This is a genomic window from Kineococcus mangrovi, assembly GCF_041320705.1.
Lineage (GTDB): Bacteria > Actinomycetota > Actinomycetes > Actinomycetales > Kineococcaceae > Kineococcus > Kineococcus mangrovi.
Window position 1 is genome coordinate 171,391 of record NZ_JBGGTQ010000006.1, and the last position, 164,112, is coordinate 335,502.

The following is a 164,112-nucleotide window of genomic DNA, read 5'->3' on the forward strand; positions in this document are numbered from 1 at the left end:
GCTGACGGCGTTCGCCGACTCCGTGGCCGCCGCCCGGTACTGGCAGGACCCCGACCCGGAGGACCGGGCGCTCGCGGACCCGGAGCTCGTGGAGGTGCTGCGACCGGTGGCGCGCGCCGTGGCGGCCGGTCCCGCCGCGAGGTGGTGGTCGGACCCGGTGGACGTGACGGCGCAGCAGCACCTCTGGTGGCGGTTCGAGGGCCGGGACGGGTACCGGCCGATCGTCACCGGTTCCCCGGGCGCGGCTGCGGCGGCGTGGCGGGGCTGGCGCACCGCGGTGGACGCCGAGGAGGAGCGGTGGCGGACCGAGTTCCCCCGGCACACCCTCGGGCGGTGCAGCGGCACCTGGTGGTCGACTCCTCCGGACCGCCCGGAGCTGCCGTCGAGCACCCCCGTGCTGCCGGGGGGACTCGGGGTGGGGATGACGCTGATCGAGGACGAGATGGGCATCGAGGAGGTCGACGCCCGCGCGTTGCGGCTGCGGGACGGACTGCGCGTGCACGAGGTCCACGACGCCGCGGACTGGTGCGCCCTCGTCGCGGCGCACCCGCGGTCGGTGACGTTCACCCGGCGGCACGACTGGTGGCTCGCGACCGGGTGGGACGGCGCGTGGGCCCTGCCCGACTGGGCGTCCGTGGCCCGGGAGTGGGACGGGGTGCACCTGTCCGCCCGCGGCTACCTCGCCGTGTCGGGGCGCGTCCTCGAGACGGCGGTGCCCGGGAACGTGGTGGGTGCCGACACCGACGGGGTCCGCCCCGGCCCGGCGCGGACCCTGCTCGCCGGGTGGAACCCGGGCGTGACGCACTGGCTCACCGACGCCGTCACCGAGGTGGAGCCGCCGGTGCGGTGGCGCAGCCTCGAGGACCGGTACCCGCTGGAGTGGGCCCCCTCCCGTGCCTGACGTCACCGTCACCCCCGCCGACCCGACGTCGGCCCCGGCCCGCACCGCGCTGCGCGCCTACTACGACGACATCGTCACCCGCTGGCACGCCCGCCCGGCGACGGCGGCCGAGGTCGACGACCTCGTCGCCGGGGCCGGGGACGACCGGCTCACCCCGCCGCACGGCCTGCTCCTGCTCGCCCGCCGCGGCGAGGAGGTGCTGGGCTGCGCGGGGTTGCGCGTCCTGGGTGACGTCGGGGAGGTCACGCGCCTGCACGTCACCGCCGCCGCCCGCGGCCGCGGTGTGGGCACCGGGCTCCTGACGGCGGTGGAGGCCGAGGCCCGCGGGCGGGGTCTCGCGGTCCTGCGGCTGGAGACCCGGCGCGACCTCGTCGAAGCGCTCCGCCTCTACGCCCGGCACGGGTTCACCGCGACCGGGCGGTTCACCGACGACCCGTACGCCCACCACTGCCTGGCCAAGCGCCTGGCCCCCGCCGACCCGGACCGCGGTGGGCCTCAGACCCGCCGCAGTTCCCACAACCCGTAGTGCACGACGTACCCGTACTCCTCGTGCCGCCAGGCCGGCACGTACCGGTACTCGTACGGCGCGAGACCGGCCGCGGTGACGGCGGCGAGCTGCGCCGTCGCGTCGTAGGTGTGCATCGCCACCCCCGGCAACCCCTCGGCGGAGAACTCCCGCTGCCGCGCGCCCGGTCCCAGCACCCGGTCCTCCACCGCCCCCACCAGGACGCGCGCCCCCGGGGCGCACGCCGCGGCGAGGTGGGCGAGCGTGGCGCTCAGGTCCCGGCAGAACTCCAGGCACCCCACGGCCAGGACGACGTCGAACCGCCCCCACGCCGCGGGCACCGGGTCGTTCAGGTCGTGCAGCTCGTAGCGTCCCCGCGGCCGGGCCCGTCGGGCGCTCGCCAGCATCCGCGGCGACACGTCGCAGCCGAGCACCTCGACGTCGGCCGGGAGTTCGCTCGTCAACTGCCCCGGGCCGCAGCCCACGTCGAGCACCCGGCACTCCGGGGTGAGGGCGCGCAGCAGGAAGTCGGCGACGAGCGGGCCGTAGTACTGCACCGAGCGCCAGCCCGGGACGTAGTGCGGCGCGAACTCGTCGTAGTACGTCGCGATGTCCTCCACGGAGGAGTCGTTCATCCCCACCCCAGCGCTCGCAGTCCGGCCGCCGTGCCCGCGGCGAGCACGACGACCACGATGAACGGCGCCCGGCAGGCGAGCGCCACGACGGCCACGACGAGTCCCGCGGCCCGGGCGTCGAGGACGAGGTCACGGCCGGTGGAGAACGTCTGCAGCACCACGAGGGAGGCCAGCAGCGCCACCGGCAGCATCCCCGTCAGCCGCTTCACGCGCGGCGCCTCCAGCGCGGCGGGCGGCACGACGTACCCGGCGAACTTCGTCGCGAACGCGACGGCCGAGGCCGCGAGGACGGCGATCCAGAACGTCACGCCGCCTCCCCCGCCCGGCGCTGCGGCCGGCACCACGCCACCAGCGACCCGACCGCCGCGGCCGCGACGACGGGCAGCCCCTGCGGGATGACCGGTACGAGCGCGGTCGTGACGAGCGCGCCGACGGCGGCGATCGCGACGGGTTCGCGGCCCGCCAACCGCGGCCACAGCAGACCGACGAACGCCGCCGCGGCGGCGGCGTCGAGACCGAACCGCTGCGGGTCGCCGAGGGAGTTCCCGGCGAGCGCACCCGCGAGCGTCGTGAGGTTCCAGCCGGCGTAGACGCCGATCCCGGTGACCCAGAACCCCAGGCGCCGCGACGGGGGGTCGGGCTGGGCGACGGCGACGGCCGTGGACTCGTCGATGGTCAGGTGCGCGACGGGCAGACGCCGCCAGCCGCGCGGGCGCAGCACCGTCGTCAGCTGCAGGCCGTAGAGCGCGTTGCGCACCCCCAGCAGCGAGGACGCCGCGACGGCGGCCCCGGCCGTCCCACCCCCGCCGAGCACCCCGACGAGGGCGAACTGCGACCCACCGCTGAACAGCAGGAGGGAGAGCGCGCACGTCTGCCAGACCGACAGGCCGCTGGTGACGCTGAGGGCGCCGAAGCTGATGCCGTACAGACCGGTGGCGATGGAGACCGACAGGCTCTGCCGGACGACGGGGGACCGGGCGTCCGCACCGGGGGTCGTCACGAGCACAGCATGTCAGCCGCGCGCGGCGAACCCGGCGGCCACGTCGGCCCCGGCGCGCAGCAGCGCGGCCAGCAGCACCCGCGCCTGTCCCGCCTTCAGCCGCCCCGCAGGGACCACCCCGGCGGCCGCCAGGTCCGCGCCGCCACCACCGTCCCCGTACGTCGTGGTCACGGGCCCGGCGGGGACCCGCGTCGTCAGCACGACGGCGACCCCCGCGGCCCGCGCCCGCGCGACCGCGTCGACGACGGCCGGGGTCGCGTTGCCCGACCCCAGCGCCTGCAGCACGATCCCCCGCGCGCCCGCGGTGACGCAGGCGTCCAGGAGCACCCCGTCCATCCCGGGGTGCCCGGCGACGACGTCCACCCGCGGCCAGGGGGCGTCCACCGGGGCGAGGGGGACGTGGGGGAGGGGGCCGTCAGGGGCGGCGAAGGCGTCGAGGTCGGTGGTGTGCCGTTTCGCGGCCCCCGCTGCCAGGACCAGTCCCCCTCGGAACGCCACGGCGACGCCCGAGGTCGACGTCGCCGCCCACAGCGCGTACCGGACGTTCTCGGCGGCGTCGGGTTCGGGGTGGTCCGCCGTCCGCTGCGACCCGGTCAGCACCACCGGCCGCGCGTCGTCGTGGTGCAGGTCGAGCAGGTAGGCGGTCTCCTCCAGGGAGTCCGTCCCGTGCAGCACGACCACCCCGGCGACCTCGGGATCGGCCAGCGCGTCGCGGACGGCGGACACGACCGTCCAGGCGTCGGCGAGCGTGAGGGTCGAGGAGTCGACCCGCAGCGCCTCGACGACCCGCACCCGCACCCCGACCGCTTCGGCGGCGTCCCCCACGAGGGCCCCGCCGTCGAGGCTCGGACGACTGACCCCGTCGGTGTCCACGGTGCTGGCGATCGTGCCGCCGGTGGTCACCACCACGATCAGCGGGGTCGTCAGCGGGGTCGTCACGGTCCTCCTCGGTCCTGCGCGGTTCCTGACGGCCAACGCTTCCACACGCGGCTCCACCGCGCGCCACCCGAGGGCCGGCACGGGGACGACGCTCCCGTCCCCGCCGGGGCACCCGCGGTCCCGCTCGGGTGCGGCGACGGCGTCGGACGCGTCAGCGCAGCCGCTGGCGGGTACCGGCGTGGAGGCCGGGTTCCATCGATGCGCCCCGCCTGCAGCTCGTCGTGCAGGGCGTCACGACCGTCGTCGCCTTCGCCGTCGGAGTTACCGATCACGGGGTCCCTGGTTCATCGGGACTCCTTCACGGTGGGGGTGTCCTGGTCCAGGAGGCGACGCAGGGTGCGCAGGACGAGGGGCCTGTCGGGCGTCGGGCAGACGGCGCAGCAGGGCGAGGCAGTGCTCCCGGTCACCGTGACCGGCGTCGTCGTGGGCGGGGTGTCGGAGCTCGGCGGGGTCGCTGACCCGCTCACGGCACCAGGGTCGCCGGTGGTGGGGGGCGACGGCGTCGACGACCACGCGGTTCGGGGAGGCCGAGGGGTTCTCGACCGCCTGGAGGGTGACCACTTCAGAGCGCAGCGGGCCAGGACGTCCTGCACCAGGTCCTCGGCCTGGTGGGGGTCCCGGAGCAGGCCACGGGCCAGGCGGACCGGTTCCGGACCCTTCCAGGAGACCAGGGACTCCAGGTCCCACACCACGGCCCGGGCGGGGTGCCGTCGCGAGGGGTGTCGGGGCCGGGGGTGTCGTGCGCGTGGTGGGTGGCTCCGCCGCGACCGGCGACGATCGAGGTGACGGGGCGTCCACCCTCCCACCGGTCCGACCCGCGGGGGAGTCGACGTCCCTGGCACGGCCTGCGTGGGGCGAGCATCCTGGCGGGGTGCCCGAGTCCTCCGGTCAGCCCTATCGCGACTACCTGCGCCCACCGGGGAGTCGCCGGGACGAGGGCCCCGGTTGGTTCGGTCGTCCACCCGAAGACGTCGTGGAGGAACTGCCGGTCGAGCACACCGACGTCCTCGTCGTGGGTGCCGGACCGACCGGTCTCCTGGCCGCCCTCGTCCTGGCCCGCCGCGGCGTCCGGGCCGTCGTCGTCGACCAGAAGGCGGGCCCGACGACGGAGTCGCGCGCCCTGGCGGTCCAGGCGAGAACGGTGGAGGTCTACGACCAGCTCGGTCTCGCCGAGGAGTTCCTCGCCCACGCGCACCGTGCCGCCCGGGTGCAGATCGGCCCTCCCGGACGTCTCGTCGTGATCGACCTCGCCGCCGCCCAGCAGGGCCAGACCCCGTTCCCGGGGCTGCACGTCCTGGAGCAGAGCCGCACGGAGGAACTCCTCGTCGGCGCGCTCACCGCGACCGGCGGCGACGTCCGCTGGAACCGCACCCTCGTCGACCTCGACGACCGGACGGCCGAGCCCGGCGGTCGTGTCCGCGCGCTCCTCGACGGTCCGGGCGGGATGACCCGCGTCCACGCCTGCTGGTGCATCGGTGCCGACGGTGCGGGGTCCTCCGTCCGTCGCTCGCTGGGCCTGGCGTTCGAGGGCGTCACCGACGACGCCGTGTTCTGGGTCGCCGACCTGCGCGGTGCGACCGGCCTGCCGGACGACTGCCTCGCGATGCGGGCGGGACGCCGGGGTTTCGGGGTGTTCTACCCCCTCGGTCCGGACGGTCACGCCCGGGCCATCTCGATCGCCGCCGGTCCCGACGTCGGGCCGGAGGAGGCCCTCGCCACCGCCCGCGAGGACCTCGGCGTCGGCCACGAGTCCGTCGACTGGTTCTCCACCTACCGCGTCCACCACCGTGTCGCCGAACGGTTCCGCCGCGGCGCGGTGTTCCTCGCCGGTGACGCGGCCCACGTGCACTCCCCGGTCGGCGGCCAGGGCATGAACACCGGACTGCAGGACGCCCAGGACCTCGCTCACCTCCTCGCCGACGTCGTCCACGGTCACGTCGGCCCCGCCGCCCTCGACCGCTACGGACGGGAACGCCGACGGGTCGCCCTGCGCCTGGTCCGCGTCACCGACCGCGCGTTCGGCCTCGTCGCCCGGAGAAACCACGGAACCGCCCTCCTGCGGCGGGCGTTCGTCATCGTCGCCGCCCCCCTGGCCGCCCGGGGCGTGCGGACCCGCCTCGGCCGGAGCGTCGCCGGGTACGTCGGGCAGTACCGGATCCACCACCACGTCGCCTCGGCGCCGCTGCTGGTCTGGGCCGACGACCGCGCCGTCGGGCGTCGGTCGTTCCCCACCGAGGAGAACCGCCCGGCCCTGCGGTCCCTCACCTGGCAACTGCACTCCTACGGCTCACGTCCCGTACGCCCGGTGGACCTGCCGGACTGGATCGACGGGCCGCACACGTTCCCCGCCGACCCCACCGGCCGGTGGCGCAGCGACCGCACCTACCTCGTCCGCCCCGACGGTTTCGTCGCCGCCGCGGTCCCCACCTCCGGGGGCGTCCTCGACGGAGCGGTTCTGCGCACCGCCTTCCGCGCCCACCACCTGCGCGCCTGATCCCGGGGCGACCCGCGGCGGTACCGTCCGAGCATGACCCTCGACCGGCAACCGGTGCTCACGAGCGACCTCGTCCGGCTGCGGCCGCTGCGCGCGGAGGACGCGGAACCCCTGCGCCGCATCGCCGCCGACCCGCTGATGTGGGAGCAGCACCCCGCCGAGGACCGGACGGCCGAACCCGTGTTCCGCGCCTGGTTCGAGGACGCCCTCGCCTCCGGCGGGGCGCTCGTCGCGGAGGACCGGGCGGACGGTGAGGTGTTCGGCGTCTCCCGGTACGTCCTGCGGGGGACGGACGCGGTCGAGATCGGGTGGACGTTCCTGGCGCGGTCCCGGTGGGGTGGCCGGTGGAACGGGGAGGTCAAGCGGTTGATGCTGGACCACGCGTTCGCGTCCCTGCCGACCGTGGTGTTCACGGTCCACGCCGACAACCTCCGGTCCCAGCGGGCCGTGGAACGTCTCGGCGCGCACCGCACGGGGACCCACGTCGACGCGGCGGGGCTGCACCAGGTGACGTACCGGCTGGACCGCTGCGACGCCGGTGAGGTGACCCGGTGATCGGCGCTCTCACCCTCCCCGCGACCCTGCGGGCCCGGGATCAGGACGTCGTACTGCGCCGTGCGGTCGAGGACGACCTGACCGCGGTCGTGGGGTTGCTCGCGGACGACCCCGTGAGCACCGCCCGCGGCGACCGCGCCTCGGCGGCGGACGAACCCCTCTACCGCTCGGCGATGCTCGAGATCCTGGCCGACCCCGCCAACGACCTCCTCGTGGCCGTGGACGCCGCGGGGGAGGTCGTGGGGACCCTGCAGCTCACCCGGATCCCCGGGATGGCGCGGCGCGGTTCGGCGCGGTTGCTCGTCGAGGCCGTCCGGGTGCGCAGCACCCTGCGGTCGGGAGGGATCGGGACGGCGCTCATGCGCTGGGTGACCGACGTCGCCGCCCCGGCGACGGGTTCCGCCCTGGTCCAGCTGACGTCGGACAACTCCCGCACGGACGCGCACCGGTTCTACGAGCGGCTGGGTTTCGCGGGGTCCCACCGGGGTTTCAAGTACGCCGTGCCGCCTCGTCCGGCACCGGGCGGCTGACCGCCAGCGACCCGAGCAGCGCGAGCGCCTGCGCCGAGTCCGAACCCCGTTCGGCGTGGTAGACCACCAGGAGCTGGCCGTCTGTCCCGCCGACGGGCAGCTTCTCGCGGCGCAGTTCCAGCAGACCGACCTCGGGGTGCTGCAACCGGGCGAGGCCGCCGGCCAGGTCGTGGACGTCGTGCCGCGCCCACAGGCGCGCGAACTCCGGGCTGGCCAGCGACAGCTCGCCGACGAGCCGGGCCACCCGCGGGTCGTCGGCCCCCGCGCCGACGGAGGACCGGAAGGCGGCGACCATCCCGCCCGGGCCTGCGCCGGATCCAGCACGATCGCGCTCTCGGCCTCGTCGAGGAACACCGCCCGCAGCCGGTTCTGCCCGACGCGCAGCGAGGGCCACAACGCCGTCGCGAGCGGGTTGGCGGCGAGGACCTCGAACGTGCGGTCCTCCACGAACGCGGGGAGGTCCAGCGCGTCCAGGAGCTGCCGGATCCCCGTCGGGACGACGTCGCGGGTCCGGCGCCGCGGTGCCGGCCGGTCCGAGACCAGCCCCAGGAGGTGGTCGGTGCCCGCGGCGTCGAGCCGCAGGACCTGCGCGACCGCCTCCAGGACCTGCCGCGAGGGGTTCCGGTCCCGGCCCTGCTCGAGCCGCAGGTAGTAGTCGGCGCTGATCCCCGCGAGCGTGGCGACCTCCTCGCGCCGCAGGCCGGGGGTCCGGCGCACCCCGGTGACCCGCACGCCGACGTCGGCCGGGTCCACCAGCTCGCGGCGGGCGCGGAGGAACTCGCCCAGGGGGTTCTGCGGCACCAGACCAGCGTAGGCGCGCGACCCCGGGACCAGCCTGGTCCTGGCGGTCCCAGGAACGAGCCGGTGCTGCCTGCGGGCCGGGGCCGCCGCGCACGCTGACGGCGTGACCACCGCACCCCACACCTCCGCCCACACCTTCGCCGTGGCCGACCTGGACCTCACCCGGACCGGGTTCGGCGCCATGCAGCTCGCCGGGCCGGGCGTCTTCGGCCCACCGGCCGACCGGGACGAGGCCCTGGCCCTGCTCCGCGCCCTGCCGGAGCTCGGCGTGAACCACGTCGACACCGCCGACTCCTACGGCCCCCACGTCGTCAACGAACTCATCCGCGAGGCGTTCACCCCGGCCGACGGCGTGCACGTCGTGACGAAGGTCGGCGCCGTCCGCGACGACGCCGGGGCGTGGGTCCCGGCCACCCGACCGGACCAGCTCGTCGCCCAGGTGCACGACAACCTGCGCACCCTCGGCGTCGAGGCCCTGGAGGTGGTGAACCTGCGCGCGGGGGGCGGGGCCGACGGCCACTCCGCCGTCCCGGGGTCGATCGCGGAGCAGTTCGGGGCCCTCGCCGAGCTGCGCGAGCAGGGGCTCGTCCGACACCTCGGCCTCAGCACCGTCGACCTCGCCCAGCTCGACGAGGCGCAGGCCATCGCGCCCGTCGTCTGCGTCCAGAACCTCTACAACCTCGCCCACCGCGAGGACGAGGGGGTCCTGCGGGCCACGCACGAGCGGGGTATCGCCTACGTCCCGTACTTCCCCCTCGGCGGGTTCTCGCCGTTGCAGTCCCGCACGCTCGCGGGAGTCGCCGCCGAGCTGGGGCGCTCCCCGCTGTCGGTGGCCCTCGCGTGGCTGCTCCAGCGGTCCCCGAACGTCCTGCTCATCCCCGGGACCTCCTCCCTGGCGCACCTGCGCGAGAACGTGGCCGGCGCCGCCGAACCCCTCGCGCCGGCGGCGGTCGCGACGCTCGACGCGCTGGGCGCGGACCCCGAGGACGACTGACCCGGCCCGCGCGGGGGGAACCACCACCACCGGACGTGCGTCCCACGGGGATGCTGCGCCGTCGCGACGTCCTCGCCCTCGGTGCCGTCGGCGCGCTCGCCGCCTGCGGCGAGCAGCCCGGGGGAGCACCGACGTCACCCAGCGCCTGGCCGGGTGACCTGCCCACCGCGACCGGGACCTGGCAGGAGATCCCGGACGCGCCGATGAGCGCGCGCCGGACGCCGACGCTGACCTGGACGGGCACGGAGTTGCTGGTGACGGGCGGGGTGGGCCGGGTCGTGGGACCCACCGTCACCTGCCCGCCGAACGCGCTGTGCGAGGCCCCGCCGACCGAACCGCTGGAGGGCAGCGGCGCCTTCGACCCCGCGACGGGCACCTGGCGCGCCCTGACCGGCGGGAACTGGTTCCACCACGGCCCGACCTGGACCGGCAGGCTCCTGACGGACGGGTGGAGCTGGTTCGACCCCGCCACCGACGCCACGGGCCGGGCCCCGGAGAGCGACCTGCTCGTCTACGCCCCCGCGGCCTGGTCCGGTGCCGAGGTGCTGTGCGTCGGCACGGACGGCAGCGGCCAGCCGGTCCCGCACACGCTGTGGGCGTGGGACCCCGCGACGGGCGCGACGAGGACGGGGCGGGTCCCCGGGCCGGACTCCGGCGAGACGTGCCACACGCTGTGGGCCGGCGACGAACTGCTCGTGGGCCTGACGATGCTGCCGCCGGAGGCGCCGACCGTCCAGGCCTACGACCCGGTGGCGGACGCGTGGCGGGCCGTGTCGATGGGCCCGGCGGTGCAGCTCCTGCCCCCGGGAGGGTGGGACGGCGAGCGCGTCGTCGGCCTCGGCTGGGCCGAGGCGGAGCTCGCCCAGCTCGACCGCACCGACCCGACCGACGGTACGTCGTCCCCGGTGCCGCTGCCGGCCGCGCTGGACGGCCGGCAGACGGTGCCGGACCTGGCGGTCGCACCCGACCGCGTCGCGGTCGGGGTGGGCCCCCGCTACGCCGTCCTGGACGGCGACACGTGGACGGCCCTGCCCGCGCTGCCGGGCGTCGGGGACGACGAGCGGGTCACGACGGCCTGGGCGGGGGACCGGCTCGTCGCCTGGGACGACACGCTGCGCCGGACCGGGTGGTGGATCGACCTGGGGTGAGGCGTCGGCGCAGAGGTGGGCAGCGTCCCGGTGCGGTCTTGCCCCGACCTCACCCCGCGCGCCGCACCCAGACCGTCGTCTCGCCCGGCAGCTCGGTGAGCCCGCCACCCGCGGGGTCGCCGGAACTACTCAGCAGCACCTCCCCCTCCGGCAGCGGCACCGCGGACGTCGTGAAGTTCGTCGTGCACACCCAGCCACCGGGACGGGCGAACGCCACGACGCCGTCGGGGGAGTCGAGGAACTCCAGCTCCTCCCCGGTCACCAGCTCCCGCCGCCGCGCGATCGCGGCCCGGTAGAACGCGAGCGTCGATGCCGCGTCCGCGGCCTGCGCCTCGACGGCGAACCGCCCGGACCACGGCGGTTGCGGCAGGTGCGCGGGACGGCCGCCGTCGGGGCCGAACCCGAACGAGGAACCGGACGAGCTCCACGGCAGCGGCACCCGGCACCCGTCGCGTCCCTTGGCGGTCCCGAGGGACCGGGTCCACGTCGGGTCCTGCAGGACGACCCCGGGCAGGTCGGCGACCTCGGGCAACCCCAGTTCCTCGCCCTGGTACAGGTAGGCGCACCCCGGCAGCGCGAGCAGGAACGCGGTGGCCGCGCGGGCCCGTCGCAGACCGCGTTCCTCGTCGGCCGCGGGGTCGGTGCCGTCCGACATCAGCCACGCCGGCAGGGACGTGCCGGTCGGCAGGCCGTACCGCGAGGGGTGCCGGACGACGTCGTGGTTGGACAGCACCCAGGTCGACGTGGAACCGGCCGCGCGGGCCAGGTCGAGGTTCTGCTCGACGACGGTGCGGAACCGCCCGGCGTCGAAGTCGGCTTCGAGGAGGTCGAAGTTGAACGCCTGGCCCAGCCCGTCCGCCGAGGCGTAGCGCGGGCGGCGGTGGGTGGGGACGACGGCTTCGGCGACGGCCATCCTCGGCGGGTCGTACTCGTCGAAGAGCTTGCGCCAGCTCCGGTAGACCTCGTGCACGTCGTCGCGGTCGTCGAAGGGGTGCGTCCCCTCCGGCACCGTGCGCGCCTCGATCTCCGCCTGGGTCGGCAGGGGGCCGGTGAGGTCCTTCGTGAGGTAGTGCGCGACGTCGATGCGGAACCCGTCGACGCCGCGGTCGGCCCAGAACCGCAGCGTGCGTTCGTGGTCCTCGCGCACGTCGGGGTGGTCCCAGTTCCAGTCCGGCTGCTCGGGGGCGAACATGTGCAGGTACCACCAGTCGTCGCCCACCGGCTCCCAGGTGGGGCCCCCGAAGCTGGCCCTCCAGTCCGTGGGCGGGCCGTCGGCGCCGTGGCGGAACACGTAGCGCTCGCGCTCGGGGGACCCCGGTCCGGCGGCGAGAGCGGCCTGGAACCACGGGTGCCGGTTCGAGGAGTGGTTGGGGACGATGTCGACGATGAGCTTCAGGCCCGCGGCGTGCAGGGCCGTGACCATGGCGTCGAAGTCCGCGAGGGTCCCGATCGTCGGGTCGACGTCGCGGTGGTCGTCGACGTCGTAGCCGCCGTCGGCCAGGGCCGAGGGGTAGAAGGGGCTGAGCCAGACGGCGTCGACACCGAGGTCGACGAGGTGGGGGATGCGCCGGGTGATCCCGGCGAGGTCGCCGGTGCCGTCGCCGTTCGCGTCGGCGAAGGAGCGCGGGTAGACCTGGTAGACGACGGCCTGGCGCCACCAGTCAGCGCCCGGACCGGTCGTCCCCGTCACCGCTGCTCCGCCCGGTCCCGCTGCGAGCGGGCGGCCTTGACGACGACGGCGTCCGCGACGAGCAGCAGGACGAGGACCCCGACGAGCTTCAGGGCCGGGGCCCCGGTGACCTCGGCGTAGACCGTGAACCCGAGGACGAGGACCGTCATCGCGATGAGGAGACCGCCGAACGTCTCCAGGTGCTGGGCGTTCCGGCGGGCGCGGTCGGCGCTCGGGTGGGAACTGCTGGCGCGGGGCCGGGTGGCCATGGCGGTCTCCTCGTCGTGCCGGGGTCGAGGTGGTGCGGGTGGGTCAGCTCTTCACGCCACCGGCGGTGAGGCCGGAGACGATGCGGCGCTGGAAGACCAGCACCATGACGATCAGCGGGACGGTGACGATGGTGCCGGCGGCCATGACGGCGGTGTACGGCTCCTGGTGCGGCTGCGCCCCGGTGAAGCTGGCGATCGCGACGGTCACCGGTTGGACCCTGTCCCCACCGAGCTGGCTCGCCAGGAGGAACTCGTTCCACGCCGCCGTGAACGCGAGGATCGCGGTGGTGAAGATGCCGGGCGCGGCCAGGGGCAGGATGACCTTGACGAACGCCTGACCCGGGGTGCAGCCGTCCATGCGGGCCGACTCCTCCAGCTCCCAGGGCATCTCGGTGAAGAACGCCGTCAGCGTGTAGACCGTCAGCGGCAGGACGAACGAGATGTTCGGGATGATGAGGGCCTGGTAGGTGTTCAGCCAGCCGATGTCCGTGAACAGCTGGAACAGGGGCGTGACGAGGGCGACACCGGGGAACATCGACGCCCCGAGGATGATCCCGAGGACGTAGAACTTCCCCTTGAACTGCAGGCGGGCCAGGGCGTAGGCGGCGAACACGCCGACGACGATGCCGACGGCCGTGGTCGCCGCGCCGATGACGAGGCTGTTGAGCAGGGCCCGGCCGAAGTGGTTGCCCCGCTCGGTGGAGAACGCCGTCGCGTAGTTGTCGAGCGTGACGTGCGTCGGCCAGGGCGTGCTGTCGAACGTGTAACCGACGTCGCGGAAGCTCGTGACGATCATCCAGTAGAACGGCAGCAGCCCCCACAGGCAGATGAGGACGACGCCGACGTAGGTCAGGGTGGTGGCCAACGGCCGGCGCCGCTGGACGATCTCGACACCCGAACTCGTGTAGTTCTTGCCGCTGCGGGTCGCGGTGCTGGACGCGGTCGCCATCTCAGGCCGCCTTCCTGGCCTTGGGGGCACGCTGCTCGGTCACGTTCGCGCCCAGGAACTTGATGAAGATGAACGCGACGAGGAAGACGATGAGGAAGGTGATCGTCGAGAGGGCGGACGCGGCGTGGAAGCCGGATCTGACCTGGTCGACGACGAGCATCGACAGCGTCGAGGTGTCGCCGGCACCACCGGTGAGGATCTTCGGCAGGTCGTACATGCGCAGGGTGTCCAGGGTGCGGAAGAGCACGGCGACCATGAGCGCGGGCCGGACGAGCGGCAGCGTGATGAACACGAACCGCTTCCAGGCTCCCGCGCCGTCCATCTTCGCCGCCTCGTAGACACCCTCGTCGATGACCTGCAGACCCGCGAGGATCAGCAGCGCCATGAAGGGGGCGGTCTTCCAGGTGTCGGCGATGATGATGGCGGCCTTGGGGGCCCAGCCGTCGCCGGTCCAGAGGATCTCGGTGCCCAGCACCCTGTTCGCGATGCCGTCGTAGGCGAAGATGAAGTACCACAGCTTGGCGGTCACCGCGGTGGGGATCGCCCACGGCACCAGCACGCTGGCGCGCAGGATGGCGCGACCCTTGAACTTGCGGTGCATGACGAGGGCGAAGATCAGGCCCAGCACCGTCTCGAGCGTCACGGCGACGACGGTGAAGAGGAAGGTCACGCCCGTGGCGGTCCAGAACTGCGACCCCAGCGTGCCCGGTGGGCAGCTGAAGGCCCCACCGCCGCAGTCCTGCAGCAGCCACAACCGGTAGTTGGCGATGCCGGCGAAACCGCCCTCGACGAACATCCCGGTGGAGGGGTCGAGGCCGGCGTCCTGGGTGAAGGACTGCGAGACCGCCGTCACGATGGGGTAGAGGATGACGATCGCCAGCAGGAGGATCGTCGGACCGATCAGCAGCGCGGCGCGCCGCCCGGATCCGTCGTGCAGGCTCTTGCGCCTGCCCGGGTCGAGCGGTGGCTCCCCCTGTGCGTACTCACCGGTGGCCACACCTGACGTGGAACTCATGCGTCCTCCTCAGGACTGCGTGGCCGGGGGCGGGACCTGTCCCGCCCCCGGTTCCAGGTTTCCGGTCACTGACCGCCGGCGATGGCGTTCTGCACGGACTTCTGCATGTCGGACAGCGCGGTGTCGGTGTCCTTGCTGCCCGACAAGGCCGCGAAGGCGTTGTCCTGGATGGCCTTGGTGACGGCCGGGTAGAACGGCGTCACCGGGCGCGGGACGGCGTTCTCGATCGAGGTCTTCAGCTCCGGCAGGTACGGGAACTGCTCAACGAGGGCGGCGTCGTCGTAGAGCGAGGAGATGACCGGTGCGGCCGAACCCTGGGTCAGCCAGTCGCGCTGGATCTCCTCGGACTGCAGGAACTTGACGAACTCGAAGGCGGTCTCCTTGTGGTCGGAGTAGACGCTGATGCCGGCGGCGTGACCCCCCAGGCTCGAGGCGCCGGGCTTCCCGTCACCGTTGCCGGGCAGCGGGGCCACGCCGAAGGTGTCCTTGACCGTCGACGAACCGTCGGTCTTGGCGAGGCTGTAGACGTAGGGCCAGTTGCGCAGGAACATCAGCTTGCCGTCCTCGAAGGACTGCCGGCCCTGCTCCTCCTGGTAGGTGATCGCCTGCCGGGGGATGTTCCCGTCCTGGAACCCCTCGACCAGCGCCTCCAGCCCGGCCTTCGCCTCGGGGGTGTCGAGGGTGGCGGTCTTGCCGTCCTCGGACAGGATGGACCCGCCGAACGTGTTGATGGCCTCGGCCGTGTTCACGGTGAGCCCCTCGTACTGGGCGAACTGGCCCGCGTAGCAGTCGATGCCGTTCTGCTGCGCGATGGGGCACATGGACATCATCTCGTCCCAGGACTTCGGCGGGGTGGGGACGAGGTCCTTGCGGTAGTAGAGGAGGCCACCGTCGGAGGTGGTGGGTGCGGCGTAGAGCGTGTCGTTGTACGTCTCGGCCTGCACCGTCGGTTCGAGCAGGTTCGACGTGTCGAGCTCGTAGTCACCGGTCAGCGGCTGGAGCCAGCCCTTGGCGGCGAACTCCGAGGTCCAGATGTTGTCGACGCTGACGACGTCGTAGTCGGCGTTCTCGGCCTGGAAGTTCTGGACCAGGTCGTCGTGCTGCTGGTCGGCCTGGTCGGTCTGCTCCTTGAGCGTGACCTGCTGGTCGGGGTGCGCCGCGTTCCACTTGTCGATCGCGGGCTGGACGATGCCGCTGTTGTCCTTGCCCTGCACGTACGTGATGGGCCCGGTGGAGTTCCCGCTCTGCGCGGCGTCGGAGTTGCCGCCGCCGGAGTCGCCACCGCCGCACGCGCCCAACGCGAGGACGCCGGTCGCGGCCAGCGCGAGGGAGAAGGAGATCCTGCGGGCTGCAGGGGACTTTCCGGACTTGCCGAACACGGTGTTCTCCTCTTCATCGAGAGCAGTCGGGGTCGGACGTTCTCCCGGGCGACCCCCCGGGCCGGGTTCGGCAGCGAACCTGGTCCGGCGGGAGAACTGAACACCCACCGCACAGGGGCGTCAACGCGCAACCGACTTTCACGCAACCGCTTGTGGCGACGAAAGTCCTGGTGAGGAGGTTGCAAGCGCTTGCGTTGCAGATTGGTAACGCACACGATTGTGGTACCCGTTCCGGGGTTCGGACGCTGGACCGGTGGGCCGAACGGTGGTCGAATCCCGTCATGCCCGCGACGTCGCGACCTCCCGTGCGCAAACCCTCCCCGCCGGTGCCGGAGGTGCGGATGGCGGACGTCGCCGAGCGCGCCGGGGTGTCCCTGGGCACGGTTTCCCGGGCGTTGCGTGGTCTGGAGGGGGTCAGTGCCGGGACCCGTGACCGGATCCGCGCCGTGGCCGCGGAACTGGACTACGTCGTCAACCCCCAGGCCGCGGCTCTCGCCGGTCGCTCCACTGGCCGGGTGGCCGTGGTCCTGCACGACCTGCCGACCTGGTACTGCAGTTCCGTCGTCCTCGGCCTGGAGCGGCAGATGCGCCCCGCGGGTCTCGACCTGCTCGTCCGCTGCGTCGACGACCCGCACGACCGCATCGAGTTCTTCGCGACGATGCCGCTGCGGCGCAAGGTCGATGCCGTCGTCGTCGTCGCCATCGCCTTGACCCCGGTCGAACTGGGCAGGCTCACCGACGCGGGGGTCCACGTCGTCGCGGCCGGCAGCCACTCGCACTCGGTGCCGTGCGTCGCGATCGACGACGTGCTCGCCGCCCAGCAGGCCGTGAACCACCTCCTCCAACTGGGGCACCGGCGCATCGCCCTGCTCAACACGGTGGCCGCCTCGGACCGGGCCTGGCAGGCGCAGCGGGACCGGGAGACCGGTTACCGGACCGCGCTGGAGACCGCCGGGGTCCCCGTCGACGAGGACCTCGTCGTCTCCTGGTCCGGCGGTTCGCGCGGCGGGGCCCAGGGGATGGACCGGTTGCTGTCCGGCCGCCGCCTGCCGAGCGCGGTGTTCGCCTTCTCCGACGAGGTCGCGCTGGGAGCGCTGCGCAGCCTGCGCCGTGCCGGCATCGAGGTCCCGCGGCAGATCTCGGTCGTCAGCATCGACGACCACCCCCTCGCCGAGCTCACGGACCTGACGACCGTGGGGCAGGACCCCGAAGCGCTCGGGATCGCGGCGGGCGCCGCCGTGCTCGACCTGCTCGCCGGGCGGCCCGTGCGCGAGACCGGCCCGTTCCCCACCCGCCTCATCGTCCGCGGGACGACCGCCCCGCCGCTGGACCGAGGGGTGGGGCCCGCGCCGGGTCGCGGGTGGCCGGGCGGGCGGTAGCGTCGCGACCCGTGCACTCCTACAGCCCTCGTGACGGACACCGGCTCGCGCACGACCCGCTGAACTCCATCGTCGCCCCGCGTCCCATCGGCTGGGTGTCCACGGTGGCCGCGGACGGGACGCGGAACCTGGCGCCGTACAGCTTCTTCAACCTGCTGAACTACCGGCCGCCGATCGTCGGGTTCTCCAGCACGGGCCACAAGGACAGCGTGACCAACGCCGAGGCGACCGGGGAGTTCGTCTGGAACCTGGCGACCCGGTCCCTGGCCGCGCCGATGAACGAGACGTCGGCGTCGGTGGGGCCGGAGGTCGACGAGTTCGCCCTCGCCGGGCTCACCCCCGAGGCGTCGTCGCACGTCCGCCCCCCGCGCGTGGCCGAGAGCCCCGTCGCCTTCGAGTGCCGCGTGACCCGCGTCCAGGAGCTCACCGACGTCGACGACCGGGGCGTCGGCGCCTGGCTCGTGCTGGGCGAGGTCGTCCAGGTCCACCTCGACGAGTCGCTCCTCGTCGACGGGGTCTTCGACACCCTCGCCGCCGACCCGCTCCTGCGCGGCGGCGGGCCGGCCGACTACTTCACGATCAGCCAGGAGCAGCGGCTGCGGATGACGCGGCCGGACGCGCGGTAGGCGGGGGCGCGCAGGCAGGCACGTCGTGCCTACCCTCGGGGTGGAGCTCCGTCCCCGGAACGGAGACCACCGCGAGAGGAGACGCTCCTGGCACCCGGACGCAGTGGGCTCGACCACGACGAGCTGTGCACGACCCTGGAACTGGCGTTCAGCGAGACGAGCGGGCCACCGGCGGCCGTCCGCCTCCTGCGCCGGACCGGGAACTGGTTGCTCGCCCTCGACCGCGAGGGGTTCATCGAGTTCCGCCCTCCCCACCCCGACGATCCCGAGTCCCGCCCCCGCGCCACCGTCGCCTGGGCCGACGCCCTCGCCGCGTCCGGGCACGGCGGCCCGCTGGCCGCCCGCAGCCTGGACGTCGAGCTCGACGACGACCCGTTCGGCGTGGGTGTCCTCGACCCGGACCAGCCCCGGCACGACCTGCCCGTCCTGCGCATCGCGGCCGGCCTGGCGGCGGGGATCCCCCTGGACCTGCGTGCCGAACTGGTGGACCTGGACAGGCCCACGACGGCCTCGGTCCTCGCGGCGGTCAGCGCCTGCACCCAGGCCCACGTCCGGCACCACCGGGGGCGCCTGCCCGACGGCCGGCTCTCCCGTCGAGGGGCCATGACGTGGGTCGGCCCCCTGTACGACTGGACCGACGCCGACCGGGAACTCCCCCCGTCCCCGAGCCGCGACGGGTGGCGGCAGACCGAACTCGGCCTGCACCCGGCCGCGGAGGAGGAAGCGGACACCGCCCGGGCGGCCCACGCGAACCCCTACCCCGTCGCGGAGCTGCCCCTGGACGACCACCTCGTCCGGGTCCTGGGGGCCCTCAGACCCGGGGTGACGCACGGCCGGCGGGCCTGGCGACCCCGGCCACCGGCCGACGAGGTGGAACGGCGGCGCGACGCGCTCACCCGCACGATGCTGCGGCACAACCGCGAGGAGGTGGAGAGCTGGCTGGGGAACCGGCTGCCCGTCCTGCCGACCGAGGGGCGGGACGTGGAGCTCGTCTGCCTGCGCGACCGGTTCGACTGGGACGTCCCGGACGCCCCGTTGCCCGAGCGCGGCTCGACCCTGCCGAACGGTGAACCGTGGCAGTTGTCGCTCACCCTCGCCTGGCTCCCGGTCGGCCTCGACCTCGCCCGCACCACGCGCGACGAGCTCTGGCTGATGGACGAGCTCGTCAGCGGCTCCGTGACCTGGTCCCCGTGGACCCGCCCGGACGAGGACCCCCGCGGGCGGTCGACCTCCCTGCTCGAACCGGCCGGCGGGTACACGGGGGTCACCATCGGCGGCACCCGGTTCGGCGTGCAGCACTCCCGCGCGGGGTGGACGCGGTTCGGGTGGGGAGCCCGGGGCTCCGGGGTCGAGCACGACGTGGCGCTCCACGTGCCCCGCGCACCGCGGGAGGCGCTGGAGTTCCTCCTGCGCTGCCGCGACGTCCCGTAGGACCGGCGTCCCGCAGGACCTGGCCCGTCCGCCACGGTGGGTCCCGCGGTGACGGGACGAGACTGGCGGCCCGGGGCCCGGGTGATCCAAGGTGACCCGGACGCCCACCGCACCCCGAGGAGCACCGTGAGGATCGCCGGACTGCAGCACGCCGGGACACCCGGCGACGTCGACGCCAACCTGGCCGCCCTCGACGAGGCCGCCGGCCGCGCCGCGGCGGCGGGCTGCCGGCTGCTCGTCACCCCCGAGATGTTCCTCACCGGGTACGACATCGGGGACCTCGTCGAGCGCCTGGCGCGGGAACCCCTCGAGGACCGGGTGGCGCGGGTCGCCGCGCGGCGCGGGGTCGCGATCGCCGTGGGGCTGCCCCTGCCCGCGGCGTCGGGGGAGGGGGTGACGAACTCGGTGCTGCTGCTGGACGAGCGGGGTGGCCGCCTCGCCCGCTACGACAAGACCCACCTGTTCGGCGACCTGGACCGCGCGATGTTCGTCCCCGGCGCCGACGCGGTCGTCACCGCCGACCTCGACGGCGTCCGGCTGGCGTTCCTCGTCTGCTACGACGTGGAGTTCCCCGAGACCGTGCGGGCGGCCGCCGTCGCCGGCGCCGACCTCGTCGTGGTGCCCACCGCCCAGATGGAACCGTTCGCCTTCGTCGCCGAGCACCTCGTCCGTGTCCGGGCCTGGGAGAACCAGGTCTACGTCGCCTACCTGAACCACGTGGGCGCCGAGGGCGACCTGCGCTACGTCGGCCGGTCCAGCATCTGCGCCCCCTCCGGCGACGTTCTCGCCGCGGGGGGCCCGGACGACGAGACCCTGCTCGTGGCCGACGTCGACCTGGGCGTCGTCCGCGCCGCCCGGCTCCAGAACCCGTACCTGACCGACCTGCGGCCGGAGTTCCGGCGCTCGCAGGCCGACCCCCGGGAGGACACCCCGTGACCTGCGACCCCGCCCGCACCGGGCACCAGGACCCCCGGGTCGACGGCCGCCTCCACGGCCACCTCGGCACCGGGGCGATCGTGTTCATGGTCATCGCCGCCGCGGCGCCGCTGACCGTCGTCGGCGGGAACGTCCCGCTGGCCGTGGCCGGCGGGAACGGGGTGGGTGCCCCCGTCGGGTTCCTCCTCGCCGCCGTCGTCCTGCTCGTGTTCTCCGTCGGGTTCGTGGCGCTGACCCCGCACGTCCGGGAGGCGGGGGCGTTCTTCTCCTACGTCACCGCCGGTCTCGGCTCCCGGGCCGGGCTGGGGACCGCCTTCACGGCGCTCGTCGCCTACACGGCGATCCAGGTCGGGGTCTACGGGTACGCGGGCTGGGCCCTCGACGACCTCGTCGTGTTCTTCGGCGGCCCCGAGGCGTCGTGGTGGGTCTACTCCTTCGCGATGCTCGCCGTGGTGGCCGTCCTGGGGTTCCGGCACATCGAGTTGAGCGCGAAGGTCCTCGGGGTGGCGCTCGTCCTGGAGATCGCGGTCGTCGTCGTGCTCGACGCCGTCGTGTTCGCCCGGGGCGGCCGCAGCGGGGTGGTCGTGGAGACGTTCGCACCCGAGAACGTCTTCACCCCGCACATCGGCGTCGCCGTCCTGTTCGCCCTCACGGGGTTCATCGGGTTCGAGGCCACCGCGGTGTTCCGCGACGAGGCCCGTGACCCGGACCGGACCGTCCCGCGCGCCACCTACCTCGCCGTCGTGGTCATCGGCGTGTTCTACGCCCTCTCGTGCTGGGCGCTCGTCACCGGCGCGGGCGCGGCGGACGCGGTGGCCGTGGCGCAGCGGACGCTGGACGGCGAGGGCAACCTCCTGCTCGACACCACCTCGGAGTACCTCGGTCCCGTCCTGCGCGACGTCGTGCAGGTGCTGCTCGTGTCCAGCCTGTTCGCCTGCGTGCTCTCGTTCCACAACGTGCTGGCCCGCTACCAGTTCAGCCTCGCCGGCAAGGGGGTGCTACCGGCGCGCCTGGGCCGGACGCACCCGCGGCACGCCTCGCCCTCGACCGCGTCCCTGGTGCAGACCGTGACGGCGGCGCTCGTGCTGGCCGTCCTCGCCCTCGCCGGGCTCGACCCCCTCGTCGGGGTCTTCGGGTCGATGGCCGGGGTCGCCACGGTCGGCATGGTCCTGCTGCTGACGACGACCTCCGTCGCCGTCCTGGTGTTCTTCGCGCGCAACCCCGGTGCGCGGCGGCGGGGACCGGGGGCGACCCGGGTGGCACCCGCCGCGGCCGTGCTGGGGTTGCTGGCCTGCCTGTGGCTGGTGCTGTCGAACTTCACCCTTGTCACCGGCAGCGGCGTCGCCGTCAGCGCCGTCCTGGCGCTGCTGGCGCCCGCCGCGTTCGTCCTGGGGTTCGCGCTCGGGGGCCGGTACCGGTTGCAGGAGCGCACCACCGGGACCTGACGGCCTGGCCGGTGGTGGCGCTCGCGCCCGAGGACGTCGCCGCGCCTCCACCGTCCCGTCACCGCGAGGAGCCCAGTTCCTTCAGGCGGGCGTTGCGCCACCGGCACCGCGCACCGGCGCCCCACCGGGCGTCGCCGAACATCTCGTCGTTGTCGTGCACCTCCAGGGCCAGGTGCCCGCGGTCGCCGAGGACGGCGTGGACGGCGTCGGCGTCGTAGTCGGGGGCCTGCAGGGTGGCCGTGTCGAGCTCGGCGATCCGGACGTCGTTGACCCAGGTGGTGATCACGGGTTCGGCTCCGACGCAGCGGATGCGCATCGTGTTCCAGTCCCCGACGCGCCAGACGGCGAGGAAGTCCTCGACGTCGGCGGCGTAGCTGAGCCGGTCGATCTTGTCCTGGGTGACGGGTTCGGCCGACGTCGCGAGGTCGTCGGGGACCAGGCGCGCCACGGTGCCGTCGGCGTCGAGCTCGGCGTCGACGGCGAAGGGCAGGACGTGGAAGCTGCCGATGCCGTTGCCGAAGAACCCGCCGATGCCGCCGGAGGGCCGGTGGTCGAGGAGCACCTGGAAACCCTCCCAGCTGTCTCGCCGGCGACGCAGCATGATCCCGGTGTCGGCGGGCCAGTCGGGTTTCACCTCGATCACCAGCTCGAAGTCGCCGAACGTCGCGTCGGAGACGAGGTAACCGCCGTAGCCGGGCGTCCCCTGCTCACCGACCACGAACGTCTCACCCCGCTCGTCGGTGTGGACCGACCACGCGGCCGGGTGCAGTTCGGGGTCGACGGGGACGGAGAGCCCTCGCTCGCGCAGCACGTCGTGCAGGTGCGGGCCGCCGGGGTGCAGCGTTCCGTAGACGCGCGGGGCGGGGTGCCAGCCGGCCAGGCTCACCCCGTCGAACAGCGGGACGAAGCCCTCCTCGTCGGGCAGGGCCAGCCCCGCACCCGCCACCGTGCGCAGGTCCTGCGCGAAGTCCCGCAGCGTCGCCACCGGGGCGGCCGCCGCGTCGCTCCCCGCGGTGCCCGACGTGAGGTCGCGGTGCACGGCGCGCCAGGTGGCCCGGTGCGCGGTCTCGTACAGCGTCGGCAGCACGGACCGCCCGTCGACGCCGGTGATCTCGACCGACGCGGGCCGCGCCGTCGCCGCCGCGGGCAGGGCGACGTCGACCGTGCGGTCGGCGGCGACCGCGGTCACGCGCAGGTGCGGCGGTGTCGCCGTGCTGCGCGCGGCGACGCCCACGACGAGGCGGTCCCCGGCCGTCGCCGTGAGGGTCAGCCCCCCGGGGTGCGGGGAGCAGGAACGCAGCGCGGTCACCGGGCCGACCGTGGCGCGCAGGACGCGCAACTGGGCCAGCAGGAGTCCCGGGGTGCTCGCGCCGGGGGAGGTGCTGTCCAGGAAGAGGCTCCCGGCCCCTTCCAGGGCGTCGGGCCGGCTCGAGCGCAGCTGCGCCAGCGCGGGGTTCCCGGCGAAGGTCTCCGACAGGTGCAGCACGGTCCCGGCCGCCTCCACGGCGTCGGCCAGGGCGTCCACGGCGGCGGGCTGCACGGGGGCGGGGTCGAGGACCACCACGGCCCGCGCCCGCTCCAGGGCGTCGCGTGCGCGCACCGTCCAGCCGGGGCCGCCGTCCACGGCCAGGACGTCGAGCGGGCCGGTCGTCCCGGCCTCCTCGGCGGCGGCGGCGAAGGACACCGGGAGGCTGGCCACGACCTCGGCGGTCGTGGCCCGCACCGCGGGTTCGCACCCCACGCGCAACGGCCCGCTCGTCGGGGCGGTCGTGCCGGGGTGGGGGTCGGTGATCGTCACGCGGCGGCCTCCGGGGGCAGGACGGCGGCCGCGGCCGCCTCGGCGATGTCGACGGCCAGGACGAGGTCGTCGATGAGGGTGGTCAGCGACGGGGCGGCGCCGGCGTCACCGTGCGCGAGGTCGTGCAGGGTCCGCCACTCCACCTCGTAACCGTTGCGGTCGTAGGGTCCGAAGGTGCGCGACGACCCGTCGGCAGCGGTGAGGGTCGCGACCGCCGATCCCGCGTGGACGTAGCTGGGGGTGAACTCCACGTGCAGCGCCTGGTCGTCGGCGATCACGTCGAGTTCCCAGCGCGGGGCCCAGTGCCCGTGCATCGCGGCGACCAGGACGGCGTGGCGGTCACCGGCCGACAGGGTGATGCCGTACCCGAAGGGCGACAGGAGGTCGGCGTCGTGCACCCGCACCCGCGCACCCCGCGGCAGGAACTCCCGGACGAGGGGGAGGTCGTGGATCGCCAGGCCGAGGACCCCGGCGCTCAGCAACCCGGCCCGCGCGGCGGGGTCGAGCGCGCGCCCGGTGGGGAACGGCGCCCGGTCGTGCACCTCGGTCGCGAAGTCCTCGAACCGGGGGTTGGGCGGCAGGACGATGCTGGAGCGGACGGTGTGCGCCCGCGCGGGCAGGTCCCCCCAGGCCCGGCGAGCGGCGGTCCAGCCCGGGTCGAAGGTGTGCATGGCGCCGACGAGCACGGGGACACCCGTCTCGACGCTGACGGCGGCGATCTGCTCGGCCTCGGCGCGCGAGGTCGCGAACGGCTTCTCGCACAGCACCGCCCGCTTGCCGGCGCGCAACGCGGCGATCACCTGGTCGGCGTGGAACTGCGGGGGTGAGCAGACGGCGACGACGTCGACGTCCTCGTCGGCCAGCAGTTCCTCGAGCGTCCCCGAGTGCGCGGCCCCCACCCGGGCGGCCGTGGCCGCGGCCACCGCGCCGTCGACGTCCATGACGTGCCGGACGGCGAAGCGGTCGGTGAGCCGGGCCAGGGTCGGCAGGTGGATGGCCTGGGTGACGGGGCCGGCGCCGAGCACCCCCACCCCGAGCACGGCCCGTCCCGAGGGGTCGTCCCCGCGGGGGCGGGCGTGGCGCGGTCGCTGGTCGGCGCTCACGCGGGCACCGCCGCCGGCTGCGGACCGACCGCGAAGAACGGCAGCGCGAGCAGGTTCTCGCGGGCCACCTGCGTGCTCCGACGGGCGGTGGGCAGGTTCGGCACGTCGACCTCGAGGACCGTCCAGCCCTCGAAACCCGGCGGCAGCGCCGCGAGCACGGCGGTCAGGTCCACCGAGCCGCGGCCGGGTTCGGTCCACACGTGGTGCCCGGTGGTGGCGGCCAGGTAGTCGGCGCGGTCGGCACGTGCCGCGGCGGCCGCGGCCTGGTCGACGTCCTTGAGGTGCAGGGCCACCACGCGGTCGGCGTGGTCGGCGACGAGGCGTTCGGGTGCCGCCCCGGCCCACGCCAGGTGACCGGTGTCGGGGCCGAAGGCCAGCGCCGACCCCGCGGTGGCCTCCAGCACGGTGCGGGTCTCCCCTTCCGTCTCGACGTAGGAACCGACGTGCGGGTGCAGGGCGAACCGGACACCCTCGGCGGCGGCCGCGGCGGCCGCCGCGGCCATGCCGTCGGCGATGGACAGGGTCCGCTCCGTGGAGGGGTTCACCCCGGTGGCGGGGGCCGCGATGCGCTCGGGCACGAGGTCGTGGGCCAGGAAGCAGACGTCGAGGCCCAGTTCGGCCTGGGTCGCCGCGTGGCGGCGAGCCGCCTCGACCACCCGGCCGAGGGCGTCGCGATCGGCGAAGTCGCCGCCGAAGTAGCCCGGGGCGGGGGAGAAGCCGTTGGCCTCGAGCAGCGCCCGGTAGCGCTGCGCGGACCACCCCTGGGGGACGTCGGCCTGCAGAGCCGTGAACCCCAGCGGACCGAGCTCGGACATCGCGGTGGTGAGGGTCTGCTCGGAGAGGTCGAAGCCGTCGGGGCCGAGGACCCAGGGCAGCGGGTTGACCGCCAGCCGGCGGTGGCGGGGTGGGCGGGACATGCGGGCACCTCCTCGGGTGCGTGGGTCGATCATCGGCCGGCGAGGGAGCCGCCGATGCCGCCGACGGAGAAGTAGCGGTTGAGGGCGGCGAAGACGATGACGGGGGGCAGCATCATCACGACGGCGACGGCCATGACCGAGCCCCAGTCGGTGGAGTTCTGCTGGAAGAACGACTGCAGGCCCATGGGCAGGGTGAAGGTCGTGTTGGAACGCAGGAAGACGATGGCGACCAGGTAGTCGTTCCAGGCCAGCAGGAAGGTGAAGATGGCGGTGGACAGGACCCCGGGCAGGGAGTTGCGCAGCACGATCCGCAGGAACGAGCCGAAGACGCTGGCGCCGTCGATCCAGGCGGCTTCCTCCAGGGAGACCGGGATGGAGTCGAAGTAGGCGGCCATCATCCAGGTCGCGACCGACATGGACGAGCCGACGTAGATGATCGTGATGCCGGCGAGGTCGTCGACCAACCCGAGCTTGGCGAAGAGGATGAACAGCGGGACCACCGCGGTGATGACCGGCAGGGACTGGACCACGAACAGCAGCAGGGAGTAGCCGGAGACGAGCCGGTTGCGCCCGCGGGACAGGACGTACCCGGCGGGAGCGGCCACGGCCACGGCCACGGCCACGGTGGACAGGGCGGTGACGAGGGAGTTGCCCAGCCACGTCGGCGTGAGGGTGTCGCGGAAGATCGCGGTGAAGTTGCCCAGGGTGATGCCCGTGGCCGTGGAGCCCAGCCCCGGTCGCAGGGACAACCACAAGGTGACCAGCACGGGGACGAGGACCACGAGGGTCACGGCGAGCAGCAGGGCGAAGCGGAACCACTGCCCGCGCTTCTCGCGCTCGGGAGCGGTGTCGACGGCGCGGGCGCGGCGGGACGGCAGGGGTGCGGTGGCGGTGCTCATTCGACGGCCGACTTCCTGATCTGGCGGTAGAGGAGGACGGAGACCACGACGAGCGTCGCGGTCATGAGGAACGCGATCGCGACCCCGGGACCGGTCTGGAAGTTCTGGAACACGGTGCGGTAGGCCAGGACGACCAGGGAGGTGGTGGCGTCCACGGGCCCGCCGCCGGTCAGCAGGTAGATCGTCGGGAAGTCGTTGACGGAGAAGATCGTCATGAGGATCCACGAGATGTACGTGGACCGGGCGATGAGCGGCAACGTGATGCCGGTGAACTGCTGCCACCGGTTCGCCCCGTCCATGCTCGCGGCCTCGTAGACGGTGCCGTCGACCGAGGTCAGCGCAGCCGAGGTCATGAGCATCATGAACGGGAACGAGGCCCACACCTTGAACAGGCAGACGGTGACGACGGCCAGGGTCGGGTCGGCCAGGAACAGCGGGTTCCCCCAGCCCACGGCGGTGAACAGCCTGGGCAGCGGGCTGTCGGGGGTGGCGAGGAGGTAGTTCCACGCCGTCGAGCTCACGACGATCGGCACGACCCACGGCAGCAGCAGGAGCACCTTGAAGGTGCCGCGGCCGGGGACCCTGCTCTTGAGCAGGAGGGCCAGTCCCAGACCCACCAGCCAGGAACCGAAGACGCCGACGACGGTGAAGAGCAGCGTGAACCGGGTCGCCTTCCAGAAGGCGGTGGAGGTGAGCACCCTGGTGTAGTTGTCGAGGCCCACGAAGTCACCGGCCGCGATGAGGCTGCCCTGGTGCAGGGACTGCCGCGCGGCGTAGACCAGCGGGTAGGCGTTGATGAGCAGCAGCAGGACGATCGACGGCAGGATGAGGGCGAACAGGGTGAGGCCGCCGCGGCGCAGGCCGCGGTTGCGCGCCAGGGGGCGACCGGCCCCGGGGCCCGAGACCCCGACACCTCTGCGGGCCCGGGACAGGGCGGGGGAGTGGCTCGGCATGGTGGCTCCTGGGGTGGCTCCTGGGGTGGCCGGCGACGGGTTCAGAGGGCGGAGATGTCGGACTGCAGCTTGGTCAGCGCCGCCGTGGAGTCGGCCTTGCCGGACAGCATCGTCTGGGTGAACTCGTTGAGGGCCTGCCCGCCGTCGATCGCCGCGATCTTGGCGTCGACCTCGGTGCCGGTCGCCGCGTAGGTCTTGGCGATGGGCTGCCAGGTGTTGATGACCTCGACCTTCTGGGTGTTGGCCTGGAACTCCGGCAGGGCGATGACCGACTTCAGCACGGGGAGCCCGGGCAGCAGCTTCTGCTGCCACAACGTCCCGTAGTTCTTGAACCAGTACTGCAGGAAGGCCTCGCTGGACTCCTGCGACGGGGTGTTCTGGTACATCATGATGTTGTTGAGGAACTGCAGGCAGCCCTTGTCGCCGTGCGGGCCGGCCATGGGGGTGGCGACCAGGACGTCCCCGGTGGTGTCGCCGAGGTCGTCGTTGAGCCCCGGCGTGTTGATGCCCATCGCGATCTTGCCCGACTTCCACTGCGAGGTCAGGTTGTCGGTGGTGTAGGAGACCGCGGCGGGGTCGACGATCCCCGAACCCACGAGTTCGCGGATGAAGTCCATCGCCTCGACGTTGCGGTCGGTCACGCAGTCGAGTTCGTTGTCGGCGTTGAACAGCCCGCCGCCGTTGTTGATCATCATGGCGACCATCGTGTGCGCGCCGAGGTTGTTGCCGGCGCCGGCCCCGATGCCGTAGGCGAAGTACCCCTTGGCGGCGAGCTGCTTCCCGACGGTGAGGTACTCGTCCCAGGTGGTCGGCAGGGAGACGCCGACCTCGTCGAAGATCGACTTGCGGTACCACCAGACGCGCATGTCGAGCTGGGTCGGGACGGCGCAGTAGCCGTTGTCGGTCTTGAAGGGTTCGATGGTCCCCTCGAGGAAGTCGTCGTAGGTGCCGTCCTCCTTGAAGGTGGCGAGGAGGTCGTCCGCGTAGGCGATGGCACCCTGCTCGGCGTACTGGAACGCCTGGAACCCGCCACCGGTCGAGACGGCCGGTCCGGTGTTGGACGCGATCGCCGACGAGAACGTCTGGGTGAAGTTGTTCCACTGGATGATCTGGTAGCCGGCCTTCAGGTGGTCCCCGGTGGGGACGTACGCCTCGGTGAGTTCCTGCGCGGCGGTGTTGTAGGCGGCGGTGCCCCAGGGCATGTCCCAGAACTCGATGGTCTGGCCCTGGCCACCGGAACCCGAACCACCGCCGCAGGCGGAGAGGGCGGCCATGGAGGCGGACCCGGCGGCGAGGCCGAGGAAGGTGCGGCGAGTCGTGCTGGAGCTGCTGGACATCGGTGTCTCCGCGGGTCGTGGGTCTGGCGGTCGTGCCGGTGAGCACGCCGTCGTGCGGATGTGCGGGGTGGCGCGATCCTCTCGGCGGTGAGACGAACCACTGCGCGCGGCGGCGAAGAACTCCTCCGCGTTCGCGTTTGGCCAACGTATTCACGTGTTCGCTTTTCGTCAAGGGCTTCGGCCGGTGCCGTCGGTGCTCGCGCGGGCGCCCCCGTGGGGGAAGATGAGGTCATGTCCGTCGTCGCCGGCGTCCGCGGCCCCTACCGCAAAGGCGTCGAGCGGCGCCGGCAGGTCGTCGACGCGGCCTCGGTGCTGTTCGCCCGGCGCGGGTACGCCGCCGCCTCCCTGCGCGAGATCGCCGCGGAGGTCGGAGCCAGCCCGACGAGCCTGCTGCGGTTGTTCGGCCGCAAGGAGGACCTGCTCCTGGCGGTGCTCGAGCGGTGGGAGGTCGACACCCACCTGCTGCTCAGCCGGGTCGACATGGGCGAGGGGCTGCACTTCTTCGCGGCCTTCCCGCAGTTGATGCGCTACCACGTCGAGCACCCCGGACTCATCGAGCTCTTCCTCACGATGTGCACCGAGGCCTCCGACCCGCAGCACCCGGCTCGCGAGTGGGTGGCCCAGCGCTACGCCCAGATCGTCGCCCAGGGGGTCGAGCACCTGCGGACGGCGCAGGCCGACGGCCGGGTGCGGCCGATGACCCCCACCGAGTGCGAGGTGGAGGTGCGCGCGCTCTACGCGGCGATGGACGGCCTGGAACTGCAGTGGATCGCCGCCCCCGAACTGGACCTGGTGGCGTTGTCCGACGAGTTGTTCGCGCAGACCTTCAGCCGGTGGACGGGCCGCCGGTTCGTCCTGCCGACCGACCGGGGGGCCCGTCGCGTCGGCGAGAGCGCCCGGAGGCGCTCCGCCGTCGCGCCGCGGCCCCTGGTCGCCCCCGAGGCCGACAGGGGCGTGCGGGGGCCGTACCGCACCGGCGTCGAGCGACGTCGGCAGATCGTGGAGCAGGCCACCCGGGTGTTCGCCGTCCGGGGGTACACCAACGCCTCGCTGCGCGAGATCGCCGGCGGCGTCGGAGTCACGGGTGCCGCCCTGCTGCGGTACTTCGGCTCCAAGGAGGAGCTGCTGTTCGCCGTCCTGGACCGGTTCGACGCGGACAGCGGGCCCACGAGGGTCTTCCACCGCACCGCGGACGGTCGCGCGTTCTTCGACGCCCTGGTCGACGTGATGGAGCAGCACCGGGAACGGCGCGGGCTCATCGAACTCCTGCTGACGCTGGGCACGGAGGCCACCGACCCCGACCACCCGGCCCGCGGCTGGGTGGCCGACCGCTACGACCGGATCGTCGCGGAGGCGGCTCGGGCCATCGCGGCGGTCCAGGACCGGGGCCGCGGGGCCCCCACGACCTCCGCGCGGCACGCCGACGAGGCGCGGCGCTACTTCGCCGTCATGGACGGCCTGGAGCTGCAGTGGCTGGTCGACCCCGACCTCGACATCGCGGCCACGTTCCGCGCGTGGCACCGGTCGACCGTGCAGCGCTGGGTGGCGGGCTGAGGACCCGCCGTGCCCGTCCCGGCCGTCCGGGACGACGGTCGTCGGACACGATCCCGTCGACCGGCACCGGTGTCCTGGTGCAGAGTGGTCATCGGTGGTCACTGGTAGTCACCGGTGGCCCGGGGCAGGGTGACCGGCCACGACGACGTGGCGCTGAGCGAGGGGGACGACGTGCGAGGACGGACGGTCGTGGCGGCGTTGGCGCTGCTGACGGGGGTGTGCGGGGGACCGGTCGTGACGGCGGGCGCGGCGCAGGCCGCGGACTGCCTGCAGCCGGCCGTGCAGGCGCGGTGGGACCAGCTCGGCGGCGCGTCGGGCGCCCTGGGCCCGGTCGCGGCGTGCGAGCAGCCGACGGCGACGGGCAGCTTCGCGACGTTCCGCGACGGTGCCGTGTACCACAGCGGGGCCACGGGCGCGTGGGACGTCTCGGGGTCCTTCCGCGACCTGTGGGCCTCGACGGGGTGGGAGAACGGGTTCCTCGGGTACCCCACGTCCGGGGAGGGCGCCGCGGCCCGCGGCGGGGTATTCCAGCAGTACCAGGGCGGCACCCTCTACTGGTCGCCCGCCACCGCGGCGCACTCGGTCTCCGGTGCGTTCCTGAGATCGTACGCCGACCTGGGCCGGGAGAACGGGTTCCTCGGGTACCCCACCTCGCAGGAGGTCCCGGTCCGCGGCGGGGTGTTCCAGCTCTTCGAGGGCGGGGTGGCCTACTGGTCGCCCGCGACCGGCGCGCACACCGTGTCCGGCGCGTTCCGCGACCTCTACGGCCGGTTCGGCTACGAGAACGGCTGCCTCGGGTACCCGGCGACGCAGGAACTGCCGAGCGTCGCGGGCGGGGTGTACCAGCGGTTCCAGGGCGGGACGGCCTACTGGTCCCCGGCGGCGGGCGCGCACGCCCTGTGCGGGAACCTCCTGGCGGCCTACGGGGCGACGGGGTACGAGGGCGGACCGCTGGGCTACCCCGTGAGCGACGAGCACGACGTGCCCGGCGGGCGCCGCGTCGACTTCCAGCACGGCTTCATCGAGTGGTCGGCGGCGACCGGGGCCCTGGTGAACCGGACCGTCGCGTCGGTGCTGACCCCGGCCCCCGTGCCCCCGCACAGCGAGCCGTACTACCGGAACTGCACCGAGGCGTGGGACGCCGGCGCCGCGCCGATCCGGGCCGGGCAGCCGGGGTACCGACCGGCCCTCGACCGCGACCGGGACGGCGTGGCCTGCGAGACGCGACCGCGCTGAGTCAGCTCAGGTCGCTCGGGTCCGTGTTCGCCCCGCACACCACGACCGCGACCCGTTCTCCCGGGGCGGGCCGGTAGGAGCCCAGCCCGGCCCACGCGGTCGCCGCGCCGTGCTCGGCGACGACGCGGAACCGCGACCACAGGTCCTGCCGGGCCGCGCGGATCGCGTCGTCGTCGACGAGCAGGCTGACGGGCCCGGTGCGCCGGGCGAGGTCGAACCCGAGGGCCCCCACGCGCCGGGCGCCGAGGGAGTCCGCGGCGACGCCGGACACGGCGACGTCGACGGGTTCCCCGGCGGCCAGGGCCGCGTGCAGGGTGGGCGCGCCCTCGGGTTCGACCGCGACGACCCGCGCCGACCCCTCCAGCGCGGCGGCCACCCCCGCGAACAACCCGCCCCCGCCGACGGCGACCACGACCGTGTCCAGGCCGGGCACGTCCTGGGCCAGTTCCAGGGCCAGCGTGCCCGCCCCGGCCGCGACCTCCACCTGGTCGTAGGCGTGGCAGAACACCGCACCCCGCTCCCGCGAGAACTCCACCGCGGCCTCGTGGGCGCGGGCGTACTCGGACCCCACCGCCCGGACGTCGGCACCCAGCGCCCGGAGCCTGCGCACCTTGACGGCCGGGGCGGTCTCGGGGACGAACACCGTCGCGGGGACCCCCAGCTCGGCGGCGGCGTGCGCGTGGGCCAGGCCCGCGTTCCCGCCCGAGGCGGTGACGACCCCGCGGTCCGGGTCGAGCTCCCCGCGCTCGCGGGCGGCCAGTTGCCGGTTGAAGGCGCCGCGGGCCTTGAAGGTCCCGGTGTGCTGCAGGTGCTCCAGCTTCAGCCACACCCCGGGACGGACCTGGACGACCGGGGTGCGCAGGAGGTGCCCGGCGGTGCGGTCGACCGCGGCGTGGACGTCGGCGGCGGTGAGGGTCTGCATCCCGCGATCCTGCCCGGCGCGGCGGCGGCGGCCCACGGCGGCCCACGACGGGGCGCGGCGGCGCGGGAGGGGGACGCTGCTGGGCGCATCGGGTGATTCGGGACCTCGGACCTCATCGTCGCGGACCGTTGCGCCGACACACCCGTGTGCCACCGCCACGCTCCCGCCGCGCCCCGCGTCCCGTCGCCACCCCCGGTCCCGTCCCGGTCGAGCAGGAGGCCCGGGTTCCGGTGGTGGTGCTCGGGCTGCTCGTGGTGACCGCGTCGGCCCAGGTCCCGCTGGCGTCCACCGGCGGCGGCGACCCGTGGCCCTCGGTGCGCTTCCTGCTGACCCTCGTGGCCGTCACGGCCACCTGGCGGGTGCTGGCGTGGCGCGCCCGGACGGCGACCGCCGAACACCTGGTGTGGCGGATGTTCAGCTGGGGCTGCCTCCTCCACGGGATCGGGGCGGTCTCCGGCGCGGCCTTCACCGCCGTGCCCGCGCTGCGGACCCACGCCGATCTGCCCGGCGCGGTCTGCGCGGTCCTCACCTTCCCGCTGGCCTACCGCGCGCTGGTCCGGTGGAGCCGGCGCGGCGCCGGGGTGGACCCCGACGACCTGCTGAACGGGACCAGCTCGGTCCTGGTGGTGGCCGCCGCCCTCGGCCTCCTGGTGACGCCCGGGGCGGGGGCGGGGCGGTTGCTGGTCCCGGTGCCCTGGACCGTGCAGCTGCTGGTCCTGCAGAACGCGTGCCTGCTGGTGCTGCTCGGTGCCGCCCTGACGGCGGCCTTCACCGCCCGGTTGCACCGCGACGCGCGGGTCTGGCTGGTCTTCGCCGCCCTCGTCCTGGCCGGGGCGGGCGGTGCGGCCGCGCTCCTGGGCGGGGGCACCCACCCGGCGTGGGAGCTGCCGCTGTGGACCGCCGGCCTGACGGCGCTCGCCGGTGCGGCCGTGCTCAGGTCCCGGTTCGAGCCGACGCAGACGTCCGACCCCGTGAAGTCCACCGTCGGCTCCTTCCTCGTCGTCAGCGCGGGACTGGCGACCACCACCGCGGGGCTGGTGACCGGCGCCCCCGTCGCGCTGGCCCTGTGCGCCCTGCTCGGCGTGCTCGGGTCGAGCGTGCGGCTGCTGGTCAACCTCTTCGCGCTCGCCCAGCTCGCGGTGAGCCGGCGGGAGGCCCTGACCGACGACCTCACCGGCATCGCCAACCGCCGGGCCCTCCTGCGCCACCTCGACGCCCTCGTCCTGCAGCGCCGACCGGGGGACCGTTCCGGCGGGCCGGCCCCGGGCGTGCAGGTGCTCGTCTTCGACCTCGACCACTTCAAGGAGGTCAACGACAGCCTCGGGCACGGGGCCGGGGACGCGCTGCTGCAGATGCTCACCCAGCGCATCGCACCGGAACTTCCGGCGGCGGCGGTCTTCGCCCGCCTCGGCGGGGACGAGTTCGTGGTCGTCAGCGACGACGGTTCCCCGGGCGAGCGCGTGCTGGCCGTGCTCGAGGGCGCCCAGCGCGAACCGTTCCCCGTCGGCGGGATCAGCGTCCACACCGACCTCAGCGTGGGCCGCGCGACCTGGACGGCGTCCGGGCCGCACGCCGACGGTGAGGGCGGGCAGCGCGCGGACGCGGCGCTCCTGCTGCGCCGGGCGGACAGCGCGATGTACGACGCGAAGCGGACGGGCGCGTCCGTGGTGACGTTCGACCCCGCCCGCCACGGTGACACGCAGGGGTTGCTGTCGACGGTGGCCGAGCTGCGCCACGCCATCACCGCCGGTCAGCTCCGCGTCCACTTCCAGCCCCAGCTGCACGCCGGCGACCGGACCCTGGCCGGGGTCGAGGCGCTCGTCCGGTGGCAGCACCCGGTCCGCGGCCTGCTCGCACCCGCGCAGTTCCTGCCGCTCGCCGAGACGCACGGCCTCATGGACGCGGTGACGCGGGAGGTGCTGCGCCAGAGCGTGGCGCAGCAGGCGCTCTGGCGCCGCCGCGGTCTGCCGGTCCGGGTGTCGGTGAACCTGTCGGCGGGCACTCTGCTGGACGTCTCGCTGCCCACGACGGTCGCGGCGCTGCTGGCCCACCACGACGTCCCGGCCACGTCCCTGGTCCTGGAGGTCACCGAGACGGCCCTGCTGCGCGAACCCGAGCGCAGCCTGGCGGTGGTCGAGGCGGTGCGCGCCCTCGGCGTGCAGGCGAGCATCGACGACTTCGGCACCGGCTACTCCTCGCTCACCCAGCTGCGCCAACTGCCCGTCAGCGAGCTCAAGCTCGACCGGTCCTTCACCGCCGACCTGCTCTCCGACCCGCGCGTGGCGGCCATCGTCGCCCACACCGTCGGGCTCGCCCACGCCCTGCGGCTGCGGGTCGTCGCCGAGGGCGTCGAGGACGAGGCCACGCTCGCGGCGCTCACCGGGTTGGGGTGCGACGAGACGCAGGGTTTCCTGCACGCCCGGCCGCTCCCGGCCCGGGAGTTCGAGGCGTGGTACGCCACCCGGTACGGGGCGGTCACGGCTGCCGGGCGCTCGGGGGCGACGACCCCCGCCGGGTGAGCACCGGAGCGGCCCGGCCGGGCGACATGAAGGTTTCACGGCGGTGAAACACGGCCGAAACACCGGCTCGGACAGACTCGGAGCCATACCTGTCGAGTGACAGGTATCCGAGCTCCACCGACCGGAGGGATCGACGATGTCCGTTCCCGCACCCCGTCCCCGGCCCGACCGGGCCGCCCCCGACAGCAACGACCTCGGTGGGTTCGGGTACCGCCAGCAGTTGCGGCGCGACGTGGGGCCGTTCGCCTCGTTCGCCGCCGGGTTCTCGTTCGTCTCGATCCTCACGACGGTGTTCCAGCTCTTCGGCCTCGGTTTCGGCTTCGGTGGCGCCGGGTTCTTCTGGACGTGGCCCACCGTGTTCGCCGGGCAGCTGCTCGTGGCCCTCTGCTTCGCGGAACTGGCGGCCCGCTACCCGATCTCGGGGGCGGTGTTCCAGTGGTCCAGCCGTCTCGCCGGCACCGACGTCGGCTGGTTCACGGGCTGGATCATGGTCGTCGGCCAGGTCCTCACCGTCGCCACCGCCGCCATCGCCCTGCAGGCCGTGCTGCCCGCGATCTGGCCCGGTGCCCAGCTCGTCGGCGGGTCCGGCGCGGACTCCTCGCCCGTCTCGGCGACCGGTGCGCAGAACGCGGTAGTCCTCGGGGTGGGCCTGCTCGTCCTCACGACCCTGGTCAACGTCATCGGTGTGCGGCTCATGGCCGTCATCACCTCGGCGGGCGTGGTGGTCGAGATCGTCGGGGTCGTCGCCCTCGTCGTGGCGCTGTTCAGCCACGCCGAGCGCAGTCCCTCCGTCGTCGTGACGACCTCCGGCGCGGGGGAGGGGAACTACCTCGGGCTGTGGCTGGCCAGTTCGCTCATGGCCGCCTACGTCATGGTCGGTTTCGACTCGGCCGGGGAACTGTCCGAGGAGACCCGGGCCCCGCGCGCCACCACCCCCCGCACGATCCTGCGGGCCCTCGTCGTGTCCGGGGCCGGGGGTGCCCTGCTGCTCGTCGGCGGCGTGATCGCCGCTCCCAGCCTCACGGACGGCTCCCTCGCCTCCGGCGGCCTCGCCGGTGTCCTCACCGCGCGCCTCGGGGACGTCGGCAGCCGGGTGCTGCTGGCCTGCGTGGCCGTCGCCGTCGTCGTCTGCACGCTCGCCGTCCAGACGTCCGGGTCGCGGATGGTCTACTCGATGGCCCGCGAGCGGGCGTTCCCCTTCGCCTCCGTCCTCGGCCGGGTCTCGGCGCGCACCGGGACGCCCATCGGCGCGGCCGTCCTCGTCGGGGTCGGCGCCGCCGTCGCGCTCGCCGTGAACTGGCACCAGAGCGCCGTCTTCACGGCCCTGGCGAGCCTGTGCATCGCGATGCTCTACCTGGCCTACCTCGGTGTCACGCTGCCGCTGCTGGTCCGCCGACTGCGCGGGGAACTCCCCTCCGGGACCGACGAGTTCGGCCGCCCGCTGTTCTCCCTGGGCCGCTGGGGCGTGCCCGTCAACGTCCTCGCCGTCGTCTACCAGACGGGCATGGTCGTCAACCTCGCCTGGCCCCGCGCCGGCGTCTACGACCTCACCGACGGCACCTGGTGGCTGCAGTGGAGCGCCCTGCTCTTCATCGCCGCCACCGTGCTCGTGGGGGTCGTCGTCCACCGGCGCAACCGCGCCCGCCACGGCGGCCCCATCGTCCTGGGGCGGTTGCAGGTCAGCGCCCCCACCGAGTCCGACCGGGTGGAAGAACCCGCATGAGCACCCGCAACACCGCGACGGTCCTCGCCGCCCGCGACGACGCCCGCGCCCGGGGCGGGACGACGTCCGACTGGATGCCGCACCTGCCGGCGTCGAGCTCCCCGCACCCGCCCGCGGGCGTCGACCCGGCCCTGCTCACCTGGGCCGAGACCGTCGCCCCCGGGGGCTACACCTCCCGGGTCCTCGCCCGCGGGACCCGGCTGCGCCTGTCCGACGTCACGGGCGACGCCTGCGCCCACGTCCTGCTGTTCTCGGCGGTCGCGCCGTGGGAACGGTTGAACGTCGCGGACACGCAGAAGATCCCGTGGCAGGCCTACCTCGGCGAGGGGCACCCACTGCTCTCGGGGGACGGACGCGTGCTGGCGACGGTCGTCGCCGACACGTCCGGTCGGCACGACGCGTTCTGCGGCACCAGTTCCGACGCGTGGAACGAGCGACGCTACGGCGACGCGGCGCCCCAGGGGCCGAGCCCGTCCGGCCGGGGGCTGTTCACGCTCGCGGCCGCCAAGCAGGGGCTGGAACCCCGCGACCTGCCGCCGAGCGTGAGCTTCTTCCAGGGTGTCCGGGTCGAGGCCGACGGGGGGTTCCGCTGGCTCGGGTCCGCCGGCCCCGCCGAGGTCGACCTGCTCGCCGAACTCCCGCTGACCGTCCTCGTCGCGAACACCGCGCACCCGCTGGACCCCCGCCCGCGGTTCACCGTCGGGCCGCTGCGCGTCCACGCCTGGCGCTCGACCCCCACGTCGGCCGCCGACGAGCGGTTCACCCGCACCCCCGAACTGCACCGCGCGTACCTGAACACCCTCGACCACGCGGAGGCGCGAGGACTGTGACCACCACCGACAGCACCACCCTCGACCGGGGTTCCCCGCTGGTCCCCGGCGAGGTCGTCCTGGACGAGCGCGTCGCGCCCCGGGCCCCCTGGTCCGCCGTCGTCCGCGCCGGGCACGTCCTGACCATCGTCGACGTGGGCGGCAACCAGTCCGCCGACTGCCTGCTGTTCGCCGACGCCGACCGCAGCGAGCGGTACAGCGTCCCGGACACCCTGGCCTGGCAGGGCAACGCCTACGTCCGGACCGGGACCGTCCTGCGCAGCCAGTTCGGCACCCCGCTGGCGACCGTCGTCGCCGACGAGGTCGGGCGCCAGGACACCATCGGCGGCGCGTGCGGGAAGGAGTCGAACACCCTGCGGTACGGCCACCACACCGCCCACCAGCACGGGTGCCGCGAGAACTTCCTCGCCGAGGGCGCCCGGCACGGCCTGTCCGCCCGCGACCTCGTCTCCAACCTCAACTGGTTCATGAACGTCCCCGTCGAACCCGACGGCTCGCTCGGCATCGTCGACGGGATCTCCGGCCCCGGCAAGCGCGTCGCGTTCCGCGCCGAGGTCGACCTCCTCGTCGTCGTCTCGAACTGCCCGCAGGTCAACAACCCCTGCAACGACTTCGACCCCACCCCCCTGCGCATGCTCGTCACCACCCCCGCGGGAGGCTCCCGGTGACCTTCGACACCCTGCTCGTCGCCAACCGCGGCGAGATCGCCCGCCGCGTCCTGCGCTCGGCGCGCGCCCTCGGGCTGCGCACGGTCGCCGTCCACTCCGACGCCGACCGCGCCGCCCCGCACGTCCGCGAGGCCGACACCGCGGTCCGGCTCGGGCCCGCCCCCGCCCGCGAGTCGTACCTGCGCACCGACGCCCTCGTCGAGGCGGCGCTGGCCACCGGCGCCGGGGCCGTCCACCCCGGCTACGGGTTCCTGTCCGAGAACGTCGAGTTCGCCCGCGCCTGCGAGGCGGCCGGCGTCGCGTTCGTCGGCCCGACCCCCGAGCAGATCACCGCGTTCGGCAGCAAGCACACCGCCCGCGAGCTCGCGGCCCGCGCCGACGTCCCGATGCTCGCCGGGACGGGCCTGCTCGCCTCCGCCGAGGAGGCCGTCGCGGCGGCCGAGGCCGTGGGCCTGCCCGTCATGCTCAAGGCGACTGGCGGGGGCGGCGGCATCGGGATGCAGGCGTGCGCCACGGCCGAGCAGGTCCGCGAGGCGTACGACCGCGTCGTGCGGCTGGCGTCGGCGAACTTCGGCACCGCGGGCGTGTTCCTGGAACGGCTCGTCCGGCCCGCCCGGCACGTCGAGGTGCAGGTGTTCGGCGACGGCCGTGGCGGCGTCGCCGTCGTCGGCGACCGCGACTGCTCCCTGCAGCGGCGCCACCAGAAGGTCGTCGAGGAGGCCCCCGCCCCCGCCCTGCCCGACCACGTCCGCCGCCGCGTCGCGGGGACCGCGGCCGACCTCGTGGCCTCCGTGCGGTACCGGTCGGCCGGGACCGTGGAGTTCGTCTACGACCCGGTCCGCGAGGAGGCCGCCTTCCTGGAGGTGAACACCCGGCTGCAGGTCGAGCACCCCGTCACCGAACTCGCCTACGGCGTCGACCTCGTCGAGCTCATGCTGCGGCTGGCCCGCGACGGGGCCGACGACCCCGTCGTCCGCGACGCCCTCGACCGGGAGTGGACCGCGACCGGCGTCGCCGTCGAGGCCCGCGTCTACGCCGAGGACCCCGCCAAGCAGGACGCCCCCTGCCCCGGGCTCGTGACGAACGCGCGGTTCCCGGAGATGTCCGGGGTGCGCGTCGACGGCTGGGTCGAGACGGGCACCGAGGTGACGCCGTTCTACGACCCGCTGCTGGCCAAGGTCGTCGCCGTCGCGCCCGGCCGGGACGCCGCCCTCGACCTGCTCGGCGAGGCCCTCACCGAGTGCCGGGTCGACGGGGTCGTCACGAACCTCGGTCTGCTGCGCTCCCTCGTGGCCGACCTGCCCCTGCGTTCGGCCACCCACTCCACGTCCACGCTCGACGTCGGCCCGTCCACCGGGCGCGACCCGGACCCGCGCGTCGACGTCCTCGCGCCGGGGGCCATGACCACCGTGCAGGACCTGCCCGGCCGCCTCGGCCACTGGCAGGTCGGTGTGCCCCCGTCGGGCCCCATGGACCCGTTGTCGTTGCGCGAGGCCAACCTCGCCGTCGGGAACCCGCCCACGGCGCCCGGGCTGGAGATCACCGCGACCGGCCCGACGCTGCGGTTCTCCACCGAGTCCGTCGTCTGCGTGACCGGGGCGCCCGCGACCGTCACGCTCGACGGCGTCGAGGTGCCGCAGTGGGAACCCGTGGAGGTCCCCGCCGGGGGCGTCCTGGCGGTCGGGACCGCGACCGGTCCGGGCCTGCGGCTCGCCCTGGCCGTCCGCGGCGGCATCGACGTGCCGCGGTACCTCGGCAGCGCCTCGACGTTCACCCTCGGCGGGTTCGGCGGCCACGGCGGCCGGGCGTTGCAGGCCGGGGACGTGCTGCGCCCCGGTGCCCCGGAGGGTGAGGGGTTCACGACGATCCCCGGCCCCGTGCCGGCCGAGCGCCGCCCCGAGTACACCCACGACTGGCTGCTCGCCGTCACCGAGGGCCCGCACGGCGCCCCGGACTTCTTCACCCGCGCCGACCTCGACGAGTTCTACGCGACCGACTACGAGGTCCACCTGAACTCCGCGCGCACCGGCGTCCGGCTCGACGGCCCGCGCCCGCGCTGGGCGCGCCCGGACGGCGGCGAGGCCGGGCTGCACCCGTCCAACATCCACGACACCCCGTACGCCGTCGGCGCCGTGGACTTCACGGGCGACACCCCGATCCTCCTCGGACCCGACGGCCCGTCGCTGGGGGGTTTCGTCTGCCCCGCCGTCGTCACGTCCGGCGACCTGTGGAAGCTGGGGCAGCTGCGACCGGGTGACCGCGTCCGCTTCGTCCCCGTGCGCGAGGAGCACGCCACGGCTCCCCGGCTGCGGCGCACCGACCTCGCGACCGCCGCAGGTGGCGGTGACGGTGACGACGGGGTCCTCGCCCGCGTCCCCGGCACGCCCGCGCGCCCCGCCGTGACCTACCGGCGCGACGGCGACGCCAACGTCCTCGTCGAGTTCGGCGACATGGTCCTCGACCTCGGGCTGAGGATGCGCGTGCACGCCCTCCTGCGCGCGCTGCAGGAGCACCGTCCGGCCGGCGTCGTCGACATCACCCCGGGCATCCGCTCGCTCCAGGTGCACACCGACGCGAGCGTCCTGCGCGCCTCCCGGCTCGTCGGGCTGCTGCGCGAGCTCGACGACGCGCTGCCGCCGACGAGCGACCTCGTCGTCCCGTCCCGGCGCGTCCGGCTGCCGCTGTCCTGGGACGACCCGGCCACGCACCTGGCCATCGAGCGGTACGTGGCCGGCGTGCGCGACGACGCCCCGTGGACCCCGTCGAACATCGAGTTCATCCGTCGCGTCAACGGCCTCGACTCCCTCGACGACGTGTTCCGCACCGTCTTCGACGCCAGTTACCTCGTGCTCGGCCTGGGCGACGTGTACCTCGGCGCCCCCGTCGCGACGCCGCTGGACCCGCGGCACCGCCTCGTCACGACGAAGTACAACCCCGCCCGGACGTGGACGGCGGAGAACTCCGTCGGGATCGGTGGCGCGTACCTGTGCGTCTACGGCATGGAGGGCCCCGGCGGGTACCAGTTCGTCGGACGGACCACCCAGGTCTGGAACCGCTTCCGCCGCGGCGGGTTGTTCGAGGACGACCCCTGGGCCCTGCGGTTCTTCGACCGCATCGAGTGGTACCCCGTCTCCGCCGAGGAACTCCTCGACCTGCGCGCCGAGACCGACGCCGGCCGCGGTCACGTCGAGACCGAGGAGGGGGAGTTCTCCCTCGCCGAGCACGAGGCGTTCCTCGCGGCGAACGCCGTCTCGATCGCCGCGTTCCGCGCGCGGCAGACGGCGGCCTTCGAGGCGGAGAAGGAGCGGTGGCGGGCGTCGGGCGAGTTCGACGTGCGGCCCGAACCCGCGCCGGCCGTCGCGGCCGGGCCCGTCGACCTGCCCGCCGGCGCGGTCGGCGTCCGAGCCCCGTTCGCCGCCACGGTGTGGCAGGTGTCCGCGGACGCCGGGGCCGCCGTCGGTGACGGGGACCGCGTGCTGGCGCTGGAGGCGATGAAGATGGAGACCGCCGTGACCGCCCCCGTGGAGGGGGAACTGCTCGAGGTGTACGTGAAACCCGGGGAGGCCGTCACGGCCGGCCAGGTGCTGTTCGCCGTCCGCCCCCTGGAAGGAGCGGTGGCGTGAACCCGCTGGAGCAGAAGGTCCGTCAGGCCTACGACCGCATCGCGCGGGCCGACCGGCCCGAGGTCTGGATCGCGCTGCGACCGGTGGAGGACGTCGTGGCCGAGGCCGCGTCGGTCGACCCGGACGCACCGCTGGCGGGGGTGCTCGTCGCGGTCAAGGACAACATCGACGTCGCCGGCCTGCCGACGACGGCCGCCGCCCCGTCCTTCGCGCACCGGCCCGAGCGCGACGCCACCGCCGTCGCGCGGCTGCGGGCCGCGGGCGCCCTCGTGCTGGGCAAGACGAACCTCGACCAGTTCGCCACCGGTCTCGTCGGGACGCGCAGCCCCCACGGTGCGGTGCGGCACGCGTTCGCCCCCGACCGGATCTCCGGCGGGTCGAGCTCCGGGTCCGCCGTCGCGGTGGCCCTCGGGTTCGTCGACGTCGCGCTCGGCACGGACACGGCCGGGTCCGGTCGCGTCCCCGCCGCCCTGCACGGGCTCGTCGGGGTGAAACCCACCCGCGGACTGGTCCCGACGACGGGTGTCGTCCCGGCGTGCCGCAGCCTCGACTGCGTCACGGTCTTCGCCCGGGACCTGCCCACCGCACGCCGCGTCGCGGAGGAGGTGTCCGGTCCCGACGGCCTCGACCCGCTCGCCCGTGAGGACTCGCCCCTGCCGGCTCCCCCCGCACGGCCGCGCATCGCCGTCCCCGCGGCAGAACACCTGCGGGGCATGGCGGACGGGTGGGCCGAGGCGTTCACCCGGTACGTCGAGCGGGTGCGCGCCGGTGGCGCCGACGTCGTGGAGGTGGACGTCGCCCCGCTGCTGGAAGCAGCCGAACTCCTGTACGGCGGGGCGTTCGTCGCCGAGCGGACAGCCGCCGTCGGCGCTCACATCGCCGAGAACGCGCACCTGGTGGGGACCGACCTCGACCCGACCGTCGCCGGCATCGTCCGCGCGGGGGAGGACGTCACGGCCGTGGAGGTGTTCCGCGACCTCGAACGCCTCGACGTCCTCGCCGCCCGCGCCCGGGAGCTGCTCGCCGGCACGACCGCGCTGCTCACCCCGACGACGACGTGGCACCCGACGCTCGCGCAGGTGGCGGCCGACCCCGTGGGGGCCAACTCGCGGATGGGCCGGTTCACGAACTTCGCCAACCTCCTCGACATGGCCTCCCTCGCGGTGCCCGCGGGGACGGTGGACGGGTTGCCGTTCGGCGTGATGCTGACGGGGCCGGCGTTCAGCGACCGCACCCTCGCGGCGCTCGCGCAGCGGTGGGCGGACGCGGCCGTCGAGCTGCTCGTCGTCGGGGCGCACCTGTCCGGTCAGCCCCTCAACCACGAGCTCGTCGCGGCCGGCGCCACGCTCGTCGGGCCGGCCGCCACCGCCCCGCTGTACCGGCTCTTCGCCCTCGACACCGTCCCGCCCAAGCCGGGGATGGTGCGCGACCCCGCCGGCGCCGGCGTGCAGGGCGAGGTGTGGCGGCTGCCGTCGTCGGGGTTCGGCGCCTTCGTCGCGGCGCTGCCGCAGCCCATGACGATCGGCGCGGTGACGCTCTCCGACGGTCGCGTCGTCCGCGGCTTCCTCGCCGAGCCCGCGGCCCTGGAGGGAGCGCGGGAGATCACCGCGGCCGGGTCGTGGCTCGCCGCCCGCGCCGCGCCGACCGGTGGGGCCGTGGCAGCATCGGCGGGGTGAGCGCACGGGCCGGGACGGGACGGGTCGGACGACCCCGCAGCCGGGGGGGCGCCGACGACGGCCGGACGCCGCGCCAGGAGATCCTCGACGCCGCGGCGGCGCTGTTCTCCGAGTCCGGTTTCGCGGCGACCTCGACGCGCGCCATCGCCGACCGGGTCGGCATCCGGCAGGCCTCGCTCTACCACCACTTCGCGGGCAAGGACGAGATCCTCCTCGAGCTGCTCGAGGCGTCCGTGCGCCCCACCCTCGACGTCACGGGCGCGCTGCGCTCGCAGGCGCCGGACGCGGCGAGCGCGCTGCACGCCCTGGTCGTCGTGGACGTGGGGACGCTGCTGGCCGGTCCGCTGGGCACCACCGCGCTGTACGTCGCGCCGGAGGTGCAGCAGCCGCGCTTCGAGCAGTTCCGCGAGCACCGCCGCCAGCTCGGCGAGGTCTACGCCGAGCTGGCGCGGGACGTCGTCCCGGCCGGGTTCCCCGTCGACGCGCACGTGCTCGGCCAGGTGTGCCTGCACCTGGTCGAGATGGCCGCGACCCTGCCCGGTGTCGACCAGCGGCCGCAGCAGATCGCCGCGGCCTGCCTCGGGGCCTGCGGCGTGACGGGGGACCGGCTCGCGGCGGCCGCGCGGGGCAGCGAGGACGTCCGCGCCGGCCTGTCCGCACCCGCCGGGGCCGGTCACCGCTGACCCCACCCGGTGGTCAGGGCCGTTCGCGCTGGTCCGTTCAGGGTCATTCGGGCGACGCTCGGTGTGGACGGGGTCGGTGCGTGCCGACACAGCAGGGGAGGTGAGACGCCCGGGCGGGTCACCACGACCCGTTCGACGACGACCACGACGTGGATCCCGGCCTCCCGGCCGGTCCGTCCACGCACACCCTGCGGAGGAGCGCGATGAAGACCGTCCTGTCCATCGAGACGACGAGGCCGATCGGCGTGCGCGACCTCAACGGCTTCATCTCCGGGATCGCCGAGCGCGTCCCCGGCTGCTTCGTCTCCCAGGGGCCGAGCAGCCGCGGCAAGGTCACCGTCACCATCCTGTCGCCCCAGGCCGTGACCCTCGAGGTCGCCGAGCAGGTGCTGGAGGGCCTGCCGGACCTGTGCGACGCGATCAGCGGCATGTCGATGGAGGAGGCCACCCGCCGGCCCAACCCCCGCCAGCAACCCCGTCCGGCGGCGGCCCCCGTCGGCTGAGGGCCCCGGCAGCACCGTCGTCGCAGCGGCCGGCGGGCGCGGACGCCGACGACTCGGTCCCGACCGAGCTCGGGTCCTACCGCTTCGACGACCCCGACGGCGAGGTGGGAACGGAGACGCACCTGCTCGCCACCGCCGACGGGCAGGTGCTGCAGGTGCCGCTGACCTGCCGCGGCGCCCCGTGGTCGGCGCAGAGGACTCGACGATCACCACGATGACGCACACCACGCTCGGTGGCCGGTGGATCCACGACGGTTGCCACGACCCCGTGTCCGTGGACTCCCTCCTCAGCACCGTCGTGACCGGCGGCCGCGAGGCCGACCTGTACGCCGCCACCGAGCAGGGGCTGGTGCTGGAACCGGCCACGACGCGTGTTCGTGGCAGCGGGTCCTCGGTCAGCGGTCTGGTCTCGACGGCACCGGTCGTCGACCACGACGGGACCACGACGACGATCGACGCTGGGGTGAGGATCGTCCTGCCGCGGGTCGTCGTCACCATTGCCGCGGCGGGGAACGGTCCCGCGCTGAGCAGCCGAGCCATGACGGCGACGTCGCCTTCAGCGCGGGACGACCGCGCGGTCCGAGTGCGGCGCCGTGAGTGTGAACCTGGGCCTCTGCGGCCGGGCTCACCGCCCGCTCGCTCGATCACGAGCGAGTGAACGAGGACGGCAGTGGCCGGCGCACCTGGGCCGTGGTCGAGACCGACCTGCTGCGCACCACCGCTGAGCAGGCCTGCACCGCTCTCCTGGACGTGATGGCCGAGGCGGCGCCGTGGGCCTGCATCGACGCGTGGAGCGACTACCGCGACGAGCTGCCTGCCGAGGTCGAGCACGCCCGGACCGCGCTGCGGCGCCTGCACGCCCATCGTGACGGCCGGGACACCGGCACGGGCATCGACATCGACCGCAGCGACCCCGCTCAGGAGGCGTTGCTGCGCACCTACGCGTCGTGGTCCATCCACGTGGAGCTGCTCCCGTCGGCGGAGCAGCAGGCACTGGCCACCTTCCACGACGGGGCGTCGTCCATCACCGCGGAACTGACCGACACCGAGGTCGAGCGCTTGCGCGAGCGGCTGGTGGGCGTGGCCTCGGTGGAGCGGCTGGAACGGCTGCACGCACCGGTGAGGGCGCCGCATGAGCAGGAGCGGTGGGGGCGTCAGGCGCAGCGGAAGCAGCAGTGGCTGGCGCGGCTGGGGTGGTCTCCGCGCCGCGACGACCGCCGGGAGGAGGAGCAGGGTGGGGAGCTGCTCTGCGCAGGGTGCGGGCATCCGCAGGGTGCTCGTCCAGGGTCGAGTCAGCGCGACCTGGAGGTGTGCGCGGTGCGTGTCTACGAGGAGGATCACGAACTGCGGGACGAGTCGGGGATGTGCCGGCGAGTCCACCCCGGTTGATGCGAGTCACCGCACCGCGGGATGACCGTGACGTCGCCCGTGGCTCTTGATCATGTTGAGCGCCCTCGATAGGCGAGCCTTGAGCGGTAGCTTCGAGAGATGCTGGACACCGCCGTCGTTCCCAGCTCTTCGGTCCCGGCGTCGTGGCGCGGGTGGGCCGTGGTGCGAGGTGTCGACTGCTGGAGGTGACCCGGTAGGTCGGCGCCCGATGGAGTCGGTGATGCTGTCGCGGTGCCTGCCCGAGCCGTCAGTTCCCTTCCGCGCGCCGACGGTGGTGCGTCGTCTCGACCGGCTCCGCAGGTGCTGACGCGGGCGCAGTCCTGGGCGCAGTTGCTGGTGTCGGCCTCGGTGCGGGGGTGGCGGCGGTGAGCGTGCACGTCTTCGTCGATGAGACCAAGGCCAACGGACTGCTGGTCGCCGCCGCCCACGTCCAGCCTCGGCAGCTGGCCCCGACCCGCACCGTGCTGCGGGGACTGCTGCTGGCCCGGCAGGAGCGGCTGCACTTCACCAAGGAAGGCAAGGCCCGCCAAGGGCAGATCGCGGCGGCGTTGTGCCGCACCGGGGTCCTCGTCGACCTGTACGACGCGCGCGCTGTGACCGATCAGCGCCTGGCGCGGCGGCTGGTGCTGGAACGGCTCGTTGCCGACCTCGCGGTCGTGGGGGCGCACCGGCTGGTGCTGGAGCAGGACGACTCCCTGATGTCCAGTGACCGGCGGACCTTGCGGGCGGCGGTGCACCGGGCGGGAGTGGTCGATGAGCTGGTGTACGAGCACCTGCCCCCGCGTAGTGAGCCGCTGCTGTGGATCGCTGATGCGGTGGCGTGGTGCTGGACGCACGGCAGCACCTGGCAGGAGCGGGTCGGCCCGATCGTCGGTGAGGTCCACCGGCTGAGCTGAGCGAGCAGGGCCCAGGCAGCGCGAAGCCCGGCTCACCCACCGTCCGGAAGGCTGCCGGGCCCACTTCGCATCCCTACGGGGATGCGCACCTGTCCAGTATCGGTCGCGATGACGGTAGGCACAAGCGCCGCCCTCAGCCCAGCCGCTCGGTCGCGTCGACAGCGCAGAGGCGGGATGACCGTGACGTCGCTGGAGGCTGGACCTGCTCGCGGTCAGTTCGGGGACCGTCGCAACAACCAGCGGCTGAGGCGGCGGTGCCAGCGCGACGCCTTCCAGTCGTCTTGAGCCGTGAGGTCGGCGGCAGTGAAGGCCTGGATCGCCGCGACGTCGGCGTCGACCAGCGCCGGGTGTGTGCGAGCCAGGGCCTGGCGTAGCGCGGGCAGGTCTCGGCGACCGGTCGGGGTCAGTTTCACGCGCAGGTCGGCGCGGGCGACCAGCTCGACGTCGATCTGAATGATCTCCCCGTCGTCGAACCAGGCGGTCTCCTCGTAGCTGCCCTCCTCGACGTCGATCGCTTCCATCCAGCCGGCTGCGGAGGGGAGGTCTACGAAGACGATGGGTTCTCGAGCGCCCTCCCCGTCGAAGACGATCACTGCGCGGGGTGGCTGCGTCACGCGTTCACGCTCGCGCACCGCTCGCGGGATGAGCGCGTGCGCGCGACCAGCGGGATGACCGGATGGTGGTATGGCCGGTACTACCCGGGTAGCATTCGCGTGTGAAGCTCAGCATCAGCCTCTCCGAAGCCGACGTCGCCGCCCTCGACGAACACGTCCGCGCGGCCGGTCTGCCGTCGCGGTCCGCGGCCGTCCAGCGGGCCGTCCGGGCACTGACCCACCAGCAGCTGGAGCAGGACTACGCGGCCGCGTGGAAGGAGTGGGACGACTCCGGGGACCGTGAGGTGTGGGAGGGCGCCGGTAGTGACGGACTGCGCTGATGCGCCGCGGAGAAGTTCGCCTCGTCGATTTCGACCCGGTTCAGGACAGTGAGGCGAACAAGCGCCGACCAGCGGTCGTGGTCAGCAACGACCGGGCCAACGCGGCCGCCGAGCGTTCGGGGCGAGGGGTCGTCACCGTGGTCCCGGTGACCAGCAACACGGCCAGGGTGTTCCCCTTCCAGGTGTTGCTCGCGGCAGAGGACACCGGGTTGCACCTCGACTCCAAGGCTCAAGCCGAGCAGGTCCGCGCCGTGTCAGTCGATCGCCTCGGGCCGGCGCTGGGGCGGTTGCCGTTCAAGGCGCTGGACGCCCTCGACGACGCCCTGCGGCTACATCTGGATCTCTGAGGGTGGTGAGGAGAACGACCCCCATCGCGGGATGACCGTGAGGTCGCCGAGGTTCGTCGATGGTCAAACTCGGTGCAAGCCACGCCACTGATCAGCGAGGACGGCGTAGATGGCCTCGTCGGTCCACTCACCCGTGCGGAGCGCGTTGTGGTGCAGGTGCGCCTCCTGGCGCATGCCCAGGCGCTGGACGATGCGGGCGGAGGCGATGTTGCGGGCATCGAGGCTGGCACTGATGCGATGCAATCCGAGGTCGTCGAAGCCGAGGCGCAGCATCAGCTGCGCGGCTTCGGTGGCGTAGCCGCGGCCGGCGTGATCGGGATGGGTGATGAAGCCGATCTCGCCTTGGCGGTGCTCCCTGCTGGTCCAGGTCAGCTGAACGTCGCCAACCCGCTCACCGGTGGCGGCCAGCAGCATCAGCAGGGTCAGGTTGTCACCGTCGTCGCGCAGGCTGGTCTGCTGTGCTTTCTCGGCCAGCGACACCCGGACCTGTTCGAGGTCTCTGGGTGGCCAGGAGACGTAGCGCAGCAGGTCGGGGTCGGACTCCAGCTGGTGCAGGAAGTCGAGGTCGTGGGGGGTGTAGGGGTGCAGCAGCAGTCGTGAGGTGCGCAGGGGGAAGTTGGGGGCCAGCACGCTGGTGACGGTAGCGAGATCGGTGTGTCTGAACACCACGAGGTGAGCACAGTGATCTTCCGCATCTCGACAAGACCGCGAGGTCGCGGGCCGCCAGGAACGACCCGCACCGCGGGATGGCCGTGCGCCGCGCGCACCGCTGACGGTGGCCGTCAGGGGACCCCGGGCCACCTCAGGAGCCGCTCCACGGCCTGACGCGGACGGGCCGGGATCGACACGCCTACGCGCTCCCCGTCGGCTCGAATCCAGTAGATGCCGGTCACCGCGTCCTCCAGGTGCGTGACCTGGGCCAGGACCTCCCCGATGCGCACGACCGTCCAGCCACCGGTGGGGTTGCGCAGGTCGGTGCCCGCCACGACGGGCGCGGTGTCCGGATCGGGCGGGGTCGTGGTGATGGTGGTGACCCCGGCTCGGGTGAGGTCGTGGAACGGAACGGTGTGCAGGTCGACCCCGGCCGGGACCAGGAGCAGGTGAAGGTGTCCGGGGGCAACGCGGCGTCGCAGCCAGAGGCGCTCCTCGCCGGGGCCCAGGGCCGGGTGCGGTCCGGTGAAGGCGGTGCCGTCGTCGTCGATGTCCACGTCGTCGTCCAGAACGCCTGGGGCGCCCCACATGCCGAGGGTCATGGTGCGGTACCCGCGGGCGATGGGGCGCAGGTGGTCCAGCACCGCGGCGACGTGCTCGCTCAGGGGTAGGGCGGCCGCCGCACCCGGGTGGGCTGCGGCGGCGCGGGCCACTTCCTCCTCCTCGACGCGGGCCGGCCACAACGGCAGTTCGGTGTCCTGCGGTGGCTCCTGTGCGGTGGGCCAGTCCACGAGCGCGCCGACGTCGCGGTACGTCCATCGCGCCGAAGGCCGTCCGTCGGGCAGGCGGGGGTCGAACCACTCCAGGTGAGCTTGGCTGGAGCGGCTGATCGCGGCCAGGACGTGGGCGGTGGTGGGCCGGTCCATGTCTCCGATGGCGGCGCCGAGGTCGACGGGGACGGCGGAGGCCAAGGCGGCGGCGATGCGCAGGACGCCGCGGTGGTGGCTGTCGTGCGGGAGGTCGGCGGGCAGCAGGCCCGGAGGTGCGTCGGGGGCCAGGGCGGCGACGGCCTCTGCCCAGCGCACGGTGGCGCGGGGGGTGCCGTCGGGGTGGGTGTCGAGGTCCAGGAAGCCGGCGGCGTCGAGGGTGGTGAGCCAGTCCCCGGTGCGGTGTAGCAGTTCGACGGCGACGGCCGGTGGGCCCAGCTCGGACCACGCCATGGCCAGGACGTCGGCCAGTTGGCTGGAGGTCAGCGTCGAACCCGTCACGGGCTGAGTCTTGCAGTGGGCAGGTGGGGTGCGGAGGGAGACTGTGACCTCCCGACCACCCACACATCAAGCAAGACCGCGACGTCGGCGGCCGCTCGAGACCGCGCACTACGCGGGATGACCGCAAGATCTTGCGTCGGTAGCTCGCTACCGGCTGCCGAGTTCAAGACGGCAGAAGGTGCGCCACGAGCGTGGCTCCTCCGAGCCCGTGATCAGCAGGGCGTGGTCGAGGTGCTGGCTGAACGGCAGCCGCGTCTGTGCGTCCTCTTCGGCTGCCTGTAGAACGCCGATGCCCTCTGGTCCGGCGAGGGCACCTTCGCCGACGGTCAGGTGCGGCTGGACGTCGGCGGGGTCGGTGCCGTGGGCGCCGCCGTAGGGCGGGTGGTCGGGGAAGGCGGAGAAGACAGCGGTGGTCAGCTGCCGCAGCGGCTGTTCGGGTGTGGGCGCCAGCCACAGCACCTCTGAGCCGAACCACGCGGTGGCGGCGAAGGTCACGGTGAAGCTGGCGACGGTGGTGACCGCTGCGGCCAGGGTGCTCAGCGTCTGCTCGTTGAGCTGGGAGGGGGGCAGGAAGGGGTAAAGCACGGTCAGGTGGGGCGGTACACCCCAGCCGGCCGAGCGGTCCAGGTGGGCGCGGTGAGCGGCGACGGCGTGCTCGGCGGCGGGTACCGGCACGATGACGGCGCTGCGGGTCGGTGCTGCGGCGAGGGGTGGGTCGTCGAGGCTGTGCACGCTGCCGACGGTAGTGAGGAAGGGCGTTCGAGCGCCTGCAGCTTTGTGGCGGACATCGCCACGGCCGCGAGGTCGGCGGCCGCCCGAGACCGCGCACAACGCGGGATGACTGTGCGCTCCGCGCGCACCGTGGGATGACCGTGTCGTCGTCGGTGGGGTGCGGGATGTCAGGTTTTCCAACGCACTTCGCCGTCGACGACACGGTCGGTGGGGTGCAGGCCCAGCCGGTGGGTGACGGCCGCTGAGGCGTGGTGGCCAGGGTGGACGTGGGCGCTGAGCCGGTGGGGACCGCGTGCCGTGAGCCAGGCGACGACGGCCGCGGCCGCTTCGGTGGCGTACCCGTTGCCCTGGTGTTCATAGCCGAGGACCCAGGCCAGTTCCGCTTGCGTGGTCCCGGTGTCTTCTGCGGGCTGGTCTTCGACTCGTGTGAGGGTGGCCTGGACGGTGCCCAGCAGTGGGCCGCCGTCGCGGTGGCGCAGCATCCAGTTCAGCCAGCCGGATCGGCCGTCGGGTGAGGTGCCGAGGACTTGGCGGGCGAAGCGGGCGGTCAGCTGTTCGCGGGTGTCGGGGGCTCCTCCGGTGAAGGTGTGCAGGCGGGGGTCGTTGAGCAGGGGGAACGCTTCGTCGGCGTGTTCGCGTCGCAGCGGCTCGAGCAGGAGGCGGTTGCTGTGCAGTTGCTCGGCGTCGGGCCACGGGGGGTGGATCACGGGTAGATCGTGCGGGGTCGTCATCGCCATCCGTCGCCTGACTTTCGCCAGATGAGTGGGGTCGTCAGCCGCCGGCGACACCGCGCACAACGCGGGATTGTTGCGCGTCCCGCGCCGACGACAGCATGAGACGGCGTTGACCGGGGTGATGCTGTCGTGAATCGCTACTCGGAGAGCGGAGCGGGGTCCTCTGGTAGCGCCCAGGTTCCACCGCGGTCCTCCTTGGCGGTTCGCGCGATGAGGTCGGGAATGTGCAGCGCACTGGCCACTCCAGCCACGACCTGCAGGGCGTTGACCGCGCGTTGCGTCGTGGGTAGTCCCAGGCGCAGCAGTCGTGGGTTGACCGCGGCCTGGATCTGGTCGGCGAAGGGGCGCAGCCGCCGGTCGTAGTTCGCCAGCGCGGCCGGTAGGTCGTGGGGGTTGCGGTTGATCTGCCCGGCCAGGACGTGAGCTCCGACCAGGGCGCCGGAGACGCCCATGCCGCTGTAGGGCGAGGCGCAGTGCGCGGCGTCGCCGACCAGGACGACCCGTCCCTTCGACCAGGTGTCGGTGCGGACCTGCAGGACCTCCTGGGAGTAGAAGCTCTCGGTGGTCTCCATGCCGGCCAGGAACCGGTCGGTCTGCCACCCGGCGTCGCGGAACCTCCCGGCCCAGAACTCCTTCTGGCGTTCCACCGGCTCCCGGTGCACCGCGGACGCCTCTGTGGAGCTCTCCCGGAGGAAGAAGTAGACCTGGGTCTGCTCCGGGTGGTGACTGCGGCGCATGATCTGGCGGCCACCGGGGGCGATGTAGGTGTCGCGGACAGCGCCGTCGGAGGCGATGCGGGGGACGAACCAGTACGCCGTGTGGATGCCGAGCTGCCGGTACGGTTTCGGGGCGCCGTCGGGGAGGATCGCGCGGCGGATGCGCGAGCCCTGCCCGTCGGCGCCGACGAGGAGGTCGAACGCTCGCGAGGAGCCGTCGGCGAAGTGGGCGAGCACCTCGTGCTCGTCCTGCTCGAAGCGTTCCACGCTCGTGCCGTAGACGTGCTCGACGTCGCCTCGCGTCGCCTCGTGCAGGATCCGCACCAGGTCCCCGCGCATGATCTCGTACTCCGACGTCAGGCTCTGCCGTCCTCTGCCGGAGGTGTTCGCCATGATCGTCGCCCGGGTCCTGCCCCGGGCGTCGACGAAGGCGACACCCGGCTCGTCGACGAGGTGTTCGCGCACCGCGGGCAGCAACCCCATGCGGTCGACGGCTTCGACACCCTGCCCGCGCAGGTCGACCTGGGCGCCGGTGGCCCGCAGGGCGGGGAAGCGCTCGACGACGGTGACCCGGTGCCCACCTCGGGCCAGCCAGAAGGCGAGGGCCTCGCCGGCGATGCCTCCTCCGCAGATGAGGACCTTCAAGGACGGTGTGCCTGTCGTGGGTGCCATGACGACCTTCTCTATCGGTGATAGGTACATCGACAGCGTCATCTATCGGCGATAGGTTGTCAAGGTGGCGAAGATCAACCGGGAGACCGTCGTGGCAGAAGCCCTCGACCTGCTCGACGAGGTCGGCCTGGACGCAGTGAGCACCCGGGCAGTGGCTCGCCGACTCGGTGTGGAACAGCCGTCGCTCTACTGGCACTTCCGCAAGAAGGAGGACCTCCTCGCCGCCATGAGCGAGGCGGCCATGGCCCCGCACGCCGCGGCACCGCTGCCGAGCGCGGGCGAGGACTGGCGCGAGTGGTTCAGGGAGAACAGCCGCAGCCTGCGACGGACCCTCCTGCTGCGCCGGGACGGCGCGCGGCTGCACGCCGGCTCCTTCCCCGGCGACCCGGACCTGGAGCGGATCACCCAGAAGCTGCGGTTCCTGGTCGCTGCGGGGATCCCCGATGAGCACGCCCGCACGGCGATGCTCGCCTCGGGTCGGTACGTCGTCGGCTGCGTCCTGGAAGAGCAGGCCCAGTTGCACCGGTCCAGCCTCGAACCTCGCGCGGCGGCGGTGCCGCCCGTCGAGCACGAGGCCGCCTTCGAGGCCGGTCTCGCCTTCATGGTGGCCGGTTTGGCGGGCCACGTCACTCGTGAGGCGTAGCGCAGCAGCCCGCCGAGACGTCAGTGCAGCGACCCAGCGGCGCCGACGACTCCGCTGCCCCGGACGAGCTTGCTCATCGGCGAGAACGCGACGGTGCCGCCATCGGCGACCGAGGATGTCCAGCAGCAGTTGCGATCGCGCCTGCCACGCGTCCGACGCGCTGGCCGGCCCTCGGCAGCCACGGCTCGTGCTCGTGCGAGAGCCACACCAGCTCTGGCTCCAGCGCGCGCACCAACCGCTGGCCTTCGGTGCGCGGCTCGTCGAGATCGCCGGAGCAGACCGCGGTGTCACCGCCGACGACCACCGGGCGTCGGCCCGTCTCGACGACGACGACCTGCGAGCCTCGCGTGTGACCTGGCGTCGGGACGAGGCGCAGGCCCGGCAGTACCTCCAGTTCGCCGTCCACGGGGAGGTACTGCACGCCGGGGGCATCGACCCACTCGCGGATCGTGTAGTCGTCCCTGGTGCGTGCGTCGTCGAGCTCTCGGCGTTGGACGTAGGTGGGCCGGCCGGCGAACAGGTGGTTGCCGCCGCAGTGGTCGAAGTGCAGGTGGGTGTTGATGACGACGTCGATGCTCGCCACGTCCACGTCCTCCTGCCAGCTCACCGGCTCCAGCCGGGGATCGAGGTCCGCCACTGCCGGGTGCAGTGCCGTCAGGCCGGTGTCGACGATCACGCGTGCGTCGGGGTGCTCGATGACGTGTACGTAGACCGGCATCGGCTCGCCGTGGGCGAGCAGCTCGGCCACGAGGACGGGCCTGATGGTCGGCGGCGAGCTCTCGTGCCCGGTGATCACGGACATGGGTCTGCTCCTCGGGTGTCGACGTGCCGCTGGGCGCGGCCGTTGGCACGACGACTTCGCGGATGCACGAAAGTCATCGGTCGAGGGGAGTTCGGTGTCGAGCACGTCCAACGCGGTGGCCGGGTCCTGGCCACCTCGCCCCACGACCTGGGGGGCATCCGAACTTCGGCACGATTTCGAGGTCGTCGACGTCCCGGCCAGTGGGATGACCGTGCGCTCTGCGCGCACCGCGGGATGACCGTGACGTCGTCCACGCACGAGGTCTGTCGTGAGACGGTGCCAATGTGATGGTGAGCTGCTCCATCCGTCTTGCACCGTGGGCTGTCCCATGTGGATGAGGGAGCGACCCGAAGGTCCACTTCGACCCTGGGTGCGCTGGATCCTGACCTTCGTCAGCGCTGTGGTGGGCGTAGGTGGCGTCCTCGTCTTCCTCTTTCGAGGTGTCCGGGACGGGGATGCTTTCTTCTACTGGCTCGCCGCTGCCAACGCGGTCTTCTGGCTTGGCATGTTGGTCGCGGTCCTCGTGGTCGACAACCGTCGTCGACGTTCGGTGGATGGGACTTCGTCGAAGTCCTCCCGGCGATCATCCGCTGACTGAGTGACCGTCCGCACTTCGGCACGACCGCGACGTCGGCGGCCAGTCGCGACCGCGCGCACCGCGGGGTGACCGCGAGGTCGCCGGCACGGCGGAGCGGTGACTTCGCGCCGTACGGGCCTGCTCGATCGCAGAGCAGGAAGCGGTACACCTAGCCGCTGCTGCTCGTTGAGCAGGCGCGAGTCTCAGTCGCGGTCCTGGCTGGTCGTGGTCTGCTGTGGACGCACCTGCGGTGAACTGCTGGCCGTTGGCCGCCACCCGAAAGCGGTGGACTGCGGTTCGCCCGACTGCATCAGCGGACCGATGACCTCTCGGCGCAAGCTCCCGCGTCTCCTCCGGCGCAGCACGACGGCGACGCGGATCAGCAGTGCCACTGCGATGAACGCCCAGAAGCCGTAGTTCAGGACAGCGATGACGGTTCCTGCGGTGTCTTCGGATGCGGCCGTTGACAGGTGCATCGCGTGCTCCTCCCGAGGCGGTGCGCCTCTTGATCGGCTTGTTCCACCGTAAGGGGTTGAGGCTCGACGTCCTGGTGCGCCGATCACGCTGAGCCCCGTTTCGGGCGGTCAGTGGCCGGCGGCTGTGAGACGTCAGCAGGCGTTGGTCGGGTCCGACTGCCCAGCTGGTCGATCGTTCGCTCTTCGGCACGAGAGGCTGTCCCCGGTCCCGGCGACCGCGCACGGCGCGGGACGACCGGCAGGTCGTCGAGGACGGGCGGGACGTCCTTGTGGCGGACCGCGGTGCGGGCAGTGCCCGCGTGACGGCGCCCCGTTCGCCGCGAGTTCCGGACAGAGCTCAGTGGCCGGCGTCTGGTTCGCTCAGGAAGGGGACGCGTTCTGACCTCGCGATGATCTCGCGCAGGTCGGCTTCGCAGTTCGCCAGTTCGTCGAGCGTGACCTCGGTGAGGGACCGTTCGTCGTCCGCGGCGATCCAGGCGTCGAACCCGTCGTAGTAGGCCCTCACGCCGATGTCGGCCACCAGGCCGGCGCGGCGAGGGCTGCCGAGGTGTTCGAGGAGGGCGGTCGCCAGGGCGGCGGTGATGGACGAGCGCTTGAACGCGGCGCGTTCCCTCAGCTCCGGGCTGGCGGCGATGAGGCCGGCCAGTCGCCGGCTGCTGGCGTGGTCGGGGAGGTGCGCGTCCGTCATCGCCGCGATCGCAGCGCCCACGGCACCGATCGCCGGGGAGTCGACCGGGGCGCGGTGGACCGCGTCGACGGCGAGGTCGATGAGCGCGTCCTGGCCCTGGAAGAGGATCTCGCGCTTGTCGGGGAAGAGCCGGAAGAGCGTCGTCTTGGTCAGGCCGGCGCGTTCAGCGATCTGGGCGGTCGTGGTGGCCTCGTAACCCTGCTCGCAGAACAGGTCGACGGCGGTGCGCAGCAGCCGCCCGCGTGCATCCGGCTCCCATCGCGCCATGAGCACCATCCTAGGTGATGCAACTCGGTCACATCACGTGTACGGTGATGTAACCGAGTCACATCACCGGTTCCTCGCCGCGGACACCCGGGCGGAGCCCCACTGCTGAACGGAGAACCCCCGTGCGCGTCTTCACCACCGGCGCCTCCGGCTGGATCGGCACCGCCTTGACCACCGAGCTCATCACCGCCGGGCACGAGGTCGTCGCCCTGGCCCGTTCTGAGGCTTCCGCCGAGAAGGTCCGCTCGCTGGGGGCCAGCGCGGTCCGCGGCGACATGAGCGACCACGACCTCATCCTCACCTGCGCGAGAGAGGCCGACGCCGTGGCGCACCTGGCGTTCACGCTCGACTTCGCCGAGTTCGAGGAGACCGTCGACAACGAGGTCGAGCTCATCGCGAAGGTCGGCGATGCCCTGCAGGGCGCGGGCAAGGCGTTCATCGCGGCCTCCGGGACCCCGATCCTCCTCGGCCGGGGCGCCACCGAGGACGACGTGCTCGACCCCTCGGGACCGGCCGGTGCGCGGGCACGGACCGCGGCGGCGGTCCTGGCGCTGTCGGGACGAGGCATCCGCTCGGGCCTGGTGCGGATGCCGCGCTCGGTGCACGGCGCGGGCGACCGCAACGGGCTGATCGCGGTGCTCGTCGGCCTGGACCGTCAGCTGGGCACGGCCGCCTACGTGGGCGACGGGGCCAACCGCTGGCCCGCGGTGCACATCAGCGACGCCGGCCGCCTCTTCCGACTGGCCCTGGAGCAGGCCCCCGCCGGTTGCGTGCTGCACGCCGTCGGGGAGGAGGGCGTGGTCATGCGTGACGTCGCCGAGGTCATCGCGGCGAAGACGGGCCTGAGCGCCGCGGCCGTCGACCCGGAGCAGTTGGGTGTCTTCGGCGCTCTGCTCGGCGGTGATCAGCCCGCCTCCAGCGCCGCGACCCGCCGGCTCGTCGGGTGGGAGCCGGCCGGCCCGACCCTGCTCGAGGACCTCGAAGCCGGCCACTACACCGACTGACCACCGGGCACCGACGCCGCCGCCGACGCCGCCACCGACGGCGTCGAACCCACCGCGTCGCACCACGCCGCCAGCTCTCGAGAGAACCCGTCTCGTTCGCGCAGGTCTTCATCCGGGTGGTCGACTCGCTCGATGCTCTCGCGTCCATCGCCGAGACCACGACGTCGCCGGCTGCCGAGGACCGCGCGAGGTTCGCGGGGCGACCGTGACGTCGGCCGAGGTGGTCGCCTCAACGCTCCGGCAGCCGGTAACGCACCACGACCATGAAGGCCACGTAGCCGGTCATCGCCACCAGCCAGGCGCCGAAGGCGAGGAAGAACCACCACGGCAGGCTGTCGGTGCCGTTGCGGGTGGCGTCGACGGTGGAGAAGGTGAGCGCGATGTTGAGCAGGGCCATCGCGCTGCCCATCCACAGCAGGTCGGCGCGCAGGCGGCGCCTGACCTCGTCCTGCAGGCCTGCCTCGGCCCAGCGCTGCTTGCCGGGCAGGTTGATCCACTCCCACGGCAGCTTCGGCATCTGCCAGGCAAACACCGCGAACAGGGCCGCCAGACCTGCCGTGATCGCAGCTTGGAAGGTGACGGCGCCGGTGCGGGTGCCCCAGTCGTCGGCTGCGCCGTCGGCGCCGAAGTGGGTGGGCACCCGCTCGGGCAGCAGGGTCGCGGAGACGACGACGGCGATGAGCGCCAGCGCGGTGGTGATCGCGAAGGTCAGCACGGCGGGGGTGGGGCGACGCATGCGGGGACGCTAGCGACTCGTGCTCCCGTGATCTGCGGCTCCTCGGACATCGCCGAGACCGTGACGGCGCAGACCGCCCCGGACCGCGCACCACGCGGGACGACCGGAAGGTCGCGCGACGACGTCACTCCTGCTGCGCTGCCGGCGATGGACGGCTCCGGTCGGGTCGCGGTGGGAGGCGTCTCCCGCGGCCGCCGCGAGGACGGGGAAGGTGAGGCCGTCTCCGAGGAGCGCCCGACGCCGTGGCGGGCGGCCGACGTCGAGCTCGTGGTCGGTCGGACCCCGGCTCAGGCCCCGCCGGCACCGCCGAACGGACCCTCACCCCGGTGGTGCGCCATCGGACCGGAGCCGGTGAGGTCCCAGTGGCCGCGGTGCGGGCCGTCCCGGGCGGCGCGGTGGCGACCGTGGTCGCGCACCACGAGCGCCACGATGAGCGCGACGAGGACGAGCGCCGAGACGACCAGCGCGATGAAGACGACGACGACGACGGGACCCACGACGTTCTCCTCTCCTTCGAGCACGCCCACCGTCGCACGGCGTCGCCCGACGGCGCGTCCCGTGCGCCGAGTCGGTGCCAGATCGTTGTGGAAGCGCCACCGGAGGCGCCGGGCTGGTTACCCTGCCGCCTGTGCGTCCGGTGCAGCGTTCGACCTCCCGCGACGTCGCGCTCGTCGCGACCTTCGCCGCCGTCATCGTCGTCCTGGGCGCGCCCGGGCAGCTGCCGCTGTTCGGCAACGCGGTGCCCATCACCCTGCAGACCCTCGGGGTCATGCTCGCCGGTGCCCTGCTCGGCGCCCGCCGGGGCGCGTTCGCGGTCCTCGTCGTGCTCGTCCTGTGCGCCGCCGGGCTGCCCGTGCTGGCCGGTGGGCGCGGGGGTCTCAGCGTCTTCGCCGGGCCGAGCGTCGGGTACCTGCTCGGGTGGCCGCTGGGTGCCGCCCTCACGGGCTGGCTGGCACGGCGGCGCCCCAGCGACCGACCGCAGTGGTTCTTCACGGCCGCCGTCGCGGGGGGCATCGGAGTCGTCTACCTGATCGGTGTCCCCGTCCAGGTCTGGATCACGCACCTCCCGGCGTGGACCAGCGTCATGTTCCTGCCCGGTGACCTCCTCAAGGCCGCCCTCACGGCCGTCGTCGCGAGCGGTGTGCACCGCGCCCGGCCCGAGCTGCTGCCGCGGCGCCGTCGCCGCGCGACCACCTCCGTGTGAGGTGACCGACCCCGACGACCTCGTCGTCCTGGCCGCCGGCGAAGGCGACCTGGCGCCCGCGCTGGTCGCGGCGACCGCCGAACCCGGCCACCCGCCCGTCCTCGTGCTCGACCCCGCCGGCGGTGACGACCTGCTCCGCGCCGCCCGCCGTGCCGTCACCGCGGGCGACGTCCGGGCCGGTGACCTCGTGCTCAGCACCTCGGGCAGCACCTCCCGCCCCCGGGCCGTCGTCCGGACGTCGGCGTCGTGGGAGGCCTCCGCCCGTCCCCTGGCCGACCTCCTCGACCTCGGGCCCGCCGACGTCGTCGGCACCGCCGGCCCGGCCGCGTCCACCCTCACGCTGCACGCGGGGTGGCACGCGCTGCGCGTCGGGGCCCGCACCGCCGGGGCGGGAGGCCGGACCCCGCCCCCGGGCAGCACCGTCCTGCACGTCGTCCCGGCCGTGCTGGCCGCCGTCCTCGACGGTGAGGACCACCCGCACGTGCGCGCCGCCGTCGTCGGGGGCGCCGGGCTCGACCCCCGCCTCCGACGGCGGGCCCTCGACCGCGGGTGGCGGGTCGTGGAGTACTACGGCGCCGCGGAACTGTCCTTCGTCGGGATCGCCTGCCACGCGCCGGGCCCGGCGGACCCACCCGACGGTTTCACCCCCTTCCCCGGGGCCGCCGTCCGCGTCCGCGACGGGCTGCTGGAGGTCACCTCGCCGTACGTCGCGCGGTGCCGCCTCGACGCGACCGGCGACGCCACCCCCGTGACGCCCACCCCGTGGGCCGGTGTCGGCGACGTCGGGACGGCGTTGCCGGACGGCCGGTTCGCCGTCCTCGGCCGCCCCGGCGCCGTCCTCAGCGGTGGCAGCACGGTCCTCGTCGCGGAGGTCGAGCACCGCCTGCGGCCGCACCTCCCGCCGGGTGCCGAGGTCGTGGTGTGCGGGACGCCGCACGACCGGTTCGGCGAGGTCGTCACGGCCGTCGTCGTCGGGCCGGCCGAGGTTCCCGCGCCGTTGCGCGCCGCGGCCCGGTCGCTCCCGCCGGCCGCCCGGCCCCGCCGCTGGCTCGCGGTGGCCGACGTCCCGCGCACGGGCAAGGGGGAACCCGACCGGGCTGCCGTCGCCCGGTTCGCCGGGGCGGGACGGTGACCGCCGTCGTCGTCGCCGCGCGGCGCACCCCGTTCGCCACGGCCGGCACGACCTTCGCCGGACTGCGCGACCACGACCTCGCCGCTGCGGTCCTCGCGGCGCTCGCCGACGACGTCACCCGGTGCGCCGCGCGGGGCACGACGGTGGCCGAGGTCGTCGCGGGGGTCGCGACGGCCGACGGCAATCCCGCCCGCCGGGCCGCGCTGGCCGCCGGTCTGGGCGTCCACGTCCCCGGCACCACCGTCGACGCCCAGTGCGCCAGCGGGCTGGCCGCCGTCCGGCTCGCCGCGGCGCTCGCGGCCACCGGCACCGGACCCGTCCTCGCCGTGGGGGCCGAGAGCACCACGGCCCGCCACCGCGACGGTGTCGTCCCGCGCGCCGCGTTCGCCCCCGACGGCTGGGCCGACCCCGGCATGGGTCCCGCCGCCGACGCCCTCGCCGCCGAGCTGGGCATCGGGCGCGCCGACCAGGAGGCGTTCGCCGTCCGCTCGCACGCGCGCGCCCTCGCGGCCCGCCGTCGCACGGCGGAACGGTTCGTGCCGCTCGCCGGTCTCGACCGGGACGCCCGGCCCCGCGTCCTGCGCCCCGGGGTCCTCGCCCGGTTCCCGCCCGCCTTCGGTGCCGACGGCACGGTCACGGCGGCCACCGCGAGCGCCCACGCCGACGGTGCGGCCGGGCTCGCCCTCGTCGACGCGGCCACCGCGGACCGTTGGGGCGCAGGCGGTCTCACCGTCCTCGCTACCGCCGCCGCCGGCGCGGACCCCGCCCTGCCCGGTGCCGCCGCCGCGCCCGCCGCCCGCGCGGCGTTGCGTTCGGCCCGCCTCGGCGTCGCCGACGTGGACCGCCTCGAGGTGGGGGAGGCGTTCGCCGCGCAGGTCCTCGCCTGCTCCCGCGCCCTGGGCCTGGAGGACGAGGACCCGCGCCTGAACCCCGACGGCGGGGCGCTCGCGCTCGGGCACCCGTGGGGGGCGACGGGGGCGGCGCTGCTCGTCGCCCTCGCCGGGGGACTGGCCCCCGGCCAGGTCGGGGTGGCGGTCAGCGCGGCGGGTGGCGGGCTGGGGGTGGCCGTCGTCGTCCGCGCGCGTCCCGCCGGCCCGGGTGCGTGACGTCCCGACACCTCCACCGGGGTCCGGGGGTGCCGGGACGTCACGCAGCGCGCGGGGAAACCTCTCGCCGTTCCCGGTGCCCCGCTGGGGCGCCTCGGTCACCCCTCGGACTCCTCCTCGGCCGCCGCGCGGGAGCGGCTCGACCGGGAGTGCGCGTGGCTGGCCGCGCACGACGTGCTGCCCGCGGACCTGCTGCGGCGCAACCGGGACCTCGCCCGCGCGGTGCTCCGGTCGTGGGTCCCGGTCTTCACCCACGGCGACCTGCAGACCGGCCACGTCGTCCTGCGCGACGAGGAGGTGACGGGCGTCCTGGACTGGTCGGAGGCGGCCCCCGGTGACGCGGCCTTCGACCTCGCCGTCCTCACCCTCGGGTTCGAGGAGCACCTGCCGGCGGTGCTGGACGGCTACGGCCCCGGCGTCGACGTGGACGCGGTGCGCGGTTGGTGGTCCTGGCGCAGCCTGACCGCGATCCCGTGGCTGGTCCAGCACGGGTTCGACCCGTTCGCCCCGGGCTGCGAGGTCGACGTCCTGCGGGCACGCCGGTCGACCGCGGCCGGGACGGGACCCCCGACGCCGGTGCGCCGGGTCACCGGCACCACCTGAGCGGTGCCGGTGGTCAGCCCGTTCGGGTGATTCCCCGTCCCCGAGGGGGACGACGCCGATCTCGGCGAGCGCACCGGGCGGTGCGGAGTACCGTCGCGCACGAGCGTTTCCGGAGTTCAGGGAGGAACTGTCATGGTCGTCCTCGGCATCGTCCTGCTGATCGTGGGGCTGCTGGTCTCGTCGCTGAGCGTCCTGGTGTGGGTGGGGGCAGTGCTCATCGTCGTGGGCCTGGTCCTGAACCTGGTCCCCATCGGGGGGAGCAGGCGACGGGTCTTCTGACGCCGCTCAGGCACCGACGGCGTCCGCCGTCCACACCAGTGAGTACCGCCAGAACAGGTGCCGCCGGATCCGCGCCCCCGGCACCACCCGCTGCGCCACCTCCCGAACCTGCGCGAGCGTGGCCGTCGCGGGGGCGGTGGGCGCCGTCATGGCGACGGGCCGGGCTGTCGAACCCCGGCGCCGGGTCTTCACGGCACCGACGAGGAGGTTCGCGGGGACCGCAGTGAGGCTGAGGGAGCGGTCGAGAAGACCCCGCTCGCGGTGCAGACCGAGCACGACGAGGGTTCCGCCGGGTGCGAGGAGGTCGCGCAACCGCGTCAGCCCGGCTCCCAGCGGCACGTGGTGCAGGACGGCGAGGGCGGTCACGACGTCGTACCCGCCGGGGAGGTCCGCGGTCAGCAGGTCGCCGCACCGGAGATCGACCCCGTCGAGTCGTTCCCCCGCCGTGGGGACGACGGCGGGATCGGCGTCGATCCCGGTGACGCGGCGGGCCCGGCGGGTCAGGCGGCGCGCGAAGTCGCCCGTCCCGCAGCCGACGTCGAGAGCCGTCCCGACCCGCTGAGGCAACTGCCGCTCGATCCAGGAGTGGTACCAGGCGTTGTGGTCCCAGGGGTGCGCCGCGTTGAACGCGTCGCACCGGGCGAGGACCCGGCCCGTCAGCGCGGGACCCCCGCCTCGGCCGCGATCCGCTGCACGGTCTCCTCGTCGAGGACGAACAGCTCCTCGCCGTCGCCGGGGGAGGGGATCGACAGCACGCTGGAGAAGATCGCCCCGGTGTCGTCGACCTCGACGAGCAGCGCGCCGTGCCCGCGCAGGGCCCGTTCCCGCCCGTGCGCGACGAAGGGGTCGCTGCGGTTCGCCACCCCGGGGGCGACGAGCGCCGTCAGACCGGACGGGTAGGTCTGCGCCGCGTGGTGGTGGTAGTGCCCGGACAGCACCACCCGCACGTCCGTGCCCGCCACGGCGGCGAGCAGGTCGTCGGGGTCCTGCAGCCGCAGCGCCTCGTGCAGCACCGTCGGCGCGCGGACGGGGGAGTGGTGCAGCACCACGGCCGACCCGCGGGGTGCGGGTGTCGCGAGCTCGGTGCGCAGCCAGGTCAGCTGCCCCCGGTCGAGGACCCCGTACCCCCGCCCCGGGACGGAGGAGTCCAGCACGACGAGGCGGAACCCGTCGACGTCGTGGACGGACCGGGTCGGCCCGAGGACGTCGGTGAACTGCTCGCGCGAGTCGTGGTTGCCCATCGCGAACACCGCGACGGCACCGTGCGAGCGGGCGAACCCGCCCACGAGGTCGCGGGCCGTCGCGTACGAGGCGACGGTCCCGTCGTCCGAGACGTCACCCGACACCACGACCGCGTCCAGGGGCCCGGTGCCGTGCAACGACTCCAGCACGTGCCCGAGCGCGGCGGTCGTGTCGACCACGCCGTTGTGCAGCGCCCCCGCGGCCACGAGGTGCGTGTCGGACAGGTGCAGGATCCGCGTCACCGCCCGTCACCGCTCCCGTCCTTCGAGCCCCCCTTCGAGCCCCGGCCGGGGTCGTCCGGGTCCTTGCCGGTCCCCGGGCCCGCGGCCTCGACCGCGGTGCCCTTGCCCGACGCGCGTGTGGACGGGGAACCGACGGCGGACCCCACCACCGAGCCCGCCACGGCGCCCGTGCCGAGCGCGGAGCCCGTCGGCGACCCCGTGGGGCTGGCCGACGGGGACTCCGACGGCGAGGAGGTGGGCGTGCTGGTGGCCGTCGGCTGGGCCGCGATGACGAGGTCGATCGAGGACCCCGCGTCGACCCTGGTGTTCGCCGGCAGGCTCTGCTCCACCACGGAGCCGGGTTCGTCCTCGGGGGACTGCTCCTCGCGGGTGTTCGTGCTGAACCCGAGCCCGTTGAGCGTCGTCAGCGCGTCGGCCTGCGACCGCCCGACGACGTTCGGAACCGTCACCTGGCCGCTGGCGATGTCCAGGGAGATCGAGGTCCCCCGCGGCTGGGACGAGCCGATCGCCGGGTCGGTCGAGACGACCTCACCCTGGTCGACGGAGGCGTCGTCGACGGGGTTCACGTTCGCGACCTCGAACCCCGCCTGCTGCAGCTGCCGGCGGGCGTCCTCCTGCGACTGCCCCCGCACGTTCGGCACCTGCACCGCCTCCGGCCCGGAGGAGACGACGACGTTGACCGTGCCGCCGACCTGCACCTCGGTCCCGGCCTCGGGGTCGGTGCTGACGACGTTCCCCGCCTCGACGTCGTCGTCCGCGGCCTGGGTGAAGTTCGCCGTCAGCCCGGCACCCTCGATCTCCTGCTGCGCCTCGTCCTGGGAGGAGTTCACGACGGCCGGCACCTGGACGGTCGCCGGGGTCGAGGCCGTCGTCTCGGTCGGCGCCCCGGTGCCGCCCCCGGTGTTCGACAGCGCCCACACGGCGACCCCGATGCCGAGCAGCAGCGCGACGATGACGAGGACCCACGGCCAGCGCCGCGGCCGGCCCTGCTCGACTGGACCGTCGTCGGGAACGCGCGGCAGCGTCCCCGTCGCCGGCCCGGCGGGCACCGGCGGGGTGACGGTGGTGGGCGCGGCCGCGGCGAACTGCTGGGTGGCCTGCGCCGTGGGTGGCAGGCTCGCCCCGCGCAGGGGGCGGCCCTCGACGGCCCGGCGCAGGTCGTCGGCGAAGTCGCCGGCGCTCTGGTACCGGTGCTCGCGGTCCTTCGACAGCGCCATGAGCACGACGCTGTCCACCGCCGGGGGGATGTCCGGCACGAGCGCCGACGGCGGACGCGGCTGCTCGGAGACGTGCTGGTAGGCCACGGCCACGGGGGCGTCGCCGGTGAACGGCGGGCGGCCGGTGAGGATCTCGTACAGCAGGCAGCCGGTGGAGTACAGGTCGCTGCGGGCGTCGACCTGCTCCCCGCGGGCCTGTTCCGGCGACAGGTACTGCGCGGTGCCCATGACGGCCGAGGTCTGGGTCAGCGTCGCGGAGGAGTCGCTCACGGCGCGGGCGATGCCGAAGTCCATGACCTTGACCTCGCCCGCGGGCGTGATCATCACGTTGGCGGGTTTGATGTCGCGGTGGACGATGCCCATCCGGTGGGAGTACTCCAGCGCGGCCAGGACACCCTCGGTGTAGGCGAGGGCGTCCGTGATCGCCAGGGGGTGGTCGGTGCGCAGCATGTCGCGCAGCGTCCGGCCCTCGACGTACTCCATGACGATCCAGGGCAGCTCGACCCGGCCGCCGCCGTGCTCGGTGAGGTGCTCGGCGCCGGTGTCGTAGACGGCGACGATCGAGGGGTGGTTCAGCCCGGCCGCGGCCTGGGCCTCCCGGCGGAACCGGGCCTGGAAGGAGGGGTCGCGCGCGAGGTCCGAACGCAGCAGCTTCACCGCGACGGTCCGCCCGAGGCGGGTGTCGTGCGCCACGTGCACCTCGGCCATGCCGCCGCGACCGAGCAGGTTCCCGACCTCGTAGCGGCCGCCGAGCACGCGCGGCGCCGGCACCCCGTGGCCAGTCGTCGTGTCCGTCACTGCTCTCCCCGTCCCCTGCGTCCTGTCGTCCTGCGGTCGGCCCGCTCGTCCGTCCGGCGATCAGCCATCCAGCGCCGCCTCCATCACCGTCTTGGCCACCGGGGCCGACAGCCGACCGCCGTAGGCGCTCTCGGTCGACCCGCCGTCCTCGATGACCACGGCCACCGCGACCTTCTTGTCGCCCCTCTCGGCGAAGGAGGTGAACCACGCGTAGGGCGGCAGCCCGACCCCGTGCTGAGCCGTGCCGGTCTTGCCGCCCACGGTCGCGCCGTCGATCTGCGCCCGCGTCCCGGTGCCGCTGCTGACGACGAGCTCCATCATCTGCTGCAGCGTCCTGGCGGTCCCGGTGCTGACGGCCCGGCCCAGCTCCTGCGGCGACGGCTGCTCGATGACGCTGCCGGACCCGCCCGCCTCGGAGACCCTCGCGACGAGGTTCGGCTTCATGACGACCCCGTCGTTGGCGACGGCCGCCGAGATCATCGCCACCTGCAGCGGCGTCGCGACGTCGCTGCCCTGGCCGATCGCGGAGTAGGCCAGCAGCGGGCCGGCGACCGCGTCCCCGGTCGGGTAGCGGCTCGTCGCCACCGACGTCGGGATGGACAGCGACTGCCCGAACCCGAACTTCGCCGCCTGCTCCTGCAGCGCGTCGGCGCCCAGGGTCAGGCCCAGGTCGCCGAAGGCGGTGTTGCACGAGATCCGCAGCGCGTCGGCGAGGGACACCTGGTCGTTCGGCCCGCAGGCGGTGCCCTCGTCGTTCTTCAGCGTGTTGCTCGTCTGCGGCAGGTCCAGCTCCTGCGGGCCCTTCAGCGCCGTGTCGGCGGTGTAGTCACCGCTCTCCAGCGCCGCGGCGGCCGTGACGATCTTGAAGGTCGATCCCGGCGGGTAGAGCGCGGACGTCGCCCGGTTGACGAGCGGGTCGTCCTCGTCGCCGGTGAGCCGGTCCCACGCCTGCTCCTGCACCGCCCCGTCGTGGCTGGCGAGGGTGTTCGGGTCGTAGCTGGGGCTGGAGACCATCGCGAGCACGTCCCCCGTCTCGGGGTCCAGCGCGACGACGGCGCCCTTGCGCCCGTCGAGGGCGTCCCACGCGGCCTGCTGCACCCTGGGCTGCAGGGTCAGCGTCACGTCGGCGCCCTGGGGCTTCTCCCCCGTCAGCAGGCTGGACAGGTTCCGGTAGAACAGCTCGTCGGCGGACCCGGACAGCACGTCGTTCTCGGCCCGCTCGATGCCCGCCGTGCCGTACCGCAGGGAGTAGTACCCCGTGACGGGCGCGTACAGCGGACCCGCCGGGTAGGTGCGCTGGAACTCGTACGGGTCCTGGACGCCCTCGCTCGTCGCGACCGCCGCCCCGCCCTGCACGAGGATCGCCCCGCGCTCGCGGCCGAACTCGGCGTACAGCTGCCGGGAGTTGCCCGGCATCGCGTTGAGCCGGCCGGCGGAGATGAACTGGATCCACGTCGTGGAGGCGAAGAGCGCGAAGAAGAGGAAGGCGACGACGAGGGAGAGCCGGCGCAGCGGTCGGTTCACGCGATCCTCACCGCCTGGGTCACGCCGGTCTCGCCGTCGGGCCCGTTGCGGACCTCCGCGGCCGGGCGGCGGGCCAGGTCCGAGACCCGCAGCAGCAGCGCCACGACGATCCAGTTCGACACCAGCGAGGACCCGCCCGCGGCCAGGAACGGCATCGTCAGACCCGTCAGCGGGATGACCCGGGTGACGCCGCCGACGACGACGAACACCTGCAGCGTGACGGAGAACGCCAGACCGGCGGCCAGCAGCTTGCCGAACCCGTCGCGCACGCCGATGGCGGTCCGCAGCCCGCGCTCGACGAGCACGACGTACAGCACGAGGACGGCGAACAGGCCGACCAGGCCGAGCTCCTCCCCGAGGGAGGAGTAGATGAAGTCGGAGTTCGCGTACGGCACGGTCTGCGGCCGGCCCTCGCCCAGCCCCGTCCCCGTCAGCCCGCCGTTGGCCATCCCGAACAGCCCCTGGACGAGCTGGTAGCTGGACCCCGTGCGGTTCTCGGCGGTGAACGGGTGCAACCAGATGTCGACGCGGGCCTGGACGTGGCCCATCGTCGTCGCGGCGAACACGGCCGCCGCGGAGAACATCAGCAGCCCCAGCACGATCCACGAGACGCGCTCGGTGGAGACGTAGAGCACGGCGACGAACAGGCCGAAGAACAGCAGCGACGTCCCGAGGTCGCGCTGCAGGACGAGGATCCCGATGCTCGCCACCCACGCCAGCAGGATCGGCCCGAGGTCGCGGGCGCGCGGCAGCTGCAGGAACAGCACCTTCCTGCCGGTCAGGGACAGCGCGTCGCGGTGCACGACGAGGTACCCGGCGAAGAACACCGCCAGGCAGATCTTCGCCAGCTCCCCGGGCTGGAACGACAACGGCCCGACCCCGATCCAGATGCGCGCCCCGTTGACGGTGCGGCCCAGCCCCGGCACCAGGGGCAGCAGCAGCAGGACCAGGCCGGCGACCGCGGCCGTCCACGTGTACCGGCGCAGGACGCGGTGGTCGCGCACGAGCACCAGCACGGCGCCGGCCATGACGATCCCCAGCGCCGACCAGGTGAACTGCCGGGACGCCGCCGAGGAGTCCAGCGCGAGGTCGAGGCGGTGGATCATCACCAGCCCGATGCCGTTGAGCAGGGTCGCGACCGGCAGCAGCAGCGGGTCTGCGTGCCGGGCCCGCCAGCGCAGCAGCAGGTGCAGGACGACGGCCAGCCCGCCGAGACCGCCCGCGTAGGCGAACAGGTTCGGCGGCAGCGACCCGTCGACCGTCAGGCCCGTGACGGCCCAGGCGCCGCCGGCGATGACGACGGCCAGCACCACGAGCGCGAGCTCGACGTTGCGCCGGGTGGTGGGGTAGACGGGCAGCACGGTGGCCATCAGCCGACACCTCCGCAGTCCTCGGGGGTCAGGGTCTGGGACGGGGAACTGGTGGGGGTGCTCGTGGGCGAGCCGGGCGACGCAACGCTCGGGACGGAGAAGTCCGGGGCCCCGGTTGCGCTCGGGGAGGGCGAGGGGACCGGGGTGTTCGCCGCGACCGCCGCGCGGCAGGCCGCCGCGTTGTCCTCCAGGTTCGCGACGAGCTCGCGCGCGTCGGCGAGGCTGTTCGTGCTGACCCGTTCCTGGACGCGGCCCGACCACGTCGTCGACAGGTCCGCCACGGCGATGTCGGTCGTCTGCAGCACGTGCGACGTCCGCAGCGGCCCGATGTCCTGCGTCAGACCCTGGTAGATCGCGACCGTCCCGCCGTCGTCCCCGACGAAGTACTGCTGCTGGCTCCACCGCCACGACCCCAGGGCCCCGGCCACGAGCAGCAGCACGAGCAGCAGGGGACCGGCGACCCACCGCACGCGCCGGCGGCGGCGCTCGCGGTCGGTCAGGGCGGGGCGATCGTCGTCCTCCGCGTCGTCGCCGGACTCGTCCTGCGCGGCGCGCAGGGCGGCGGCCCGGGCGGCCGGGGTCCCGGCGGCGGAGGAGCGGCGGGGGCGGTGGAACGCGGCCGCGCCGACGACCTGCGGGGTCGTCGACGGCGGGGCGCCCCCGTCGAGCGCGACGACGTCGGCGACGACGCAGGAGATGTTGTCCGGCCCGCCGCCGCGCAGCGCGAGCTCGACGAGGCGCTGGCAGGTGGTGTCGGGGTCGGTGCCCGCGGCGAGGGTCTCGGTGAGCGTGTCGTGGCTGACGACGCCGGACAGCCCGTCGCTGCACAGCAGGTAGCGGTCGCCGGGGCGGGCCTCGCGGACGGAGACGTCCGCCTCGTCGTCCGCCCGGCCCGTGAGCACCCGCATGATCACCGAGCGCTGCGGGTGCCGCTCGGCCTCCTCGGGGCTGATCCGGCCCTCGTCGATGAGGGTCTGCACGTAGCTGTGGTCCTTCGTGAGCTGGACGAGCTGCCCGTCGCGCAGCAGGTAGCCGCGCGAGTCGCCGATGTGGGCGAGCACGAGCCGCGAACCGGCCCGCAGGATCGCCGTGACCGTGGTGCCCATCCCGGCGAGGTCGGGTTCGGTCTCGATGCGCCGGCGCAGCTGCTCGTTGGCGGCCTCGATGGCGTCGTGCAGGTGCTGGGCGGCGTCGTCGCTGCCATGCGACTCCCCGTCGAGGGAGGACATCTCGCCCACGGCGAGGGAGCTGGCGACGTCGCCGCCGGCGTGGCCGCCCATGCCGTCGGCGATGACGAGCAGGTGCGGCCCGGCGTACCCGGAGTCCTGGTTGGTGGTGCGCCCCAGTCCGACGTCCGAGCGCGCGGCGTAGTTCAGCGCGATGGGCACGGGGCTACCTCCGGAGCTCGAGCACGGTCTTGCCGATGCGCAACGGCGTCCCGGGCTCGAAGGGGGCGGGGGCGGTCAGGCGGTCGCGGCCGAGGAACGAGCCGTTCGTGGACTGCAGGTCCTCGACCGACCAGCCGTCGCCGGCGGGGTTGGGCGTGATCCGGACGTGCTTGGTGGAGGCGTACTCGTCGTCCAGGACGAGCGTGCAGTCGCTGCCGCGGCCGATGAGCACGGCGCTCTGGCCGAGGGCGAGCGTCGTCCCGCGCAGCGAGCCCTCGGTGACGACGAGCGTCGCGCGCCGCGGACGGGCCGCCTCGGGGGAGGCCTCGACCGGGTCGCGGCGCGGCCGGGCCGCGGCCCGGTCGGTGCGGCGGGTCGTCACGCGCGTGCCGAGCAGGTCGGCGCGCAGGACGCCGACGATCGTCAGGACGAACAGCCAGAGCACGACGAGCAGCCCCAACCGCAGGACGGTGAGGGTCAGTTCGCTCACGGGCGCGTCCCCGGCCGGCCCGTCACGTCCAGCCCTCGTCCCGCCGGGCGGCGTGGAACACGATCTTGCTGCGTCCCACGGTGATCACGGCGCCGTCCCACAGGTCGAGGGAGGAGACGCGCTCGCCGTCGACGAACGTGCCGTTGGTGGAGCTCAGGTCGGAGACCCGCGCACCGCCGGGGGCGACGCGGATCTCGGCGTGGCGCCGGGAGACACCGGGGTCGTCGAGGACGACGTCGGCGTCCGAGCCGCGGCCGAGGACGGTCACGGCCTCGGCCAGCACGTACCCGCGGCCGTCGACCTCCAGCCGGGGCCGGCCGGCCTGGTTCGTGCGCGGCGTGGCCGGGGCGACACGGCCCTTGACGGTGGAGGACAGGACGCGGAAGACACCGGTCTCGAGGTCGTCGGCCTCGTGGAAGCCGACCCGCACCGGGCCGACGAAGCTGTACCGCTGCTTCTCGGCGTGCTGGGTGACGGCCGCGACGAGCTCGTCGGCGAGGGTGTCCTGCCAGGAGGCGATCTTCTCGTGGTCGGCGCTGCCGAGCTCGACGATGAAGCTGTTCGGCACGAGGGTACGGCCCCGCGACAGGACGGCCGCGCGGTCGTCCAGCTCGCGCCGCAGCGCGCTGGCCACCTCCACCGGCTGCACCTCGCTGCGGAAGGCCCGCGCGAACACACCGTTGACGGCACGTTCGACCCCGCGCTCGAAGCGGTCGAGCACTCCCACGGCGGCCTCCCTCCCTGATCGCGTCCAGTCCCCCGGGCCAGGCAATCGTAGCCGGGCACCCCCCGCCCGCCCGTGGAGCGGCGGTGAGCGGACGTGGAGGTGGCGTGACGGCCCTCCCCGGGCTGGTACGGTTGGTCTCAGCACGCGCGAGTGGCGGAATAGGCAGACGCGCACGGTTCAGGTCCGTGTGCCCGAAAGGGCGTGGGGGTTCAACTCCCCCCTCGCGCACGTGAGACGAAGGCCCCGGTCGACCGACCGGGGCCTTCGTCGTTCCCGGGTCGGGTCCGGGCCACGTCCCGGGGTGGTCTGCCGTCGCACCCTCCGCCCGTGACTGTCGCGGACGGCCCGGCGGCGGTTGACTGCCCGACGACCGCGGAGAACCGGAGGAGACACCATGAGGACGCGAACCCTGGGCACCGTCGACGGCGGGCTGACCGTCTCGGCCCTCGGACTGGGCTGCATGGGGATGAGCCAGAGCTACGGCCCGAACCCCGGGGACCGGCAGGAGATGGTCGGTGTCCTGCGGGGCGCCGTCGAGCGCGGCGTGACGTTCTTCGACACCGCCGAGGTGTACGGGCCGTACGACAACGAGGAACTCGTCGGGGAGGCCCTGGAACCCCTGCGCGACCGCGTCGTCATCGCGACGAAGTTCGGCTGGGACATCCGGGACGGGAAGTCCGTCGGCACCGACAGCCGGCCCGAGCAGATCCGCCGCGTCGCCGACGCCTCCCTCACCCGGTTGCGGACCGACCGGATCGACCTGTTCTACCAGCACCGCGTCGACCCGGACGTCCCGATCGAGGAGGTCGCCGGGGCCGTCGGGGAACTCGTCGCCGCCGGCAAGGTGGCCCACTTCGGGATGTCCGAGGCGGGGGCCGGGACCGTCCGGCGCGCGCACGCCGTCCACCCCGTCACGGCGCTGCAGAGCGAGTACTCGTTGTGGACCCGGGAGATCGAGACCGAGGTGCTGCCCGTCCTCGACGAGCTCGGCATCTCCCTCGCCCCGTTCAGCCCGCTCGGCAAGGGTTTCCTCGCCGGGGCCGTCGACACCTCGACCGAGTTCACGGAGGGGGACATCCGCACTCGCATCCCGCGCTTCACGCAGGAGAACCGCGCGGCGAACCAGGCCCTCGTCGACCTCGTCCGCCGGGTCGCGGGCAACGCCGGCGCGACGCCGGCGCAGGTGGCGCTGGCGTGGTTGCTCGCGCAGCGGCCCGACGTCGTCCCGATCCCCGGGACCCGTCGGACGTCGCGGCTGACCGAGAACCTCGGGGCGCTCGACCTGGACCTGGCGGCGGACGACCTCGCGGAACTGTCCGCGGCGGCCGAGCGGCTCGGGGTCGCGGGTGAGCGCTACAACGCGGCGATGCTGGCGATGACGGGGCTCTGACCCTCAGCCGCCGGTGCCCTCGACCGGACGGGCGAGGGCACCGGCGACGTCCCGGTGGGCGGCCACGGCGCCGACGTAGCCGGGTGGCAGCCCGGCCAGTCCCACGACGACGAGGTCCGGGGGCAGCTCGGTCGCGAGAGGTCCCCGGCCGCGGGGTGCTCCGTCGGTGGGGACCTCGACGGCGGTGGGGCCGGCGGCCAGGCCGAGACCGGTCCACTTCAGGACCGCCTCCTTCCGCGTCCAGCACCGGGCCCGCCACCGCGGCCGTCCGGTGGGCGGCACGAGGTCCAGGACCTCCCGTTCCCGGGGGCCGAGGGCGACGTCGTCGAAACCGGGGAAGTCGGCGTGCGCGACGAGGTCCACGTCGACCCCCACCGGCCCGGCCGTCGAGGCCGCCACGACGACGACGTCCCCGGCGTGCGACGCGGACAGCGCGACGCCGGCGGCCGGACCCCGCCGCACGACGGGGCGGCCGTGGTCGCCGTCGGCCCCGCACGTCCGGCAGGCCCGGGTGACGACGACCTCCGCGGCGTCGATCCCGGCCAGGCGCGCGGCCGCCACCCGCAGCAGGTGCGCCGCCACGAGCGAGCGGTCGCGGTCGTCGCTGCGCCGCAGGCGGTCCGCGCGCCGTCGTTCGTCGGCGGTGGGCCGGACGGTGCGGGCGTGCGCCGGCAGCGGGCCGTGGACCAGCAGTGAGACGCCCGTCTCGGCGCCGGGGACTTGACGGTGGAACACGAGGTGAGGCTAACCTTCCCCGCGTGAGCACAGAACGCGTCGCCGTCGTCACCGGTGCGGCCGGCGGCATCGGCTCCGCGGTCGCCGAGGTGCTCGCCCCGCGGCACTCGGCGTTGCTGCTGCTCGACCGGGACGGCGACGCCCTGGAGGCCGCCGCGGACCGGCTCGTCGGCACGGGCGTGCGCGTCCGGACGGCCGTCTGCGACGTCGCCGACCGCGACGGGGTCGACCGCGAGGTCGACCTCGCCGAACGGGAGCTCGGGCCCGTCGAGGAACTGGCCCACGTCGCCGGTGTGCTGCGTGCCGGGGCCGCCACGGGTGACGGGGACCAGGACTGGGACCTGTCGATGGCCGTGAACGCCGGCGGGACCCGCAACGTCTGCCGCGCCGTCGCCCGGCACATGGCCCGGCGCCGCCGCGGCGCCATCGTGGCGGTCAGTTCGAACGCCGCCAGGCTGCCCCGCTCCGGCATGGCCGCCTACGCGGCCTCCAAGGCCGCGGCCACCCGCTACGTCCTGTGCCTGGGTCTCGAACTGGCGCGCGACGGCGTGCGCTGCAACGTCGTCTCCCCGGGTTCGACCGACACCGCCATGCAGCGGGACCTGCCCGGTGGGCCCGGTTCCGTCGTGCGCGGCGACCTCGACGCGTTCCGCCTGGGCATCCCGCTCGGCCGGTTGGCCGAACCCCGCGACGTGGCCGAGACGGTGGGTTTCCTGCTGTCCGACGCGGCGCGCCACATCACCCTCACCGACGTCCTCGTGGACGGCGGCGCGTCCCTGCGCTACTGACCCGCCGTCCCGCCCCTCCCGGGAGAAACCCTTGAGCGTCACCGACCTGCCCGCCGTCACCGACTACCCGCTGCCCGTGGCCGCCGACCTCCCGCCCGCGCGGGTTCCCTGGGAGCTGCGCGCTGATCGCGCCGTGCTGCTGCTGCACGACCTGCAGGACCACTTCCTCGACGTCTACGGTCCGGGTTCGGTCCTGCGGGAAACCCTGTTGCGCAACGTCTCGCGCATCCGGGACGTCGCCTCGGCGGCGGGTGTCCCCGTCGTCTACACGGCCCAGCCGGCGCAGCAGGACCCTGCGGAACGGGCCCTGCTCACGGACTTCTGGGGCGACGGCATCGGTCGGCGTCCGCACCGGGCGGGGATCTCGGAGCAGGTGGCGCCGCGCGGTGGTGACACCGTCCTGACCAAGTGGCGGTACTCCGCGTTCCAGCGGTCGACGCTCGCCGAGGACCTCCGGCGCGCCGGGCGGGACCAGCTCGTCGTCACCGGGGTGTACGCGGGGATCGGCTGCCAGGTCAGCGCCTGCGAGGCGTTCATGCGGGACGTCCAGCCGTTCGTCGTCGGCGACGCCGTCGCGGACTTCGACGAGTCGCGGCACCGGTCGGCGCTGACGTGGATCGCGAGCACGTGCGGCGTCGTCCGCAGCACCGACGACGTGGTCGCCGCGCTGTCCTGAACCTCCCGCCGGACACCTTGACGGCGCACCGGTGGATGAGGATAGGCTCACCAAACCAGCGGGGTGACGCGGCGTCGCCCCGCACCCACGACGAAACCCCCTGACCAGGAGGAACCCGTGCGTCCCCAGGCACCCGGCGCAGGTCCCGCGTGAGCACCGGGCTGGCCACCGCCGGCGGCGGGACCACGTCCTCGCTCGAACCGGTCCCGCGCTGGGAGAACGCGTCCTTCGCCGTGGCCGCGCACTCCGAACTCGTGGTGGCCGAGGGCGGGACGCCCCTCGACGTCCCGCCCGGGTACGGCCCCCACCTCACTCGGGCCGTGCGCGAGGCGTTCCGCGCCAACGGTTCCAGGGAGGACGACGGTTCCGTCGTCTGCGGGGTGGTGCCGTTCGACCCGGCCGGCACCGCCGAACTCCGCTGGGTGCCCGACGTCGTCCGCACGCCGTGGGAACCCCGTGCGGCCACCGCCGGCCCCTGCCCCCGCGAGATCCCCGACGACCCCGGCTACCGCGCTGCCGTCGCGCAGGCCCTGCGCCGCATCGGCGCCGGCGAGCTCGACAAGGTCGTCCTGGCGCGCACCCTCGACACCCCGCTCCCGGGGGGGTTCTCCGTCGACGGGTACCTGGACCGCCTCGCGGCGGCGAACCCCCACGGGTGGACGTTCGCCGTCCGGACCACGGAGGGTCTGCTCACGGGGGCGTCCCCGGAACTCGTCGCCGCCGTCGACGCCACCGGCCTCACCAGCCACCCCCTGGCCGGTTCCCGTCCGCGGCGGGCGGGGCAGACGCAGCCGCCCGCCGATCTGCTCGCCTCCGCCAAGGACCGCCGCGAGCACGCCCTCGTCGTGGACCACATCGCCGCCCGGCTGGCGCCGCTCGTCATCGACCTGGACGTCCCCGCCGCACCCGTCCCCACCGCGACGGACAGCATGTGGCACCTCGGCACGCGCATCACGGGAACCCCGCGTCCGGGCGTGGGGTCCCTCGACGCGGCCCTGCGGATCCACCCCACCCCCGCCGTCAGCGGAGTCCCCGTCGAGGCCGCCCTGGACCTCGTGCGCACCCTCGAACCCGAACCCCGCGGGAACTACGCCGGTCTCGTCGGCTGGACCGACGCCGCGGGGAACGGCGAGTGGGCCCTCGTGCTGCGCTGCGCGCTCCTGCGGCCGGGGTCGGCCCGGTTGTCCGCCGGCGCCGGCGTCGTGGCGGGGTCCACCCCCGAGGCCGAGCACGCCGAGACCGCCGCGAAGTTCGCCACCGCCCTCGCCGCCCTCACCGGCGACGACCTCCCCGGAGAGGCGCACCAGCCGTGACCGCGTTGCAGGACAGCCCCGGCGTCGTGCCCTACCCGGCCGAGGCCGTCGCGTCCTACCTGACGGCCGGGGTCTGGGGCACCGACCGCATCGAGGACCTCGTGGCCGCGGCCGCGCGGACGACGCCCGACGTGACCGCCGTCGTCGACGCCTCGGGCCGGACGAGCTACGCCGACCTCCTCGACCGCGTCGGGCGGACCGCCGCCGACCTCGCGGCCGACGGCGTCCGGGACGGGACGACCGTCGTCCTCCAGCTCCCGGGGTCGGCCGACCTCGTCGCCGTCCTGCTCGCCCTGTTCCGCCTCGGCGCGCGCCCCGTGCTCGCCCTGCCCGCGCACCGGGCGCAGGAGGTCGTGCACGCCGCCCGCGCCGGCCGGGCCACCCACTGGATCGTCGGCGACCTCGACGGTCCCGCGTCCGACCTCCCCGACCTCACCGCCCGCGTCCACGCCGGGCTGGGGTCCACGGAGCTGAAGGTGCTGCACCGGCCCGCCGGGACGGTTCCCCGGTCCGGCCGGCCCCACCCGGTCCGGCCGGAGGCCGACGCCGGGGAACTGGCGTTCTTCCAGCTGTCCGGCGGCACCACCGGTCCCTCGAAGCTCGTCCCGCGGGCCCACCGCGAGTACGCGTACTCCTTCCTGCGCAGCAACGAGCTGTGCGCGGTGGACGCCGCGACCGTCCTGCTCGTCCCGTTGCCCGCGACGCACAACTTCCCCCTGAGCTCCCCCGGGTGGTTCGGGGTCCTCGCCGCCGGCGGCACCGTCGTCTTCCCGGCGGGCGCCGATGCGGCCACGGTCCTGACCGCGGTCGCCGAGCACCGCGTCACCCACGTCGTCGCCGTGCCTCCGCTCGTGCAGCTCTGGCTCGACAGCCCCGACCTGACCGCGGCCGACACCTCCTCGCTGCGCCGCGTGCTCGTCGGCGGGGCCCGCCTGTCGCCGGCGGTGGCCCGCCGGGTCCACGAGGAGCTCGGCCCGCTGCAACAGGTGTACGGGATGGCCGAGGGCCTGGTCTGCTACACCTCCCCGGACGACCCGCTGGACCTGCTGATCACGAGCCAGGGCCGGCCGATGTCCCCGCTCGACGAGGTCCGCGTCGTCGACGCGACCGGGGCCGACGTCCCGACCGGGCAGACCGGTGAACTGCTCGTCCGCGGGCCCTACACGATCCGCGGCTACTACGCGCCCGAGGCGGCCGACCCCGCGACGGCGGCGGTCAACCTCGACGCGTTCAGCGCCGACGGGTCCTACCGCACGGGGGACCTGGTGCGCCGCAGCGCCGACGGGTCGCTGCGCGTCGTCGGCCGGGTCAAGGAGCAGGTCAACCGCGGCGGGGAGAAGATCTCCCCGGCCGAGGTCGAGGACCTGCTGCTCACCCACGACGGGGTCCACGACGTCTGCGTCGTCGGCGAACCCGACGACCACCTCGGGGAACGCTCGGTCGCCTACGTCGTCCCGCGCCCCGGACGGCGCGACGGGCTGGACCGCCGCACCCTGCGCCGGCACCTGGTCGACGCCTCGCTGGCCGCCTACAAGGTCCCCGACGTGTTCCGCATCGTCGAGGACCTGCCCGCGACGGCCGTCGGGAAGGTCTCGCGCCGCTGCACGCGGGACCGGGCGGCCCGGCGGCCGGAGGTGCTGGACGTCGTCGGCGTCGGGTTCGGCCCGGCGAACCTCGCCCTGGCCGCCGCCCTGGCCGAACAGGCCGAGGAGGACCGGCGGGCCGGCCGGGAACCCCTGCGCGCCCGGTTCTTCGAGGCCGCGCCGGAACTGCGCTGGCACGAGGGGATGCTCCTGCCGGACGCGTCGATGCAGATCGCCTTCGCCAAGGACCTCGCCACCTTCCGGGACCCGCGGTCGGAGTTCACGTTCCTGCAGTTCCTCGCCGAGCGCGACGGGCTCGCCGACTTCTTCAACCGCGGGTCGATGACGCCGCTGCGGGTCGAGTTCGCCACCTACCTGCGCTGGGCGGCGGCCAAGCTCGACGACGTCGTGCGCTACGGCAGCCGGGTCGAACTCGTCCGTCCCGTCCTGGACGGCGGGGTGCTGCAGCACTTCGAGGTCACCGTCGCCAGCACCGGCGGCGTCACCCGGGTCCTGGCCCGTGACGTCGTCCTCGCCGCGGGTCTGCAACCGGAGCTGCCCGCGGGCGTCGTCCCCTCGGACCGGTTGTGGCACACGGCCGAGCACCTGCACCGGGTCGGTGACGTGGACCCGGCGACCGTGCGCTCGGTCGCCGTCGTCGGCGGTGGGCAGAGCGCGGCGGAGGTGCTGGCCGACCTGCACGCGCGGTTCCCCCGCGCGCGGCTGCACTCGGTGCAGAGCCGGTTCGGGATGTCGCCGTCGGACTCCAGCCCCTTCGCCAACCGCATCTTCGACCCGGCCAGCGTCGGCGAACTGTTCGACGCCCCCGCGGCCGAACGCGACCGCCTGGACGACCTGCACCGCGGGACGAACAACGCCGTCGTCAACCCCGAGACGCTGCAACGCCTCTACGACCTCGACTACGCCGACCGCTGGGCGGGCCCGGCGCGGTTCGTGTGGCACCGCGCGGCCCGGCTGGTGGACGTCCGGGACGCGGGTGACCACCTCGACCTCGGGGTCCACGAGGGACTCACCGGGCGCACCGAACGGGTCCGGGTCGACCTCGCCGTCTGCGGGACGGGGTACCGGCCGCTGGACCCGGCCGTGCTGCTGGGGCAGGACGCCGACCTGCTCGTCCGCGACGAGCGGTCCCGGCCCGTGGCCGCCCGCGACTACAGCGCCCGGTGGACCGTCCCGGCCCGGGGCCGGGTGTTCCTCGTCGGCTCCACGGGGCACCAGCACGGCATCTCCGCCACGCTCCTGTCGAACGTCGCCGTGCGCGCCGGGGAGATCGCGGCGGCCCTGCGCTCGGGCCCGGGCGAGGCCCCGCAGACCGTCGACCCCGTCCTCGTCGCGGAACCCGGCCCGTGAGGCCGGTCGCACCGCTGCTGCACGCCGAGGGGGTCACCGTCGGCCGCCCCGGTCGCCCGGAGGTGCTCCGCGCGGTCGACGTCACCGTCCCGGAGGGCGCCTTCACCGCCGTCGTCGGCCCGAACGGCTGCGGCAAGTCGACGTTCCTGCTGACCCTGGCCCGCATCCTGCGACCCACCGCGGGGCGCGTCCTCGTGCAGGGCCGCGACCTCGCGACGTTCCGCCCGCGCGAGCTGGCCCGCACGCTGGCGCTGCTGCCGCAACAGCCCACGGCCCCGGACGGGATCCTCGTGCGCGACCTCGTGCTGCGCGGCCGGCAACCGCACCGCGGGGCGCTGACCCCCGTGCGTGCCGCGGACCGCGCCGCCGTCGAGGACGCGCTGCGCACCACCCGGACCCTGGACCTGGCGGACAGCCCGCTGGCCCGGTTGTCCGGCGGCCAGCGCCAGCGGGTCTGGATCGCGATGGCGCTGGCGCAGCGGACGCCCGCGGTGCTGCTGGACGAACCCACGAGCTTCCTCGACGTGGCCCACCAGGTCGAGGTCCTGGACACCTGCTCCGCGCTCGTGCGCGGCGGGCGCACCGTCGTCGCCGTCCTGCACGACCTCAGCCTCGCCGCCCGGTACGCCGACCACGTCGTCGTCCTGCGCGAGGGGGCCGTCGTCGCGGCGGGGACCGCGGACGACGTCGTCACCGAACGGCTCGTCGCCGAGGTGTTCGACCTGCCGGCCCGCGTCCTGGCCGACCCCGAGACGGGTCGCCCCCTCGTCGTCCCGCGCGACCGCCGTCCCCCGGCCGGCGCGCCGCAGCCCGTCCCGACCGTGGAGGACCACCCGTGCCCGCACCCCTGACCCCCCTGACCCCCTTGACCGTCGAGGCGGTCCTGTCCGACCTGGCGAGCGCTGCCGGCCTCCCGCGCGAGGAGGTCGCGCGCGAGGACCCGCTGGACGACCTCGGCGTCGACTCGATCCGGCTCATGGCGCTCGTCGACCGCTGGCGCCGCGCGGGGGCCGACGTCTCGTTCCCGCGCATCGCCGCCGCCCGCACCGTCGAGGACGTGCTCATCGTCCTCGTCCCCACCCCCTCCCGGAAGGCCTGACCCGTGACCGCACCCCTGTCGACCCCCGACCGCACCCCCACCCGGACGACCACGACCCGGACGACCACGACCCGGACGACCACGACCCGGCGGGGGGTGGTCGGCGCGCTGGGCGCGTCGGTGCTCCTCGCCCTCGCCGCCTGCGGGGGGCCGGACGACGCGGCGGCCGGCACGAGCGCGACCGGTGGGACGAGCGGAGGAGCGACGCGCTCGGTCCAGACGGCGTTCGGTGCCGTCGACATCCCCACCGAACCCCGCCGCGTCATCGCGCTCGAAGGGGCCGTGGGCCCGCTGCTCGGCGCCGGGATCACCCCGCTGGCCACGGCCGACGGCGACTACGAGGACGCCTTCCTGCCGCAGGAGTACGAGCAGGTCTCCGACCTGCCGGTCGTCCTGGGCGCCGACGGCTGGGACTACGAGCGGATCTCCTCCCTCGAACCGGACCTGATGATCGGGTTCGTCCGCGGCGGGACGACCGAGGAGCTGTCCGCCGAGGCCACCGCGACGTGGGAGAAGCTCAACGCCATCGCCCCCACCGTCCTCGTCCGCTCCGACGGCTCGGCCCGCACGAAGGACGCGACGCTGGAGATGTCGCACGTCCTCGGCGACGGCGACGACGCCGACCGGGCGAAGGCCGCCTACGACGCCAAGGCCGCCCAGATCCGCACCGACTACGCCGACGTGCTGGCGGGCAACGTGTTCGCCCCCCTCGACTTCTACGAGGAGGTCACGGTCTACTCGCCGATCTCCTGGCCCGGGGACACGGTCGTGGACGCCGGGGGGACCCTCACCGCCGTCTCGCGGGACATCACCGACGAGAACGCCGCGTTCCTGTCCGCCGAGCAGCTCGGCACCGTGACCGACGCGACGGCCGTCCTGTACGAGCAGAGCCTCGACGGGGAACCCGGCGTGGGGGCCGCCGAGATGATGGCGCTGCCGACGTGGCAGCAGTTGCCCGCCGTGCGCGACGGTCACGCCTACGGTCTGCGGTACTTCTTCGCCGACCGGTACGAGACCGCCCTGGTGGCGCTGGAGGACTTCGAGGAGGCCCTGGTGGCGATGCGGGGATGACGACCCGCACCGGATCGTCCGCCGGGACGCTCACCGAGGCGCAGCGGGGGGTCGTCCACGCCCAGCTCGTGGCCGACGACCCCGCGTCGTTCACGGTCGGGGAACTCGTGCACCTCACGGTCCCCGCGTCCGCGCCGGGGCTCGTCCCGGCCGACGTCGCCGCCGCCGTGGCGCAGGCCGTCCGCGAGACCGGGCTGGACGCCGTGCGGGTGGCGGTGGACGGGGCCGTGACGACCGGTCCGGACCGGTTCACCGGCCCGGGGACCACCCCGGTCGCCGACGTCGCCGCGGCCCGGGCGTGGGCAGCGCTGCGGATCGCCCGCGGCCTGCCGCTGGGACCGGACCCGTTGCACGAGCAGCACCTCCTCGTCGTCGGTCCCCGGCACGTCGCGTGGTTCACCGGGTGGCACCACGTCCTCGTCGACGGCTGGGGGGTGGGTCTCGTGGTGCGGCGGGTCACCGAGCTCCTGGCCGCGCGCCGCGGGGGGACCCCCGCTCCGGCGGCCTGGTTCACCCCGGTCGCCGACGTCGCCGCGGCCGAGCAGGAGTACCGGGCCTCGGCCGCCTCCGCGCGCGACCGGGCGTTCTGGGTCGACCGGGCGGGGACCGAGGGCGCCGCCCGCGGGTTCGGCGACCCGGCCGCCGCGCGCTCCGGCGGCCCGGTGACGGTCCGCTCCGGGCGGTTCGAGATCACCGGGCCGGACCTCGACCGCGCCGCCGGGCGGTTCGGCGCCACGTGGGCCGAGCTCGCCCTCGCCGCCCACCTCCTCGTCCTGTCCCGGCTGCGCGGGACGCAGGACGTCGTCCTCGGCGTCCCCCTCATGAACCGCACCGGCACCACCGGGTCCCGGGCCGCGCTGTGCCCCACGACCGTCGTCAACGTCGTGCCGCTGGCGGTCCGCGTCGACCCCGCCGCCGCGGTGGCCGACCTCGTCGGCGGTGTCGTCGACGCGCTGCGCGAGGTCCGCCGCCACGGCCGGTTCCGCGCCGAGGAGCTGGCCCGCGCCACGGGGCGGTTGCACCACGACCGCCCCCTCGTGGGGACCGAGCTGAACCTCAAGACCTTCGACCACCCCGACACCGCGGCCGACGTCGCGGTCGCCGTCGAGAACCTCGGGGAGGGGCCGGTCGACGACCTGTCGGTCTCGCTCACCCGCGCCCGCGACGGCCGGCTGGACTGGCGGGCCCACGCGCCCGCCGGGCTGCTGCGGGACGAGCAGGTCGACGCCGTGCTCACCGAGTGCGCCGCGCTGCTGCGCGGGTTCTGCGGTGCGGACCCGCGCACGCCCGTGGCCGCGCTGGCGGGGGCCGCCCCCACCGGGCTGACGACCCCCGCGGTGGACCCGGTCGGCGCCGTCGACCTGCTGCGGGACACGGCCACCCGGTTCCCCGACCGCCTCGCGCTCGTCGACGGCGGCACCCGCTGGACGGTCACCGACCTCGTCCGGGAGGTCGCCGAGACCGCCGGCTGGCTGGACCGGGCCTGCCCGCCCGCGACCCCCGTCGCCCTCGACCTGCCCCGCGGCGCCGACGCGGTCGTGGCGCACCTGGCGTGCCTCGTCGCCGGCCGCACGGCCGTCCCCCTCGACACGACCTGGCCCCTCGCGCGCCGTGACGACCTCGTGCGGCGGCTCGGCCCGGGCGAGTTGCGGCTCACCCCGGGGACCGTCGGCCGCCGGCCCGGGACCCGGCTGACGGACCTGCCCGTCCCGGCCCCCGGGACCCCGGCCCACGTGATCCACACCTCCGGGTCCACGGGTGAGCCCAAGGCCGTCCTCGTCACCCACGGCGCGTTCGCGGCGTTCCTGGCCCACCACCGCGCGACGACGTTCGCCCCCGGCCGCGGAACCCCCGCCGACCGCGGGCTGCGCGTCGCGCAGACGCTGCCGCTGGTGTTCGACGGGTCGTGGGACACGCTGCAGGCCGTGCTGTCCGGGCACGAGGTGCACCTGCTGGCGCGGGAGGTGGCGCAGGACCCCGCCGCGACGGTCGCCGCCGTCCGCGCGCACGGCCTGGAGTTCGTCGACACGACGCCCACCGTGGCGGCCGCCCTGCTCGACGCGGGCCTGCTCACCCGACCGCACCCGGTGCGGGTCCTGACCGTGGGCGGTGAGGCCTGCCCGCCCGCGCTGTGGGCGCGGCTGCGGGGCGAACCCGGTCTCGTCGTGCGCAACCTCTACGGGCCGACCGAATCCACCGTCGACGCGGTCGGCCTCGAGGGTGAGGACGCCGCCGTCGGCGGAACCCCCATCGGCCGGCCCGTGCACGGCACGACCGCCCGGGTCCTCGACACCCACCTGCGGCCCGTCCCGGTGGGTTTCCCCGGCGAGCTCCACCTCGCCGGCCCCCAGCTCGCCCTCGGCTACCGCGGCGCGGGGGCGCTCACCGCCGCCCGGTTCGTCGCCGACCCGTGGGGCCCGCCGGGCAGCCGGATGTACCGCACGGGTGACCTCGTCGCGCTGCGGGCCGACGGGTTGCTGGACTACCTCGGCCGCGCCGACCGGCAGCTCAAGGTGCGCGGGTACCGGGTGGAACCGGCCGAGGTCGAGAGCGCGCTGCTGCGCCTGGCCGGTGTCCGGCAGGCGGCCGTCGTGGAACGCGGGGGCCGGCTCCTCGCCTACGTCGTCGGACCCCGCGACACGCACGGGGCGGGGGACGCCCTGCGCGCGGCGGCCGCCGACGTCCTGCCCGAGCACCTCGTCCCCGCGGCCGTCGTCGTCCTCGACGCCCTGCCGCGCACCGCCACCGGCAAGCTGGACCCGACCGCGCTCCCGCAGCCGACGGCCGGTGCCCCGGCCCCCGGCCGCCCCCCGCACGGCCCGGCCGAGACCGCGTGGGCGCGCTCGCTGGCCGACGCCCTCGGGCTGCCGGTCGCCGACGTCCGGGCCGGGAGCGACTTCTTCGCGCTCGGCGGGGACTCCATCACCGCGATCCGCGCCGTCGCCGCGTTCCGGGGCCGGGGTTTCTCCGGTTCCGTGAGCACCGTCTTCACCCGCCGCACCGTCGAGGCGGTCGCCGCGGCGGCCACCCCCGTCGTCGCCGCGGTGCCCGCGCCCGCGGTGCCGCAGTTCGACGCCGCCCAGATCTCGCAGGTGCAGGACCTCCTCACCCGCCGCCGCACCGGAGGACGCCGCGCATGACCAGCCCGACCGGACCCCTCGTGTGGCCCACGACCCCGCTGCAGCGCGGGTTGCTCGCCCTGGCCGAGACCGGCACCACCGGTCCGGGACGTCCCGACCCGTACACGGGGCAGGCCGTCGTGCGGATCCGCGGCCCCCTGCCCGCCGGGGCCCTGCGCCGGGCGGTGGAGGGGCTGGTCGCGGACGAGCCCCAGCTGCACGCGGGGTTCGTCGTCGCCGACGACCTCGACGCGGTGCAGTTCGTCGAACCCGGGACCCGTCCGCGCCTGCGCACGGTCGTCCTCGACGACCCCGCCGACCTCGACGCGGCGCTGGCGACCACCCGCTCCTCGGACCTCGCCGCCGGGTTCGCCCTCGACGACCCGCCGCTCGTGCGGTGGACCCACCTCGACGCCGGCGGGGAGTCCGTCCTCGTCGTCACCGCGCACCACGCCGTGCTGGACGCCTGGTCGATGCCGTTGCTGACCGGGCAGATCGCGCGCCGGCTCGCCGCGGAGGTCCCGGGACCGCACGACGTGCCCGCCGCACCCGCGGCCCGGTACCAGGACCACCTCGGGTGGCTGGCCGCGCAGGACACCGCCGCCGCCACCGGGTTCTGGGAGCGGCACCTCGGGCACCTGGTGGGAACCCCCGGCGCGCCCGCCGTCGAAGGGCACGAGCGGCGGCGGTCGCGCGCCACCGTGCGTCCGCCGGGCGGCGCCGCCTGGGACGGGCTGACCGCGGCCGACCGCGCCCGGACCTGCTGGGGCCTCGCCCTGGACGCCGTGACCGGTCGTGCGGCGACCCCGTTCGCCGTCCCCGTCTCGGGCCGGGACCCGCAGGTCCCCGGTGTCGAGACCGCGATCGGGTTGTTCACCGACTCCGTCCTCGTCGCCGACCCCGTCGACGCCGCGACCCCCGGCCGCACCCTGGCCGACCTCACCCGCGCCGGGGCCGACCGGTGGCGGGCGTCCCTGCCCCACCACCACGTCGGCACGACCGGCATCCTCCGCGCCCTGCGCAGCCCGGAACTGGCCACCAGCCTGCTGGCCGTGGAAGCAGCGCGACCGCCGCGGGTGTGGCGGGTCGGCGGGACGACGCTGGAACTGCAGGACGTCGAGGACGACACGCACTACCCGTTCGCCCTCACCGTCCGGCCCGGCGCGCAGGAGTGGGAACTCCTGCTGGACCACACGGGCGACGAGCCCACGGCCCGCCGCCTCCTGCACGCCGTCGGGGCGTTCCTCGCGGCCGACCCGCACGTCCCCGTCGCCGCGGTCCCCCTGCTCAGCGGTGCCGACCTGGACGCGCTGCGGCGCAGCGGCACCGGGCCCGACGTGGGGGCCGCGGTGCCGCCGCTGCTGCCCCACCGGTGGGCCGAGGTCTCCGCGCGCTGCGCCGACCGCGACCTGCTGGTGAGCGCGGGGCCCGGGGGCGAGACGTCCCGGCAGACCGGCGCCGACCTCGCCCGGGCCGTCGACGCGCTGCGCGAGCAGGTGCTCGCCGCGCTGCCCGCGGGGACCCCGCGGGGGACCCGCACCGTCGCCGTCTCCGTGCCGCGGGGCGAGCGCACCGTCGAGGCCCTGCTGGCCGTCCTGTCGGCCGGGGCGACCGTCCTGGTCCTGGACCCGGCCCTGCCCGCGGCCCGGCGCGCCGACGTCCTCACCGGCGCCGGGGCGCTCGTCCTCGTGACGGCCGACGCGGTGCGGGCGCTGCACGACGGCCCGCGCGGGGCGGTGGCCGTCGAACCCGGCCCCGACGACGTCGCCGCGGTCGTGCTCACCTCCGGTTCCACCGGGACCCCCAAACCCGTCGCCGTCCCGCACCGCGCGCTGGCGCACCTGTGCGCCCGGCACTCGACCGACCTGCACCCCGCGGAACCCGTCCAGGTCGCCCACACCGCGGCGTTCCACTTCGACGCCCAGTGGGACGCGCTGCTCGCGCTGTTCGGCGGGCACACCGTGCACGTCCTCGCCGAGGACCTGTTCCTCGACCCGTTCGCCCTGGCCGGGTACGTCCGCGAGCACGCCATCGCCTACCTCGACCTGACCCCGACGGTCTGGTCGGCCCTCCTCGCGGCCGACGCGTTCGGGGAACTGCCCGCCGTGTGCGTCGTCGGCGGGGAGGCGTTCGGTGCGGACCTGTGGACGCGGATGCGCGAACTCGCGGCCCGCACGGGATCGAGGGTCCTGAACCTCTACGGCCCCACCGAGGCCACGGTCGACGCCTTCGCCGCGGACGTGCGGGACGCGGACGTCCCCGTCGTCGGGACCCCCGTCGGGGTGACCGGCGCGGTCGTCCTCGACGCGTGGCTGCGGCCCGTCCCGCCGGGGACGGAGGGGGAGGTGCACCTCGCCGGTGCGCAGCTGGCCCACGGCTACCTCGGCCTGCCCGCGCGGACCGCCGAACGGTTCGTGGCGAACCCCTTCCCGACGTGGTTGCCGGGGGACCGGCTGTACCGCACGGGGGACCGGGCCCGCTGGGACGAGGCCGGCCGCCTGCACGTCGCCGGTCGCACCGACGACCAGATCTCGCTGCACGGTCTGCGGATCGAACCGGGGGAGGTCGAGCACGTGCTCACCGACCACCCCGGGATCTCCCGCGCGGTCGTCCTGGCCCCGCAGGTGGGGCGCGGGCGCCGGCTCGTGGCCTGGGTCGTGCCCTCGGGGGGGACCCCGACCGCCGAGGAGGTCCGCACGTGGTGCGCCGAGCGGTTGCCCGCCCACCTCGTCCCGCGCGACGTCCTCGTCGTCGCGGACCTGCCGCTCACCCCGAACGGGAAGCTCGACCGGAACGCGCTGCCCCTGCCCGGGGCCACCCCCACCTCCACGGGCCCGGAACCACCGACCGGCGTCGCCGGGGTCGTCGCCGACGTCGTCGCCGAGGTCCTGGGGGTTCCCGTCGGCGCGCACGAGGACTTCTTCGCCCTCGGCGGGGACAGCATCTCCGCCGTCCGGGTCGCGGCGCGGTTGCGCGCGACCGGCTGGTCGGTGCGCCCGGGCGACGTCCTCCTGGCCCGCACCCCCGCGGCGATCGCCACGCGCGCCACCCCCGGGGTGAGCGCCCCCTCACCGACCGGCACCGGGGTTCCCGACCTCGCCGACCTCGTCGCCCTCGACCCCGCGGTGCGGGCGGAGCTGACCGCCCACGTGCGCACCGCCGTCCCCGGATCACCGGCGCTGCAGGCGGTCTGGCCCCTGACCCCGACGCAGCTCGGCCTGCACGTCGACGCTCTGCGCTCGGTGCGCGACCCGTACCGCACCACGGTGCTGCTGCGCCTGGACGACCCCGCCGGCCGCGTCGACGAGACCGCCGTGCGTCGGGCCGTGGCGGGTCTGACCGCGCGGCACCCGGTGCTGCGCACCGGTGTCTGGCAGGGGCCGTTGCGAGAACCCGTCGCCTTCGTCGTCGACCGCGTCGAGGTCCCCGTCGACGTCGTGCGGGTGCCCGGTCCCGTCCCGGACGACCTGCTGGAGCAGGTGCACCGCGGCGAGCTCGACCGGCCGGTCGACGCGGCCGCGGCCCGGCTGGCCGGGGCGACCTGGGTGCAGGGCGGCGGCAGCCGCACGTCCTGGCTCGTGCTGTCCCTGCACCACCTCCTGGTCGACGGGTGGTCGCTGCCCGTCCTGGCCGACGAACTGCGCCGCGACCTCGACGGCCGGGCCGTGGCCGCCGAGACCGGGGGTTTCCCCGACCACCTGCGCGCCGTCGCCGCCCTCGACCGGGAGGCCCTCGCCCGGACCTGGCGCTCCGAGCTCGCCGGTGCCCGTCCGACGCTGCTCGGTGGCGGGCGCCTCGCCGACGCGGGTCGGGTCGTCCGCCGGGGACGGACGCTCACCCCGCAGCGGAGCGCCGCCGTCCGCGCGGGGCTGCGGAGCCGGGGAGCGAGCGTCGCCGCCGTCGCGCAGGCCGCGTGGGCGCACGTCCTGGCCGCCCGCACCGGGCAGCGCGACGTCTGCTGGGCGCTGACCTCCGCCGGCCGCGGCGCCGACGTCCCCGCCTCGGCCGTGGGGATGTTCGTCACCACCCGCACCGTCCGGGCCGACACGACGTCGCCCACCCTCGTGCGCGACGTCGCCGGTGCGACCGCCCGCACCGAGGAGGCCGCCGTCCTCGGCCTCGGCGGCATCGAACGCGCCACCGGCCGCCTCGCCGACACCCTCGTCGTCGTCGAGAACTACCCGTCGGTCCCGCCCGCGGGCGACGGCGTCGCGGTCACCCTCGTGGAGGGCCGCGACGCGACGACGTTCCCCGTCACCGCCACGGTGTTCCCCGGCGCGGACGAGGTCCGGTTCGAGCTGGAGGTCGACCCGCACCTCCTCGGCGGCGACGTCGGCCCGGAACTGCTCGACGGGTGGGTCGCCGCCGTGGAGGCGCTGGCCGCGGGAGCGGTCCCGGACCTCGCCGTCCCGCAGGCGCCGCCGTCCCCCGAGGCGACCGTGCCGCGGGCGGACCCCGCCGGCGGCGCGGTCCCGGACCTCGCCCGCCGCATCGCCGACGTCGCCACCGAGGTCCTGGGCGCACCCACGGGCCCCGGCGACGACTTCTTCGCCGCCGGCGGGGACAGCATCTCCGCGGTCCACCTCGTCGGTGCCCTGCGCGCCCGGTCCATCGCCGTCGGCATCGCCGACGTCTTCGCCGCCCGGACGCCCCGGGGGATCGCCGCGGTGGCCCGGGACGTCGACGTCCCGGCCGGTCCCCCCGCGGGAACGCCCGTCGCGACACCGGCCCTGGCCTGGTTCACCGACCTGGCCCGCACCGCCGACGTCACCGCGCTGCGGGGTTTCCAGCAGGTCCGCGTCGTCGACCTGCCCGCCGGGACCGGCGCGCAGGACGTCGCCGCCGCGGCGACGGAACTGCTCGCCCGGCACGAGGCCCTGCGCCTGCGCGCCCTCCCGGACCCGGGTCTGGCGGCGCCGGGGGCGGCCGTCGTCACCGCCGTCGCGGGCGCGGAGCTGGAACCCGCGCTCGCCCGCGCCGCCCGGGCGATCGACCACACCACCGGTGACCTCGTCCGCTGGGTCGTCACCGACCCGGGCGGACCGGGGCCGCGGCTGGCCGTCGCGGCCCACCACGTCGCCGTCGACGCCGTGTCGTGGCCGGTGCTGCTCGACGAGCTCCGCGTCCTGCTGGCGGGCGGGACCTTGCCGCCCGCCCCGTCGTTCACCGCCTGGACGCACGCGCAGCAGCGGGCCGTGGAGGCCGCGCGCGAGCACCGCGCGCACTGGAGACGGGAACTGCGCCCGTGCCCACCGCTGACCGGGGACCAGGCGGACCCGGGCGACCTCGGCACGGCGGGGGCCGCGCTGACGCGCGAGGTCGTCCTCGACCCGCTGCGCAGCAAGCGGTTCCTCGACCTGGCCGCCGCCGGGTGGCGACCCGACGCCCTGCTCCTGGCCGCGCTCACCGCCGCCCGCGGGCAGGACCTGCTCGTGGAGCTCGAAGGCCACGGCCGCCCCACCGCGCTGCCCGCCGGCGACCCGCGGCAGAGCCCGGACGCGGCCGCCGTCGGGTGGTTCACCGCGACCTGGCCGGTCCGCCTGCCCGGCCGGGACCACTCGCGGGCGCTGGGCGACCACGTCGCGAGCACCGCCCGCGCCGTGCTGGCCTCGGCCGCGCTGGGACCGGACTTCGGCCTGCTGCAGCACCTCGACCCCGCCTCGGCCGACCTCGCCGCGGCGTGGGCGGCGAACCGCCCGCAGGTGCTCGTGAACTGGCTGGGCCGCGACGTCCCCGCCGGGGCGGGCCACCGGCCGTGGCGGACGAGCCTCGACGCCGCCGGTCTGGAGGACCGCCTGGGTCTGCACGCCGGTCTGCCCGTCTCGCACGGCTGGGAGCTGAACGCCTGGGCCACCACCCGGGACGGCGAACCCGCCGTCGTGGCGCGCTGGCAGGTGGCCGCTGCCCTGCGGCACCACGCCGGCGACGTCCTGGACCGGTGGGTCGCCGACCTCGCCGCCGTCCTGGACGCCACGGCCGGGACCGCGCCGCCGGCGGTGCACGACGCCGTCGGGCTCGACGCCGCCGACCTCACCCGGCTCGCCGTGAACACCCCTGCGCCGCAGGCGGTCTGGCCGCTCACCCCGGTGCAGCGGGGGATGCTGTTCCACGCCGGGGACGGCCCGGACCGCTACACCTCGCACGTCGAGCTGCGCCTGGGCGGCGCGCTGGAGGCGGACCGGCTGCGGGTGGCGCTGGAGCGGACCGTCGCGGCGCACCCGCAACTGCGCTGCCACGTCGCGGACACGGCGTCCGGTCCGGTGCTGGTGAGCGTCGCCGACGTCGCGGTGCCCTGGTCCCGGCACGACCTCGCCGTGCGCGGGAGCCTCGACGCGCACCGTCGCGCCGACCTGGAGGAGCCGTACGACCTGCGCTCCGGCCCGCTGCTGCGGGCCCGGCTGGTGCGCACGGCACCGGACGAGCACGTCCTGCTGCTCGGGTCGCACCACCTGCTCCTCGACGGGTGGTCGGTGCCCGCCCTCGTCGACGAACTCCTCGGCCGGTACGCCGGGACGTGGCGGGAACCGGACGAGGACCTCGTCCGCGGCCCGTTCGCGCGGGCGACCGCGCGACGGTCGGGGTCCACCGGTTCCACCGAGCGGTGGCGGGACCTGCTCGCGCCCGTCGCCGCGGACCTCGTCCCGGCGTTGCCGCCGGGGTTCGACGACGGCACGCCCGTCGCCGCCGTGACCGCGGACCTGCCCGCCGGTGCGCTGACCGTCGCCGCCCTGGCCTGCGGGGCCACCCCGGCAGCGGTCGTCGCGGCGGCCTGGTCGCTCGTGCTGGCCGCGCTCGCGGGGCGGGACACCGTCTCGCCCGGGGTCGTCGTCTCCGGTCGTGACGCCGGTGCGCGGGACGTGCTGGGCATGTTCGTCGACACCGTGCCGCTCGTCGCGCGCTGCCGGGGGGACGTGGGGGGCCTCGTGCGCGACCTCGCGGGGCAGACCCTGCACGCGGGGGCGGAGAACCCCGTCGGGCTCGCGGCCCTGGCGGCCGACCTCGGTCGCGCCCCGTGGACGGACACCCTGCTCGTCGTCGAGAACTACCCCGGTGGCGGTGCCGAGCGGGCCGCCGCGGCCGCCGGCCTGGAACTGCGGGACGTCACCGGCCGCGACGGCACGCACTACGCGCTGACGCTGACGGCGGAGGACACCGCGGGGGCGGGCTCGCTGCGCCTGGAGCACCACCCGCGGTTGCTGTCCGCGACGGAGGCGGCCGACGTGCTGGCCGCCGTCACCGACGTCGTCGTCCGCGCGGCCGACCCGTCCACGGACGTCACCGACCTGCTGCCCCGCCGCCGGTTCGCCGCCGTCCGCGCGCGGTGGGACGCCGTGGACGGACCCGCCGGCGCCGGGGGACCGGTCGAGGACGTGCGGGCCGTGTTCGCCGACCTGTTCGGCCGCCCCGTCGGGGACGACGAGGACTTCTTCGCCCTCGGCGGCGACAGCGTCCTGGCGATGTCCCTCGTCACGGGGTTGCGGGCGGTGGGGTGGTCGGTGCGGCCCTCGGCCGTCTTCACCGCCCCGACCCCGACCGCGCTCGCCGCCCTCGCCGCACCCGTGGCCGCGGCGCCCACGCCCCGGGAAACCCCGGCCGCCCCGCTCGTCGACCTCGACGCGCGCGCGACCGCCGCCCTCGACAGCCTGCTGAGGAACCTCGCGTGACCACCGCCAGCCACACCGCCAGCCACACCACCAGCCCCCCGGCCGTCGAGGTGCTCCCGCTCTCGCCGCTGCAGGCGGGGCTGCTGTTCCACGCCGTCGCCGGTGACGGGTCGCTGGACGTGTACTCGATGCAGTCGACCTACCGGTTCGCCCCGGGGACCGACCTCGCGGTGCTCCGGTCCGCGTGCGCGGCCCTGCTGGAACGCCACGGCGCTCTGCGCGCGGGGTTCTCCGCGGCCCTGCTGGACCGGCCCGTGCAGTTCGTCCCCGCCGCGGTCCCGCTGCCGTGGCGCGAGGTCGTGTCCGACCCGGCCGACGACGCGGCCGCCCAGGCGGAACTGTCCGCCCTGCAGCGCCGGGAACGCGAACGCCGGTTCGACGTCGACCGCCCACCCCTGGTCCGCTTCGTCGGTCTCGACCTCGGCACCCACGGCGTGCACCTCCTCGTCACCAACCACCACCTCGTCCTCGACGGCTGGTCCGACGCGCTGCTGGTCGTCGAGCTCCTGCGGCACGTGCGGGCCGGGGGCCGGGACACCACGCTGCCGCCCGCTCCGCAGTTCCGGGAGTTCCTCGGCTGGCTCGCCGGCCGGGACGCCGAGGCCGACCGCGCCGCGTGGCGTCGTGCGCTGGGCGGGCTCACCGCGGGCACGACCGTGGCCGAACCCTCCGCGGTGCGCGAGCAGGTGCTGCCCGACGTGGTGGAACGCGACCTGCCCGGTGACCTCACCGACCGGCTGATCACGACCGCCCGCGCCGCCGCCGTCTCGGTGAGCACCGTCTGCTCGACGGTGTGGGCCCTCGTCCTGCGGTCCCTCACCGGGGCCGACGACGTCGTGTTCGGCCAGACCGTCTCGGGCCGGCCACCGGAACTGCCCGGTGTCGACGAGACCGTCGGGTTGTTCCTCAACACCGTCCCGCACCGCGTCCGGCTCGACCCCGCGCTCGACGTCACGGCGCTGCTGCAGCGGGTCCACCGCGAGTCCGGCGCCCTGGTCGAGAACCACCACGTCGGTCTGGGCGACGTGCAGCGCGACGCGGGGGTCGGCCCGCTGTTCGACACGCTGTACGTCATGCGCAACACCCCGGAGGACGACGCCGCGTTCGCCGAGCTCGCCGCCGCGACGGGGTTGGCCGACGTCGAGGGCGGCGACGCCACGCACTACCCGCTGACGTTCGTCGTGCACCCGGGCGAGCCCTACCGGTTCATCCTGTCCCACGCCCCGGACGTGTTCCCCGCCGCCGCGGCCGAGGACCTGCTCGAGCGCGCCGTCCGCGTCCTGGAGGCGGTCACCGCGGACCCGCACCGGTTGCTCGGGACCGTCCCGACGCTGGACCCCGCGAGCGCCGGGGACCTCGTCGCGTCGTGGGCCGGGGACCACCGCGCCCTGCCCGCCGACTCCCTCACCGCACGCCTGGCCCGGACCGCGGCGCGGTTCCCCGACCGGACCGCCCTCGTCGACGACGACGTGGCGCTCGACTTCGGGCGGCTCTGGGCCGCGGTCGTCGTGCAGGCGGAGGCGTTGCGGCGCGACGGTGTCCGTCCCGGCGACCTGGTCGGCGTGGAACTGCCGCGCGGGGTGAGGACCGTCGTGGCCCTGCTGGCCGTGCTGGCCGCCGGGGCCGCGTACGTGCCGGTCGACCCGTCCCACCCGGCCGAGCGCCGCGCGCGGGTCCTGCGTCGGGCCGGGGTCGTCACGACCCTGGACACCTCGACCGCCTCGCCCCTGCCGGGACCGGGCGCCCGCAGTTCCGCGACGGCCGAGGAACTCCACCCGGCGTACCGGCACGACGACCTGGCCTACGTCATGTTCACGTCGGGTTCCACCGGTGACCCCAAGGGGGTCCAGGTCGAGCACCGCGGGCTGGTGAACATGGCCGAGAACCACCGCCGGCGGATCTTCGAGCCCGCCGGGGCGGTACCCGGCGGGGAACCCTGGCGCGTCGCGCACGCCGTCTCCTTCGCCTTCGACATGTCGTGGGAGGAGCTGCTCTGGCTGCTCGACGGCCACGAGGTCCACCTGCTGTCCGAGGACGTGCGCCGCGACCCCGCCCTGATGGCCGCGCTCGTGGACCGGCGACGGGTCGACGTCCTGAACGTCACCCCGTCGGTGGCTTCGGCGCTGCTGGCCGAGGGGTTGCTCGACGCCGGGCGGCACCGCCCCCGGCTGGTGCTGCTGGGCGGGGAGGCCGTCGGTCCCGACGTCTGGGACGCCCTGCGGGACACCCCCGGGACGGAGGGGTACAACCTCTACGGCCCCACCGAGTACACGATCAACACGCTCGGCGGGGGCACCGCCGACAGCGCCACCCCGACCGTCGGCCGGCCCGTCGACGGCACCGACGTGCGCGTCCTCGACACGTCGCTGCAACCGGTGCCCGACGGGGTCCCCGGGGAGTTGTGGGTGAGCGGGGCCGGGTTGGCCCGCGGGTACCACGACGCCCCGGCCCTGACCGCCGAACGGTTCGTCGCCGACCCGTGGGGGCCGCCGGGGCGGCGCATGTACCGGACCGGTGACGTCGTCTCCCGCCGCCCCGACGGCGGTTTCGACTTCCACGGCCGCAGCGACACCCAGGTCAAGGTCCGCGGGTTCCGCGTCGAACCCGGGGAGGTCGCCGCCGTCGTCGCCCGCGACGAGCTCGTCGCCCGCGCCGCCGTCGTGGTGCGCCCGGCACCGGGCGGGAACCCCGTCCTCGTCGGGTACGTCGTCCCCGCCGTGCCGGACCTGGCCGGTCGGCTGGGCGAGGTGACCGAGCGGCTGCGCGCGCAACTGCCCGAGCACATGGTCCCGGCCGCCCTCGTCGTCGTCGCCGACCTGCCGCTGACGGTGAACTCCAAGCTCGACCTGGGGGCCCTGCCCGTCCCGGACCTGAGCGCCACCGGCCGGGCGCCCCGCACGGCCGAGGAGGAGACGGTCTGCGCCGCGTTCGCCGAGGTGCTCGGCCTGCCGCGGTTCGGGGCCGACGACGACTTCCACACCGCGGGTGGGCACTCCCTGCTGGCCATGCGCCTCGCGGCGCTGCTCACCGACCGGCTCGGCACCCGCGTCGGGGTGGCCGCCGTCCTGGGGAACCCCACCCCCGCCGGGCTGCTGGCCGCCCTGCACCGGCCGCAGGCCGACCCCTGGGGGCCGGTGCTGCCGCTGGGCGGTCGGGACCGGGCGCGGGGGACCGTCGTCTGCGTCCCGCCGCTGCTCGGGCTGGGCTGGACGTTCGCGGCCCTCGCGGCGCGACTGCCCGGCGGGCAACGGGTCCTGGCGCTGCAGTCCCCGGCGCTGGCGGCCGACCCCGCCGAGGTCGCGGCCCTGCCCACGACGCTGGAGGGCCTGGCCGACCTGCTCGTCCCGCACGTGCTCGCCGGCACCGACGGCGAGCCCGTGCACCTCGTCGGGTTCTCCTTCGGGGCCCACCTCGCCCACGTCCTCGCCTCCCGGCTGGAGGAGCGGGGCGTCGACCTGGTGTCCCTGACGCTGCTGGACCCCGGCGCCCCGGGGGGTGCCCTGCCCGCCGGGGTCGAGGTGGGCGAGCCGGTGGGCGCGGACCAGGAGGCGCTGGAGTACCTGCTGACGCTGTCCCTGCGGGACCGGCCCGACTGGCTCACCCGCCCCTACGAGCCCGACGACGTGCTGGAGTTCCTCGCCGAGGGCAACGGGGTGCTCGCCGGGTTCGGCCGGGCCGAGCTGGACCGGGTCGTGCGGTCCGCGGTCCACTCCGCGTCCGTCCCGGGTCCGGTCGAGCACCGTCCGGTCACCGTCCCCGTCCTGCTCGTGGCCAGCACCGCCCCCGGCCACCGGACCGGGCACGTGCCCACGGCCGCCGACCTGGAGGCCGAACGGGCGGCGTGGCAACCCCTGTGCCGCCGGCCGGTGCAGCTCGCCACGGTCGACGTGGTCCACACCGCGATCACCTCCCCGGCGGGCTCGGACCAGGTCGCCCGCCTCCTGACCCCGTTCGCCGCCGCCGCCCTCGCCCGGCGCACCACCCCCGAGGAGACCCCGTGAACCCGTTCGACAACCCCGACGCCGACTTCCGCGTGCTCGTCAACGAGGTCGGTCAGCACAGCCTGTGGCCCGTCTTCGCCGAGGTGCCCGCCGGGTGGACCGTCGTGCACGGCCCCGTCCGCCGGGACGCCGCGCTGGCGTACGTCGACGAGCACTGGAGCGACATCACCCCGCGAACCCCCGCGTGAGCCGTCTGCTCGACCTGTCCGGCTGGGCCGTCGACCTCACCCCGCTGCGGGTGAACCGGCAGTTCCGGCTGCTGTTCACCGGCCGCCTCGTCTCGGTGTTCGGCCTCGGGATGCTCGCCGTCGTGCTCTCGGTGCAGGTGTACGACCTCACGGGGTCGTCCCTGCAGGTGGCCGCGGTGAACACCGTGCTCGGGACGGCGACCCTGCTGGGGTCGCTGGCCGGTGGGGTGCTGGCCGACCGGGTGGACCGCCGCAAGGTCGTGCTCGTGAGCCGGGCGCTGGCCGTGGCCGGGTTCGTCGCGCTCGCGCTGAACGCCACCGCCGAGCACCCCTCGGTCGCCGTCCTCTACGTCTTCGCCGTCTGGGACGGCGCGACGGGGGCGGTGGGGGCCAGCGCGTTCGGGGCGGCCGTGCCCGCGGTGGTGCCGCCGTCGATGCTGCCCGCCACCGGCGCGCTCATGGCGTTGTGCCTGGACCTCGGCTCGGTCGCGGCCCCGCTCGTGGCGGGGTTCGTGACCGGCGCCGGTGGTCCCGCGGCCGTGTACTGGTCCGTCGTCGCGGTCAGCACCGCGTCCTGGCTCGTGCTCTTCCGGCTCGACCCCGTCGTGCCGGAACGGTCCGCCGGGCAGGGGCCGGACGCCCGGACCGGGTGGGCGGTGGGGCGCGCGGTCGCGGACCTGCGGGAGGGTTTCGCCTTCGCCCGCTCCGACCGCGTCGTCGGCGGGGTCCTGCTCGTCGGGTTCCTGCAGATCTTCTTCGCCTCCCCCCACGTGCTGGTGCCCGAGTTCGTCGGGGACGACCTCGGCGGCGGTCCCGAGGCGGTCGGCCTGGTCTACGCGGCCCCGGCGGCCGGGGCGCTGCTGGCGGGGGTCTGCAGCGGCTGGATCCCCCGCGTGCGGCGCACCGGGGTCCTGCTCGTCGTCGTCCCGGCGGTGTCCGCGCTGGCGGTCGCCGCGTTCGGGCTCGCCCCCGCGGTGTGGTTCGCCGTCGTCGCCATGACGGTCGTCGGGGTCACCGACGTCATCGGTGAGGTGCTGCGCTTCACGGTGCTGGCCGAACGCACCCCGGACCGGCTGCGCGGCCGGGTGCAGAGCATCTGGTCGGCCCAGGTGACGGTGGGCGACACCCTCGGCGGCCCGCTGCTCGCGCTCGGTGCGCGGGCGTTCGGGACCTCCCCCGTCATCGCCGTCGGCGGTCTGTTCGCCGCCGTCACCACGCTGGTCTTGCTGCTGACCCGGCCGGAACTGCGCCGGCACACGTCGGGCGGCGCGCCCGGAACCCCGCACGAACCCGAGAACGAACCCCCGCACGAACCCCACGAGAACCTCCAGGAGTCCCGGTGAGCACCCCCACGACCGTGTCCGGCTTCACGGCCGACGTCGAGAACGAGCGGACGGCCCAGTTCTGGTTCGACCTCGTCCCGCGCGTCCTGCAGGTCCAGGAGGTGACCCGCCTCGCCGCGCGGATGGTGCGCGTCCGGTTCACCGGCGAGGACCTGCACGGTTTCCCGACCGTCGCCCCCGAGGACCACCTCAAGCTGTTCTTCGACCGCGCGCCCGACGGGTCGCCGAACGTCCCCGTCCTGGACGCCGACGGGCGCTGGAACCCCGGTGCGCACGTGCACCGCGACTACACCGTGCGGGCGTTCGACCCCGCCGGCCCCCACCTGGACGTCGACTTCGTGCTGCACGACCACGGGATCGCCGGGCGCTGGGCGGGCACGGCCCGACCGGGTGACCGGCTCGCCGCCCTCGGCCCGCGCGGGGCGTTCCTCGTCAAGGACGTGGCCGACTGGTACGTCCTGGCCGCCGACGAGACGGCGCTGCCCGCGCTGGCCCGCTGGGTGGAGGGGTTGCGCCCCGGGGTTCCCGTGACCGCGTTCGTCGAGGTGACCGACGCGGGTGACGAGATCCCCCTGGCGTCGGCGGCCGACCTCGACGTGCACTGGCTGCACCGCGGGCAGGACCCGGCCGGGACCACGACCCTGCTCGTGGACGCGCTGCGGTCGGCGGACCTGCCCGCCGGGACGGGGTACGTGTGGGTGGCGGGGGAGGCGCTGTCCGTCAAACCAGCCCGCCGGTACCTCGCCCGCGAGCTGGGGCTGGACCGCGACTCCTACGACGTCGACGGGTACTGGCGCCGCGGCACCCGCAACCACGACCACCACGAGGACGACCACGAGGACGACCACGAGGACCACGAGAGTGGCGAGTGACCTGCTCCGGCGCCTCCCCCCGCCCGCGACGCGCTGCCGCCTCCTGCCCGTGGTCTGCGTCCTGCTCGCGGTGCTCCTGGGCGCGGCGGGCGCCAGCCTGCTCGTGGGGTCCCGGCCGCTGCCGGTGACCGACGTCTGGAACTCGTTGCGGGGGACCGCGGACCCCGGCACCGACGCCGTGGTCCGGGGTCTGCGCGTGCCCCGCACCGTCCTGGCCGTCGTCGTCGGCGCGGCGCTGGGCCTGGCCGGTGCGCTCACCCAGGCCCTGACGCGCAACCCCCTCGCCGACCCCGGCCTGGTCGGGGTGAACGCCGGGGCGTCCCTCGGCGTGGTGGTGGCGATGGCCTACCTGGGGGTCCGCGCGCCGGCGGGGTACGTCTGGTGCGGGGTGCTCGGGGCGGTCCTCGTCGGCGCCGTCGTGCTGGGGCTGACGGGCCGGGTCCGCTCCCTGGACCCCGTGACGACGCTCGTGCTGGCCGGGTCCGTCGTCTCGGCGTTGCTCGGCGCGGCGACGACGGTGGTCCTGCTGCTGCACGAGGACTCCCTGCGCTCGTTCCAGTTCTGGAGCGCGGGCACGCTCGCCGCCCGCGACCTCGGCGTCCTGGCCGGGATCGCGCCCGTCCTCGTCCTGGGGTCGCTGGCCGCCGCCGCCGCCGCTCCCGCGCTGGCCTCCCTGGAACTGGGTGACGACCTGGCCGCGGCCCTCGGCCGCCGCGTCCGCCGCGACCGGGTGCTCGGGCTGGCCGCCGTCGTCCTGCTCGCCGCCGCGGCCACCGCCGCCGCGGGCACGCTGGGGTTCCTCGGACTGCTGGCCCCGCACCTGGCCCGGTTCCTCGCCGCCGCCCGGCCGGTCGCCACGCTCGCGCTGTCGGCCCTGACCGGGGCGGTGCTGCTCACCGTGGCCGACGTCGCCGGCCGGGTGCTGCTGAGCAGTTCCGAACTGCCCGTGGGGATCGTCCTGGCCGTCCTCGGGGCACCGGTGTTCGTCGTGCTGGCCCGCAGGCTGGACCGGTGAGCGCGCCGCCCCTCGTGCGGGCCCGGACGCCGGCCTCGCCGCCCGCCGCGCTGCTGCGCCGGCGCCTGGTCGCCGCGTTCGTCCTCCTGCTCGCCGCGGCCGCGGCCGTCGTCGCCGCGATCGCCCTCGGCGACCGGGTGCTCGCCCCCGCCGACGTCGTCGCCGCCCTCACCGGTTCCGCGTCGCCGGGGGTGCGGTTCCTCGTCCTCGACCTGCGTGCCCCGCGGGCCGTCGCCGCCGTCCTCGTCGGAGCCGCCCTCGGCGCCTCCGGGGCCGTCACGCAGTCGTTGCTGCGCAACCCGCTGGCGAGCCCGGACATCGTGGGGGTGACCGCCGGGGCCTCCTGGGCCGTGGTGGCCGGGCTCCTCGGCGCGGGGGCCGGTGGCCTCGGCGGAGCGGTCGCCGCGGCCGGACCCGTCGCCGCGGCCGCGGTGGGTGCCGCGGTCGCCGCCGCGGTCGTGCTCCTGCTGGCCTGGAAGGACGGGATCTCGGCCCGCCGCGTCGTGCTCGTCGGGCTCGGCGTCAACGCCGGTCTGGGCGCGGCGACGTCCTGGACGCTCCTGCGCGCGGACCTGCCCGACCTCGGCCAGGCCCTGCGGTGGCTCACGGGATCGCTCAACGACGTCGACCCCGCCCGGTTGCCGGCCGTCGCGGTCGTGGTGGCGGTCGCGCTGGCCCTGCTGGCGGTCTGCGCGCGCACCCTCGACGTGCTGCGCCTGGACGACGTGACGGCCGCCGCCCTCGGCGTGCGGGTGGGTCGCGCGCAGGTGGGCCTGCTGGCGCTGGCCGTCGTGCTGGCCGCCGCCGCGACCGCCGTCGCCGGCCCCGTCGGGTTCGTCGCGTTCGCGGCCCCGCAACTGGCGCAGGTGCTGTTCCGGACCGCCGGGCCGCCCGTCGGGGGTGCCACCCTCGTCGGTGCGCTGGCCGTCCTGCTCGCCGACCTGGTGGCGCGCACGGCCTTCCCCCAGCCGGTGCCGGTGGGCCTGGTGACCGCGGCGGCGGGTGCGCCGCTGCTCCTGTGGCTGCTCGTGCGGAACCGGTGAGGAAGAAACCCCCGGGCGCGCGGGCTTGCACCGTCATGGCAGACGTCACCACGACCAGCGCGCTCCTGGACCTCGTCGGCTCGACCCGCAACAGCGTCCTGGCGACGCTCAAGCGCGACGGGCGACCGCAGCTGTCCAACGTCACCCACCACTACGACCCCGACCGCCGGCTCGTGCGGGTCTCGGTCACCGCCGACCGCGCCAAGGCCAGGAACCTCGAACGGGACCCGCGGGCCAGCCTGCACGTCACGAGCGAGGACTTCTGGAGCTGGGCCGTCGTGGAGGGCGAGGTGAGCCTGTCCGCCGTCGCGCAGCGCGAGGACGACGAGGCCGTCACCGAACTCGTCGACCTGTACCGGGCGCTCGCGGGCGAGCACCCGGACTGGGACGACTACCGCCGCACGATGGTGCGGGACCGGCGCCGGGTGGTGCGCCTCCCCGTCGGGCACGTCTACGGTCAGCTGCCCGGGTGAGGACCCCTCGGTAGGTTCGGGTGATGGCCGTCATCCACCGCGCGCAGTTGACCCCCACCAAGCTCGAGGCGGTCGTCGGCTGGTTGCCGTCGCAGCCGTGGGCGCCGGCCCTCGACGGCGAGACCGTCGTGGCGGGGCGGTTCCGGTTCGACGACCCCGACGGTGAGGTCGGCGTCGAGACGCTCCTCGTCCGCACCGGCGACGGCACCGTCCTGACCGTCCCGCTGACCTACCGGGGTGCGCCGCTGGCGGGGGCCGAGGAGTTCCTCGTCAGCGAGATGGACCACTCCGTCCTCGGGCGCCGCTGGGTGTACGACGCGGCGGGGGACCCCGTCCACGCCGACGTCCTGCGCCGGGCCATCGCCACCGGCGGGCGCGAGGCCGACCTGCAGACCGCCGTGGACGGCCGGTTCGAGCCGGGGTCGAAGGAGGGGTTCGCGCAGGGCAGCGGATCGGCACCGGACTCCCCGACCGTGACGCAGGTGCGGGTGAGCACCGAGGGGACCGTCACGACGGTCGACACCGGGCACGGGCGGCTGCTCGTGCTGCGCGTGCCCGGCGGCGACGTCCCGGCGGGGCGGACGCTCACCGCGCGCTGGGAAGGCGCCGACCCGGCGGTCGTGGCGGTCCTGCTCGACTGACCGCCGTCAGCCCGGCGTGACGGTCAGGGCCCCGTCGGCGCGGGTCCAGCGGGTGGTGCCGCCCTGGACGTGCTGCTCCACGCCGTCGGGGGTCGGGACCTCACCGGACGTGGGGTGGCCCAGGGGGCTGTGCTCCCACCCCAGCTGGGCCCACCGCGCCCGGCCGACCCCGTCCGGGGTGCCGAGCTCGTCGGTGACGGGGTAGCCGACCGGCCCCTGCTCCCAGCCCAGCTCGGCCCGGCTCCTGTCGGTGGGCTGCCGGGCGCGGTCACCGTACGAGAGCCGTTGCCCGGGGACGACGACCGCCGCCTCGCCGGTCGTCCGGAGGGGCAGCAGCCGGACCGGCCGAGCTGGCACGATGCCCCGGGGAGGTGGTCGCCGGTGCTGCTCGGAGCTGCTGCGTGGGCCGTCGCGGTGCTGCTCAGCCTGGCCGCCGCCCGACGGCGCAGCCGCGAGAACGCGGGCCGGTACCTGCCGTTCACCGTCTGCCGCTTCGACCGCGTCACCGGGACGGTGGTGACCACCAGGACGTGGTGGGCGCTGTTCCTGGCCTCGGTGGCGTTCGCCGCCGCGGGCGGGTGGCTCGGCATGGGCCGCGTCGCCGGCGGGTACGGCGGCCTGCTGGCGCTGCTGGTCGTCTGGGGGCCCGACGTGCTGGGCACGGTCGTGCACAACCGGCGCCTCACGTCGTCCGTCGACGCCGACCTGGGGGAGCTGTAGGCGCGCGTGACACCGACCCGCGCGCGGGCCTGCACCGCGCCGCGGTGGCAGGGTGGGGACCATGGGACTCATCGCCGTCACCGGCGCCACCGGACAGGTCGGGGGCCGGGTGGCCCGCGGCCTGTCGGCGGCCGGCGCCCCGCAGCGCCTCGTCGTGCGGGACCCGCGCCGCGCCCCCGACCTCGACGGCGCCGACGTGCGGGTCGCGAGCTACGACGACGGGGAGGCGCTGCGGCACGCGTTCGACGGGGCGGACGTGCTGCTGTTCGTCTCCGGCGGTGAGGACGCCGACCGGCTGGAGCAGCACCGCACGGTCGTGGACGCGGCCGCCGCCGCGGGCGTCCGGCGGGTCGTCTACACGTCCTTCCTCGGCGCGTCCCCGACGAGCACCTTCACGTTCGCCCGCGACCACGCTGCGACGGAGGACCTGCTGACCGCGGCGCGGTTCACGACGACGTTCCTGCGGGACAACTTCTACCTCGACGTCCTGCCCGCGTTCGTCGCCGACGGTGCGCTGCGCGGGCCCGCGGGCACGGGCCGGGTCTCGGCGGTGGCCCGGGCCGACGTCGCCGAGGTCGCCCTGGCCGCTGTCCTCGACGAGGCGCACGGCGGGCGCAGCTACGACCTCACCGGTCCGCGGGCCCTGTCGTTCGAGGAGGTCGCCGCGACGATCGCGCGGGTCCGGGGGATCCCCGTGGAGTTCGTCGACGAGACCGTGGAGGAGGCCTACGCCTCCCGGGCCGCGTCGGGGGCCCCGCGCTGGATGGTCGACGGCTGGGTCAGCACGTACACGGCGATCGCCGCGGGGGAGCTGGAGACCGTCAGCGACGCGGTCCGCGCCGTCACCGGCCGGGCGCCGCGCAGCCTGGAGGACGTCCTCACCGGGGGCTGACCGGCCGGGCCACCACGCGGTTGCGTCCGGCGGCCTTGGCGGCGTACAGCAGCTGGTCGGCCTGGCGCAGGAGCTCCCCACCGCCGTCGGGGTCCGGGCGGGCACCGACGACGGCACCGAGCGACACCGTCACGCGCAACCCGTCGGCGACCTGGGACCAGTCGGCCTCTTCCACCTTGCGCCGCAACCGGTCCAGCCGTCGGCGGACCCCGTCCACGGGACCGCCGGCGGGGGCGGAACCCCGCAGCACGCAGACGAGCGCGAACTCCTCGCCGCCGATCCGGGCGAGCAGGTCCTGGTGGCGCACGTCCTCGCGCAGCAGCGCCCCGAGCCGGCGCAGCACCTCGTCGCCGACGCCGTGCCCGTGCGTGTCGTTGACGACCTTGAAGTGGTCGACGTCGAGCAGGCAGACGCAGACCCGGTCGCCGTCGCCGGCGCCGGCCAGCAGCGCGGGCAGGGCCGCGTCGAAGGAGCGGCGGTTGCGCAGCCCGGTGAGCGGGTCCTCGTGCGCCTGCCGGTCCAGCGTCTCGGCGTGCGAGCGCAGCTGCTGCAGCTCCACGGTCTGCGTGAGCAACCGGGCCCGGACCTGGGCGGCCTCGGAACGCTGCCGGGTCTGCAGCGCGTGGAACCGTCGGTAGGCCTCCAGCGCACCCCGGAAGTCGCCGAGCTCCTCGTGGCAGCGGGCCAGCAGTTCCTGGGCCCGGACCAGGACGGTCGCGTCGTTCAGCGCGTCCGCCGTCCGCACCACCTCGGTGAACGACGCGGTGGCGGCCTCGAAGTCCCTGCGCCGCAGGGCGTCCATCGCGTACGCCTCCACGACGCCGAGTTCCAGGCTCCGGTAGCCGTGCGTGCGGGCCAGGTCCCGGGCCGCCTCCAGGTCGCGCCGGGCCGGGCCCGGGTCGTCGAGGTAGCTGGTCAGGCCGCCGCGGTTGAGCAGCGTCAGGGCCCGCCGGTAGGGGTTGCCCGCCTCCTCGGCCAGGGCCAGCGACTGCCCCGACAGCTCCACGCCCCGCCGCAGGTCCCCCGCATCGACCGGTCGGCCGGAGTACGCGCGGTTCAGGACGAGGTCGGCCGTGTTCGTCAGCAGGCAGAACCGGGTCTCGCTCGTGACGTCCCGGCTGGTGAGTCCCGCGCTCGCCCGGTCGAACAGCTCGGCGGCCTCGTCGAAGTCGCCCATCGCCGAGCGGATCGTCCCGGCGCGGTTGAACGTGGCCGCGCGCAGGTCGGCGTCGTCGAGGGCCACCGCGCGGGCCGTGCTGCGCTCGATCGCCTCCAGCGCCTCGTCGAACAGCGCGAGCTGCAGGTAGGAGAAGGCGAGCAGGTTCAGGGCCTCGACCTGCCCGGGCACGTCCCCGAGCCGGTCGGCGACGGTGAACGCCTCCGCCCCGGCGCGGGCGGCGTCCTCCAGGTCCCCGAGGCGGGCCGCTTGGTTGCAGACGAGGCGCAGCGCCTCGGCCAGCGGGGGGTCGTCCCCGGCGGCCGCGGCCCGCGCGACGACGTGCTCGGCGAGCCGCCGGCCCTCGCGGTAGTCCCCGCGGGTGCGCGCCTGCTCGGAGCGGCGCAGCAGGACGGCGTCGTCCGCGTCCACGTCCACCGGCGTCCTCGTCACCCCCTGGTCATCGGTCCCCGGTCCCCGGTCTTGACACGGGCCACCCGGACGGGCGCTGCGTAGGGTGCCCCGGTGCCAGGACCCCGTGACACCCTCGCCGGAACCCTCGAACGCCTCGACGGTACGCCCTACGCCCGCTACCGGTCCCTGACCGGTCGTGCCTGGCCCCTGCGGCAGGGGGCGACGGCGACCCTGCGGCACGGGCAGGCCGACCCCTTCGCCCCGCCCTCGCGGTGGGAGGTGCACTGCCCGCGGACCCCGTTCGCCGCCCTCGACCTCACCTCCCCGGTCCGCCGCCGCGCCCTCGCCGGGTTCCTCGCCCGCACCGCCCGGGCGGTCGCCGGACCGTTCCGCGTCGACGCGGGCGGGCAGGAGGTGCTGCAGCGCAGCAGTTGCGAGGTGTCCGCCGACGGGTCGACCGTCCTGCGCCTCGCCTACCCGCTGCCGGGGCCGCGACGGCGCATCGACGGCCGGCGGGCCGCCGCCGACCTCGCCGGGACGCTGCCGGACCTCCTCGACCACGTCCTCGGCGCCGACCTCGACGCGGCCCGCGCGTTCTGCGACGCCGTGCAGGACGCCGACCACCTGCGCTCGTCGCTGCCGGGGCTCGGGCTGGTCGCCTTCGTCGCCGACGGCGCGGTCCTGCCGCGGGCCAGCGGGGTCGACGACCGGCCCCTGCCCGGCGCGGTCCCGTTCACGTCCCCGCCCTCGCTGCGCGTCGAGGTCGACCTGCCCCACCGCGGCCGCACGACCGGCGCGGGCGTCCCCACGGGGGTGACCGTGCTCGTGGGCGGGGGTTTCCACGGCAAGTCGACGCTGCTGCGGGCGCTGGAGGCCGGGGTCCACGACCACGTGCCCGGCGACGGCCGGGAGCTCGTGGTCACCGACCCCGGTGCCGCCGCCGTCCGCGCCGAGGACGGCCGGGCGGTGACCCGGGTCGACGTGGGCGCGTTCGTCAGCGGGCTGCCCGGCGGCGCCGACCCGCGGGACTTCTCCACGGCCGACGCGTCGGGGTCGACGTCCCAGGCCGCCGCCACCGTCGAGGCGCTGGAGGCCGGCTCGCGCGTGCTGCTGCTCGACGAGGACACCACCGCGACGAACCTCATGGTCCGCGACGCCCGCATGCAGGAACTCGTCGCCAAGGCGTCCGAACCGCTGAACCCGTTCGTCGACCTCGTCCAGTCCCTCTCCGAGGACCACGGCGTGTCCACCGTCGTCGTCGTCGGGTCCAGCGGCGACTACCTCGACGTCGCCGACCGCGTGCTGCTCCTGGACTCCTACCGCTGCCACGACGTCACCGGACGGGCCCGCGAGGTCGCCCGCCGCCCCACCGGCCGGGTCGTCGAGGCCGGCACGTTCCCCCGGGTGCGCGAACGGGTCCCGGACCCCGCCGGCGTCGACACGACCGCGCGGGGCCGGCGGCGGGTGTCCGCCGTCGGCACCGACACCCTGCGGCTGGGCGAGCACGACGTCGACGTGCGCGCCGTGCGGCAGTTCACCGACGCCGGCCAGGTGACCGGTGCCGGCCTCGCGCTCGACCACGCCGTCGCGGCCGGCCACCTCGACGGCCGCCGGACGCTGCCGGAGGTCCTGGACCGCCTCGAGGCCGACCTGACCGGGCCCACCGCGGACTGGACCGGCGGGGCCGCCGCCGACGTCGCCGTGCCCCGCCGGCACGAGGTGGCCGCCGCGCTGAACCGGCTGCGGTCGGTGCGGGTGCGCGAACTGCGCTGACCGCCCGCGCCGACGTTCGACCCGAACGGCGCAGCCAGCCGCCCCCCGGCGTGACCGATGTCATGCGGGTGACCCCCCGTCCGAGCCTGGCCAGAGCGCGCGCCGCCCTGCTCGCCCTCGCGGCCGGTCTCACCGTCGGAGCCGTCCTCCTGGGCGCGCCCCCCGCGCGCACCCACCTGGTCCTGTTCGCCGCGCAACTGGCCGGCGTGCTGGTCCTGGTGCTCGCCGGCCGGCGCGAGGCCGCCGTCTGGCGCTGGTGGGCGGGCGCTCTCGCGGTGATCGCCCTGGGACCGGCGGCCCTGGCCACCGTCGACCTCGCGGCGGGCGCGCTGCCCGGCTTCTCGGTCGTGGTCGCGACCCCGCTGGTCTACGCGGCCCTCGTGCGGTGGAACCGGTTCCGCACGTACGTCTCCGACCCCGGGGACTGGCTCAACGGGCTCAGCGCCGTCGTCGCGCTCGCCGCGGCGGTGCTCGTGGCGCAACGGTGGTTCGGCTTCCTGCCCGCCGCCTGGCCCTCCTGGCAGGAGCAGCTGTGGGCGCTCGTCGTCTCCTCGCTCGTCATCCTGCTCGGGACGGCGGCCACGGTCGCCGGCGTCGGCGGCCTGTCGCGCGACGTGCGGATGTGGCTCGTCCTGCTCGTCCTGGCCGGGCTCATCACGCTCAACCTGAGTCTTCGCGGGGGTCCCTCGGACGGTCCGCACACCCAGCTCGGCTGGACCGTGGCCACCCTGGGCATCGCCCTGGCCTCCGTCCTGCCCCGTCGCGCCGTCCCGGTCCCGGCGACCAGCCAGGCCCCCGCGGTGGGCGCGCTCCTCGTCCTCCTCCTGGCGGCGGCCGCGCTCGGCCTCGACGGCCACCGCGACGGCTGGACCGCCTCCTGCTACGCCGCGGCCGCCGTCGTCGGCATCAGCCTGCGGATGGTCCACCTCGTCCGCGAGCTCAAGCACCTCGCGGACTCCCGCCAGCAGGCGCTCACCGACGAGCTGACGGGCACGGGCAACCGCCGGGCCCTCCTGCGCGAGCTGGACCTGCTCGTGGCCGACGGCCGTGCCGGAGCCCTGCTGCTCCTGGACGTCGACCGGTTCAAGGAGGTCAACGACCGCGACGGCCACCACGCCGGGGACGACCTGCTGCGCCGCGTCGTGGCGGCCGCCCGGCACGCCCTGCCCCCCGACGCGGTGCTGACGCGCATCGGCGGTGACGAGTTCGCCGTCCTGCTGCCCGGCCGCGACGAGTGCCAGGCCGCGCGCATCGGGCAGGCCGTGCACGCGGCCGTCGTCGAACGGGCCGAGATCGGGGTGTCCGTGGGTGTGCGCTCCGGCCCGGCCGGTGCGCTGGACGCCGACCGCCTGCTGCGCCAGGCCGACACCGCCATGTACTCGGCCAAGACCGCCGGGGGCGGGGTCAGCGTCTACGACTCCGAGGTCGACGCCCGGCTGCGCGAACGCGCCGGTCTCGCCGACGAGGTGCGCCGCCTCGTGCGGTCCGGCCACGAGCGCATGGGGCGCGAGGTCGTCCTGCACTACCAGCCCCAGGTCGACCTCACGAGCGGTCGCGTCGTCGGCGTGGAGGCCCTCGTCCGCTGGCAGCACCCGACCCGGGGGTTGCTGCCGCCGCTGGTGTTCCTGCCGCTGGTCGAGGAACTCGGCCTCATGCAGCTGCTCACCGGGCACGTGCTGCGCCGCGCCGCCGCCGAGGCCGCGACCTGGAGCCACGACGGGGTGCCCCTGCGCATCTCCGTCAACGTCTCCGCCAGCTGCCTGGGGCACCCGGACCTGCTGCCGCTGGTCGACGAGGTCCTGACCGGCAGCGGTCTCGCGCCCGGGCGGCTGGTCCTGGAGGTCACCGAGACCACGCTCATGGCCGACCCCGACCTGGCGCTCGCCGTCACGCACGCCCTCACCCACCGCGGCGTCCAGCTCAGCATCGACGACTACGGGACGGGCTACTCCTCCCTGGCGTACCTGACCGACCTGCCCGCCACCGAGCTCAAGCTGGACCGGGCGTTCACCGTCCGGGTGCTCGGCGAACCGCGGACGGCGGAGATCGTCGAGGCCACCGTCGCCCTCGCGCACCGGCTGGGTCTGCGCGTCGTCGCCGAGGGGGTGGAGGACGAGGAGACCCGGGCGGTGCTGCACGGGCTCGACGTCGACGAGTCCCAGGGGTACCTGCACGCCCGCCCGTTGCCGCCGGCGGACCTGGTGCGCTGGCTGACGACCGTGCCGTGCCCGGGCCGCCCGGGCCGCCCGGCCCTGGTCGTGGGGTCGGAGTCCCGGGACCGCTGACGGCTCGGGGTGCCCTCAGGCCCCGTGGAGCTCCCCGGTGACGATGGCGATGTGCTCGCGGACGTTGCGCTCGGCGTCGGTGCCGTCCCCGCGGGCGATGGCGCGGGCAGCGGCCAGGTGCGCGTCGAGCGTGCCCGGCGCCGGGTCCGCCGGGGTCAGACCTCGCTCGGCCCGCCCGACGAGGATCTCGCGGACCGGGCCGGCCAGTTCGGCGTAGAGGGGGTTCCCGCTCGCCGCGAGCAGCAGCGCGTGGAAGTCGATGTCGACCCGCAGGTACTCGGGGGAGTCCCCCAGGCCCGCGCTGCCGAGGCGCACCAGCTCCTCCGCCAGCCGCACCAGACCGTCCCGCTGGGCCTGGTCGGCCCGTCCGGCCGCCAGCCGGGCCGCGGCGGGTTCGAGGGCCGCGCGCAGTTCCACCAGCTCGAGCAGGTGGGTCTGCCGCAGCGGCCCGTCCAGGGTCCACCGGATCGTCTGCGCGCCCAGCACGTGCCAGGAGCTGCGCGGCTGGACGGTGATCCCGACGCGGCGGCGGGAACGGACCAGGCCGAGGGACTCGAGCACGCGGACGGCTTCGCGGGCCACCGTGCGGCTGGTGCCGGTGTCGGCCTCGATGCCCGCGAGCGTGATCACCGAACCCGCGGGCAGGTCGCCGCAGGTGATGCGCCGGCCGAGGGTGTCCAGGACGCTGCCGTGGGTGCGCGAGGCGGAGCTCGGACCGGTCATGGACCCCTCACGATCGTCGTGCCACCGGTCCCGTCACCAGGGCGAGTAGAAAAGTACTACTTTCCATGACACCCTGCCCGGACCTGGCGCCGGTGGCAGCGGTCATCAGCGCCGGCGCACCGCACCGAGCGCCCCGGTGGTCCTCCCACCCGCGGCGCGACCTCCGTTCACCGTAGAAGGAAGTCAATGGAAGACTGGACTCAAACGCTCGGAGCAGGTCCGCTCCTGGGCATCGCAGCGGGCGCGATCGCCCTGATCCTCGTGCTCGTCATCGTCTTCAAGCTGCACGCGTTCCTGACGCTGATCATCGTCTCGGCCCTCACCGCCATCGCCACGGGCATCCCGACGAACCAGATCGCCAGCACGCTGGTCAGCGGTTTCGGGACCACCCTGGGCTCCGTCGCCCTGCTCGTCGGTCTCGGGGCCATGCTCGGCCGGCTCGTGGAGTCCTCCGGCGGCGCCCGGGTCCTGGCCGACAAGATGATCGACGTCTTCGGCGAGAAGCGGGCACCGTTCGCCCTGGGCGTCGCCTCGCTCGTCATGGGTTTCCCGATCTTCTTCGACGCGGGCCTCATCGTCATGCTGCCCATCGTCTTCGCGGTCGCGCGCCGCATGGGCGGGCGCTCGATGCTGCTGTACGGCCTCAGCTCCGCCGCCGCGTTCTCCGTCATGCACGTGTTCCTGCCCCCGCACCCCGGCCCCGTCTCGGCGACCGACCTGCTCGGCGCCAACATCGGCGTCGTCCTGCTCGCCGGCCTGGTCGTGGCGTTCCCGCTCTGGTACGTCTCGGGGTACCTGTGGGCCAAGGTCGCCAACGCCCGCAACCCGCTGCCGGTGCTGTCGCTGTTCGGCAGCGAGGACGACGACGTGCAGGCGCAGAACCCGCCGAAGGCCGGGACCGTCATGGCGATCCTCGCCGTGCCGCTCGTGCTCATCCTCATGAACACCCTGTTCAGCACGCTCGGGACCTTCGGCGCGGTCGACGCCGACAACACCGTCGTCCAGGCGCTGGTGTTCATCGGGACGAGCTCCGTCGCGCTGCTCATCAGCGTCCTCGTCGCCGCCCTCGTCCTGGGCCGCGCCCGCGGCGTCCGGGGTTCGGCGCTGGAGAAGACGCTCGACAGCGCCCTCGGGCCGATCTGCTCGGTCGTCCTCATCACCGGCGCCGGCGGCATGTTCGGCGGCGTCCTGCGCACCTCCGGCATCGGTGACGCCCTGTCGACGACCCTCGGCGACCTCGGCCTGCCCGTCATCGTCGCGGCCTGGTTCATCGCCGCCATCCTGCGCCTGGCCCAGGGGTCGGCCACGGTCGCGCTCGTCACGGCCGCGGGCCTGGTGGCCCCGGCGGTCGCCGCGGCCGACCTGAACCCGGTGCAGCTGGCCGCGGTCGTGCTCGCCACCGCCGCCGGTTCGGTGTTCGCCGGTCACGTCAACGACTCCGGGTTCTGGCTCGTCGGCCGCCTCATGGGCATGGACGTGAAGACGACGCTGAAGACCTGGACCGTGCAGCAGGCCATCGAGTCCGTCCTGGGGTTCGCGGCCGCGCTGCTCGTGTTCGCGGTCGGCGCCGCGTTCTGACCCCGTCCCGCCCCACCCGCCAGGAGCCGCACCCGTGACCGACCTCTTCGACCTCACCGGCCGGACCGCCCTCGTGACGGGGTCCTCCCGCGGGCTCGGCCAGTCCCTCGCCCTCGCGCTGGCCCGCGCCGGGGCGCGGGTGACGCTGCACGGCCGCGACGCGGCCGCCCTCACCACCGCCGCCGACCTGCTCGACCGGGAGACCGGCACGCGCCCGGCCACCGTCGCCTTCGACGTCACCGACGCCGCCGCCGTCGAGGCCGCCGTCGGCGGCCTGCTGGCCGATCAGGGCGCCCCGGACGTCCTCGTCAACAACGCCGGCCTGCAGCGGCGCGCACCGTTCACGGAGTTCTCCGTGGCCGACTGGGACGCCGTCATCGCCTCGAACCTGTCGGGCGTCTTCTACGTCTCGCGCTTCGTGGCCCCGGGCATGGTCGAGCGCGGTTCCGGCAAGATCGTCAACATCGCGAGCGTGCAGTCGGTGCTGGCCCGTCAGACCATCGCCCCGTACTCGGCCTCCAAGGGCGGGGTCGCCCAGCTGACCCGCGGCATGGCCGCCGACCTCGCGCGGCACAACGTGCAGGTGAACACCATCTCCCCGGGCTACTTCGCGACCGAGATGAACACCGCCCTGTGGCAGGACCCCGAGTTCGACGCGTGGCTGCGCCAGCGCACCCCCGCCCGGCGCTGGGGCCGGGTCGAGGAGCTGCAGGGCACCCTCGTCTACCTCGCCTCGAGCGCCAGCGACTTCGTCTCGGGGCAGAACATCTTCGTCGACGGCGGGATGACGAGCGTCGTCTGACGCCCGTCCCCGTCCCCACCGCACCCGCACTGCCACGAGGAGCACCGGTGAAGGTCGTCCAGATCGACGGCAGGCTCGACCTCGCCCAGCGCGAGGTCCCCACCCCCGAACCCGGCGAGGGGCAGGTGCGCCTGCGGGTCGACTACGTCGGCATCTGCGGTTCGGACCTGCACTACTACTTCGAGGGCGCCAACGGCGCGTTCGTCGTGCGCGAACCGCTGGCGCCCGGGCACGAGCTGTCCGGCCGCGTCGACCTCGACCCCGCCGGCCGGTACGCGCCCGGCACGCCCGTGACCGTGCACCCCGCCCGGTTCGGCACCCCCGAGCGCGGGGTCGAGGACGAACCCCACCTGTGGCCCGGGGGGTCCTACCTCGGCAGCGCCTCCACCACCCCGCACACCCAGGGTGCCCTCGGGGAGTACCTCGTCGTCGAGGCCGGCATGGTCCGGGAACTGCCCCCCGGCCTGCCGCTGGACCGCGCGGCCCTGGCCGAGCCGCTGGCCGTCGCCCTGCACGGCGTCACCCGCGCCGGGGACGTCACGGGCGCCCGCGTCCTCGTCTCCGGCGCCGGGCCCATCGGCCTGCTCACCGCGGCGGCCGCCCGCGCCCGCGGCGCCGCCGAGGTCGTCGTCGCGGACCTGCTGCCCGAACCGCTGGACCGGGCGCGGGTCGTCGGCGCCGACCGCGTCCTGCGCATCGGCGTCGACGAGGTCCCGGCGGGGGAGTTCGACGTGGTCTTCGAGTGCTCCGGGGCCGCACCGGCGATCAGCGCGGCGTTCGTCGCGGCCCGCCGGCGCGGGGTCGTCGCCCAGATCGGGATGGCGCCCGACGAGGCGCGTCCGGTCAACCTCGCCCCGGCCGTCTCCAAGGAGCTCACCGTCCTGGGCGTGTTCCGGTTCAAGGACGAGATCGACGAGGCCGTGCGCCTGCTCGCCACGACCCCCGCGCTGGCCTCGGTCATCACGCACGTCCTGCCCGCCGACGAGGCGCAGCGGGCGTTCGAGGTCGCCCGGGACTCCAGCGTCAGCGGCAAGGTCCTCCTCGCCGTGTGGCCCGAGGGCGGCTGAGCGCGGGGTTCCCGGGGACCGGTGGCGCTACTCCTTCCCGAGCGTCGGGGTCGTGCCGCCGGACTGCGCGGCCAGGAGGTCGCGGATCTCGGTGAGCAGGACGACGTCCTCGGTGGGAGCCTTCGGTGCGGCGACCTCGCCCTTCTTGCGCAGGGCCAGCAGGCGGTTGACCGGGGTGACGATGACGAAGTAGACGACGGCGGCGACGATGAGGAAGTTGACGACCGCGCCGACGATCGCGCCGAGACCGAAGGTCGCGCCGTTGAACTCGTACCGCCACAGCGCGTCGGTGTCCGGAGCCCCGCCGAGGGCGGCGATGAGCGGGGTGATGAGGTTGTCCACGATGGACGTGATGATCCGGGTGAACGCGGCGCCGATGACCACCGCCACGGCGAGGTCGATGACGTTGCCCCGCAGGACGAAGTCCTTGAACCCGTTGACGATCTTCACAGCAGTCCTCTCGGTCGTGGGCGGGCAGCCGTGACGAACACTAGGGCCGCCCGGCACGCGGGGCCCGCGCTCACCGTGGTGGGCCTCGGCGCCGCCGGGGCCAGCCTGGCGTGGCGGCTCGTGGACGCCGGTGTCCCGTTCGAGGTGGTCGAGGCCCCCCGGGCCGCCGACGTGCGCAGCCCGGACCGGACGTGGAGCACCTGGGGCGCCACGGGCCCGGGACCCTTCGGGCACCTCGTCTCGGCGAGCTGGCCCCGGGTCCGGCTCGTCGCCCCCGATGGTGCCGTCGTGACGGCCGACCTGGGGTCCTGGCGCTACCGCAGCCTGCACTCCCACGACCTGGACCGCGCGGTGCGCGCGAAGCTCGCCGCCGCCGGGGTGCCCGTGCACGAGCGGGTGCTGACGGGGCCGGCCCCGGTGCCCGCCGTGGACACCCGGCCGGTTCCCGTCCCCACGGACGGCCGGACCCTGCTGTGGCAGCACTTCCTGGGGCACCGGGTGCGCGCGCGCCGTCCCGTGTTCGACCCGGCCACGGCCACGCTCATGGACTTCCGCACCCCGCAGCCGGCGGGCGGGGTCGCGTTCGGGTACGTGCTGCCGACGTCGACGACGGAGGCGCTGGTGGAGTACACGGAGTTCTCCGCCGACCTGCTCACCGACGCCGGGTACCGCGACCGCCTCGGGGAGTTCCTGCAGCGCAGCGGCACCGGCCCGCACGAGGTGCTGGGGGAGGAGCGCGGCGTCATCCCGATGACGGACGCGCGGTTCCCGGCCTCGGGCGAACCCGGGGTGTTGCGGTGGGGGGCGAACGCCGGGTCGATCCGCCCGTCCACCGGGTACTCGTTCACCACGCTGCAGCGGCAGGCCGACGCGCTCGCCGCGCAGGTCGTGGCGCACGGGCCGCAGGGCCTGGCGTTGCCGCCACCGCACCGCCGTCGGCACCTGCTGATGGACTCCCTCGTCCTGCAGGCGCTCACCTCGGGTCGGGTCGACGGGGCCGTGTTCTTCGTCGACCTGTTCCGGCGCAACCCCGTCCACCGGGTGCTGGGTTTCCTCGACGGGACGACGACGCCCGCGCAGGACGTGGCGCTGATGGCCACGTCCCCGCGGGCGGCGATGCTGTCGACCGTGCTGAGCCGGGTGGGGTTCAGGGGTTCGCTCAGCCTGGATCCACCGCACGGTGATCCCGGCGGGGCCTGACACCGGGTCGTGGAGCAGCCGCCGACCTGATGCCGGCTCCTCCACCGTGCTCCCTGCTCGGGCCCCGTGAGGCGAGGGACATCTGGTGGTGCTCAGGTCCTCAGCGTCGGCCTGGGCTGGCGGGGAACAACCGAGGCCGTGACCGCCAGGGCTGCGGTGAGGTCGTCGAAGCCGACCTGCCACCGCCAAACCCGTGGGGCGTGCAAGCGGAACCTGCGAGCTGAGGAGGCGAGCCGAGATGGGGGTGAGATCGACTTCCTGCGGGTGGTCCCCATCTGCTCACTGTGACGACCCGCCCCGGCCGACACCGCGACCGCCCGGGTGGGGTCGTGGGTGGTCACGGCCAGGATCAGCCAGGCGCCGTCGGTCTGGAACTGCCCCGACGGCAGATGCGCCGGCGTGTTGTCCGTCAGCTCTGCGATCGTGGATTCCACGATCGCGTGCGCGCGGTGGGACTTCTCCGCCTCCAGCACCGGGGCCGGGGAGTCGGTGAACACCGCGTGGTGGCGGCGGGTGTCGAAGAGTTCGCCCTGCCCCCTGGCGACTTCGGGGTCGAGCCGTTCGACCCGGCGCACGATCGACCGGGCGCTGACGTGCTCGGCCAAGCGTCGGCCGGTGAACGCGGTGCAGGTGGTCTCGGTGACCTCGGCGTCAGACACCCACCGCTGATCGTCCTCGTCCCAGACCGCATCGGTGTACTCGGTCGGCGTCCGCGCATCGTCGGCGATGGTCGAGATCACCTGCCGGACAGCAGGGTTGTGGCGGACGGCGATCGAGAACCGGGCTCGGGCGCGGCGGGCGGTCGCCACGACGTCGTGGTTGCAGGTCGTGGTCGTCGCAGGTCAGCAGGCACCCGCCGCCTCACACCACCTCGCGGTCAGCGACGACCGGCGGTGGATTCAGGCTGAGGCAGCGCGTTTCACGGTGCGGCGACGATGTGACCGCCGTCAGGGCCGGTGGTTCAGGGTGTCGAGGATCGGGCCGACAGCCGCGATCAGCTGCTCGTCCGCCGTCACGAGCGTCCACCCGTTCGCCAGGGCCGTCGCCGCGACCATCAGGTCGTTCATCCGCTTGCGCGGGTTCTGGCCCGCGGTGAGGGCTGCGGCCGAGATGCGTCCGAACACCGCCTGGACAGCGCCGTCGATCGGCTCGGGGTCGAACAGGCCGGAGACCTGCGCGAGGGTGGCTTGCCGCAGCGTGACCTTCTGGGCGTCGCCGTCGTGCGCCGCCTTGGCGATGCCGAACTGCAGCTCCAAGACGGTGACAGCGGAGACGTGCAGCTCAGCGTTCGGGGGGACGGCGTCGAGCAAGGTGGCGTCGCTCAGCAGGTCGTAGACCGCGTTGGAGTCGAGCAGGTGCGTCACTTCTTCTCGCTGTCGGTCGTGCTGAGGCTGGTGGCGACCGGCCCGCGGGGAGCGACCGTGATCCCGTTGGCCGCAGCCCACTCGCGCACCGCGCGGGCGTCCTCAGCTCGCTCGCTGGCGATGGGCTCCGCAGGTTCGTGGGCCTCCTCGTCCGGGTCCGGGATGGCCCAGTCGGCCTCGGCGAGGTCGGCTCGAAGGTCGGCGACCTGCTCCTGCGTCATGGCGGGGCGGGAGAGGAGCGTGCGGAGGTCCGCGACGGGGACGGCTCGGCGGGGGGCGTGCGGGGCGACGTAGGGGCTGAGCTGGGCGACGGGCTGGCCGTCGCGGGTGATGGTGAAGTTCTCCCCTTCCTCGACGCGGCGGAGGACTCCGGCGTAGTCGTTGCGCAGCTCGCGCAGGGGGATGGTCGTCATGCTCCGATCGTAGCCGCCGCGGCTACAGCATTGCCAGGGATCGCGGGATCCGTGCGTTCGGCAACACCAGGGTCGTCCTTGCCCGCCACGACGCGGGCAGATCCCGCGCGACCGGACCGCGTCCGGGACCAAGATCCACCGCGACCCTGAACGACTGCTGGCGGGCGATCTGGGAGATCGCAGTCTGCAGGTGCTCGAACCCGGACCGCCAGGGCCGACCGGACGGGGCGTGCAGCCGCAGTCGCCGAGCCGAGGACGCGACCCGGGCCGGCAAGCTGATCAGCTCGCGCCGGACCGTCCCCGCCCGCCGGCGTCGGTGTGCGGTCCCGGCCACGACGACGATCGTGCGGGTCAGGTCGTGCGCGGTCGCGGCCGGCACCGACCACGCCGCGTTCGCCTGGAACTCCTCTGACGGTAGGTGCGCCAGGGCACCGTCCTCGGCCGAGCGTCGGCCGGTGAACGCGGTGCAGCCGGGAGTTTGAGACCCCGGCTGCACCTTCGATCGTGGAGAGCCCTCGATCGCCGTCCACGCATCGTGGGCGATACCCGCGACAGCCCGCCGGACAGCGGGGATCGCTCCGTGCGGTGATGGAGAACCGAGCCCGGCCGCGGCGACCGTGACGTGGTTGTCGTACGCCGAGTCCGCGCGCACGATCACCAACCGGTTTCTGGTGCTGGTGCGTTGCAGGGTCGCCACAGCGTCACGAAGCAGCTTTGGTGAGCCCTTGGCGCTGGCCACCGACCCCTCGTGCCGCCGAGTCCCCAGGATGGCTGGCGGGCTGGTCGGGGTGGTCGCGGTCTGCGGACCGCTGAGGAACCGCGCCGCCACCGCGTCGAGCTGACGGGCGGGGCCACGGGTGGAAGACCGCAGGGACGTCCCCGAGGTCGAGGGAGCGCGGACGTCCTCGAACAGTTTCCCGCCTCCGCCGCAGCGCAGGACGTTCATGGGCCCCGGGGCGACGGTGGGAGTGTCGATGCTGTCGGCGCCGGCGAGCATCCCGGCGATCAGGCCGGTGGCCTTCGCGGTGGCGTCGGGCGCGCCAGGGGCCCGGTCGAGGTGAGGTGCTGAGCGAAGAGGGCGTGCGGGACGTGCACTCGGCGGGTGCCTCCCCTGGCAGACGACGTGGTTCCGTGAGGAGTCCCGTCGTTGCAGGTCGGCAGGCACCCGCCGCCTCACGTCCAACCCGTGGAACCTCACCCGGGCGGTGGATCCAGGTTCAGGGGTTGAGGACGGCCTCGACGTCGAGTTCGAGGTCGACCTTGTCGGCGACGACGAGCCCGCCGTTGTCCAGGCGCGCGTCGAACTCGACGCCGAACTCGCGACGGTCGATCCGGCCCTTGGCCGAGAACCCGGCGCGCGTGCCGCCGTAGGCGTCGGGACCGAAACCGGACACCTCGACGGTCAGCGTCACCGGGCGCGTGACGCCTTTGAGGGTCAGGTCACCGGTGAGGACGAAGTCGTCGCCGTCGTGGCCGAAGGCGGTGGACCGGAAGGTCGCGACGGGGTGGGTCTCGACGTCGAAGAAGTCGCCGGTCTTGAGGTGGCCGTCGCGCTGCTCGTTGAACGTCGTGATGGTGGTGACGTCGACCTCGGCGGTCACCGAGGAGCGACCGGGTTCCTCGCTCGTGACGATCTCGCCCGACACCGAGCCGAGGCGGCCGCGGACCTTGCTGACGGCCATGTGCCGGACCGTGAACGAGATCTCGGAGTGGCTCGCGTCGATGGTCCAGGTGCCGGCCTGGTAGCCGGGGACGGCGGGCATCCCCGCTGGGGCCTGCGCGGGGGCCTCGAGCGTCGTCGTGCCGCTGTTCTTGTCCTTGCCGCCGAACCAGCCCATGGTGTCCTCCAGAAGTGTTTGCAGCTTCAACTGACTGAGCTCGACGATACGCCCTTGTCTTTCAAGCTGCAAGTACTTTCCCTGGACGTCCCTGCCCGGTGCGCGCACCGCACCGGTACCGCCGCACCGGCACGCGCTCGCGGAGGTGGACCGTGCCCTGGTGATCGGGTGTGCGGCCGATGCCTCGTGGGCCCGGACGAACTGCTCGACGCTGCCGGCACGCCGGTCCGAGCGACCACCTCGCCGCACCGTCGCGTGCAGGGTCCTTCAGACGACGGTGCCCCGCTCGAAGAACCACGTGACGGCGAGCGCCCCCGGGTCCACCACGCCGTCGACGACGGTGTGCCGGGTGCCGTCGGCCGCGGCGCGGTAGGCGGCGTTGAGGGCGGCCACGGCGGGCACGTCGGCGACGTCCGCCCCGGCGAGGGCGTCGGCTGCGGGGGCCATCGCGTCGACGAGGGACCCGGCGCCCGGGGCCGGGGCCCCGGCGCGCTGCACGGCGACCAGGCCCGCCCGGGCTGCGTCCGCCAGGGCCCGGGTGCCGGCCTCCCGGCCGCAGGAGCGGCCGAACTCGGCGAACCAGGGGGCGAGCAGCGCCGGCAGGCCCGGACCGGCGGCGAAACCGGTGGCGACGGCGGAGAAGACGTCGCCGGCGAGCTGCGGGGTCCGCTCGCGCAGGACGTCGTCGACGGCGGCCGCACCGCGCTCCAGCTCGGCGCCGACGCCGTGCAGCTCCCCGGAACGGGTCCGCAGCTGGTGCTCGAAACCCCTCCACCACACCAGGACGCGCCGCACGTCGAGGTCGGCGGCCCGGGTGCCGGCGACGGGGTCGACCCGCCGGCCGTCGTGCCGCAGTTCCAGCTCGTCCAGGGGGGACGACGCGTCCGTCGTCACCGAGCTCACGTGTCGCTCCACGGTCCACCGCCTCGTCGTCGAGGGTCCTCTCGTCTGACGCCGTGAGCGTGCCACGGGGCCGGGGTGATCGCCAGACGTAGGGTGCCCGGCGTGACCGTGCTGGTGCGCAGACCCGTGGAAGCCGAGTGGGAGCACTGGCGAGACCTGCGGCTGCGGATGCTGGCCGACACCCCGGAGGCGTTCGCCGAGACCCTGGCGACGGCGCAGGGGCACGACGAGGCCGAGTGGCGGTTCCGGGTCCGCCGCACCTGGCAGCCGGGCAGCTTCACCGTCGTCGGCGTCGAGGGGGCGACCGATCGGTGGGTGGGCACGATGGGTGCCTTCACCGACCCCGCGGGGGGTGTCGTCCTCGTCTCGGTCTTCGTCGAGCCCGCCCACCGCGGCGGGGTCCTGGCCGACCGGCTGCTCGCCGCGGTGCTCGCGTGGGCGCGGGACGTGCGGGGGGTCGGGGGGATCACGCTGCACGTGCACGAGCGGAACCTGCGGGCCCAGGCGTTCTACCGGCGCCGGGGCTTCGTCGACCACGGGGTCCGGGTCCCGTACGTCCTGGACCCGACGAGCGAGGAGATCGAGATGGAGCTGCGGTTCGCGGGCGTGTGAGAACGCTCCCAGAGCCCCCTCCGGAAGCTCTCGGCCGGATCGCTCACACGCTCTAGATGATTACTCTGAGTAGCATCTAGACTACCCATTCGCGGCTCAAGCGTGCTGGAATGCGGACCGATGCCTGGAGTGTCGGTGACGCACCGTCTCGACGCAGCAACGAGAAGGAGCCTCACCGTGACCAAGCACCGCTCGCTCGCCGCCGTCCTCGTCTCGGGTGCGCTGCTCCTGGGCGGAGCCGCCTCGGCCCCGGCCGCGTCGGCCGCCGTCAAGATCTCCGTCAAGGCCCCCGTCAAGACCTCCGTCAAGACCTCCGTCGTGAAGGGCCAGGTCACCACCGGCCACCTGCGGTCCCTGTCCACCGGCCACCTGCGCTCGGTCTCGGAGGGCCACCTGCGCTGACACGCGGGGCCCGTCGGGTCACGAGCGCTCCCCGGGCGGGGGAAGATGTGGTCGTGGCCAAGATCGAGGACTACGCGCTCATCGGTGACCTCCACACCGCGGCCCTCGTCGACCGCACGGGGTCGATCGACTGGCTGTGCTTCCCCCGCTTCGACTCACCCGCGTGCTTCGCGGCCCTGCTCGACACCCCGGACGCCGGGCGCTGGCGGCTCGGGCCCAGCGGCGGCGCCCGCAGCACCCGGCGCCGCTACCGCGACCGGTCCCTCGTGCTGGAGACCGAGTGGGACACCCCCGACGGCACCGTCCGCGTCACCGACTTCATGCCGCAGCGCGGCAACCACCCCGACGTCGTCCGCATCGTCGAGGGCCTCGAGGGCGAGGTCCGCATGACGTCCGAGCTCACCCTCCGCTTCGACTACGGCTCGATCGTGCCGTGGGTGCGCCGCCGCGGGGACGAGCTGGAGGCCGTCGCCGGCCCCGACTCCGTCTGGTTCTGGACCACGGCCCCCGTCGAGGGCCGCGACCTCAGCTCGGTCTCCGACTTCGTCGTCCGCGAGGGCGAGCGCGTCCCCTTCGTCCTGACGTGGGGTCGCAGCCACGAGAAGGTCCCGCACCGGCCCGACCCCTTCCACGCCCTCGAGGACACCCTGGCGTTCTGGTCGGACTGGAACCGCACCGAGACGGTCGAGGGCCGCTGGGAGGAGGCCGTCACCCGGTCCCTCGTCGTCCTGAAGGCGATGACGTACGCCCCCACGGGCGGGATCGTCGCCGCCGTGACGACCTCGCTGCCGGAGGAGCTCGGCGGCACCCGCAACTGGGACTACCGGTACTGCTGGCTGCGGGACGCCACCTACACGCTCCAGGCGATGCTGCTGTCCGGCCACCTCGAGGAGGCCGAGGCGTGGCGGGAGTGGCTGCTGCGCACCGTCGCGGGCGACCCGGGTGACCTGCAGATCATGTACGCCCTCGACGGCACCCGGCGGCTGCCGGAGATGGAACTGCCGTGGCTGAAGGGGTACGAGGGGTCCTCCCCGGTGCGCATCGGCAACGAGGCCGCCGGTCAGCTCCAGCTCGACGTCTGGGGTGAGGTCCTCGACAGCCTCTTCCTGGCCCGTCAGGCGGGGCTGGAGCGGCAGGACGACTCCTGGAACCTGCAGAAGGCGCTCATGCACCACCTCGAGGCGCGCTGGCAGGAACCGGACAACGGCCTCTGGGAGATGCGCGGGGACCGCCGCCACTTCACCCACTCCAAGGTGATGGCCTGGGTCGCGGCCGACCGCATGGTGCGCAGCGTCGAGGAGTTCGGGCTGCCCGGTCCCGTCCAGCGCTGGCGCCGGGTGCGCGAGGAGATCCGCGCCGACGTCCTGGCCAACGGCGTCTCACCGACGACCGGGACCTTCACCCAGAGCTACGGCTCCGACAACCTCGACGCCAGCCTGCTGCTCATCCCGCGCGTCGGGTTCCTCCCGTTCGACGACCCGCGCGTCGTCGCGACGGTCGAGGCCGTGCAGCGCGACCTCACCGAGGACGGCTTCGTCCTGCGGTACCGGACCGAGGAGTCCTCCGACGGGCTGCCGGGGTCGGAGGGCGTGTTCCTCGCGTGCTCGTTCTGGATGGTCGACGCGCTGCACGGGATCGGCCGGACCGACGAGGCGCGCGCCCTGTTCGACCGGCTCCTGTCGCTGCGCAACGACGTGGGTCTGCTCGCCGAGGAGTACGACCCGGTCTCGCGCCGGCAGCTGGGGAACTTCCCGCAGGCCTTCAGCCACTTCCCCCTGGTCGTCGCCGCGCACCACCTCACCAGCGGTGAGGGCGAGCGCAGCGACGAGGCCGACGGGCGCGAGGCCCACGACGGCTGACGATCACCCGACGGTGACCGACACCCGGTCGGGGGAGAACGCCACGTGCCCGGCGATGCGCGCCACGGCCGGGGAGGCGTCCGGGTACCCCCAGACGCCGTCCGGCAGGTCGGTGCCGCCCGCGCTGACCGACCAGTACGACGCCTCGCCCTTGTAGGGGCACCACGTGCGGGTGTCGCTGGGCCGCAGCACGTCCGGGTCGACGTCGTCGAGCGGGACGTACTGGACCGCCGGGTGACCGGCCTCGGCCAGCGTCAGGGCCGACGTCGTGCGGGCGACGACGGTGCCCGCGACGCGCACGACGACCTCCCCCTCGGTCGGCGTCACGGTGATCGGGTGGGCCGGTCCGGGTTCGCGGTGCTCACGGGTGCTCATGCCCGGCACAACCCCCGCCGTCGGCGCGCTCTTCCGCGGGACCGGCCCCCCGGCGGACGGTTGCAGGGGGGCGACCCTTGCGCCGACCGGGTTGTCGTGGGGCGCCGGCGGTCAAGCCGGCGCGGGAGCGGTCGATACGGGGGTGTGCAGGGAACCACCCGACGGACGGACCGCGCGTTCCGTGCTCCGCGTCGTCGTCGCCTGCTGGACTCGCTGAGCGCGCGCAACCCGCGGTCGGCCCGGACGTGGGCCGCCGTCGCCCTCGTGGTCACGATCCTCACGAACGTCGTCACCGGGGCCGCCGGCTCCGGCGGGGTGCCCGTCCCGGAGCTGTGCGCCGCCGCCGCCCTCACCGCCCTGTCGGTGGTGCTGCTGCGCCGGCGCGTGGACCGGGTGGGCCCGCTCATCGTCCTGGCGCCCCTGGCCGGCGTCCTGGCCATCGTCTGGCTCGACCTCGTCACCCGTGACGCCTCCGTCACCGGGCAGGTCTTCTTCATCGTCCCCGTCGTCTGGGCCGCGGCCCAGCTGCGCGTCGGCGGGGCCGCGCTCGTGACGGCCGCGACGATCGCGGGGGAGGGGGTCGTCGTCTGGACGCTCCTGGAACCGCAGCGGGCCGTCACGGACTTCGCCTACCTCACGGTCCTGCTCCTGCTCGTCAGCGGTGTCCTGAACCGGTCGGGCGCCGTGCAGGAACGGCTCGTGGAACAGCTGCGGCAGCAGGCGAGCATCGACCCCCTGACGGGGCTGTGGACGCGGCGGGTGCTGGACCGGGCGACCGCGCGGGCCGTCGAGCGCCGGGCGGGCGAGGCCTCCCTCGTCATCATCGACCTCGACCGCTTCAAGACCATCAACGACACCTACGGGCACCTCGGCGGTGACGCCGCCCTCACCCACGTCGCGTCGCTGCTGACCGGGCGCTGCCGGGAGGGCGACCTGGTGGCGCGCATGGGCGGGGACGAGCTGGCCGTCCTCATGCTCGACTGCCCGCGCGAGACCGCGGCCTGCCGGTCCCAGCAGTTCGTCGACGTCGTGCGGGCCACGCCCCTGCGGCTGCCGGACGGAACCCTCGTGCCGCTGTCGATCAGCGCCGGGCTGGCGTCGCTGTCCCCGACGGCCACGCGGGCCGAGGACCTCTACGCCAGTGCCGACGCCGCCCTCTACGTCGCGAAGCGGACCGGCCGGGACCGCCTGTCGGCGGCCTGACCCGACGTGCCGGCCCGTTCGCCTGCACGGCTGCGCGGGGAGCACCGATGATGGGAGCGGGACCACCGACGGGGTGGGTGGAGGGGGAGGGACCGGTGGCGGCACGACGGGCCGCGGGGTGGCGGGCCGACGTCGCGTGGCCCCCCGGCGTCGCCCTCGTCATCGCCGGGCTGGGCCTGTTCGCCCGGTGGGCCGGGCTGGACGTCCACCTCGCGCCCGCCGTCGCCGGCGGGTTCCTGCTCGGCGTCCAGGGCGCCCCGCGGATGCGCGTCCACGCCGACCCCCGGGGTGCGAGCTCCTGGGGGCCGTGGCCGCTGCTGGTCTCCTGCCTCCTCATCGGCGTGGTCCTCGCCGCCCTCGGGCTCGGTGTCGTCGTGCCCGGGGCCTGCGCCACGGCCGGGGTCTACGGCGTCCTGACGGTGCCGACGTGGCGACGGGTGCTGGAGACCGTCGCGTGCGTCCTCGGCAGCTCCGGCCTCGCCTTCGGCGCCCAGGCCCTCGGCTGGGTCGACGGCGTCGTGGGCCTCCTGCCGGGGCTGCTCATCGGGACCGCCCTGCTCAGCTTCTTCGTCCCCGTCCTGGCCAACGTCGCCGAGTTCTCCCGGCGCGCACGGGCCACCGCGGACGCGCTCGAGGCCGAACGCCGCGAGCACGTGGCCGTCCTGGAACGGGCCGCCGCGCACGACCCCCTCACCGGTCTGCTCGGCCGGTGGGGGCTGGAGGAACCGCTGCGCCGGGCGGCGGCCGCCGCCACCGCGGAGTCGATGACCGCGGTGCTGTACGTCGACCTCGACGGGTTCAAGGCCGTCAACGACGACCACGGCCACGGGGCCGGCGACGAGCTCCTCACGGTCGTCGCCTCCAGGCTGTCCCGCGGCCGGTGCGGTTCCGACGTCGTCGCCCGCACCGGGGGCGACGAGTTCGTGCTCGTCCTCACGGGCCTGACCGACGCGGCGCAGGCGGCCGCCGCGGCCGCCGGGTTGCGGCACGACCTCGCGCAGGACGTCGTCCTGCGCGACGGGACGGTCGTGTCCGTCGGCGCCAGCGCGGGGGTCGCGGTGGCCGCCGAACCCCGCGACCCCGACGCGCTGCTGTCCGAGGCGGACGCGGCGATGTACGCGGAGAAGCGCGACCGCGCGACCCGCAGCGCCTGACGTCCCCCGCCCGCCTCAGCGCAGGCCGACCGCGTCCAGGTCCCAGAACACCCGGTCGTAGACGAGGGTGCCCGTCATCCAGTCCTCCCACCCGTCCAGGAGGACGACCTGGAAGCCCGCGGGCGGGATGCGCAGCGAGGGACGGCGGAACCCCAGCTCCCCGGCCGCCCGGAAACCCCTGCCCGCGTAGAAGGCCGGGTCCCCCTCGAGGAACAGCGCCGGCCACCCGCGCGTCGTGGCCGCGGCCCGCGCCGCCGCGACGAGGGCCGTCCCGATGCCCCGTCCCTGGAACGGCGGCAGGACGCCCAGCGGCGACAGCACCCCGACGTCGACGAGCCGCGCCGGGGCGTCGAGGAGGTTCCGGCCCGCCATCACGTGCCCGACCACGGTCCCGTCGACCTCCGCGACGAGGGACTCCGGCCGCCCCGGCCGCAACCCCTCGACGACGGCGGCGACGGTCCCGCCCTCCTGCCCGAACGCGACGCGGTGGACGGCGGCCACGGCGGCGTGGTCGCGGGGTTCCTCGGGGCGGACGACCACGGGGACGTCCCGCGCGGCCGTCACCGGTGCCGGTCTCCCGCCCGGGAGGATCGACGGGGTGTCGTCACGGCGTCGTGGGTCAGGCCCGCGGTCAGCGGCGCGACGGGCAGGGGGGTGAAGGTGTCGCGGCGGGTGCTCACCCCGTCGAGGAACATCGCGAGGTACCTGCGGTAGAGGTCGGGGGACACGGACCGGGTGCGTTCCATGATCGCCGACAGGGCCACCTGGAGGAAGATGATGTCGGACTGGTCGAAGTCGGGGCGGACGACGCCCTGGTGCCTGGCCCGCTCGACCAGGGCGGTGACCATCGGCGCGATGCGGTCCCGGACCTCGGCGACCCGTGCGTCACCCATCGCCGGGTTGTTCATGATCTCGTTGAGCCCGCGGTCCCCGAACTGCATGTGCAGGGCCCGGGTGATGAAGGTGAGGAGGCCCTCCCAGGCGTCTGGCTCGGCCAGGGCTGCTTCGGCGACGTCGGCGACGTCGCGCATCCGCTCTTCGAAGAGGGCGTCGATGACCTCCTCCTTGTTGGCGAAGCGCCGGTAGGCGGTGCCGACGCCGACGCCGGCGTGGTGGGCGATGTCGTTGAGCGTGACGTCGAAGCCGTGCTGGGCGAACAGCTCGCCGGCGGCCCTCAGGAGCCGTTCGCGGTTGCGAGCGGCGTCGCTCCTGAGCTCGGGGCGGTCCGGCCGGTCTGCCATGGCCCCATCGTAGCGGCGGAAGCGGATGCGACGTATCCGTTTCTGGTGGTAGCGTCGTCGGAGCGGACGTGAGGCGTCCGCGGCAGGTGTCGACCAGGGGGAGGGTGAGGACGAGCGGTGACTCCCACCGACCACCGGCGCCCCGTGGCGCCCCGGCCCACCGGCCAGGCCGCGCCGACGGCGACGACCGCGACGACCGCGGTGGCCGTCCTCGGCTTCTTCGTCGTGACGCTCGACGCCGTCGTGGTCAACGTGGCGCTGCCGACGATCCGTCAGGAGTTCGGCAGCGCCATCACGGGCCTGCAGTGGGTGGTCGACGGTTACGCGTTGATGTTCGCCGCCCTGCTGCTGAGCGCCGGTTCCGCCGCCGACCGCTTCGGCGCCCGCCGGGTCTTCACCCTCGGGCTCTGCCTGTTCGTCGTCGCCTCCCTGGCCTGCGGCCTGGCGCCGGGCCTCGACCTCCTGGTGGCGGCCCGGTTCGTGCAGGGTGCCGCGGCGGCGGTCATGATGCCGGCCTCCATGGCGTTGATCGGCCAGGCCCACGCGAACCCGGTCCGGCGCGCCCGCGCGGTGGGGGTGTGGGCGATGGGCGGGGCGGTGGCCTCTTCCACCGGCCCGGTGCTCGGCGGCCTGCTCACCGAGGTGAGCTGGCGCCTCATCTTCTGGATCAACCTCCCCGTCGGTCTCGCCGCTCTCGTCCTGCTGGTCCGGGTCGCCCCCTCCCCGCGACGTCCGGCTCCCCTCGACGGGACCGGTCAGGTCTCCGCGCTGGTGGCGATGGGAGCCCTGACCTACGGCGCCATCGAGGCCGGCGCACGGGGCTTCACGGCACCGCAGGTGCTCGCGGCCTTCGCGGCGGCGGCGCTGGGGCTGGTGGTCTTCCTCACCGCCCAGGCCCGGGGACGGCACCCGATGGTGCCGCTGCCGTTGCTGCGCACCCCCGCGGTGGCCGTCTCGGCGGTGATCGGGTTCGCCTTCATGGTCGCCTACTACGGCCTGCCCTTCGTGTTCAGCCTGTACTTCCAGCAGCAACGCGGCCTGTCGCCCCTGGCTGCCGGGGCCCTGTTCCTGCCCATGATGCTGATCGGGCTGGTGCTCACCCCGGTCTCGGCCCGCATCGTCGAGCGCACGGGACACCGCCTGCCCATCACCGCGGGGCTGCTGGTCATGGCCCTCGGCGCCGTGGCCCTGGCCCTGCTCCCCGCCTCGGTCCCCCTCGCGGTGCCCTCGGCGCTGCTGGTGCTGATCGGTCTGGGTGGGCCGCTGGTCATGCCGCCCACCACGGCGGTGCTGCTCAACAACGTCGCCGGTCACAGCGCCGGAACGGCCAGCGGCGTCTTCAACACCAGCCGCCAGGTCGGTGGCGCGCTGGCGATCGCCGTGTACGGCGGCCTGCTCGCCGGTTCGGGCGGCTTCATGGCCGGCCTGCGCGACAGCCTGCTGATCGCCGCCGCCGTCGTGGCCCTGGCCGCCGTCGCCGCCCTGCGGCTGCGCACGACCGCAGCCGCCCGTCCCCAGGAGGCACGATGACGAACTGGACCCCCGACGACCTCGACACCCTCGGCGGTGCCGACGAGATCGAGATCACCACGCTGCGGCCCGACGGGTCGGCGCGCCGGTGGACCCCGATCTGGTCGGTGCGCACCGGTGACGACCTCTACGTCCGCTCCTACCGGGGGCAGGCGGGCGCCTGGTACCGCCGCGCCCGTGGCGGCGAACCCACCCGCGTGCGCGTGCGGGGCCACCGCGAGCACGACGTCACGGTCGAGGTCCCCGGCGAGGTCCCGGGCGAGGCGGCGACCGTGGTCGACCAGGACGCCGTCGACGCGGCCTACCGGGCCAAGTACGCCCGGTTCGGCACCACCTACCTCGGCCCCATGGTCGCCCCGGCGGCCCGGGCCGCGACCCTGCGGATCACACCGCTCACGGCCTGAGGCTGCGAGCACCACCGCACCCACCCCCAGCCCGCTCCGTGGAGCGGGCCTCACCAGCACCTGCGAGGAGAACGAACCATGAAGGCAGCCATCTTCAAGGGCAAGGGCACCATCGCCGTCGAGGAGCGGCCCAAGCCGACCGTCACCGAGCCCACCGACGCCGTCGTGCGCGTGGTGCTGGCCTGCGTGTGCGGGTCGGACCTGTGGTTCTACCGCGGCATCTCCGACCTGCCCCACGGCGGCGTCGGCCACGAGTTCATCGGCGTCGTGGACGAGGTCGGCAGCGCGGTCGGCGACCTGCAGGTCGGTGACTTCGTCATCGCGCCGTTCTCCTGGTCCGACGGCACCTGCCGCAACTGCCGGCACGGCGTCCAGACCGCCTGCGTGCACGGCGGGTTCTTCGGCCAGGGCGGCGACGGCGACGGTGGTCAGGCCGAGTTCGTCCGCGTCCCCCACGCCGACGGCACCCTGGTCACCGTCCCCGCCCCCGCGTCGGGGGAGGAGTTCTCCGACGAGACCATGGCCTCGCTGCTGGCCCTGACCGATGTCATGGCCACCGGCTACCACGCCGCGGTGTCGGCGGGCGTGACCGAGGGCATGACCGTCGCGGTCGTGGGTGACGGCGCCGTCGGCCTGTCCGGTGTCCTGGCCGCGAAGCTGCTCGGCGCGGCGCGCATCGTCGTGCTGGGCAGCACGACCGAGTCCCGCCACGTCCTGGCCCGTGAGTACGGCGCCACCGACGTCATCACCGTCCGCGGCTCCGAAGCGGTCGAGCAGCTGCAGGCGCTGACCGGAGGCTTCGGCGCGGACGCGGTGCTGGAGTGCGTCGGCACGAAGGAGTCCACCGAGACCGCCTTCGCCGTCGCCGCCGCCGGTGCCGTCGTCGGGCGCGTGGGCGTGCCCCACGACGCCGAGGTGGACGCCGAGGGGACCTTCTACCGCAACGTCGGCATGCGCGGTGGCCCCGCCCCGGCCCGCGCCTACCAGCCCGACCTGCTCCGGCAGGTCCTCGACGGGTCGATCAACCCGGGCAAGGTGTTCGACCTGACCACCGACCTGGACTCCATCGCCGAGGCCTACGCCGCGATGGACGAACGCCGGGCGATCAAGGCTCTGGTGAAGGTCAGCAGCCTGCGGTGACGTCCTCGTCGACGACGACCCCCGTCACCGCAGCGCAGTCCCCCCACCACGAGACGACCCGAGGAGAACCGTGAAGCACACCCGGAGCACCACCTCGTCGACGGTTCCCGGCCCGGCGCAGACCTTCACCGGGACCGTCTTCATCGACGGCGTCCGCACCCCCGACGACCAGTCGGCCGTGGGCTGCGCCCACGTCCGCTTCGCCCCCGGTGCGCGGACCGCCTGGCACCACCACCCCAAGGGCCAGACCCTCTACGTCACCGACGGCGTCGGACTGGTCGCCCGCCGGGGAGGGGAGGTCCAGGAGATCCGCCCCGGTGACGTGGTCTACGTCGAGCCGGGCGAGGAGCACTGGCACGGCGCCACCGCCGACCGGTTCATGGCCCACGTCGCCATCCAGGAGGCCGACGAGAACGGCCAGGTCGTGACCTGGCTGGACCACGTCAGCGACGAGGAGTACGGCGCTCGCTGAGGACCGCGCGCACGTGCCGGCCGGCCCGCCCGGCCCTTCGACCCGCCCGACCCCCTCCACCGGAAGGACCGCTCGTGCAGCGACGACTCCTCGGACGCACCGGAGTGTCCGTCAGCCCCCTGGCCCTGGGCACGATGATGTTCGGCCCCTGGGGCAACGCCGACGAGGCCGACTCGATCCGCATCATCCACCGCGCGCTGGACGCCGGCATCAACGTCGTCGACACCGCCGACGTGTACTCCGCCGGCGTGAGCGAGGAGATCGTCGGCAAGGCCCTGGCCGGCCGGCGCGAGGACGTCGTGCTGGCCACGAAGTTCTTCATGCCGATGGACGAGGACGACGCCAACCAGCGCGGCGGTTCGCGCCGCTGGATCGTCCGGGAGGTCGAGAACTCCCTGCGCCGGCTGGGCACCGACCACCTGGACCTGTACCAGGTGCACCGACCCAGCCCCCACACCGACGTCGAGGAGACCCTCGGCGCCCTCAGCGACCTCGTGCACCAGGGCAAGGTCCGCTACATCGGGTCCTCGTCCTACTCCGGTTCCCAGATCGTCGAGGCCCAGTGGGCCTCGCGGGAGCGGCACCTGGAACGGTTCGTCACCGAGCAACCGCCGTACTCGATCCTCACCCGGGGCATCGAGGCGGACGTGCTGCCGACGACCCAGCGGTACGGGATGGGGACGTTGACCTACTCCCCGTTGTCGGGGGGCTGGCTGACCGGGCGCTGGCGCAAGGACCGGCCCGGCACGCCGACCTCGGCGGCCCGTCCGCCGGCACGGTTCGACATGTCCAGCCCGGCCAACCACCGCAAGCTCGACGCCGTCGAGGAACTGGCGCGGCTGGCCGAGGCGTCGGGGATGAGCCTGATCGAGATGGCGATCGCCTTCGTGGTCAACCACCCGGGTGTCACCTCGGCGATCATCGGACCCCGCACCATGGAGCAGCTGGAGTCCCAGCTGAGCGGTGCGGAGGTCACGCTGTCGGCCGACGTCCTCGACCGGATCGACGCCGTCGTGGCTCCCGGTGTCACGATCAACCCCGACGACGACAGCTACGGGGCCGCCGAGCTCCTGCCCGCGGCCCGTCGCCGCTGACCAGGACGTCCGCGCACCGGGGTCCCCCTCACGCGCGAGAGCCGGCCGGCTCTCCCGCGGCGGGTTCCTCGGTGCTGCGGGAGTCCGTCAGCGACGAGGCGCCGAACCCCGCGACGACGCCCACGACGACCGCGAGCACGGTGAAGGCGATCCGCTCGCCGTGGAAGAACGACTGCACGAGTTCCGAGCTCCACGTCCCTTCCGGCAGGGTGGCCGTGACGAGGGCGGCGATGAGGGTTCCGACGACCGCGGTCCCGACGCTGGTCCCGACCTCCTGCGCGGTGTCGTTGAGCGAGGCCGCCAGGGAGGTGCGGTTCTGCGGGGCCGCGCTCACGAGGGCGACGGCGCAGATCGTCATGACCGTCCGCAGGCCGACGGTGAGCACCACCATGCAGACGGCGATCACGGGGTAACCGTGGTCCACGCCGACGGCGAGACCGACCAGGGCGGCGGTCAGCGACCCGGCGCCGACGAGGCAGGCGGTGCGGTGACCGAAGCGGCGGGCGAGCGCCTCCGAGACCGGTGTCGCGGCGATCATCGTCAGGATGAGCGGCAGGTTCGCCAGCCCGGCGCGCACCGGGCTCCAGCCGTAGGCGAACTGGAAGTGCAGGATCAGGCTGAACAGCACCGCGGCCATGGCGATCGAGGTGCCGACCTGCGCCACGGCGGCGCCGCGGACGGTCCCGTCGCGGAACAGGGCGAGGTCGAGCATCGGCTGGGCGGTGGTGCGCTCGTGGCGGACGAAGGCGAGCAGCGCGACCACCGCGCCCAGGACCGAACCGGTGGTGGCGAACGAGGTCCAGCCGTGCTCGACACCGCTGGTGAGGGCGTAGCAGGCGAACCCGATGGTCGCGATCGACAGCGCCGCGCCGGGCAGGTCCAGGGCGTCGTCGGTGAGGTCCTCGCGGCGGTCGGCGGGGACGCCGAGGCGCACGCCGACCACGGCGACCACGGCGATGGGGGCGTTGACGACGAGCAGCCACTCCCAGCCGACGTGGGCCAGCGCGGTGCCGCCCAGCAGCGGGCCGAGGACGAAACCGCTCATGCCGACGACGATCATCACGGTCATGGCGCGCATGCGCAGCGCCTCGTCCTCGAAGAGGCGGAACACCAGGGAGTTGGTGATCGGCGCCATGGCCGCCGCGGCGACACCGAGGCCGGCGCGCAGCGCGATGAGTTCGCCGGTGGTCGTCACGACCGCGGCGAACAGGCTCACCGCGCCGAACACGGTCAACCCGATGAGCAGGACGCGCCTGCGGCCGAACCGGTCGGCGGCCGAGCCCGCGGTCAGCAGCAGCCCGCCGAAGGTGAGGGAGTAGGCGCCGGTGACCCACTGCAGGGCGGTGGTGCCGCTGCCGAGGTCCCGGCCGATGGTCGGCAGCGCGATGGTCAGCAGGGTGTTGTCGACCATCTCGACGAAGAAGGCCAGGCACAGCGCGAACAGCGGGATCCACGCCGCGCGCAGCGAGGTGTAGGTCCGCGGCGTCGGTGCAGGCGTCGGGGTGGGGTTCACGGCGTCTCTCCTCTCGGTGGCGGCCGCCCAGTATCGAACGACGTTCGGTAATATAGAACGACGTTCGATGTGCTGTCCAGGGTGTGGTGGGATGGAGCGCATGGCGGATGCGCGGACCAGCCCACGAGACCGACCCGGGGGAGCCCGACGCACCGGCGGTGCCCGTGCGGCCGGCAGGACCCGCCAGCGCGCGTCGCACTCCCTGGAGGCCGTCGTCGGCGAGGCCGTCGTCCTGCTCGACGAGGCGGGGGAGTCCGCACTGACCTTCCGCGCGCTCGCGGCCCGCCTCGGCGGCGGGGTCGGCAGCATCTACTGGTACGTCTCGGGCAAGGACGAGCTCATCGACCTCGCCGGTGACCACGTGATCGCCTCGGTGCTGGCGGCCACCGAGGACCGGACCGGGGCCGAGGACCCCCTCGACGACGTGCGAGCCACCGCCGTCGCCTTCTTCGACGCCGTCGTCGTCCGGCCCTGGCTCGGGGGCCGGTTCCTGGGCGACACCGAGCAGCAGCCCAACGGCATGCGCCTGTACGAGCGCTTCGGCCAGCAGGTCATGCGGCTGGGGCTGCCGCCCCGGCGCAGCTTCGAGGCCGTCTCGGCGGTCCTGGGCTACGTCGTCGGGACCGCCGCCGACCTCGGGCGCCAGTCGACCGCGCTCGGCGCCGAGCGCGACAGCGAGCTCGCGCAGCACGTCGAGCGGTGGCGGGCGCTGGACGAGCGGGAGTTCCCCTTCGTCCACTTCGTCCTCGACGAGTTCGCCACCCACGACGACGGCGAGCAGTTCCGCGCGGGCCTGGACCTCCTGCTGGCGGGGTTGCGGTTGCAGGCCCGCGGCTGAGGAGCCTCAGTCGCGGGTTCCCGCCAGGTCGACCTCGTCGCTCGGAACCGCCGCGGCGGTTCGTCCCGGGGCGCGCTGGAAGCCCCAGTACAGGTTCGTGTGGGCGACGACCTGCTGCGGCGGCGGGGCGCCCCACGCCGACAGGTCCTCGGTCGTGTGCGCGTCCGTCACGAGCGTCACGTCGTAGCCGCGGGTGAAGGCGCCGTGCAGCGTCGAGCGGATGCACGCGTCGGACTGCGCACCGGCCACGACGAGCCGGCCCGCACCCCGGGCCGCGAGCACGTCCTCGAGGTCGGTGTCCTCGAAGGAGTCGCCGTACGTCTTGTGCACGACCGCCTCGCCCGCGGCGGCGACGAGCTCGGGCACGTACCGCCACGCCTCGCTACCCAGCGGCAGGTCGTCGCTGGAGTGCTGCACCCACACGACCGGGACGCCGGCCGCGCGGGCCCGCTGCACCAGCACCGCGATGGTGGCGACCACCCGCTCGGAGTCGACGCTGGCGGCCATCACGCCGCGCTGCACGTCGACGACGAGGAGGACGGAACCGGGGCGGTCGGTGAGCGTGGTCACGCCACCGATCGTGCCGTCTCGGCGATGGCCGCGCCGTCGCGCTCGACCGAGGAGCGAACGGCCCTGCACCCGCCGATCGGTCAGCCGTCGCCCGCCTCGGCGATCAGCCACGGCTCCTGGTCGTCGTGCCGGACCAGCACGTACCCCCACCCCGAAGGTTCCCCCGCGGAGAAGCCCTGCCCGGGGTCGGTCACGGTGAAGGTCACCTGGACCGACACCACCTGCTCGTAGGCCTTCAACTCCTCCGGGCTCCACGTGGTGTCGTACGGCACGACCGTGGAGGAGACGTCCACGTCCTCCAGACCCGGGTCGTCCCCGTGCTGCCACCGGTCCTGCGCGGCGAACCCCGGAGTCGAGACCTGCGCGGCGCTGTCCTCGTCCCCGTGCTGGATCGCGTCGAGGTAGGTGCGGACCACGTCATCCGGTGCCTCGGAGGCCGTGTGCTGCCGGGCCACCTCGGCCCGCGCCTGCCCGGAGGATCCGCAGCCGGCCACTGCCACGACGAACGCCAGCACCAAGCCCGTCGAGGACCACGCGACCACGCGGCGTCGCTCTCTCACCACTCCGGTCTAGCAGCAACCGTGCAGGTTCGTGCGCGCCGGCGACACCTGTCCGCAACACCCGCACACGGCGCTGTCGAGGGCACCGGTGGCGGCGGGCCCGAGCTCGTGACGCCCGTCAGCGAGGCGCCGGCCCGGCGACCAACCTCAGGGCGCTCTCGTAGCCGCCGGCGAGGTCGATGCGGGTGACGGCCTCCACCGCACGCCGGGTGGTCGCGGTCTCCCACTGCGCAGCGGTGGTGACCTCCAGCAGCTCCACCCAGTGCTCGCCCACCTCCCGCACGACGCCGACGAAGCAGACGTCGGGGTCTCGCCGTTCCGGGTGCAGCGCGACGATCTCCTCACTGCCGACCAGACTGGTCAACAGCCCGCGACGGGAGTCCAGGTCGAGGTGGACCGGGACGGGCGGCAGGGGCCACTGATCGCGCCGTCGGAGGGCTTCGGTGGTGAAGCGGGCGTTGGCGCGGGGTTCGACGACGCTGACGTCGCGCAGCCGCACCGCGCTCCAACCGGTCGGCCAGACGTCGGTGGAGACGCAGGCCAGGACCAGCCAGCGTCGACCGAGGGCGACGACGTAGCCCTCGAGCCACTCCACCTCCTCCTCGCCCACGGCGCGGTGGACCCGGACCAGCACGGAGTCGGCCCGGGCCGCGGCCAGCAGCTCGGTCGTGCGGCGCGGGGCAGGAGACACCTCGACAACCTCGCAGACCGACGCAGGAGCGAGCCACCGACTTCCCGCACGTCCCGCGCGGTGCGCGGGCACCCACCCCGCCGAGCAGTGCCAGGCTGGGAGGGTGAGCGGCGCTGCCTCTGCACCACCCACCGAGCCCGGCCGGAGCGCGTCCGCAGCGCACCTGCGGACCCAGGCCCGGGCGCACTGGGTCAACGCGATCGTCCTGCTCCCCTGCACCCGCCCCTTCCTGCGCCTGGACGGCGCTCAGGAACACCCCCTGGCGTGGGGCCGGACGGCGTCGTTCCCGCTGGCGGCCGGAACCCACCTGGTCGAGACCTTCGTCCGCTACCGCGGAACGCCCTGGCCCACCGGGACCGGTCGCCTGCACCTCGACGTCGGCGGAGGTGAGGACGTCGACGTCCTGGCCCGCAACGGGCCGCTGAACCACCAACCCCTGCAACCACGGCTCGCGTCGCGACGACCTCCGGTGCCACCGTCCTGACGGTCGTGGCACCGCGCCGGCAGCGCCGTCGTGGTCGTGCCCGGACCCCGGGGCGGTGTCCGGCGCGGGGCAGGATGGCGCGGTGACCCGTCGAGCCTCCCGCGCCGTCCACGCCGTGCTGGCGCTGGTGGTGCTCGCCGCCCTGTGCACCCAGGTGGTCCTCCTCCTGGGCGGGGGCGCCGACGCGAACTCCGGTGCGGCGGAGGCGGTGCCCGTCGTGACCCGGTTCGTCCGCTTCCTCAGCTACTTCACCGTGCAGAGCAACCTCCTCGTCCTCGTCGGGGCCGTGTCGCTGGTCCTGGACCCGGTGCGCGACGGCCGGCTCTGGCGGGTCGTGCGCCTCGACGCGCTCCTGGGCATCGCGGTCACGGGTCTCGTCTTCGGGGCCGTCCTCGCCCCCTACGTCCACCCGACGGGTGCGGCGTGGTGGGTCAACGCCGGGTTCCACTACGTCTCGCCCGTGCTGGCGGTCCTGAGCTGGGTCCTGTTCGGGCCGCGGCCCCGGGTCGACGGCCGGACGTTCGGGTGGGCCTTCGTCTGGCCGGTCGCGTGGACGGTCTGCACGCTCGTCCGGGGTGCCGTCGTCGGCTGGTACCCGTACCCGTTCCTCGACGTGGACGAGCTCGGGTACGCGGTCGTCCTGCGGAACGTGGGGTTCGTCGTCCTGCTCTCCGTGGCGCTGCTGAGCCTGTTCCGCCTGCTCGACCGCCGGCTGCGCCCGCTGCCCCGCCGCTGACGGCACGGGCGCGTGCCCGCGGGAGGGCCCCCTTGACCCCCGCGGTGTCGGCGACCTACTGTGCAGCCAACTGATATACCAGTCAGCGCAGTCGCAGTCCTGGAGGTTGGCGTGACCCTGCAGCTCGAACAGCCCGTGGCCCCGGCCGGCGACCCGGTCCTGTCCGGACGCCTCGCCGACCTCGACCCCGAGGTCGCGGCCGCCGTCGACGCCGAACTGCACCGGCAGCAGTCCACCCTGGAGATGATCGCCAGCGAGAACTTCGCGCCGCTGGCGGTCATGGAGGCCCAGGGTTCGGTCCTCACCAACAAGTACGCCGAGGGCTACCCCGGGCGCCGCTACTACGGCGGTTGCGAGAACGTCGACGTCATCGAGCAGCTCGCGATCGACCGGCTCAAGGCCCTGTTCGGCGCGGAGTACGCCAACGTCCAGCCGCACTCCGGCGCCCAGGCCAACGCCGCCGTCATGGCGGCGCTGCTGACCCCGGGGGACCGGATCCTCGGGCTCGACCTCGCCCACGGCGGCCACCTCACGCACGGCATGAAGCTGAACTTCTCCGGCAAGCTCTACGACGTCGCCGCCTACCACGTCCGCGAGGACGACCACCGCGTCGACCTGGACGAGGTCGCCCGGCTCGCCCGCGAGCACCGCCCGAAGCTGATCGTCGCCGGCTGGTCGGCCTACCCGCGCCACCTGGACTTCGCGCGCTTCCGCGAGATCGCCGACGAGGTTGGCGCCTACCTCATGGTCGACATGGCGCACTTCGCCGGTCTCGTCGCCGCCGGGTTGCACCCCTCGCCGGTCCCGCACGCCCACGTCGTCACCTCGACCACCCACAAGACCCTCGGGGGTCCCCGCGGCGGCGTCATCCTCGCGACGGCGGAGCTGGGCAAGAAGTTCAACTCCTCCGTCTTCCCCGGCCAGCAGGGCGGACCGCTCGAGCACGTCATCGCCGCCAAGGCCGTCGCGTTCAAGCTCGCCGCCGAACCCGCCTTCGCCGACCGGCAGCGCCGCACGCTGGCCGGGGCGAGGATCCTCGCCGACCGCCTCACAGCCCCGGACTCGCGCGAAGCCGGGATCGCGGTCGTCAGCGGCGGCACCGACGTCCACCTCGTCCTCGTGGACCTGCGCGACTCCTCCCTGGACGGCAAGCAGGCCGAGGACCGGCTGCACGACATCGGCATCACCGTCAACCGCAACGCCGTCCCCTTCGACCCGCGGCCGCCGATGGTGAGCTCCGGCGTCCGCATCGGCACCCCCGCCCTCGCCGCCCGCGGTTTCGACGAGGACGACTTCGCCGAGGTCGCCGACGTCATCGCCACAGCGCTGCGCCCCGAGACCGGGACCCACGCCCTGACCGAGCTGAGCCACCGCGTCGCGGCGCTCGCCGCCCGGCACCCGCTCTACCCGACCCTGTCCGGCGCCCCGTCCGACCCTGCCCAGGAGGTGTCCCGGTGACCACCGTCGACGCGTTCTCGACCGACCCCGACGACGCGGTGCCGCACACCCCGGCACCGGAGACGAAGTCCCCCCGGACCCCGGGGGCCGACCTGCCCGAGCACCCCGACTTCCTGTGGCGCTCCCCGGAACCGAAGAAGTCCTACGACGTCGTCATCGTCGGCGGCGGCGGGCACGGCCTGGCCACGGCGCACTACCTGGCGCAGAACCACGGCATCACGAACGTCGCGGTGCTGGAGAAGGGCTGGCTCGCCGGCGGCAACATGGCCCGCAACACCACGCTCATCCGCTCGAACTACCTGTGGGACGAGTCGGCGGGGATCTACGAGCACTCCCTGAAGCTGTGGGAGGGGCTGGAGGAGGACCTCGGCTACCCGATCCTCTTCAGCCAGCGCGGCGTCCTCAACCTCGCGCACACGCTGCAGGACGTGCGCGACTCGGTCCGCCGGGTCGAGGCGAACCGGCTCAACGGGATCGACGCGGAGTGGGTCGAACCGGACGAGGTCCGCAAGATCTGCCCGATCGTCAACACCTCCACCGACATCCGCTACCCCGTCCTGGGGGCGACGTACCAGCCGCGCGCCGGCATCGCCAAGCACGACTACGTGGCCTGGGGTTTCGCCCGCCGCGCCTCTGAGGCCGGTGTCGACCTCATCCAGGACTGCGAGGTCACCGACTTCATCCGCGAGGGCAACCGCGTCGTCGGGGTCCGCACCACCAAGGGCGACATCGCCTGCGGCCAGGTCGCCCTGGCCTCGGCCGGTTCCACGTCGGTGCTCACCGACAAGCTCGGGCTGCGCGTGCCGATCCAGTCCCACCCGCTGCAGGCGCTGGTGTCGGAACTGCTCGAACCCGTCCACCCGACGATCGTCATGTCGAACGCCGTGCACGTGTACGTCTCGCAGGCGCACAAGGGCGAACTCGTCATGGGGGCCGGGGTCGACTCCTACAACGGGTACGGCCAGCGCGGTGCGTTCCACATCATCGAGCGGCAGATGGCGGCGGCCGTCGAGCTGTTCCCCGTCTTCGCCCGCGCGCACCTGCTGCGCACCTGGGGCGGCATCGTGGACGTCACCCCGGACGCCTCGCCCATCGTCTCCAAGACGCCGTACGACAACGTCTACCTGAACTGCGGGTGGGGGACGGGCGGGTTCAAGGCGACCCCGGGCGTCGGTTGGACGTTCGCCCACACCATCGCCCACGACGAACCGCACCAGTACAACGCCCCGTTCACCCTGGACAGGTTCGTGACGGGCCGGCTGGTCGACGAGCACGGCGCCGCCGCCGTGGCGCACTGAGAGGGGTGCAGAGGTGCAGTTGATCGAGTGCCCGTGGTGCGGGCCGCGCGAGGAGATCGAGTTCCACTACGGCGGTCAGGCGCACGTCGCCTACCCGCAGGACCCCGCGGCGCTGGACGACCGCGAGTGGGCCGAGTACCTGTTCTTCCGCGACAACCCCAAGGGCCTGTTCCGTGAGCGCTGGTCGCACGCGGCCGGGTGCCGGCGGTGGTTCAACGCCGAACGGGACACCGTCACCTACCAGTTCACGACGGTCTACGCACCGCAGGAGAAGGGAACGGTGACCCCGTGAGCACCGACACCACGCCCACGCCGCACGCCCCGTTCCGCACCGCCGACGGCGGCCGCGTCGACCGCAGCCGGGTGCTGGAGTTCCGCGTCGGCGGCGAGACGCTGACGGCGCACCCCGGTGACACCGTCGCCTCCGCGCTGCTCGCCCACGGCCGGCACCAGGTGGGGACGAGCATCAAGCTCGGCCGCCCCCGCGGCATCGGTGCCGCCTGGGCCGAGGACCCGGGCGGGCTGCTGCAGGTCGAGGAACCCTTCCCCGAGCCGATGCTGCTCGCCACGACCGTCGAGGTGTTCGACGGTCTCGCGGTCGAGGGCATCCCCGGGCAGGGCCGGCTGGCCGAGGTCGCCGACACCGCCCGCTACGACACCCGTCACCTGCACGTCGACGTCCTCGTCATCGGCGCCGGCCCCGCCGGCCTGCAGGCCGCGCTCACCGCCGCCCGGTCGGGCGCGCGCGTCGCCCTCGTCGACGAGCAGTCCGAGGCCGGTGGCTCCCTGCTGGGGACGACCGACGTCCTCGACGGCGCCCCCGCCACCGCGTGGGTGGCCCGGGCGACCGCGGAACTGGCCGGCCACGCCGACGTCACCCACCTGCAGCGCACCACGGCGTTCGGCGTCTACGACGACGGGTTCGTCCTCGCCGTGGAACGGCGCACCGACCACCTCGGGGCGCAGGCCCCGCAGCACCTGTCCCGCCAGCGCGTGCACCGCATCCGCGCCGAGCACGTCGTCGTCGCCACCGGCTCGCACGAGCGTCCCGTCGTCTTCACCGACAACGACCGGCCCGGCACGATGCTCGCCGGGGCGGCCCGCACGTTCCTGCACCGCTACGGGGTCCTGCCGGGTTCGCGCGCCGTCGTCTTCACGACGAACGACTCCGCCTACGCCGCCGCCGTCGACCTCGCCGACGCGGGTGTCGAGGTCGCGGCCGTCGTCGACGTCCGCCAGGAGGTCCCGGCGCAGTGGGCCGCCGAGCTCACCGCGCGCTCGATCCCGTCGCGTTCGGGCGCCGTGGTGACCGGCACCCGCGGGGAGGGCCGCGTCAGCGCCGCCGTCGTCGCCCGCCGCGACGGGACGGACCCGGTCGAGGTCGAGTGCGACCTGCTGCTCGTCAGCGGTGGCTGGAACCCCGCCGTGCACCTGTTCAGCCAGGCCCGCGGGCGCCTGCGGTTCGACGCGGGCCTGGGGGCGTTCCTGCCCGCCGAGCGCCTGGCGGGTCTGACGGTGGTGGGCGCGGCGAGCGGGGAGTTCACCCTCGCCGGCGCGATCTCGCAGGCCCGGCAGGAGACGCAGACCGTGCTGGACGAGCTCGACCTCGAACCGGCCGACGAGGACGAGATCCCCGTCGCGGCCGACGCGTTCGCGGCCGAACCGCCCGCGCTGCTGTGGTTCGTCCCCGACCCCGACGGTGACGCCAGCCGTCAGTTCGTCGACGTCCAGCGCGACGCCACCGTCGCCGACATCGAACGCGCCGTCGGGGCCGGCCTGCGCTCGCCCGAGCACGTCAAGCGGTACACGACGATCGGCACCGCGCACGACCAGGGCAAGACGTCCGGCATCGTCGCGACCGGCATCCTCGGGCAGCTGCTGGGTCGCGGCCCGGAGGCCGTGGGCACCACGACGTTCCGCCCGCCGTACACGCCGGTCTCCTTCGCGACCCTCGCCGGCCGCGACCGCGGGCAGCTGTTCGACCCCGTCCGCACCACCGTCCTGCACGACTGGCACGTCCTGCACGGCGCGGTGTTCGAGGACGTGGGGCAGTGGAAGCGCCCGCGCTACTACCCGCTCGCGGGTGAGGACATGGAGGCCGCCGTCCTGCGCGAGTGCGCCGCCGCCCGCACCGGGGTCGGCATCCTCGACGGGTCCACGCTCGGGAAGATCGACGTGCAGGGCCCGGACGCGGGGGAGTTCCTCGACCGGCTCTACACGAACCTCATGAGCTCGCTCAAGGTCGGCAAGGTCCGCTACGGCGTCATGTGCGGGGCCGACGGGATGGTCCTGGACGACGGGACCGTCCTGCGGGTCGCCGAGGACCGGTTCCTCGTCATGACCACCACCGGTGGGGCCGCGAAGGTCCTGGACTGGATGGAGGAGTGGCTGCAGACGGAGTGGCCCGACCTGCGGGTCCACCTCGCCTCCGTCACCGAGCAGTGGGCGGCGTTCCCCGTCGTCGGCCCCCGGTCGCGCGACGTCATCGGCGAGGTGTTCGGGATCGACGCCTCCGCCGAGGCGTTCGAGTTCATGACGTGGCGCGACGTCGAGCTCGACGGGGTCCCCGTCCGGCTGGCCCGCATCAGCTTCTCCGGCGAGCTCGCCTGGGAGGTCCACGTCAGCGGCTGGTACGCCCCGGCCGTCTGGGAACGGCTCGTCGCCGCGGGGGAACGGTTCGCCATCACCCCCTACGGGACCGAGACGATGCACGTCCTGCGGGCCGAGAAGGGGTACCCGATCATCGGCCAGGACACCGACGGGACGGTGACGCCGCAGGACCTCGGGATGTCGTGGGTGGTCTCGAAGAAGAAGCCGGACTTCGTCGGCAAGCGGTCCTTCGCCCGCGCCGAGAACCAGCGCGCGGACCGCAAGCAGCTCGTGGGCCTGCTCCCGGTGGACCGGGACACGGTCCTGCCGGAGGGTTCGCAGATCATCGCGCTGCAGGAGGGCGGGGAACTCCCGCCCCCGCCCGTCCCCATGCTCGGGCACGTCACGTCGAGCTACCGCAGCTCGTTCCTGGAACGCCCGTTCGCGCTGGCCCTGCTCAAGGGGGGCGCGTCCCGGCACGGTGAGACCCTGCACGTGCCCGTCGGGAACCGCCTGGTGGCCGTCGAGGTCACCGGTCCCGTCCTCGTCGACCCGGAAGGAGCCCGCCGCGATGGCTGAGCTCACGCGCACCCACCCGCTCGCCGACCCGGAGCAGCTGACCACCCTCACCGCCGGCCACGTCGAGGCCCGGCCGTTCGTCGCGATGGCCGTCGTCCGCGCCGCGGCCGGCAGCGAGGCGGCCCGGGTCGCCGCGGAGCTCCTCGGCGTCGACCTGCCGACGCGGCCCAACACGTGGGCCCGGACGGCCGGGGGCAAGGTCGTCTGGCTCGGCCCGGACGAGTGGCTCGTCCTGGACGAGACCTCGACCCCGTGGGACCTGGAGGACGCGCTGCGGTCCCGCCTCGCGCCCGTCGAGGGTGCGGCCACCGACGTGTCCACCCAGCGGCTCGCCCTGCGGCTGCACGGCCCGCACGCGCAGGAACTGCTGCGGTCGGGGACGTCCGTCGACGTCGACCCCCGGGTGTTCCCGGCCGGGTCCAGCGCGCAGACGAACCTGGCCCAGGCCGGGGTCGTGCTCCTCGCCCTCGGGAACGACGGCGACGACTTCGAGGTGCTCGTCCGCACCTCCTTCGCCGGGTACCTCGCGGCCTGGCTGGCCGACGCGGCCCTGGAGTTCCGGACCGGGGACTGACCCGCCCCCGCCCACCCCGCACGACCCGACCGACCAGCCGGAACCAGCCGGCGGAGGGAGAACCCCATGAGCACGACCCCTCGCGTGGTGATCATCGGCGCCGGCATCGTCGGCGCGAACCTCGCCGACGAGCTGACCGAGCGCGGCTGGACCCGGGTGACCGTCCTGGACCAGGGGCCGCTGCCGCTGGCGGGCGGGTCCACCTCGCACGCCCCGGGCCTGGTGTTCCAGACGAACTCCTCGCGGACCATGACCCACCTGGCCCAGTACACCGTCGAGAAGCTCAAGAGCCTCGACGTGGACGGGCAGTGGTGCTTCAACCAGGTCGGCGGGCTCGAGGTCGCCACGACGCCCGAACGGCTGACGGACCTGCAGCGCAAGCTGGGCTGGACGAAGGCGTGGGGCGTGGGCGGGGCCGAGCTCATCGGGCCGCAGGAGTGCAAGGCGCTCTACCCGCTGCTGGACGTCGAGAGGGTCCTCGGCGGGCTGCACGTGCGTTCCGACGGTCTCGCCAAGGCCCACCGCGCCGTCACCGCCCTCATGCGCCGCGCCACCGGCCGCGGGGCGGAGTTCCGCGGGCTGCAGCGCGTCGTCGCGGTCGAGCACGCCCACGGCAGGGTCACCGGCGTCCGGACCGCCGAGGGCACCGTCCCGGCCGACGTCGTCGTCTCCTGCGCCGGGTTCTGGGGGCCGGAGGTCGGGGAGCTCGTGGGGATGAAGGTCCCGCTGCTGCCGCTGGCGCACCAGTACGTCAAGACGGGGCAGGTCGCCGACCTCGTCGGGCGCAACAGCGAGCTGGCCGAGGCGTCGCTGCCGATCCTGCGCCACCAGGACAAGGACCTGTACTACCGCGAGCACGTCGACCGCATCGGCATCGGTTCCTACGCCCACCGCCCCATGCCCGTCCGGCTCGACGAACTGCCCGAGGGTGAGGTGACGTCCTCGGCGATGCCGTCGATGCTGCCGTTCACCGAGGAGGACTTCGCCCCGAGCTGGGAGGACAGCCAGGACCTGCTGCCGGCGCTGCGCGGCACCAAGGTCGAGGAGGGGTTCAACGGGATCTTCTCCTTCACCCCCGACGGCGGGTCCCTCGTCGGGGAGTCCCGCGACGTCGCCGGGTTCCACATCGCCGAGGCCGTGTGGGTCACCCACTCCGCGGGGGTGGCCAAGGCCCTCGCGCAGACCCTCGTCGACGGGTTCTCCGAGTACGACCTGCACGGTCTGGACGTCCACCGCTTCGAGGAGGTCCAGCTCACCGACAGCTACGTCAGCGAGACCTCCCAGCAGAACTTCGTGGAGATCTACGACGTCCTGCACCCGCTGCAGCCGCGCACGTCCCCCCGTGACGTGCGGGTCAGCCCGTTCCACTCCCGCCAGCGCGACCTCGGCGCGGTGTTCCTGGAGTCGGCCGGCTGGGAGCGCCCGCACTGGTACGAGGCGAACGCCGCCCTGGTCGGCGAACTGCCCGCCGAGTGGCAGCCGCCGGCCCGGGAGGCGTGGGCCGCGCAGTTCCACTCGCCCGTCGCCGCCGTCGAGGCGTGGAAGACGCGCACGGCCGTGGCGATGTACGACATGACCCCGCTGAAGCGGCTGGAGGTGTCCGGGCCCGGCGCCGTCGCGCTGCTGGAACGGCTCACCACCTCGAAGATGGACAAGTCCGTCGGTGCCGTCACCTACACCCTGTTCCTCGAGGAGGACGGCGGCGTCCGCAGCGACGTCACCGTCGCCCGCCTCGGCGCGGACGTGTTCCAGGTCGGCGCCAACGGGCACCAGGACGACGTCTTCCTGGAGCAGCAGGCCGCCCGGTACGCCGACGAGCTCGGTGCCGTCCACGTGCGGGACATCACCGGCGGCACCGCCTGCATCGGTCTGTGGGGGCCCGACGCCCGGCGCGTCGTGCAGAAGCTGTCCACCGACGACTTCAGCAACGAGGGTCTGAAGTACTTCCGGGGGAAGGCCGCGACGATCGGCGGGATCCCCGTCACCGCGCTGCGGTTGTCCTACGTCGGTGAGCTCGGCTGGGAGATCTACGTCAGCGCCGAGGTCGCGGGCCGGCTGTGGGACGTCCTGTTCGAGGCGGGCCGGGAGTTCGGCGTCGTCGCCGCCGGCCGCGCCGCCTTCAACAGCCTGCGGCTGGAGAAGGGGTACCGCTCGTGGGGCACGGACGTGACCGCGCAGCACAACCCCTACGAGGCCGGGCTCGGGTTCGCGGTCCGCTCCCCGCTGGACTCCTTCCGGGGTGGTCCCGCGCTGGAGGGCGTCAGCGAGGAGACGGCGCAGCGCAAGCTGACGTGCCTCACCGTCGACGACGGCCGGAGCGTCGTGCTCGGGTCCGAACCGGTCTCGGTCGGCGGGGAGGTCCAGGGCTACGTGACGAGCGCCGCCTTCGGCCACACGATCGGCAAGCCGATCGCGTACGCGTGGCTGCCCGCGGCCGCGACGGCGGTCGGGACGGCGGTCGAGATCGAGTACTTCGGCGAGAAGATCGCAGCGACGGTCACGGCCGAACCCCTGGTCGACCCCGAGATGCACCGCATCCGCGGCTGACGCCGGTGACCATCAGCGTCTTCGACCTGTTCAAGGTCGGCATCGGCCCGTCGAGCTCCCACACCGTGGGGCCGATGAGGGCGGCGTTCCTGTTCGTCGAACGGCTGCGCGCCGAGGGGACCCTCGCTCGCGTCGCCGGGGTGCGCTGCGAGCTGTTCGGGTCCCTCGGGGCGACCGGGCACGGTCACGGCAGCGTCGGGGCCGTCGTGCTGGGCCTGGCCGGGGAACAACCGCACCTCGTCGACCCGGTCGCCGCCGGCCCCGTCGTGGAGGCGGCCCGGACGACCGGCCGGCTGCGGCTGGGCGGCGCGCACGAGGTCGCGTTCTCGACGGACGACGACGTCGTCCTGCACCGCCGCAAGCGACTGCCGTTCCACAGCAACGGGATGCTGTTCACCGCCCGGGACGGGACCGGGGCGGAGGTGGCGCGCCGGGAGTTCTACTCGGTGGGCGGGGGTTTCGTCCTCGACGAGGACGAGGCGGGCAACCCCGTCCTGGTGCCGGACACGACACCCGTCCCGTACCCGTTCACCACCGGTGACGAGTTGCTGGCCATCACCGAGCGGACGGGGCTGCGGATCAGCGACGTCGTCCTGGCCAACGAACTGTCGTGGCGGACCGAGGAGGAGGTGCGCAGCGGGTTGCTGCACATCTGGTCCGTCATGCAGGAGTGCGTCGCGCACGGCATCAAGACGACCGGCACGCTCCCGGGCGGGCTGAAGGTGCGCCGCCGCGCCGCGGCTCTGAAGGAGCGCCTCGAGAACGAGGCCGACGAACGGGACCCGCTGCGCGCCATGGAGTGGGTCACGCTGTTCGCCCTCGCGGTCAACGAGGAGAACGCCGCCGGGGGCCGGGTCGTCACCGCTCCGACGAACGGGGCGGCGGGCATCGTGCCCGCGGTCCTGCACTACGGGGAGATGTTCCTCGACGGGTTCGACGACGACGCCGTCGTCCGGTTCCTGCTCACGGCCGCGGCCATCGGCACCCTCTTCAAAGAGAACGCCTCGATCTCGGGCGCGGAGGTGGGGTGCCAGGGCGAGGTCGGGTCCGCGTGCTCCATGGCGGCCGCCGGGCTCGCCGAGGTGATTGGCGGCACCCCGCAGCAGGTGGAGAACGCCGCCGAGATCGGCATCGAGCACAACCTGGGCCTGACCTGCGACCCCGTCGGCGGGCTCGTGCAGATCCCCTGCATCGAGCGCAACGCCGTGGGGTCGGTCAAGGCCATCACCGCCGCCCGGATGGCCGTGCGCGGCGACGGCCGGCACCACGTCACCCTCGACAAGGCCATCAAGACCATGCGGGAGACGGGCGCGGACATGAAGGACAAGTACAAGGAGACCGCCCGCGGCGGTCTCGCCCTGAACATCGTCGAGTGCTGAGGAGCAGCCATGACCAGCAACGCCGTCCTGACCCTCAGCTGCCCCCAGCGGCCGGGCATCGTCAACGCCGTCACGTCCTTCGTGTACCAGCACGGGTGCGACATCACCGAGCACCAGCAGTTCGACGACGCCCGCACTGGCCGGTTCTTCTCCCGGACCGCGTTCAGCAGCGTCTCGGGTGACATCGACGCCGAACGGCTGACGCAGGAGTTCGGTGCGACCGCGTCCTCGTTCGACATGGAGTTCCAGTTCGGCGGTGGCCGCGCCCCGCGCCTCCTCGTCATGGTCTCGAAGATGGGTCACTGCCTCAACGACCTGATCTTCCGCTGGCGCTCGGGCAGCCTCGGCGGGGACGTCGTCGCGGTCGTCTCCAACCACGAGGACCTGCGCCCGATGGCCGAGGCGGCGGGGCTGCCGTTCGTCCACGTCCCCGTGACGGCGGCCACGAAGCCCGAGGCCGAGGCGCGGCTGCTGGAACTGGTCTCCGAGCACGAGGCGGACCTCGTCGTCCTCGCGCGGTACATGCAGGTGCTGTCCGACGACGCGTGCCGGGAGTTGAAGGCTCGCGCCATCAACATCCACCACTCGTTCCTACCGGGGTTCAAGGGCGCCAAGCCCTACCACCAGGCGTTCGACCGCGGGGTGAAGCTCGTCGGCGCGACCGCGCACTACGTGACCCCGGACCTCGACGAGGGCCCGATCATCGAGCAGGAGGTCATCCGCATCGACCACACCCACGACCCGGCGGCGCTGGCGACGGTGGGCCGGGACGCGGAGGCCCTGGCGCTCTCGCGCGCGGTGAAGTGGCACTGCCAGCAGCGGGTGCTGCTCAACGGGCACAGCACCGTCGTCTTCCGCTGACGGGCCTCACCCGGTGGCGGTGGCCGCGAGCACCCCGTGCGGCCGCCGCTCACCGTCCTGCCCGCGGGTCAGGCGTTCGGCTTCGGTGAACCCGTGGGCGGTCAGGAGCGCGGACAGCTCGTCCACCGGCCAGCGGTGCGCCGTGGTGACGCGGTGGTCGAAGGGTTCGCGGACCGGTCCCTCGAAGAACCCCAGGACGAACCGGCCGCCCCGGGCCAGCAGCCGGCGGATCTCCTCGAGCGCTTCGTCCAGCTCGTCCGGGTCCCGGTGGATGAGCGAGTACCAGGCCAGGACACCGGCCACGGACGCGTCGGCGCGGTCCAGTCCCGTGAGGGACCCCTGCTGGAACGGCACCTGCGGGTGGGTGCGGCGGGCGTGCTCGACGAACTCGGGGACGAGGTCGACCCCCGTCACGTCGCACCCCGCCGCGTGCAGGAACGCGGCGAGGTGGCCGGGGCCGCACCCGAGGTCCAGCACGGGTCCGGCCAGGCCCGTCAGGTGCCGCAGGATCAGCTGCCGGTCGTCGGGGTGGACGACGTCCATCGTCGCGAGCCGGTCGAGGTAGGCGTCGGCCATCGCCGAGTAGGCCCGCTGCACGCGGTGGGAGTTCACCGCGGCACGGTAGCGAGGGGCCTGCTGCGGCCGGCGCGCCCGGCCCGCCGCGAGGCCCAGGCGATCGCGGGGGAGCCGACGAGCGTGGGGACGACCCACGCGAGCGGGCTCGACCAGTTCACGACGAGGGCCGCGGTGACGAACGAGACGTAGGACCCCGCCGTGAGCGAGACGTGGACCGGGAGCCAGCCCGGGCGCCGTCGCCGGGCCACGACGAGCCCCGCGACGGCGGCGGCCTCCGTCGCGACGGCGATGACGAGCAGGCCCCACAGGGTGGTGGGGGCCGTCAGGGACAGGGCGACGGCGGTGGAGGTCATGAGGGCCACCACCACCTGGTAGGTCGCGCCGAGGCGCACGTGCCAGCCGCGGCGCTTGGGGACCGCGAGCGCCGCGGCTCCCACGAGCAGACCGGTGCACCCGGCGGCGACGTGCGTTCCGAGCAGCACTGCGTGGGCATCCATGACGTACCTTCCCTTGTGGACGGTGATGTCAGGATCATCCGTCCACAGTGGACTGTCAAGGGGAGTGCGATGGCCGGCGTCAACGCGACCGTGGGGTCGCTCCTGGGGTTCCTGCACGAGGGGCCCCAGTCGGGGTGGGACCTCATGGAGACCGCCCGGGCCCGCATCGGCGACTTCTGGTCCCTCACGCGCAGCCAGGTGTACCGGGAACTCACGGGCATGGCCGAGGGCGGCCTCATCGCCACCGACTCCACCGGGGTGCGGGACCGGCGGGTCTACCGGCTCACCGACCAGGGGCGGGCCACCTTCCGCGCCTGGGTGTCCCAGCCGCCGGGGGAGGAGAACATCCGCTACCCGTTGCTCCTGACGCTGGCCTTCGCCCGGCACCTGCCCCCCGACCGGCTCGCCGAGTTCCTCGCCACCCACCGGGCCGTCCACCAGGGGAGGTGGGAGGCGTACCGGGCGCAGGACGAGCAGGCCCGGACGGCGGGGGCGGGTCCCCTCGACCTCGTCACGCTCGACTTCGGGCTGCGGTACGAGCGGGCCGTGCTCGACTGGTTCGACGGGTTGGGGGACCTGGCGGGAAACCCGTGACCACGGGATCGAGCCCGTTCACCCGGCCGGGTCGAGCAGGAGGTCGACGAGGACTCCGTCCTCCTGCCCCGGCGCGACGTCGCCCACCTCGGCGTCCGGGTGGGGCAGCAGTCGGGAGAACTCCCAGTCGGCGGTCGTGACCTCCCGGTACCGCAGGCTCCCCGCCACGGGGTACCAGCAGACCTGCGGCGTCCCGTTCGGCCAGGTGTCACCACGACCCTCGAGGCGGCGGTCCAGCGCTCTGACCCGGGTCCGCACCACCGTGCCCCGGACCGGCGGCGGTGGCGCCTCCTCCGTCACGTGGAACTCCCCGAGCAGGAACCCGCGCACGATCCCGTGGGCACCGTCGGGTCGCCGCACTTCGGGTGGCAGGTCGTCGAGGTCGAGGTCTTCGTCCAGGTCGTCCCAGCCGTCACCCGGCGACGCGGGCACGACGAGCAGCCGACAACCCTCAAGCCGCTGCCCCACCACGGGTTTCGGCGAACAGCAGCCGATCTCCCAGGAGGACACGTGGAAACGGACGGTCCGGTGGTGCGTCATCTCGAAAGCCCCGCGATCTCGGCGAACCGGGGCGCGAAGGCTCCGGGCGCGGGGTACCCGACGAGTCGAGGGTAACCCGGCAGGGTCCTCGGCGCCACGGTCCAGACCTCTTCGTGAGGCGTTCGGTCGACCGTCAGTCCCGGTAGGGCGACGGCGGGCCCGGCGCGTGGTTCCCGGGCACGCGCACCGTCACGCGGAAGTCGTGGTGGGAGCCGAGGACGACCTCCCCGGTCCACGGGTCTTCCAGGTGCCCGTCGTCCTCGCCGAAACCGCATAGCGCCGACCCGTCCGGGATCCGCAGGACAGGCTGCGCCGTCCCGTCCTCGTGGACCACCTCCACGTCGACCACGCGGCCCCGCACGTGCTCGATCGGCCAGATGACGCCGATCTCGTGCCGGGTCTCGACCAGCGACGTGGTGCCGTCCTGCGTCGTCACGACCACGCAGGCCACGTCGACGACCTGGCCGCGCTCGTACGACGGACCGCAGCACTCGTGCTCCCAGCCACCCACCGCCACGACGACGTCCACGGGGCGAGGCTACGCGGCGACCGGACCGGGTGCCGAGACGGCCAGGGGCTGTGTAGGAGGTTCTGCATGCACTGAGCAGTTGACGAACGCTGGAACCGGGTCGAAGGTGTCCGTGTGCATGCACAGCGACGTGGTGGAGCGACGGAGCGGGCGTACGCCCGGCTGCGCGCCGACGTCCTCGACGGTGAGCTGGCGCCCGGTGCGGTGCTGGCGGAGCTGGAGCAGAGCGCGCGGCTCGGCGTCTCCCGCACCCCGGTGCGGGAGGCGTTCGCCAAGCTCGTGCACGACGGCCTGGCCCGGCCCGTCGGGGGGCGGGGGCTCGTCGTCGCCCCGCTCGACCTCGCCGACCTCGACCAGCTCTACGACGTCCGCGAGGCCCTGGAGGTGAAGGCCGCGCGGCTCGCGTCCGGTGCGCCCGGGCGGGCGGTGTTCACGCGGTTCGCGGACCGGTTCGCCCACGCGGGCGACCTCGTGGGGTCGGGTGAGCTGGACCGCTACTACGCCGTCACGGCCGAGTTCGACGCCGCGGTCGACGAGGCCGTCGCGAACCCGTGGCTGGTCCGTGCGCTGAGTGACGTGCGCACCCACCTGGTGCGCATCCGCCGTCTCGCCCGGCACGACCCCGCCCGACTGCTCGCCGCCGCGTCCGAGCACCAGCTCATCGCGGAGGCGCTGGCCGCGGGGGACGCCGACCTGGCCGCGCACGCCGTGCACGTCCACCTGCACCGCAGCCGCACCCACTTCAGGGCCCACCTGAACACCCCGACCCACCAGCACGACGAGGAGAGCGCGTGAAGCAGCACGAGGTCCGCGTCCACCGCAGCGACGAGGAGTTCGGCCGCGAGGCCGAACTCGCCTGGCAGCTCGCCCGGCTCGCGACCGACGAGGTCGCCGTCCGCGGCCCCGTCGACGACGACGTCGCCGAGATGGTCGTCAACCGGGTCGTCGACAACGCCGCCGTGAGCGCCGCGTCGCTGCTGCGCCCGCCGGTGGTCGCGGCCCGGTCGCAGGCGCTGGACCACCCGCCCTCGCGCGGCGGTGCGGGTGCCCGGATCGTCGGCACGACGGAGACGACGTCGCCGGAGTGGGCCGCGTGGGCCAACGGGGTCGCCGTGCGCGAACTCGACTTCCACGACACGTTCCTGGCCGCCGAGTACTCCCACCCCGGGGACAACATCCCGGCTCTGCTGGCGGTCGCGCAGCACGTCGGCTGCGACGGGGAGCGGTTGCTGCGCGGGATCGTCACGGCCTACGAGGTGCAGGTCGACCTCGTGCGGTCGATCTCGCTGCACCGGCACAAGATCGACCACGTCGCCCACCTGGGCCCGTCGGTCGCCGCGGGGCTCGGGACGATGCTCGGGCTGCGCACCGAGGTCGTCCACCAGGCGATCGGCCAGGCCCTGCACACGACGACGGCGACGCGGCAGTCCCGCAAGGGCGCCATCTCCACCTGGAAGGCGCACGCGCCGGCGTTCGCGGGCAAGGTCGCCGTCGAGGCGGTGGACCGGGCGGTGCGCGGGCAGACGAGCCCCGCGCCGATCTACGAGGGTGAGGACGGGGTCATCGCCTGGCTGCTCGACGGCCCCGAGGCGCGGTACCTCGTCGACCTGCCCGAACCCGGGGAGCCCCGCCGGGCCATCCTCGACACGTACACCAAGGAGCACTCCGCGGAGTACCAGGCGCAGGCCGTCATCGACCTCGCGCGCCGGCTGCACCGCGAGCACCCGGAGCTGCGCGACCCGCAGAACGTGGAGAGCATCGTCCTGCACACCTCCCACCACACCCACGTGGTGATCGGGTCGGGGGCGAACGACCCGCAGAAGTACGACCCGACGGCGAGCCGGGAAACCCTCGACCACTCGGTGCCGTACATCTTCGCCGTCGCGCTCCAGGACGGCGGGTGGCACCACGTCGACAGCTACGCCTCCACCCGCGCCGGCCGGCCGGACACCGTCGCGCTGTGGCGCAAGGTGTCCACCGTCGAGGACCCGGAGTGGACCGAGCGGTACCACGCGACCGATCCGGCCCGGAAGGCGTTCGGGGCCCGGGTCGAGGCCCGCCTCGCGGACGGTCGCACCATCACCGGCGAGATCGCCGTCGCCGACGCCCACCCCCTCGGCGCGCACCCGTTCACCCGCTCCCAGTACGAGGCCAAGCTCGCCACCCTGGCCGCCGGCGTCCTGCCCGACGAGGAGGTCGCCCGGTTCACCGCGCTGGCCCGGCGGTTGCCGGAACTGTCCGCCGAGGAGGTCCGCGACCTGCAGGTGGTCGCTCCGCCCGAACTGCTCGAGACCGTCCCGCTGCCCGCCGGCCTGTTCTGAGGAGAACCCCGTGCTGTACTCGTCGACGACGCCGAGCGCCAAGCGCGCCGCGTTCCGCCAGGCCCTCGCCGGGGCCGACCTCCTGCGGTTCCCCGGCGCCTTCAACCCGCTGTCCGGCCGGCTCGTGCAGCGGCACGGGTTCGAGGGAGTCTACGTCTCCGGGGCGGTCCTGTCGGCCGACCTCGGCCTGCCCGACGTCGGGCTGACGACGCTCACCGAGGTCGCCGGTCGCTCCGCGCAGATCGCCCGGGTCACCGACCTGCCCGTCCTCGTCGACGCCGACACGGGGTTCGGTGAACCCCTCAACGTCGCCCGGACGGTGCAGGTGCTGGAGGACGCCGGGGTCGCCGGCCTGCACGTCGAGGACCAGGTGAACCCCAAGCGGTGCGGGCACCTGGAGGGCAAGCAGGTCGTCGACGAGGCGACGGCCGTCCGCCGGGTCCGCGCCGCCGTCGACGCGCGGCGGGACCCCGACTTCCTCGTCGTCGCCCGCACCGACGTGCGGGGGGTCGAGGGTTTCGACGCGACCGTCCGCCGGGCGAAGGCCCTCGTCGACGCCGGGGCCGACGTCGTGTTCGCCGAGGCCATGGCCGACCTGTCGGAGTTCGAGGCGATCTGCTCCGCGCTCGACGCGCCGGTCCTGGCGAACATGACCGAGTTCGGCCGCAGCGACCTGTTCACGCACGAGCAGTTGCGCGACGCCGGGGTCCGCATCGTCATCCACCCCGTGTCGCTGCTGCGGCTGGCGATGGGCGCGGCCGACCGGGCCCTGTCCGGGTTGGGCGCCAGCGGAACCCTGGAACCGGTGGTGGACGAGATGCAGACCCGCGCCGAGCTGTACGACCTCGTCGACTACGCCGGGTACGGCGAGTTCGACTCCTCCGTGTACGACTTCAGCCTGGAAGGGAACCGAGGATGACCCACCCAGCGATCCACCGAGGCCTGGCGGGTGTCGTCGCGGACACCACCGCGATCTCGAAGGTCGACCCGGACACGAACTCGCTGCTGTACCGGGGGTTCCCGGTGCAGGAGCTGGCGACGCGCTGCTCGTTCGAGGAGGTCGCGCGTCTGCTGTGGGACGGCGACCTGCCGGACGCGGGAACCCTGGACGCCTTCCGGGACCGCGAGCGCGCGGGCCGGGCCCTGGACGACCGGGTGCGCCGCGCCGTCGACGACCTGCCCGTCTCGGCGCACCCGATGGACGTCGTGCGGACCGCCGTCAGCGTCCTCGGGGCCCTCGACCCGCAGGCCTCCGAGGACTCCCCGGCGGCGGAGCTCGCCAAGGCCGAACGCCTCTTCGCCGCCCTGCCCGCCGTCGTCGCGCACGCCCAGCGCCGCCGCCGCGGTCAGGACCTGCCCGCCCCGCGCGAGGACCTGGGGTACGCGGCGAACTTCCTGTGGGCGGTCACGGGGGAGGAGCCGGACGAGGTCGCCGTCCGGACGTTCGAGACGTCCCTGGTGCTCTACGCCGAGCACTCCTTCAACGCCTCGACGTTCGCCGCCCGCGTCGTGACGTCCACCCTCTCGGACCTGCACTCGGCCGTCACCGCGGCCGTCGGTGCCCTGAAGGGTCCGTTGCACGGCGGGGCCAACGAGGCCGTGTGGGCCGCGTTCGAGGAGATCGGCCCGGGGGAGGGGGCGCCGGACCGGGCCCGCACCTGGCTGGCGCAGGCGCTGGAGGAGCACCGCAAGGTCATGGGGTTCGGCCACCGCGTCTACCGCCACGGCGACTCCCGCGTCCCCACGATGCAGGCCGCGCTGCGGGAGCTGGCGACGGCCCGGGGGCGGGGGGACCTGCTGGACCTGTCCGACGCGCTGGAGGCCGCGATGGTGCGGGCCAAGGACATCCAGCCGAACCTCGACTACCCGGCCGGTCCCGCGTACCACCTGCTGGGTCTGGACACCGACCTCTTCACGCCCGTCTTCGTCGCGGCCCGGGTGGTGGGCTGGACCGCCCACGTCGTGGAGCAGCGCGCGTCGAACTCGCTCATCCGCCCGCTCTCGGAGTACGACGGGCCCGCTCTGCGGCACGTGCCGGACCGCGCCGCCGGCTGACGTCCGCGGGGCCGGTCAGTCGACCCGGGGGGCCGCGGTGCGGCACCCGGCCAGCAGCCGGGCGACCATCTGCCCGGCCTCCGCGCGCCCGTACCCGGGTCCGGGCAGCGACAGGTTCCCCACCGCGCGCAGCAGGGTGAGCGCGTCGAGCCGCGCGTCGACCTCACCGACCCGCTGAGCGGCGTCGAGCAGGGAGGCGCACGCCGGCACCAGCTCGTCCAGCACGAGGGAGTGCAGGTTCGCCAGGCCCGGGTCGTCCGAGAGCAGGGCCTCGCCCAGCCCGTGCTTGGTCGTGAGGAAGTCGACGAACGCCGCGATCCAGCGGTCCAGCGCCTCCCCCGGTGGGAGCGGTTGCCGCCGCAGCGCCGCGGCCAGCGCCGTGCACTCCTGCACCTGGTGGCGGTACACGGCGCCCACCAGGTCCGCCCGGGTGGGGAAGTGGCGGTAGACGGTCCCGACGCCGACCCCGGCGCGTCCGGCGATGTCCCGCACGGGTGCCTGCACGCCGTTCTCGACGAACGCCGCGGCTGCGGCGTCCAGCAGGGCCTGGCGGCTGCGCTGCACGCCGGCCCGGCGCGCTCCGGACGTGGTGGGCACGGGTCCTCCTTGCTCGCGGAACATTGTTCCGCTAACTTTGACGGAACAACGCTCCGCCATTCTGGCAGAGCCCCGTCCATCGAGGACCCCTCATGACCACCACACCCGACCGCACCCTCGTCGCGGTCAAGCCCCTCACCGTCCCCGCCCCGGGGCGGGACGTCCCCCTGCAGGTCAAGGTCACGGCGCCGACCACGGGCCACGGCCTGCCCGTGGTCGTGTTCTCCCACGGCAACGCCTGGTCCATGGACGGGTACGGACCGCTCGTGGACCGGTGGGCCGCCGCCGGGTTCGTCGTCGTCCAGCCCACCCACCTGGACTCCCGTCACCACGGCACCGGCTTCGACGACCCCCGCTTCCCCACGATCTGGCGCGTCCGCATCGCCGACCTGCACGCCGTCGTGGACCACCTCGACGACGTCCTCGCCCACGTCCCCGGCCTGCCCGCCCGCGCCGACACCACCCGCGTCGCCGTCGTGGGCCACTCCTGGGGAGGGCAGAGCGCCGGCGCCCTGCTCGGTGCCCGGGTCCTGGACGCCGACGGCGTGCCCGGTGCGGACTTCTCCCACCCCGCCGTGCGGGCGGGAGCGCTCGTCGCGACGACCGGGACCGGTGACAGCCTCACCCCGTTCGCCCTGGAACACCTGCCGTTCATGCGCCCGGACTTCTCCACGCTGACGACCCCGGTGCTGGTCGTCGCCGGGGACGCGGACCGCTCGGCGATGTCGACCCGGGGACCGGACTGGTTCACCGACGCCTACCACCTCAGCCCGGCGCCCCGGCGGCTGCTCACCGTCGTCGGGGGCGAGCACACGCTCGGTGGACTGGCCGGGGAGGCCGTGCGCGAGACCACCGACGAGGACCCGGCCCGGGTCGCCCTCGTCGCCGACGCCGTGGCCGCGTTCCTGCACGACGTCCTCGGTGCGGACCCCTCCACCTGGCGCGACCTGCGGGAGCGGGCCGCCTCCTCCGCGACGTTCCGGATCGAGGAGGAGAGCGCCGGGGCCCGGTAGCCCGCCCGGCCCGCCGGACCCGTCGCGGCCGGGACGCGCACCCCGGGGCGAGCGCGGGCAGACTGCCCCGGTGGCCAAGCAGAGCGCCGGTGTCCTGCTGCACCGGCAGACCGCGACCGGGGTGGAACTCCTCCTCGCCCACATGGGCGGGCCGCTGTGGGAGCGCGAGGACGAGCACGCCTGGACCGTGCCGAAGGGGGAACCGGAGGAGGGGGAGGAACTCCTCGACGCCGCCCGCCGGGAGTTCCGTGAGGAACTCGGATTGGCGGTGCCCGACGTCGGCCTCGTCGAGCTCGGATCGGCCCGGCAGTCCTCGGGGAAGGTCGTCACCCTGTGGGCGGGCCGCGCCGACGTGGACGTGGCGACGATCGTCCCGGGCACGTTCACGATGCAGTGGCCGCCGCGTTCGGGCCGGACGGCGCGGTTCCCGGAGGTCGACCGGGCGCAGTGGTTCTCCCCCGAGCAGGCGCGGGTGAAGCTGGTGAGGGGTCAGGTCGTGTTCGTCGAGCGGCTGCTGGCGCTGCTCGCCCGGACCTGACCCCCCCCAGGTCCTCAGTCGCCGATCTCGACCGCGCCGACGGCGGTCACCCGGCCCGAACCGAACGTGTCGAACCAGGCCTCGATCACGTCGTAGGAGGAGTCGACGTCACCCACGAGCAGCGTCGCGCGCCCCAGCGGACCGGCGGCGAGCGCGTCGACGAGGTGGCCGCTCACCCCGGGGGCGAACAGCAGGTCGTCGGCGGGCAGACCGCGGTCGACCGACTCCACCGCCAGTTCGGCGGCCGTGGCGTACCGGTCGTCGCCGGCGGCGCGCTGGGGCGCCGGCAGCGGGGCCAGCGCCTCGGGGGCGACGCCCTCCGGGCCGCCCGCGACGGTCGTCGACGTCACCCCGCGGGCCCGCAGCGCGGCGGCGGCGGGCAGCGGGTCACCGTCGGCGACCAGCAGCAGCGGTTCGGCGAGTCGGGCGGCCGGACCGGACGCGGCCAGCGCGTCGACGAGGTGGGCGTCCTCGCCGGAGGCGACCCAGCCGTGGGTCGCCCGCGGGGCGAGGGCGACGAGCGCGCGGGAGGTCTCGTAGCGGTCGGCCCCGGCGACGCGCGCGGTGCTCGTGACGCCGAGGGCGCGCAACCGGTCCGCCGTCCCCTCGCCCAGCGCGTCGGCCCCGCCGACGAGCAGGACCGCCTGCACCCGGTGCCGCTGCAGGTACGCCGCCGTGGCCGCGGGCACGGCGTCGCGCGTGCCGAGCAGCACGGGGGCGGCCAGGCTGCGGGCCAGGGGCGCGGCGGACAGCGCGTCGACGAGGTGGCGGTCCTCACCGCTGACGAGCACCGCCACGTCGGCCTCGGGGAACCCGTGCTCGGCGATCGCGGCGGCCGTGGCGAACCGGTCGGCACCGCTGAGCTGGACGATCTGGTTCGGGTCCCCGTCCGGCAGCGGCGCACCGCGGTACGACGTCCCCGCGACGCACCCCGGGTGCGTGATGGGCAGTTGCGCGGAGCAGACGGGCGTCAGCGTCTCGAACCCGTCCGCGGGGGCGGCGGACGCCGTCCCGGCCGACCCCAGGGCGAGGGCGGCGGCCACCGGGACGAGAGCGGCGCGGCGCAGGGCGGAGCGGAACACGGGAACCTCCTGGAACAGGTGCGGGAGGTGCCAGTGTGGCAGCTGTGACGAGACCGCCGGGGGGTTTCCGCCGTTCCCGGCCCCGGGGAGGTCAGGCCGGGACGGGCGCCTTCACCCGGGCCTCGACGAGCACGGGCAGGTGGTCGGACCCGGCCTGCTGCAACGTCTTCACCCGCTCGATGTGCATGCCCTCGGAGATCGCGAAGTCGAAGTGCCCGCGGAACCGGCGCCGCACGTAGGTGGGCAGGTCGCTGTGGGAGACCTCGAAACCCTGCTCGGACAACCGGCGCGCGAGCGAACTGGCGAACCACGGGTAGTTGAAGTCGCCGACGACGAGGGCGGCGGTGCCGTGGGCGGCCGCGCGGATGGCGCCGAGGGCCTCGGTGATCTGGTGACGGCGCATGGCGTTCGTCGCCGACAGCGGAGCCGTGTGGATGGAGGCCAGGGTCAGCAGCGCCCCGTCGTCGTGCAGGTCCTCGAACCGCACCGCGAGCAGCCGCTCGTGCGCGGGGGACAGGAACCGGTCGTGCATGGACCGCCGCAACGGCCGCAGCTCGTGACCGTGCGCGCGCAACCGGTCGGGGCGGTAGTACAGGGCCAGGCCCAGGCGGTTGCGCTGCGTCGCCCCAGCCAGGACGAGCGGGCCCACGGTCTCGGGCAGCCGCAGGGTGTCGCACTCCTGCAGGCACAGCGCGTCGACGTCGTGCACCTCGGCCAGCTCGGCCAGTTCCGCCGTCGCGCGGCCCTCGTGGAGGTTGTAGCTGATCGCCCTCAACGCGCGTCCCGTCGGCTGTCCCACCCGTCGAACGTACCGCCCGCTCACGGGGAACGCTCGGCCTCCACCGGCCCGGCGCCCGGCCGCCGCGCGGCGGCGACGTGCCCCGGGGTGCCGCGCCGCCCGCGCTGCTTGACGGGTCACGTCGCCCGGCCTACCGTTGGTTGAAGCATCAAATGAGGTCGGGGGAGCCGCCGCTCACCGTGCCGTCGAGCGGTCCGACCCGCCGCCGACCACACTGGGCGCGGCGACCGCACCGGCCGCCGCAGACCTCCGGGCCGAGACCGCCCGGGGTCACCGCAGGTCCCCCGAGAGGAAGAGATCGTGACCCGGACCCCCGTCGCGACCGTCCGCACCGCCGTCGACGTCCCGCTGCGCTTCGCGGACGGCTACCGCACGACGGCCCGCGTCCACACCTTCGACGGTCTCGTCGACGGCAAGGAGCACCTCGCCCTGGCGCTGGGGGACTGGCAGGACGGGACCCCCCTCGTGCGCCCGCACAGCGAGTGCCTCACCGGGGACGTGTTCGGGTCTGAGCGCTGCGACTGCGGCCCGCAGTTCCGCGAGGCCGTCGAGCGCATCGCCACCTCCGGCGGCGTCCTGCTGTACCTGCGCCAGGAGGGCCGCGGCATCGGCCTGTACGCCAAGCTCGACGCGTACGCGCTGCAGGACCGGGGGCTGGACACCTACGAGGCCAACGTCGCACTCGGGCGCGGTGAGGACGAGCGCAACTACACCGTGGCCGCGCAGATGCTCGCCGCGCTCGGCGTGGAGGGCATCGCCCTGCTCAGCAACAACCCCGACAAGGCCGACCAGCTCGCCGACCACGGCATCGTCGTGGAGCGCCGCGTGCCGACGGGTGTCCACCTGTCCACGGCCAACGCCCGGTACCTGCGGGCCAAGCGCGACCACACCTCCCACACCCTGGACCTGGCGGGCTGACCGTGGTGCCCCCCCTCCCGGCCGACGAGCGGTTCGTGCGGCAGGCCGTCGGCCTGGCCCGGCACGGGTTCGGCACGACCTCGCCGAACCCCGTCGTCGGGTGCGTGGTCGTCGCGGCCGACGGGACCGTGGTGGGGCAGGGGTGGCACGAACGGGCCGGCGGTCCGCACGCCGAGGTGAACGCCCTGGCGCGCGCGGGGGAGCGCGCCGCCGGGGGGACCGCGTACGTCACGCTGGAACCGTGCAACCACCGCGGGCGCACCGGTCCGTGCGTGGACGCGTTGCTGGCCGCGGGGATCCGCCGCGTCGTGTACGCCGTCGCCGACCCCGGGGCCGTGCAGGGCGGTGGTGCCGGACGGTTGCGCGCGGCGGGGGTCGAGGTCGTCGGCGGGGTCCTCGCCGACGAGGCCGAACGGGTCAACGAGGCGTGGCTGACGTCGGCTCGGCGCGGACGGCCCCACGTCCTGTGGAAGTTCGCGGCGACGCTCGACGGGCGGTCCGCCGCCGCCGACGGGACGAGCCGGTGGATCTCCTCGGCGGCCTCGCGCGCCCAGGTGCACGACCTGCGCCGGCGGGTCGACGCCATCGTCGCCGGGTCCGGGACGGTGCTGGCCGACGACCCGCACCTCACCGCCCGCTCCCCCGAGGGCGTCCTCGACGAGCGCCAGCCCCTGCGCGTCGTCCTCGACCGCCGCGGCCGGGTCCCCGCCACCGCACGGATCCTCGACGACGTCGCGCCCACGCACGTCTCGACCGCCGCCACCCCCGCGGACCTGTTGCGGGAGCTGCACTCCCGCGGCGTCGTGTCCGTCCTGCTGGAGGGCGGACCGACCCTGGCCGGGGCGTTCCTGGCGGCGGGGCTCGTCGACCGCGTGGTGGCCTACGTCGCCCCGGCGCTGCTGGGGGAGGGCCGGGCCGCCCTCGGAGCCGCGGGGGTCGCGACGATCGCCGACGCCGTCCGGCTCGACGTCGACGAGGTCGAGGTCGTCGGCGGGGACGTCCGGCTGTGCGGTCGGCCCGTCGGGCGCGGGGGGCCCGGATAGCGCTGCGTCGACGAGGACGTGGGCGAGGACCTGACGCGAGGGAGGTCGCTGATCCGCGACGGCGCGTGCTCGAGGTCGGCGAGGTGGGGTCGACGGGAGAAGCACGCACCAGGACGGTGGGCGCGGTGACCAGGAAGCCGATCCAGCGGGCCGGGTGGCTGCTCGCGGACGCGGACGACCGCGTCGTCGACCGAGAGCACCCGCAGGAGGTGTCCTGTCTCACATGATCTTTCCCGGTCTCATGCGGTCGTTCCCACGTCTCATCCGATCGTCCCAACGTCTCAGCGACCTGTCCCCGCCGCGCGCAGCTCTAGAAACCAGGCCACTGAAGCAGTGTTGGCCCGCCGACCTCTCGACGAGCCGGCAGGTCGAGTTCCGGGGTCAGCCACCGGCGAGGATCGGCTTACCGCGCATGGCGAGTTGAGCGCAATTCGACGTCGCCTGCCGCTGTCGTCGCTACCCGCGAGCCAAGCAATGCGAGTCCGAGTCCGCGTCCTCATCGAACTCCCACCGCAAAGCGCCGTCCTCGACCTGCGGCCGCCAGTACCGGCACGGCGTCCACTGCTGCAGGTGATCAGCCACATCGCTCAGCATCTGTGCGATCGACCACCACCCCAGTCCGTAGTGGTCGAAGTCGTGCTTCATCCAGTGCGTCACACACCCCTGACGCGGGCCCGGACGGCAGTCCACGAACAACACCTCCCCGGACTGGTCCTCATCCAACGGGACGAAGAACGGCAAGAAGGCACCGGCTACCTCCCCGGCGTGCTGCCCCATGGCCAGCACGCCACGCTCGACGAGGTCCTCGTCATCGGCAGCCACGTCCTCCCACACCTCCAGCCAGGTCCGTTGCTCCTCCAAGGACCGGCTCAGCGACATCGGCGAGGACCATCCCGGCAGCACCGCGGCCCACGCATCGCGGTCCCAGCCGCCGTGCAGCCCGAACCACGTCCGCAGCTGCTGCGGCCACACCACCCCGGTGCTCTCCTCGGCGCGAGCCACGTCCTGCGCCGAGGCCGGAGGGTGCAAGGCCGCCGCAGTGGCTGGGGCGTGAGCCAGTAGCCAGGTGGTGATCCGCACCCACGACGTCTCTAGAGGGGTGTCCGTGCTCACGCGCTCATCCTGGCGGTCCACCGGGCTGGGCAGAGACTTCACGGTCATCCCGCGATCCGCTTGGAGATTGGATCAGTAGGTGCCCTCGATCTTCGCCTGCACCACCAGCTCGTCGTAGTGGTCCTCGCCCTCATCGACTGCCTCGGGCGGCACGACGACGATGGACCAGGGCACCTCGCAAGGACCGTTGTGCTCGACCTCAGGACACAGCGCCCTGCTCAACCGCTCCTGGATCTCGAACGCCTGCTCCCGCGAAGCCCACAGGCCGATCCTGATCTCGTACGTCCCCTTGCCGTTCGCTGCGTTGATCGGAGTCACGCTCTGACGCTACGAGGCGGGCGCCCATCTGCGGCGGAATGCGCGGTCATCCCGCGATACGGGCGAGGGGACGGCCACCGGCGGCGGCACACTGAACTCATGGCGATCTTGGCGACGATCCGCAGGTGGAACACCCACCGGGCCCGGGGCGTCCTCGACAGCCCCGAGACTCCCGGCGGCTGCTGGGCCCACCTCTCCCACATCGCCAGACCCGGCCCCTGGGACGTCCAACCCGGCGACGAGTACATGCTCGAGTGGGAGCACGCCCAACAAGACGGCTTCGCCTACCGAGCCGTGCGCATGTGGCCGGCCGACACCGCGCCCATCGACCCGGTAGTCCGGCACAACAGCAGCAGCCTGACCCTCACCTTCGACGAGGACTGAGGGCCGAGCAACGCCACGGTCATCCCGCCGTCCAAGCGCTCGACGACCTCTTGGTCTTGTTGATGACCAAGCGGTCAGCCTGACCGGTAGAACGAGGTCGTGGACGCTCCGGTAGAGACCTCAACACGCATCCAGGACGACCCCCAGCAATGGGCCGACGACATCCACACCGCTCTGCTTCGCCAGCTCGCCGACCCCGCCCGACACCTGCCCGTCACCGGCAACCAGGTTCAGGTGGTGCGGTCCTGGACCGGCGTCCACGACGGCCACCCGGTCCTGCACGTGGTGTACCGCCACCCATGGTGGGACTTCACCACCGGCCTGCGCCGCTACCTCGACGAGGTCGAGCACTACCCCCTGAACTTGCCCACACCCGACGTCGACCCCGCGGTGGACCTCGCTGACGACATCGTGACCTCCGACATCGAGGAGACCCTGGGCTCAGTCTTGGAGTCGATGGTCCCCGACGAGGACGGGGTGTGGTGGTGGGGCCACCCGCCCCTACCTGCCGACGAGCGGCGGCGAGGACCTGCCCCAGGAGCCAATGGACGGTCGGGACCTCGACGACCGCGCTGACGTCCGGTCATCCCGCGGTGCGCGGGCGCACGGTCCTACGCACCGAGGGCGGGACCGTCTTTACGTACGTAAGTCGGAAACGTACAATTTACTCATGCCCTCGGCGACCAAGAAGCACAGCGCGAAGAAGGCCACGCCGACCAGGCGCACCGCCTCCAAGACCGAATCGCGTCGAGTCGAGTCCGGTAGCCTGGCCGACCTCCTCACTCGCGGTCTGCCCGACCACTCTGTCCTCGACGAAGCGGGCACCGACCGCGGTCGACGCCTCGCCCGCGAGCTCCTCGGGGTCCTGCTCCTCAACGGCCTGACTCGCGAGGACGTCGCTGACCTGGCCGACGAGCTACCTAGCCGCGACCTCGTCGAGGGCTTCGAACACGTCGTACCGATCACCCAGGCCCGTGACAACTTCCGCGACATGATCGACCGCGCGCAGGAAGAGCCCACACTGCTCACCAAGCACGGCAGGCCCGTCGCAGCCGTCGTGTCCGCCTCGTTCTACGAACGCGCGATTGAAGCCCTGGAGAACGCACAGGACGCCGAGGCTGTGGCCGCAGCCCGCGCCGAGATGGCAGCCGGCGCGCCGTCGATCCCGGCCGCAAAGATTCACAGCCGCCTGGCTGCGGAGTGAGTGCCTACGACGTCGACTACGCGCCCGCCGCCGACCGCGACCTCAAGCGCATCCGCAAGAGCAACCCCCAGGCTGCCGAGCAGATCGAGACCACCGTCAAGAAGCTGGCGATCAACCCACGCCCGGCGAAATCGACGAACATCGTCGGTTCGGCCGGGGAGTACCGCTTGGAGGTGAAGGGCAAGTGGGGGTCCTTCCGCGTCCGGTATGAGGTCCACGACGGGAAGCTGCTCGTGCTCGTCCTAGCGGTCGCAGACCGAAAGGACATCTACAAGCGGAAGTGATGACCAACGCACGACGGCACCGCTCCCGGCATGTAGCGGCGCGGACGATCTTGCGCTCATGGTTCCTCTCTATGTCAAGGGGCCCTTGCGACGACGTCCATCGGTGGGGATGCTGGTTCCTGCGGGTCCGGGAAGTGGCTCATCCGAAGAACCGACACCGGGGTCGCAGTCGGTCGCGCTGGA

At 74.4% G+C, this 164,112-nt stretch carries 155 protein-coding genes, 1 tRNA gene and 3 pseudogenes (1 of these 159 only partly in view); 96 read left to right on the plus strand and 63 right to left on the minus strand.

Features of this window, described 5'->3' with window-relative positions; genetic code table 11:
* Positions 1 to 901 carry the 3' portion of a hypothetical protein gene (locus AB2L28_RS14170; protein WP_370719625.1) on the plus strand. Its footprint begins 260 nt before the window's first position, so only the last 901 of its 1,161 coding nucleotides appear in the window; its start codon lies beyond the left edge, outside the window; it ends in the stop codon at positions 899 to 901.
* Positions 894 to 1,427 (plus strand): GNAT family N-acetyltransferase, encoded by a 534-nt coding sequence (locus tag AB2L28_RS14175; protein ID WP_370719626.1) that lies wholly within the window; start codon positions 894 to 896, stop codon positions 1,425 to 1,427. The genes AB2L28_RS14170 and AB2L28_RS14175 overlap by 8 nt, the downstream gene beginning before the upstream one ends.
* Here AB2L28_RS14175 and AB2L28_RS14180 read toward each other — a convergent pair.
* The 4 genes from AB2L28_RS14180 to AB2L28_RS14195 are packed head-to-tail and all read right to left on the minus strand — an operon-like array spanning position 1,397 to position 3,980.
* Complete coding sequence (locus AB2L28_RS14180) at positions 1,397 to 2,041, minus strand: class I SAM-dependent methyltransferase (protein ID WP_370719627.1); 645 nt, start codon at positions 2,039 to 2,041, stop codon at positions 1,397 to 1,399. The genes AB2L28_RS14175 and AB2L28_RS14180 overlap by 31 nt on opposite strands.
* Positions 2,038 to 2,349, minus strand: coding sequence for an AzlD domain-containing protein (locus AB2L28_RS14185; RefSeq protein WP_370719628.1), 312 nt, complete (start codon positions 2,347 to 2,349; stop codon positions 2,038 to 2,040). Before AB2L28_RS14185 ends, AB2L28_RS14180 begins: the two co-directional genes overlap by 4 nt.
* A complete protein-coding gene (locus tag AB2L28_RS14190) occupies positions 2,346 to 3,047 on the minus strand; it encodes an AzlC family ABC transporter permease (protein WP_370719629.1) in 702 nt (233 codons plus the stop codon). The genes AB2L28_RS14185 and AB2L28_RS14190 overlap by 4 nt, the downstream gene beginning before the upstream one ends.
* A 6-nt stretch (positions 3,048 to 3,053) precedes the next feature.
* Entirely contained in the window at positions 3,054 to 3,980 is a 927-nt protein-coding gene (locus AB2L28_RS14195) for an asparaginase domain-containing protein (RefSeq protein WP_370719630.1), read from the minus strand.
* A gap of 871 nt (positions 3,981 to 4,851) precedes the next feature.
* Here AB2L28_RS14195 and AB2L28_RS14200 point away from each other — a divergent pair.
* The 3 genes from AB2L28_RS14200 to AB2L28_RS14210 are packed head-to-tail and all read left to right on the plus strand — an operon-like array spanning position 4,852 to position 7,559.
* Complete coding sequence (locus tag AB2L28_RS14200) at positions 4,852 to 6,474, plus strand: FAD-dependent monooxygenase (RefSeq protein WP_370719631.1); 1,623 nt, start codon at positions 4,852 to 4,854, stop codon at positions 6,472 to 6,474.
* Positions 6,475 to 6,507: 33 nt separating this feature from the next.
* Positions 6,508 to 7,029, plus strand: a complete 522-nt coding sequence (locus tag AB2L28_RS14205; RefSeq protein ID WP_370719632.1) for a GNAT family N-acetyltransferase — start codon at positions 6,508 to 6,510, stop codon at positions 7,027 to 7,029.
* On the plus strand, positions 7,026 to 7,559 hold the full coding sequence (locus tag AB2L28_RS14210) for a GNAT family N-acetyltransferase (RefSeq protein ID WP_370719633.1): 534 nt from the start codon (positions 7,026 to 7,028) through the stop codon (positions 7,557 to 7,559). The genes AB2L28_RS14205 and AB2L28_RS14210 overlap by 4 nt, the downstream gene beginning before the upstream one ends.
* Here the strand turns inward: AB2L28_RS14210 and AB2L28_RS14215 are convergent.
* Positions 7,519 to 8,363, minus strand: a pseudogene (locus AB2L28_RS14215) (helix-turn-helix domain-containing protein). The gene AB2L28_RS14210 and the pseudogene AB2L28_RS14215 overlap by 41 nt on opposite strands.
* 100 nt (positions 8,364 to 8,463) lie before the next feature.
* On the opposite strand from AB2L28_RS14215, the gene AB2L28_RS14220 reads away from it, so the two are divergent.
* Together AB2L28_RS14220 and AB2L28_RS14225 are read left to right on the plus strand one after the other, a co-directional pair.
* Positions 8,464 to 9,354, plus strand: a complete 891-nt coding sequence (locus AB2L28_RS14220; protein WP_370719634.1) for an oxidoreductase — start codon at positions 8,464 to 8,466, stop codon at positions 9,352 to 9,354.
* Positions 9,355 to 9,389: 35 nt separating this feature from the next.
* Positions 9,390 to 10,502, plus strand: a complete 1,113-nt coding sequence (locus AB2L28_RS14225; RefSeq protein WP_370719635.1) for a hypothetical protein — start codon at positions 9,390 to 9,392, stop codon at positions 10,500 to 10,502.
* A 49-nt stretch (positions 10,503 to 10,551) separates the two neighbouring features.
* Here the strand turns inward: AB2L28_RS14225 and AB2L28_RS14230 are convergent, their stop codons facing one another.
* The 5 genes from AB2L28_RS14230 to AB2L28_RS14250 all read right to left on the minus strand — a co-directional run bounded on the left by AB2L28_RS14230 (position 10,552) and on the right by AB2L28_RS14250 (position 15,783).
* Positions 10,552 to 12,192, minus strand: coding sequence for a glycoside hydrolase family 13 protein (locus AB2L28_RS14230; RefSeq protein ID WP_370719636.1), 1,641 nt, complete (start codon positions 12,190 to 12,192; stop codon positions 10,552 to 10,554).
* The gene (locus AB2L28_RS14235) at positions 12,189 to 12,440 is read right to left on the minus strand and encodes a hypothetical protein (RefSeq protein ID WP_370719637.1); all 252 of its coding nucleotides are present in this window, start codon (positions 12,438 to 12,440) and stop codon (positions 12,189 to 12,191) included. Before AB2L28_RS14235 ends, AB2L28_RS14230 begins: the two co-directional genes overlap by 4 nt.
* Positions 12,441 to 12,483: 43 nt before the next feature.
* Complete coding sequence (locus AB2L28_RS14240) at positions 12,484 to 13,389, minus strand: carbohydrate ABC transporter permease (protein ID WP_370719638.1); 906 nt, start codon at positions 13,387 to 13,389, stop codon at positions 12,484 to 12,486.
* Position 13,390: 1 nt separating this feature from the next.
* A complete protein-coding gene (locus tag AB2L28_RS14245; RefSeq protein ID WP_370719639.1) occupies positions 13,391 to 14,404 on the minus strand; it encodes a carbohydrate ABC transporter permease in 1,014 nt (337 codons plus the stop codon).
* Positions 14,405 to 14,469: 65 nt separating this feature from the next.
* Positions 14,470 to 15,783 carry an ABC transporter substrate-binding protein gene (locus AB2L28_RS14250; protein WP_370719640.1) on the minus strand — a complete coding sequence of 438 codons (1,314 nt, stop codon included), beginning with the start codon at positions 15,781 to 15,783 and terminating at the stop codon, positions 14,470 to 14,472.
* A 281-nt stretch (positions 15,784 to 16,064) separates the two neighbouring features.
* Here AB2L28_RS14250 and AB2L28_RS14255 point away from each other — a divergent pair, with 281 nt between their 5' ends.
* From AB2L28_RS14255 to AB2L28_RS14275, 5 genes are all read left to right on the plus strand, one after another.
* Positions 16,065 to 17,162, plus strand: coding sequence for a LacI family DNA-binding transcriptional regulator (locus tag AB2L28_RS14255; RefSeq protein WP_370719641.1), 1,098 nt, complete (start codon positions 16,065 to 16,067; stop codon positions 17,160 to 17,162).
* 11 nt (positions 17,163 to 17,173) lie between these two features.
* Positions 17,174 to 17,788 carry a flavin reductase family protein gene (locus AB2L28_RS14260; RefSeq protein WP_370719642.1) on the plus strand — a complete coding sequence of 205 codons (615 nt, stop codon included), beginning with the start codon at positions 17,174 to 17,176 and terminating at the stop codon, positions 17,786 to 17,788.
* A gap of 207 nt (positions 17,789 to 17,995) precedes the next feature.
* The gene (locus AB2L28_RS14265) at positions 17,996 to 19,219 is read left to right on the plus strand and encodes a hypothetical protein (protein ID WP_370719643.1); all 1,224 of its coding nucleotides are present in this window, start codon (positions 17,996 to 17,998) and stop codon (positions 19,217 to 19,219) included.
* Between the two features lie 126 nt (positions 19,220 to 19,345).
* Positions 19,346 to 20,155: a carbon-nitrogen hydrolase family protein gene (locus AB2L28_RS14270; RefSeq protein WP_370719644.1), complete on the plus strand. Its 810-nt coding sequence runs from the start codon at positions 19,346 to 19,348 to the stop codon at positions 20,153 to 20,155.
* The gene (locus AB2L28_RS14275; RefSeq protein WP_370719645.1) at positions 20,152 to 21,600 is read left to right on the plus strand and encodes an APC family permease; all 1,449 of its coding nucleotides are present in this window, start codon (positions 20,152 to 20,154) and stop codon (positions 21,598 to 21,600) included. The genes AB2L28_RS14270 and AB2L28_RS14275 overlap by 4 nt, the downstream gene beginning before the upstream one ends.
* Before the next feature lie 58 nt (positions 21,601 to 21,658).
* On the opposite strand, the gene AB2L28_RS14280 is transcribed toward AB2L28_RS14275, so the two are convergent.
* Genes AB2L28_RS14280 through AB2L28_RS14305 form a run of 6 tightly spaced genes read right to left on the minus strand, consistent with a single transcriptional unit; the run spans position 21,659 to position 28,607 of the window.
* Positions 21,659 to 23,398: a 3-keto-disaccharide hydrolase gene (locus AB2L28_RS14280; protein WP_370719646.1), complete on the minus strand. Its 1,740-nt coding sequence runs from the start codon at positions 23,396 to 23,398 to the stop codon at positions 21,659 to 21,661.
* On the minus strand, positions 23,395 to 24,501 hold the full coding sequence (locus AB2L28_RS14285; RefSeq protein ID WP_370719647.1) for a Gfo/Idh/MocA family protein: 1,107 nt from the start codon (positions 24,499 to 24,501) through the stop codon (positions 23,395 to 23,397). Before AB2L28_RS14285 ends, AB2L28_RS14280 begins: the two co-directional genes overlap by 4 nt.
* Positions 24,498 to 25,418, minus strand: coding sequence for a sugar phosphate isomerase/epimerase family protein (locus tag AB2L28_RS14290; RefSeq protein ID WP_370719648.1), 921 nt, complete (start codon positions 25,416 to 25,418; stop codon positions 24,498 to 24,500). The genes AB2L28_RS14285 and AB2L28_RS14290 overlap by 4 nt, the downstream gene beginning before the upstream one ends.
* A gap of 29 nt (positions 25,419 to 25,447) precedes the next feature.
* Positions 25,448 to 26,317, minus strand: coding sequence for a carbohydrate ABC transporter permease (locus AB2L28_RS14295; RefSeq protein WP_370719649.1), 870 nt, complete (start codon positions 26,315 to 26,317; stop codon positions 25,448 to 25,450).
* The gene (locus AB2L28_RS14300) at positions 26,314 to 27,270 is read right to left on the minus strand and encodes a carbohydrate ABC transporter permease (protein ID WP_370719650.1); all 957 of its coding nucleotides are present in this window, start codon (positions 27,268 to 27,270) and stop codon (positions 26,314 to 26,316) included. Before AB2L28_RS14300 ends, AB2L28_RS14295 begins: the two co-directional genes overlap by 4 nt.
* Positions 27,271 to 27,311: 41 nt before the next feature.
* Complete coding sequence (locus AB2L28_RS14305; RefSeq protein ID WP_370719651.1) at positions 27,312 to 28,607, minus strand: ABC transporter substrate-binding protein; 1,296 nt, start codon at positions 28,605 to 28,607, stop codon at positions 27,312 to 27,314.
* Positions 28,608 to 28,838: 231 nt separating this feature from the next.
* On the opposite strand from AB2L28_RS14305, the gene AB2L28_RS14310 reads away from it, so the two are divergent.
* Together AB2L28_RS14310 and AB2L28_RS14315 are read left to right on the plus strand one after the other, a co-directional pair.
* Positions 28,839 to 30,161 carry a TetR/AcrR family transcriptional regulator gene (locus tag AB2L28_RS14310; RefSeq protein ID WP_370719652.1) on the plus strand — a complete coding sequence of 441 codons (1,323 nt, stop codon included), beginning with the start codon at positions 28,839 to 28,841 and terminating at the stop codon, positions 30,159 to 30,161.
* A gap of 171 nt (positions 30,162 to 30,332) precedes the next feature.
* The gene (locus tag AB2L28_RS14315; protein WP_370719653.1) at positions 30,333 to 31,397 is read left to right on the plus strand and encodes an excalibur calcium-binding domain-containing protein; all 1,065 of its coding nucleotides are present in this window, start codon (positions 30,333 to 30,335) and stop codon (positions 31,395 to 31,397) included.
* Between the two features lies 1 nt (position 31,398).
* Here AB2L28_RS14315 and AB2L28_RS14320 read toward each other — a convergent pair whose 3' ends face one another.
* Entirely contained in the window at positions 31,399 to 32,319 is a 921-nt protein-coding gene (locus AB2L28_RS14320; RefSeq protein ID WP_370719654.1) for a threonine/serine dehydratase, read from the minus strand.
* A 230-nt stretch (positions 32,320 to 32,549) separates the two neighbouring features.
* Between AB2L28_RS14320 and AB2L28_RS14325 the strand changes: the two genes are divergently transcribed.
* The 12 genes from AB2L28_RS14325 to AB2L28_RS14380 all read left to right on the plus strand — a co-directional run bounded on the left by AB2L28_RS14325 (position 32,550) and on the right by AB2L28_RS14380 (position 46,829).
* Positions 32,550 to 34,838, plus strand: coding sequence for a putative bifunctional diguanylate cyclase/phosphodiesterase (locus AB2L28_RS14325; protein WP_370719655.1), 2,289 nt, complete (start codon positions 32,550 to 32,552; stop codon positions 34,836 to 34,838).
* 136 nt (positions 34,839 to 34,974) lie between these two features.
* Positions 34,975 to 36,561 (plus strand): APC family permease, encoded by a 1,587-nt coding sequence (locus AB2L28_RS14330; protein ID WP_370719656.1) that lies wholly within the window; start codon positions 34,975 to 34,977, stop codon positions 36,559 to 36,561.
* Positions 36,558 to 37,391 carry an urea amidolyase associated protein UAAP1 gene (locus AB2L28_RS14335; protein ID WP_370719657.1) on the plus strand — a complete coding sequence of 278 codons (834 nt, stop codon included), beginning with the start codon at positions 36,558 to 36,560 and terminating at the stop codon, positions 37,389 to 37,391. Before AB2L28_RS14330 ends, AB2L28_RS14335 begins: the two co-directional genes overlap by 4 nt.
* A complete protein-coding gene (locus AB2L28_RS14340; protein ID WP_370719658.1) occupies positions 37,388 to 38,059 on the plus strand; it encodes an urea amidolyase associated protein UAAP2 in 672 nt (223 codons plus the stop codon). Before AB2L28_RS14335 ends, AB2L28_RS14340 begins: the two co-directional genes overlap by 4 nt.
* Positions 38,056 to 41,682, plus strand: a complete 3,627-nt coding sequence (uca, locus tag AB2L28_RS14345) for an urea carboxylase (protein ID WP_370719659.1) — start codon at positions 38,056 to 38,058, stop codon at positions 41,680 to 41,682. Before AB2L28_RS14340 ends, uca begins: the two co-directional genes overlap by 4 nt.
* Positions 41,679 to 43,358 carry an allophanate hydrolase gene (atzF, locus tag AB2L28_RS14350; protein ID WP_370719660.1) on the plus strand — a complete coding sequence of 560 codons (1,680 nt, stop codon included), beginning with the start codon at positions 41,679 to 41,681 and terminating at the stop codon, positions 43,356 to 43,358. The genes uca and atzF overlap by 4 nt, the downstream gene beginning before the upstream one ends.
* Positions 43,355 to 44,041, plus strand: a complete 687-nt coding sequence (locus tag AB2L28_RS14355) for a TetR/AcrR family transcriptional regulator (RefSeq protein WP_370719661.1) — start codon at positions 43,355 to 43,357, stop codon at positions 44,039 to 44,041. The genes atzF and AB2L28_RS14355 overlap by 4 nt, the downstream gene beginning before the upstream one ends.
* Positions 44,042 to 44,244: 203 nt before the next feature.
* Entirely contained in the window at positions 44,245 to 44,544 is a 300-nt protein-coding gene (locus AB2L28_RS14360; protein WP_370719662.1) for a hypothetical protein, read from the plus strand.
* A 104-nt stretch (positions 44,545 to 44,648) separates the two neighbouring features.
* The gene (locus AB2L28_RS14365; RefSeq protein WP_370719663.1) at positions 44,649 to 44,762 is read left to right on the plus strand and encodes a hypothetical protein; all 114 of its coding nucleotides are present in this window, start codon (positions 44,649 to 44,651) and stop codon (positions 44,760 to 44,762) included.
* Positions 44,759 to 45,202 (plus strand): hypothetical protein, encoded by a 444-nt coding sequence (locus AB2L28_RS14370; protein WP_370719664.1) that lies wholly within the window; start codon positions 44,759 to 44,761, stop codon positions 45,200 to 45,202. The genes AB2L28_RS14365 and AB2L28_RS14370 overlap by 4 nt, the downstream gene beginning before the upstream one ends.
* A complete protein-coding gene (locus tag AB2L28_RS14375; RefSeq protein WP_370719665.1) occupies positions 45,199 to 45,933 on the plus strand; it encodes a hypothetical protein in 735 nt (244 codons plus the stop codon). The genes AB2L28_RS14370 and AB2L28_RS14375 overlap by 4 nt, the downstream gene beginning before the upstream one ends.
* 365 nt (positions 45,934 to 46,298) lie before the next feature.
* Entirely contained in the window at positions 46,299 to 46,829 is a 531-nt protein-coding gene (locus AB2L28_RS14380; RefSeq protein ID WP_370719666.1) for a hypothetical protein, read from the plus strand.
* Positions 46,830 to 47,041: 212 nt separating this feature from the next.
* Here the strand turns inward: AB2L28_RS14380 and AB2L28_RS14385 are convergent, their stop codons facing one another.
* Positions 47,042 to 47,443 carry a hypothetical protein gene (locus AB2L28_RS14385; protein WP_370719667.1) on the minus strand — a complete coding sequence of 134 codons (402 nt, stop codon included), beginning with the start codon at positions 47,441 to 47,443 and terminating at the stop codon, positions 47,042 to 47,044.
* Between the two features lie 101 nt (positions 47,444 to 47,544).
* Here AB2L28_RS14385 and AB2L28_RS14390 point away from each other — a divergent pair, with 101 nt between their 5' ends.
* Together AB2L28_RS14390 and AB2L28_RS14395 are read left to right on the plus strand one after the other, a co-directional pair.
* Positions 47,545 to 47,763: a ribbon-helix-helix domain-containing protein gene (locus AB2L28_RS14390; RefSeq protein WP_370719668.1), complete on the plus strand. Its 219-nt coding sequence runs from the start codon at positions 47,545 to 47,547 to the stop codon at positions 47,761 to 47,763.
* Positions 47,760 to 48,110 carry a type II toxin-antitoxin system PemK/MazF family toxin gene (locus AB2L28_RS14395; protein WP_370719776.1) on the plus strand — a complete coding sequence of 117 codons (351 nt, stop codon included), beginning with the start codon at positions 47,760 to 47,762 and terminating at the stop codon, positions 48,108 to 48,110. The genes AB2L28_RS14390 and AB2L28_RS14395 overlap by 4 nt, the downstream gene beginning before the upstream one ends.
* Before the next feature lie 63 nt (positions 48,111 to 48,173).
* Here AB2L28_RS14395 and AB2L28_RS14400 read toward each other — a convergent pair whose 3' ends face one another.
* From AB2L28_RS14400 to AB2L28_RS14420, 5 genes are all read right to left on the minus strand, one after another.
* Complete coding sequence (locus AB2L28_RS14400) at positions 48,174 to 48,740, minus strand: GNAT family N-acetyltransferase (RefSeq protein WP_370719669.1); 567 nt, start codon at positions 48,738 to 48,740, stop codon at positions 48,174 to 48,176.
* 152 nt (positions 48,741 to 48,892) lie between these two features.
* On the minus strand, positions 48,893 to 50,029 hold the full coding sequence (locus AB2L28_RS14405; protein WP_370719670.1) for a hypothetical protein: 1,137 nt from the start codon (positions 50,027 to 50,029) through the stop codon (positions 48,893 to 48,895).
* A 147-nt stretch (positions 50,030 to 50,176) separates the two neighbouring features.
* Positions 50,177 to 50,761 (minus strand): 2'-5' RNA ligase family protein, encoded by a 585-nt coding sequence (locus AB2L28_RS14410; protein ID WP_370719671.1) that lies wholly within the window; start codon positions 50,759 to 50,761, stop codon positions 50,177 to 50,179.
* Positions 50,762 to 50,928: 167 nt separating this feature from the next.
* A complete protein-coding gene (locus AB2L28_RS14415) occupies positions 50,929 to 51,468 on the minus strand; it encodes a GNAT family N-acetyltransferase (RefSeq protein ID WP_370719672.1) in 540 nt (179 codons plus the stop codon).
* Between the two features lie 164 nt (positions 51,469 to 51,632).
* Positions 51,633 to 52,883 (minus strand): FAD-dependent oxidoreductase, encoded by a 1,251-nt coding sequence (locus tag AB2L28_RS14420; RefSeq protein WP_370719673.1) that lies wholly within the window; start codon positions 52,881 to 52,883, stop codon positions 51,633 to 51,635.
* 64 nt (positions 52,884 to 52,947) lie between these two features.
* Here AB2L28_RS14420 and AB2L28_RS14425 point away from each other — a divergent pair, with 64 nt between their 5' ends.
* On the plus strand, positions 52,948 to 53,526 hold the full coding sequence (locus AB2L28_RS14425; RefSeq protein WP_370719674.1) for a TetR/AcrR family transcriptional regulator C-terminal domain-containing protein: 579 nt from the start codon (positions 52,948 to 52,950) through the stop codon (positions 53,524 to 53,526).
* Between the two features lie 172 nt (positions 53,527 to 53,698).
* On the opposite strand, the pseudogene AB2L28_RS14430 reads toward AB2L28_RS14425, so the two are convergent.
* The 3 genes and pseudogenes from AB2L28_RS14430 to AB2L28_RS14440 all read right to left on the minus strand — a co-directional run.
* Positions 53,699 to 54,328, minus strand: a pseudogene (locus AB2L28_RS14430) (MBL fold metallo-hydrolase); the annotation flags it as partial.
* Between the two features lie 780 nt (positions 54,329 to 55,108).
* Positions 55,109 to 55,381: a hypothetical protein gene (locus AB2L28_RS14435; RefSeq protein WP_370719676.1), complete on the minus strand. Its 273-nt coding sequence runs from the start codon at positions 55,379 to 55,381 to the stop codon at positions 55,109 to 55,111.
* A gap of 337 nt (positions 55,382 to 55,718) precedes the next feature.
* Positions 55,719 to 56,336 carry a TetR/AcrR family transcriptional regulator gene (locus AB2L28_RS14440; protein ID WP_370719677.1) on the minus strand — a complete coding sequence of 206 codons (618 nt, stop codon included), beginning with the start codon at positions 56,334 to 56,336 and terminating at the stop codon, positions 55,719 to 55,721.
* A 122-nt stretch (positions 56,337 to 56,458) separates the two neighbouring features.
* Here AB2L28_RS14440 and AB2L28_RS14445 point away from each other — a divergent pair, with 122 nt between their 5' ends.
* Positions 56,459 to 57,340, plus strand: a complete 882-nt coding sequence (locus AB2L28_RS14445; RefSeq protein WP_370719678.1) for an NAD-dependent epimerase/dehydratase family protein — start codon at positions 56,459 to 56,461, stop codon at positions 57,338 to 57,340.
* Between the two features lie 229 nt (positions 57,341 to 57,569).
* Here AB2L28_RS14445 and AB2L28_RS14450 read toward each other — a convergent pair whose 3' ends face one another.
* Complete coding sequence (locus tag AB2L28_RS14450; protein ID WP_370719679.1) at positions 57,570 to 58,076, minus strand: DUF1648 domain-containing protein; 507 nt, start codon at positions 58,074 to 58,076, stop codon at positions 57,570 to 57,572.
* A 287-nt stretch (positions 58,077 to 58,363) separates the two neighbouring features.
* Entirely contained in the window at positions 58,364 to 58,597 is a 234-nt protein-coding gene (locus AB2L28_RS14455) for a hypothetical protein (protein WP_370719680.1), read from the minus strand.
* 107 nt (positions 58,598 to 58,704) lie between these two features.
* Between AB2L28_RS14455 and AB2L28_RS14460 the strand changes: the two genes are divergently transcribed.
* The 5 genes and pseudogenes from AB2L28_RS14460 to AB2L28_RS14480 all read left to right on the plus strand — a co-directional run bounded on the left by AB2L28_RS14460 (position 58,705) and on the right by AB2L28_RS14480 (position 62,400).
* Positions 58,705 to 59,280: a biotin transporter BioY gene (locus AB2L28_RS14460; RefSeq protein WP_370719681.1), complete on the plus strand. Its 576-nt coding sequence runs from the start codon at positions 58,705 to 58,707 to the stop codon at positions 59,278 to 59,280.
* A gap of 1 nt (position 59,281) precedes the next feature.
* Entirely contained in the window at positions 59,282 to 60,412 is a 1,131-nt protein-coding gene (locus AB2L28_RS14465; protein ID WP_370719682.1) for an AMP-binding protein, read from the plus strand.
* Complete coding sequence (locus AB2L28_RS14470; protein WP_370719683.1) at positions 60,409 to 61,518, plus strand: thiolase family protein; 1,110 nt, start codon at positions 60,409 to 60,411, stop codon at positions 61,516 to 61,518. Before AB2L28_RS14465 ends, AB2L28_RS14470 begins: the two co-directional genes overlap by 4 nt.
* 66 nt (positions 61,519 to 61,584) lie before the next feature.
* A pseudogene (locus AB2L28_RS14475) lies at positions 61,585 to 62,121 on the plus strand (phosphotransferase family protein); the annotation flags it as partial.
* A 132-nt stretch (positions 62,122 to 62,253) separates the two neighbouring features.
* The gene (locus tag AB2L28_RS14480) at positions 62,254 to 62,400 is read left to right on the plus strand and encodes a hypothetical protein (RefSeq protein ID WP_370439468.1); all 147 of its coding nucleotides are present in this window, start codon (positions 62,254 to 62,256) and stop codon (positions 62,398 to 62,400) included.
* Between the two features lie 6 nt (positions 62,401 to 62,406).
* Here AB2L28_RS14480 and AB2L28_RS14485 read toward each other — a convergent pair whose 3' ends face one another.
* The 8 genes from AB2L28_RS14485 to AB2L28_RS14520 form a co-directional block, all read right to left on the minus strand.
* A complete protein-coding gene (locus tag AB2L28_RS14485) occupies positions 62,407 to 63,060 on the minus strand; it encodes a class I SAM-dependent methyltransferase (RefSeq protein WP_370719777.1) in 654 nt (217 codons plus the stop codon).
* Positions 63,057 to 63,884 (minus strand): metallophosphoesterase, encoded by an 828-nt coding sequence (locus AB2L28_RS14490; RefSeq protein WP_370719684.1) that lies wholly within the window; start codon positions 63,882 to 63,884, stop codon positions 63,057 to 63,059. The genes AB2L28_RS14485 and AB2L28_RS14490 overlap by 4 nt, the downstream gene beginning before the upstream one ends.
* Positions 63,881 to 65,809: a Stk1 family PASTA domain-containing Ser/Thr kinase gene (gene pknB, locus AB2L28_RS14495; RefSeq protein WP_442490337.1), complete on the minus strand. Its 1,929-nt coding sequence runs from the start codon at positions 65,807 to 65,809 to the stop codon at positions 63,881 to 63,883. Before pknB ends, AB2L28_RS14490 begins: the two co-directional genes overlap by 4 nt.
* 150 nt (positions 65,810 to 65,959) lie before the next feature.
* Positions 65,960 to 67,423 (minus strand): peptidoglycan D,D-transpeptidase FtsI family protein, encoded by a 1,464-nt coding sequence (locus tag AB2L28_RS14500; protein WP_370719686.1) that lies wholly within the window; start codon positions 67,421 to 67,423, stop codon positions 65,960 to 65,962.
* Positions 67,420 to 68,793 (minus strand): FtsW/RodA/SpoVE family cell cycle protein, encoded by a 1,374-nt coding sequence (locus AB2L28_RS14505; RefSeq protein ID WP_370719687.1) that lies wholly within the window; start codon positions 68,791 to 68,793, stop codon positions 67,420 to 67,422. The genes AB2L28_RS14500 and AB2L28_RS14505 overlap by 4 nt, the downstream gene beginning before the upstream one ends.
* Positions 68,793 to 70,181, minus strand: coding sequence for a PP2C family protein-serine/threonine phosphatase (locus AB2L28_RS14510; RefSeq protein WP_370719688.1), 1,389 nt, complete (start codon positions 70,179 to 70,181; stop codon positions 68,793 to 68,795). Before AB2L28_RS14510 ends, AB2L28_RS14505 begins: the two co-directional genes overlap by 1 nt.
* A 4-nt stretch (positions 70,182 to 70,185) precedes the next feature.
* The gene (locus tag AB2L28_RS14515; protein ID WP_370719689.1) at positions 70,186 to 70,671 is read right to left on the minus strand and encodes an FHA domain-containing protein FhaB/FipA; all 486 of its coding nucleotides are present in this window, start codon (positions 70,669 to 70,671) and stop codon (positions 70,186 to 70,188) included.
* Positions 70,672 to 70,693: 22 nt separating this feature from the next.
* Positions 70,694 to 71,398 carry an FHA domain-containing protein gene (locus AB2L28_RS14520; RefSeq protein ID WP_370719690.1) on the minus strand — a complete coding sequence of 235 codons (705 nt, stop codon included), beginning with the start codon at positions 71,396 to 71,398 and terminating at the stop codon, positions 70,694 to 70,696.
* 144 nt (positions 71,399 to 71,542) lie between these two features.
* On the opposite strand from AB2L28_RS14520, the gene AB2L28_RS14525 reads away from it, so the two are divergent.
* A tRNA-Leu gene (locus tag AB2L28_RS14525) sits at positions 71,543 to 71,626 on the plus strand.
* 166 nt (positions 71,627 to 71,792) lie between these two features.
* Positions 71,793 to 72,788, plus strand: coding sequence for an aldo/keto reductase (locus tag AB2L28_RS14530; protein WP_370719691.1), 996 nt, complete (start codon positions 71,793 to 71,795; stop codon positions 72,786 to 72,788).
* Between the two features lie 3 nt (positions 72,789 to 72,791).
* Here the strand turns inward: AB2L28_RS14530 and AB2L28_RS14535 are convergent, their stop codons facing one another.
* Entirely contained in the window at positions 72,792 to 73,523 is a 732-nt protein-coding gene (locus AB2L28_RS14535) for a 4'-phosphopantetheinyl transferase family protein (RefSeq protein WP_370719692.1), read from the minus strand.
* A 23-nt stretch (positions 73,524 to 73,546) separates the two neighbouring features.
* On the opposite strand from AB2L28_RS14535, the gene AB2L28_RS14540 reads away from it, so the two are divergent.
* From AB2L28_RS14540 to AB2L28_RS14620, 17 genes are all read left to right on the plus strand, one after another.
* Positions 73,547 to 74,311 carry an SDR family NAD(P)-dependent oxidoreductase gene (locus tag AB2L28_RS14540; RefSeq protein ID WP_370719693.1) on the plus strand — a complete coding sequence of 255 codons (765 nt, stop codon included), beginning with the start codon at positions 73,547 to 73,549 and terminating at the stop codon, positions 74,309 to 74,311.
* A 31-nt stretch (positions 74,312 to 74,342) separates the two neighbouring features.
* Positions 74,343 to 74,987, plus strand: coding sequence for an isochorismatase family protein (locus tag AB2L28_RS14545; protein WP_370719694.1), 645 nt, complete (start codon positions 74,343 to 74,345; stop codon positions 74,985 to 74,987).
* A gap of 149 nt (positions 74,988 to 75,136) precedes the next feature.
* Positions 75,137 to 76,300 carry an isochorismate synthase gene (locus AB2L28_RS14550; protein WP_370719695.1) on the plus strand — a complete coding sequence of 388 codons (1,164 nt, stop codon included), beginning with the start codon at positions 75,137 to 75,139 and terminating at the stop codon, positions 76,298 to 76,300.
* Entirely contained in the window at positions 76,297 to 79,254 is a 2,958-nt protein-coding gene (locus AB2L28_RS14555) for a SidA/IucD/PvdA family monooxygenase (RefSeq protein WP_370719696.1), read from the plus strand. The genes AB2L28_RS14550 and AB2L28_RS14555 overlap by 4 nt, the downstream gene beginning before the upstream one ends.
* Complete coding sequence (locus AB2L28_RS14560; RefSeq protein WP_370719697.1) at positions 79,251 to 80,105, plus strand: ABC transporter ATP-binding protein; 855 nt, start codon at positions 79,251 to 79,253, stop codon at positions 80,103 to 80,105. The genes AB2L28_RS14555 and AB2L28_RS14560 overlap by 4 nt, the downstream gene beginning before the upstream one ends.
* Positions 80,090 to 80,353 carry a phosphopantetheine-binding protein gene (locus tag AB2L28_RS14565; protein WP_370719698.1) on the plus strand — a complete coding sequence of 88 codons (264 nt, stop codon included), beginning with the start codon at positions 80,090 to 80,092 and terminating at the stop codon, positions 80,351 to 80,353. The genes AB2L28_RS14560 and AB2L28_RS14565 overlap by 16 nt, the downstream gene beginning before the upstream one ends.
* Before the next feature lie 3 nt (positions 80,354 to 80,356).
* On the plus strand, positions 80,357 to 81,424 hold the full coding sequence (locus tag AB2L28_RS14570) for an ABC transporter substrate-binding protein (RefSeq protein ID WP_370719699.1): 1,068 nt from the start codon (positions 80,357 to 80,359) through the stop codon (positions 81,422 to 81,424).
* The gene (locus AB2L28_RS14575) at positions 81,421 to 84,564 is read left to right on the plus strand and encodes an AMP-binding protein (protein WP_370719700.1); all 3,144 of its coding nucleotides are present in this window, start codon (positions 81,421 to 81,423) and stop codon (positions 84,562 to 84,564) included. Before AB2L28_RS14570 ends, AB2L28_RS14575 begins: the two co-directional genes overlap by 4 nt.
* Positions 84,561 to 92,207 (plus strand): condensation domain-containing protein, encoded by a 7,647-nt coding sequence (locus AB2L28_RS14580; RefSeq protein ID WP_370719701.1) that lies wholly within the window; start codon positions 84,561 to 84,563, stop codon positions 92,205 to 92,207. The genes AB2L28_RS14575 and AB2L28_RS14580 overlap by 4 nt, the downstream gene beginning before the upstream one ends.
* Complete coding sequence (locus tag AB2L28_RS14585) at positions 92,204 to 96,208, plus strand: non-ribosomal peptide synthetase (RefSeq protein ID WP_370719702.1); 4,005 nt, start codon at positions 92,204 to 92,206, stop codon at positions 96,206 to 96,208. The genes AB2L28_RS14580 and AB2L28_RS14585 overlap by 4 nt, the downstream gene beginning before the upstream one ends.
* Positions 96,205 to 96,396, plus strand: coding sequence for an MbtH family protein (locus AB2L28_RS14590; RefSeq protein ID WP_370719703.1), 192 nt, complete (start codon positions 96,205 to 96,207; stop codon positions 96,394 to 96,396). Before AB2L28_RS14585 ends, AB2L28_RS14590 begins: the two co-directional genes overlap by 4 nt.
* On the plus strand, positions 96,393 to 97,739 hold the full coding sequence (gene entS / locus AB2L28_RS14595; RefSeq protein ID WP_370719704.1) for an enterobactin transporter EntS: 1,347 nt from the start codon (positions 96,393 to 96,395) through the stop codon (positions 97,737 to 97,739). The genes AB2L28_RS14590 and entS overlap by 4 nt, the downstream gene beginning before the upstream one ends.
* On the plus strand, positions 97,736 to 98,611 hold the full coding sequence (locus AB2L28_RS14600; RefSeq protein ID WP_370719705.1) for a siderophore-interacting protein: 876 nt from the start codon (positions 97,736 to 97,738) through the stop codon (positions 98,609 to 98,611). The genes entS and AB2L28_RS14600 overlap by 4 nt, the downstream gene beginning before the upstream one ends.
* On the plus strand, positions 98,601 to 99,626 hold the full coding sequence (locus AB2L28_RS14605; protein WP_370719706.1) for a FecCD family ABC transporter permease: 1,026 nt from the start codon (positions 98,601 to 98,603) through the stop codon (positions 99,624 to 99,626). The genes AB2L28_RS14600 and AB2L28_RS14605 overlap by 11 nt, the downstream gene beginning before the upstream one ends.
* Positions 99,623 to 100,669 (plus strand): FecCD family ABC transporter permease, encoded by a 1,047-nt coding sequence (locus AB2L28_RS14610; RefSeq protein ID WP_370719707.1) that lies wholly within the window; start codon positions 99,623 to 99,625, stop codon positions 100,667 to 100,669. The genes AB2L28_RS14605 and AB2L28_RS14610 overlap by 4 nt, the downstream gene beginning before the upstream one ends.
* A 35-nt stretch (positions 100,670 to 100,704) precedes the next feature.
* A complete protein-coding gene (locus AB2L28_RS14615; RefSeq protein WP_370719708.1) occupies positions 100,705 to 101,142 on the plus strand; it encodes a PPOX class F420-dependent oxidoreductase in 438 nt (145 codons plus the stop codon).
* 23 nt (positions 101,143 to 101,165) lie between these two features.
* A complete protein-coding gene (locus AB2L28_RS14620) occupies positions 101,166 to 101,783 on the plus strand; it encodes a CG0192-related protein (protein WP_370719709.1) in 618 nt (205 codons plus the stop codon).
* Between the two features lie 6 nt (positions 101,784 to 101,789).
* Here the strand turns inward: AB2L28_RS14620 and AB2L28_RS14625 are convergent, their stop codons facing one another.
* Positions 101,790 to 102,140, minus strand: a complete 351-nt coding sequence (locus AB2L28_RS14625; RefSeq protein ID WP_370719710.1) for an LGFP repeat-containing protein — start codon at positions 102,138 to 102,140, stop codon at positions 101,790 to 101,792.
* A gap of 24 nt (positions 102,141 to 102,164) precedes the next feature.
* Here AB2L28_RS14625 and AB2L28_RS14630 point away from each other — a divergent pair, with 24 nt between their 5' ends.
* Together AB2L28_RS14630 and AB2L28_RS14635 are read left to right on the plus strand one after the other, a co-directional pair.
* The gene (locus tag AB2L28_RS14630; RefSeq protein ID WP_370719711.1) at positions 102,165 to 102,503 is read left to right on the plus strand and encodes a hypothetical protein; all 339 of its coding nucleotides are present in this window, start codon (positions 102,165 to 102,167) and stop codon (positions 102,501 to 102,503) included.
* Between the two features lie 61 nt (positions 102,504 to 102,564).
* Positions 102,565 to 103,395 (plus strand): SDR family oxidoreductase, encoded by an 831-nt coding sequence (locus tag AB2L28_RS14635; protein ID WP_370719712.1) that lies wholly within the window; start codon positions 102,565 to 102,567, stop codon positions 103,393 to 103,395.
* On the opposite strand, the gene AB2L28_RS14640 is transcribed toward AB2L28_RS14635, so the two are convergent.
* Positions 103,382 to 105,004: a tetratricopeptide repeat-containing diguanylate cyclase gene (locus AB2L28_RS14640; RefSeq protein WP_370719713.1), complete on the minus strand. Its 1,623-nt coding sequence runs from the start codon at positions 105,002 to 105,004 to the stop codon at positions 103,382 to 103,384. The genes AB2L28_RS14635 and AB2L28_RS14640 overlap by 14 nt on opposite strands.
* A gap of 72 nt (positions 105,005 to 105,076) precedes the next feature.
* Between AB2L28_RS14640 and AB2L28_RS14645 the strand changes: the two genes are divergently transcribed.
* Positions 105,077 to 106,738: a P-loop domain-containing protein gene (locus AB2L28_RS14645; RefSeq protein ID WP_370719714.1), complete on the plus strand. Its 1,662-nt coding sequence runs from the start codon at positions 105,077 to 105,079 to the stop codon at positions 106,736 to 106,738.
* Between the two features lie 68 nt (positions 106,739 to 106,806).
* Positions 106,807 to 109,023 (plus strand): putative bifunctional diguanylate cyclase/phosphodiesterase, encoded by a 2,217-nt coding sequence (locus tag AB2L28_RS14650; RefSeq protein WP_370719715.1) that lies wholly within the window; start codon positions 106,807 to 106,809, stop codon positions 109,021 to 109,023.
* A 15-nt stretch (positions 109,024 to 109,038) separates the two neighbouring features.
* Here the strand turns inward: AB2L28_RS14650 and AB2L28_RS14655 are convergent, their stop codons facing one another.
* Positions 109,039 to 109,746: a FadR/GntR family transcriptional regulator gene (locus tag AB2L28_RS14655; RefSeq protein ID WP_370719716.1), complete on the minus strand. Its 708-nt coding sequence runs from the start codon at positions 109,744 to 109,746 to the stop codon at positions 109,039 to 109,041.
* Between the two features lie 186 nt (positions 109,747 to 109,932).
* Here AB2L28_RS14655 and AB2L28_RS14660 point away from each other — a divergent pair, with 186 nt between their 5' ends.
* Genes AB2L28_RS14660 through AB2L28_RS14670 form a run of 3 tightly spaced genes read left to right on the plus strand, consistent with a single transcriptional unit; the run spans position 109,933 to position 113,193 of the window.
* Positions 109,933 to 111,324, plus strand: coding sequence for a GntP family permease (locus AB2L28_RS14660; protein ID WP_370719717.1), 1,392 nt, complete (start codon positions 109,933 to 109,935; stop codon positions 111,322 to 111,324).
* A gap of 34 nt (positions 111,325 to 111,358) precedes the next feature.
* On the plus strand, positions 111,359 to 112,126 hold the full coding sequence (locus AB2L28_RS14665) for an SDR family oxidoreductase (RefSeq protein ID WP_370719718.1): 768 nt from the start codon (positions 111,359 to 111,361) through the stop codon (positions 112,124 to 112,126).
* 47 nt (positions 112,127 to 112,173) lie between these two features.
* Positions 112,174 to 113,193, plus strand: a complete 1,020-nt coding sequence (locus tag AB2L28_RS14670; protein ID WP_370719719.1) for an L-idonate 5-dehydrogenase — start codon at positions 112,174 to 112,176, stop codon at positions 113,191 to 113,193.
* 27 nt (positions 113,194 to 113,220) lie between these two features.
* Here the strand turns inward: AB2L28_RS14670 and mscL are convergent, their stop codons facing one another.
* Entirely contained in the window at positions 113,221 to 113,637 is a 417-nt protein-coding gene (mscL, locus tag AB2L28_RS14675) for a large conductance mechanosensitive channel protein MscL (protein ID WP_370719778.1), read from the minus strand.
* A 36-nt stretch (positions 113,638 to 113,673) separates the two neighbouring features.
* Here mscL and AB2L28_RS14680 point away from each other — a divergent pair, with 36 nt between their 5' ends.
* Positions 113,674 to 114,843: a lycopene cyclase family protein gene (locus AB2L28_RS14680; protein WP_370719720.1), complete on the plus strand. Its 1,170-nt coding sequence runs from the start codon at positions 113,674 to 113,676 to the stop codon at positions 114,841 to 114,843.
* Positions 114,844 to 114,935: 92 nt separating this feature from the next.
* Here the strand turns inward: AB2L28_RS14680 and AB2L28_RS14685 are convergent, their stop codons facing one another.
* The 6 genes from AB2L28_RS14685 to AB2L28_RS14710 all read right to left on the minus strand — a co-directional run bounded on the left by AB2L28_RS14685 (position 114,936) and on the right by AB2L28_RS14710 (position 119,361).
* Positions 114,936 to 115,652 carry a hypothetical protein gene (locus AB2L28_RS14685; protein WP_370719721.1) on the minus strand — a complete coding sequence of 239 codons (717 nt, stop codon included), beginning with the start codon at positions 115,650 to 115,652 and terminating at the stop codon, positions 114,936 to 114,938.
* Between the two features lie 138 nt (positions 115,653 to 115,790).
* Positions 115,791 to 116,207, minus strand: coding sequence for a PIN domain-containing protein (locus tag AB2L28_RS14690; RefSeq protein WP_370719722.1), 417 nt, complete (start codon positions 116,205 to 116,207; stop codon positions 115,791 to 115,793).
* Positions 116,204 to 116,620: a type II toxin-antitoxin system prevent-host-death family antitoxin gene (locus AB2L28_RS14695; RefSeq protein WP_370719723.1), complete on the minus strand. Its 417-nt coding sequence runs from the start codon at positions 116,618 to 116,620 to the stop codon at positions 116,204 to 116,206. Before AB2L28_RS14695 ends, AB2L28_RS14690 begins: the two co-directional genes overlap by 4 nt.
* A 22-nt stretch (positions 116,621 to 116,642) precedes the next feature.
* Positions 116,643 to 117,359, minus strand: a complete 717-nt coding sequence (locus AB2L28_RS14700) for a hypothetical protein (protein WP_370719724.1) — start codon at positions 117,357 to 117,359, stop codon at positions 116,643 to 116,645.
* A 478-nt stretch (positions 117,360 to 117,837) separates the two neighbouring features.
* On the minus strand, positions 117,838 to 118,383 hold the full coding sequence (locus tag AB2L28_RS14705; protein WP_370719779.1) for a YceI family protein: 546 nt from the start codon (positions 118,381 to 118,383) through the stop codon (positions 117,838 to 117,840).
* Positions 118,384 to 118,725: 342 nt separating this feature from the next.
* Positions 118,726 to 119,361 carry a DAK2 domain-containing protein gene (locus AB2L28_RS14710; protein WP_370719725.1) on the minus strand — a complete coding sequence of 212 codons (636 nt, stop codon included), beginning with the start codon at positions 119,359 to 119,361 and terminating at the stop codon, positions 118,726 to 118,728.
* A gap of 102 nt (positions 119,362 to 119,463) precedes the next feature.
* Between AB2L28_RS14710 and AB2L28_RS14715 the strand changes: the two genes are divergently transcribed.
* The 3 genes from AB2L28_RS14715 to AB2L28_RS14725 all read left to right on the plus strand — a co-directional run bounded on the left by AB2L28_RS14715 (position 119,464) and on the right by AB2L28_RS14725 (position 122,234).
* Positions 119,464 to 119,973, plus strand: a complete 510-nt coding sequence (locus tag AB2L28_RS14715) for a GNAT family N-acetyltransferase (protein WP_370719726.1) — start codon at positions 119,464 to 119,466, stop codon at positions 119,971 to 119,973.
* Between the two features lie 177 nt (positions 119,974 to 120,150).
* Positions 120,151 to 120,375, plus strand: coding sequence for a hypothetical protein (locus AB2L28_RS14720; RefSeq protein WP_370719727.1), 225 nt, complete (start codon positions 120,151 to 120,153; stop codon positions 120,373 to 120,375).
* Between the two features lie 53 nt (positions 120,376 to 120,428).
* Positions 120,429 to 122,234, plus strand: coding sequence for a glycoside hydrolase family 15 protein (locus tag AB2L28_RS14725; RefSeq protein WP_370719728.1), 1,806 nt, complete (start codon positions 120,429 to 120,431; stop codon positions 122,232 to 122,234).
* Between the two features lie 3 nt (positions 122,235 to 122,237).
* Here AB2L28_RS14725 and AB2L28_RS14730 read toward each other — a convergent pair whose 3' ends face one another.
* Positions 122,238 to 122,609 (minus strand): DUF427 domain-containing protein, encoded by a 372-nt coding sequence (locus tag AB2L28_RS14730; RefSeq protein WP_370719729.1) that lies wholly within the window; start codon positions 122,607 to 122,609, stop codon positions 122,238 to 122,240.
* Positions 122,610 to 122,753: 144 nt separating this feature from the next.
* Between AB2L28_RS14730 and AB2L28_RS14735 the strand changes: the two genes are divergently transcribed.
* Positions 122,754 to 123,812, plus strand: coding sequence for a GGDEF domain-containing protein (locus AB2L28_RS14735; RefSeq protein ID WP_370719730.1), 1,059 nt, complete (start codon positions 122,754 to 122,756; stop codon positions 123,810 to 123,812).
* Between the two features lie 95 nt (positions 123,813 to 123,907).
* Positions 123,908 to 124,966, plus strand: a complete 1,059-nt coding sequence (locus tag AB2L28_RS14740) for a GGDEF domain-containing protein (protein ID WP_370719731.1) — start codon at positions 123,908 to 123,910, stop codon at positions 124,964 to 124,966.
* Between the two features lie 15 nt (positions 124,967 to 124,981).
* Here AB2L28_RS14740 and AB2L28_RS14745 read toward each other — a convergent pair whose 3' ends face one another.
* Together AB2L28_RS14745 and AB2L28_RS14750 are read right to left on the minus strand one after the other, a co-directional pair.
* Positions 124,982 to 125,530, minus strand: coding sequence for a GNAT family N-acetyltransferase (locus AB2L28_RS14745; protein ID WP_370719732.1), 549 nt, complete (start codon positions 125,528 to 125,530; stop codon positions 124,982 to 124,984).
* Entirely contained in the window at positions 125,527 to 126,207 is a 681-nt protein-coding gene (locus AB2L28_RS14750; RefSeq protein ID WP_370719733.1) for a TetR/AcrR family transcriptional regulator, read from the minus strand. The genes AB2L28_RS14745 and AB2L28_RS14750 overlap by 4 nt, the downstream gene beginning before the upstream one ends.
* 117 nt (positions 126,208 to 126,324) lie before the next feature.
* On the opposite strand from AB2L28_RS14750, the gene AB2L28_RS14755 reads away from it, so the two are divergent.
* From AB2L28_RS14755 to AB2L28_RS14775, 5 genes are all read left to right on the plus strand, one after another.
* Positions 126,325 to 127,737, plus strand: a complete 1,413-nt coding sequence (locus AB2L28_RS14755; protein ID WP_370719734.1) for an MFS transporter — start codon at positions 126,325 to 126,327, stop codon at positions 127,735 to 127,737.
* Positions 127,734 to 128,141 carry a DUF2255 family protein gene (locus tag AB2L28_RS14760; protein WP_370719735.1) on the plus strand — a complete coding sequence of 136 codons (408 nt, stop codon included), beginning with the start codon at positions 127,734 to 127,736 and terminating at the stop codon, positions 128,139 to 128,141. Before AB2L28_RS14755 ends, AB2L28_RS14760 begins: the two co-directional genes overlap by 4 nt.
* Before the next feature lie 78 nt (positions 128,142 to 128,219).
* Positions 128,220 to 129,281 carry an alcohol dehydrogenase catalytic domain-containing protein gene (locus tag AB2L28_RS14765; RefSeq protein ID WP_370719736.1) on the plus strand — a complete coding sequence of 354 codons (1,062 nt, stop codon included), beginning with the start codon at positions 128,220 to 128,222 and terminating at the stop codon, positions 129,279 to 129,281.
* A gap of 70 nt (positions 129,282 to 129,351) precedes the next feature.
* Complete coding sequence (locus tag AB2L28_RS14770) at positions 129,352 to 129,753, plus strand: (R)-mandelonitrile lyase (RefSeq protein ID WP_370719737.1); 402 nt, start codon at positions 129,352 to 129,354, stop codon at positions 129,751 to 129,753.
* 74 nt (positions 129,754 to 129,827) lie between these two features.
* The gene (locus tag AB2L28_RS14775; RefSeq protein WP_370719738.1) at positions 129,828 to 130,847 is read left to right on the plus strand and encodes an aldo/keto reductase; all 1,020 of its coding nucleotides are present in this window, start codon (positions 129,828 to 129,830) and stop codon (positions 130,845 to 130,847) included.
* Positions 130,848 to 130,875: 28 nt separating this feature from the next.
* On the opposite strand, the gene AB2L28_RS14780 is transcribed toward AB2L28_RS14775, so the two are convergent.
* On the minus strand, positions 130,876 to 132,360 hold the full coding sequence (locus AB2L28_RS14780; protein WP_370719739.1) for an MFS transporter: 1,485 nt from the start codon (positions 132,358 to 132,360) through the stop codon (positions 130,876 to 130,878).
* Positions 132,361 to 132,460: 100 nt separating this feature from the next.
* Here AB2L28_RS14780 and AB2L28_RS14785 point away from each other — a divergent pair, with 100 nt between their 5' ends.
* Positions 132,461 to 133,198 carry a TetR/AcrR family transcriptional regulator gene (locus AB2L28_RS14785; RefSeq protein WP_370719740.1) on the plus strand — a complete coding sequence of 246 codons (738 nt, stop codon included), beginning with the start codon at positions 132,461 to 132,463 and terminating at the stop codon, positions 133,196 to 133,198.
* Between the two features lie 6 nt (positions 133,199 to 133,204).
* Here the strand turns inward: AB2L28_RS14785 and AB2L28_RS14790 are convergent, their stop codons facing one another.
* From AB2L28_RS14790 to AB2L28_RS14800, 3 genes are all read right to left on the minus strand, one after another.
* The gene (locus tag AB2L28_RS14790; RefSeq protein WP_370719741.1) at positions 133,205 to 133,768 is read right to left on the minus strand and encodes an isochorismatase family protein; all 564 of its coding nucleotides are present in this window, start codon (positions 133,766 to 133,768) and stop codon (positions 133,205 to 133,207) included.
* 80 nt (positions 133,769 to 133,848) lie between these two features.
* Positions 133,849 to 134,328, minus strand: a complete 480-nt coding sequence (locus tag AB2L28_RS14795; protein ID WP_370719742.1) for a hypothetical protein — start codon at positions 134,326 to 134,328, stop codon at positions 133,849 to 133,851.
* Between the two features lie 118 nt (positions 134,329 to 134,446).
* Positions 134,447 to 135,019, minus strand: a complete 573-nt coding sequence (locus tag AB2L28_RS14800; RefSeq protein ID WP_370719743.1) for a hypothetical protein — start codon at positions 135,017 to 135,019, stop codon at positions 134,447 to 134,449.
* 103 nt (positions 135,020 to 135,122) lie between these two features.
* Here AB2L28_RS14800 and AB2L28_RS14805 point away from each other — a divergent pair, with 103 nt between their 5' ends.
* From AB2L28_RS14805 to purU, 10 genes are all read left to right on the plus strand, one after another.
* Positions 135,123 to 135,503, plus strand: coding sequence for a hypothetical protein (locus AB2L28_RS14805; protein ID WP_370719744.1), 381 nt, complete (start codon positions 135,123 to 135,125; stop codon positions 135,501 to 135,503).
* Between the two features lie 82 nt (positions 135,504 to 135,585).
* On the plus strand, positions 135,586 to 136,239 hold the full coding sequence (locus AB2L28_RS14810) for a Pr6Pr family membrane protein (protein WP_370719745.1): 654 nt from the start codon (positions 135,586 to 135,588) through the stop codon (positions 136,237 to 136,239).
* Positions 136,240 to 136,356: 117 nt separating this feature from the next.
* The gene (gene glyA / locus AB2L28_RS14815) at positions 136,357 to 137,697 is read left to right on the plus strand and encodes a serine hydroxymethyltransferase (RefSeq protein WP_370719780.1); all 1,341 of its coding nucleotides are present in this window, start codon (positions 136,357 to 136,359) and stop codon (positions 137,695 to 137,697) included.
* A 38-nt stretch (positions 137,698 to 137,735) separates the two neighbouring features.
* Positions 137,736 to 138,995: a sarcosine oxidase subunit beta family protein gene (locus AB2L28_RS14820; protein WP_370719781.1), complete on the plus strand. Its 1,260-nt coding sequence runs from the start codon at positions 137,736 to 137,738 to the stop codon at positions 138,993 to 138,995.
* Positions 138,996 to 139,008: 13 nt separating this feature from the next.
* Positions 139,009 to 139,287 (plus strand): sarcosine oxidase subunit delta, encoded by a 279-nt coding sequence (locus AB2L28_RS14825; RefSeq protein WP_370719746.1) that lies wholly within the window; start codon positions 139,009 to 139,011, stop codon positions 139,285 to 139,287.
* On the plus strand, positions 139,284 to 142,163 hold the full coding sequence (locus AB2L28_RS14830; protein WP_370719747.1) for an FAD-dependent oxidoreductase: 2,880 nt from the start codon (positions 139,284 to 139,286) through the stop codon (positions 142,161 to 142,163). Before AB2L28_RS14825 ends, AB2L28_RS14830 begins: the two co-directional genes overlap by 4 nt.
* Complete coding sequence (locus AB2L28_RS14835) at positions 142,156 to 142,737, plus strand: sarcosine oxidase subunit gamma (protein ID WP_370719748.1); 582 nt, start codon at positions 142,156 to 142,158, stop codon at positions 142,735 to 142,737. The genes AB2L28_RS14830 and AB2L28_RS14835 overlap by 8 nt, the downstream gene beginning before the upstream one ends.
* 66 nt (positions 142,738 to 142,803) lie before the next feature.
* Positions 142,804 to 145,284: a GcvT family protein gene (locus AB2L28_RS14840; RefSeq protein ID WP_370719749.1), complete on the plus strand. Its 2,481-nt coding sequence runs from the start codon at positions 142,804 to 142,806 to the stop codon at positions 145,282 to 145,284.
* Positions 145,285 to 145,289: 5 nt separating this feature from the next.
* Positions 145,290 to 146,663: an L-serine ammonia-lyase gene (locus tag AB2L28_RS14845; RefSeq protein WP_370719750.1), complete on the plus strand. Its 1,374-nt coding sequence runs from the start codon at positions 145,290 to 145,292 to the stop codon at positions 146,661 to 146,663.
* Between the two features lie 9 nt (positions 146,664 to 146,672).
* Positions 146,673 to 147,524 carry a formyltetrahydrofolate deformylase gene (gene purU / locus AB2L28_RS14850; RefSeq protein WP_370719751.1) on the plus strand — a complete coding sequence of 284 codons (852 nt, stop codon included), beginning with the start codon at positions 146,673 to 146,675 and terminating at the stop codon, positions 147,522 to 147,524.
* A gap of 6 nt (positions 147,525 to 147,530) precedes the next feature.
* Here the strand turns inward: purU and AB2L28_RS14855 are convergent, their stop codons facing one another.
* Together AB2L28_RS14855 and AB2L28_RS14860 are read right to left on the minus strand one after the other, a co-directional pair.
* The gene (locus tag AB2L28_RS14855; protein ID WP_370719752.1) at positions 147,531 to 148,136 is read right to left on the minus strand and encodes a class I SAM-dependent methyltransferase; all 606 of its coding nucleotides are present in this window, start codon (positions 148,134 to 148,136) and stop codon (positions 147,531 to 147,533) included.
* Positions 148,133 to 148,597 (minus strand): hypothetical protein, encoded by a 465-nt coding sequence (locus AB2L28_RS14860; protein ID WP_370719753.1) that lies wholly within the window; start codon positions 148,595 to 148,597, stop codon positions 148,133 to 148,135. Before AB2L28_RS14860 ends, AB2L28_RS14855 begins: the two co-directional genes overlap by 4 nt.
* A gap of 69 nt (positions 148,598 to 148,666) precedes the next feature.
* Between AB2L28_RS14860 and AB2L28_RS14865 the strand changes: the two genes are divergently transcribed.
* Entirely contained in the window at positions 148,667 to 149,191 is a 525-nt protein-coding gene (locus AB2L28_RS14865; protein ID WP_370719754.1) for a PadR family transcriptional regulator, read from the plus strand.
* Between the two features lie 18 nt (positions 149,192 to 149,209).
* On the opposite strand, the gene AB2L28_RS14870 is transcribed toward AB2L28_RS14865, so the two are convergent.
* Entirely contained in the window at positions 149,210 to 149,623 is a 414-nt protein-coding gene (locus AB2L28_RS14870) for a hypothetical protein (RefSeq protein WP_370719755.1), read from the minus strand.
* A gap of 241 nt (positions 149,624 to 149,864) precedes the next feature.
* Positions 149,865 to 150,260 (minus strand): hypothetical protein, encoded by a 396-nt coding sequence (locus AB2L28_RS14875; protein ID WP_370719756.1) that lies wholly within the window; start codon positions 150,258 to 150,260, stop codon positions 149,865 to 149,867.
* Between the two features lie 114 nt (positions 150,261 to 150,374).
* Here AB2L28_RS14875 and AB2L28_RS14880 point away from each other — a divergent pair, with 114 nt between their 5' ends.
* Genes AB2L28_RS14880 through AB2L28_RS14895 form a run of 4 tightly spaced genes read left to right on the plus strand, consistent with a single transcriptional unit; the run spans position 150,375 to position 154,636 of the window.
* Positions 150,375 to 151,055 carry a GntR family transcriptional regulator gene (locus AB2L28_RS14880; RefSeq protein ID WP_370719757.1) on the plus strand — a complete coding sequence of 227 codons (681 nt, stop codon included), beginning with the start codon at positions 150,375 to 150,377 and terminating at the stop codon, positions 151,053 to 151,055.
* The gene (locus tag AB2L28_RS14885) at positions 151,052 to 152,581 is read left to right on the plus strand and encodes an MmgE/PrpD family protein (protein ID WP_370719758.1); all 1,530 of its coding nucleotides are present in this window, start codon (positions 151,052 to 151,054) and stop codon (positions 152,579 to 152,581) included. The genes AB2L28_RS14880 and AB2L28_RS14885 overlap by 4 nt, the downstream gene beginning before the upstream one ends.
* A 10-nt stretch (positions 152,582 to 152,591) precedes the next feature.
* Positions 152,592 to 153,500, plus strand: a complete 909-nt coding sequence (gene prpB, locus AB2L28_RS14890) for a methylisocitrate lyase (RefSeq protein ID WP_370719759.1) — start codon at positions 152,592 to 152,594, stop codon at positions 153,498 to 153,500.
* On the plus strand, positions 153,497 to 154,636 hold the full coding sequence (locus AB2L28_RS14895) for a bifunctional 2-methylcitrate synthase/citrate synthase (RefSeq protein ID WP_370719760.1): 1,140 nt from the start codon (positions 153,497 to 153,499) through the stop codon (positions 154,634 to 154,636). Before prpB ends, AB2L28_RS14895 begins: the two co-directional genes overlap by 4 nt.
* A gap of 15 nt (positions 154,637 to 154,651) precedes the next feature.
* On the opposite strand, the gene AB2L28_RS14900 is transcribed toward AB2L28_RS14895, so the two are convergent.
* Positions 154,652 to 155,233: a TetR/AcrR family transcriptional regulator gene (locus tag AB2L28_RS14900; RefSeq protein ID WP_370719761.1), complete on the minus strand. Its 582-nt coding sequence runs from the start codon at positions 155,231 to 155,233 to the stop codon at positions 154,652 to 154,654.
* A 92-nt stretch (positions 155,234 to 155,325) separates the two neighbouring features.
* On the opposite strand from AB2L28_RS14900, the gene AB2L28_RS14905 reads away from it, so the two are divergent.
* Both AB2L28_RS14905 and AB2L28_RS14910 read left to right on the plus strand, forming a co-directional pair.
* Positions 155,326 to 156,246 (plus strand): alpha/beta hydrolase family protein, encoded by a 921-nt coding sequence (locus AB2L28_RS14905; protein WP_370719762.1) that lies wholly within the window; start codon positions 155,326 to 155,328, stop codon positions 156,244 to 156,246.
* 70 nt (positions 156,247 to 156,316) lie between these two features.
* The gene (locus tag AB2L28_RS14910) at positions 156,317 to 156,784 is read left to right on the plus strand and encodes an NUDIX hydrolase (RefSeq protein ID WP_370719763.1); all 468 of its coding nucleotides are present in this window, start codon (positions 156,317 to 156,319) and stop codon (positions 156,782 to 156,784) included.
* Between the two features lie 14 nt (positions 156,785 to 156,798).
* Here the strand turns inward: AB2L28_RS14910 and AB2L28_RS14915 are convergent, their stop codons facing one another.
* Complete coding sequence (locus AB2L28_RS14915; protein ID WP_370719764.1) at positions 156,799 to 157,866, minus strand: cell wall-binding repeat-containing protein; 1,068 nt, start codon at positions 157,864 to 157,866, stop codon at positions 156,799 to 156,801.
* A 91-nt stretch (positions 157,867 to 157,957) separates the two neighbouring features.
* A complete protein-coding gene (locus tag AB2L28_RS14920; RefSeq protein ID WP_370719765.1) occupies positions 157,958 to 158,665 on the minus strand; it encodes an endonuclease/exonuclease/phosphatase family protein in 708 nt (235 codons plus the stop codon).
* 300 nt (positions 158,666 to 158,965) lie between these two features.
* On the opposite strand from AB2L28_RS14920, the gene AB2L28_RS14925 reads away from it, so the two are divergent.
* Together AB2L28_RS14925 and ribD are read left to right on the plus strand one after the other, a co-directional pair.
* A complete protein-coding gene (locus AB2L28_RS14925) occupies positions 158,966 to 159,583 on the plus strand; it encodes a GTP cyclohydrolase II (RefSeq protein WP_370719766.1) in 618 nt (205 codons plus the stop codon).
* Between the two features lie 5 nt (positions 159,584 to 159,588).
* Positions 159,589 to 160,626 carry a bifunctional diaminohydroxyphosphoribosylaminopyrimidine deaminase/5-amino-6-(5-phosphoribosylamino)uracil reductase RibD gene (ribD, locus tag AB2L28_RS14930; RefSeq protein ID WP_370719767.1) on the plus strand — a complete coding sequence of 346 codons (1,038 nt, stop codon included), beginning with the start codon at positions 159,589 to 159,591 and terminating at the stop codon, positions 160,624 to 160,626.
* 456 nt (positions 160,627 to 161,082) lie between these two features.
* On the opposite strand, the gene AB2L28_RS14935 is transcribed toward ribD, so the two are convergent.
* Complete coding sequence (locus AB2L28_RS14935) at positions 161,083 to 161,739, minus strand: SMI1/KNR4 family protein (protein ID WP_370719768.1); 657 nt, start codon at positions 161,737 to 161,739, stop codon at positions 161,083 to 161,085.
* Positions 161,740 to 161,811: 72 nt separating this feature from the next.
* Positions 161,812 to 162,057, minus strand: a complete 246-nt coding sequence (locus AB2L28_RS14940) for a hypothetical protein (protein ID WP_370719769.1) — start codon at positions 162,055 to 162,057, stop codon at positions 161,812 to 161,814.
* A 99-nt stretch (positions 162,058 to 162,156) separates the two neighbouring features.
* On the opposite strand from AB2L28_RS14940, the gene AB2L28_RS14945 reads away from it, so the two are divergent.
* From AB2L28_RS14945 to AB2L28_RS14960, 4 genes are all read left to right on the plus strand, one after another.
* On the plus strand, positions 162,157 to 162,441 hold the full coding sequence (locus tag AB2L28_RS14945) for a cold shock domain-containing protein (protein ID WP_370719770.1): 285 nt from the start codon (positions 162,157 to 162,159) through the stop codon (positions 162,439 to 162,441).
* A gap of 99 nt (positions 162,442 to 162,540) precedes the next feature.
* Positions 162,541 to 163,017 (plus strand): hypothetical protein, encoded by a 477-nt coding sequence (locus tag AB2L28_RS14950; RefSeq protein ID WP_370719771.1) that lies wholly within the window; start codon positions 162,541 to 162,543, stop codon positions 163,015 to 163,017.
* Positions 163,018 to 163,111: 94 nt separating this feature from the next.
* Complete coding sequence (locus AB2L28_RS14955; RefSeq protein WP_370719772.1) at positions 163,112 to 163,645, plus strand: type II toxin-antitoxin system Phd/YefM family antitoxin; 534 nt, start codon at positions 163,112 to 163,114, stop codon at positions 163,643 to 163,645.
* Complete coding sequence (locus tag AB2L28_RS14960) at positions 163,642 to 163,929, plus strand: type II toxin-antitoxin system RelE family toxin (RefSeq protein WP_370719773.1); 288 nt, start codon at positions 163,642 to 163,644, stop codon at positions 163,927 to 163,929. Before AB2L28_RS14955 ends, AB2L28_RS14960 begins: the two co-directional genes overlap by 4 nt.
* The last annotated feature ends 183 nt before the right edge of the window (positions 163,930 to 164,112 follow it).

Excerpts from the sequence above, each read along its gene's own strand:
- AB2L28_RS14295 (WP_370719649.1), bottom strand. The coding sequence starts at position 26,317 with ATGAGCACCGCCACCGCACCCCTGCCGTCCCGCCGCGCCCGCGCCGTC.
- AB2L28_RS14865 (WP_370719754.1), top strand. The coding sequence starts at position 148,667 with ATGGCCGGCGTCAACGCGACCGTGGGGTCGCTCCTGGGGTTCCTGCAC.
- AB2L28_RS14335 (WP_370719657.1), top strand. The coding sequence starts at position 36,558 with ATGAGCACCCGCAACACCGCGACGGTCCTCGCCGCCCGCGACGACGCC.
- AB2L28_RS14730 (WP_370719729.1), bottom strand. The coding sequence starts at position 122,609 with ATGAGCACCCGTGAGCACCGCGAACCCGGACCGGCCCACCCGATCACC.
- pknB (WP_442490337.1), bottom strand. The coding sequence starts at position 65,809 with ATGGCCGAGGTGCACGTGGCGCACGACACCCGCCTCGGGCGGACCGTC.
- AB2L28_RS14750 (WP_370719733.1), bottom strand. The coding sequence starts at position 126,207 with ATGGCAGACCGGCCGGACCGCCCCGAGCTCAGGAGCGACGCCGCTCGC.
- AB2L28_RS14440 (WP_370719677.1), bottom strand. The coding sequence starts at position 56,336 with ATGGCGCGATGGGAGCCGGATGCACGCGGGCGGCTGCTGCGCACCGCC.
- AB2L28_RS14765 (WP_370719736.1), top strand. The coding sequence starts at position 128,220 with ATGAAGGCAGCCATCTTCAAGGGCAAGGGCACCATCGCCGTCGAGGAG.
- AB2L28_RS14450 (WP_370719679.1), bottom strand. The coding sequence starts at position 58,076 with ATGCGTCGCCCCACCCCCGCCGTGCTGACCTTCGCGATCACCACCGCG.
- AB2L28_RS14530 (WP_370719691.1), top strand. The coding sequence starts at position 71,793 with ATGAGGACGCGAACCCTGGGCACCGTCGACGGCGGGCTGACCGTCTCG.
- AB2L28_RS14835 (WP_370719748.1), top strand. The coding sequence starts at position 142,156 with ATGGCTGAGCTCACGCGCACCCACCCGCTCGCCGACCCGGAGCAGCTG.
- AB2L28_RS14620 (WP_370719709.1), top strand. The coding sequence starts at position 101,166 with ATGGCCGTCATCCACCGCGCGCAGTTGACCCCCACCAAGCTCGAGGCG.
- AB2L28_RS14300 (WP_370719650.1), bottom strand. The coding sequence starts at position 27,270 with ATGCCGAGCCACTCCCCCGCCCTGTCCCGGGCCCGCAGAGGTGTCGGG.
- AB2L28_RS14435 (WP_370719676.1), bottom strand. The coding sequence starts at position 55,381 with ATGCACCTGTCAACGGCCGCATCCGAAGACACCGCAGGAACCGTCATC.
- AB2L28_RS14705 (WP_370719779.1), bottom strand. The coding sequence starts at position 118,383 with ATGCCCGCCGTCCCCGGCTACCAGGCCGGCACCTGGACCATCGACGCG.
- AB2L28_RS14290 (WP_370719648.1), bottom strand. The coding sequence starts at position 25,418 with ATGTCCCGCCCACCCCGCCACCGCCGGCTGGCGGTCAACCCGCTGCCC.
- AB2L28_RS14255 (WP_370719641.1), top strand. The coding sequence starts at position 16,065 with ATGCCCGCGACGTCGCGACCTCCCGTGCGCAAACCCTCCCCGCCGGTG.
- AB2L28_RS14955 (WP_370719772.1), top strand. The coding sequence starts at position 163,112 with ATGCCCTCGGCGACCAAGAAGCACAGCGCGAAGAAGGCCACGCCGACC.
- AB2L28_RS14895 (WP_370719760.1), top strand. The coding sequence starts at position 153,497 with ATGACCCACCCAGCGATCCACCGAGGCCTGGCGGGTGTCGTCGCGGAC.
- AB2L28_RS14320 (WP_370719654.1), bottom strand. The coding sequence starts at position 32,319 with ATGCAGACCCTCACCGCCGCCGACGTCCACGCCGCGGTCGACCGCACC.
- AB2L28_RS14945 (WP_370719770.1), top strand. The coding sequence starts at position 162,157 with ATGGCGATCTTGGCGACGATCCGCAGGTGGAACACCCACCGGGCCCGG.
- AB2L28_RS14580 (WP_370719701.1), top strand. The coding sequence starts at position 84,561 with ATGACCAGCCCGACCGGACCCCTCGTGTGGCCCACGACCCCGCTGCAG.
- AB2L28_RS14695 (WP_370719723.1), bottom strand. The coding sequence starts at position 116,620 with ATGACGACCATCCCCCTGCGCGAGCTGCGCAACGACTACGCCGGAGTC.
- AB2L28_RS14235 (WP_370719637.1), bottom strand. The coding sequence starts at position 12,440 with ATGGCCACCCGGCCCCGCGCCAGCAGTTCCCACCCGAGCGCCGACCGC.
- AB2L28_RS14860 (WP_370719753.1), bottom strand. The coding sequence starts at position 148,597 with ATGGATGCCCACGCAGTGCTGCTCGGAACGCACGTCGCCGCCGGGTGC.
- AB2L28_RS14240 (WP_370719638.1), bottom strand. The coding sequence starts at position 13,389 with ATGGCGACCGCGTCCAGCACCGCGACCCGCAGCGGCAAGAACTACACG.
- AB2L28_RS14905 (WP_370719762.1), top strand. The coding sequence starts at position 155,326 with ATGACCACCACACCCGACCGCACCCTCGTCGCGGTCAAGCCCCTCACC.
- AB2L28_RS14420 (WP_370719673.1), bottom strand. The coding sequence starts at position 52,883 with ATGGCACCCACGACAGGCACACCGTCCTTGAAGGTCCTCATCTGCGGA.
- AB2L28_RS14785 (WP_370719740.1), top strand. The coding sequence starts at position 132,461 with ATGGCGGATGCGCGGACCAGCCCACGAGACCGACCCGGGGGAGCCCGA.
- AB2L28_RS14205 (WP_370719632.1), top strand. The coding sequence starts at position 6,508 with ATGACCCTCGACCGGCAACCGGTGCTCACGAGCGACCTCGTCCGGCTG.
- AB2L28_RS14310 (WP_370719652.1), top strand. The coding sequence starts at position 28,839 with ATGTCCGTCGTCGCCGGCGTCCGCGGCCCCTACCGCAAAGGCGTCGAG.
- purU (WP_370719751.1), top strand. The coding sequence starts at position 146,673 with ATGACCAGCAACGCCGTCCTGACCCTCAGCTGCCCCCAGCGGCCGGGC.
- AB2L28_RS14840 (WP_370719749.1), top strand. The coding sequence starts at position 142,804 with ATGAGCACGACCCCTCGCGTGGTGATCATCGGCGCCGGCATCGTCGGC.
- AB2L28_RS14360 (WP_370719662.1), top strand. The coding sequence starts at position 44,245 with ATGAAGACCGTCCTGTCCATCGAGACGACGAGGCCGATCGGCGTGCGC.
- AB2L28_RS14480 (WP_370439468.1), top strand. The coding sequence starts at position 62,254 with ATGGTCGTCCTCGGCATCGTCCTGCTGATCGTGGGGCTGCTGGTCTCG.
- AB2L28_RS14330 (WP_370719656.1), top strand. The coding sequence starts at position 34,975 with ATGTCCGTTCCCGCACCCCGTCCCCGGCCCGACCGGGCCGCCCCCGAC.
- AB2L28_RS14760 (WP_370719735.1), top strand. The coding sequence starts at position 127,734 with ATGACGAACTGGACCCCCGACGACCTCGACACCCTCGGCGGTGCCGAC.
- AB2L28_RS14635 (WP_370719712.1), top strand. The coding sequence starts at position 102,565 with ATGGGACTCATCGCCGTCACCGGCGCCACCGGACAGGTCGGGGGCCGG.
- AB2L28_RS14655 (WP_370719716.1), bottom strand. The coding sequence starts at position 109,746 with ATGACCGGTCCGAGCTCCGCCTCGCGCACCCACGGCAGCGTCCTGGAC.
- AB2L28_RS14575 (WP_370719700.1), top strand. The coding sequence starts at position 81,421 with ATGACGACCCGCACCGGATCGTCCGCCGGGACGCTCACCGAGGCGCAG.
- AB2L28_RS14245 (WP_370719639.1), bottom strand. The coding sequence starts at position 14,404 with ATGAGTTCCACGTCAGGTGTGGCCACCGGTGAGTACGCACAGGGGGAG.
- AB2L28_RS14615 (WP_370719708.1), top strand. The coding sequence starts at position 100,705 with ATGGCAGACGTCACCACGACCAGCGCGCTCCTGGACCTCGTCGGCTCG.
- AB2L28_RS14305 (WP_370719651.1), bottom strand. The coding sequence starts at position 28,607 with ATGTCCAGCAGCTCCAGCACGACTCGCCGCACCTTCCTCGGCCTCGCC.
- AB2L28_RS14505 (WP_370719687.1), bottom strand. The coding sequence starts at position 68,793 with ATGGCCACCGTGCTGCCCGTCTACCCCACCACCCGGCGCAACGTCGAG.
- AB2L28_RS14660 (WP_370719717.1), top strand. The coding sequence starts at position 109,933 with ATGGAAGACTGGACTCAAACGCTCGGAGCAGGTCCGCTCCTGGGCATC.
- AB2L28_RS14370 (WP_370719664.1), top strand. The coding sequence starts at position 44,759 with ATGACGCACACCACGCTCGGTGGCCGGTGGATCCACGACGGTTGCCAC.
- AB2L28_RS14180 (WP_370719627.1), bottom strand. The coding sequence starts at position 2,041 with ATGAACGACTCCTCCGTGGAGGACATCGCGACGTACTACGACGAGTTC.